Consider the following 174,998-nt stretch of genomic DNA (forward strand, 5'->3'; position numbering starts at 1 on the left):
CTGGACTTTGCCTTTTCCTTTGCGGAATACACCGCATAAGCGGTCTGTGTCGGCATATCTTTGATATTCTCTTTGACGGCGTTTGCCTTGTCTTTCACTTTATTTTTCGTATCTAAGACAGCACCGACTTTTGAGCCTGCACGCTGTCCCATGCTGGAAGTGGCATTGCCCCGATTTTCTTTAGAAGCTGTATTTTTTCTTTCCGTCCGCTTGCCAGCAACGGCACTTCCAGCTACCGCACCAGCGACACCGCCCGAAATACCGCCTGCACTGACCGCCCTTGCGATACGGTGTTCCATACGCCTAGCCCTATGTCGCATAAACAGATACGGTCTGCGGAAAATACGTCGTCCCATGCTTTGACTGTCGCCAGCATTAAGTGAGAACATACTCATTAAGTCGCCCAGCTTCATGTAGATACCAGCAAAGCACACTATCTGCAAGAACGCTATCATAAAGAACGGATAGTCTGTGGAAATGTTATAAAACATACTGGAAATGCTAAACGCCACCGTTACAATGAGCGTTATTCCTGCCCGTGTCATTATGGTATTAAACACCCTTACGATTGCCTGCTTTGCCATGCTTTCATAGCTCGGTATCATAGAGAGCAGGAAACTAATAGGCAAAAACATAGCGAAAATAATAAAAAGTATCTGGCTAAACAACATCATGCCCGTAAGCAAGAATACAAATATCGTTATCCCTAAGTTGAAAAACAAGAGGAAGAACACCATACCCAAACGGTTTACCACCTGCGGTATCGTCAGATTGTTGTTGTCGTTGTCCTCGATTTCTGTTTTCACGACTTCTTCTCTGGTTTTTCCGTCCTCGTCCTCTGGGCTTGCCGATACGAGAGCTTCCACACGGTCTGTCCCGATTTCCTCTGCATTGCTGTTGCCGAATTGTAGAAGTAGCCACGGCTGTTCCACTTGAATAGAAAATAAGCTGTCCCGTATCAAGTCCACGCTGTCCTTGCCCTCGCTGTCAGAGTTAGGGAGCATGATTTTTGTTCCCAAGTCCAAAGAAGCGGTACTGATGTCTGATGAAAATTCATTTATCTTCTTGATGTAGTCGGGAGCATAGGCAATAAAAGAAGCGGACAGCACGAACACCACCACAAAGTTGATAATGGCGTGAAGTGCCTTGCTGGTTTCCCGTTTTATCAGTCCCGTATAGGCAACATACATTCCCACCACTAAGATAATAAGAAGCAGAAAACCAACATAGAAGCCCGTAGAAGAAAAGCCGTTCTCGGTAACGCCTGCAAGGGTCTGTATGCTTTTTCCGATACTGTCTGCCATATCATTGATGAAGTCCAGCTTATAGGCTTCCTGCACCACATAGCCCGTAGCATTGCTTAAATAAAGGCTTATCGTCCAGACAAAGTTAGTAATGCAGTAAAGTCCGTACTGCACCGATTTTCCGATACCGTCCAGCCAGTTCCACGGAAGCCACGACCAGCTATTATCTACATAAAAATCAAGCTGGTAGTTGGAAAGTGGATATTTGGAATACAGATTTTCTGCGTTTATGGTATCGTCCACAAGCCCCGTCGCATGAGCCACCGTCCCCAGAAGTGAAAGCAGGATAAGGGAGAGTGCCACCACGAACAGAGCCATTTTGAGAACGTGGAAAATCTTCTTTTTTGTGAACGCACCTTTTATCCTTTCTTTCATCACTCCACCTCATTTCTCTGTACGGGCGGTCTGGTATCAAAAGCGTGTAATAGTTCTTCAAAGACTGGGTGTATCTGCACCACGCCGACACGCCCATATAAGTCCTGCAATAAGCATTGTCCGTTCTCCAAATCACGAAGCCGTTTCTGGTTGTTTTCGTCGTCTTTGTCGATACCGAAAAACTCTAAGGTCTGCTTTATCTCGTTAATATCGGTACTACGAAATGCAAATTTCAAGCCGATATTGTTTTTCAGACTTTCCTTTGAAACATCATAGGCAGACTGGGTAACGAAATAAACGCCTGCCTGCATAGCTCGTCCAGCACGAACTAGCTTGTTAGAGAGCGTTTCTCCTTGTGCCACATTCAAAAATGCCCATGCTTCGTCAAGGTCTACAATCTTAAAAATACTTCTGTCCGAATGGATAAAATCAAGGGCAAAGGTACTAATCACAATCAGCATAGACACCGACAATAATTCAATGGTCGTGTATTCCTCAAAGGTCGTGTCCTTATCTGGCAGTACAAGGTCTGCTACTTGAATGATATTGAGCTGGTTATCCAGACTGATAGCATTTTCCACCATACCATCTGAAAACAGCAGATGTGCAAAGTCGTAGTCCGTGAAGCTTTCGATATGGTCTGCGATATTTCTTGATATGGGCGTATCTTCACGACGTAGCTCGTCTATCACATGGAGTAAGCCCCGATTGTCGCTCTGGGTAACGGAACGAACCGCTTTTCGTAACACGGGGAATTTTTCGCCGTCCCTAGAGGAAATACCCGTAAGGAATGTCAAGATGTCGATTGCCAGACTTTCAGCGTCTTTTACATTCTTCATAATCACGAATGGGTCAAGAAGTCCTGCATTTCCTTTATCGCTGGTTAAGTTTACGATATTGATTTCATGGGCGATTTCTGGGAGCGTTTCTTTCCAGTTGCCACGCTCTGATTTTGGGTCTAAGATAACCGCTTGTCCCCCAAAAAGAACCGAATAATACACCAGAAGATTGTTGCAAAACGACTTCCCACCGCCAAGCGAACCGACAAAAGCAGAAGCAAGGGCATTTGTAACTGTGCCTTTTACGCCCTGCGAAGCTAAAGACGGTTGCAGGTACACATTTCTTCCCGTATCAACGGAATAGCCCATATAGATACCCGTGCTTTCTCCTAACTGCTGGGTCGCTCCAAAGCCAAGCCCAGCCAAGAAGTCTGATTTTACATACTGCACATAGTCATTGATATATCGCTTGCTGGCAGGAAAAAATTCAGAATGAAGCCCCAGCATATCCCCAGCAGGACGCACCAGCTTTACATTAAGGTCGTCGTAAAAGTCCTTGACTTCATCACAACGGCGTTTCAGCTCGTCAAGATCGGGTGCAGACACCCGTATCACGTAGCTTAACTTATACATACTTTCTTTGCTCTGGTCTAAATCGGTTTCCAGCTCGTCCACGCTGTCTAATGCGTCCACCACATTTGAGCTGGTTTCACTTCCTGCTTGATAAGCGTGATTGTCAAGGTCTTTCAATTCCTTTTTCTTATTTCTTACTGTGGTAAGTGCTTTTCGGTTCTCCACGATTTCTACATTCATAGAAGTATCAACGGGAAATGTGAATTGCTGTTGCTGGAAATAGAAGATTTCAGACGACGGAAAATCAAGCTCGCCAACAATCGCATTGACAGTAAAGTAGGACACATAGCTTTCCTTGTCCTCATGTTCCAATCGTAAATACCGCTGGCTTTCCTCAATCACACACCTTGTCGGGCGGATAAGGTCGTAGTATTTTATCAGCGTTTCTTTCTTGTAGTTTTTCTTTGGTAGCTGGTACTCATAATCTTCATAGGCGATACCGTCCCTGCCGTAAAGATGTTCCATGAGATACCCAAAATCATTGATTTCCAAGCGACGCACCTTAAAGCGACGGGAGATTTTATTTTCCAGTAACTTTTCCATTTTCATGTAACGGTTGATTTCATCATTCGGCATGGAAACAAAGTCATTCATCAGCGTGTGGTTTACTTCATGGAGAAATTCTGTGAACGTCAGCCACGCCGATTTTTTGATGTTCTTCAGATTGAACTGTTCTTCCGTAACCATGAGCTTAAAGCCAAGAAAAAAACGGTAGTCCACTTGATTGTCCCCAATCATAGATACTAACGCTTCGGTCTGTTCGTCTATCTTCTGGCAAGCAACTTCCTTTAATTTTCCAGTTACCAGCTTCTTTGACTGCTCCTGCTGACTTCGGATTGAGCTTTCTGTGGCAATCTGCAACGCATGAATTTTACCCTCACGGGACTGTGCGATTAGCTGTCGAAAGCTGTCATGCACGATAAATTTCTGCTCTGCGGATAAGAAAGAATAGTTATACGGTATCAGCTCATAGTAGGCGAATACCTCATTGTCCTTGTTCCAGACAAGGTTATTGTCAATATATTTTATCGGGAACATAGTTCACACTCCTTACTGCCGTGATTGTTTCATTCAAGGTCTGCTTATGCAGTTTTACGGCTTTTCCTGCATAAGTGATTTTAGGTCGCAGGGCATAGGTTATCTGTGATTTCAAAAAGCTGTACGGCTTCTTTCCGTCAAAGGTTTTCTGCGACATGAACCAAGTGAGAGCAACGGGAATACCAAAGTATTTGAGAAATGCTCCCTCAATCATGGAAAGTGGGGGAATATCCCCAAACAGAATGATGATAAATTCTGTAATCACAAACCATGTAATCTGTGTAAAGGTAACGGGAAAGGGCAAGTTAAAGTCATTGATTGCATACAAGACTTTTTCCACGTTCCAGATACCCGTATAAGATTTAATCTTTTTCAAGTTCTTTCAGCTCCTTTCGTAAGTTCTTCAAAGAGAAAAGGACAGCCATGTTTTAGACTGTCCCTTAAAAGAGAAATACGCTGTCAGTAGCAACCATGCTTGTCGCTGATCTTCCAGCGTTAATATGGTATCTCGCACATACCTCGGCTTGTTTCAATAAAGCAACCGCCCATATCCAAATCTCGCCCGTAGGCTTCATAGTCAATGTAGTTCTGCAAGCTGGGTGGAATATCCCCAAGTGCCTGCAATTCGTCTATGTAGTAGTAGGCAACGTCTGTCATGGTTTCACAGTCGGGATAATAATAAATATCGTCCTTATGTTCCACGACTTCTTCCAGCGTCCCGTAGTGGCTGATAAATTCGTCCAGACATTCTACGATATAGTCGGGAAGTTCCTCTATCATTTCATACATCTCATTGAGTTCTTCAATGGAAACATACTCGCCAATCGCAATAGGGAAGTTATCGGTATCATGGATTCCGTATTCCTCGTACTGTTCATTCAAGCCGATTTTTTCTTTTACATCTTCCTCGTCAATGGGAAATGTAAACCAAGCACCGACTAAATAGCCCTCATTGTATTTGCCAAGATTAGCGATATAAACCGCCATATCATCAATCATAAGCACCACCTCATTTCCTACTCTGGCAGTTCAAAGATACCGTGTTCTGTTACTAAAAATTTCCCGTGTTCCTGCAAGTGAGAAGCGTAGGCTTCAAAGTCAAAGTAATATTCTTGACAGTCCTCGGATAAATGCTTAAATGTCGGGTCGTTCATCAGCTTTTGCTTTGCAACATCTATCATGCTTTTGCAGTCGGGATAAATCGTAATCACGTTCCTGCAAATATAAAGTGCTTCTAAGTTCTCAAACACCGTAAGTAGTGATACATATTCTTCCTGCATATCACTTGAAAGCTGGCGGTACATAAAATCTAATTCGTTGAGCTGGTACACGCTGGTATGTTCGTGGACTTCATTAGCATAAGGCAACACCTTTTCGATAATGCGGTAATCCCCACTTTCTGCACCGACACCTAACTTTTCTTCAAACTCGGCAACCTCTATCGGCAGGTCGAACCAGTATGATATTGTTTCTTCGCCAGTTGTTCCTTTCGTTTCCACCAGCACCCTTGTTTCCTGCATTGTTCCTCACGTCCTTTCTGTTGTTTCATCACATCTTTTATAGTCTGGTACGACATACCAAACACATATTTAGAAAAATCGTCTAACTGTCTTTCTTCATAATCGGCATGGTTCAGTCGTTTCATTTCATGCCACACCTTACGCTTGTAAGAGGGCAGGTCAGAAATGTATTCACAGCCGATTTTTTCCTGCATATCCTTAAAAATATCGTTCATTTCATCACTCCAATCCGAAATTTTAGGTAAGGAAAAAGCAGTCAATCCTAAGACTAACTGCTTTGTGTGTATGGATATGAAATTATGATTTTGCTATTTAGATTTATCCTTGAAAAAGCCAATTAAAATTAACGCAATACCAAGAATTGCTACTGGAATATAAATAACATTAGGTATATGATAAACAAATCTATCAATTCCAGACATAAGGATATAAATAATAATTCCCATACTGATTAAAATGCTTTTATCTTTCATAATGGTCTCCTTTACAACTTCTAATTCTTTATTCCAATGCTTTCTTTAAGTCCAGAACAAATTGCTTTTGTTGTTTTTTCAAATAGGTTTTTACAAAAGGTTTCATAAACCACTTTTTAGGTATTACATTTTCTGTAAAGTCTATTTTTGTTTCATTCCCTTTGTCCGTAAAAATACCAATCCAGTGACCTTTCATGTTGCTATTCTCCATATCAAATTCCCAGCGTTTATATGGTTCTACAACGGTAACGGTAAATGTAGTAGCATATCCATTTTTTGCGTATTCAATAAATTGTTTGTCATTTATTATTTCTGTTTTGCTCAAATCACTTCGCCATAAGTTATATTTATCAACAGCTAAAACAATGTTCCAAACTTTTTGAATATCATTATTGATAATTGTATTTATATTTGAAACTGCCACTTTTTCATTCCCCCTTTTTAAATTACCGTTTATTGTTTTTTCATATCCACATTATAACATTCTCATATCAGCACTACAATAAAATTTTATGCACCGATAATCTTATTGAACAGCTCTAACAGACACCATTTCATCACTCCAATCTGAAATTTTGATAAGAAAAAAGCAGTCAATCCTAAAACTAACTGCTGTGTGTGGATATAAAATCTAAATTCTATTGTATAACTTTTCTTAGCCAATTATCTCTAAAGAAAATCTGTTCGTCAGTATGAAACCAATGTTCTCCGTCATTCATAACGGTAAGATTTGCACAATGTCTATCAATAAATTTATCTACCGTTTGACGTGATGTAAGATTATCATGTTCAGCATACAAAATTTCAGTAGGCGTTTTCCAATTTATCGGGTTTGCCCGAACAAAACATAGATATTCCCACGATAATGTTTCTCCAAAATCAGTTGGTATTTCTTTTCTTTCAGAAAGTTCCTTTTCAGACACATTCGCCCAGCTCATCATATCTACTATAAGTTGTTCCATATCAAGTATAGGCGATATGAATAATGCTTTTTCAATCTTGAAATTCTGTAATGTGTGCATTGTAAAATAAGCTCCGATACTATTAGCAAGTACATATATGTAGTCATATTTTTCAGATATTTTATCGTAGACTTCCATAATTTTATTTTTTACAATCCACGGGAAATAGTCATTATAATCTACTCCAAAAACATCAAAATCTAAACAAATATTTTTGAACTGTTCAGCTTCAAGATAACTTCCACCTTTACCATGAACATATATCATTGCTTTCTTCAAAATAACGCCCCCATAAATCAGAATTTTATATATCCACATTATACCATTCTCATATCAGCATCACAATAAAATTCTATGCACCGATAATCTTATTGAACAGCTCTAACAGTACATCTTTCACACCGCCAGCATTGAATACCAAGCCGACAGCAATCAAGGCAACTACTAAGAAGCCAATGAGCTTTGAAAACTCACGCTTGAACCCTAAGTAGATACCGATAACCACAATCGCCATAAGCACCAAGCTCTGTGCGTTTGATAAAAACCATTGATACAAATTTTGTCCGAAATTCATTTAATTGTCCTCGCTTTCTTCTAATTGTTTCATTTTATAGTCAGCTTCTTTGCCGACATTCAAAATACATATCAAGACTACGCCGATACCCATTCCCATAGATATCAGCAGGAAGTCTTTTAATAATATCCACATTTTTTATCACTCCTAACTTTCCACCAAATCTTTTGCAGGGGTCGTCTGCTGTTTGATTATCATTTCATGCTTTTCTGTGAGCTTTGCCTGCTGTTCGATTGTTTCCATGTAGTCTGTACCGTTTCCCTTATCAATCTTTTTCAGCATTTTCAAGGTCGGTGCTACCTGCCTTTGTACCCACCGCAATGTGCGGTCTAAAGTATAAGGTTCTGGCTTTGTCGTCAGTTTCAGACTTTGCCGATTATTGCCGATAAACCAAGCCCAGCGGTCATTGAGTTTCCAGTCATTTTTTCGCTTGTCGGGTTCTTCATCAACAAACCGCACATACTGATTGATGATAGAAAAGGCGGTCTGTTCTGCGTCATAATAGGTCAGCAAATCTCGTACTGCATAATAGGCTCGTTCATTGCGAAGCCGTATCTCAAAACGATTGATAATGTTGGCTTCTTCAAGCGGTGTCCCTAACTTGACATACTGTTCATAGTCTTTTTCATAGATACAGAAATACACATCTGATTTCAGCGAACCAAGATAAAGGGTACGTCCCATATATTCTCTGTCGTCCTCTCTGTGCTTGATAAGCTCGCCCGACTGATAAAACTTATAGCTTCTGGACTTTCCGATATATTCCCGTTTCCTGCATTTTTCCGCAAGCTCTGGAATATCCAAAATGCCCGTATGGTCGTTGATAGCAAGGTCGATACGCTTCATCACACCACCGTCTATGAGTGCGTCCATGAGGAAGTCATACCAGCTTCTTTGCTGTGCCAGCAGGTAACTTTCAAACTGTCTGCAACCACGCCCCTTTAACTCTAAAAGGACACCTTTTTCTTCGTCAGCCGACGTATAGATAAAGATGTCCCCTAAAGAGTAATGCTCCGTATAACTGTAATGTCCATAATCTTCATGGAGCATATAGTTGATATTCAGTTTTAATATGTCTTTGATGATATGCTGTATATCCAGCGTGGGAAAACGAATTTTCACATAATCAAACAGCATGGTAAGCGGTGCTTCTGGATTGAACCTTGCCAGTTCTTTATGCAGAGTTTCCAAAAGCTCCTTTGACGGCTTCATTTTTCCGCTTTCTATCTTATTGAGATATTCTCTTGTGATACCAGAAGCCACCGCCAGCCTGCCTTGTGAGATGCCGTAAACAATTCGTTTCTCCCGTAATTCTTTTATCCATTGTTCTTCATTCAGAACCATACCCCCAATCTGTCAAGTGTGAAGTTTTTTAAGGCGACTTCACAACTGAATTTTGCTAGGAAATCATGCCAGAAGCCTTATGTTTCCTATGTTTTTCGTCTATTGTCTATTTGCAAACGTACCCCTCTGTTAGATACCGAGGGGTTTTACCTGCTGGCGTGGCTTACGCCACACCAGCAACGGCTAGTCCGTGCCGTCGCCTTTCGCTTCGCACGTCGCCGTCCCGTCCTGCCTTGCTTGTGCAAGAGAGCCGATAGTCTGCAAAAAATCATGTCCTTTCGGGACTAAAGGCGTGTAAAACTCACTGATAACACTTGTTCCCACATCACAATAGCCACGCCCCTTGATACGCTTCTGGAAAAACTGCTTTTTCACATCTGAACCAAACAGCATACCGTAACCTAATTCGCTGATACGCCCAAGTCCCACACGGAAATTGAAGTTATCTCTGATACCGTCCGAGAAATACTTTGCGTCTGGACGCTGGCAGGCAACGATAAGGAAATAACCTGCTTGTCGCCCTAACATAACGATTTTCTTTAACTGGCTAAGTAGGCTCACGCTTTCTTTTGTCCCCAGCATTTCAAAAAATGCCACATATTCATCAAAGATAAGAAAGCAGGGTGGCAGTCCCAGATAGGCATAGTTTTCGCCCGTCTTATAGTTCGGGTGTCGCTTCATTTCCTCACTTCGCTGTACCATGCCCTCATAAAAGGCATTGACGCAATCTATCATTTCTTCTTTGGTGTGATACACATTTCCCATAACTGTCCCTAAGTCTGCAAGGTCAGCGTTCTTCGGGTCTAAGATATAAAGGACAGCGTTGGTATGCAGTAAGGCTTCAATGAGCGTCAGCAGAAAATAGGTTTTACCGCCACCAGTCCCACCAGCAATCAGAGCATGAGGGAGTGCGTCATATTCCCAGACAAGATTTTTCATCAGTCTAAGACAGCCGTTTTCTGCCCGTACTTCATCAATGGTAATGCGGTTCGCTATCATATCATAAAGCAGGGTATATTCGATATAGCCGTCATGCAGGGTCTTGTCGGTCAGCTCACAATACAAGCCACTTTCCAATTTATCCTCTAACCGTAAAAGCTGGTCTTGATATTTTCCTAATGTGATTTCACATCGGATATGAAGCAGTCCCTTTTCCATTTGATAATAAATCTTTGGAAACCAGACGATTTTTTCCCTTGATCTGCTTTGCAGGTCAGTAAAAAAAACGCTGTCTTGTATGGTATCGGCTTCATACCACCTATTTTCCAGTATCATTCTTGCCAGCTTTTGACGGTGCAGGAGCTTCTTGAAACTGTCGTAACAGAATCGGTAATACAGAAAAACGACCAATGCACAAACACCAGTCGCTATCAGTATGGTTATGAAGTTGTAAGGGGAGAGCGTCAAGCCGTTTTCTAACAAGCTGAAATGCTCCCAATCGGTACGCATGAGCTGTTTTATATTCAGTAGCAGAAGAACCGCCACGAATATAAACAGAAGCGTTCCTATGGAAAAATGGTAGACAAGGTGCTTGTCGCTGGCTCTGATACGGTGTCCTTTGTTCCAAATCTTACGCATAAATCAATCACTCCTTTCTGGGTAAGAAAAAAGCAGTCAATCCTAAGACTAACTGCTTATATCATTATTCGTGTTTTTTCCCAACAATATAGGTTGTTACTAACATTCCTATCAGCAAAATAATTATAGCTGGATATTTTACAGTATTCCATAATGAAATGCCACCAACTAAAAAACTGATATAGCAAATAATAGGATATAGAATAGCAGTTCCTAATGTAAATACTCTAAATACTGTTAATACATATCCCCAGTTTGCATTATTAAAAGATAGCCCTGCCATGTGTATTCTGAAAATTCCTTGTGATACAAAATTAACTTTATTTGTATCATAATATGTCGGTAATAATTCTTTCGCAAAAATGCAAAGCCAACTTGCAAACAAAAGCATTAACAAAGATATATACAAACTATCTCCCATTTGTTCTATGGAAATTCCAGAAACAGTTAATAATATTGCCTCTATAACTACCACACCGATTGAGATAAGAAATGCAAATATCCAGTTCTTTTTTCGTTGATGAATTGTATCACGCAACGACAAGTCTAACGAGTTTACAACAAGAGTTTCTACCACATCACTATTTAATGTCTTGTTCTCTTTTAATTTTTCTCCTTGTAAAAGTTCTGTTACTGTAATACCAAGTATATCAGCAATAGGGATAAGTAATGTAACATTTGGCATACTGTTTCCACGTTCCCATTTACTAACTGTTTTATCCGACACAAACAACTTATCTGCTAAGTCCTTTTGTGTCATTTGTTTTTCTTTTCGCACTTCGGCTAAAAATTGTCCAAATTTTTCATTGTTGATTTGATACATTTGTGCCACCTCCTATCGTTATTTTAACCATTTACGATAAGGTAGGCAATCTACTAACGGGAGAGTACCTCTATTTTTCTAACTTATGAGGAGAATTTTTATTTTTTCGGCTGTCCCTGCGGTGCATGGTTCTGTGGACTTCCTGCGTTCTGGTTTCCTTTATTCTTCAATACAATATCCTCTGCCTTTACATACCAGTCCACATCTGCACCCGTATAGGTCTTTCGTGATACCGTATCGGCTACGGGATTGACAAGTTCCACAACTGCATTGTACGGAAATTCTCTTAACGGTACTTCTGGCGGTACAGATACGGGGATAATTCCACCATGCAGACTGCACTTCAAATCATAGATACGCTTTTTAAGCTGGGTACTCGGTGTCCCGTCCTCATTCTGTAAGAACACATCACGCACTGCTGTAAATTTTAATTCTCCAAATGTTTTCTCTTTGTCAATAACAAATCCGTTTGATAATCTCATAACTTCTTCACTCCTTTACTTTTCTTCAACTGCTACAATATCATCAGCAACTAATACATAATCGGTATGTCCCATATCCCCGATTGCGTAACCTCTGCCGTATAACTTCGGATTGACAAGTTTTACTTTCTGCTCATACTTGAACTTCTTTTCGCCAGCCTGCACGGGAATTTCTACCACAACATTTTCGCCTTTCTGTACGTCGGAATAAAGGTTATAGCTTCGTCTGGCTAAGACCCTGCGATTATTTTTATCTCTTTCAAAGACTGGCTCGCTTTCGCCTGCAAATTCAAGAGTTCCAAAAGACTGTGCCATATCTGGCACGACATATTTCATTTCCATATTGTTTTACCTCGTTTCTTTCTATATTTGATAAGTTTTTTAATTGTGATTTCTTATTCTGGCGGTTTGGGAAGTACCAGCAATCCCCCAGATAGTAAAGGGTAAAATCAATGCTTACGCACCCTTGACTATCCGTGTTCTTGCAGGTTGTAGGCAGACAAGCCAGAATAAGCAAAAATCTGCCGTTTGACAGCTTCGGCGGAGAGCGTGATTTTTCTTTCATCATACCGTTACCGCCTTATGATTTCTTCATTTTACGGCGTTTGTAAAGATATGTTCCAGCCAGTCCACCAGCAGACGCAAGCAACATCACAACAAATGCCATTACATTTGTACTGTCGCCCGTTTTGGGACTGTCGCTAGGTCTGTTAGGCTTTTCTGGTGTCGGTGGTGTTTCGGGTTTCTCTGGTTCTTCTGGCTTTTCCTTAAAGGTAATCGTCTGTCCCTTATCCTCAATATCCTTATGCTCGGTAACTTTCTTCGGCTCGTCTGGATTGCTTAAATCGTATAATTCCTCAAAAGTTACAAGCTGTTTGCCGTCAAGAGAAGTAGCGTCAAACGTAAAAGCAACTTCCACTTTCATAGTTTCGCTGTCAGCAATAAAAGTGTAATCACTTTCCACACGTTTTCCATTGATAAGAAGTTCTGCATTTTCTTCTTTCAACATCTGCCAGCCCACAAGTTTGTACTGTGTACCGACTTCTAAGCCCTCTAAGGTTACGGTATCAATGATTGTAACATCTTTTCCTGCTTTAAGCTCTTTGTTGCCGTCCTTATCGGTAGCGGTAGTATGTATCTTGATGATACGCTCTGTGATAAGTACCGTTTGCCCGTCGTCCTCAATGTCTTTGTGTTCTGCAACTTTTACGGGTTCGTCTGGATTGCTGAAATCATATAATTCTTCAAAGGTAACAAGGTTTTTGCCACCTAAAGCAGACGCATTGAATGTATAGGAAATTTCCACTTTCATTTCTTCATCATCAGCGACAAAGGTATAATCGTTTTCTACACGTTTCCCGTCAATGATAAGCTCGGCGTTTTCTTCCTTTAACATCTGCCAGCCTTTCAACTGATACTTTGTGCCTTTTGTAAGTCCGTCTAATTTGACAGTATCAACGATTGTAACCTCTTTTCCTGCAAGGATAGTCTTTTCGCCGTCTTTGCTGGTCGCTGTGGTATGAATAGAGATTTCTTTCTCGTATTCATCAGTCAAAGTCCCTAAATCAATCACAAGATTATTTCTTGATACCACGATTTCAAAAGGTGGGATAAGCTCAAAGCCTTTGTTGCTTTCAGAGCGTAATTCCTCGATGATGTAGGTATCATAAGGTAACGCACCCTTGCTGTCGTCTGGTTCAGAAGTTCCAAACCATACACCGTCCTCGCTGGTCTTGCCTGCGTTGGTATTGTGCTTATGTGAAGCCCAGTCAGAAGAAGTGGAGAATTGCCCGTTATTATCAGTTACCACTACATGATTTTCGCCCGTCGTCTTGCTTGTGATCCTAAAGGGAACATCAGCAAGACGCTTGTGTGTGCCTGCACCGATTTTTACACCCTCAATATCTCCACGCTTAATCTGATTATAGATAGAATGAGCTTTGTCGGTTAAGTCCACGATTTTTCCATTTTCTGTGATTGTAAAATCAATCGGTTTTGCACCGTCAGTTAAGTAACCGTCGGGAGCTTCACTTTCAACGATACGGAATTTTCCATAAGGTAAGAGGTCAGCAGAAGTAGAAGCGATACCCTCAATATCGGTACGAATTATCTTTACCACTTCATTTTTCTTGTATAACTTGCCCTCAACCAATACTACATTATCATTTAAGGAAATGATGTCAAAGGCAGTATCTTTCAAAGTGGCACTTCCTTGTGGTTTGGTATCGCCCGTTTCTAAATCTCGTTTCTGAATTTTGACACCGCCACGGATAACCTTGTCAGATACGGAAAACTGGTTATTTCCAGTTAATACGGCAAGGTCGCCGTCCTCGGTAATCTGTGTAAGGTATAAGCCTTTTATCTGTTCGAACTTATCGCCAGCCTGCATATATGCACCCTCTAACAAGTATCCGTTTGGAGCTTTTGTTTCCTCAACGGTTAGTGTTCCAAGTGGAAGAACCGCCTTACCGTCCTGCATATAGAAGATGTCGCCAGATACTTTGTATGCGTCCGCTAATTTTGTGATGTAATGAGTTGTCCCGCCGCTGTCTGTTTCAGCGATTGTCTTTGTAACCCATGTACGAGTAGCTTCGGCAGGGAGATTGTCTTTCGTATAGAAGCCTGCATAATACTTCCATGTAAATTCCGCACCTGCTAAAGAAGCGTTTCCCTGCGGATTGACTTTCTGTGTTTCCATATCAATCTTGAAAAGCTCAATCAAAGTGTCCGTTACTTTTGGTATATCTGATACTTTCAAGGTCGCTGTCTTTCCAGCTTCAACCTTTAAGGAATATACAGTTTTATCTACTTTATATCCTGCTGGTGCAGATAATTCCTTGATATAAACTGTGCCAGCCTTTACCTCTACAACATCTGTATTTCCGTTTTCATCAGTCGTAAGGGTGGCAAGCTGTTTCATGCAGTCCTTATCAGCAAAGACACCGTATGTTGCACCTGCAATAGAGTAATTCCCGTTACCGTCTGTAATGCCGGTATTACTGGAAGTCTTTTGAAGTGTAGCATTTCCGACATTCAGTTTCGCCCAGAATTGCCCTAATTCCTGTCCCTCGCCAGAGTAGATATAACCGCCACATTCATAGCGTCCTTTATTCTCTTTGACAAAGGCTTTTGCACCAGAGAAAACTTCGTCCTGCGTTGCCTTTGGAATTTCATCATAAGAAGCTCGCACATTATCACATTGCCAGCCAAGATGTATGCTCAATTTCTGCCAGACAACACATTGTTCCAACAGATAGACTTGTTTATAGTTCAATTCCTTGTGAGCTTCGCCATACTGTTTGACATACTCTAAGGATAACGCCACATCTGAAATCTGGTCGACACTCATGCGTGAGCTTGCGTCAGCTCTGGTCTTATAGCCGTTCTTAAAATCTGTATTGATGTCAATACAATAGGCAGTTTCGCCCTCGACTTTCATATAGCCCTCATTGAATGTCGAACCAATAGAACCGTCATTCATTACTTTTTCAATGATACCGACACGTTCTGCACTTTCCGTCCAGTATTGCTTGCTTTCTGCATGAACGGGTGTAGTCGGTAAAGCAGTAACGACAGTTGCAAGAGCTAAGAAGCCCGTACACAATCGTTTCCATGTCTTTTTCATAAATTTAATGCTCCTTTCATTTTGGGTATAAAAATAGACGCTCATTTCTGAACGTCTACATTATTGAAAGGCTTTTCCTCTCACACATATTTTATTTTAATAGGTACAACAGTTGCCTTTCTCCTTGTATTTTCGTTGTTTTCATTACTTGCGTTATCTACAACCCCCATGACCGGCATCGAGCATGATAGATACAGGCATAGATATACCTCAAAAAATGAACTTTATATAATATATGTCGGATATCCTGAAAAGTGAAAATGAGAAATCGATTAAGAAAAATATGCTGCGTGCTGATTTAACAAACATTTAAATCAACCATGATAGTTCTGCACCCGTAGATTTAATACAATAAAACTGTCAAAAGAAACCCACATAAACAAAAACGGAAGGAATGACAGTTATGGCACCATTTATCATCGGAATCATCGGAGGTATCACAATCATAGCAGGCGGCACATATCTCTTAGAAAAAATAGCTGAATATATCGAACAAAACAATCAGACAAAAAGCATTTAGTTGCTCTTGATACCAGATTGCAGAAAAATAAATTGTCAGGTAGGAAATATAATGTTATGATAGATTTGTAGCGATATGCTACAGGAAAGCAATCATTAGTTTGTTGATTACGTTTCTTGTCTTTCTTGACCGGAAGAACAAGAAAAATATATTCATATATTATAGAATCGGGAGAATCAAAATATGGCAGAAAGATTAGAATTTCGTGAAAAACTTGCAGGGATCCTTACCCTGTGTGAAAGCCAGAATAACATCACAGACAAAGCCACAGTCGAAGCTTACTTCGCAGAAGACAATTTATCAGCAGAACAGATGGAGCTTGTATTTGATTATCTTCTTTCCAAGAAAGTAATCGTAAAAGGCTACGTCAAAGCCGGTGGTTCGATCAAAAATGCAGAAAACACCGAAGAACCGATCCGATATACCCAGGAAGAACAGAATTATTTAAACCTTTACGAGCAGGATCTGAAAGGATTAAGAGATGGGGATCCATTAAAAGAACTCCTACCGGCAATCCTCACCATGGCAAAAGAGATGCACAGGGCAGATATCTACATCGGAGATCTCGTCCAGGAAGGCAACATGGGACTCATGCTCGCCATGGAAGACCATGCAGATGATACCGAAGCCCTTTTAAGCATGGCAAAAGAAAGCATGCAGGCACTTCTTGAATCTCAGGAAGAGACTAAAAAACAAGATAACCGCATGGTAGAAAAAGTCAACGACCTTGATGAACAGATCAAAAAACTTTCCGATGAACTCGGCCGAAAAGTCAGCGTAGACGAGCTGGAAGAATTCGCCGGCATCACCGAAGATGAGATTAGCAACATCTTAAAACTAGCCGGTGAAGAACTTCCCCCGGAAGAGAAGTAGAAATATACTGCAGAAAAAAATTATTTTACGTAAATACATGTAGTTGATATTACACTATCGTCATACTTTAAAAGTACGAAAGGAATATCTGCAACCAACAAACTTCAACAGTCAACAGAACCCACAGCCCGAAGATGGCTGTGGGTTCTGTTTCTTATAAATCATTCCATTCTGTTTTGTCTTGAAAAACCAGAGGGAGAGGTTATTGCAGCCTCTCCATCGTCCCTTTGCACAATCGAGTAAGCTGACGCCTACTCGATTGGTATACTTTGTACACCATCTCGCTTGACAGCTCGATGATGTACATTCGCCAAATGCAGATCCTTGTGCAAGCACAAATCTGCACTTGGCTCATCGTATACACAAAAAAATGGATGCAGGAGAAACTCTCCCACATCCATCTTCTAATTTTGCATTTAAGCCTGCGGTCCAGCAGATACAAGTGCTTTACCAGCAGCATTTCCTTCGTATTTAGCGAAGTTCTTAACGAATCTTGCAGCAAGATCCTTAGCTTTTTCTTCCCATTCAGAAGCATCAGCATATGTGTCGCGAGGATCAAGGATTCCTGAATCAACGCCCGGAAGTTCTGTAGGTACTTCAAAGTTGAAGTAAGGAATTTTCTTGGTCGGTGCATTTAAGATGTCTCCGTTCAGGATTGCATCGATGATACCACGAGTATCTTTGATAGAGATACGTTTTCCTGTTCCGTTCCATCCTGTGTTAACGAGGTAAGCTTTTGCTCCGCTCTTTTCCATCTTCTTAACAAGTTCTTCTGCATATTTTGTCGGATGCAGTTCAAGGAATGCCTGTCCGAAGCAAGCAGAGAATGTTGGTGTCGGTTCTGTGATTCCACGTTCTGTACCGGCAAGCTTAGCTGTGAATCCAGACAGGAAGTAGTACTGTGTCTGTTCCGGCGTCAGTACAGATACCGGTGGAAGTACTCCGAAAGCGTCTGCAGACAGGAAGATTACATTCTTAGCTGCCGGTGCAGAAGAAACCGGACGTACAATATTTTCAATGTGGTTAATCGGATAAGATACACGTGTATTTTCTGTTACACTCTTATCAGCAAAATCAATTTTTCCTTCAGCATCAAGAGTTACGTTCTCAAGAAGAGCGTCACGTCTGATTGCGTTGTAGATATCTGGTTCAGATTCTTTGTCAAGGTTGATAACCTTAGCGTAGCATCCACCTTCAAAGTTGAATACACCGTTGTCATCCCAGCCATGTTCATCATCACCGATGAGGAGACGCTTCGGGTCTGTAGAAAGTGTAGTTTTACCTGTTCCTGAAAGACCGAAGAAGATAGCTGTGTTTTCGCCGTTCAGATCAGTGTTTGCTGAGCAGTGCATAGCAGCGATTCCCTTAAGTGGGAGGTAGTAGTTCATCATAGAGAACATACCTTTCTTCATCTCTCCGCCGTACCATGTATTAACGATAACCTGTTCTTTGCTTGTGATATTGAATAAAACAGCTGTTTCAGAGTTAAGTCCAAGTTCTTTGTAGTTTTCAACTTTTGCTTTAGAAGCGTTGTATACTACGAAGTCAGGCTCGAAGCTTTCAAGTTCTTCAGCTGTTGGCTTGATGAACATGTTTGTTACAAAATGAGCCTGCCAAGCAACTTCAACGATGAAACGGATTGCCATACGTGTATCTTTGTTAGCGCCGCAGAATGCATCTACAACATAAAGTTTCTTGTTAGAAAGTTCTTTCTTGGCGATCTCCTTTACAGCTTCCCATGCTTCCTGTGAAGCCGGATGGTTGTCATTCTTATATTCGTCTGAAGTCCACCATACAGTGTCTTTAGAGTTTTCATCAACTACGATGAATTTGTCTTTAGGGGAACGTCCGGTGTATACACCTGTCATTACGTTCACAGCACCGAGTTCGCTGACCTGACCTTTTTCAAATCCCTCAAGACCTGCTTTTGTTTCTTCTTCAAACAGTAATTCGTAAGAAGGGTTGTGCACGATTTCTGTTGTTCCAGTAATACCATACTTGCTTAAATTGATTTCTGCCATTGCAATTAACCTCTTTCTCCTAATTCTAGTTAAATGGTTAAATGATAAAAGCTGTGAGCGCAGATTTTATCATCTGATGAAGTAAAATTCTTCACCCATTTACCATAATTATACATAATTACGCAATAAAATCAATAAAAAACCAATATTTCTTAAAAAAATTGTTTAAAAAATAACGAAATACGAAAAAGAAAAAGGCAGTCCACTTTGGACTGCCCTAAAATTATTGTATATCCTGCAAAATATAAAGAAAAAATCTGTCAGGATTTCTTCCCGGGAGGTCTGCTTAGTCGTCAGTTTCCAACGAGTCAGACGTATGTTCGCGGTAATTCTCCGGAAGATACAGATGAACTGTCTCAATCCGGTTTTTATCGAGCTTTTCTACGACCATACGGATTCCGTCTTCGGTGGAAACAGAGTCACCGGCTTTTGGAAGACGATCCAGCTTTTCGATGATAAAGCCTCCGAGAGAATCATAATCTTCCGATTCCAGATTCAGATCCAGGGAATCATTGAGATCGTCAAGATTGGTAGAACCTTCAATAATATATTCGTGTTTGCCTACCGCTTTGATATTTTCTTCTTCATTCTCATCATATTCATCGTGGATTTCGCCAACAATCTCTTCAAGGATATCTTCCAGGGTGATCAGACCGGATGTTTCACCGTATTCATCCAGGACAATTGCGATATTGAAAGAGGCCTGGCGCATTTCAACAAGAAGCTCGGAAATGCTCTTGTATTCATAAGTGAAGTAGGCTTCACGGAGAATGTCTTTAATCTGGAACTCACTTTTCTTACTGTCATAAAGAAGAAGATCTTTCATATTGATCGTTCCGACAACATTATCTTTTGTCTCCTGGTAAACCGGAAGACGGGTGAATTTGTCTTCCCGGAACAGGTCGATCAGTTCGTCGTAACTGCTGTCAATATCAGCAAAAGTTACGTTGACACGGGGAACCATGACGTCTTTGGCAATGGCATCACCGAGATCAAACACATTGTAGATCATCTCTTTTTCATCTGATTCGATCACGCCGTCCTGATGGCTGACATTTACCACACTTCGGAGTTCAGCTTCGGTCATGGTATTGTCTTTGGCATTCGGATCGATGCGAAGAAGCATCAGAAGACCGGTGGAGAGACCGTTTACAATGAAGATAAACGGAGTCATGATCTTCATGAAAATATTGATAACCGGTGCGTAGAAAAGAGACATCTTCTCAGCATGAATGGTTGCCATCGTCTTCGGAGTAATCTCTCCGAAAAGGATGATGAGAAGCGTCATAAGCCCACTTGCGATCGCGACGGCGGTTCCACCAAGGCGGTATGCGATTGTGGTGGCAAGGGAAGCTACCGCAGTATTAACAATGTTGTTGCCGATGAGGATCGCGCTAAGCATTTTACCTGAATTCTCAGTTACGGCAAGTACGGTGCTGGCACGCTTGTTACCCTCGTCTGCAAGGGCACGCATCCGGATTTTGTTGTAGGTTGTAAGTGCTGTCTCGGCTGACGAAAATATGCCGGATAAGAGCAGCAGGACTAGCAAAATAAGTATTTGCGAGACACTCGAGTCCACAGTTAAAAATCACTCCTTTTTGAAAATATTGATAAAATTTCTATGTTATGCCTTACTATATCGCATTTCACTTAATTTTGCAAGAGCGCGTTGAACTTGCATATTTTTTGGTGTATCATATGATGTAAGTGCCAAAATTTATTTTTGACACTTACGTCATATGAGGATGATATTAAAACGTGCTTTGGCACGTAGTAACTTCTATTTGGCGGGAGGTCCAATGGCAATTTCCTGTTAAATAAAAAGAGAAGAATGGCATAGAATATTTATAGATACTAGGAGAAGAGAATGGAACAGAATTTTGAGACATGTTTGTATAATGTGGTCGATGCAGCCAAAATACAGAAGGATGAACCGATGAAGAAGCATACAACCTTCCGGATCGGTGGTCCGGCAGATTATTTTATCATGCCATCGAATGAAAAGGAACTGGCAGAGACAATTCGGGTGTGCCGGGGATTTTCGATACCTATATATATAGTAGGAAATGGAAGCAACCTTCTGGTTGGAGACAAAGGCTTCAGAGGAGCGATTATCCAGCTTTATAAGAGTATGGGAACATTTCAGGTAGAAGGAAATCAGATCACGGCGCAGGCAGGATGTTCGCTTGCGCAGATTGCAAATGCAGCACTTGATGCAGCACTGACCGGATTTGAGTTCGCAGCAGGTATTCCGGGAACGCTTGGCGGAGCGGTTGTGATGAACGCCGGCGCGTATGGCGGAGAGATGAAGGATGTACTGACGAGTGTCAGGGTTATGACAGAAGAGGGCGAGATCATGGAGCTTCCGGCAGAAAAACTGGGACTCGGATACCGTACAAGCATTATCCCGGAGAAAAGATATATCGTTTTGGGTGCCGTGATTTCGCTTACAGAAGGCAAAAAAGAAGAAATAAAAGCGCAGATGGATGACCTCCGTCAGAAGCGGGTATCGAAGCAGCCGCTGGAGTATCCGAGTGCAGGCAGCACCTTTAAGCGTCCGGAAGGATATTTTGCAGGAAAACTGATCCAGGATAGTGGTCTGAAAGGATTTACAGTAGGTGGAGCACAGGTTTCTGAAAAACACAGTGGATTTGTGATCAATAAAGGAAATGCGACGGCGGCTGATGTGATGGAGCTGATCCGGCAGGTAACAGCGAAAGTGAAAGAAGATACCGGTGTTACAATGGAACCGGAAGTGAAACAAATAGGAGAATTTTAGGGATGAGATTCGTAATTGTAACGGGAATGTCCGGAGCAGGGAAAAGTACAACTTTGAAAATGATGGAAGACATGGGATATTTCTGTGTGGATAATATGCCAATTCCTTTAATGACAAAACTGACAGAACTTTTGATCGTTCCAAATGGTGAGATCACGAAAATCGCTTTGGGACTTGATATTCGCAGTGGACAGAATCTGCGTGCATTGGACCAGGTTCTGGACGAACTTGAAAAAGCTAAGATACCACTGGAGATTCTTTTCCTTGAATCGAATGATGATACACTGGTGAAAAGATATAAAGAGACAAGAAGGAACCACCCACTCTCAAAGGGCGGCAGAATTGAGAACGGGATTGCCAAAGAACGTAAGAAAATTGCCTTTTTAAAAGAAAGGGCAGATTATATCCTGGATACAAGCCGGATGCTGACCAGGGAGCTGCGCAGTGAACTGAACCGTATTTTTGCCGAGAATAAAGAATACAAGAATCTGTACATTACTGTGTTATCTTTCGGATTTAAATATGGAATTCCGAGTGATGCAGACCTGGTATTTGATGTCAGATTCCTTCCGAATCCGTATTATATTGATGAACTTCGCCCGCAGAGTGGCAATGACAAGCCGGTCAGGGATTACGTGATGAATAACGATATTTCAAAAGAATTCCTGAAGAAGCTGGTCGACATGGTTGAGTTCCTGATTCCGAACTATGTTGCAGAAGGAAAGAACCAGCTTGTGATCGCAATCGGATGTACCGGCGGAAAACACCGCTCCGTGACACTTGCCAATGAGTTGTATGAACGGCTGTCTGTGGCAGAGAAAGAGTACGGTGTAAGAAAAGAGCATCGTGATATCGAGAAAGATGCAATTACGAAAGCAAAATAGGTGATAGTATGTCTTTTTCTGGAAATATTAAAGAAGAAATATCGCGTCAGCTAAGTCCTGCAAGACATTGCCAGATTGCAGAACTTGCAGCGATCATCAGTATGTGTGGGGCTGTCATGATCGACAGCAGAGGTCATGCAGCACTTAAGATTCATACGGAAAATCTGGCAGTTGCAAGAAAAAGCTTTACTTTATTGAGAAGAACGTTTAATATAGTGGTTGATATCGCTATTCGGGTGAACCGGGAAAAAGGCAGCAGCTACTATTATATAGTTGTAAAAAAACACGAAGATGCTATCAGGGTGCTTCAGGCGGCAAAACTGCTCAATCCTTATGGAGACGTGGAAGAAGAGCTTTCTGTAGTAAAGAATGTCGTGATTCAGGAGACTTGCTGTAAGCGGTCTTTCCTGCGTGGCGTTTTTCTTGCATCGGGATCCATGAGCGACCCGGAGAAGTCCTATCATTTTGAAATTGTCTGTGCGTCGATGGGAAAAGCGCAGCAGATTCAGAAGATAATGAGATGCTTTGCTCTGGACGCAAAGATTGTATCAAGGAAGAAATCATTTGTGGTTTATCTGAAAGAAGGAGCTCAGATCGTGGATGTGCTGAATGTGATGGAGGCACATCAGTCACTGATGGAGTTGGAGAATATCCGTATATTGAAAGATATGAGGAATACGGTGAATCGAAAAGTGAACTGCGAGACTGCGAATATCAATAAAACGGTTTCCGCTGCTGTAAAGCAGATCGACGATATAAGGTATATTGAGGAAACAAAAGGACTCGATAAGCTGCCGGAAGGATTGAAGGACATGGCCCTTACAAGACTTACATATCCGGAGGCATCTTTAAAAGAGTTAGGCGCACTTCTGCAAAATCCGGTAGGCAAGTCCGGAGTGAACCACAGATTGCGCAAGTTAAGTGAAATGGCGGAAGAGATAAGGGCTAAGCAAGGAGGAACATTATGATCAAAAAACCTGTTAAGATTCAATTGTCCGAGGGATTAGACGCCAGACCGATTGCACTTCTTGTTCAGGAAGCTAGTCAGTATTCAAGTTCGGTATATATCGAAGTTGACCAGAAGCAAGTCAATGCAAAGAGCATTATGGGGATGATGAGTCTGACACTGATGCCGGGAGAGGAAATCACCGTTGTTGCGAACGGAACAGATGAAAAGGAAGCAGCAGCTGGTATCGAAAGGTTTCTTGTGAACGTTAAGAACAGATAATTGCATAAAACTTTGAAGAGTCTGCCGAAAGCAGGCTCTTTATGCTATAATGCATGTATCCGTAAGGAGCTGTGGGGACAGCCCTTATAGAGAAAAGAACAGATAACAGGAGGACGGACGTATGAAAAAAGCATTGTTTATTTATAATCCGAATGCAGGAAAGGGACTTTTAAAACCGAAGCTTTCTGATATTATTGACATTATTGTAAAAGCAGGATATGAAGTGGTTGTATATCCGACGCAGAAATATAAAGACGCTTATTATAAAGTAAAGACATTTACAGAGGAGTATGACCGTGTGATCTGCAGTGGTGGTGACGGAACACTTGATGAGGTCGTAACCGGAATGATGAAGAGAGAAAAAAAGATTCCGGTCGGTTACATCCCGACAGGAACGACCAACGACTTTGCGAGCAGTCTCCATATCCCGAAGAATCTTCTCCAGGCGGCAAGTACAGCTGCAGGGGGGAAAGAATTTCCCTGTGACATCGGACGGTTTAACGGAGATGTGTTCGTGTACATTGCAGCATTCGGACTCTTCACGGATGTATCTTATGAGACAAAGCAGGAAATGAAGAATGTTCTGGGACATCTGGCATATGTGCTGGAAGGAGCAACCAGAATTTTTGATATCCCGTCATATAAATTAAAAGTGACACATGACGGAGAAACGATTGAGGACGAATTTATTTATGGTATGGTGACGAATTCCAGATCTGTTGGCGGTTTCCGTAATATGATCGGGAAGAATGTGGTTTTTGATGACGGAGAATTTGAGGTTACCCTGATCCGGACACCGAAGAACCCGCTCGCGCTTCAGGAGATCATTGGGGCGCTTCTGAGCAGCCAGATCAATACGAAGCACATTTATTCATTTAAGACAGGTGAGATTCATTTTGAATCAGTGGAAGAGATCCCATGGACGCTGGATGGAGAGTTCGGTGGGGAACACGACAGTGTCTGCATCAAGAACGCGAAACAGGCACTTAAAATCGTAGTTCCGGAAGAGGAACAGTAAAAAAATAAAAAAAGGTCTTGTCAAATGAAAAGAAGTACGTTATACTAAGCAAGTGAGTTAGCCAGACAGCTAATGAACATACATCTGGCCCCCTGGTCAAGCGGTCAAGACGCGACCCTCTCACGGTCGAATCAGGGGTTCGATTCCCCTGGGGGTCAGCCTATAAAAGCCTTTAACAGAGAAGTGGAGGAATACAAAATGTTAGTTTCAGCAACAGAGATGTTAAAAAAAGCAAAAGCAGGTCATTATGCAGTAGGACAGTTTAATATCAACGATCTTGAATGGACTAAAGCAGTTCTGACTGCAGCTGAGGAATTAAGATCACCGGTTATTCTTGGTGTGTCTGAAGGCGCAGGAAAGTACATGGCTGGATACAGAACAGTTGTAGGAATGGTAAATGGAATGATCAAAGAAATGGACATTTCGGTTCCGGTTGCACTTCATCTTGATCATGGTAGCTATGAAGGCTGCCTGAAATGTATAGATGCAGGATTCTCATCAGTTATGTTTGACGGATCTCATTATCCGATCGAAGAAAACATTGAGAAGACTACAGAACTTGTTAAACTTTGCCATGGAAAAGGACTTTCTATCGAAGCAGAAGTTGGTTCTATCGGTGGAGAAGAAGATGGTGTTGTAGGAATGGGCGAATGCGCAGATCCTAAGGAATGCAAGATGATTGCAGACCTTGGCGTTGATTTCCTTGCAGCAGGTATCGGTAACATTCATGGAAAATATCCGGCAAACTGGAAAGGACTCAGCTTTGAGACTCTTGCAGCAGTTCAGGAGCTCACAGGAGAACTTCCGCTCGTACTTCACGGAGGTACAGGAATTCCGGATGATATGATTAAGAAAGCAATTGACCTTGGAGTTTCTAAGATCAATGTTAATACAGAATGTCAGCTGGTATTCGCAGAAGCTACCCGCAAATACATTGAAGCAGGAAAGGATCTTGAAGGAAAAGGATACGATCCACGTAAACTTCTGAAACCGGGCGCAGATGCAATCGTTGAAAAAGTAAAAGAGAAAATGATTCTGTTCGGTTCTGACGGAAAAGCTGAATAGTCTGATTTTTGATAATATCATGGACAAAGGCGTCCGAAGAAAACGGTATAAAAGGAGTTTTGCGTAAGTGCAAGACTCCTTTATTTGAATCAAAAAACGACCGTTTTATATAAGTAGTAGAAAATGAGTAGTAGAAAAGAGAGGTACATGGGATGAGCGAATGGATTAGTGTAGCAGAAATATTTGGAGAAAACGTCTTCAATGATGCTGTTATGCAGGAAAGACTTCCGAAGAAGACTTACAAAGAGCTGAAAAAGACGATCGAAGAAGGTAAAGAGCTTCAGGCTGCAACAGCAGACGTTATTGCACATGAGATGAAAGAGTGGGCGATTGAAAAGGGTGCCACTCACTATTCGCACTGGTTCCAGCCTCTTACAGGAGCAACAGCTGAAAAGCATGATTCGTTTATTTCAGCACCGAAGTCAGATGGAAAGATCCTGATGGAGTTTTCGGGAAAAGAGCTGATCAAAGGAGAACCGGATGCATCTTCCTTCCCGTCAGGAGGACTGCGTTCCACATTTGAAGCAAGAGGTTATACAGCGTGGGATTGTACATCGCCTGCATTTGTTAAAAAGAGTCCGGATGGGAAAAGATCGATTTTATATATACCGACGGCATTTTGTTCCTATACCGGAGAAGCATTGGATCAGAAGACACCTCTTCTTCGCTCTATGGAAGCAATCAACAAACAATCCATCCGTCTTCTGCGTCTTTTTGGAAACACAACGTCCCAAAAGGTTACACCATCTGTTGGAGTTGAGCAGGAATATTTCCTGGTAGACAGAGAAAAATATCTTAAGAGAAAGGATCTTGTATTTACAGGACGTACATTATTCGGAGCAAATCCTCCGAAGGGACAGGAACTGGATGACCATTATTTTGGTGCGATCCGTGAGAGAATTGCAGCATTTATGACTGATGTCAATGAAGAACTCTGGAAGATGGGTGTAGCTGCAAAGACACAGCACAACGAAGTGGCACCTGGACAGCATGAGCTTGCGCCGATCTATGCACAGTGCAACGTAGCAGTTGACCATAATCAGCTGATCATGGAGACGCTGAAGAAAGTGGCATATCGCCATAATCTTCAATGCCTGTTACACGAAAAGCCGTTTGAAGGTGTAAATGGTTCCGGAAAGCATAATAACTGGTCACTGGTTACAGATGATGGGATCAACATTCTGGATCCGGGAAAGACACCTCATGATAATATTCAGTTCCTTTTGGTTCTGACCTGTATTCTCCGTGCAGTAGACCTGCATGCAGACCTGCTCCGTGAATCTGCTTCTGACGTAGGAAACGATCACAGACTTGGAGCAAATGAAGCACCGCCGGCAATTATTTCCGCATACCTCGGAGAACAGCTTGAAGACGTGCTTGCACAGCTTATTGATACCGGAGAAGCTGCACACAGCTTAAAAGGCGGCAAATTACATACCGGTGTAAGTACACTTCCGGATTTTGCAAAGGATGCAACTGACAGAAACCGTACTTCACCATTCGCATTTACAGGAAATAAATTTGAGTTCCGTATGGTAGGATCCAGAGACTCGGTGGCAGCACCGAATGTAGTATTAAATACAATCGTGGCTGAGTCCTTCTCTGATGCCTGCGATGTACTCGAAAAAGCAGAAGATTTTGATCTTGCAGTCCATGATCTGATCAAGGAATATGCATCCAAACATCAGAGAATCGTATTCAATGGCAACGGATATTCTGATGAGTGGGTGAAGGAAGCCGAAAGAAGAGGACTTCCGAATATTAAGACCATGGTAGAGTCTATTGAATGTCTGACATATGACAATGCGGTTGAAATGTTTGAAAAATTCGATGTATTCAGCCGTGCAGAACTGGAATCCCGTGCAGAGATCAAATATGAGGCATACTCAAAGGCAATCAACATTGAAGCACGTTCCATGATCGATATCGCAAGCAAGCATATTATTCCGGCTGTGATCCAATATGTAACTTCGCTGGCTAATTCGATCAACCAGGTAAAACAGGCAAGCGCTGCAGCATATACAGGTGTACAGGAAGAGCTTCTTGTACAGTCGGCTGATCTTTTGAAAGACACAAAAGAAGCACTCAGAGCACTGGAAACTGTTGTGGCAGAAGTACCGGAGACAGAAGGAAAAGAACAGGCATTCTTCTTCATGCAGAAAGTTGTACCGGCAATGGAAGCTTTAAGAAAACCAGTGGATGAACTGGAAATGATCGTCAACAAGAATATGTGGCCGATGCCTTCTTACGGAGATCTGTTGTTCGAGGTCTAAGAAGTGGCTGGTATAAATGTTGAAAAAGAAGTTGAAAACTTATGAAGTTTTGTGAAAATATACACAAATTAAAAAATTGGTCTTGAAATTTGAAAGAAAAAAGAGTATCGTAAATGTATCTTAAATAACAGAGATCACAATGAACGAGGAAGTTCCACAAAGTGGAGCTTCTTCGTTTTTTTGCGTTAGAGAAAGGAAGGTAATTATGAGTAGTGAATGGTTAAGCGTGGCAGAAATTTTTGGCGAAGATGTTTTTAACGATGCAGTAATGCAGGAGAGACTTCCGAAAAAAGTATACAAAAAATTAAAACAGACAATTGAAGAAGGAAAAGAGCTGGATCTTGAGACAGCAGATGTAATTGCACATGAGATGAAAGAATGGGCAATCGAAAAAGGTGCAACCCATTATACACACTGGTTCCAGCCACTGACAGGAGTTACTGCTGAAAAGCATGATTCCTTCATCTCAGCTCCGCTTCCAAGCGGAAAGGTTCTGATGAGCTTTTCCGGAAAAGAACTGATCAAAGGGGAGCCGGATGCTTCTTCTTTCCCGTCAGGCGGACTTCGTGCTACATTTGAAGCAAGAGGATATACAGCATGGGATTGTACATCACCGGCATTTGTAAGAAAAGATGCAGCCGGAGCGATCCTTTGCATCCCGACAGCATTCTGCTCTTACACAGGTGAGGCACTGGATGAAAAAACACCGCTTCTCAGATCTATGGAAGCAATCAACAAAGAATCCATCAGACTGCTTCGCCTGTTCGGAAATACAACATCAAAGAAAGTAACACCTTCTGTAGGACCGGAGCAGGAATACTTCCTTGTTGATGCAAAGAAATTCTTACAGAGAAAAGACCTTATTTACACAGGACGTACACTTTTCGGAGCAATGCCGCCGAAAGGACAGGAGCTTGACGATCACTACTTTGGAACGATCCGTCAGAGGGTTGCTTCCTATATGAAAGATGTCAACGAAGAATTATGGAAACTCGGCGTTGCAGCAAAGACACAGCACAACGAAGTAGCACCTGCACAGCACGAACTTGCACCGATCTATGCAGAGGCCAATATTGCAGTGGATCACAACCAGATCATCATGAAGACATTGAAAAAGGTAGCATGCGAGCATGGACTGAAATGTCTGCTTCACGAGAAACCGTTTGCAGGAGTCAACGGATCTGGTAAGCATAACAACTGGTCTATCACAACAGATGACGGAATCAATATGCTGGATCCGGGAAAGACACCTCATGAAAATGTACAGTTCCTTCTGGTACTGGCATGTATCCTGAAAGCAGTTGATGTACACGCAGATCTGCTTCGTGAATCGGCTGCCGATCCGGGAAATGACCACAGACTTGGAGCAAACGAAGCACCGCCGGCAATCATCTCTATCTTCCTTGGAGAACAGCTTCAGGACGTTGTAGAACAGCTTCTCAGTACAGGTGAGGCAACACACAGCCTGAATGGTGGAAAGCTGCAAACAGGTGTAACAACCCTTCCGGATCTTACAAAGGATGCAACCGACAGAAACAGAACTTCACCATTTGCATTTACCGGAAATAAATTTGAATTCCGTATGGTAGGTTCCCGCGATTCCATTGCAGGATCAAACGTAGTACTGAATACAATCGTAGCAGAGGCATTTGCAGAGGCATGCGATGTCCTGGAAAAAGCAGATGATTTTGATACAGCTGTACACAGCCTGATCAAAGAATATCTGACAGATCATCAGAGAATTATCTTCAACGGCAACGGATATTCTGACGAATGGGTAGCTGAAGCAGAAAAGAGAGGACTTCCGAATATCAAGTCCATGGTAGAAGCAATCCCGGCACTGACAACTGACAAAGCGGTAGAACTGTTCGGAAAATTTGGTGTATTTACCAAGGCAGAGCTGGAATCCCGTGCAGAGATCAAATACGAGAACTATGCAAAGGCAATCAATATCGAAGCAAAGGCCATGATCGATATTGCTGCAAAACAGATCATTCCTGCAGTTGTAAAATATACAAAAGAGCTTGCAGATACGGTTCTTGCAGTAAAAGAAGCCGGAGCAGATGCATATGTACAGGCTGAAATGCTTGCTGACATCTCAGGACTTCTGACAGAAACAAAGGCTGCCCTTAAGAAACTGGAAGCAGTCACAGAAGAAGCAGCAGGAAAAGAAGAAGGAAAAGTACAGTCTGAATTCTATCACTTCAGCGTAGTTCCGGCTATGGAAGGACTCCGTACACCGGTAGATGAACTGGAAATGATCGTGGATAAAGAAGTATGGCCAATGCCTTCTTACGGAGATCTTTTATTTGAAGTTTAGAAAATACATATAAAATACTTATAGAAATTTAAGAACCTTAGACTTGGAAAGAAGCAGAAATTATGCTACTCTAAGTCTGAGGTTCTTTTCTATATCCGGAAATTTATTTCCGGATATAGAAAGCCTCCGGCGGGATGTGCACTGTGATACAGGGAAGATGTTGCGGGTAATGATCACAGGCACATTTTTGTATCAGAATGATGTTGGGGTCAAAAGGTATTTTGACCCCTTTGATACCAGATTGCTACGTGTTTTGCATTCTCACAATCCTCAAAAACATTCGTAATCCGCTCATTTTTCTTTGAAAAATGGCTACTTACTCATGTTTTTGACCCTGGTATCATCAGAATATAATTATAAACAATGAAATAATGAGAATAGAGGAGAAAGAAAGATGACGAAAGCAGAGTTCCTTGAAAAACTGAGAATTGAACTTTCTTCCGGTGTGACACCACAGGTGCTGCAGGAGAATCTGAACTACTACGGCCAGTATATTGATGATGAGATCCGAAAAGGAAGAACGGAAAGTGAGGTACTGGCGGAACTTGGAGATCCGTGGATTCTTGCGAAGACGATCGTGGATGCGCAGAGAGAAGAAAGTGTAGAAGATGTGATCTATGATTCGGATGGAAGGACCTACAGAGGCAACAGCAGCACAGAAGAAAGCAGCAATATCCATGTGTGGAGCCTGGATAGCTGGTGGAAGAGACTTCTGCTGATTCTTGTGGTTGTGGCTGTGATCGTTGTGATCTTTGCGGTGATAAGTGGGATTGTAAGCCTGATCGCACCGGTACTGATTCCTTTTCTGGTGATCATACTGCTGGTCAGAATGCTGAGAAGGCGATGGTAATTAAAAAAGCCGGATGTATAAGATTCTTCTGCAATGAAAAGAAGCTTATGCCTCCGGCTTTTTGATTATATGTTCTATATGGCAGGTTCAAGTACTTAAAAAGGATCTGCCTGTTATATAACGTTAAACGCTCGATAGGGGAGCTATCGAGCGTTTGAGGGGAGTATAAATAATTAATAAGGGGTTGTAGAAAATAAATCTCTACACGACAAAGTATAATATAAACCGATTTAAAAATCAAGATAAAAATAAAAATGTATAAAAATACGAAAAGGATAGATACTATGTTTGTACAAAAAAATGTCAGGAGGAATTATCAATGGCAAAAAATTATAATGCTTCAGAAAACAGTACAAACAAAAATTCATATGGATCCAATAAGAATGCGTATGCTGAAAATGCTTCCGGCAAGAATCAGTCAAATAAAAATTCAGGCAATAAAAATGCATCCGGTAAAAATACGACTAACCGGAATGCAAAGAATGCATATGAATCAGACCGTAATGCATATGACAGCTCAAAGTCCTGCCATAACGAAAGTGATAAGTATTAAAAAGTGAAAAGCAGTTAAGAATGAAAAAGCAGCGGTTTGGATTCCGCTGCTTTTCTATTTTTGGTGTAGCAATCTGGTTCCTTAAAAAAATTTGTGGTACAAGCGCACTACTTGACAAAAGGCAACTGAAAAACGTAATATAGTTTATAACAGATTGCAGAGTAGAGAAAGGAAAAGGAATGGAAAAAATGGAGCTGATAGCACCCTGCCATTTCGGAATGGAAGCTGTTCTGAAGCGGGAAGTGCTGGATTTAGGATATGAGATATCAACAGTAGAAGACGGAAGAGTATGCTTCTGGGGAGATGCACAGGCGATTTGCGATGCGAACGTGTTCCTTCGGACAGCAGAAAGAATTCTTCTTAAGGTTGGTTCGTTTAAAGCAGAGACATTTGATGAATTATTTGAGAAAACAAGAGTACTTCCGTGGGAGAATTATATTCCGAAGAACGGAAAGTTCTGGGTGACGAAGGCTGCATCTGTAAAGAGTAAGCTGTTCAGCCCGTCAGATATTCAGTCGATCATGAAAAAAGCCATGGTAGAAAGGCTGAGACGGATCTACGGGATAGAATGGTTCCAGGAGGATGGACCGGCTTACCCGATCCGTGTATTTCTGATGAAAGATATCGTGACGATCGGGATAGATACCTCCGGCGTATCTTTACATAAGAGAGGTTATCGTCAGATGACCGTAAAGGCACCGATCACAGAGACACTGGCATCCGCACTGATCATGCTGACACCGTGGCACAAGGACCGGATCCTGGTAGACCCTTTCTGCGGAAGTGGAACATTTCCAATCGAAGCGGCTTTGATGGCAGCTAATATTGCACCGGGGATGAACCGTTCCTTTACAGCAGAAGAATGGGTGAACCTGATTCCGAAAAAGGCATGGTATGATGCAATGGATGAGGCAAATGATGTGATCGACCGGAAGGTACAGGTTGATATTCAGGGATATGACCTGAATCCGGAGGCAGTAAAAGCAGCAAGACAGAATGCCAAAGATGCAGGCGTTGACCATCTGATCCATTTTCAGGAAAGAGCGGTAAAGGATTTAAGCCACCCGAAGAAGTATGGCTTTATCATTACAAATCCGCCGTATGGCGAGCGACTGGAGGATAAAAAGGATCTGCCGCAGTTATACAGAGAATTTGGTGAGAGTTTTAAAAAGCTGGATAGCTGGTCTGCATATATGATCACCAGTTACGAGGATGCAGAACGTTATTTCGGAAGAAAAGCAGATAAGAACCGGAAGATATATAATGGTATGCTGAAGACCTATTTTTATCAGTTTTTAGGTCCGAAGCCACCGAAACGCCCAAAAGAACCAAAACAGTAAGAGAAAGAAGAATTTACAGATGAAAATTATTTTTGCAACGGGTAATAAGAATAAAATGACAGAGATCCGCCAGATCTTGCGGGATCTGGGGATGGAGATCCTTTCTATGAAGGAAGCCGGGGTTGACATTGATATCGTAGAGGATGGAAAGTCCTTTGAGGAAAATGCGATGATCAAAGCCTCAGCGATCGCAGAGCTGCCGAAAGTGAGGGCGATGGATGCGATTGTGCTGGCAGATGATTCCGGACTGGAAATCGATTATCTGAATAAAGAACCGGGAATCTATTCTGCACGCTATGCGGGAACCGATACTTCGTATGATATCAAGAACAGCCTCCTGCTCTCAAGAATGAAGGGCGTACCGGACAAGCAGCGTACAGCAAGGTTTGTCTGTGCGGTGGCGGCAGTATTCCCGAACGGGGACAAAGAGGTTGTCCGTGGAACGATGGAAGGATGTATTGGTTACGAAATCGCCGGAGCAAATGGATTTGGCTACGATCCGATCTTTTTCCTGCCGGAATACGGTTGCACCTCGGCAGAGCTTGCACCGGAAAAGAAGAATGAACTCAGCCACAGAGGAGAAGCGCTTCGGATGATGAGACAGATCATGGAGAAAAAGTTATGAGAGTATTGATTATTAGTGATACACATGGAAGACATACTGCATTTGACCGGGCAATCATGGAAGCTGGAAAGATTGATTATCTGGTGCATCTCGGGGATACAGAGGGCGGAGAAGACTATATTGAGGCATTCTGCGGATGTCCGGCGTATATACTGGCTGGGAATAATGATTTCTTCTCACGCAATCTCCGGGAGATGGAGATTTATTTTGGCAAGAAAAAAGCATTTATGGCACATGGACACCAGTATTCGGTGTCTCTTGGTGTAGAGCGGATCCTGGATGAGGGAAGATCGAGAAATGCAGATATCGTGATGTTTGGTCATACACACAGACCGTATCTGAAAAAGTTTGGTGATATTACAGTGCTGAATCCGGGCAGTCTGGCATTTCCACGGCAGGAAGGCAGAAAAGGCAGTTATATTATTATGGAGATGGATCAGGACGGGAATGCGGAGTTTACGATTCATTATCTGGATTAGAGTAGGTGCACGTATTTTTGCTGAAAAAAGGGCAAAAATGCGTGTCTTTTACAAGAAAAAGAAAAATAAAAATTTCTTTAAAAAAATTCAAAAAACATGTTGACTTTTTGAAAACCTTGTAATATAATAACTTTTGTCGTCACGGAGATGACAAACAGATAAACAACGGGGTGTGGCTCAGCTTGGCTAGAGCGCCTGGTTTGGGACCAGGAGGTCGCAGGTTCGAATCCTGTCACCCCGATGTGATCTGCGGGTGTAGTTCAATGGTAGAACACCAGCCTTCCAAGCTGGATACGTGGGTTCGATTCCCATCACCCGCTTACACTGAGAATTCAGTGTTGTGTGTTTGTAGCTCAGTTGGATAGAGCAACGGCCTTCTAAGCCGTGGGTCGGGGGTTCGAATCCCTCCAAGCACGTTTATATGGTGGGTATAGCGCAGTTGGTTAGCGCGCCAGATTGTGGCTCTGGAGGCCCAGGGTTCGAATCCCTGTATCCACCCTTTAAATTATAATATTTGAAAGAAATGGCAAGCAGAAATGCTCGCATTTTTTTTATGATAGACATTGTAAGAGTGGATATCATAAAAGTCTCCGGCAGGATATGAGAGCTTTGGCAGATTACGGGATGCCATAAGTTAAGCGATTGTCGCAGGCGCGGGAATGTGCCATGGCGCATTCTATGTTAAGACATAAAGATAATGGGTCATCGCCAAGCGGTAAGGCACAGGACTTTGACTCCTGCACTCGCTGGTTCGAATCCAGCTGGCCCAGTTACGGGCGTGTAGCTCAGGTGGTAGAGCACTTGACTTTTAATCAAGTTGTCCGGGGTTCGAATCCCCGCACGCTCACTTATTTAGTCCCATGGTTATCTGTGGGACTAAAAAAATGCGGATGTGGCGGAACTGGCAGACGCGCTAGACTTAGGATCTAGTCTCTACGAGGTGCAGGTTCAAGTCCTGTCATCCGCATTTAGTTAAACATAATAAAACCAGTTATATATAGAAGTAATAGAGGAACCTTTACCAAAAAGGTTTCTTTTTTTGCTTTTTTTATGGATTTTAAGGAAAAAGCGGAAAAAGAAAAGAAGAAGCAGTATTTAGATATTTCTGTTGAAAATATCCGGATCGAGATCGTCTCTTTTACAGATTCCAACTATATGTTAATATAATCATATGAAGATGTTGGGACCCAAAGGTATTTTGACCCCTTTGATACCAGATTGCTACGTGCTTTGCACTCTCGCAATCCTCAAAAACATTCTCCTTTCGGAACATTTTCATCCAATGAAAGGAAGAACTTCTAAAAAAACAGGTGAAAAAGAAACTGGAGAATAATTAAAGCATGGATAAATGATAAACGGTGAGTACAGCTTTTATTGATTACATTGCGGCAATAAATACATGTAACAGGGAAATTTTAACAAAGTAAGAGGGACAAAAGAATGAAAATATTAAGTGTCACAGCGCAGAAGCCGGACAGTACCGGAAGCGGTATCTATCTGACGGAACTGGTCAGAGGATTTAAAAAAAAGGGAATCACCCAGTCAGTGATCGCGGGAGTTACAAAAGCTGATCAGGTATGTCTTCCGGAGGGGGTAAGCTTTTATCCGGTATATTTTGAATCGGAGCAGTTACCGTATCCGATCACGGGAATGTCGGACGAGATGCCTTATCCGAGTACCAGGTATTCAGACCTGACAGAGGAGATGACAGAAACGTTCCGGAAAGCATTTGGCGAGGTACTGAAAAAAGCAGTGGAGGAGTTGGATCCGGACGTGATCCTGTGTCACCATCTGTATCTCCTTACAGCGATTGTAAGAGAGCTGTTTCCTGATAAAAAGGTATATGGAGTATCCCATGGATCCGACCTGCGGCAGATCCGCAAGACAGAACAGAACCGGGAATACATTTTACAGAGAATTCCTGCGCTGGATGGGATTTTTGCATTGCATGAGGAGCAGAAAGAGATGATCTGCGGAATTTACGGGGAGCATATCAGAGAGAAGGTGCGGGTGATCGGAACCGGCTATAACAGTGATGTTTTCCGGCAGGAGATGGGGGCTTCACAGGGAGAAGAAAAAGAGCTGAGACTAATCTTTGCCGGAAAGATCTCAGAGAAAAAGGGTGTGAAAAGTCTGATCCGTTCGCTGGATTATCTGAAGGATTCCGGTCTTATTATTTCTCTGGAACTGGCAGGAGGTGCCGGGGATGAGGACGAATATCAGGAAATCCGGGAGCTTGCCGAAAAGTGTCCGTTTGCAGTTACCTTTGCCGGGAAGATCACACAGCAGGAGTTGGCGAAGAAGATGAATCAGAGTGATGTGTTTGTACTGCCATCTTTTTATGAAGGTCTTCCGCTTGTGATCATTGAGGCTCTGGCATGTGGTACCTATGTGATCTGTACAGATCTTCCGGGGATCAGGAATTGGATCGATCAAAATCTTCCGGATAATGGTGTGGTTTTTGTAGAGCCGCCAAAAAGAGTGAATGAAGATGAACCTGTGGAAGAAGAACTTCCGGTATTTGAAAAGAAACTTGCCGGAGCCATCGAAGGGATCGCAAAATATCCTGGATCAAAGCCGAAAAAGGAGCATCTGGAGCAGATTTCGTGGGACGGACTTTGTGTGCATCTTATGCAGATATTTGAGCAACAGAGTGTTTATCGGAAAACTCTATAATTGAATTTCTGCATGTAAATTATCAATTATTTTTTTGTAAAACAACATGTTAAAATGAAGAAAAGAGAAATGAAAAGGCATTTTAACAGGAGGTTATTAACAGTTGATAATTGATATGCATATGCATGAGATGCGTTATTCGGGGGACAGCTTTTTAAGATTGGAGAACATGGTAGAGATCGCAAAGCACAGAGGACTTGATGGAATCTGTATTACGGATCATGACAGTATGGGACTGAAGGAATTTGCGGCAGAGTATTCGGAGAAAACAGGATTTCCGATTTTTGTCGGAATTGAATTTTATTCCCTGCAGGGAGACATTGTAGCATTTGGAATTGAGGATTATCCAAAAGAGAGAATACCGGCACAGGAGTTTGTAGATCTGGTACAGGCACAGGGCGGTATGTGTTTCAGTGCCCATCCATTCCGCAATAATAACAGGGGACTGGAAGAGAACCTGAAGATTGTAAAGGGACTTGATGGAATCGAAGTGCTGAACGGCAGCACGCTTTACGAGGCAAATCGAAAGGCGGCAGAATATGCGGCTGAGCTTGGACTTGCAACAGTTGGATCAAGTGATTGCCATGTGCCGGAGAAGCTGGGACTTTATGCAACGTATTTTCCAAGAGAGATCCGTTCGGTACAGGAACTGATCCGGAGTGTAAAAAGATGCGAGACTCTTCCGGTGTATTATAAAGAGGGTGGATATTATCTCTGGGATATGAAAAATCCGATTGATGCGCCGTTTCACATTTACGAGCAGGAACAGATGGTGTGTGCCGGTTAACGTAAAAAATGAGAACAGATATGAAAAAATTAAACGCTTTTTTTATTGAAAGTGTGTTATTTCCATAGTATTATTAAGAGTGGAAATTAAGAGGGCTGGAATGTAATATTTCCAGCTTTCTTATTTAACAGGAAATTCTGTAGGAACTTCCTGCCGAATAAAAGACACTACGTGCCGGAGTATATTTTGAAGATTGCGAGAGTGCAAAGCACGTAGCAATCTGGTATCAAAGGGGTCAAAATACTTTTTGCCCCTAACATCTTTTCAATCACCAATTACAAGGAGGAACTAACATGAAAGACATAGTAATTTCAGATGCAGTAAAATATATCGGAGCAGATGATAAGGATCTGGATCTCTTTGAGAGCCAGTACATCGTTCCAAACGGAGTATCCTACAACTCTTATGTGATCCTGGACGAGAAGATCGCAGTTATGGATACGATTGATACGAGAAAGACAGACGAATGGAAAGAGAATCTGGAGAGGGTGCTGGATGGAAGAACACCGGATTATCTGGTTGTATCTCATCTGGAACCGGATCATGCCGGAAGCATCAAAGAATTTGCAGACAAATATCCGGAAGCCAAGATCGTGGCAAGTACAAAAGCTATTGCAATGCTTCCACAGTTCTTTGAAATCGCAGATCTGGCAGACCGTGCAGTTGCGGTAAAAGAAGGTGAAGAACTTTCCCTTGGAAGCCATACCCTTCAGTTCTTTATGGCTCCGATGGTTCACTGGCCGGAAGTTATGGTCGAATACGAAAAGTCTGAGAAGATTCTGTTCTCAGCAGATGGATTTGGTAAATTCGGTGCGCTGGATGCTGATGAGGACTGGTCTTGTGAAGCAAGAAGATACTACTTCAATATCGTAGGCAAATACGGTGCACAGGTACAGGCACTTCTGAAAAAAGCAGCGACTCTGGACATTCAGACGATTTGCCCGCTTCATGGACCGATCCTGAAAGAAAATCTGGGATACTATATCGGAAAATACATGACATGGAGCAGCTATGAACCGGAAGATGACGGGGTACTGGTTGCTTATGCATCGATCCATGGCAATACCAAGAAGGCAGCAGAGAAGATGAAAGAGATCCTGGAAGCCAAAGGTGCAAAGAAGGTAGCGATCACTGACCTTTCCAGAGATGATATGGCAGAGGCAATCGAGGATGCATTTCGCTATGACAAGCTGGTTCTTGCAGCAGCTTCCTATGATGCAAGTGTGTTCCCGTGCATGGAAACTTTCCTGAACAAACTGACCAATAAGAACTACCAGAACCGTAAGATCGCAATTATCGAGAATGGTTCCTGGGCTCCGACAGCAGCACGCGTGATGAAGAGTTATGTAGAGAAAATGAAGAAGATCACACTCTGCGAAAAGACTGTTACGATCAAATCTGCAATGAAAGATGCAGATGTAACTGCAATGGAAGAACTTGCAGATGAACTTCTTGCGTAAGAAACGGAAAGAATGAGATGATAAAGTTAAAAGAGACTACAATGAGGAAAACCTGGGTGGTATGTCTTCTTGCAATGGTCTGCTGTGCGTTATGGGGAAGTGCTTTTCCTTGTATCAAGGTTGGCTACCGGCTGTTTCAGATCGATTCAGCCGATACCGCCACGCAGATCCTGTTTGCAGGGTGCCGCTTTACGATTGCAGGCATTATGGTTATTTTGTTTGGATCGATCCTGCAGGGACGTTTTCTGAAAGCAGGGAAGGGAGATCTTCCGAGAATCGGAAAAATCTGTCTTTTACAGACGGTGGTCCAGTATTTTTTCTTTTATGTAGGACTTGCACATACGACCGGAGTCAAAGGATCGATCGTTGAGGCATCCAATGTATTCCTTGCAATCCTTGTTTCAAGCCTGATCTTTCATCAGGAGAAACTGGATCAAAAAAAAGTGCTCGGATGTATCGTCGGATTTGCAGGGGTGGTTCTGATCAATCTGAGCGGAAGCAATGTGGATATGAGCTTTAATCTGACCGGAGATGGATTTATTTTTATCTCTGCGATCGCTTATGCATTATCTTCTGTACTGATCAAGAAGTATTCAGCCAAATCTGATCCGGTGATGTTAAGCGGATATCAGTTTACTGCAGGCGGGCTCGTGATGATCCTGATCGGATTCGTGATGGGTGGAAGAATCCATACGGCAAGTATGCCGGCAATGATTCTTCTGATCTATATGGCGATGATTTCTGCAGTTGCATACACGCTGTGGGGAATCCTGTTGAAATACAATCCGGTATCCAAGGTATCGATCTTCGGATTTACGAATCCGGTATTTGGGGTGATCCTTTCCGCGATCATTTTGCGTGAGGGAAATGTATTCGGAATGAAAGACCTGATCGCACTGGTGCTGGTTTCTATCGGAATCCTGATTGTCAACTGGGCGAAACCGGTGGGAGAAAAAGAAAAAGGAATGAACTAAGATGGAACCTGTTTTAAAGGAGGACACCTGCAGCTGATACCGATTTTTGAACAGGAAAAGAAATAACAGGAGGCAGGTTATGGCAAATACAGCGAGCTGTTGTGACACCTGTACATTTTATATTTACGATGATGAATATGAATGTTACACGTGTGACAGAGACCTGGATGAGGATGAGATGATGCGGTTTCTGACGGATCAGCATTATCAGTGTCCTTACTACAGATCTGGAGATGAATACAGAGTCGTCAGAAAACAGATGTAAATTGTAGATGATGGAGTAGAAGTATAAAAAACACAGAATTTTGTAATGTGTCAGGTAATAGATGAATTTGTACTTGTTCCAAGAGGAGAAGCTGCGGAGAGGATAAATGGAACGATGACACTAAGTGAGACAGCGGCATTTATATATGAACATCTGGAGGAGGCTATAAAGGTGAGAGATAAAAAGGCAAATACAGTGAATGAGCAGGACAATCCACTTGGGTATGAAAAGGAATCAAAACTACTGGTTGGATTTGCGATTCCATGCATTATTTCTATGCTGGTAACAGCTCTTTACAATATTGTAGATCAGATTTTCATTGGCCAGGGTGTGGGAATGCTGGGAAATGCAGCAACGAATATTGCGTTTCCGCTTTCTACTTCCTGTACGGCAATCTCACTGCTGCTTGGAATCGGCAGTGCGACCAATTTTTCATTGAAGCTTGGTGCAGGAGAAGAAAAAGAATCTGCAGAGTATGCGGGAAATGGAATTTGCCTGATGGCAATTTTCGGTATTGCACTTTTTGCAGTAACGACGATTTTTCTGACTCCGATGCTGAAATCCTTCGGTGCCACATCGGAGGTACTTCCGTATGCACAGGAATATACACGGATCACGGCAATTGGCTTTCCATTTCTGATCGCAAATACGGGGATGAGTAAGCTGATCCTTGCGGATGGAAGTCCGCGGTATTCGATGACATCTATGCTGGTGGGTGCTATTGTAAATACAATTCTGGATCCGATTTTTATTTTTGGGCTGCATATGGGAATGAGGGGCGCAGCACTTGCTACGATCATAGGACAGATTGTTTCGTTCTGCATCAGTCTGCGGTATATGTTCCATTTTAAAACGATCCGGCTTACAAAGGAAAGTTTCCATATGACGGGAAGACATATCGAGAATATTTTCAAATTCGGTGCCAGTGCCTGCTTTAACCAGATTGCAATGACGATCGTACAGATCGTACTGAATAATACATTGTCGCATTATGGAGCACAGTCTGTATATGGCGGTGACATTCCGCTTGCCTGTGCCGGGATCATTACAAAAGTAAATATGATCTTTATGTCATTTGTTATCGGAATTTCCCAAGGAATCCAGCCGATTATCGGCTTCAACTATGGCGCAGAGAAGTATGAACGGGTACGGAAAAGCTACCTGCTCGCACTTGGAACTGCAACCGTTCTTTCCGGAATTGCATTTTTCTGTTTCCAGGTATTCCCGAGACAGATCATCAGCGTATTTGGTTCGGGAAGTGAGCTGTATTTTCAGTTTTCAGAGCGGTATTTCCGGATCTATATGTTCCTTACGCTTATCAATGGAATCCAGCCGGTTACATCGAACTTTTTCAACTCCATCGGAAAATCGCAGCTGGGTGTATTTATGTCCCTGACAAGACAGATTCTCTTTTTATTGCCGTTGATCGTGATCTTTCCATTGTTTATGGGAATTGACGGGGTTATGTATGCCGGACCAATTGCAGATGCGGCAGCAGCAATCGTCTGCGGATATTTCATGGTGAGGGAGCTTAAGGAACTTTCCTCGATGGATAGGAAGAAAAAAGAAGAATATGCAGCGCTGAGCTGATGAGAAAGACGGTTCTTTTATGGGAACTGTCTTTTTTATTAACAGGGAATAGGTTGGGATTGATTCAGAAAAGAATTTTGTATATACTGATTAGTGAAAAAAACGAAATGAGATGATGATGTGAACATAGCGATTGTAATTCCGGTCTTCCGGCCGGATGGAAGACTGAAAATGTGTATTGAAAGATTATTAAGACAGAGTGTGATGCCGGATCGTATATTACTGAATGTACTTTATGAGAACCCGGTAGACAGGGAAATTCCCGAAGTTTATATGGATGAGAGGATCGAGGTCCGATATACGCCAAAGGAAGAATATGACCGGGCAGGAAGCAGAGATACGATCCTGCGTGAGCTGGATTCGGATATTGTGATTTTTATGGTACAGACGGCGATACCGCAGAACCGGTATCTGGTAGAGAAGCTGACGGAGCCATTTAAAGAGGAGCGGACGGCGGTCGTGTATGGTCGGCATATGACAGATGATGAATGCAGTCCGATCGAGTGCTGTGTGAGACAGTTTAACTATCCGCCGAAAGGCATGACAAAGTCTTTGGAAGATGCCGGAAAGCTTGGAATCCGGACATTTTTTAATTCCAATGTCTGTGCGGCATACCGAAGAAGAGCATATCTGGAGACAGAAGGTTTTGGAAAACGGATGATTGCCGGAGAGGATATGCTTGCGGCGAGAAGACTTCTGGAAAAGGGCTGGCAGGCAGTTTATGCGCCGGAAGCTGAAGTGATTTATTACCGGAACGATGATTTGCACGGGCTCTGGAAACGCAACTTTGACATTGGGGTTGCACACGCAGAGCATCCGGAGATGATCGAAAATACAAAACCGGGTAAAGAAGGAGTGCGGTTGGTACGTGTAACCTCGGCACTGCTTAGACAGAATCATATGGAGGAATACCTGGGCGAAGTGCTGACACGTGGCATTGTTCGTTATCTGGCATATCAGTTTGGAAGAAACTATGAACGATTGCCGGAGGGAGTTGTTCGGAAATGTTCAGCTAATAAAGAATACTGGGAGAAAAAATAATGGGATATTTTTATTTTGCAAGACATGGACAGACTGTGTGGAATGTGGAAAATAAAATTTGTGGTGCGACCGATATCGAGCTGACAGAGCTTGGACATGAGCAGGCAATGGAGCTTGGAAGAAAGATTAAGGAAGAGGGCGTAAAGATTGACGAGATCCTGTATTCGCCACTTGTCCGGGCGAAGGAGACCGCGCGCCATATTTCGGAGGTGACAGGGATTCCGATGCGTGAGGAGATGCGCCTGAAGGAGCAGAATTTTGGAAAATATGAGTCCACTCCGAGAAATGGGGAGGAGTTCAAAAAGGCAAAACAGAACTTTATCAATCATTTTGAAGGCGGGGAGACAATGCTTCATCTGTGCCAGAGGATTTACAATCTTCTGGATGACATTCGAAAAGAAGCGGATGATAAGGTTTATCTACTGGTTGCACATAATGGAATTTCCAGAGTAATCCAGTCTTATTTTTATGATATGACGAATGAAGAGTTTGCGGCATTTGGAATTAAGAACTGCGAATTGAGGAAGTATGAATTTCCGGAGTAGGAGTAGCGTATGAAATTACTTGTTAAGCAGAGAGTTTTTTCATGGACAGATTCATATGATGTTTATGATGAGAATGAAAATGCGAAGTATTTTGTAAAAGCAGAGTTTTTGTCGCTTGGACACCGGCTGCATGTATATGATATGGCAGGGAACGAACTCGGGTTGATTAAAGAAAAAGTGATGTCATTACTTCCAGTGTTTGAAATTGAAGTGAATGGGCAGACACTTGGACGGATTGAAAAGCGTTTTACATTGTTTCGACCGAAGTATGATGTTGAGTTTAATGGATGGCATGTAGAAGGAGATTTCATAGGATGGAATTATGATATCTATGAAGCATGCAGTCCTGTGGTACATATTACAAAAGAATTACTCCACTGGGGAGATACTTATGTACTGGATTTTGCAAATCCGGCAGATGAATTGATGGGACTTCTTCTGGTAATTACAATTGATGCGGCAAACTGCATTCAAAATAATTGATGTAATTTAATGAAATGTAAAAAAAGTCAAAAAAAATATAAAAAACACTTGCCAAACCGGTTGGTATGTGATAAGATTCTTTTTGTTGACGCGGAAGTGTCGGAATGGCAGACGAGCTAGATTCAGGTTCTAGTGCTCGCAAGGGCGTGTGGGTTCAAGTCCCATCTTCCGCATAATAAAAGAAACCTCAGGTGATTCACCTGAGGTTTTCTTTTATTGTACCGAAGCGATCCCTGAACCCAGGGTTCAGGTCTTCGCTCCGCTACGGTCGGCGCAGAGCACTCGTCCACCGGACGAGTTGCGCCCCATCTTCCGCACAGATGTCTTGAATTAAATACATGAGAACATCGGATTGACAATCTCTTGTCAAGGTGCAATAATATCCGCGGAGGTAGTATTTGAAAACTACAAAACTATACTCTGACTGAATCACAACAATTTCATATCGAAATCGTTTCCGTCAACAGGTGACGGAGAAGGAGCTTATATTTATTAAGAGGTAAAATAAGACTCAGGGAATACGAAGAATAGCAGAAGCATTTGCAGGGAGAAGTATACCTTGATGATGCTTTTTTCATATAATAATTTGGAATTATGGAAAAAAGCATGGTTACACTCTATGTTTATGCTTATTTTTGTGTTTCCGGACAGAAAAGGAGTAAGACATGACAGTTGAGATGCTAAAAGGAAAGATTCATCGTGCTACGGTAGTACAGGCAGAATTAGATTACGTGGGAAGTATTACCGTTGATGAGGAACTGCTGGAGGCAGCAGGAATTATGGAATATGAGAAGGTTCAGATCGTGGACGTGAATAACGGAAGCCGATTTGAAACTTATACGATCTGTGGTAAGCGTGGAAGCGGAATGATCTGCTTAAATGGCGCTGCGGCAAGATGTGTAAGTACAGGTGATAAGGTTATTATCATGTGTTATGCAAATTATGATGCAGAAGAAGCCAGAGAACATAAACCAAAAGTTGTTTTCGTGGATGATGAAAATAAGATCAGCCGTGTGACAAATTATGAAAAACATGGGTTGTTGAAAGATATGGCATAATCAGGATTGTGGGAGCTCAAAGTGGGTAGCAATCCGTAGATTATGCAAAAAAAGAACATGAAATTAGTTGAATTCAGAACAAGAGGCTATCTCCGAATTTATTATAAAGAGGAGAATTATCATGCAGGTAACAACAACAGTCGAAGAGACAAGAAAATTAGTTAAGAACTGGAAAAAAGAAGGAAAAACCATAGGTCTTGTACCGACCATGGGATTCTTACATGAAGGGCATGCAAGCCTGATAAGGAGATGCCGTGAGGAAAACGATATCGTTGTGGTATCCGATTTTGTCAATCCGACACAGTTCGGACCGACAGAAGACCTGGAAGCATACCCGAGAGATTTTAAACGTGACAGTGAGCTTTGTGAGAGCCTTGGAGCAGATCTGATCTTCCATCCGGAACCGAAGGATATGTATCATGATCCACATGCTTACGTAAGTATTGATACGTTATCTGATACCCTTTGCGGAAAGACAAGACCGATCCATTTTAAAGGGGTATGTACGGTTGTTTCCAAATTATTCAATATTGTAGCACCGGACAGAGCTTATTTTGGACAGAAGGATGCGCAGCAGCTTGCAATCATCCGTAAGATGGTGCAGGATTTGAATTTTGATATCCAGATCGTAGGCTGCCCGATCATCCGTGAGGAAGACGGACTTGCCAAATCATCCAGAAATACCTATTTAAGCGCAGAAGAGAGAAAGGCTGCACTGTGCCTTTCAAGAGCCGTTAAAACCGGTCAGGAGGCAATCTGCAAGGGAATTAAGGCAGAAGAAGTTCTGTCAAAGATGCGCGCAGTGATCGAAGCAGAGCCGCTTGCAAAGATCGACTATGTAGCCATGGTAGATGCACTGGATATGCAGCCGGTCGAGAGTGTGGAAAAAGATGTTCTGGTTGCCATGGCAGTTTATATTGGAAAAACAAGGCTAATCGACAATTTCAGCTATGAGGTATAGCCTATGGAAAACAGAATGAAAAAAGTGGGAAAGGTCAGCTCTTTTCTTACAAAATATATCGGGGTCATCATTATCTGTTTTTCCGTCATTGCATTCTTCTGGCGTGACGGTTTTGTGTGGACAACGAGCTACACTTCTGTATTTCTCGGAGTTGCCATGTTCGGCATGGGGCTTACGATCAAGATGGACGATTTCAAAAGAGTCTTTTCCAGACCAAAAGAAATCCTGATCGGATTCGTCGCACAGTACACGATCATGCCGGTGATCGCGTGGATCCTGTGTCAGCTGATGCAGCTGCCGACAGATCTGGCACTTGGCGTGATCCTGGTTGGTTGCTGCCCGGGTGGAACGGCAAGCAATGTGATCACCTATATTGCTGGAGGTGATGTGGCGCTTTCTGTCGGAATGACGATCACATCAACTCTTGCGGCACCGATTGTAACACCACTTCTGGTGTATGTACTCGCCGGAGCCTGGGTAGAGGTATCCTTCTGGGCAATGGTAATTTCTGTAGTAAAGGTTGTTCTGGTTCCGGTACTTCTGGGAATTCTGATCAACTGGGTCTGGGGGAAGCAGATCCAGAAAATATCAGAGATTCTGCCACTGATCTCAGTTGTATCGATCGTAATGATCATCAGCGGAATTGTAGCCGTCAATGCAGAAAAAATCTTAAGCTGCGGACTTCTGGTTCTCGGAGTTGTGATGCTTCACAATCTCTGCGGAATGGGAATCGGACTTGGCGCAGCGAAAATTTTACATATTGAGTACGATAAGGCAACTGCCATTGCCATCGAAGTCGGAATGCAGAACAGTGGACTTGCAATCTCCCTTGCAACTGCCAATTTCATGGCAAATCCACTGGCAACGCTTCCGGGGGCAATCTTCAGTGTATGGCATAATATATCCGGATCTTTGTTTGCTGGGATCCGCCGGAGCGGAGAACAGACGAAAGAGGCATATCAGGAAGTTACAGAATAAGAAAAATCCTGCGATTTTGAATTGGCAAAACCGCAGGATTTTTTGTACTCAGAACAGAAAATACAGAGACTAAAGCACGTCATTTTTGTACCGATTTGAATGGCAGATGAATGGAAAAGAAGAGAACAGGAACTCTTCTTTTCCATTCATTTGCCCCTCGCGTCAAACAAAAAAATTTCCCTCTTGTCAAATCATTCCGATTATGTTATATTATCAAATAGTTTGAATATAAAAATATTTTAAACGAAAAAGATTTTAAAACAAAAATAAATGGAGAGAACAACCATGAGAGGAAGGATATGCGGTACCGGTTCTTATATACCGGAGCATTATTACGACAACAATGATCTCGCGAAGTTTGTGGAGACGAATGATGAATGGATCCGTGAACGGACCGGAATTGTGCGCAGACATATTGCAGAAGAAGATACAACAGTCAGCATGGCGATAAAAGCGGCAAAAAATGCACTTACAGATGCAAAATTAAATGCAGACGATCTGGATCTGATCCTGGTATCTACAATCACGCCAAACACCGTGATCCCAAGCACTGCCTGCGAAGTCCAGAAAGAGCTGGGAGCAGTAAATGCAACCTGTTTCGACATCAGTGCCGCATGCAGCGGTTTTGTGTATGCCTACAATACTGCGCAGGCTTACATAGCAGCCGGAATGTATCAGAACATTCTGGTGATCGGAAGTGAAACCCTATCCGGAATTGTCAACTGGAAAGACAGAGGAAGCTGCATTCTTTTTGGTGACGGGGCAGGAGCAGCCGTGATCTGTGCAGAAGAAGGTGAAATCTTTCCGGCAGTTACCCATTCTGACGGAGCAAAAGGACAGGTACTTGCCTGCGAAAGCCGTCAGCAGAAAAACTGGCAGGACAAAGAAAATGAAAAACAGACTTATGTATCCATGGATGGACAGGCAGTTTTCAAATTTGCCGTAAAAAAAGTGCCGGAAGTCATTGGAGAACTTCTGCAAAAAGCAGATCTGACCGAGAAAGATATTGATCTTTTCGTTCTGCATCAGGCAAACTTACGGATCATCGAATCTGTGGCAAAACGGATGAAAACAGACCTTGCAAAATTCCCGGTCAACATTGAAGAATACGGTAATACATCATCCGCCAGCATCCCAATCCTCCTGGATGAACTGAACAAAACCGGTCGCTTCTACAAAGGACAGAAGATTGTTCTCTGCGGCTTCGGTGCCGGACTCACCTGGGGAGCCACACTCATAGAGTGGTAAATATAAAAATAATCAAACAATAAGGAGACTAAGAACATGTTAGAAAAAGTAAAAGAAATCGTAGCAGAAGGACTTGACGTAAACGTAGCAGACCTCACAGAGGAGACAACTTTTGAATCTCTTGGAGCAGATTCTCTTGATCTGATGGATATGGTTATGACATTTGAAGATGAATTTGGTGTGGAAATCGATACGGAAGCAATCGGTGATCTCAAGACAATCGGAAGTGTTGTAACATACATCGAAGGACTGAAAAAATAAGAATTGCAAAAACACAGACAGAAAGAGGTTGTAATATGAAAACAGAAGTAACCGAATTACTTGGAATCGAGTATCCGATCATCCAGGGCGGAATGGCCTGGGTTGCTGAGTATCATCTTGCGGCCGGCGTATCAAATGCCGGCGGGCTTGGGCTCATCGGGGCTGCAAGCGCCCCGGCTGAGTGGGTACGTGAACAGATCAGAGAAGCAAAAAAGCTGACTGATAAACCTTTTGGAGTAAATATCATGCTGATGAGTCCTTATGCAGAGGACGTGGCAAAAGTAGTAGCGGAAGAAGGCGTAAAGGTTGTAACGACAGGCGCCGGAAGCCCGGAAAAATATATGAAAATGTGGAAAGAAGCAGGAATTAAAGTCATTCCGGTGGTTGCATCCGTTGCACTTGCAAGAAGAATGGAACGGTGCGGGGCAGATGCAGTTGTTGCGGAAGGATGTGAATCCGGAGGACACATCGGAGAAAATACGACTATGGTACTGGTTCCACAGATTGTAGACGCAGTGAAGATTCCGGTAATCGCAGCCGGAGGAATCGCAGATGGAAGAGGAATTGCGGCAGCATTTATGTTGGGAGCAAAAGCCGTACAGATGGGAACCCATTTTGTTGCGACCGAAGAATCTATTGTACATGAAAATTATAAAAATGCGATCATCAAAGCGAAGGACATTGATTCCAGAGTAACCGGAAGAAGCACAGGACATCCGGTAAGAGCACTTCGCAACCAAATGACGAAAAAATATCTGGACCTTGAGAAAAACGGTGCATCCTTTGAAGAACTTGAGCACCTTACACTTGGAGGCTTAAGGAAGGCCGTTGTAGACGGAGATGTAACAAACGGAAGTGTAATGGCGGGACAGAGTGCAGCCATGGTAAAAGAGATCATGAGCTGTAAAGACCTGATCCAAAAGCTGGTAAGTGAGACGGATGCACTGATCGGAGGCAAAGGATTTTATGAATAAAACAGCATTCATTTTCCCGGGACAGGGCGCGCAGAAGTGCGGTATGGGAAAAGATTTTTATGAAAACAGTGAACTTGCAAAAGAGATTTTTGATACAGCAACAGCAGAGCTGGGACTTGATATGACAAAGCTTTGCTTTGAAGAAAATGAGCAGCTGGATCAGACAGAATACACTCAGGCAGCCATGGTAACAGTCTGTCTTGCAATGACAGCCGAGATTGAAAAGAGAGGTCTTACACCGGATGTGACAGCCGGGCTCAGCCTTGGAGAGTACTGTGCGATCAGCGCAGCGGGAGGCATGCAGCCGAAGGACGCCATTTCTCTTGTGAGAAAAAGAGGGATTCTGATGCAGAATACCGTTCCTGCAGGTGAAGGAGCCATGGCGGCAATCCTGGGACTGGATGGAGAAACGGTTGAAAAAGTGACGGAAGAAATTCCGGGTGCGTCTGTGGCAAATTATAACTGTCCGGGACAGATTGTAATTACAGGAAAGACCGCAGCGGTAGAAAAGGCAGCAGAGTCTTTAAAAGCAGCCGGAGCAAAAAGGGCGGTTCTGTTAAATGTAAGTGGTCCGTTCCACTCAAAGATGCTGGAAAGTGCAGGCGAAGAGCTTGCGAAGGAAATGGAGAAGAGAAATTTTGAACCACTTGCCATTCCTTATGTGACGAATGTTACGGCAAAATATGTGACGGATATCAAAGAGACAAAGGCACTTCTTGCAAAACAGATTTCTTCACCGGTAAGATGGGAAGAAAGTGTGAGAACTATGATTGAAGATGGTGTAGACACTTTTGTGGAAATCGGACCGGGAAAAACACTCGCCGGATTTATGCGGCGTATCGACAAAGGTGTCAAAGTATACAATATCGAAACCTGGGAAGATATGGAAAAAGTAATTGCTGAACTGGTGTAAAAAACAGGCAATGGAAAGGAAAAGCATATGACAGACAGAGCAAATTTGGAAGGACAGATCGCGGTGGTTACCGGCGCGTCCCGTGGAATTGGAAAGGCAATTGCGAAGGAGCTGGCTGCACAGGGAGCAACAGTTGTGATCAATTACAATGGTTCTGAAGCAAAAGCAGATGAAGTAAAACATGAAATTGTAGAAAAGGGTGGATGTGCCCAGTGTATGCAGTGCAATGTGGCAGATTACGAGGGATGTGAAGCATTTATAAAAGCAGTGATCGAGCAGTTTGGAAGAATCGATATTCTGGTAAATAATGCAGGAATCACAAAGGATGGTCTGCTGATGCGTATGAGTGAAGAAGATTTCTCCGATGTCATTGATGTCAATCTGAAAGGAACTTTCCATTGCATCCGTTTTGCATCCAGACAGATGATGAAGCAGAGAAGCGGAAAGATCATCAATCTTGCATCTGTAGTTGGAATCAGCGGAAATGCCGGTCAGGTAAACTATGCTGCATCTAAAGCAGGAATTATTGGAATGACCAAATCTGCGGCAAAAGAACTGGCATCCCGCGGAATCACGGTTAATGCGGTTGCACCGGGCTTCATTGAAACGGAGATGACAGAAGTTCTTTCCGATAAGCTCAAAGAAGAAATGAGAGGTCAGATCCCTCTTGCCAGAATGGGACAGCCAGAAGATGTCGCGAAGGCAGTGGCGTTTCTGGCGTCTGAGCATGCGAGTTACATTACGGGGCAGGTTCTGCAGGTCGATGGGGGGATGGTGATGTAGGAATGGTTTGACGGGAGCTTGTGGGACAAATTGTACAAAAGATGTCCTTCAAATTCAGACTCGCAAATCATTCCGATGAGCCTCTGAAACCAAGGATTGTGTCAGCAAAGGCTTCCACAATCCTTTGAGTCTCATCTCCATTGCTCGAAAAATGAATTTGAATGACATCTTTTGTACAGTTTGTCATTCAACTTTGTCGAGAAAACCATTTTACATCCTTGAAGTAGTTCAATATACCAAGTGCGGATCGCGGAGGGGAAGAAATTGGTTTTAACTCGCATTTTGAGGGATAGGATTAATAACCTAAAAATACTTATAAGATGATAAAATTTATTAAAAAATGAAACAGTCAACAACACACCAAAAACGTTTCGTGGAAAACGCGTTTTAGCCAGTAGACTTGAGTCCGGCTCTGCACAAATATTCCTGTTGGCATTCTATTTTGTGCAATGGAGAGGAGACTCAAAGGATTGTGGAAGCCTTTGCTGACATAATCCTTGGTTTCGAAGGCTCATCGGAATGGTTTGCACAACTTGAATGCCGACAGGAATATTTGTGCAGAGTTGAACACAACCTACATTTCCCGCATTTTCCACCAAAGGAGGCAATATGAAGCGCAGAGTTGTTATTACGGGGCTTGGAGCGATTACCCCGATTGGTAATACAGTAGAAGAATTCTGGAACGGTATCAAAAATGGAACCGTAGGAATCGGTCCGATCACAAAATTTGATACAACCGAATATAAAGTGAAGATCGCAGCGGAAGTCAAGGACTTTGTTGCAAAGGAACGGATGGATTTCAAGGCATCGAAGAGAATGGAAACATTTTCCCAGTATGCGGTTGCAGCGGCGAAGGAAGCGTGTGCGGATGCGGGATTTGAAATTGAAAAAGAGGATCCGTACCGTTGTGGCGTGATCATCGGTTCAGGAATTGGAAGTCTGCAGCAGATCGAGAAACAGTACACGACAATCCTGGAAAAGGGACCGGGAAGGGTAGCACCACTGATGGTTCCGATGATGATTTCCAATATGGCAGCCGGAAATGTATCGATCCAGCTTGGGCTTAAAGGAAAGTGCACAAATGTCGTTACAGCATGTGCAACGGGAACCAATTGTATCGGGGATGCGCTTCGTGCCATTCAGTACGGAGATGCGGACGTAATGTTTGCAGGTGGTACGGAAAGCTGTATCTGTCCGACAGGGATTGCCGGATTTACCGCACTTACCGCACTTACTACCAGAGAAGATCCACTGCGTGCATCAATTCCATTTGATAAAGACAGAAGTGGGTTTGTTCTTGGAGAAGGAGCCGGTGTGGTGGTTCTGGAAGAGCTGGAGCATGCGAGAGCAAGAGGCGCAAAGATTTACGCAGAGCTTGCAGGTTACGGGGCAACCGGAGATGCTTACCATATCACTTCCCCAGCAGAAGACGGAAGCGGTGCGGCAAAGGCGATGGAGCTTGCGATGGAAGAGGGCAGCGTGACACCGGAAGAAGTACAGTACATTAATGCACACGGAACCAGCACGCACCATAATGATCTGTTTGAAACCTATGCGATCAAGAAAGCATTCGGCGATGCGGCAAAGGATGTGGTTGTGAATTCAACGAAATCCATGATCGGTCATCTTCTTGGTGCGGCAGGTGCGGTAGAGTGTATCGTTACTGTAAAATCTATTCAGGATGGATTTATCCATCAGACCGTTGGAACCAGGGAATGTGATGAAGAATGTGATCTGAACTATGCAGTTGGCGCACCGGTCGAAAAAGAGATCAAATGTGCGCTCACCAATTCCCTTGGATTTGGCGGGCACAATGCAACCCTTCTTTTGAAGAAGTATGAAGGATAGAGGTAGAAGGATGGAATTAGAAAATCTGGTAAAACTGATTCAGACCGTTTCAGATTCGGACCTGACAGGATTTCAGTATGAAGAAAACGGTGTGAAATTGAAAATACAGAAAGAAAAAGAACAGATGGTTGTCAGTACAGGGGCAGCACAGCTGACGACAGTACAAAACGTGCCAGGAGCGCAGAGTAATGCAGTATCGGCACTGAAGTCGGAGGATGGACCGGAAAAAGGAAAAGAAGCAGAAGGGCAGCTGATCAAATCCCCTCTGGTTGGAACCTTTTATGCAGCACCGTCGGAAGAGGCAGCACCATTTGTGGCAGTTGGCGATCATGTGGCAAAAGGACAGACGGTTGCCATCGTAGAGGCGATGAAGCTGATGAATGATATTGAGTGTGATTTTGACGGTGTGGTATCGGAAGTACTCGTGAAAAATGGAGAAACTGTGGAATACGGACAGCCATTATTCCGAATCGCATAGCTGGATGGAGGGCGAAAAGCATGAAACATTTGGGAATCAAGGAAATTCAGAAAATCATTCCGCACAGACATCCGTTTTTGCTGGTAGATTATATCGAAGATTACGAGCCGGGGGAATATGCAGTTGGCTATAAATGTGTGACTTACAGAGAGGACTTTTTTGCCGGACATTTTCCACAGGAGCCGGTGATGCCGGGAGTGCTGATCGTAGAAGCACTGGCGCAGGTCGGTGCAGTAGCGGTTCTGATGCAGGAAGAAAATAAAGGAAAGCTCGGTTATTTTGGTGGGATTAAGAACTGCAAGTTTCGCAGAAAAGTTGTTCCGGGTGACAAGTTAAAACTGGAATCAAGAATTATTCGTCAGAAGGGACCACTGGTAATCGGAGAAGCTGTTGCATCAGTGGATGGAGAAGTTGCAGTAAAGGCAGAGTTGTCTCTGATGATCGGGAAGGCGGAAACAGATGATTAAGAAAGTATTGATCGCAAACCGTGGAGAGATCGCAGTTCGAATCATCCGTGCCTGCCGGGAAATGGGGATCGAGACGGTTGCAGTTTATTCAGAAGCAGATAAAGAAGCATTGCATACACAGCTTGCAGATGAAGCAATCTGTATCGGACCTGCACCATCTTCGGAAAGCTATCTGAATATGGAGCAGATCATCAGCGCGACTATCGTGTCGGGAGCAGATGCGATCCATCCGGGATTTGGTTTCCTTTCTGAAAATACGAAATTTGCAGAGCTTTGTGAGAAGTGCAACATCATTTTTATTGGACCGGATTCGAAAGTGATCAGCAGGCTTGGAAATAAATCCGAGGCGAGAAATACCATGGCAAATGCCGGGGTTCCGATCATTCCGGGAAGCCGGGAAGCGATTTATGATGCAGCAAAAGGAAAAGAAGTTGCAAGAGAGATCGGCTATCCGGTGATCGTAAAGGCGGCTCTCGGCGGAGGCGGAAAAGGAATGCGTGTGGCGGAAAATGAAGCCGGATTTGACATGGCATTCCGTACTGCACAGAAAGAGACCAAGGCAGCTTTTGGAGATGACACTATGTACATCGAGCATTTTGTGCAGCATCCGAAGCACATTGAATTTCAGATCATGGCGGATAAGTATGGAAATGTGGTGCATTTAGGAGAACGGGACTGTTCGGTGCAAAGAAATCATCAGAAGATGATCGAAGAATCCCCATGTGCCGTGATTTCGGATGAGCTTCGCCGGAGAATGGGCGAAGCAGCGATAAAAGCGGCAAAGGCAGCGCATTACGAAAATGCAGGAACCATTGAATTTCTGCTGGAAAAGAGTGGAAAATTTTATTTTATGGAAATGAATACCAGAATCCAGGTGGAGCATCCGGTCACAGAATGGGTGACGGGGATCGATCTGATCAAGGAACAGATCCGGATCGCAGACGGTCAGCGGCTTTCCTTTACGCAGGAAGATGTAAAACTGACCGGTCATGCCATTGAGTGCAGGATCAATGCGGAAAATCCGGAAAAGAATTTCCGTCCGTGTCCGGGAACGATCACCGATATGTACCTTCCGGGAGGCAAGGGTGTGCGGATTGATTCAGCAATTTACAGTGGATACACTGTACCGCCATATTATGATAATATGCTGGCAAAGCTGATCGTATTTGCAAAGAACCGTACTGAAGCGATCCGGAAGATGCAGAGTGCACTTGGTGAAGTAATTATAGAAGGCATTGATACCAATGTGGATTATCAATATGATATTTTGCATGATCCAAAGTATCAGGCAGGAGATTTTGATATTGAATTTATTGCCGAAAAAGAAGCAAAGAATCGGCAAGGTTAGCTCTACAAAAGCGGAGGTAAAGCAATTTGAAACTGTCAAATATGTTTAAAAAAACAAGCAGAAGAGGGTATATATCTCTTGGCGAAGGAAAGCCTGCCCATATGGCACCGGAAGTTCCGGAGGGACTTCTGAAAAAATGTAACGTTTGCAAATCTGCCATTCTGACAGAAGATGTGAAGAATGGATATTATATTTGTCCAAAATGTCAGAATTATTTCCGTGTGCATGCGATGCACCGGATTGAAATGGTAGCAGATGCGGGCACCTTTGAAGAGTGGGACAAGGGACTGACTTCAGGAAATCCGCTGCATTATAAAGGCTATGAAGAAAAGGTAGAAGCACTGCAGGAAAAGACCGGGCTTGATGAGGCGGTTGTAACCGGAAAAGCAAGGATCGCGGGAAATGAAGTAGTTCTTGCAGTCTGTGACGGGCGGTTTATGATGGCGAGCATGGGAAAGGTGGTCGGCGAAAAGATTACCCGTGCAGTAGAAAAGGCAACCAGTGAGAGGATTCCGATTATTATATTTGCCTGTTCAGGAGGCGCCAGAATGCAGGAGGGGATCCACTCTCTGATGCAGATGGCAAAGACTTCAGCGGCACTGAAAAGACACCATGATGCAGGCTGTTTATATGTAAGTGTGCTGACCGATCCGACAACCGGCGGGGTAACGGCAAGTTTTGCCATGCTTGGAGATATCATTCTTGCCGAGCCGGGGGCGCTGATCGGTTTTGCGGGTCCGCGTGTGATTGAACAGACCATAGGGCAGAAGCTTCCGAAAGGATTCCAGAGGGCAGAATTTCTTCAGGAGCACGGATTTGTGGATCAGATTGTGGAGCGTCCGCGTCTTAGGGAAACACTGGCGGAAATTGTAGCAATGCATAAGCAGGGTACATACGATTTGCCAGAAGTAGAAGAAAAGGAAACACAGGCGGTACAGAGGAATCTGACACCATGGGAACGGGTGCAGTTATCCAGAGACAAGGCTCGTCCGGTCGGTGCGGAGTACATTGAAGAATTATTTACAGATTTTATGGAATTTCATGGAGACCGTTATTACCAGGATGATAAGGCAATCATTGGCGGGATTGCAAGATTTCACGGAATGCCGGTGACGGTGATCGCGCAGGCAAAGGGTCGCACGACAAAAGAAAATATCGAGCGTAACTTTGGAATGCCGTCACCGGACGGATACCGCAAAGCCCTTCGTCTGATGAAACAGGCAGAGAAATTTAACCGTCCGGTCATCTGTTTTGTAGATACGCCGGGAGCGTTCTGTGGGCTGGAAGCAGAAGAGAGAGGACAGGGTGAGGCAATCGCAAGAAATTTATTTGAGATGTCAAATCTTCAGGTTCCGATCCTGTCAGTTGTGATCGGAGAAGGTGGAAGCGGGGGAGCTCTTGCGATGGCAACTTCAGATGAAGTGTGGCTTCTTGAAAATTCGATTTACTCCATTCTTTCGCCGGAAGGATTTGCAAGTATCCTGTGGAAGGACAGCAGCCGCGCAAAAGAGGCGGCAGGTGTGATGAAGCTGACAGCAGATCGTCTCCTGAAAGCCGGTATCGTAGAACGGGTGATTCCGGAGCCAGAAAACTTCAATCTGGAAACATTTACAGAAGTGACAGATCCGATGGATGATTATATCAGTATTTTTTTGAAAAAATATGGTGCAATGACAAAGGAAGAACTTACCGAAAAGCGGTATGACAGATTCCGCAGGATGTAGTAGAAAGAGGAGAAGAAAAATGAAAGGATTACCGGAACTTGTGATTGGTGATTTGAAAGTAAAAAGACCGGTCATTCAAGGGGGAATGGGAGTCGGTGTGAGCCTTGGGCAGCTTGCCGGAGCGGTTGCAAAAGAAGGTGGAGTCGGGATCATCTCAACCGCACAGATCGGATTTCGTGAACCGGATTTTGAAACGAATACAAGGGCGGCAAATATCCGTGCAATTGGATCTGAATTTCAAAGAGCAAGAGAGACGGCTCCGGATGGCGTGATCGGATTTAATATCATGGTTGCACTGAAAGATTATGACGAGCATGTGAAAGCAGCAGTGGACGCCGGAGCAGATCTGATCGTATCCGGGGCAGGGCTTCCAATCGAGCTGCCGGGACTTGTGGAGGGCAGCAGTACCAAGATCGCTCCGATCGTATCGACTGAAAAATCGGCGAAAGTTATCTTAAAATACTGGGATAAAAAATTTTCCAGAACCGCAGACCTGATTGTGATCGAGGGCCCTAAAGCCGGAGGACATCTGGGGTTTGACCGGGAGCAGCTGGAAACTTACACACAGGAAAGCTATGATAATGAAATCGAGAGGATCATGGCAGTGGTCAGAAAGTACGCCCAAAAATATCAGGTGCATATCCCGGTGGCAGTAGCCGGAGGAATTTCGGATAAAGATGCGGCAGAGCATGCCTTTTCATTAGGAGCAGATGCAGTCCAGGCGGCAACAAGATTTGTCACGACATGGGAGTGCGATGCGGATCTCAGTTACAAGCAGAGTTATCTGAATGCGAAGAAAGAGGATGTCATTCTGGTGAAAAGTCCGGTTGGAATGCCGGGAAGGGCAATTAAGAATCCATTTATCAGTCATGTAATGGCAGGAGAGAGGGTGAAGCCTAAGAGATGTCTTGGGTGTCTGAAAAACTGTAACCCGGCGGAAGTGCCATACTGTATCACGGAAGCGCTGATCAAAGCGGCAAAAGGTGAGATTGGAGAGGCACTTCTGTTCTGCGGAGCGGATGTGTGGAAAGCAGAAAAAATAGAAACTGTGAAAGAAGTGATTGATTCTTTGTTAGGTGACTGTGTATAATTGAACTAGAAAAAGACACAGCAAGGAGAAGAAGGGGAATTGGACGCATACGAAAGCATCAATAAGATATTGGTACATCTTTTTAATGATATATGGGAATTAGAAGAAAAGGCAGTGATCACAGAAGAATTCAAGGATCTGACGAATAACGATATGCATATTATTGAAGCAATCGGACTTGGGACCGGGAATAATATGTCCACGATCGCGAAGAAGCTCGGAATCACGGTCGGATCACTGACAACTTCGATGAACAGTCTGGTCAATAAAAAGTATGCAGTCCGCCACCGGAGCGAAGAAGACCGGAGGATCGTCAATATCCAGCTGACGGAAAAAGGGGAGAAGGCATATCATCATCATGCGAATTTTCATAAGAAGATGGTAGAAGCTGTTGTTGAGACGCTGGATGAAGAAGAGATCCCGGTTCTGACAAAGGCACTGGACAATCTGTATCAGTTTTTTAAGACGTATAACGGTTAAAATGAAAAATCCTCTGTCACTCTTTCATTAGAAAGGGCAGGCAGAGGATTTTTGGATTCTCCGGCTATACATGGATCCGGTCTAATACTTCTCCGATCGGCTCATGGATCGTCAGAGTTGCGCCTACATCACGGGCAGTTGCATCCTTGTTGATGAGTACCAGATATTTGCCGTGGAAATAATCGATAAATCCGGCAGCAGGGTAGACCACAAGAGAAGTACCGCCGATGATCAGCATATCTGCTTCTGAGATGGCGCGGATACTTTTCTGGATAATCTGATTATCCAGTCCTTCTTCGTAGAGAACTACATCCGGGCGGATAGTTCCGCCGCAGTCGCAGGTTGGGATTCCTTTTGATTCTTTTACAAAACGTGCACTGTACTGCTTTTTGCAACGCATGCAGTAATTGCGGTGGATACTTCCATGAAGCTCCAGTACATTTTTGCTTCCGGCAGCCTGGTGGAGTCCGTCGATATTCTGTGTGATAACGGCGGTCAGCTTTCCGGCGGCTTCCAGCTCGGCAAGCTTCAGATGTGCTTTATTTGGTTTCGCATCAAGGAACATCATTTTCTCTTTATAAAAATCATAAAATTCTTCCGTATGCTGCATGAAAAAGCTGTGGCTTACAATTTGCTCCGGTGAGTAGCGGTACTTTTGTTTGTAGAGTCCGTCTGCACTCCTGAAGTCCGGAATATTACTCTCGGTAGAGACGCCGGCACCGCCGAAAAAGACGATTCGGTTGCTCTCGTTAATCATGTCCTGTAACTGTCTGATCTTGTCCATAATTTGATAACCTCTTTTCCTGGAAAATCAAAACCTGTCTTTTTAATCACAGTATACCAAATGAAACGAAAAAAGAGAATAAAATAAAAAAATTCCTTGTCCCAAAAACATGCACCGAGTATACTATAAAGTATTGGATTGTGGAAAATTGGGGAAATCTGCAGACAAAATACATATGTCAAGGAGAGCGTAATATGAAAATGTCAAATATGAGGAATCTGTGTCTGATTTTATTGGGGAATACAGTATATGCACTTGCAATTGTAATGTTTATCCTGCCGAATGATATCATTACCGGAGGGACCACGGGGCTTGGAATTGCCGTGAATCATTATTTTGGATTACAGATCCATACATTTGTACTGATCTTCAACACACTGATGTTTCTTCTGGGGGCTGCAGTGCTTGGTATGAAATTTGCACTTACTACACTGGTCAGTACGTTTTATTATCCGATCATTCTGGGAATACTGGAGAATGTTCCGGTATTACAGAACGTCACAGACGATAAGATGCTTTCAACGATCTGTGGAGGTCTGATGATCGGACTTGGAATCGGAGTTGTTATAAGATGCGGAGCATCAACAGGAGGTATGGATATCCCGCCGCTGGTACTGAATAAGAAATTCGGACTTCCGGTATCGGTTATGCTCTATGTATTTGATTTTGCGATTCTGATCTTCCAGATGGTATTTACCAATAAAGAAGAGATCATCTATGGTATCCTTCTGGTATTGATTTACACGGTGATGCTGGATAAAGTGCTTCTGATGGGATCGACCAGAACACAGGTCAAGATCATTTCCGGAGAGTATGAGAAGCTGAACCATCTGATCCAGGAGAAGCTTGACCGAGGAACTACACTGGTCTACACGCAGACCGGTTATTTGAGAAAGGATCAGCCGATGATCCTTACCGTTGTGTCTAACCGTGAACTGATGCGGCTGAACCAGATCGTGCAGGAGACAGATCCGCAGGCATTTATGATCATTGGCAATGTAAATGAGGTCAGAGGACGGGGATTTTCAACGCAGAAAGTATATAAAAACGAAGTGGGCATGAATGAATAAACAAGAGCTTGAGAATGAGGAAGTAAGACAGGAAGAGAAAAAAACAAAGAAGAAAAAGGTCCGGAAAAAGAAGACCATGTTTGGACATATCCGCAGTATCATCAGTATTCTTCTGGTTGTGGGACTCATCGGAGGAAGCTACTGGTATTACGCATTCCAGTACAGAGCCGAGGTGGAGCCGGAGACAAACCGGAAGGTGACGAATACGGATTCCGTTTACACGATGGAGCAGTATCTGAAAACGCTGAAGCGCAACCAGACTGTTTATAAGTACGCGTGCGATGAAGCCGAAGTGGACAATGACTACGGGACTTATGTTGTGCCTGGACTGAAGTCAACAAGGACGCTGAAAGTAAAAGGGGACGGAGAAGCAGAAGTCTGCACATCCATGACACCACAGGGACTTGCATTTACAGAGGATTATATTCTGGTCAGTGCTTATTGTAAGACAAAGGCACATGATTCGGTGATCTATGTGATCGACAAAGAAAGCAGACGGTTTGTGAAAGAGATTGTGCTGAACACCAAAGCCCATGTGGGCGGAATGGCATACGATACGATGAACCAGATCCTGTGGGTGACAGGACAGGGTTCCACCTGGGCGCAGGCAAATGCGATCACACTGTCTCATCTGGAAAATTATTCCTTTGATGACGGATATCATCCGATTGAATTCGATATGTCTTACAACCTTTATAAGATCAAGCGGGCGTCATTTATGACGTATCATGACGGCGCATTGTTTGTCGGATTCTTTACACAGGATAATGCCAGTGTCATTGAAAAATATCTGATCAATGCAGACGGCACCTTGTATGAAAAAGAAGACATGAACCTGAAACGGACGGTCGGCGTGACGGAGCCGGTTGCCTATGCGGTCAGTATGCAGGTAATTTCCGGTAAGGTGCAGGGAATGGCATTTTACAACAATAAGATCCTGCTTACCAGATCCTGGGGGATCCTGCCATCGGAGGTACAGATCTTCAACTATTCCAGATATGGAATCTTGTCAACCTCCGAAGCTTATAAGACGATCAAGTTTCCGGAGAGGCTGGAACAGATCTATCAGGACGGTGGCAGCATTTATGCACTTTTCGAGTCGGGGGCTTATGCCTACCGGATGTCATCCATTAACCGAATTGACCGTGTTGTGAAGCTGAAAGGAAGCAAACTGGTAAAATAAAGACTGAAATCCATGAAATCTGCTTGAATCGGAAGTAGATTTATGGTAAAATACATGAGTGGTTTAGCCATCAGGAGGTGTGATTAGTAATGGAAATTTTAAAAACAGTACTTTTAATTTTATTTGCAATAGATTGTATCGCATTGACAGTAATCGTATTGATGCAGGAAGGTAAGTCAGCAGGTCTTGGAACAATCGCAGGTATGGCAGATTCTTATTGGGGACAGAACAAAGGACGTTCTATGGAAGGCGCACTTGTTAAGTCTACCAAGTTTTTAGCAATTCTGTTTATTGTACTTGCAGCAGTCCTGAACCTGAAAGTTTTTGCATAACGAATGATTGAAAGAAGATGAGGAACACTCTATAGTATCTATAGGGTGTTCCTTTTTTGACAGGAGAAGAGATGGACGAATTATTTGAAAAAAGAAAGAAAATTATTTATGAATTTATCTGTGACGAATTTTATGTGCCGATGAAGCTGAAAGAGTTGTCGATGCTGCTTCAGGTCCCGAAAGATCAGAAAGGGGAACTCAAAGCTGTCATGGACAGCCTGGAAAAAGAAGGCAAGGTACATGTCACACAGAAAGGAAAATACATCAAAGGTGAGGCAAAGCAGCTGCGTGGAATGTTCCAGGCAAACGCGAGAGGCTTCGGCTTTGTCACTGTGGAAGGTGAGAGCGAAGATATCTTTATCTCAGAAGATGATATGAACGGTGCCATGCAGGGAGATGAGGTAGAGGTTGTCATCACCAAAGCACCGGAAGGAATGCGAAGAGAAGGAAAGATCACGAAAATCGTACAGAGGGGAACCCAGCGGATCGTTGGCTATTATCAGAGCCGGAAGAATTTCGGATTCGTTGTGCCGGATAATGAGCGTTTCCTGCAGGATATCTTCGTACCGGCAGAGCGCTCTAAAGGAGCTGTGACCGGGCATAAGGTTGTGGTAGAGCTGACCTCTTATGGGGAGAATGGAAAGAAGCCGGAAGGAAAGATCGTAGAGATCCTGGGGCATGTGACCGATCCGGGAGTTGATATTTTGTCGATTGTCAAAGGATATGATCTGCCAACCGAATTTCCGGAGAAGGTACTGAATCAGGCAGAGCGTGTGGCAAAGGCAGTGACGACCGCTGATATGGCAGGACGTAAGGACGTGCGGAGCTGGCAGACCGTGACGATCGATGGCGAGGATGCGAAGGATCTGGATGATGCGATCACTCTGACAAAAGAGGGAGACTGTTATATTCTGGGCGTGCATATCGCTGATGTGACCAATTATGTGCAGGAGAACAGCGCTCTTGACCGGGAAGCACTGAAAAGAGGTACCAGTGTCTATCTGGCAGACCGTGTGATCCCGATGCTGCCAAGAGTTCTGTCTAATGGAATGTGTTCATTAAACGCAGGCGAGGACCGGCTGGCACTGAGCTGTATCATGACCATTGATGCGAAGGGAAATGTAGTCGATCACCAGATTGCAGAAACTGTGGTAAATGTGGATGAACGCATGAGCTATACCAGTGTGAAAAAGATTCTTGAGGATCGGGATGAGGCAGAATGCGAACGATATCATGATCTGATCCCGATGTTTGAACTGATGAAAGAACTGTCACACATTTTGAGAGAAAGACGTCACAGAAGAGGGGCAATCGACTTTGATTTTCCGGAGGCAAAGATTATTTTAAATGAAAGCGGTGAGCCGGTGGATATTAAGGCTTACGACCGCAACGTGGCAACGAAGATCATCGAGGATTTTATGCTTGTTGCAAATGAGACGGTTGCAGAGGATTATTTCTGGCAGGAGATTCCATTCTTATACCGTGTGCATGAAACACCGGATGATGATAAGATGAAGAAACTTGTGACATTTTTGCAGAATTTCGGATATACCATGCATATGCAGGGAGGACAGGAGATCCGTCCAAAGGAAGTCCAGAAGCTTCTGGATAAGATCGAGGGGACTCCGGAAGAAGCCATGATCTCAAGGCTTGCACTCCGTTCGATGAAGCAGGCGAGATATTCGCCGGATAATGACGGACATTTCGGACTTGCGACCCAGTATTATACGCATTTTACTTCACCGATCCGGCGCTATCCGGATCTGCAGATCCACCGGATTATCAAAGATAATCTTCGAGGCAGGATGAACGATGCAAAGAGGCATCATTATGAAAAAATCCTGCCGGAGGTGGCGATGGAGACAAGCTCCTTAGAGCGCCGTGCGGATGAGGCAGAGAGAGAGACGCTGAAGCTGAAGAAGGTACAGTATATGCGGAATTTCTTCGGACAGGAATTTGAAGGAGTTATTTCGGGTATCACGAAGTGGGGAATCTATGTAGAGCTTCCGAATACCGTAGAAGGTCTGGTGCATGTTACCAATATGACGGACGATCATTATGATTACGATGAAGAACATTATCAGATGATTGGTTCCCATCACAGAAAGACCTACAAGTTGGGGCAGAAGGTGCGTGTGAAGATGATCGATTGTGATGAGATATCAAGAACCATTGATTTTAGACTTGTAAAGGAAAGAAAAGAGGAGAGAGAAGATGGCTAAGGCAAAAGCGCAGGGCAAGATGATTGCGAACAATAAAAAGGCGTATCATGACTATTTTATCCTGGATACTTATGAGGCAGGAATTGCACTTGCAGGTACGGAAGTAAAATCCCTCCGCATGGGAAAATGCAGTATCAAAGAATCCTTTATCCGTATTGAGGATGGGGAAGTGTTCATCTATGGAATGCATATCAGCCCATACGAAAAGGGAAATATTTTCAATAAAGATCCTCTGCGTGTGAGAAAGCTCCTTCTTCACAAATCGGAGATCAACAAACTGATTGGTAAGACCAAGGAAAAAGGAATGGCGATCGTGCCACTGAAGGTGTATTTCAGCAAGAGTCTTGTCAAAGTAGAGATCGGACTGGCAAAAGGTAAAAAACTATACGATAAGCGTGATGATATTGCGAAAAAAGACCAGAAGCGTGAGGCAGAAAGAGAATTCAAGATACGTAATTTCGGATAAAACAAAACTGTCCCCTTGAAAAAAGTGAAAATTGTATATTTTTACAGAGACAGTGACGCGGTACAATGTTCAATAACCTGATGAATCAATGTACTATAGTGTTTCACAAGGAATAAGAAAGGATGGGACAGACTATGAAAACAAATTCAACCGTTATGAAAATTGCACAGACAGCGCTGTTTGCTGCACTTTGCTACGTAATCTTTACGTATCTGCAGATTAAAATACCGATGCCGGGAGGAGATGCAACATCAATCCACCTTGGAAATGCGTTCTGTGTGCTTGCCGCACTTCTTTTGGGCGGCTGGTACGGCGGACTTGCAGGAGCGATCGGAATGGGAATCGCGGATGTGATGGATCCGATCTATATTACCGGAGCACCGAAGACATTTATCCTGAAGCTCTGCATCGGACTGATCACAGGACTTGTAGCGCATAAGATCGCAAAGATCAATGAAAGTACCGATAAGAAATACATTTTCAAATGGAGCCTGCTGGCATCTGTAGCCGGACTTGCATTTAATGTCATTGCAGATCCGATCGTCGGATACTTTTACAAACAGTACATTCTGGGACAGCCGCAGCAGATGGCAGAGGTTCTTGCAAAATGGAGCGCAGCTGCTACCTTTGTAAATGCAATCCTTTCTACAATCGTTGTAGTGATCATCTACAATGCACTGCGACCGGTACTTGCAAAGAGCGGAATGCTGGAAGTGGGGAAGACAAAAGAAGCGTAAAATGACAGATTGAGTAAATTATATGCGGAGATGCCTTGACATGAGCCTGGATGTCCGCATATAATATATAGAGCAAATGGGAGGGCAGAAGGTTGACTTCTGAACGGATCTTGTTTGCAGAAGCGTATTTTTGATGATACGGCTTCCAAGAACCAGGGCTTGTACTGGTTTCGACGGGGGCACGGAAGTCAAGGAAGCCATCCGTAGCGGGACACTACGTTAAAAGTTCCAACTAAATATAAACGCAGACGAAAATTTAGCGTACGCTGCCTAGTTGCAGCAGTCGGCCTTGAGTCTCTCATCGCTTAAGTAACCGGCTTCGACCAGATGAGGCACTTCGTTTCCAAAGCTTTGAGGGAATGGAAGAATTTATGAAGCTACTAAAGTAAGCAGCCTGTTGTTCGGCGGCTTATGGAGGGAATGTCAAAAGAATGACTGTGATGGGAGATGCCTTTATGGAAGAGCTTTCGGACAGGGGTTCGATTCCCCTCAGGTCCATACCTGTAAAACCGCTGAAAATGAGATGATTCAGCGGTTTTTGAATATGATGAGTCAAAATGAGGAGAGAGCTTTTTGCTCTCTCCTCATTTATCATATACTCTGCATTTAACAATATCGGTCTCTCTTTTTCTGCAACTGATTTTCCAATGGAACGATGTTTACATATTCCGCATGATTCTCTTCGATGCATGTCCTGACGGCATCAATGTCATCCGGATGGATCAGAAGCGCCATTCCGCAGGCAGCTTTGCCGTCAGTGTCACGCGGGGCAGGTGCAATACGGTTAGGAAGGCCTTGCTTATCCAGAAGCTCATGGAGCATCATGCCCTGTGTGTGATTGTCAAAAAGAATATAATAGCGGATATGTTTATTTTTTTCTTCCATTTTACTGATTCAGCATCTCCACAAATGCTCCGATTCTTGTACGAAGCTGTTCAGCATCTTTATCGGTGTAATCTGTTTCCAGAGAGAGTACCGGAATATTTTTCGCCTTCAGTGCTTCAGAAACTGCAAGCTTTTCTGTGTCGTACAGGCAGCAGAACATCAGACTGCAGTCGATGACGCCGTCCACCTGATATTCGTCGACCATACGGAGAATATCGTCGATACGTCCCGTATTTGGTGTGAAGCATGCACAGTTTGTCTTCATGTAACGTTTGGACAGATTCATGAACTGTTCATCCAGTGTTTTACCGGATTCGTCTACAAGGTTTTCAAAATATCTTGTTCCTGTACACATCTCTTCACAGACAACAGCAGCGCCGCTTGTCTCGATGATGTTATGTAATTTCCAGTTCGGAACTGCAAGAGGCGTTCCTGTGATCAGGATACGTTTTGTGCCTTCTGGTACAACAGATACACCATCCTTGATTCGTTGTTCCAGTTCGTCAGCCAGACGGTTACACATCTGGGCGCAGCGTACCGGATCATCGAAGAAGGAAATCTGGGTCATGAGCAGAGCATCTCGTCCGGAAATCGGCAGACATTTTGATTTTCTGCAGTCATAAACTCTCTGAAGAGCTTTACGTTTCTCATTGCAGATATTGATCGCTTCCGCAAGGTTTTCCGGTGTGATTTTGTTTCCGGTAAATTCTTCTACAATCTTTGCAAAATCTGTAATTTCTTCTTTCCATTTGATAATATCTTTTTCACGCTTCATCTGTGGAACATCCATAATATGCATTGGAACGTCTTTTCCAAGGATTTCGTAAGCTTTCTTCTTGCCGTCGCAGGTAGTTTCCCCGACATACATATCTGCAATACGGAAGAATGGGCAGGTGCGTCCAAGTCTTGCTCCTACAGAAGCTTTTACAAGTGGACAGACATTTTTCGGAAGGACTTTTTCGCCGTCCGGAACCCAGAACTGGGAACCGCCGCAAAGTCCGGTTACGATACCATTTGCAGCGATGATTACTTCATCCGGTACATAAACGCAGAATGTTCCGAATACTTTACGTCCTTTTTTCTGCTCTTCAATTAATTCAGCCGGGCGGATACCGTGAACCTCAGCAATGACCATATCCCAGAAATCCATTGCTTTCGGACGGTTTTCCTGTGTCATAAATACATCCCCAACTGCTGTCGGAAGAACCTGACAGAGATTGTCATGATTTTTGACATCCATCCCAAGGTCTTCCCACATTTTTTCATAATCAGCCATTTTCATTTCCTCCTTTTATACAATGATGATTTGTTAGTATCCATATATTTTGTCGCTATCCATATGAAATATTGTACAAAATGACGAATGAGTTAGTCAATGCATATGGTGAAATGTGTAAAATAACTATAAATAGGACGATATATAGAAAAAATGAATTATTGAAATACATTTTACGTATAACCATGCAAATGTGGAATGTTGAAACTATAAAATCCTTATGATATACTGAGACAACAGATTAACGTATAGAATAGAAATTGAAGAAAACAAATTTATTAAAAATTTAAATATAAAGACTGAGGTGGAAGAGTATGCTGGAGACCGAAAGATTAATACTGAGAAAATGGACAGAGGAAGATGCGGAAAGTCTGTTTGAATATGCAAAAGATCCGGAGATCGGACCTGCTGCAGGATGGCCGCCGCATAAGAGTGTGGAGGAAAGCAGAGCTGTCATCAAAAATGTATTTGATGGAGCAGAGTGCTACGCAATCTGTGAAAAGGAAAATAATATTGCGATAGGTGCTGTGGAACTGAAACTGAATGGACACACGAATATAACAAAGCGTGACGATGAGTGCGAGCTTGGATATTGGCTTGGACAGCCATTCTGGGGAAGAGGCTATATGCCGGAAGCTTCCAGAGAGTTATTGAGACATGGATTTGAAGATCTTGGCATGACAACAATCTGGTGCGCTTATTATGATGGCAATCTGAAATCAAAAAGAGTGCAGGAAAAGCTGGGATTTGTTTATCATCATACCTGTAACGAAGTTCCTGTGTCGCTTTTACATGAGGTGCGGGTCGAGCATACGAATGTTATGACAAAAGAGCATTGGGAAGAAATCTACAGGTAATGGTCTGGAAAGCAGGAAGTAAGGGGAAATATGCTGACGGAAAAAGAGAAAATCTGTAAAAAAACTAAAAAAAGTATTGACATTTGTAGAAAATAATAGTAAACTAAACAAGTCGCATAAATGTGATGAGGGATCATAGCTCAGCTGGGAGAGCATCTGCCTTACAAGCAGAGGGTCATAGGTTCGAGCCCTATTGGTCCCATTACAACATAAGTTGTAAATTTCATATGGCGGGATAGCTCAGTTGGCTAGAGCACGCGGTTCATACCCGCGGTGTCGCTGGTTCAAATCCAGTTCCCGCTACTTACGAAGAAGTCCTTGGGTGGGACTTCTTTTTTCATGGAAAAAATGGTATGTTTACATTGCCTGGTGTCTTGAAACTTTTACATATATGATAGCTAATGGCTCCCACACATCACATCTCTGCAACAAATAAGTTTGAGTGCCAGTTGTATGAAGACGGGTGTTACAACCGTATTTGTCAATAACTTTTATCTATCTCCTCATGTCATTGTTTTTCTTGCACGCTCTCACAAAATGAATTATCCTAAAATAGAACATAAACTTCGAAAATAGGAGGATATAGAATATGGCAAAGATCGATCATGCAGCAATCAGAACGGCATCTTACGAGAATGCACAGAAATTTTTTGAAGATGTATTTGAAATGCATATGTGGAGAGAGATCGGTGAAAAACCGGGAAGAAAATGCTGGTACGAAGAAGGAATCCAGCTCTGCGAAATGGAAGAAATTAACACAGAGGGAGAAAATGGCTACGACCACATTTCAATCGCGGTGGATTCCGTGGAAGAAACGATGGAAAAGATCAAGGCTTATCCGGTAAAAGCAATCAACGACCACTGGTTCTCACTGCCGAATGGCACAAAAATAGAATTAAAACTTTTGGAAAACTGGAAGGTAAATAAATAGAATTTGGAAGTTGGAATTTTCTGATACCAGAGGATGCAAGACGCGTTTCCGGAACAAGAGAAGAGGCAATCGCGTATCTGGGATAAGAAAAAAGATAGAGTACGTTTATGAGAAGAAAAATTTTTCAAGACGGACTCTATCTTTTTAGTTTCTGAGATAACGGGAATCTGCAGACGATGCTTTTAAATTACTTTGGATTTCAGCAAAGAATCAATTAGCCGAGATGCTTCACTGCGCGTGATCGTATCCGGATTCCATTCCGGTACTTTTTTCTTCTGGCTGCACAGTCTCTGCAAAAGTGCAACCTGTTTTGCTGTGGCAGGCTGCACTTTTTTTATTTTGTATGTAAGCTGCTGTGGCTTGAAAAGAGAAGGATCCTCATTTTCGAAATAGTGTGCCAGTGTCTGATACAGTTTTGCTGTGGCAAGCGCATCATAGTAGGCGCGGTGCGCAGCTTTATTTTCAATCTGGTAGTATTCACACAGACTGGAGAGACTTTTGGATGGAAGTGATTTTAAGGTGCGCTGGGCGATCTTAAATGTGTCGATTCCAAATTTTTCAAAAGTAAGTCCTAAATTGGAAGCACCTGATTTCATGAAGCTGTAATCAAAGCCTACATTGTGACCGATCAGGACATCATCTTCACAGAATTCAAGGAAATCACTGATCACAGTATCGGCAGGTCTGGCATTTGCAACCATTTCATTCGTAATGCCGGTGAGATTCGTGATCATCGGGGAAATCTCTTCCTGTGGATGAATGAATTCCATAAAACGTTCGGCAACCTTTCCGTCACGGACTTTCAGTGCTCCGATTTCAATAATTTCATTATATAGTGGGTCAAGCCCGGTTGTTTCCAGGTCAAAACAGACATAGGATTTTAGCATTTCAAAACCTCCGTTTCTGAAATCCTATTTTAACAGATGCGAGGAGAAAGTGCCATAGTTTTCTTGATACAAATCTCTCCGGATGGTAAGATACAGGTATATTTGCCGGTGTAAAAGAATTTTGACAGGCAAAAATGCCATTTGTAAAAGATGTTTGATAGACTTTTGGTGTTCTATATGGAATGATGTCCGTGAAAGGAAGAAACAGGAATTATGGAAATAGGGAAGAAACTAAAAAATGCACGGATAGAAGCCGGGCTTACCCAGGAGAAGGCTGCAGAGAAAATCGATGTTTCCCGCCAGACTATTTCCAATTGGGAAAATGAAAAATCGTATCCAGATATTATCAGTGTCATTGCACTTAGTGATCTTTATTCCGTAAGTCTTGATGAACTGTTGAAAGGAGATCAGAAGATGGCAGAACATCTGGAAGAGAGTACAAATGTTGTAAAAAGCAACAAAAAACTGACTGGAGCAATTCTTTTAAATATTATACTGATGATACTGTTGATTGCGCTGAACATACTGTTGCCGGAAGGAACCTATTATCTAGTAATTGTATTTTGTGTGGTAATCATGAGTTCATCGGCATTGCTTTATCAGATTATCAAACGGATTTAGGAGGTAGATTGTTATGGGATGGAATCAAATAGCAGCAGTAGCAAGCGGAGCAATTGCGTTGGTAGGAGCAATCTGCACCGCATGGCAGATTTATCAGATGACGGTATCAGATGCAAAAGCAAGAGGCTTAAAGCACCCGAAATTCTGGGGATTTTGGGCGATGAATGGAAATAATTCAAGTGGACTGATTCTTTATCTGATCGGTAGAAGAAAATATCCGGTCCAGAATATGAGCATCGAAGATCAGGAAAAGATTGAAACAAGAAAAAAGGCAGCAGGAGCTGCGCTTGTGTTTATGACACTTGGGGCGATTGGATTTGTGATCAATATCATGCGGATTTATATTTAATGAAGAATACGAATACGAAGAGCGGTATAGACGTTAAAAATCTATACCGCTTTTTCCAGTTCTTTTTGCATATCGATAACTTTTTCATAGATTGCATTAGCAAGTGCAGCGTGACCGGCTGCATCCAGATGCTCGCGATCTGTGGTGCTTGGAGATGCAAATGCGGAGGCATCCAGAAATGCTGCATGATGCAGAAGTGCCACTTTGTGATATTCTTCAGCAAGCTTTTTTGAAACTTCTACGGATTTTTCATCAAATTCCGGATCAAAGCCAGGATCGTCAACACCTTCACCCAGATGAATCGGTGAAATGACGAGGAGATCAAAAGGCTGGGAAGCATTTTTCCGGGCTTTTTGGATGACTTGAGCCAATCCTTTGGCAATGGTTCCTGCGGACGCATTGTATCTCGTTTTGCAGTCGTTGGTTCCGAGCATAACGATAAGGAGATCGATAGGGGTATGCATTTCCATCGTGACACCGATCAGATCAAGTCCACGGCGTCCCTCACGAAGATCATCCTGAAATACAGTGGTTCTTCCACAAAGACCTTCTTCGATCACACGGTGGTCAGCACCCAGCTTCTTCTGAAGCAGACTGGTCCATCGGGTGTCGGTGTCAAATCTGCCGGTTCCGTCCGGTTTGTAGCCATATGTGTTTGAGTCGCCAAAGCATAAGATGTTCATTCTGTGTCACTCCTTTATAAACCTACTAAATTGATATGTTATATATGATAAATGAGATTGTTGGAAAAGTCAAGAGGTAAAATTGTATTGGAAAGGTTTCGGAAAGGTTTTGAAATTTACCAGGATTTTAATTTACATCTATATAAAGCAAAGATATACTAATGGGTGGAGGATAAAAATTATGAAGAATAAAAGAGAAGTGTTGGTTAAACTTTTTCTATCTACATTATATCTAAGTGCATTTACATTTGGCGGCGGTTATGTGATCATCACACTGATGAAGAAAAAGTTTGTGGATGATTATCATTGGATTGAAGAAAATGAAATGCTGGATCTGGTGGCAATCGCGCAGTCAGCACCGGGACCGATTGCGGTAAATGGGGCAATCGTGGTTGGGTATAAGCTTGCCGGCCTTGCAGGAACACTGGTTGCAATTATTGGAACGATTATTCCACCGTTTGTGATCATTTCTTTGATCTCTGCTTTTTATCATGCATTTCGGGATAATTATCTGGTGAGTCAGATGCTGGAAGGGATGCAGGCAGGTGTCGGAGCTGTGATTGCCTCGGTCACTTATGAAATGGGATGTGGAATTATAAAAAAGAAAGATAATGTGGCAACGATTGTTATGATTGCAGCCTTTATAGCAGCCTGTGTATTGGGAATCAATGTGATTTATATTGTGATTGCAAGTGGAGTTTTTGGTGTAATCCGGACAATCTGGAACAGACGGAGGAAAAGAGTATGATGTATATACAATTATTTTTAAGTTTTTTTCAGATCAGCTTGTTCAGCTTTGGAGGTGGATATGCGGCACTTCCACTGATCCAGGGGCAGGTCGTAAATGTGCATCACTGGCTCAGCATGACGGAATTTACGGATCTGATCACCATTTCCCAGATGACTCCGGGACCGATTGCAATCAATGCAGCAACCTTTGTTGGGATGAAACTGACCGGAATGCCGGGAGCGGTTGTGGCTACACTTGGATATATCACACCATCTTGCATTATCGTGACGATCATTGCAAAATTGTACTTAAAATACCGGGAAATGGACATGCTGCAGGGAATACTTGGAGGGATCAGACCGGCGGTGGTTGCACTGATCGGATCGGCGGGAATTTCCATTTTGCAGACAGCATTCTGGGGAGTTTCCGGGAAAATGGTGATATCTGATACCAGTTGGCTGATGGTTGGAATATTTGTGGTATGTGTGATCTTGCTTAGGAAGGTGAAGATGAATCCAATCTGGGTGATGTTGCTTGCCGGGGTGATGAAAGTGTTTGTTGCGATGGCAGGAAAGATATAAATCTGGTATGATTGTAGTGAAAGGTTGGGTGAAGATTGATGGAGATTATTTGTTTTCATAATCCAGATGAAGAAAATGGATATTTAGGAATTGGTATTTATCAGAATGTGCGGTAAAAGATCAGATATGGGGAATCGGGTTATCCATGAAAGATGAGAACAGATTTGATCTGGATAAGTGGAAAGGTCAGAACTTACTTGGATATGCTTTGATGATGGTGAGAGAACAATTTAGTTATGGAGGAAGATGAAAATGAAGAATGTTTTAACGGACTTTTCTTACCCAAATCATTGCGGGTTAGTCAAAAATATGGTATATTTAAAGTATATTTTTGTTAAAATGTACAAAAATAAGAACAAATTATAGTAGGGAGTGGTCAAGATGTATCAGGAAGAGTACAAACGTTGGCTGGAAGCAGATCTGGAAGATGCCGATCTGAGTCCGGAATTAGCGAGAATTGAAGGAAATGACGAAGAGATAAAAGATCGTTTCGCTGTAGCTCTGAAGTTTGGAACAGCCGGACTTCGTGGAGTTCTCGGAGCAGGAACGAATCGTATGAATATTTATGTAGTACGTCAGGCAACACAGGGACTGGCGAACTGGGTTAAGACACAGGGGGGCACACAGACTGTGGCAATCAGCTACGACAGCCGTCTGAAGAGTGATGTATTTGCAAAGACAGCAGCAGGTGTTCTGGCAGCAAACGGAATCAATGTCAGAATCTATGACGCGCTGATGCCAGTGCCGGCACTTTCATTTGCGACACGTTATTATAACTGCAATGCAGGTGTTATGGTAACTGCATCCCACAACCCGGCAAAATACAATGGTTATAAAGCATATGGACCGGACGGATGCCAGATGACAGATGATGCAGCAGCAATCGTATATGCTGAGATCCAGAAGACAGATGTCCTCACAGGTGCAAAATACATATCCTTCGCAGAAGGTGTAGAAAAAGGGCTGATTCGTTTTGTAGGAGATGACTGCAAGAAGGCGCTTTATGAAGCGATCGAATCACGTCAGGTAAGACCGGGACTTTGCAAGACAGCAGGACTGAAGCTGGTATACAGCCCGCTCAATGGTTCAGGACTTGTTCCGGTAACACAGGTATTAAAAGACATCGGAATCACAGATATCACAATCGTTCCGGAACAGGAATATCCAAACGGATACTTCACGACCTGCAGTTATCCGAACCCGGAAATTTTTGCAGCTCTGGAGCTTGGACTTAACCTTGCAAAAGAGACAGATGCAGATCTGATGCTTGCAACAGACCCGGATGCAGACCGTGTAGGTATTGCAATGAAGTGCCCGGATGGTTCTTACGAACTGGTAAGTGGTAACGAAGTCGGTGTTCTGCTTCTCGATTACATCTGCGCAGGACGTATTGAAAAAGGAACCATGCCTGAGAAAGCAGTTGCTGTAAAATCAATCGTATCTACTCCGCTTGCAGATGCAGTTGCAGAGCATTACGGTGTAGAACTCAGAAGCGTACTTACCGGATTCAAGTGGATCGGTGACCAGATCGCACAGCTTGAAGAAGCCGGAGAAGTAGACCGTTTCATCTTTGGATTTGAAGAGAGCTACGGATACCTTGCAGGACCGTATGTACGTGATAAAGATGCTGTTATCGGATCTATGCTGATCTGCGAAATGGCAGCTTACTACAGAAGCATCGGAAGCTCACTGAAGCAGAGACTGGAAGAGATCTACGCGCAGTACGGACGTTATCTGAACAAAGTAGACAGCTTTGAATTCCCGGGACTTAGCGGAATGGACAAGATGGCAAGTATCATGGAAGGCCTTCGTAAGAATCCGCTCACAGAAGTAGCCGGAATCAAGGTTGCATCTGTTACAGATTACACCAAACCGGAAGAAACCGGACTTCCTTCTGCGAATGTACTGATCTACAAACTGGAAGATGGCGAGACTGTTATTGTTCGTCCTTCAGGAACAGAGCCGAAGATTAAGATCTATTACACAACACTTGGAAAAGATCTGGAAGAAGCACAGGCAAAGAAAGACAAATTCGCAGAAGCATTAAAGCCGATCATGGCGTAGCAGTCAAAAGCTGATTTTGGAGAATGAGTCTGATCTGAATTTGCAGAGAATCAGGCTTGACAGAAAAGAACCTGCCCGATATAATAATTTTTATCGATAAGGGAGTAATTGGCGCGATGACGTAGCTTTGTCAACATACTGACAGCAATGGCTGTCTGGCATAGCTTTAAATAATGAGACTTATTCGTAGTATTTTATGCTACGAATAAGTCTTTTTTTGTGCATACGATGAGCCAAGTGCAGATTTGTGCTTGCACAAGTATCTGCATTTGGCGAATGTACATCATCAAGCTGTTAAGCGAGATGGTGTACAAAGTATACAAATCGAGTAGGAGTCAGCCTGCTCGATTATATACGATGAGCCAAGTGCAGGCAAAGCATTGCCGCAGACAATTATTTTCACATTGGATAAGATGATTAGCTTTAAAAAGGAGAAAAATTATGGGTTTAATTGAATTGTTTTTGATTGCAGTAGGGCTGTCCATGGATGCATTTGCAGTTTCTGTCTGTAAAGGACTTGCTATGCCGAAGTGCACTTTCAAAAAGGCGGCTATTGTTGGCTTATGGTTTGGCGGATTTCAGGCATTGATGCCGGCAATTGGTTATATTTTAGGAGCGCAGTTCCAGGAAGCCATTGCTTCTATAGATCACTGGATCGCATTTGTATTACTTGCGCTGATTGGTGGAAATATGATTCACGAAGCATTGGACAATGACGAAGAGGAAGCCGATGCAAGCCTGGATGTGAAGACCATGTTCCTTCTCGCAGTAGCAACCAGCATTGATGCACTCGCTATAGGAATTACCTTTGCATTTCTTAAGGTAAATATTATTCCGGCGGTCTGTTTTATCGGAATCGTGACCTTCATCATTTCCTTTGCTGGAGTAAAGATTGGTAACATCTTTGGAGCCCGCTATAAGAACAAAGCCGAAATTGTCGGTGGGGTCATCCTTATTCTGCTTGGTCTGAAGATTTTGTTAGAGCATCTTGGCTTTTTGGGATAAAAATAAATACGAAACTACGATCCTGTTGTTCTTCTTTCACATAAAGAACACAATTATCTGCTATTCTGGTGTATAATTAGAAATAAAGTGATAAAAAGGAGCCCGTGAGAGTTATGGATAAACTGAAAATTCTTGTAGTAGATGATGAAAGCCGTATGCGCAAATTGGTGCGCGATTTCCTGGAAAGAGAAGGATATGCTGTACTCGAAGCCGGAGACGGTATGGAAGCAATGGACATTTTTTATGAGGAAAAAGATATTGCACTGATCATCCTGGATGTCATGATGCCGCATATGGATGGCTGGCAGACCTGCCGTGAGATCCGTAAAGAATCAAAGGTTCCGATCATTATGCTGACCGCAAGAAGTGAAGAGAGGGACGAGCTTCAGGGGTTTGAACTCGGTGTGGATGAGTACATTTCCAAACCGTTCAGCCCGAAGATCCTGGTTGCAAGAGTTACTGCGATTCTGCGCAGAACCAATGCGCTTGCTTCGGATGATCTGCTTCATGCGGACGGGATCGAGATTGATAAAGCAGCACATATGGTGAAGATCGATGGAAAACCGATCGAACTCAGTTACAAAGAGTTTGAACTTCTGACTTACTTTGTGGAGAATCAGGGGATCGCTTTATCGAGAGAGAAGATTCTTAACAATGTATGGAATTACGATTATTTCGGGGATGCCAGAACCATTGATACCCATGTAAAGAAGCTGAGAAGTAAACTTGGTGATAAAGGAGATTATATTAAGACTATCTGGGGTATGGGGTATAAATTCGAGGTACAGTCATGAAATATTCAATAAAAAGACAGATGATGACTGTTTTTGTAGGTCTGATTCTGTTTATGATCGTTGTATTTATGATCGTCAACGGAAGCTTTCTGGAGAAGTATTATATTTCCAATAAAAAATCAGAATTTATAAAGGCCTATACAATGGTGCAGGAAGGTGTGGAGAACGGGACAATCAATTCTGAGACACCGGAAAAAGACCTGGGAAGATTTACAGAGAAAAATAATATTTCCATTGCAGTCATCGATTCAGAATACAATGTGGTTTATACTAATGTAAGAGAAAAACAGATGATGGTCGTACAGCTTTTCGGATATCTGTACGATAAGAGTCATCAGGAGGTTCTGGAAAAAACGGACAGTTATGATATCTGCAAGTCGGTTGATCCGCAAAATAATACAGAGTACCTGACCATGTGGGGAAACTTTGACAATGGTGATATCTTTATCATGCGAAGCCCGCTGGAGAGTATTCGTTCGGCAGTCACGATTTTTAACAGATTTATCGGAGTCGTCGGCGGATGTGTGATTCTTGTGAGTGTATTGCTTGCGTGGTATTTCTCAAAAAGGATCACGGAGCCGATCATGGAGCTCGCAACACTTTCACAGAAGATGGCCGATCTGGATTTTGATGCAAAATATACCAGCGGCGGAAGCAACGAAATCGGTGTACTGGGAGAGAACTTTAACCGGATGTCAGAAAGACTTGAGCAGACGATTTCCAATCTGAAAGAAGCCAACTATAAATTGCAGAAAGACATTGAGCAGAAAGAAAAACGAGAAAATATGCGAAGCGAATTTCTGGGGAATGTTTCCCATGAACTGAAGACGCCGATTGCCCTGATCCAGGGATATGCAGAAGGCCTGAAAGAAGGAGTCAATGATGATCCGGAGAGCCGGGAGTTCTACTGTGAAGTCATTATGGACGAGGCAGGAAAGATGAACCGGATGGTGAAGAATCTACTTGCCCTGAACCAGCTGGAATTTGGTGAGGATGATGTACAGTTTGAACGGTTTGATATTACTTCATTGATTTCGGGTGTCCTGCAGAGTCTGGATATTCTGATCGAGCAGAAAGAAGCACAAGTGATTTTCCGCCACAAGAACCCTGTTTATGTCTGGGCAGATGAGTTTAAGGTTGAGCAGGTTGTCCGGAATTATGTCAACAATGCACTGAACCATATCGATGGTGAGAAGGTGATCGAGATCAAGATCACCCAGGAAAATGATATGGCAAAAATTACCGTATTCAATACCGGAACGCCGATTCCGGAGGAAGATCTGCCACATATCTGGGAGAAATTCTATAAGGTTGATAAGGCAAGGACCAGAGAATACGGTGGAAATGGTATCGGGCTTTCTATTGTGAAGGCGATCATGGACTCCTTTGGAAAAGGATACGGTGCGATCAATCATACCAATGGTGTTGAGTTCTGGTTTGAACTGGACATGAAATAAATGCGAATCTTGCAATTCACACTGTAACGTGGTACATTATAAAAGAGCTTATTGCTGATTGACACAGGGAAGAAGATTGTGACATGAGCGGAAAAAGCTCTTTTGAATAACTACAAGAATATAAAAATCATGAGGATATGCGGATGATAGCGATTATTGATTATGATGCAGGAAACATTAAAAGTGTAGAAAAAGCGTTAAAATATCTTGGTGAGGATGCGGTTATCACAAGAGACAGAGAAGAGATACTTTCTGCCGATAAAGTGATCCTTCCGGGAGTCGGTGCATTTGGCGATGCCATGTACAATCTGAAAAAATATGGATTGGATGAAGTGCTTAGTGAAGTAGTAAAGAGACAAATCCCGCTTCTTGGAATCTGTCTTGGGCTTCAGCTTTTGTTTGAAAGAAGTGACGAGACGCCAGGGGTGGAGGGGCTTGGTATTCTAAAAGGAGAGATCCTTAGAATTCCGGACTGTCCGGGACTTAAGATCCCGCATATGGGATGGAACTCTCTGAAGCTTCAGAATGACGGCAGATTGTTTAAAGATTTACCTGAAGAGCCGTATGTATATTTTGTTCATTCCTACTATTTGAAAGCAACAGATGAAAGTATTGTAAAAGCGACAACCGAGTACAGCACACATATTCATGCTTCGGTTGAACAGGGAAATGTATTTGCCTGCCAGTTCCATCCGGAAAAGAGCAGTGATACAGGACTTCAGATACTGAAAAATTTTGTAGAATTGTAGGAGGGCAGACAGTGTTTACAAAGAGAATTATCCCATGTCTTGATGTGAAGAACGGACGGGTTGTAAAAGGTGTGAATTTTGTGGATCTCAAAGATGCAGGAGATCCGGTTGAGATTGCGAAGGCTTATGATAAGGCAGGTGCGGATGAACTGGTATTTCTGGATATCACGGCTTCTTCGGACGACAGAAGCACGGTGGTTGACATGGTGCGTAAAGTTGCTGAGTGTGTGTTTATTCCATTTACGGTAGGTGGTGGAATCCGGACCGTTGACGATTTTAAGGCATTGCTTCGGGAAGGTGCGGACAAGATTTCCATCAATTCTTCTGCAATCAATCGACCGGAACTGATCCGGGAAGCAGCGGAGAAGTTTGGAAGCCAGTGCGTGGTTGTCGCGATTGATGCGAAAAGAAGAGAAGACGGCAGTGGGTGGAATATCTATAAAAATGGCGGACGCATTGATATGGGAATTGATGCGGTCGAGTGGGCGAAGAAAGTAGAAGCACTTGGCGCAGGAGAGATTCTTTTGACCAGTATGGACTGTGACGGCACGAAGGCCGGATACGATCTGGAGCTGACAAGGACGATCGCGGAAAATGTATCAATTCCAGTAATCGCATCTGGAGGAGCAGGTAATCTGGAGCATTTCTACGAAGCACTCGGTGAAGAGGGGAAGGCAGACGCGGCACTTGCGGCATCCCTGTTCCACTATAAAGAGCTGGAAATCAGAGAAGTAAAAGAATATTTGAGAGAAAAAGGCGTATCGGTACGTCTGTAGAGAAAAGGTGGGGAATATGGCAGCAATTAACAATGACTGGCTGGATGCACTGAAAGGTGAATTTTCCAAGCCATACTATAAGAAACTGTTTGAAACAGTGAATCAGGAATACCGGACACACCGGGTATATCCTCCGGCAGATGACATCTTTAATGCATTTCATCTGACACCGCTTAAGGATGTCAAGGTTGTGATCCTTGGTCAGGATCCATATCATGGAGATGGACAGGCAGAGGGTTTAAGCTTTTCTGTGAAACCAGGGGTTGATATTCCACCGTCACTGGTGAATATTTATCAGGAACTGCATGATGATTTGGGATGTACGATCCCAAGCCACGGCAATCTGGTGAAATGGGCGGAGCAGGGAGTACTTCTTCTCAACACGGTTCTTACGGTAAGAGCACATCAGGCTAATTCACATCGTGGAATTGGCTGGGAAGAATTTACAGATGCAGCAATCCGTGTACTCAATACCCAGAACAGGCCGATTGTATTTATTCTGTGGGGAAGACCGGCACAGATGAAAAAGAGAATGCTGACCAATCCGAACCATTTGATCCTGGAAGCACCGCATCCGAGTCCGCTTTCTGCGTATCGTGGATTTTTCGGAAGCAAACCGTTCAGCCAGACAAATAAATTCCTTGAGGCGCATGGTGTAGAGCCAATCGACTGGCAGATTGATGAATTGTAAAGAATAAAAAATAGAGATTTCGGGCAGACTGTGAAGATTTATTTGCAGTCTGTTTTTCTTTTTTTATTTCATAGGAACTTCCTATGAAACAAAAGGCACTACGTGTCGGAGATGCACATTCTTTTTGTTACTGTTCACAGTACAATGTCATTTAGTTAACGTTTAATCAGGAAGTGAATTCTTACAGAACAAATTACAGATGAGCCTTAGTGGAACCGTTTTACAGATATGTTTACGATTTACTCATGAAGGAAAGCATGACAAGAAGACAGATTGCAAATCTGCCTCAAAACGGATTATAATGATATAGGTGTCTATGCTGCCCGATATATAAAATATCGCGGTCTTCGGAAATGAGCCGTTTGGAGTCTTGGGTATTGGCGTTCATTCCTGATAGGGATCAATTCCTTTTTCAGCAGGGACATCACATCATATTGGTCTTTCTCCGTGGTCAGACGGAGAAAGGCTCTGCAGATATGGGCAGCCATAGTGAAATTGACTTTGTATTCATGTTTTGTCCTATGTTTTTCCAGTAGTGTGTAGTTTATCATTGTTTCGGTTATGTTATACGCAAGTAGCCTTGCCCATATTTCCTGTTTCACGTATTCGGGTTTATACGCATGGAAATTACTCAACCCAATGGTATATTTCAGTTTCCTAAATGAGGATTCAATAGACCATCTGGCATTGTACAAGGTTTTGATACGTTCCACAGGGAATTCATCACGTGGCAGATTGGTCGCGATGCACTCGTATGTAGAAGTGCTGATAGGGAAGCGTAGAATACGGAAGGACAGCTCATATGTATCATAACTTCCATATTCAATGTAATCGAAAGCAGCTGCCTGATCAACAAAGCGTATGTAACCTTCTGTGTGGATGTCTGCCAAAACTTTTTTCGAATGGCTCCGGACCAGTATGACGCTGACATCAATATCGAAGGATTCCGCATCTGGAAAATTAAAATTGCCGACCAGTCCTTTGGAATGGATATCCTTGGTACGGAACAGGAAATACTGTCCCTGTTCCACAACATGTGCCATGTTGTTATAAGAGCAATAGACGCGGTCACCGATATAGATATTTTTTATTCCATCCAAAACATCGTGCCGGGCAACAGTAGTAGTCTGGTGATGAGAAAGCCGGAGTGCTGAAAAAAGTGCAGGTAGAGCCATCGGCAGCCAGGAAACGGTAATGCGAATCCATAAAGGAAGCGGGCGGCAATTCCATGGAAGCGGAATTAAAGTGCCGGAATACAGCTTCCAGCGCATCAGGTTTAAGCTTTGCGCGCTGCTGGCTGAGAGCAGAAGCGGTTGGTATGGAAGAATCCAGTCCCCAGAAATCAAGCAGTTCATGGCTAATTAAAGGGAACAAAAAAGAAAGGAAAACCAATCCAGACGGTATCAGCGGCAGGATACAAGAATAAATTGTGATTTCACAAGATTGGTGCTATAATAAGAGAAAAGTTCCTGCCGGGGCAGCCGCCCCGGTGGTATGGATAGAAAGGCAGGAAAACAATATGCACATCAGCTATAAACCACTCTGGCACACACTGTTAGAGCGTGATATGAGGAAAGAGGATTTAAGGCTTGCTGCTGGTATGACAACAAATATGATTGCCAACATGAGCAAAGAGGGAAAGCACATCAGCATGGATACATTAGCCCGTATCTGCGAAACGCTGAATTGTGAGATTACCGATGTGATTGAGTTAGTACCAGACGAGCCTGCTTCCACAGGAGGTAAGGAACATGAGAGAATTGAAACCAAGAATAACGGAAAACGGAATTGATTATATCCTTGTCGGAGATTACTACATCCCGGACTTGAAACTGCCGGAGGAACACCGCCCTATCGGAAAGTACGGACGGATGCACCGGGAATATTTAAGGGAAGTCCACCCAGCCAGATTGAATACATTGATACTGACCGGAGAATTGTGGACATATCTTGCAGACCTGAACGAACAGGCACAGGAACGGTTAGACACTATCATGGAGCAGATGAAAGCCACCGAGGGCGTGACAGAGGAATTGAAGCGAACTCAACAAATGGAATGGGTGCAGCGTTGTAATAACATTCACAACCGGGCAGAAGAAATTGTTTTGCATGATATAATTTATTCATACGGGAGTAATTAAATCGGAGGTATATAAGATGATTGAAATTGTATTTGGTGAAAGTGCCTGTGGAAGTTTGAAAATTGCCCAAACTTACGGTAAGGGAAAGTATAGAGGAAGTGCAGTTTCGGTCTTTATGAGGCACGAAGATGGGAGTGTTCCATCTTCAGATGAAATGAAAGAAGCACAAATTCAAGCACAGGAACAAGAACATATTGCTTGGGAGAATGCTATTCCATTGGGAGGCAAGAGCAGTGATGTTTATTGTTTTGATATGGCTCTTAGTGTGGGAGATATTTCTGATAATGGAATTGGCGAACAGCGGAAAAATGTTCTCAAGAAAATGCTGTCTGTCTGGTTTGTAGAGGATTTAGACTATCAGGTTGAAGAAAAAATACAGAAAATTAAAACTACATTGTCTTCGGTTATTGAACGATATGTAGCTGGGGAAGAAGTTCGTATTTGGTATAGCTATAATCCGGATGAACTTTGCGGTATGTACTGGCTTATGAAACAACTTCGACCATTAAACTGTCAGACAACAATTTATTTGGTTAAGTTACCTGCCTGGGAATATGGAAAAGAAAATACTATGACATCCAAAATAGCATGGGGTGAGGTTTCTCCTGGCGAATGGGGAAAATATATAACTCTACAAGAAAAAGCTAAGCCTGTATTTCTTTCAGCTTGTGCTATGAAATGGAATCAACTTCAAAATGAAAATGCACCTTTGCGTGCAATGCTAAATGGTAAATTGCAAAGTGTTTCAGAAGATATATATGATAGTTTCATTCTTCGTGAAATTGCGGAACAGCCAGAGCAATTCAAAATGGCTATTGTTATAGGTAATGTTTTAGGAAAATATCAACTTGGAATTAGTGATGTATGGATTTCTAATCGCATTGATAAAATGCTTGAAGATGGTGTGTTGGAAATTATACAGGACGCACCAAAGGGAGAAACAAATTATCGCCGGATATTAAGAAAACGAATGAAATAATAACCACAGCAAGAACCGCTGCTACATGGAAGGCACCCCAACCATGCAACAGCGGTTTTTTTTACCGTTTTTTCCTCTGGCTGATAGGCGTTCCCATTTTCTTTGATTTTTTGAGAATCCGAATCAGCCAGCGAAATTCTTCGTCTGACAGATTTTTATAGTTGATACCGAGCTGCTTGCAGTAAAGGACAACCAGCTTTTCATCCCGGCTGCCCTTGAAATTTTCGACTGCTTCGAGATTTTCTTTCAATTCATCGGCAACGGTGGTCTGGGGCGCACTCTCACTGTCCTTTTTGTGGGCTTCCCGAATATCCCGGATAATCAGGTTGAGGTCATCCAGAACCATGTGACTGAAATACTCATCATCACTGATATGGGCGGCTTGCAGCACTTTCAAATGCGGGTCATCTTCGCCTGGGCGATACCGTTCAATGATTTCATGCCGGACGGTATCGACAAGTGCATTGAGGTTTTGAATCTGCATGGTAGCAATCCCGTCCACATAAATCTCAATGTCTGCAAGAAACTTGATAAAATCTTTATGTGTAGCAAGCTCACAGAGCAGACGGTTGTTAATCCGACCGCTTTTCAGCAGTGCCACCATCTCATCATTCAAATGCAACTCCGTCAATGGTGTGTTGATCTGCTCCCTGTTCTCTATCCGGCACAGTAGATAATCAACAGAGACCCCATAGAAGTCTGCCAGCGTGATAAGGTTGCCATGATTGATTTCCTTAAAATCCTCTTTTTCATAACTTCCAAGAGCTGATTTGGAAATGCCTGTCAGCTTTGATAGTTCTTCCAGATTTAAGCCTTTGTCCTTGCGGAGTTCCCAAAGGCGTTCCTGTATGCTTGTTGCTCCTTTCATGGGCGCACGCTCCTTTCCAATGGTTTCATTGCTGCCGCTTATCTGGATTATATCACACTTTCCGCAATCGTGGAAATTTCTGATTTTTACCCCTAATTCCTACTTTGTGGACATACGGCACAGGGCACAAAAATGTTCTATGATACAGGTAGTTCATCGATGGATTATTCCAATCGAATGACCAGCCTGTGTGGGATATGCTTCCCCGGCGATGTAGCGCCATGACTTTTGGCAGGGATGTGGAGGAACCCTGACCGAAACGAGCGTACCAAAGGGAGCGATACGCCGCTGTGAGATTCAGGGGAGGAACGACACCGGGGAGAACTGGCGAACTGACACCGAAATGATACCGAAACACGACAATCTGATAGGGGGATAGTCTACCCTATCGCTGATACTTCGGGAGATTTTAATCGGCTCTATGACCGTAATTTTGCCGAAAATCGCCCCGAAACCATACACTAAAACGGGAGGAAATACAATATGCCGAGAATGAGCAAAAAGAGGAAGCATGAGCTTTCCTTTTACCTCAATGACCGGGGGCGTGTCACTTACAACGAATTATGCCGGAAATGCCAGCATGGGTGCAAGCAGAGCTTCCGGGCGGTTGTGATTGACTGCCCCCGTTATTTATCCAAACGATCAAAGAAAAAGGAGGAACACACCGAATGAATTTTGAATTTATGACGATAGACACACCATTGCCGCCCTGTATGCCATTTCCCAGAGCGTTGACAGGATTTCCAGTCAGCAGCACCGCAAAGGTCATGTACTGCCGGATGCTGGACGCTATGCTATCCAAAGAGCAGGAGGACGAGAACGGAATCCTGTTTGTCTGCTTCCCTGTCACAGCCATTGCCGCAGTCCTGTCCCGCAGTCCCATGACGGTCAAGCGTTCTCTGAATGAACTGGAAAACGCCGGACTTATCATGCGGGTGCGTCAGGGCGTGGGAGAACCGAATAGGATTTATGTGCTGATACCGGGAAAGGAGGACGCTGCCCTTGCCTGATACCTCGAAGCTGGAAAAGCTCAACCGGGAGCTGGAGAAAAGCGAAAAGAAACTGCGGAAAGCCATCAATGATGAAAAGGCATTGCAGCACCAGTTAAAGCAGCTTACCCGAAAGGAACGGACGCACCGGCTCTGCACTCGTGGCGGTATGCTGGAAAGTTTTCTGCAAGAGCCGGAACGCCTAACAGATGATGATGTCATGCTGTTGTTGAAACTCATTTTTCACAGGCAGGACACGCAGGAACTATTGAAAAAAATGCTGGAACGGGAGAAGCCGGAAACCCCTTAGTTTACTAAGGGCGCAATTATACACCACCCAGAGGTTGGTGCATTGCGTTCTCCGAAGGCTCCTCGCCGGAGAGCTGTGATTTTCCGCAGTCATGGTCTGCTCCAAATCAAACAGGGGACGCTACACTTCCCCTGCGCTGGCTGCAGCCAGCTACCCTTTTGTGGACTTGCCTGTTGGGGACACCTTGCGGTGCAAGCTGTTCCCAGCCGACAAGTTTCATAAAATATGCTATCTTTTCGATAATCGATGAAGTATAATAAAGTCAGAAATAAATCAGGAATTTGAGGTCAAGGCTTAAACGTGAGGTTTATATGAAAAAATACCAATGTCCTTGCTGCGGATATTTTACCTATAATGTTCCGGCAAATGAAGATTGTGGGTATATTTGCCCCGTTTGTTTTTGGGAGAATGACCCGTTCATTGCTTCTGATAACGAACCAAGCGACTCTAATCATGGAATAACGCTAAAAGAAGCGAAATCCAATTTCTCAAAATTTGGTGCTTGTGAAAAAGAAATGTTATGTTATATCCGACCACCAAGAGATGATGAAAAAGAAATTTCATAGCGACAACTTCCAACTTGTAGAACTGAAAAATTAGAAGTTGTAAAGGAGTGTGATAAAATGGAAACACTTTTTGACCAATACAAAGAACTGAATATAAATGGCTCTTTGATTTGTCTTGAACAAGTTGAAGATATTTATTCTTACTTCTGCTATCCGACCAATGCAAAGGCAATAGGTTTTGAAGGAAGTATTATGTATTGCTTTATTGAGCCGTATGGGGAAATGGTTTTTGCCTGCAATCCTGATACTTGTGCAGATGTTTTTGTTTATCCACTGGCAAGAACCTTTGAGGATTTTATGAGACTTATTCTTGCTTGTGGTTCTACTAATCCTATTGAGCAGATTATTTGGATGGACAAAGACAAATTTGAAAAACACCTCAAAGAGGAAGAAGCAATCCGCACAGAGGAACAGAAAGCGACATTAAGTTATCTTGAAACAGAATTAGAAATTTCCCCTATTGATAACCCTTATGACTATGTAAAAGAACTGCAATCTCGCTTTGACAATAGTGGCATTGAGTATAGTGATGAATACTATGATGTTTTGGGGATTGATAGAAAATAACAACAAATAAATTCCAGTTCGTCAGCTTCACATCGGGTCAACTTGTCCCGAACTTTTACAACTAAATACCCGCCGCCCACACAGCGGCACACCGAGCAGGAAATCTGAAAGAAAGGTTTCCTGCTTTTTTTCTGCCCAAAATGAGGTGGTAAAACGCCACCCCGTCCACCAATTAGCGAAAGGAGGGACACGAAATGCCCTGTCCACACAACGAAATCACGATTGTTCAGCGCAGTCAGCGGCAGTCTGCGGTTGCCGCCGCTGCTTACCAGAGTGGCGAAAAACTGTTCTGTGAATATGACCAGCAAGTGAAGCACTACCCGGAAAAGCGTGGTATCGTCCACAATGAAATCCTGCTCCCACCTAATGCCCCACAGGAATATGCAGACCGCAATACTTTGTGGAACGCCGCCGAAGCGGTGGAAAAACAATGGAACTCCCAGCTTGCAAGGCGGTGGGTGCTTACCATCCCCAGAGAGATACCGCCCGACCAGTATGCTGTCCTTGTCCGGGAGTTTTGCCAGAAGCAGTTTGTTTCCAAAGGCATGATTGCTGACTTTGCCATCCATGACCCCCATCCGCCGGGACACAATCCCCACGCCCATGTCATGCTCACTATGAGGGCAATGGACGAACATGGAAAATGGCTTCCCAAGAGCCGCAAGGTTTATGACCTTGATGAAAGCGGAGAACGGATAAAACTTCCGTCCGGCAGGTGGAAAAGCCACAAGGAGGATACGGTTGACTGGAACGACCAGAAGTATTGTGAAATCTGGCGGCATGAATGGGAGGTCATCCAGAACCGCTATCTGGAAGCCAATGACCGCCCGGAGCGTGTGGACTTGCGTTCCTATGCCAGACAGGGGCTTGATATTATCCCTACTGTCCATGAGGGGGCTGCTGTCCAGCAGATGGAAAAGCGTGGTATCCAGACAAATATCGGCAACCTGAACCGGGAAATCAAAGCTGCCAACCGCCTAATGAAGTCCATCCGGCAGCTTATCCAAAACCTCAAAGGCTGGATTACCGAGCTGGGAGAAAAACGGAAGGAGCTGCTTGCACAAAAAGCGGCGGAGGAAGCGACACTTCTTCCCAATCTGCTGATGAAGTATATGGAGATACGAAAGGAAGAACGGAAGGACTGGACGAGGGCTGGACAGAACCGGGGGACTTCACAGGACTTAAAGGCAGTCAGCGAAGCCCTATCCTATCTCCGGCAAAAGGGGCTTTCCACTGTGGAGGACTTAGAAGCATTTCTGGAATCTTCCGGGAAATCAGCCGCAGATTACCGCAATCAGATGAAGCCAAAGGAAGCCCGCAGCAAAGTGATTGACGGGATTCTTGCCAGCCGGACAGACTGCAAGGAATGTAAGCCTGTCTATGAGAAGTACCAGAAGATGTTTTTTAAGAAAACAAAGGAGAAATTCAAACAGGAACACCCGGAGGTTGCCCGGTATGAGAAAGCCGCCGCCTACCTTGCCAAGCACCCGGACGATAAGGACAGTACCCAAAATGAGCTGCAAGAGGAGCAGGAAAAACTTCTCAGCGAAATCGCAGAGCTGAAAGAACCTTTGACCGAGGTACAGGCTGATTTGAAGAAGTTGCGGGACATCCGCTACTGGGTACGGAAAGCTACACCCGGCACAGAAGAAAGCAAAGAGCCGCCCAAGAAGCAGCCTATCAAGGAAGTCTTGCAGGATAAGGCAGACGAGAAAAAAGCACAAAGAACTGCCCAGGAACAGACGAAACACAAACAACAGGATATGGAACTTTAACAGGCACTTGCCATTTTCAATCAGAGAATGTCAGGTGCTTTTCTTTTTTCAAGGAGGGATAGATTTGAATGTATTTGAAGCTGTGAAGCAGTCCGTCACAACAAGACAGGCTGCGGAGCATTATGGAATCCATGTAGGTCGGAACGGGATGGCTTGCTGCCCGTTCCATAACGATAAAACCCCAAGCATGAAGCTGGATCGGCGTTACCACTGCTTCGGCTGCGGTGCGGATGGGGATGTGATTGATTTTGCCGCCGCCCTGTATGGGCTGAGAAAGAAAGAAGCCGCCGTACAGCTGGCACAGGACTTCGGGCTTTCCTATGAGGACTGGAAACCGCCGGGAAAGGAAAAAAAGCCAAAGCCCCGGCAGAAATCCCCGGAGGAACAGTTTCAGGAAGCAAAGAACCGCTGCTTCCGTATTCTTGCCGATTATCTCCACTTGCTTATGGCATGGAGAAAGGACTACGCCCCGCACTCCCCGGAGGAAGCCTTTCATCCCCGGTTCGTGGGAGCCTTACAGAAGCAAGCCCAAGTGGAATATCTGCTGGATATATTGCTGTTCGGGGAGACAGAGGAAAAAGCGGCTTTGATTGCGGACTACGGAAAGGATGTGATACAGCTTGAACAGCGAATGGCAGAGCTTGCAGCCGCAGACGCAGCAAGAATTAAAAAACACCATGAACGCCATGCAGCCACCCCAGAGCATTGAGGAAATCAAAGCGGGACTGGAAACTACCGAGAAAGGCGGTGTCCGTCAGAGCATACGGAACTGCCTGACCGTATTCCAGCGTGACCCGCTGCTTTCCGGGGCTATCGCATACAACATCCTGACCGACCGCAAGGACATCATAAAGCCCATCGGCTTCCACAGAGAAAGCACAGCCCTGAACGATACGGATATGAAGTATCTGCTTCTCTATCTGGAAGAAACCTATGGGCTTACCAATGAGAAAAAGATTGATAATGCCATCGGGATTGTGGCGAATGAAAACAAGTACCATCCCATCCGGGACTACCTAAGTGCCCTTGTGTGGGACGGGACAGAACGAATCCGTTTCTGTCTGCGGCACTTTCTGGGGGCTGACGCAGACGATTACACCTATGAAGCGTTGAAGCTGTTCCTGCTGGGTGCAATCTCACGAGCCTTTCAGCCGGGGTGCAAGTTTGAAATCATGCTCTGTCTGGTAGGCGGTCAGGGGGCTGGCAAGTCCACTTTCTTCCGTCTGCTGGCAGTCCGGGACGAGTGGTTCTCCGATGATTTGCGGAAGCTGGACGATGAAAATGTGTACCGCAAGCTGCAAGGTCACTGGATTATCGAAATGTCGGAAATGATGGCAACTGCCAACGCCAAGAGCATTGAGGAAATCAAGTCGTTTTTAAGCCGGCAGAAAGAGGTCTACAAGATACCCTATGAAACCCACCCGGCAGACCGCCCCCGTCAGTGCGTGTTTGGCGGCACTTCCAATGCCCTTGACTTCCTGCCCCTTGACCGTTCCGGCAACCGCCGCTTTATCCCGGTCATGGTGTACCCGGAGCAAGCTGAGGTTCACATTTTGGAGGACGAAACTGCTTCCAGAGCCTATATCGAGCAGATGTGGGCAGAAGCAATGGAGATTTACCGAAGCGGCAGGTTCAAGCTGGCTTTCAGCCCCGCCATGCAGCGGTATCTCAAAGAACACCAGCGGGATTTTATGCCGGAGGACACCAAAGCCGGAATGATACAGGCGTATCTTGATAAGTACACCGGGAGCATGGTCTGTTCCAAGCAGCTCTACAAGGAAGCCTTGAACCATGCCTTTGACGAACCGAAGCAATGGGAAATCCGGGAAATCAACGAGATTATGAACCAGTGCATTTCCGGCTGGCGGTACTTCCCGAACCCAAGAATGTTTTCAGAATATGGCAGACAAAAGGGCTGGGAGCGTGAAAACCCGGCAACGGACTCCGGCAACCCGTCTGAAAAAACGATGGATGGTTTTGTGGAGGTCACAGAACAGATGGAGCTTCCATTCTGAAAATGACAGCCCGTTGCACCCTCTGTTGCTATCCCGTTGCCGAGCCGGTTGCCGGGGAAAACCCCTTATTTCCGGGCTTTTCTCCCTTATAACAACCAAAACAACAGAAAAATAAAAGAAAAGTATAAATAGTAACCATCGCCAGATTGAGATTGTTTGCAAGGTCTTTTGAAGCCCGTTGCCGGACTTCGTTGCCGACACCCTCTGTCTGGCTATTTTCATGTATGGAGGATAACTGCCTATGGCAAAAAACAAAACAGAGATTCATGTGACCACTGTATTTGACGGGGAGCTGGACGCAACCGATGTGTTCGTCAGCCTGATTTCCCAGAAATACGGAAAGACAAATACGAAAGAATATCTTGCTAAAAAGAAAGATTTGAAGTATAATGAAGATGAGGTTCAAAAGAGCCAGATACCGTCTGGATTGTGTGGGTAAATGGCTATGATGAATGAAATGGAATACAGAACAATAGGTTCGGCACTTGCCAGGGGTTATCGTGCAGCGGTCTATTGCAGACTGTCAAAGGACGATGACCTGCAAGGCGAAAGTGCCAGTATCGCAAACCAGCGTGATATGCTGGAAAAATACTGCGAAAAGCAGGGATGGGAGGTTGTGGCAGTCTATCAGGACGATGGCTTCACAGGTCTTAATATGGAGCGTCCTGATTTACAGAGAATGTTGAGAGCCATTGAGCGCAGGCAAATCAACCTTGTCATCACGAAAGACCTCAGCCGACTGGGGCGTAACTATCTGCAAACCGGGCATTTGATTGAGGACTTTTTCCCAAGAAACGGTGTCCGCTATATTGCCATGAATGACGGTATCGACACCCTGCGGGATAACAACGACATCGCCCCGTTCAAGAATATCCTGAACGAGATGTACAGTAAGGATATTTCCAAGAAAGTCCATTCCTCTTATCTTCTGAAAGCGCAGAAAGGACAGTTTACCGGGTGTCTTGCCCCGTTTGGGTATCGGAAAGACCCGGAGGACAAAAACCATCTGCTCATTGACGAGGAAACCGCCCCGATTGTGCGGCTGATTTTCGGATATGCCCTAAACGGTCATGGTCCGAACTATATCCGCAGACGGCTGGAGGAAGAAAAAATCCCCTGCCCCACATGGTGGAACCGGGAACGGGGGCTTCGCAATACCCGTACCAAATGGGAAAAGAAAGACCCGGAAAATGGGCGGTATATGTGGGACTTCTCCGTTATCAAAGACCTTTTGATGAATCCCGTCTACACTGGGGCGATTGCTTCCCAGAAAAAGGACTACCGTTTCAAAATCGGCACGATTGGTGAAAAGAAGCCGGAGGACTGGATTGTGGTGGAGGGGCAGCATGAACCGCTGATTGACCGCATGAGCTTTGACATTGTGCAGAATAAGCTGATATCCCGCCAGCGTCCGGGGCAGACCAATGAAATCAGCCTGTTTGCCGGACTGATAAAATGCGGCGAGTGTGGGAAGTCGCTGACGGTACGCTACACAAACGCAAAACATCCCCAGCAGATTTATTCCTGCAAGACCTACAATGCCTTTGGAAAGAACCACTGCACCCAGCATCGGATTGACTATGACACCCTTTACAGCCATGTGCTGCGGAAAATCCGGGAATGTGCCAGAGCTGCCCTGATGGACGGGGAAGCGGTTGCCGACCGCCTGACCAATACCTGTGAAGCCGAGCAGCGGGAACAGCGGGAAGCAATGGAACGCTCCCTCACAAGGGACGAGGAACGGATTGAGGTTCTGGACAAAATGGTAATGCGGCTTTATGAGGATATGATTGCAGGGCGTATCAGTGAACAGAATTTCAACACCATGCTGGAAAAGACACAGACCGAGCAGACGGAGCTTAAAACAAAAGTGTCCGAGGGCAGAAAGCGGCTGTCCGATGAAGTCCAGCTTGCCAATGACGCAAAACAATGGGTGGAAGCCATTCAGGAATACGCCAACATCACAGAGCTGGACGCAGCTACCCTCAACCGCTTAATCAAAGAAATCGTCGTGCATGAGCGCATTGACGAAGATAAAACAAGACACATTTCTATCGAAATTCATTTTAATCTCAAACCCATCCCGGAGGTGGAACAGGTCACTGCCTGACCTGTCCCGCCGGGACGGTTCTCTTAAAAACACCATATAGATTTTTGTACGCCGCCGCCCGCCATCGAGCAGAGTTTTACACCTAATTGGGGATAAAACATTTCAACCCTGGTGGAAGATGAGCCTTGTGAAACGAGAAAGGAAATAAGTTTCTGGGCAGGGATTTTTTTGCTTCTCTTGAAATCGGAATCGGGATGGACAGCATACTGTGAAATATCAGAAACAATGTGTTCCACAGAAGAAAAAAACAGTTCTTTGATTTGTTGATGGATCATGATCATGTGCCTCCTTGAGAAAGTGATATACCACTAATTCAAGGGCCGCTCTCGCTACCTCAACAAATTTATCAGTAGCGAGAGCGACCGCACATTTTGCACCCTATGTCAACCCTTTGGGTAGCTTTTTTGAAAAAATTTGGGTTAGACCCACAATTAGGGGCTAACCCTGTAACTTAACTAAATGACATTGGGTACTGAACAGTTACGGATAAAAATGGGGGGCTGTCGCATTAGCTAATGCGACAGCCCTTCTGATCATTTACATGGTCTCATTTTCAAATTTTTCTGTATACTTTTTCTGGATCAAATCCACTAACTCCGGTGCCTTTCCTCCGATCGGGGTGCCGTTCATCTCGCAGACCGGGGAGCAGAATTTTGTGGAGCTGGAGACGATGATCTCGTCGGCATCCATCAGCTCTGCCATGGTAAAAGGTGTCTCGTCGACGATGATCCCGTTATCCTTGCAGATCTGGATGATGTGCATTCTTGTGATTCCCGGTAAAATATAGTGGTCTGTCGGGTGGGTCTTAAATACGCCGTCCTTGATGATGGAAACGTTGCTGTGGGCACACTCGGTGACGATATCACCGCGGTGGAAGACGCACTCGCCGCATCCGAGAGACTCCGCTTTCTCTGCCGCCATGACGTTGACGAGAAGGTTTAATGTCTTGATATTGCAGTGGAGGAAACGGGTGTCTTCCATGTCTGTAAGTTTCAGACGTTTGCTGGAGTCAGCCGATTTCCCAGGCTTCATGAAAATCCAGAGATTCGGCTTTGTGCCTGCAGCTGGGAACTGGTGCTGACGGATGCCGGTTCCCCGGGTCATCTGCCAGTAGATGAAGATATCCTTATCGTCCATTTTTGCCAGCATATCGTAGAGGATCGCCGCAAGCTCGTCCTTTGTGTAAGGGATATCGATCTTAATGAGTCCGGCGCTGTTGAAGAAACGGTCCAGGTGCTCTTTTAAAGCGAAGATCTTTCCGTTTCTCGCCAGTGTCGCCTCGTACACACCATCACCGAAATAACATGCGCGGTCGTTCATCGGAACGGTCATCTCTTCCAGAGGTCCGAATTTACCGTTGTAGTAGCCAAGTGTTTTCATTTACATTTCCTCCTGAATTTACGAAAAATTTTTTCGGATATAACTGAAATATTCTATCGCTATCATAGCATGGAACAGGAGGAAAGTAAAGGAAAGAGGAAGGATTTTAGCTAATGTTTTTGGATATATTGTATAAAAGGTCCTATATTTTCCCATTGTCATATGTAAAAATTTTCTGTATTATATAGAATAATTATAACTGTTCAGTAGGTCTGCGCATTTACTGCGCTGACCGTAAGAAAAATTAGGCTGGAAGGCAAAAATCCTATCGGAGCAGCTGATTTGGAATGGATTTTTGCGCGTAATTGTGAGGGTACTGAACCAATGTCATTTAGTTAACGTTTAATAGGGAGCGAATTCTTACAGAACAAATTACAGATGGGCCTTAGTGGAACAGTTTTACAGATATGTTTACGATTTACTCATGAAGGAAAGCACGACAAAAAGACAGATTGCAAATCTGCCTCAAAACGGATTATAATGATGCAAGTAGCCTTGCCCATATTTCCTGTTTCACGTATTCGGGTTTATATGCATGGAAATTACTCAGCCCAATGGTATATTTCAGTTTCCTGAATGAGGATTCAATGTTTCATCTGGCATTGTACAAGGTTTTGATACGTTCCACAGGGAATTCATCACGTGGCAGATTGGTCACGATGCACTCGTATGTAGAAGTGCTGATAGGGAAGCGTAGAATACGGAAGGACAGCTCATATGTATCATAACTTCCATATTCAATGTAATCGAAAGCAGCTGCCTGATCAACAAAGCGTATGTAACCTTCTGTGTGGATGTCTGCCAAAACTTTTTTCGAATGGCTCCGGACCAGTATGACGCTGACATCAATATCGAAGGATTCCGCATCTGGAAAATTAAAATTGCCGACCAGTCCTTTGGAATGGATATCCTTGGTACGGAACAGGAAATACTGTCCCTGTTCCACAACATGTGCCATGTTATTATAAGAGCAATAGTGCCGGTCAACAGTAGTAGTCTGGTGATGAGAAAGCCGGAGTGCTGAAAAAAGTGCAGGTAGAGCCATCGGCAGCCAGGAAACGGTAATGCGAATCCATAAAGGAAGCGGGCGGCAATTCCATGGAAGTGGAATTAAAGTGCCGGAATACAGCTTCCAGCGCATCAGGTTTAAGCTTTGCGCGCTGCTGGCTGAGAGCAGAATCGGTTGGTATGGAAGAATCCAGTCCCCAGAAATCAAGCATTTCAACCCTGGTGGAAGATGAGCCTTGTGAAACGAGAAAGGAAATAAGTTTCTGGGCAGGGATTTTTTTGCTTCTCTTGAAATCGGAATCGGGATGGACAGCATACTGTGAAATATCAGAAACAATGTGTTCCACAGAAGAAAAAAACAGTTCTTTGATTTGTTGATGGATCATGATCATGTGCCTCCTTGAGAAAGTGATATACCACTAATTCAAGGGCCGCTCTCGCTACCTCAACAAATTTATCAGTAGCGAGAGCGACCGCACATTTTGCACCCTATGTCAACCCTTTGGGTAGCTTTTTTGAAAAAATTTGGGTTAGACCCACAATTAGGGGCTAACCCTGTAACTTAACTAAATGACATTGGGGAGTGAACAGTAACTTCTTTTTTACTTTGCATGCCGGAATCAATGGAAACAGTTGACCGTAAAGAGATCATTTGGCATAATAGATATATGAATACTTGTTCATATGAAAGGGGTAACTATGAAAAAGACAGAAGTAGAATGTTGTGATACATTTTGTATACACGAAGAACTTGTACATAAGGCAGAGGGGCATATACCGGATGAAGAGGTTTTGAAGGATCTTGCTGATTTTTTCAAGGTATTTGCAGATACCACGCGGATCCGGATTTTATGTGTTCTTTTTCAGTCTGAGATGTGTGTTTGTGATCTGGCGGAAGTTCTTGGAATGACGCAGTCCGCGATTTCCCATCAGCTCCGGATGCTCAAGCAGATGAAGCTTGTGAAGAACAGACGGGAAGGAAAAACGGTGTTCTATTCCCTTGCTGATGATCATATCCAGACCATCATGAACCAGGGAATGGAGCATATTCTGGAATAACAGATGATATATCAATATAGAAGGAAGGAAACGATAACAGTGACAGCAGGAAGAAAGAAAAAGGTAATCATAGGGATCCTTGTAGCACTTTGTATGACAGTAACGGGATGTGCTGGTTCTGTAAAAAAAGGAACGAAGTATCTGGAAGAAAAAGACTATAAAAATGCAGAGGTGGAATTCCAGGATGCGGTAGACAAAAAGAAGAATCTGGGAGAGGCTTATCGCGGACTCGGACTCTGCTACTGGGAACAGAAAAAGTATGAAAAGGCAGAGAAGGCGTTGGAAAAAGCATTGAAGAATGGAACGGAAGAGACAGCAACTCTTTATAATATTCTGGGAATCTGCGATCTGGAACTGGATAAACCGGAAAAGGCAGTGTATTATTTCGAAAATGGGCAGGAGCTTTCAGGCGCAGGAAAAGAGCTGCTAAAAGAAATGGCATATAATCTGGTAGTCGCCTATGAAAAAGCAGGGGATTACCAGTCTGCAAAAGAGAAGCTGGACAGTTATCTGAAAGCAAATCCAGATGACAAAAAAGCGCTGAAAGAGCAGGAATTTTTAAATACACAGATTTCGGAAGGAGATCAGCAGTAGAGCGGATCGGATGAGCAGATCTGATCCGGGACGGAAAGAAATCTGGCAGGGGAGAATAATATGGCACTTTATGAAATAAAAGAAGAAAAGGAAAGGGTAATTCTGGTCGGTGTCAGTACAAGGGAGAACGATGACACGGAAGATTCTCTGGATGAGTTAAAGGATCTGGTGAAGACCGCAGGTGCGGAAGCGGTCGGACGGGTAATCCAGAAAAGAGAGCTTGTCCATCCGGGAACTTATGTCGGAAAAGGCAAGATTGAGGAAATCCGGGAGCTTTTGTGGGAGCTTGACGCAACCGGGATCGTCTGTGATGATGAGCTGTCTCCGGCACAGATGAACAATCTGACGGATATTCTGGATGTGAAGGTAATGGACCGGACGATGGTCATTCTGGATATTTTTGCAGGACGGGCTTCTACAAGTGAAGGAAAGATCCAGGTAGAACTGGCACAGCTTAAGTACCGGCAGTCACAGCTTACTGGGGCAGGAAGGGCGATGTCACGTCTGGGAGGTGGAATCGGAACCAGAGGACCGGGAGAAAAGAAGCTGGAGATGGACCGGAGACTCATCAAGAACCGGATCGCACAGCTGAACCGTGAACTCAGGGAGGTGAAGAGACACCGGGAACTGACACGCGAACAGCGGACGAAGAACCGGATCCCGGTCGTGGCAATTGTCGGTTATACCAATGCCGGAAAGTCCACGCTTCTCAACACACTGACCGGAGCCGGTGTGCTGCAGGAGGATCAGCTTTTTGCAACTCTTGATCCGACGACAAGAAGCCGGAAGCTGCCAAGTGGGCAGGAGATTCTTCTGACAGATACGGTAGGCTTTATCCGGAAGTTGCCTCATCATCTGATCGATGCATTTAAAAGTACGCTGGAAGAAGCGAAGTATGCGGATCTGATCCTGCATGTAGTCGATGCATCCAATCCACAGATGGATGAGCAGATGTATGTGGTGTATGAGACACTGCAGCGTCTGGAGGCAATGGACAAACCGGTGGTCACGGCATTTAACAAGATGGACAGGATCGGGGAAAGCCTGACGGTACGTGACTTTAAGGCAGACCGGATCGTACAGGTGTCTGCAAAGACCGGAGAAGGTCTGGAGGCGCTTCTTCAGGCAATAGAAGAGATCCTGCGGGAGCAGAAAATTTATATCGAACGAGTTTATTCCTATCAGGAATCCGGGAAAATCCAGCTCATCCGGAAGTATGGAGAACTGCTGGAGGAAGAATACAAAGAAGATGGAATCCATGTATCTGCATACGTGCCGAAAGAGCTTGACGGGAGGGTATAACAGATGGCTTTACAGTTTATTTTTGGAAATCCGGGTTCGGGCAAGTCACATTATCTATATGAACATATCATTCGGGAATCAATGAAACATCCTGATATTAATTATATTATTCTGGTGCCGGAACAGTTCACGATGCAGACGCAGAAGGAACTGGTCCTGCGGCATCCGAGACATGGAATTATGAACATAGACGTGCTGAGTTTTGCACGTCTTGCTTTTCGTGTTCTGGAAGAAACAGGGAATGGAAGCAGGGAGATTCTGGATGATGAAGGAAAGAATCTGATTCTCAGGCGACTCGCGGGGAAAAAAGAAGATTCGCTAAAGGTTTTAAAAGGAAATATCAAAAAGCCAGGTTACATCAGTGAGGTGAAATCCGTTATTTCCGAGCTGACGCAGTACAACATTTCCCCGGATGGCATGGATGATATGATCACGGAGGCAGATGAGTCTTCGTATCTTGCCTGGAAATTGAAGGATATCCAGGTGATGTATCAGGCATTTGAAGAATATCTTGCAGATAAATATATTACAAAAGAAGAAATTCTGGACATTCTCTGCAATGTGATGGACAAATCGAGAATGCTGAAGGACAGTGTGATCGCGCTGGATGGGTTTACCGGATTTACGCCGCTTCAGAACAAGGTACTGGGGGAAATGCTGCATCATTGTCAGAAGGTGATGATTACTGTCACGATGGATAAGAGGGAAGATCCTTACGTGATGAAAGACAAGTATCAGCTGTTTGCGCTGAGTAAGCAGATGGTGACGTCTCTTGTGAAGATTGCAGGGGAGGAAAAGGTGCTGGTCGAAGAGCCGGTCTGTCTGTACCAGGAGCCGGTCTGGCGTTTTAGAAATGCGCCGGCACTTGCATTTCTGGAGAAGGAACTGTTCCGTTACAGTGGCAGGACTTACAGGGAAAAGCAGTCAAATGTGCGGGTTTATGCAGCGGCAAATCCCAGGATGGAAGTAGAATGCGCTGCCCAGAGGATACGTTTTTTAATTCGTAAGAAAGAATATCGTTACCGGGAGATCGCGGTGATCGCAAGTGACATGAATCTCTATGCGGATGAGATCGAGAAGACTTTCCGGGAGTATGAGATTCCGGTTTTCATGGATTATAAGCGGAATGTACTTTTAAATTCTTTTGTGGAGTATATCCGGAGTCTTCTTGCGATGGCAGAACAGAATTTTTCTGCAGAAAGTGTGTTCCGTTTCTTAAGAACGGATCTGGTCGGATTTACCGGTGAGGAATTGGATCTTCTGGAAAATTATGTACTTGCGCTGGGCATCCGTGGTTACAAAAAATGGCAGGAAAAATGGATCCGCAGAGCGAAGGATACGACCGAGGAAGAGTTGGAGGTACTGAATCATCTCCGGGTATGCTTTGTGGAAAAAACAGAAGATCTGGTGTTTGTCTTAAAGCAGCGTCAGAAGACAGTGCGGGATGTGACGCTTGCAATCTGTGAATTTCTGGAAAAAGAAGAAATCCAGAAGCAGGTAAAAGTATTGGAGAATCAATTTACAGAAGCAGGAGAGCTTGCACTTGCAAAAGAATATGCACAGATCTATCGTGTGGTGATGGAGCTGTTTGACAAGTTTGTAAGTCTTCTTGGAGATGAGCGGATTGCGCTCAAAGAGTACAGGGAGCTTCTGGATGCCGGAATGGAAGAGGCAAGGATCGGTGTAATTCCGCCAAGTCTGGATGAAGTGATGGCAGGAGATATTGAGCGAACGAGACTGAAAGATATCCGGGCGCTGATTCTTCTGGGAGTCAATGATTCTCTGATTCCGGGAAATGCATCCGCAGGTGGACTGATTTCAGACAGAGACCGGGAGCGTTTTGAAGAAAGAGGAATTGCGCTTGCACCGGGAACAAGAGAAAAAAGTTACATCCAGAAATTTTATCTGTATCTGCACATGACAAAGCCGACGGAAGAATTGATGCTGACCTACAGTAAAGTATCGGCCGATGGAAAGAGCAGGAGGGCGGCATATCTGATCGGGGATCTGAAGCGGATGTATACAAAGCTTCCTGTATTTAATATGGATCAGTATGGGATGGAGACAAAAGAAATGCTTCCACAGACCGGGATCGGGTCATTGATCGAAGGATTACAGAACCCGAAAAAGATGGAGGAAGGCAGCTGGCAGGAGCTGTACCGTTGGTATTGTGCGCAGGAGGACTGGAGCGAAAAGGTGCACGATCTGGCAAGGATCAGCAGATACCGCAGGCCGGAGGACGATCTGACTTTGCAGACCGCACGGAAGCTTTATGGAGACTGGGCACCAAGCATTTCAAGACTGGAGAAATTTGCTGCCTGTGCCTGTGCGCATTTTCTGACCTATGGACTTCGCCTTAAGGAGAGAGAGGTCTATGAATTTGCTGCTCTTGATTTTGGAAATATTTTTCATAAAGCACTGGAAAAATATGCCCGACGGGTAGAACGGGAAGGCCTGGAATGGACTGAGGTTACAAAGGAGCAGCAGGAACAGTTTGCGTCGGAAAGCGTGGATGAGAGTATCGTAGATTACAGCAATACCGTAATCTACAGCAGTGCGCGGAACGCGTATATCGTGCCACGTATGAAACGTATGATGAACCGGACGGTCTGGGCGATGACAAAGCAGCTTCGGAAGGGAAGCTTTAAACCGGAGGGCTATGAGGTAAGCTTTGGAAGCGGAAAGATTGACAGGATCGATACATGTGAGACGGAAGATCAGGTCTATGTGAAGATCCTGGATTATAAAACCGGGGCGAAGAGTTTTGATATGGCAGCTTTTTATCATGGTCTGCAGATGCAGTTGGTGGTGTATATGGAAGAAGCAGTCCGGCTGGAGGAAAGAAAACATCCGGGTAAAAAGATTGTGCCGGCAGGCATTTTCTACTATCGGATGAAGGATCCGATCGTCGGGAAAGAGCTGGATGAAGAAAAACTGGAAGAGGCAATTTTAAAGGAGCTTCGGCTGGATGGAATCATCCGTCAGGAGGATGCCGTGATTCAGAGACTGGATGCGGATTTTTCGGGGAATTCGCTTGTGATTCCGGCAGGAAAGACGAAAAGCGGCTATTCCAAAGCATCCAAAATGCTTCTGCCGGAAGAGTTTGATGCAGTGCTGACTTATGCACAGAAAAGACGGACTGATCTTCAGGGAGCAATGTACCGCGGAAAGGCGGAGGCACTGCCGTATGAGATGGGTACACAAAATGGCTGTACGTATTGCCCATACCGGGATATCTGCGGATTTGATGAGCAGATCGAAGGATATGAATACCGGAAGCTTGAGAAGCTTCCGAAGGAAATTGTAATGGAGAAAATTATGGCGAAGCTGGAAGAGGAGAAGCAGACATGGGAGTAAAATGGACCGAAGAACAGCAGCAGGTGATCGACCTGCGTGATCATAATATTCTGGTGTCAGCAGCCGCTGGTTCCGGGAAAACTGCTGTTCTGGTGGAGCGGATTATTGCGAGACTGACAAGGGATGCAAATCCGGTGGATGTCGACCATATGCTGATCGTGACCTACACTGAGGCGGCGGCGGCTGAGATGAAAGAAAGGATCGGTGCTGCGATTGAGAAGGAGCTGGAGGAGGATCCGTCAAGTGAACATCTGAAGCGGCAGTCTGCCCTGATCCATACAGCAAAGATTACAACGATCCACAGCTTCTGCCTGTCTGTGATCCGGGAGTATTTTCACACGATCGATCTGGATCCGGGATTCCGTATTGCGGAAGAAGGAGAATTAAAGCTTTTGAAGCAGGACGTGATGAAAGAGCTTCTGGAAGCAAAATATGAAGAAGGAAACGAGGATTTCCTGCGTTTTGTGGAGACTTTTGCAACCGGAAGGGAAGATCTGCAGGTGGAAGAAATCATCAGCAGACTGTATGAATTTGCCGGAAGTTATCCGGATCCGGAGGAGTGGCTGGATGACTGTGCAAGGATGTACGAAGAGAGCGGGGAAAAAGCCATTTATATTGAAAAGGTGATGGAGTATATCCGGAGAACAGTTGCGGATATGCAGATGCTGATGGAAAAAGCGGACCAGATCTGCATGGAACCGGACGGACCGTATATGTATGGAGATATGCTGGAAGCGGATCAGAAAGTTCTGAGAAAGCTTTTTGCGGCAAAGAGCTATGAAGAAATGTATGAGGCACTGAAAGAAAAGCCAGCATGGAAAACTTTGTCCAGAAAGAAAGATGACGCAGTAGATCCGACAAAAAGAGAGCAGGTAAGAGCCTATCGGGATACCTGGAAGAAACTTATCGATGACATTCGAAACAATTATTTTTTTCAGCCGCCATCTGAGATGGAAGCAGACCGGAAAATCTGCATTCCGGTGATGCATGAGTTGGTCAGTCTGGTAAAAGAATACCAGAGGGTACTTGCAGCTAAGAAGGCAGAAAAAAATCTGATCGATTTCCGGGATATGGAACAGTTTGCCTTGCAGATCCTGACAAGAAAAGAAAACGGAAAAAGAGTGCCTTCTGAGGTAGCCAAGGAGTATCAGAATACATTTGAGGAAGTAATGATCGATGAATATCAGGACAGTAACCTGATCCAGGAGGCGATCCTGACCAGTGTGTCCCGGATCAGCAGAGGGGAAAATAATCTCTTCATGGTAGGAGATGTGAAGCAGAGTATTTACCGTTTCCGCTTGTCAAGGCCGGAGCTTTTCATGGAAAAATTCAATACCTACAGTCTGACGGCCGGAGGAAACAGGCGAATCGATCTGCACAAAAATTTCCGAAGCCGTGCAGAAGTGCTGGATGCGGTAAACTTCATTTTCCGACAGATCATGACTGAAGAGCTTGGAAGGATCACATACGATGAGAATGCTGCACTTTATGTGGGAGCTTCTTACCCGGAATCCGAAAAGAATGAAACAGAAATCCTTCTTCTGGATACAAAAAGTGAGGAAGAGGATACCGGGCTTTCTGTGCGAAGCGGAAGCCAGACGGCAAAAGAGCTGGAAGTCCGTCTGATCGCACAAAGAATCGGAGAGCTGATGGAAAGTCAGCAGATTGTAGATAAAGAAACGGGAATGTTGCGACCGGTACGCTATCAGGATATTGTAATCTTGACAAGAAGCCCTGCAGGATGGACCGATACTGTTACACGAATTTTGCAGGAGGAGGGATTACCGGTTCTGGCTGAATCAGCAGATGGGTATTTTGAAACTCTGGAAATTGGATGGATGATGGATTATCTGCGTGTACTTGACAATTTTCGTCAGGACATTCCACTCGTTGCGGTGCTGAAATCTCCGTTTGGAAGAATGACAAATGAGGAACTGGCACAGATCAGAGAATTGAATGCAGAAGTACCATTTTATCAGAATGTACTGGAAACAGCGGATCCGGAAAAAAAGACAGATCTTCCGGCGGGCATTCTGAAAAAAGTGCGCGATGTATTTGGATGGCTCTTTTATTTCCGGGAGCGGATACCGTACACGGCAATCCATGATCTCCTGTGGGAGATCATGAAAAAGACAGGATACCGGGATTATATCGCGGCAATGCCAGGAGGAAAAGGAAGGCGCGCGAATCTTGATATGCTGATCACCAGGGCAAAGGCATTTGAGGCAACCAGCTATAAGGGACTGTATCATTTTGTCCGTTATATTGATCAGCTCAAGAAATATAATGTAGACTTTGGGGAAGCCGGGCTTTACGATGAGCAGACGGATGCAGTTCGTCTGATGAGTATCCATAAGAGTAAAGGACTGGAATTCCCGGTTGTGATCGTGACCGGAATGGGAAAGAGGTTCAACATTCAGGATACCACGGCAAGCGTTGTGATCCATCCGGATCTGGGGCTTGGAATCGATGCGATCGATCTGGAGCGGCGAACCAAATCTCCGACGCTATTAAAGAAAGTTATTCAAAATGAAATCGGTCTGGAAAATCTTGGTGAGGAGCTTCGTGTGCTTTATGTAGCACTTACACGTGCAAAGGAAAAGCTGATTCTTACCGGAACGGTTCCACATGCGGCAGACAAACTGGAAGCCTGTCAGCTGGAACAGGAAAACAGTCAGAAAGAAACACTGGACTTTACAAAACTTGCACGTGCAACGTCTTATTATGACTGGATCCTTCCGGCGGCAGTGCGTAAAACAGAAGAAGTTCCAATCGAATTAAAAGTGATTGGTGTTGATACGCTTGTAGAAGGTGAAGTGGATAAGGAAGCAGCAGATTATCTGGAAAAAGAGGTGTTCCTTGAAAAAATTGAAGCAGAAGAACATCCGATGGCTGTGACGGATGAACGTTTTCGGGCAAAAATCGAGGAAGCATTTTCCTACAGATATCCGTATCAGGGTGAAGATCAGATGAAAATGAAGTACACCGTGTCAGAGCTGAAAAAATATGCGGCAGCTTCGGAAGAAGAAGATGGAGAAATACTGATTCCGGAAGAGGAGATTGTTCCAATCCTTCCGAATTTTATGAAAGAGGAAGAAGAGGTAAAAGGAGCAACAAAAGGAACAGCTTATCATAAAGTAATGGAGCTTCTTGATTTTACGAAAATATATACGATGGATTTACTGCGGGAAAACATAGAGAATCTGAAAAACGAAGGATACCTGGATGCGGGAACAGCCGGGTGTATTCAAAAAAAAGAAATTATGGAGTTTCTTAATACGAATGTGGGAAAAAGAATGCAAAATGCAGCCAGGGCAAAAACACTTTACCGCGAGCAGCCGTTTGTTCTCGGTGTAGATGCAAAAGAATTTTATCCGGATCAGAAAAAGGGTGAAATGGTACTGATCCAGGGAATTATTGATGCTTACTTTGAAGAAGACGGAGAAATCATCGTACTCGATTATAAAACCGACCGTGTACAAACCGAAGCCGAACTAAAAGACCGCTACCAAGAACAGCTCCGCCTTTACACAAAAGCCCTCGAACAGATCACCCGGAAAAAAGTAAAAGAACAGATCATCTACTCCTTCACCCTTTGCAAAGAAATCCACCTGGAGGGCTACAAAAATGATTAAAATAATACTCCTGGCATACCTGCTATTGATCAACATCATCATCTACTTCACCTACGCCGCCGATAAAACCAAAGCCCGCCAAAACAAATGGCGAATCCCCGAACGCACCCTCATCCTCCTGGCCCTTCTGGGCGGCTCCCCAGCCGCCCTCCTCGCCATGAAACACTACCACCACAAAACCCGCCACCTGAAATTCAAATTAGGAATCCCTATTATTCTAATCATTCAAATAGTAATTACATATTTTCTTTACCCCCATATTTAAAATATTTGATCCCCCAGCACAGTCGCCTTACAGGCGCTGTGCGTCTCCTTTATCCAAAACATAATACCAAACGAAACTATCCACCCAGGGGCGCTGCGCCTCTTTATATAACTTCCCTTCTCCAAATTTTGCAGTCGACCCGTCCCCCCCCTTTCACAATCCTTCAAATTTCGCCCCGTGGGAAGCGGTGGACTTTATTTCTATCCGCAAGCTGTCACAACCTCCCTCCCACCATCCGTCTCCCACCCATTTCTTTAGGAAATCTTCAGAAAGTCTTATACAATATTACATTGACTTACTATATTATATAACGTATAATATGCTTAACAAAACAATATAACAAACAATAAAAGGATGTGAATCATATGGTATTTAACACCGGAGCTGCCCTCCTTGATGCAATCGTGCTTGCCGTTGTATCACGGGAACAGGAAGGAACCTATGGATATAAGATCACACAGGATGTCCGGAGAGTTCTGGATGTATCGGAATCAACGATGTACCCGGTACTCAGAAGACTTCAGAAAGATGAATGCCTGGAAGTCTACGATATGCAGTTTGACGGAAGAAACCGCAGATACTATAAAGTTACAGAAAAAGGAATGGCACAGCTTAATTTGTATAAAGTCGAATGGAAGAACTACACAAGGAAGATTACAGAGATGTTCGAGGGAGGTGCAGCCGAATGAGCCGTACAGAGTATATGAGGGAATTAGATGCACTGCTTCAAGGAATTTCGAAAGAAGAAAGAGAAGAAGCAATGCAGTATTACAACGATTATTTTGATGATGCCGGAAGCGAGAATGAAGAAAAGGTAATCGAAGAGCTGGGAAGTCCTGCAAAGCTTGCAGATACGATTCGTTCCGGGGTAAATGGCAATACCGATGAGGCGGAAAGTTATGGAGAGTACGGAGAGAGAGGATATCAGGACAGACGTTTTGATACCAGTGAGTATCCGGCGGGAAAAGATGGCTATTATAAAGACAGCTATTCGGAGACATGTGGAGAAAGCCAGTCACAGAATGACAGGAATCCATTTTCAGAAAGACAGTATTCTTATACAGCCAATTCTAATCAGGGATATACATATGCGGGAAATCAGGGATATGGTGCGGGTCAGACGACAGAAATGCCGCGGAAGAGATCTAGTGCCGGCAAGATCATTTTGATCATCTGTATCCTTTTGATTGGGCTTCCAATTGTAGTTCCGACAGCACTTGGTCTTCTTTTGGCGGCATTTGGAGTTCTGGTCGTACTTGCAATATCAGCAATAGCAATCTGGGTGGCAGCAGTTGCAACCGCAGCCGTAGGGATTCTGTTGGGGATTCACGGATTTGGTCAGCTGTTTTATTCCCCGGTTCTTGGAATTGGAATGCTTGGTGTCGGCTGCCTGCTGCTGGCACTTGGGGCAGTATTTACAGTATTGATCGGATGGGGATGCATCAAACTGATTCCAATGATGTTCCGTGGTCTTGTAAATCTTTGTCGCAGACCATTTCAGAAAAAGAGAGGTGAATGCAGATGAAAAAAGGATGGAAGATTTTCTGGACAGTTATTATAAGCCTGACAGGGGCAGGAGTTGTATTTTGTATCATTGCGTTATGCCTTGGAGTCACATTTTCACAGTTTGAAAAAGCATATCCGAATGGAATTGGTATTATAAGAAAGAATTACGTTTCTTTCGAGGAAGATTGGGATGATGACGACGATGATGAGCCGGAAGAGACAGAAAATGTTGTATCAGGGGAGACATTTTCGAACGTAGAGAATCTGAAGCTTGATATCGGTGCAAGTGAGGTACAGATCAAGACGGGGACGGATGATAAGATCCATGTGGATGATTCCAGGATGAAAACGGAAGATGCAGTGCAGAAAAGACTGTCCGATGACAGGAAAACCCTGGAAATAACAACGAAAATGCGCAGCAGTTTCGATTTCAAAAATGTGAGAAACGTAAAGGGAATACTTGTGATCTATCTTCCAAGAGATTACAAGTTCGATCAGGTGGACATGGAATATGGTGCAGTAACAGCAGAGATCGATGGACTAAATGCGAAAAGCCTTAAGATTGAAAGCGGGGCATCAGGCTGTACAATAAAAAATGCAGATATAGAGGAGTTAGATGTAGAAACAGGTGCCGGAAGTCTGGATTTTTATGGAACAGTGGAAAAAGAAGTGGACATTGACTGTGGTGCTGGAAGCGTCACACTGAATCTGGAAGGAAAAGTGGAGGATTATAATTATGAACTGGATAGTAGTGCCGGTTCGATAGAAATTGGAGAAGATATAGATCTTGGCGGCTTAAGCACAGAGAAGTCAATCGATAATGGCAGTAAACGCACGATTGAGATATCGAACGGAGCAGGCAGCGTGGAGATCCGTTTCCATTAGAATTAACATAGACAGAAAAATCTATCAGATGAAACACATATATAATAGAAGAAACACAAAAATAGGAGAAACTTTTAGGAGGAATTTTTATGGAACAGAAAAGATTATACAGATCCGTAACAAACCGTAAGATCTGCGGTGTATGTGGAGGTCTTGGAGAATATTTTAATATCGATCCTACATTGATCCGGCTTGGAGGTGTTTTGCTGGCTTGCGTAAGCTGTGGGACTGCCGTGGTTGCCTATTTTGTTGCAGCAGTTATCATTCCGGATCCAGAATAAAAAATAAGAGAGCTTTGCCGATAAAGAAAAGGCAGAAGGAGAAGAAGTCGGAAGTAATGTTTCCGGCTTCTTTTATAATAACCAGGTATAAATGTATAAAATCCGTAATTGGGGAAACACTCTGAAAAAGGAGTTGAAAGGTATGAAAAGCACAAAGACAAAGAAAATCAGACGCGAAGATATCCCCAATCTGGAAACAAGTGAGCGGGTAAAATACGAGATTGCGGAGGAGCTTGGACTTCTCGATAAGGTTCTGGAAGATGGCTGGAAGAGTCTGTCATCAAAAGAAACCGGGCGGATCGGAGGAATCATTTCAAAAAAATCCAGGAAGAATGAGACTGGGAATTTACAATAATATTACAAATTTTAAAAAATGTGAATATTTTGCAACGTTTGTTGAAAAAGCACTGTATGTTTGATATAATCGCTTGACCGCAAAAACCGAGAAAATGGAACGGGTGAGGCAAATGAATGAAAAAATGAACGTACTGGACGTACAGCTTGATAACTGTACGGCAAAAGATGCGATGAAGATCATTGCAGAATATATGCAGACAGAAGAACTTAACACAGTAGATATTGTTACGGTGGATACCCTGATGAGAGCGACACAGCTTGACGGTATGAAGGAAGAGCTGGAGAAACTGGATCTTCTGCTTCCGGGAGATATGGCGATTCTTGAAGCTGCAAAGATCACAGATAGAAAGCGGATCCAGGAGATGGAGGATCAGACGATGCTGAAGATGGTATTCCATTATTTTCATAAGAACCGCTGTAAGATATTTATACTGGCAGGATCTGAGGAAGAAGGAGACAGACTGCAGGGCTATCTGCATGAGGCATACAGTGGGATTCAGGTTGTCGGTATGAAAGCAGTACCGGCAGACGAAAGTGAGGATGACAGGATCACCAATCTGGTCAACGGCGGAGAAGTAGACTGTGTGATTGCCAGCATGGATTTCCCTTGGCAGGAACAGTTTGTTTACCGGTGCAAAGAGCAGCTGAATACCAGAATGTGGTTTGGAACAGGACATAGTATTGCTTCCTTTGCAAATGGTGAGAACTGGGCAGATCACCTGAAAAATTTTATCGGTAAAAGGATTTTAAAACGGGAGATCAAAAAAGAGCAAAAAAGAAAAGAAGTATAATTGAAGCGACAAAAGACTGAAAATAATAAAAAAAATCAAAAAATCTTTTTTGATAGAATAAATTTTATAATAAACTCAATTGAGGAAATGCATAAAAAAATGTGATTTCCTCTTTATTTTTTTGGTAATATGTATTAAAGTATTATATGTATATGGCTAAGTCCACAGTTGCGGGGGATGAAGATTGTACAAAGTGTATAGAACCACGGAGGATGGAGGAGAGAGAATATGATATCAAATCAGATACTGCAGAATACGATTGAAGGGTTGAAATCAATTACAAGGATTGATCTTGGAGTGATGGATACAGATGGAAAGACTTTGGCGACAACATTTCCGGAGCCTGGAGATTATGAGAATGCCGTTCTTTCGTTTGTAGAATCTCCGGCAGAAAGTCAGGTGATTCAGGGGTATCAGTTTTTCAAAATTTATGATGAACACCAGCTGGAGTACATTCTGATCGCCAATGGCGGCAGTGAAGATGTTTATATGGTTGGCAAGATTGCAGCCTTCCAGATCCAGAATCTTCTGGTAGCATATAAGGAGCGTTTTGACAAGGATAATTTCATCAAAAACCTTCTTCTTGACAACCTTCTTCTGGTGGATATTTATAATCGCGCCAAAAAATTACATATTGACACAGAGGTAAAACGTGATATCTTTATAGTTGAGACTTCTCGGGAAAGAGATGTCAGTGCGCTTGACAGTCTCCGTTCTGTTCTGGGTGGAAAGGGCAAGGACTTTATTACAGCTGTTGATGAGAAGAACATCATCGTAGTAAAAGAATTAGGTCCTGGCGATGGATATCCGGAGATGGACAAGACTGCACATGAGATTCTTGATCTTCTGAAAGCAGAAGGAGAAGAGAATGTCCGTATCGCATATGGTACGATCGTCAATGACATCAAAGAAGTATCCAAGTCTTACAAAGAAGCGAAGCTTGCGCTCGATGTAGGAAAGATCTTCTTCGACGAGAAGGAAGTTATTGCATATAGTGCGCTTGGAATCGGACGACTGATCTATCAGCTTCCAATTCCGCTCTGCAAGATGTTTATCCGCGAAATTTTTGAGGGGAAATCTCCGGACGAATTTGATGAAGAGACGCTCACGACCATCAATAAGTTCTTTGAGAACAGCCTGAATGTTTCCGAGACATCAAGACAGCTGTATATTCACAGAAATACACTGGTGTACCGTCTTGACAAACTGCAGAAGAGCACAGGACTGGATCTGCGCGTATTTGAGGACGCAATCACATTTAAGATCGCGCTGATGGTAGTCAAATATATGAAATACATGGAAACACTGGAGTATTAAGTTATATCGGAGTATGGATAATTAGGAGGAGCATATGATAGAACTTAAAGAAGTTACCAAGGAATACTCGAAGGGTATTGCTGCACTCAATGGTATCAACCTTCGGATCGAACAGGGAGAGTTCGTATTCGTAGTTGGAGACAGCGGTTCCGGAAAGTCTACGTTGATACGTCTTCTGATGAAGGAGATCGAACCAACGTCAGGTACGATTATTGTCAACGGTCAGAATCTGAATCGTATGAAACATCGCCAGATTCCGCAGTACAGAAGAGGAATCGGCGTTGTATTCCAGGATTTCAGACTTCTGAAAGACCGCAATATTTATGAGAATATTGCATTTGCACAGCGGGTTACAGAAAAATCAACCCGTGTCATCAAAAAGAAAGTGCCGGCGGCTCTGTCACTTGTCGGACTGGCACAGAAGTACAAAGCGTTCCCGAAGGAATTGTCCGGTGGGGAACAGCAGAGAGTTGCAATTGCCAGAGCTGTTGTAAATGAGCCTGCTATTTTGCTGGCTGATGAGCCGACAGGAAACCTGGATCCAACCAACTCATGGGAGATCATGAAACTTCTTGAAGAAGCGAACGAGAGAGGAACTACAGTTCTGGTAGTTACTCACAACCAGGAAATTGTAAACGAGATGAAAAAGCGCGTTATTACGATGAAGAAGGGTGTCATTGTCAGCGACGAACAAGAAGGTGGGTATAAGCATGAGGATTAGTACAGTTGGATACTCCGTGAAACAGGGAGTTAAGAATATTGGAAGAAATAAGATGTTTTCACTGGCATCTGTTGCAACTATGGCTGCATGTATCTTTGTGTTCGGACTGTTTTTCTCAATTATTATGAACTTTCAGTATATTGTACACAAAGCAGAAGAAGGTGTGGCAATCACTGTATTTTTTAATGATGATGCAACGCAGGAGCAGATTGATAATATTGGCGCACAGCTTAAAAAGCAGGATGGTGTAAAAGATATCAAGTATGTGTCTGCGGACGAAGCATGGGATACATTTAAAGATCAGTATTTTGGCGAATCAAGTGACCTTGCAGAAGGATTTAAAAATGATAACCCTCTGGCAGGATCTGACAACTATGAAGTATATATGACAGATGTGGCTTCACAGAAGAAGCTGGTTTCCTTTGCGGAAAGCCTTGACGGGGTTCGCAAGGTTAACAAATCAGATACCGTAGCCAATACACTGAACAGTGTGAACAAGCTGGTATGGTATGTATCGGTTGTTATCATTGCGATTCTTCTGGCAGTATCCATTTTCCTGATCAGCAATACGGTCACAATGGGTATTACTGTCCGAAGGGAAGAGATTGCAATTATGAAATATATCGGTGCGAAGGATGGTTTTGTACGGGCACCGTTCATCATTGAAGGTATCCTGATCGGTCTTGTCGGTGCGGCGATTCCGCTTGGTATCCTTTATGTACTTTATAATAAAGCAATTACTTATATTCTTACAAAATTCAGCCTGCTGAATAATATTCTGGATTTCCTTCCGGTGGGGCAGGTATACAAGACACTGCTTCCGGTCGGACTTTTACTGGGAATCGGAATTGGTTTTGTGGGAAGTTTCTTTACGATTAGAAAGCACTTAAGAGTCTAGTCGCATAATATTTAAGGGAGACGAATATGATAAGAGGGAAAAAGATACTTGGGGCGTTACTGGCGTTTACACTTTGCTTCGGTATGGTAATTCCGGCACAGGCTGATGATATTTCGGATGCGAAAAAGAAGCAGCAGGAGCTGGAACAGCAGAAGAATACGGCTGAGGCGGAGAAGTCGGAACTTTCTTCTGAACTGGATTCCATTGTATCAAAAATGGAGAAGACACAGTCAGATCTGACTGCAAAAGAGACGGAGATCAATGATGCAGAGACAGAGCTGGTAACTGCGAAAGCCAACGAAGATGACCAGTACCAGACGATGAAGCTACGTATCAAGTATATGTATGAGAACGGGAGCAATGAATTCCTGGAGATCCTGATGGAAGCTAACAGTATTGCAGATCTGCTGAACAAAGCAGAATACATCAACAAGATTTCCAAATGTGACCGTGAACTTCTTGTAGAATACGAAGATACAAGAAAAGATGTTGAGAACAGAGAAAATGCACTTAAAAAAGAGTATGCAGAGCTGGAAAGCCTGCAGGATGAACTTGCGGGAGAACAGGCAAATGTAGAAAAGCTTCTTGCTGATAAGAACATTCAGATCGATAACCTGACATCTGAGATCAGTAGTAATGCTGACAAACTGAAGCAGCTGATTGCAGAAGCAGAGGCGGCAGAAGCCCGCAGAAAAGAAGCAGAAGCAACGGCAGCCGCTCAGGCTGCACAGGCAGCGGCGGCAGCTCAGGCATCAGCTTCGTCAGGCACAAGCAGTTCAGGCGGCTCAGGCAATACAAGCAGCAATGCAAGTGCATCGGGAACCGGATCACTTACACATCCGGTACCGGGAGCAGCGATTACCAGTGGCTTTGGCGGACGTGTGGCACCGACTGCAGGTGCAACAACCGGTCATGACGGAATCGATTATGGTGCAGGATACGGAGCAGCAGTTTATGCGGCTGATTCCGGTACCGTTATTACCGCACAGTACAACAGTGCACGTGGAAATTACATCGTAATCAATCACGGTAATGGAATGCAGACATGGTATCAGCATCTGAGTTCGATGAATGTTAGCGTGGGACAGACGGTGGCAAGAGGTCAGGTGATCGGAAATGTCGGTACGACCGGAATTTCCACAGGACCACATCTTCACTTTGAAGTTCATGTAGGTGGTGTACCGGTCAATCCACTGAACTATCTGTAAGATAATACATAACAGGTATGAAAGAGTAAATGATGGAAAATAATAAAAAGAATTTTTGGAAGGGGGCGCTTGCAGGCGCCCTCGCCATGTTTATGGTAGGTGCTGCGGCACTTGGAATTATGAATGTCGCAGGTGTAGACCTTGGAACCAGTCAGGAAAAGGTTGTAAATGCGCAGGAAGAGAAAAAACTGAATAAACTGAAAAAGCTGATTGATGAAAATTATCTTTATACAGATGATTTGAAAAAAGAAGATCTGGAGAATGGACTTTACAGTGGATACATTAATGCACTGGGAGATCCATATTCCGTATACTATGATGAAGAACAGACTAAATCCCTGCAGGAATCAACTTCGGGAGAGTATTCGGGAATCGGAGTTGTTTTTTCACAGAATCAGGAAACTAAGGTGATCACTGCAGTTCAGGTTTATGAGAACAGCCCGGCGAATGAAGCAGGTATCCAGGTAAATGATATTCTGTATAAGGTTGGAGATAAGGACGTAAGTGGAACGGATCTTTCCGATGTTGTACAGCTGATCCGCGGTGTAGAGAATACGACTGTTGATATCACAGTCCTGCGTGGGGATGATGCGAAGGAAGTGACAATGACGGTTACCCGGAGAAAAATCCAGGTGGAGACAGTCAAGTCTGAAATGAAGGATGACCAGATCGGTTATATCCGGGTTACGGAATTTGACAGTGTGACCTATGACCAGTTCAAGAGTGCACTCGGCAGTCTGGAGGACCAGGGGATGAAAGGACTTGTGGTTGATCTTCGGGCGAATCCGGGAGGCAATCTTGCGACAGTCACACAGATGCTGGATTTGTTACTGCCAAAAGGTACGATCGTGTCAACAAAAGACAAGAGTGGTCACGAAGAGGTGATCTCATCGGATGATGAACACCAGTTTACGAAGCCGATGTCGGTTGTTGTTGACGGCAACAGTGCAAGTGCTTCCGAGATTTTTGCCGGAGCGATCCAGGACTACGGACTTGGATCGATCGTCGGAACAACAACTTACGGAAAAGGAATCGTTCAGCAGATTTTTGATCTTGGAGACGGAACCTGTGTGAAGCTGACAATGGCTGAGTACTATACTCCGAATGGAAGAAATATTCACAAAAAAGGAATTACGCCGGACGTAGAAGTTGAATATCAGCAGGATGAGAATAATCCGAATGCAGATAATCAGCTTGATGCAGCATTGGAACAGGTGAGAAATAAAATCAATCAATAACAGAAATCCGGAGGGAATGCCGAAAACGGCATTCCCTTTTAGTTTTTAATATGATATCATAAGTAAAGAATATTTTTTTTCAGGTAACAAAAGGACAATACTTTCTGTTACAGCAAAAATATAAATAGAAAACTGGAGGGAATAAGATGATTAACAAATTAGTCGCTAACATTAAAAAAACAGGAGCACCTATCGTTGTCGGACTGGATCCGATGCTTTCCTATGTACCAGAGCAGGTACAGAAAAAGGCATTTGCAGAGTATGGCGAGACTTTGGAAGGAGCAGCAGAAGCTATCTGGCAGTTCAACAAAGAGATCGTGGATAAGACTTATGATCTGATCCCGGCAGTTAAACCGCAGATCGCTATGTACGAACAGTTCGGAATTCCGGGACTTCAGGCATTTAAGAAGACGGTAGACTACTGTAAAGAAAAAGGACTTGTTGTTATCGGAGATATCAAGAGAGGTGATATCGGTTCTACTTCAGCAGCATATGCTGTTGGACATCTTGGAAGAGTTCAGGTAGGAAGCAAATCCTATGTACCGTTCGATGAAGATTTCGCTACTGTGAATCCGTATCTTGGATCTGACGGAGTAAAGCCATTTATCGAAGTATGTAAAGAAGAGAAGAAAGGTCTTTTTATCCTTGTTAAGACATCCAATCCATCCAGTGGAGAATTCCAGGATCGGCTGATCGATGGCCGTCCGCTTTACGAACTGGTCGGAGAAAAGGTTGCCGAGTGGGGAGCAGACTGCATGGGTGATGATTATAGCTACATCGGAGCAGTTGTGGGAGCTACTTATCCGGAGATGGGAAAAGTCCTTCGTAAAGTAATGCCGAAATCCTACATTCTGGTTCCAGGATACGGTGCACAAGGTGGAAAAGGAAAAGATCTGGTTCATTTCTTCAATGAAGATGGACTTGGAGCAATCGTAAACTCATCCAGAGGAATCATTGCAGCATATAAACAGGAAGCTTATGCAAAATACGGTGCAGAGAACTTTGGAGATGCATCCCGTGCAGCAGTAGAAGCCATGGTAGCAGATATCAAAGGCGCGCTTGAGAACAGATAAGAGAAAAGAATGAGCCGGTGTGACAGAAGCTTCTGACATACCGGCAAATCCGGATTATAGGAGAATAGAAGATGACTACAAAGAAAAAAGAACAGGCAAAGGTTGTATCGCAGGAGCAGCTTGCAGATGGAATCTTCAGTATGTGGATCCAGACAGAAGCAGCAGGGAGTGCAAGACCGGGGCAGTTTATTTCCATGTATACCAATGATGGAAGCAAGCTTCTTCCACGCCCGATCAGTATCTGTGAGATCGATAAAGAAGGTGGAAAACTTCGTGTGGTTTACCGTGTAACAGGGGAAAAAACCGGAACAGAAGAATTTTCACAGATGAAGGCAGGAGATACCATTCCGGTGATCGGACCACTTGGTAATGGATTCCCATTTGAAAAGGCCGAAGGAAAGAAGGTATTTCTGATGGGAGGAGGAATCGGTGTGCCGCCGATCCTGGAGCTTGCAAAACAGATGGAATGTGAGAAAAAGCAGATTGTGGTTGGATACCGTGATGCACATACTTTCCTGAAAGAAGAATTTGAACAGGCAGGAGAGCTTTATATTTCAACCGAAGATGGCAGTGTCGGAACAAAAGGAAATGTCATGGATGCAATCCGTGAGAATGCGCTGGAAGCAGATATGATCTATGCCTGTGGACCAACTCCGATGCTCCGTGCGATCAAACAGTATGCAGAAACAAACGGAATCGAATGCTATATTTCTCTGGAAGAGAGAATGGCATGTGGAATCGGTGCATGTCTTGCGTGCGTGTGCAAGTCAAAGGAAAAGGATGCGCACAGCAATGTGCACAACAAACGTATCTGTAAAGACGGACCGGTATTTCTTTCTACGGAGGTGGAAATCTAATGGATATGCGTGTAAATATTGCCGGAGTAGAATGGAAGAATCCGGTAACAGTGGCATCAGGAACCTTCGGATCAGGAGAAGAGTTTTCTGAATTTGTAGATCTGAACAAGCTTGGAGCTGTGACAACAAAAGGTGTGGCAAATGTACCGTGGCCGGGCAATCCGACTCCGCGTGTAGCCGAGGTTTACGGCGGAATGATGAACGCCATAGGACTTCAGAATCCGGGAATCGATCTGTTCTGTAAAAGAGATATTCCGTATCTGAAAAACTATGATACCAAGATCATTGTGAATGTCTGCGGACATGCACCGGAAGAGTATCTTGAAGTGGTAGAACGCCTTGCGGATGAACCGATCGATATGATGGAAATCAACATTTCCTGCCCGAATGTCAATGCAGGATTCCTTGCTTTCGGACAGGATGCAAAGCATGTAGAAGAGCTGACCGGACAGATCAAGAAGATCGCAAAGCAGCCGATCATCATGAAGTTGACACCGAATGTAACCGATATTACTGAGATAGCAAAAGCGGCAGAAGCAGGCGGTGCGGACGCAGTTTCCCTGATCAATACACTGACCGGTATGAAGATTGATATCAATCGTAAGACATTTGCGGTGGCAAATAAGACCGGAGGTGTATCAGGACCGATCGTCAAACCGATCGCTGTCCGCATGGTATATCAGGTAGCACAGGCAGTGAACATCCCAATCATTGGGATGGGCGGTATTTCCTGCGCAGAAGATGCGATCGAGTTCCTTCTTGCAGGAGCAAGTGCCGTATCCGTAGGAACAGCCAACTTTCACAATCCGGCAGTGACGATGGAAGTGATCGATGGAATTGAAGCCTACATGAAGAAGAATGGCTTTGAGTCTGTGAAAGATATGGTTGGAATTGTAAAATAAAGAACAGATAAGAGATGGAGGATAAATAAAATGGAAAGCTACAAACAGGAATTTATTGATTTTATGGTAGAAAGCCACGTTCTTAAATTTGGAGAATTTACACTGAAAAGCGGAAGAAAGTCCCCTTTCTTCATGAATGCAGGAGCTTATGTGACAGGATCACAGCTCAAAAGACTCGGTGAATATTACGCAAAAGCAATCCATGACAAATACGGGGATGATTTTGATGTATTATTCGGACCTGCTTACAAAGGAATCCCGCTTGGAGTTGTAACCGCGATCGCTTACAGTGAATTATACGGAAAAGAGATCCGTTACTGCTCAGACCGTAAAGAAGAAAAAGATCACGGAGCAGATAAGGGAAGCTTCCTCGGAAGCAAGCTTCAGGACGGAGACCGCGTGGTTATGATCGAAGATGTTACCACATCCGGCAAATCCATGGAAGAGACTGTACCGAAGGTAAGAGGAGCCGCTGATGTAACAATTGTTGGACTGATGGTATCCCTTGACCGTATGGAAGTAGGAAAAGGCGGTGTGAAATGCGCACTCGATGAAGTAAAGGATCTTTACGGATTTGAAACTAATGCAATCGTAACCATGAAGGATGTAGTAGAGCATCTGTACAACAAACCATGCAATGGTGAAATTGTTATCGATGACAACATCAAGGCTGCAATCGACGCATACTATGAGCAGTATGGTGCAAAATAAGGAGGAGTTACAGTGACAGAAAAGACATATAAGGTGATGGGACTTGCCGGCGGTGCCAATATTGCGATCGGAATTATTTCTATTGTTGTTGGTGTGACAACCGGGATCATTTTGCTTGTCAGCGGTGGAAAGCTGCTTGGTGCGAAAAAGGGACTGACATTTTAGGAAGGGCGCTTTAAGTTGAAAGCAAAGAACAGAAAAAGACTTCGGGTTCTTGGGAAGATTTTATTTGTCCTGTATATTGGATTTTTATTTTACTTTCTGATTTTTTCTGACTGGTATGGACGGGAAGGAACCGGGGAATATCATTATAACCTGGTTCTTTTCTGTGAAATAAAAAGATTTTGGCTGTATCGAGATGTTTTAGGATGGGTATCTTATGCAAATCTGTTCGGAAATGTCCTGATTTTCATACCATTTGGATTTTTTATGCCGATGGCAAGCCGGTATCGCAGCTTTTTTCTTACCCTTTTCTACAGTTTTGGAGTGAGCTTCTTTGTGGAGTGCTTTCAGCTGGTAACAAGAGTGGGGAGTTTTGATGTGGATGATATGCTGCTCAACACCCTTGGCGGTGTGATCGGGTATATCGTCTTCGCGATTTGTAATATGATAAGGAGATGGCACGATGCGAAGCAGGAGAGATAAAAAAAGAGCACGCGAAAGAGATCGAAATAAAAGAAGCCGGAAGTATGGTCAGATAAAAAGAAAGCATTCCCGCAAGGGAATCTGGTCCTGTGTGATGGCAGTACTTGTTACGGCAGTGATAGCGGGATTGATTGTAATGGCATTTATGAATAAAGGGAAATCAGCAGCAATGGTAGGAAGCTTTGGGGTTTTTGATATGATTCTTGCCTGCATCGGTATTGTAACGGGTGTAAAAGGATTTAAAGAAAGAGATAAAAATTATCTGACCTGCAAGATCGGAATTGTTGTAAACGGATTTATTTTACTTGCCCTGATCTTAGTATTTATAAGAGGATGTGTATAAATGGAAGAAAGATATAATCTGGCAATTGACAGAATAAAAGCAATAATAGAAGAAAAAACAGTAGCAGAGCCATATCGGGAGTATTTCCAGCATGTGGCTCGGTTTATTTTAAAGCTTGATGAGCTGAAACAGAATGTGGAAAGCGGAAAGCAGAAAGAGATGTCAGAAGAAGAGCTGCAGGAAGAGATGAAGGATCTTTATGCAGACGAACTGGAAGCAAACTATGAGAAATCTTATGCAAATCCGGCTTATGCGGTTTTGGTGCTGGGAGGAGAACTGGGAAGCTTTTTGTCTGCGGTTTACACCGAGATTCGCGGAAGCATTTCTTATGTTCAGGAACAGCGTATGGAGTATGTTGTGATCGGAGCAGAGCTTTTGATTGAAATCTACAACAAATTTGAAGAAGAAAAGCAGCCGCAGCCGGAAAGCCTGAAGGAAATCTTTTACTGGTATGCAAGTGATTACTGTGATGTATTTGCGGCAGACCGCATCAAAGACCAGATCGATCCGGAAAGAGGATGCTTCATTGTGAATATGATCATGAATGAAGATCTTTCCGATCTGCGTTATCTCTACCGTATGGGAGAATATGTGGGGGTAAATGAAAGAGAGACAGCCGCATATTTAAATTCACTTTCACAGGAGAAGATTGATAAGATGGCAGATACCTTCAGTGAAGGATACAGGATTGGTTTTGTAAATACCGGAAAAGACCTGTCAAAAAAATCTGTAGTCAACATTTACTATGCAATGGGATTTGAACGGATCGTAAAAAAAGCCATTGAGAATTTTGCCAAAATGGGATTAAAGCCGAGTATTTTCCGAACAAGTCACAGCGTGATCACAAGAGGACGCAACAGCCAGATCGGATTTTTCAATATTTCCGGCAACAAGCAGTATGTCTATGACCACAGAGATGATATCGGGCTTGTGATGGATAAACAGTATGTAGAGCGAAAGCTGGAAGTGATGCGTACCACTTACGAGCAGAATAAAGAGATTGCAGCAGGCTATGCAGGACCGGCAGTGATCGACATTTTCGGAGAAAAGACTTTTGTTCCGCAGGCTAAACCAGAGGCAGTTAAATTAAGCGAAAAGCAGGAAGAACTTCTGGTTGCGATGAATGGAAGAGCCGGACGTCTGACCAATGAATATCTTCCGGGAGATGAGAGAAGCTTTACGATCATTTCCTGGCCGGTTCCGGAAATCGGAGAGCAGTATCATGAGATCTTTGATGAAACGATCAAGATCAATACTCTGGATTACAAGCTTTACCAGAAGGTGCAGCAGACAATGATCGATGCACTGGATAAAGGAGAGTATGTAAAAGTAACAGGCTCAGGCGAAAACCAGACGGATCTGAAAGTGATGCTTCATCCGCTTGCCGATCCGGCAAAAGAGACGATCTTTGAAAACTGTGTTGCCGATGTCAATATCCCGGTAGGTGAGGTGTTCACTTCCCCGGTACTGGAAGGAACAGAAGGTACCCTTTTTGTGAGCAAGGTATTTCTTCACGGACTTCCGTATTACAATCTGAAGATCAGTTTTAAAGAAGGAAAGATCACAGAGTATACCTGCACCAATTTTGATTCAGAAGAAGAAAATAAAAAATATATTTTCGATAACATTCTGCACAATCATCAGACACTTCCGATCGGCGAGTTTGCGATCGGAACCAATACCACAGCTTATGCGGTTGCGAAGAAATATGATATTGCAGATAAATATACGATTCTGATCGCTGAAAAGACGGGACCGCATTTTGCAGTAGGGGATACCTGCTACAGCTGGGCAGAGGATGTAAAGGTTTACAATCCGGATGGAAAAGAGATTATTGCAAGAGACAACAGCATATCGATCTTGAGAAAAGAGGATCCGTCGAAAGCATATTTCCAGTGCCATACCGATATCACCATCCCTTATGATGAGCTGGGAAGCATTGTTGTAGTGGCGAAAGACGGAACAGAGACAGAAATTATCCGTGATGGACGGTTTGTTCTTCCGGGAACAGAGATCCTCAATGAACCTCTGAATTAGTATTAGTTATGGATTTTCAATAATACCAATAAGTAAAATTAAATAATGGTCAGATAAGTAACGGTTGACATACCGCAACAGACTTAGTAAAATAACTTATAAGTGGTTAGCTATTTATTAAAATACTTATAGATAAAAGAAAAGGAGATCATTATGCCAAAAGTTGGAATCGTAATGGGCAGCGACTCAGATATGAAAGTAATGGGAAAAGCTGCCGACATGCTGGAAAAGTTTGGAATCGATTATGAGATGACGATCATCTCGGCACACCGTGAGCCTGATGTATTTTATGAATATGCGAAGTCTGCAGAAGCAAAAGACTTCAAAGTAATTATTGCAGGTGCAGGTATGGCAGCACATCTTCCAGGAATGTGTGCAGCAATTTTCCCGATGCCGGTTATCGGAATCCCAATGTCAGGGAAGAATCTGGAGGGTGTCGACGCACTCTATTCAATCGTTCAGATGCCGCCTGGAATCCCGGTTGCCACAGTTGCGATCGATGGCGGAGCAAACGCAGCTATTCTGGCTGCAAAGATTCTTGCAACCTCAGATCCTGAGCTTCTTCAGAAATTGAAGGATTACACTGCAGAAATGAAAGAAACCGTCCAGAAAAAAGCAGAAAAGCTTGAAAAAATCGGACACAAAGAATATATCAAGCAGATGTAGGCATACAGATGTCAGTGAAAATACCAGGAGGATATAGAAAATGTTGGATTATAAGACAGCCGGCGTAGATATCGAGGCAGGATATAAATCAGTAGAACTTATGAAAAAGCATGTAAAAGAAACCATGAGACCGGAAGTGTTAGGAGGGCTTGGCGGTTTTGCAGGTGCATTTGATTTAAGTGGAATTAAGAATATGGAAGAACCAGTACTTCTTTCCGGAACAGATGGATGTGGAACAAAGGTGAAGCTTGCATTTGTAATGGACAAGCATGATACGATCGGTATTGATGCCGTTGCCATGTGTGTGAATGATATCGCATGCTCTGGTGGAGAACCGTTATTCTTCCTGGATTATATTGCCTGTGGCAAGAATTACCCGGAAAAGATCGCTACGATCGTAAGCGGTGTGGCAGAGGGCTGTAAGCAGTCAGGATGTGCACTTGTAGGTGGAGAGACAGCAGAACATCCGGGACTGATGCCGGAAAATGATTACGACCTTGCAGGTTTTGCAGTCGGAGTTGTAGATAAGAAAGACATTATCGACGGTTCTGATATTAAGCCAGGTGATGTACTTGTTGCAATGCCGTCTACAGGGGTTCACAGCAATGGATTTTCACTGGTTCGTAAGGTATTCGACATTACAGAAGAATCCTTAAATACATACTATGATGAATTAGGAAAGACACTTGGCGAAGCACTTCTTGCTCCGACCAGAATTTATGTAAAAGCACTGAAGAACGTAAAAAAAGCTGGTGTAAGAGTCAAAGGATGCAGCCATATCACAGGCGGTGGATTCTACGAAAATATTCCGAGAATGCTTCCGGAAGGAATCCGTGCAGTGGTAAAGAAGGACAGCTATGAAATCCCTGCAATCTTCAACCTGATCGCAAAGACTGGCAACATTGCAGAAGAGATGATGTACAATACCTTCAATATGGGTATCGGTATGGTTGTCGCTGTCGATGAAAAGGATGTAGATGCTACAATTAAGGCAATGAAAGAAGCTGGAGATGAAGCATTTGTGGTTGGTTATGTAGAAGCAGGAGAAAAAGGAGTTACTTTATGTTAAGAGTTGCTGTACTTGTATCCGGAGGCGGAACCAATCTGCAGGCAATCATTGATGCAGTGGAAAATGGCACGATCACCAATACAGAGCTGGTCGGTGTCATCAGCAATAATAAGAACGCATATGCACTCAAAAGAGCCGGGAATCATCAGATCCCGGCACAGTGCGTTTCGCCGAAGGATTTTGAGACAAGAGAAGAGTTTAACAAAGTTTTTCTTGAAAAGGTAGACGAACTGAAACCGGATCTGATCGTTCTGGCGGGATTTTTGGTTGTGATCCCGGAAGAAATGATCAGCAGATACCGGAATAAGATCATCAATATCCATCCATCTCTGATTCCGTCGTTCTGCGGAACGGGATATTATGGACTGAAGGTTCATGAGGCGGCACTTGCCAGAGGGGTAAAGGTGGTTGGAGCAACCGTACATTTTGTAGACGAAGGAACGGATACCGGTCCGATCATTCTCCAGAAGGCTGTTGAAGTAGAAGAAGGCGATACACCGGAGGTTCTGCAGAGACGAGTGATGGAGCAGGCGGAGTGGAAAATCCTTCCACATGCGATCGACCTGATCGCAAATGGAAAAGTAACAGTAAAAGATGGCAGAGTGTCAATTGCCCGTTAGAGAAGGAGGAGCACCAATGAAAGTATTGATCGTAGGCGGTGGCGGAAGAGAACACGCAATTGCATATTGTGTAGCAAAGAGCAGCAAGGTAGAGAAGATGTACTGTGCACCGGGAAATGCCGGGATTGCAGAGCTTGCAGAATGCGTACCGATTGGTGCGATGGAATTTGACAAGCTGGTTACATTTGCAAAGGAAAAAGAGATCGATCTGGCAATCGTAGGAATGGATGATCCGCTGGTTGGCGGCCTTATAGATGAATTTGAAAAAGCCGGGATCCGCGCATTCGGACCAAGAAAAAATGCAGCAATCCTGGAGGGAAGCAAGGCATTTTCAAAAGATCTGATGAAAAAATATGACATCCCGACCGCAGCATATGAGAACTTTGACAATGCAGACGAAGCGCTGGCTTATCTGGAGACAGCCAAATTTCCGATTGTTCTGAAGGCAGATGGTCTGGCACTTGGAAAAGGTGTACTGATCTGTAATACGTTGGAAGAAGCAAAAGCCGGCGTGAAAGAGATCATGCTGGACAAGAAATTCGGTGCATCCGGTAATACCATGGTTGTAGAAGAATTCATGACAGGACGTGAGGTTTCTGTTCTTTCCTTTGTAGATGGAAAGACCATCAAGACTATGACAAGCGCGCAGGATCACAAGAGAGCCAAAGACGGAGACCAGGGATTGAATACCGGTGGTATGGGAACTTTCTCACCGAGTCCTTTCTATACAAAAGAAGTTGACGAATTCTGCCGGAAATATGTGTACCAGAAGACGGTAGATGCAATGGCAGCAGAGGGAAGAGAGTTCAAGGGGATCATCTTCTTCGGACTGATGCTTACCGAAGACGGACCGAAGGTTCTGGAATACAATGCCAGATTCGGAGATCCTGAGGCACAGGTTGTTCTTCCGCGTATGAAGAATGATCTGATCGATGTGATCGAAGCCTGTATCGACGGAACACTGGATCAGGTAGATCTTCAGTTTGAAGACAATGCAGCAGTCTGTGTGGTACTTGCATCTGACGGTTATCCGGTCGCTTATGAAAAAGGACTTCCGATCACAGGCCTTGACGAGTTCAAGAAGCATGAAGGATACTATTGCTTCCATGCCGGAACCAAATTTGACGGAGATCAGATCGTGACAAACGGAGGACGTGTCCTCGGTGTGACAGCCAAAGGAGCAACGCTCAAAGAGGCCCGTGCCAATGCTTACAAAGCAACCGAATGGGTTAAATTTGATAACAAATATATGCGCCACGATATCGGAAAAGCGATTGACGAGGCTTAGGAATTTAGGGCGGGATCTTTCTTATTCAGAGGGATTTCGCCTTTTTTGAGTTAAGTGAAAAATTTAATCTTTAAGAAGTTCTAAAGATTTCATGAACTTCTTGACAAATCGGACTTTGAATACTATGATTATCAATAGTTATGGGAAAAGGCAATGAGAAAGAGGAGTATGCAGACTGGTCCGAAGAAGAGAGAACCGTTCATAGGCTGAGAGACGGTTTACGGGAAGTGGTTGCAGAAGGTAGCTTTGGAGCCGGGTATCTGAAAAAGGGCGAGTAGGATATCACGGGGTGGTTTCCGTTATAGAACTGTGAGAGATACGAGATGGATTTATTTCGTGGAACAAAGGTGGTACCGCGTTTATACACGCCCTTTACATATTGTAAAGGGCTTTTTTTATTCTTTATAGAGAGAGCAAAAGTGCGCGGTGGACTTATAAGAGGAGGAAACAATGAGTAAGAATCTTGAAAAGACCTACAATCCGAAAGAGATTGAAGCGAAACTTTATGAAAAATGGTGTGAAGAAAAGTATTTTCACGCTGAAGTTGACAGGAGTAAGAAACCATTTACAACGGTAATGCCGCCACCGAATATCACCGGTAAGCTGCATATGGGACATGCTCTTGATAATACACTTCAGGATATCCTGATCCGTTACAAGAGAATGCAGGGATATAATGCACTGTGGATCCCGGGAACAGACCACGCTGCAATTTCAACAGAAGTAAAGGTTACAAACCAGTTAAAGGCAGAGGGAATTGATAAGAAAGAACTCGGAAGAGAAGGATTCCTTAAGAGAACCTGGCAGTGGAAAGAAGAGTACGCAGGAACCATCGAAGGTCAGCTGAAAAAGCTTGGTGTATCCTGTGACTGGGACAGAGAACGTTTCACCATGGATGAAGGATGCTCGAATGCGGTCAAAGAAGTATTCCTTCGTCTTCACGAAAAAGGATTTATCTACAAAGGTTCCAGAATCATCAACTGGTGTCCGGTATGTAAGACTTCCCTTTCTGACGCAGAAGTTGAGCATGAGGAACAGGCAGGACATTTCTGGCACATCAAGTACCCGATCGTAGGAACAGAACGTTTCCTTGAGATCGCAACTACACGTCCGGAAACTCTGCTTGGAGATACAGCAATCGCCGTACACCCGGACGATGACAGGTACAAAGATATTGTAGGAAAGAATGTCATCCTTCCGTTAGTTGGAAGAGAAATCCCGATCGTGGCAGATGCTTACGTTGATAAAGAATTCGGAACAGGTGCGGTTAAGATCACACCGGCACATGACCCGAATGACTTTGAAGTAGGAAAGAGACATAATCTTCCGGAAATCAACATCCTGAATGATGATGCTACCATCGTAGAAGGATACGGAAGATATTCCGGAATGGATCGCTACGAAGCAAGAAAAGCAATCGTAGAAGATCTGGAAAAAGAAGGATACCTTGTAAGCATCGAAGAACATGTACACAACGTTGGAACACATGACAGATGTAAGACAACCGTTGAACCGATGATTAAACCACAGTGGTTTGTTAAGATGGATGAGCTTGCCAAACCGGCGATCAATGCGATCAAGACCGGCGAATTAAAATTCGTACCGGAACGTTTTGGTAAGATCTACCTGAACTGGCTGGAAAATATCCGTGACTGGTGTATTTCACGTCAGATCTGGTGGGGACACAGAATTCCGGCCTACTATTGTGATGAATGTGGAGAAGTGGTTGTTGCACGTGAGATGCCGGAAAAATGCCCGCATTGCGGATGCACACATCTGACACAGGATGAAGATACACTGGATACCTGGTTCAGTTCAGCACTGTGGCCGTTCTCAACACTTGGATGGCCGGAAGAGACAGAGGACTTCAAGTATTTCTATCCGACAGATGTACTGGTAACCGGTTATGATATTATTTTCTTCTGGGTAATCCGTATGGTATTCTCCGGATATGCACATACTGGAAAAGCACCGTTCCATACTGTTCTGATCCATGGACTGGTAAGGGATTCCCAGGGACGTAAGATGAGTAAATCTCTTGGAAATGGTATTGATCCACTGGAGGTCATTGATGAGTACGGTGCAGATGCACTTCGTCTGACTCTGATCACAGGAAATGCACCCGGAAATGATATGCGTTTCTACAACGAACGTGTAGAATCCAGCCGTAACTTTGCCAATAAGGTATGGAATGCATCCAGATTTATCATGATGAACATGGAAGATAAGGTAATTTCCAAACCGGATGAGGCAGACTTTGAAGTAACCGATAAATGGATTTTATCCAAGGTAAATACACTTGCAAAAGATGTAACTGAGAACATGGATAAATTTGAACTGGGTATTGCAGTACAGAAAGTATATGACTTTATCTGGGATGAATTCTGTGACTGGTACATCGAGCTTGTAAAATACAGGATCTACCATTCTGATGAAAATTATAAGAGCGCCAATGCAGCACTTTGGACACTGAAGACGGTTCTTGGTAATGCACTGAAGATGTTACATCCATTTATGCCATTTGTAACAGAAGAAATCTACAGCGCACTGGTACCGGAGGAAAAATCTCTGATGATGTCAGACTGGCCGCAGTTTAGCGAAGACTGGTGCTATGCAGACGCTGAAAATATAACAGATCATATGAAAGAAGTTATCCGTGGTGTCAGAAATGCGCGGGCAGAAATGAATGTACCGCCGAGCCGTAAAGCAAAGGTTTATGTAGTATGCGAAGATGAGAAGCTCTGTGAAGGATTCGAAGAGCTGACAACATGCGCATGCCCGCTTATGAGTGCTTCTGAACTTGCTGTCCAGGCTGATAAGGCAGGTATTGCGGATGATGCCGTATCGATCGTAGTACCGGATGCTTCTGTATATGTACCACTGGAAGAGCTGATTGACTTCGAACAGGAAATCGAGCGTCTGACAAAAGAAGAAGAAAAGCTTACAAAAGAAATCAACCGTGCAAAGGGAATGCTTTCAAATGAAAAATTCGTCAGCAAAGCACCACAGGCAAAGGTTGATGAAGAAAAAGCAAAGCTTGAAAAGTATACACAGATGATGGAACAGGTGAAAGAACGTCTGGAGGCTTTAAAGGCAGGAAGATAATCACTGCAGGAAAGTACTAAGGCATATTCTTTTTTAGCCGGATATACCGTCAGGCGTAGCATAAACTGCGCCTGACGGTACAGAAACACGTAAGGGGTTAAAAGACGATGAAGGAAATTCATTTTAAAAAGATTCAGTGGAAAAAACCGGATCTGAAAGGAAAATGGCAGAAGCTGAAGAATATGAAGCCAGGAGATATAAAGGCGCATTTAAAAAAGCAGCATGAGCGAAGACAGCAGATTCTTGAAAAGCGGCGAAACAGCAAATTCGCAAAAAAGATGGCACCGTACTATAAGATAATGAACCGGTTCTCTTTGCCGCTTCAGGCACTGTGGGCTTGTATCATTAACTTTATCATTGAAGCACTGTCCAGACATTCTGCAATTGCAGCTTGGCAGTATATGACAGGAACACCGCTGGTATTTTTGTATAATGCCGGAATGATTTTCGTTACACTTTTAATCGCTTATCTGGTGCGGCGCCGGGTGTTTACACGACTGATCATCAGTGCATTGTGGCTCTTTCTGGGTGTTGTCAACGGAGTGATGCTGGCAAAGCGTGTTACGCCGTTTAATGCACAGGATCTAAAGACATTTACAGAAGGACTGTCACTGTTTACAAACTATTTCTCGGTGGCAGAGCTTGTGATGATGGGAATTGGTGTTCCGGCACTGCTCATCTGGCTGGTTGCCATGTGGAGACGTGCCGGACAGTATGAAGGAAAGATGCACAGGATCCCGATGCTGATTATTGTTGTTGCAGCGTTTTTTGGATATTCTTTACTGACAAATGTTGCTGTAGATAAGAGGATTATTTCTACTTACTTTGGAAATATCGCATTTGCTTATCAGGATTACGGACTTCCGTATTGTTTTTCGGCCAGCCTTTTTAATACAGGTATTTCAGAACCGAATGATTATAACAAAGACACGATCGAGAAGATCACGGATAATAGAGAGATGACAGAGAGCACATCCGACAATGGTGTGAGACCGAATGTCTTGTTTGTACAGCTGGAATCTTTCTTTGATCCTATTGAATATGAGGATCTGCAGATGTCAGAGGATCCGATTCCGAATCTGCGCAAGATGTTTGAAAATTATTCTTCCGGATATTTTAAGGTTCCTTCGGTAGGAGCCGGAACAGCCAATACAGAATTTGAAGTGCTGACAGGTATGAACCTGCGTTATTTCGGACCGGGCGAGTATCCTTATAAGACAAAGCTTAAGAATCAGGTATGTGAAAGTGCAGCAACTGCATTTTCTGCATTCGGTTACGGAACCCATGCGATTCACAACAACGGTGGTAATTTCTACAGCCGTGCGAAGGTATTTAACAATATTGGTTTTGACAGCTTTACAAGTAAAGAGTTTATGAATATTCTCCAGACAACAGAGAATGGATGGTCAAAGGATGATATTCTTCTGACGCACATCAAAGACGCTCTGGACTCTACCGAGCAGGAGGATTTTGTATTTACAGTCAGTGTACAGGGACATGGAAATTATCCGACAGAAAAGGTGATTGAGAACCCGAAGATCACCGTAACAGGAGCACCGACAGAAGAGAAGAACAATGCCTGGGAATACTATGTGAACCAGGTATATGAGATGGATCAGTTTGCTGGTAATCTGGTAAAAATGATGGAAGAACGCGGTGAGCCGACTGTGGTCGTATTCTATGGTGACCATCTGCCGACAATGGGACTGGAAGCAAAGGATATGAAGAACCGTTATCTGTACAATACAAATTATGTGATCTGGGACAATCTTGGACTTCAGAAAGAGGACCGGAACATTCCGTCCTACCAGATCATGGCGGATGTGATGGACCGCCTGGGATTACATTCCGGTACGGTATTCAACTATCACCAGCAGAGACGCCAGACAAAGGATTATCTGAAGGATCTGGAGCTGTTACAGTATGATATTCTGTATGGAGACCAGTATGTATACAATGGTAAGCCGCCGATCACAGAAGGCCATATGCAGATGGGGATCAAGGAGGTTACGCTCACGGATCTTGTAGAAAATCTGGATGAGACCTACAGCCTCTACGGAACAAACTTTACTAAATGGAGCAAGGTTTACATCAATGATGAAAAGCAGGAATCTACTTTCCTCAATAATACAAGGATCGAACTTCCGGACAGTAAGCTGAAAGATGGAGACATCATTACGGTCAGCCAGGTCGGATCAAGCAATACCATCTTCAGGACTTCAAGAGAATATATTTACATGGATGGAAAAATCCTGGAATATACAGATGAAGTAAAAGAACAGAAGAATTCTGCAAAGACGGACGGCGATCAGCAGAAGACAGAAAATGCCGGACAGTCCGGAGAACAGCAGGATCAGAATAATAAAGAAGAAAAGAGCGGGCAGCAGTAGAGTTCCGCTTAAGAAAGACGGGAAAGATTGTGAAGTATGAAGAAGTAGTCCGATATATAGAGGACATACCAAAATTTACAAAGAAGCATACGCTTTTGCATACCCGTGAATTTATGAGAAGATTGGGGAATCCCTGCCAGGGAAGAAAGGTTCTTCATGTGGCAGGGACGAACGGAAAGGGAAGCGTCTGCGCATATATGCAGGCGATTCTTCTTTTTGAGGGAAAGCGTGTCGGATTTTTTACATCACCACATCTGGTGAAGCTCAACGAGCGGATCCGGATCAATGGAAAAGATATTGACGATGATACCTTCTGCCGGATTTTTGCAAAGGTGCGGCAGGTGGCAGAAGAACTGGAAAAGGAAGGGATGGAACATCCTTCTTATTTTGAATTCCTGTATGGAATGGGTATGCTTGCATTTGAAGAGAACGATGCAGAGTATATTGTACTGGAGACAGGACTTGGCGGAAGGTTGGATGCGACTAATTCCTTCGAGCATCCGTTCCTGAGCGTGATCACATCGATCGGACTGGATCACACAGAGATCCTTGGAGATACGATTGAAAAGATCGCGGGAGAAAAAGCCGGAATTATCAAAAAAGGCGTACCGGTATTTTTTGACGGCTCTGATGAAAGAAGTAGTCGGGTTATAGAAGAAACTGCCGAAAATGTAGAAGCACCGTGGTATAAAATGGAAAAAGATGCGTTGAAAATTCAAGAAATTACAGACAAACATATTGCTTTTTCTATTTTGGATGAGTATGATAATAATACCGTATGGCAGGTGGCCAGCACCGGAATCTATCAGGTGATGAACGCAGCACTTGCAATCCGGGCGATGAGATATACATTTGGCGAAAAGGCAGAAATCTGCAAATGGCAGAAGGTGGTTGCATCTGTTAAATGGCAGGGAAGAATGGAAGAGGTTCTTCCCGGAGTTATCTTTGACGGGGCGCATAATCTTGCGGCAATCCGCGAATTTACAAAGAGTATCCGGCTGCAAAGAGAGGTGGAAGGGGAAATCCATCCACTGATAATCCTTTTTTCAGCCGTTGCAGATAAGGATTACAGTCATATGATTGAGCTTTTATGCAGAGAATCGAAAGCAGATGCTTATGTCATTGCCAAAGTAGATAATAAAAGGGGAGCGCAGGCAGATACACTTGCCGCGTTGTTCCGAAAGTATACAGACAGACCGGTCTATCGGGAGGACACGCTTGCTGATGCATTTACACGTGCACTGAATGAAAAGGGCAGCGAAGGGAAACTTTACTGTCTGGGGTCGCTCTATCTGGTAGGTGAGTTAAAAGAACTGATAGGAGGAGAAGATGCTTAATTTCGAAGAAGAACTCAAGAAGTTCAAACCAAGTCTGGAAGTAGAAGATATCGAGAATGCAGTATATCAGGAGGATCTGTCTGATATGACAGATATCTTAAGAGAGATGATGGATCAGAAAAAATAGGGGAGATTTTGATGGACTATAAGCAGAAACTCGAGTACCAGTCGAACTACTGGTACAATGATGGACTGAAGAAAGCGCAGATCCGGGATCTGTCCGGGGCAATTGTGTCGTTAAAAAGAAGTTTGCAGTTTAACAGAGAAAATATCACAGCGAGGAATCTTCTCGGACTTGTCTATTATGGACGTGGAGAAGTAGCGGAGGCTCTTGTAGAGTGGATCATCAGTAAAAACTTCAGGGCTTCAGAGAATATTGCCAGCTACTATATCAGTAAGGTTCAGGATAATCCAAGTGAGCTGGAGAAGGTGAATCAGGCAGTTCACAAATACAACCAGTGTCTTGGATACTGTAGACAGAATGGAGAAGATCTTGCGATCATCCAGCTGAAAAAGGTGGTTGTGGCACATCCGTCTTTCCTGAAGGCATATCAGCTTCTGGCACTTCTTTATATGCATTCCGGACAGTATTCCAAAGCAAGACAGAGCCTGAAGACAGCACTCAAGCTGGATGTGACGAATGATATTACGCTCCGGTATATGCATGAGCTGAACCGTCAGCGGAATCGGCAGGTTGCACATATTAAAGAGGAAAAGCATGGCAGACAGTCGGTTGTCACATACAATCTGGGAAATGAGACGATCATCCAGCCTGCAGCGACACTGCGAGACAATGCGGCAGTGATGACAGTTGTCAATATTCTGATCGGTATGGTGGTTGGAGCGGCAGTGGTGTGGTTCCTGATCGCTCCGGCGGTAAACCAGACAAAGTCGTCTACAAAAAACCGGAATGTCATTGCACTAAGCGAGCAGATAGCTTCACAGAAGACACAGATTCAGACGCTTAAGGATGAACTGGAGGGATACCGTAACAGCAGTGATGAGGTAGAATCGGCAAAGCAGACCGCCGCATCCACACAGGACAGCTATGATGCCCTGATCAAGGTATATCAGCAGTATTATGGCGGAACAACGAGCAATGCGGATATGGCAGATACGTTGCTTGGACTGAACAGGGATTCGTTGGGAGAAGAGGGACAGAAAATCTACGATTCGATCTCCGGTTCCGTGTTCCCGCGAGTATGTGTGAGCCTGTATTCGACCGCGCAGTATGAAGTGCAGAGTGGAAGTTATGATGATGCCATTTCGGATCTTGAAAAGATCCAGAAGATTGATGACTCTTATAGTGATGGTGGTGTGTACAAGCTTCTTGGAGACGCGTATGCCGGTAAAGGTGATAAGGACAATGCAAAGAGCAATTACGAAAAAGCAGCGACTGATTATCCGGGAACACAGGCAGCATATTCGGCACAGAGCGCACTGGATGCAATGGGATCAGATGGAACTTCGGAGAATACTTCCGGTGGAATAGGCACCCAGGGACAATAAAATATAAAAGGCACAAAAGAGAAAGTAGCGAAAAAAGGCGTTACTTTCTCTTTTGTTTTATAGGAAATTCCGAAGGAACTTCCTATAAAACAAAAGGCACTACGTGCCGTAAATGCACACTCTTTTTATAAATCCATCAAGGCTATTGGCGTATTTGTATAAATAAAAAAGACAGAAAGGGGTTTAACCAAAAATGCAGTATCAGATCAAAGAAAATTGTCTTACGATTTTTCTTCCGGCGGAGGTGGATCATCACAATGCGGAGGAGATCAAACGGGAGGCGGATAAGGTGATCGAGGAACAACATATCAAATATGTGATCTTTGATTTTGGAAGAACGAATTTTATGGACAGTTCCGGGATTGGAGTGATCATGGGACGGTACCGGCATATCTTTCTTCTTGGCGGGGAAGTATGGGCGATACATACAAGTGAACGGATGCGGCAGATTCTGAATATGTCCGGCGTGACGAAGATCATACAGATTTATGAGGAGGGAATGATGTAATGGAATATTTTAACGAGATGGAAGTAGTTTTTGACAGCAGATCGGAAAATGAGGGATTTGCAAGGGTGGCAGTGGCTGCGTTTATGACGCAGATGGATCCGGTTCTGGAGGAAGTGGCAGACGTGAAGACAGCGGTCTCCGAAGCAGTGACGAACAGCATTATTCATGGATATGAGGGACGGACGTCCGGAAAGATCACGGTCTGGTGTGGGATTGAAAAAGATAAGAAGACCATTCTAGTCACAGTGAAGGATCAGGGCATCGGTATCGAAAACGTGGAGCAGGCGATGGAGCCACTCTATACGACCAGACCGGATATGGATCGGTCCGGGATGGGATTTGCATTTATGGAGGCATTTATGGATGAAGTACAGGTGGAATCTGTGCCTGGAAAAGGGACTACGGTTTGGATGAAGAAAACGACAGGAGGGGAAAAGAAGGAAGCTGTATGGACCACACAATCGCATTGATCAGACGGGCTCACGAAGGGGATGAAAATGCGAGGGCACAGCTTGTGGAGGAAAACACCGGTCTGATCTGGTGTGTGGTGAAAAGATTTTACGGACGGGGCACAGAGGCAGAGGATTTATTTCAGATCGGAAGCATCGGGCTTTTAAAAGCGATCGATAAGTTTGATCTGGGCTATGATGTGAAATTTTCAACCTATGCAGTTCCGATGATCACGGGAGAAATAAAGCGTTTCCTGCGTGATGATGGGATGTTGAAGGTTAGCCGTTCCTTAAAAGAGATTGCATATAAAGCATATCAGGCAAAGGAGGCGCTCACGGAAAAGCTTGGAAGAGAACCTCTGCTGGAAGAAATTGCGGAAGAAACGGGTGTGGAAAAAGAGGAGCTGGTGATGGCGATGGAGGCAGCAGGAGAAGTGGAATCGCTTCACAGACCGGTCGGTATGAAAGATGGAAATGAAGTAATGCTGCTGGAAAAGATTGCAGATACAGGCGGTGCAGAAGAAAAGATCCTGGATCATCTTCTGCTTACAGAGCTGATAAAAGAATTAAAAAAAGACGAGAGAAAGCTTCTGTATCTGCGCTATTTTGCAGATAAGACGCAGACAGAAATCGGCGAAGAGCTTGGAATTTCCCAGGTGCAGGTATCCCGGATGGAGAAAAAGATCCTGAAAACCATGCGTGAACACGCAAAAGAATAAAAGGATGTATGTTTTCTGGAAAAACAGGGATACTATTTCCTATCTGAAACAGATCACAAAGGAGGCGGATGCGATTGGAAAGAAGAAAAAAATATATCTGGGGCTGTGTTCTTTGTGCCCTGTTGACAGCTGTTCTGATCGGAATGATCTACTATTACAATGACGTCCGGGGGACAGACCAGGTAAGTGAAGGAACGCTGATCTGGCAGGCGCTACCGGTAAAAGAAAGGACGGATACAGATGTCTTCGGGAAATGAAATACTTTATATCAAAGGGGAAAAGAATACCGAGGTGAAAGAACCAAATGTGACATTGGGAGATATCCTGACAATGGAATGCAGCAATTCTTCCATCATGAACAGGATTAAACCACTGCGGATCCTGAAAATCCCGAAAAAAGAACAGCATAGATATGTGGTGTCTGTTCTGAAAATCATAGAATGTATCCATCGGGAAATTCCCGGACTACAGATTCAGAACGAAGGAGAAAGTGACCTGATCATTACCTATGAAGGGGAGAAAAAACGAAATGCTATCTGGCAGGGAATTAAAGTGGTTGTAGTTGCGGGAATCACATTTATCGGAGCAGCATTTTCCATCATGGCATTTAACAATGATGTGTCGGTGACAAAGATGTTTTCCCGGATTTATCTGCTTCTTACCGGAGAAGAATCGAATGGATTTACCCTGATAGAGCTGACTTACTGCATCGGGCTGATCGTAGGGATCCTGATTTTCTTCAATCATTTAGGAAGAAAGAAATTTACAGCAGATCCGACGCCGATGGAAGTGGAAATGCGTTTGTATGAAAATGATATTCAGGAAACTTTGATCGAAGCTTATGCGAGAAAGGAAAAAGAAGTCGATGTGGATTAGGCAGATTCTGGTGGCGGTGGTTGGTCTTGCATCCGGATTTGCAGTCGCGGCAGGACTGTTTTCATTTATTATCGGACTTGGCGTAGTGTCAGATTTTGCAGACCGGACACATACCGGGAAGCATGTCATGCTGTATGAAAACTGCATTATGGCAGGTGGGATCCTTGGAAATATTTTCTGGGTATACGGGCTCGCGATGCCTGGCGGCAAATGGATTGTCCCGGTGTTTGGACTTTTTTCCGGAATTTTTGTTGGTTGCTGGTCAATGGCACTTGCGGAAATCCTGAATATTTTTCCGATCTTTATCCGGAGGATCAAAATCCTGAAATGTGTGCCATGGCTGATTTTTGGGATGGCGCTTGGGAAAAGCCTTGGAGCACTTCTGTTTTTCTATAAAAGATGGTAACTGGAGGAGAAAATGAAGCAACAAGAGAAAGAAAAAGAGTATGAAACATATGTAAAAGAGAAAACACCGGTCAGGAAGCCTGGACCTGCGATGGCAAAAGCATTCGTGACCGGCGGGATCATCTGTACGATTGGACAGACGATCTTAAATGCGTGCGAAAAGGCGGGAATGTCAAAGGATATTTCTGCAAGCTGGTGTTCACTGATCCTGATCCTGGCAAGTGTGGTGCTGACCGGATTTGGAATCTATCCGAAGATCGCGAACTGGGGAGGAGCGGGAGCACTGGTGCCGATCACCGGATTTGCCAATTCCGTTGCGGCGCCGGCAATTGAATACAAAAAAGAGGGGCAGGTTTTCGGAATTGGCTGCAAGATATTTACGATTGCAGGACCTGTGATCCTGTACGGAGTTTTCACCAGCTGGGTTCTGGGACTGCTCTACTGGATTGGGACGCTGATCGGAATTGTGTGAGCAAGGAGGGATGGACATGAATGCGATGAAAGGGACACAGAGTATTGCATTTTCGGAAAGTCCGTATCTGGTAAGCGCCGGATCGGTTGCCGGAAAAAAAGAAGGAGAAGGACCACTTGGAAAATATTTTGATATTGCATCGGAGGATGACCTTTTCGGAGAGAAAACCTGGGAGCTTGCAGAAGGAACAATGCAGAAGCTTGCGTGTAAGCTGGCATTGAAAAATGCGGGAGTACAGCCGGAGGAGGTACGCTATCTCTTTGGCGGCGATCTTTTAAGACAGGGAATTGCTACATCGATGGGGGCGGAAGAACTTCAGATCCCGGTGTTTGGTCTTTTCGGCGCATGTTCCACATCCGGAGAGGCACTTGCCCTTGCTGCAATGACTGTGGCGGCAGGCTATGGAGATCTGGTGCTTGCTGCAACATCGAGTCATTTTGGAAGTGCAGAAAAAGAATTCCGTTTTCCACTTGGCTATGCGAATCAGAGACCACTTTCTTCTACCTGGACAGTGACAGGAAGCGGAGCCTTTCTGGTAGGAAAAAAGAAAAGCCGGGTGCGGATCAGTGGAGTGACGATTGGGAAAATTGTGGATTATGGGCTGAAGGATTCACAGAACATGGGAGCGTGTATGGCACCGGCAGCGTGTGATACGATTCTGCAGAATCTTATGGATTTTGGAAGAGGTGAAAAGGATTACGACCGGATCATTACCGGAGACCTGGGCTATGTGGGACAATCGATTTTATTTGACCTGCTTCGTAAGAAAGGGCTGGATATCAAAGAAAATCATATGGACTGCGGAATGACGATCTTCGATCAGCAGACACAGCATACCAATTCCGGTGGAAGCGGCTGCGGCTGCGCGGCGATCACTCTTGCAGCATATATTATGCCACAGCTGATATCGGGGGAGTGGAAAAGGATCCTTTTTGTACCAACGGGGGCGCTGATGTCGACGGTCAGCTTCAATGAAGGAGAAAGCGTTCCGGGAATTGCACATGGAATTGTGCTGGAACATTGTTAAAGGAGGAAAGAAAATGGACTATATCAATGCATTCTGGGTAGGAGGACTCATCTGTGCACTGGCGCAGATCCTGCTTGACCGGACGAAAATGATGCCGGGAAGAGTCATGGTAAGCCTGGTGGTACTTGGCTGCATTCTTGGTTTTGTACAGATATTTAAACCATTGCAGGAGTATGCGGGGGCAGGCGTGAGCGTGCCACTGCTCGGTTTTGGAAATACTTTATGGAACGGGGTAAAAGAGGCAGTCGACAAGGAAGGATTTATCGGAATTTTTCTTGGAGGATTCAAGGCAAGTGCGGCAGGAATCAGCGGCGCATTGATTTTTGGGTACATTGCATCATGGATATTTGAACCAAAGATGAAGGGGTAATGGGAATAATTTTCGTCAGAACTACGAAAGAAAATTTATTGTACAGAGAGAAAAATGATGTTAAGATGAAATCGTGGCTGTGTAAATGGCCTGTAAAATAAGAATCAGAGTGAAAAAGAAAAAGTACATAAGAGGAGATAACACGACTATGAAGTACACAAGTATCATTATTCCGTTTGTCGGAGGCCTTGGTATGTTCATTTATGGAATGCAGATCATGGCACAGGGTCTGGAGAATGCTGCCGGCAACCGGATGAAGTCATTGCTTGAAGCACTTACAAAGAATAAGTTCTTCGGTGTATTGCTTGGAGCGTTCATTACCGCAGTGATCCAGAGCTCATCTGCGACGACTGTCATGGTAGTCGGTTTTGTAAATGCCGGTATCATGAACCTTCAGCAGGCGATGGGAGTTATCATGGGTGCGAACATCGGTACAACAGTTACCGGATGGCTGGTATCCAGTGTGGAATGGGCCAAATTTTTAAGTCCGTCCAATCTGGCACCGGTTGCGATTATGATCGGTGTGATCATTATGCTGACCGGAAAGAGGCGTTCGACAAAAGATATCGCAAGTATTGTGGTTGGTTTCGGACTTTTATTTGTCGGGATTTCATCCATGTCCTCAGCGGTGGAACCACTGAAAGATAATGCAGCATTCTGCAATATTTTCGTATCACTGGGACACAATCCGTTGCTTGGAATTGTGGCGGGTGCAGCAGTTACGGCGATCATCCAGAGCTCATCTGCATCGGTCGGAATCCTGCAGAGCCTTGCAGCAGCAGGTCTTGTACCATTTGGCGCAGCAATCTATATTATCATGGGACAGAATATCGGTACCTGCGTAACTGCAATCCTGTCCAGTGTGGGTGCAAAGAAAAATGCGAAAACCGCAGCGCTGATGCATCTGATCTTTAATATCATCGGAACGATCATTTTCAGTATTATTGCGATTGCATATCTGAGTATTGTGAATCCGGCATGGGCGCATGGAAATATCACCCAGACACAGATCAGTATGGTGCATACGGTATTCAATATTGTGACAACCGTTCTGCTGTTCCCGGTTTCTGACTGGATCATCAAGCTTGCCAAGAAGATTGGACATGTGGAAGAAGAGGTACAGGATGAAAGTGTAGTCCTTCTGGATGACCGTATGCTGGAGACCCCTGGTATCGCGATTCAGTCAACCGTTTCCGAGCTTGTCCGAATGGGACATGTGGTTGCGGATTCTCTGGAGGTTGCAAGAAAAGTTATGTTCGAACGAAAAGAAGAACAGATTGCGTTCCTGAAGGAAGAAGAAAGCAAGGTAGACCGGTTAAGTGCCGGTATCACATCCTATGCGATCAAGCTGTCGACTCTGCAGATCAATGAACGTGAGCATGAAGAGGTGGCGCATATGCTCCAGATCGTGTCGGATATGGAACGTATCAGTGATTACTGCGAAAACATTTCTGAGTTCTCGGAATCACTGCTGGAAAAGCAGGTGGATTTCTCTGAGGTTGGAGTGGAACATCTGAACAAGATGCTGGATGTCTGCATTGCAAGTTATCTGTATGCGTTGGAAGCCTTTGAGTCCAATGACCGCGAAAGTGCGTTAAAGACCATCGAGAAAGAAACAGAGGCAGACGGGCTGGAGATTTCCCTCCGTGCAAAGCATATCAAGCGTCTTACCAACCAGCAGTGTAACACAGAAGCCGGAGTGGTATTCCTTGATTCTCTGGTATGCCTGGAAAGAATTTCCGACCATGCCAGAAATATTGCGGAAGAAGTGCTGGCGGAATAGAAGATAGGAAAATGCAAAAGTGCATGTGGCCTGACGGCTGCATGCACTTTTTTCGAATCGTTAAGAAATGGGAGTAATGCCGTATTAACTTGTTGTTTTTCTACGAATAAGTATAGGGGTAATTTGTTTATGAATGGGTTCGGCAAGTGGTACAGGTTTTCGCTTTTTACGTTCTTCCATTTGCTGTACAAGCAGTTCCATGGAGGTTTTGGCGATCAGATCGATTTGCTGTCCAACGGTTGTGATTGGAAGGATAGCTTCACTTGCAATCGGAGAATTGTCAAACCCTACCAATTCGTATGTGTCAGGGAAATAGCCATATTTTTGAAAAATAAGATTAAGAAACATATTGGCATAGGTATCATTTGCAAGAAAGATACCTTTCTTTTTATCAGCATATTTTTCGTCGATGTCCGTAAAAATACGATGCATTTGTGCAAAAATATCCTGATAAGAATCTCCGGCTACATTCAGATTCAGTTCATAAGGAACGTTATGTTCCTGACAGGTTTCTTGAAATGCTAAAATTCGTTTATATGCCGGTACAAAATCGGGAACATTGACATTGATATGAACCAGGATATCACATTTATCGCGGATCAGGAGATTTGTTGCCTGTAGTGCACCCATATAGTTGTCGGTTGTTACACTACAGATATACTTAGCTTCTCTTTCGATGGCAATGACTGGTATCTGATAAGATGCCAGCTTCTCAGAAGAAAGTGTATGACTCAATACAATAAGTCCTTCAATCTGATATGCCATAAGTTCATCAATATACTGTTCTTCTTCTTCCGGACCACGATCGCTGACAAAAACAAGAAACTTATAATGATAGTCTGAATAACTGGAAAGTAACTGCGTAAGCATCTCAGAATAATAGTGCAGATAGAGATTTGGTACAATAATACCGACAAATTCACTTTTTCCATTTGCTAAAACTTTTGCCAGTTTATTCTTTTTATATCCCAAAGCATCAAGTGCCTGTGATATTTTTTCCTGATTCTCAAGTGTCAGAGAATCAGGGTGATTAAAATATCTGGAAATTGTTGTTTTTGAAAAATTGGTATATTCGGCAATGTCAGCAAATGTAACTTGTTTCTTGGCCATAAGATCAATAGACTCCTTTAAAAATTCTTATTCATAGTATAGCAACTAAAAGTCGAAAAGGCAACTATAAAATAACCAGTTATGTAACCGGTAACTTTTGCAAACAAAAGCATTGACAGAGAGATTATTATATGGTACTATTCAGTCATAAAGTAACCGGTTACTTTACCGGTTATACAGCGAGAAGGACAAAGGGAATGGAGGAATAGTTGCATGAAAAGGATGCAGAAACAAACCAGGGCAATGGGAAAACGAACGATGGCAAGTAAGCTGGCTTATGTAAAGAAAAATTGGCAGTTATATGTGTTTTTCCTGATGCCGGCACTTATATTAACCATTATATTCAAGTATCTTCCAATGGGGGGACTGCTGATTGCGTTTGAAGATTATAACGTTATCAAGGGCGTATTTGGAAGTACATGGGTAGGACTTGAGTATTTTAAGCGGTTTTTATCTTCACCGGATTTTATGAATTACCTGCTTAATACATTGAAACTGAGCATTTATGGATTACTTTGGGGATTTCCGGTTCCGATCATCTTAGCTCTTTTACTTAACCAGATCCGCAAACAGGGGATCAAAAAGAAGATCCAGCTTTTGATCTATGCTCCAAACTTTGTGTCTGTTATTGTACTTTGCGGAATGGTCCGTATGTTTTTGTCACCGGTTGGACCTATGAATAAACTTTTGGGAATCAGCACGAACTGGATGACGATGCCTGCTGCATTTCGAACAATCTATATTGCAAGTGGAATCTGGCAGGGAGCCGGGTGGGCTTCGATCATGTATACTGCAGCACTATCGAATGCGAGCAAAGAACTGGAAGAAGCAGCACGTATGGATGGAGCAAATCTGCTGCAGCAGATCTGGTATGTAGAACTTCCGGCGATCAAAGACATTATTGTGATCCAGTTTATCTTACAGGCAGGAAATATTATGAGTATTGGTTTTGAAAAAGCATATGCGCTGCAGACAGATATGAACTTACCGGCATCTGAAATATTATCGACTTATGTATACCGGATCGGACTATTAAACGGAGATTATGGATATTCGACAGCAGTTGGACTGTTCAACTCTGTAATCAATGTGATTTTACTTATTTTTGTAAACTGGGTAGTAAAGAAGCTGAATGATGGTGAAGGATTATAGGAGGAACGTGAAATGAATGGAACAAAGAAAATCAAATATTCACGAACAGATCGGATCATTTTGGGAATTGCATATGTGTTCCTTGGGGTATTTGTTCTTTCAATTTTAATTCCGCTGATCTATGTAGTTCTGGCATCCTTTATGGATCCGACCGTATTAAATAACCAGGGATTAAGTTTTCATATAAAAGACTGGACGTTAGATGCATACCGGCGTGTGCTGGAAAATGATATGATCTGGCGGGGCTTTTTGAATTCTTTTTTGTATTCAATTGCATTTACCGTGATCTCCGTGTTTGTAACTTTACTTGCAGCGTATCCGATGTCAAAAAAGGAATTTGTAGGAAGAAAATTCTTTAATATAATCTTTCTGATCACAATGTTTTTTGGTGGCGGAATGATTCCGACTTTTATTTTGATCAATCAGCTGCACATGGTAAATACGATTTGGGCAATTTTAATCCCTGGTGCATTTAATGTCTGGAATATGATTCTTGCAAGAACCTATTACCAGTCTATTCCGAAAGAACTGCGTGAAGCATCCGCAATTGACGGAGCAACGGAAATCCAACATTTTTTCAAGGTCATGCTTCCGGTATGCAAACCGATTATTGCAGTACTGGCACTGTGGTCATTTGTTGGAATGTGGAACAGCTACTTTGATGCGATGATATATTTAAATGATGCAAACCTGCAGCCACTGCAGCTGGTCCTCAGATCGATCCTCGTTCAGAATACACCTCAGCCGGGAATGATCGCAGATATCCAGAGTACAGCAGAGATGGCAAAAGTAGCAGAACAGCTGAAATATGCAACTATCGTTGTGTCAAGTTTACCATTGCTGGTAATGTATCCATTCTTCCAGAAATACTTCGATAAAGGAATTATGGTTGGTTCTGTGAAGGGATAGTCAGAAAGGAAATATGCAGATATGTGGAAAAAAAATAGAAAAAGAGTGTTGGCATTAGGTTTGACATTTTCGATTATAATTGGGATGGCAGGATGTGGAAAAGAAGAGCAGATGAAGGCGGAAACCAATCCGGATACTCCGGTATCAGAGGTTCAGTTTCCACTGAAAGAAAAAGCTGAATTATCATTCATTACAAATGCTCCTGCAACATCAACGCAGAATCCGAATGAGCGTATCATTTTTAAGAGACTTGAAAAAGAGACAAACGTACATATCGATTGGACTTGTTTTGTGGCGGATCAGTTCTCGGATAAGAAGAACCTTGCGCTGGCTCAGTTCGGAAATCTTCCGGATGGGCTGTTTAATGCAGGAATGAGTGATTATGATCTGCTTCGTTATGCAAAGCAGGGAATCATTATCCCGCTTGAAAATCTGATCGATAAATATATGCCGAATCTGCAGGCTGTATTTGAAAAATATCCGGAGTACCGTACGATGTGTACCGCACCGGATGGTCACATTTATTCATTCCCGTGGATCGAGCAGCTTGGAGCTGGAAAGGAAGCAATTCAGGCGATTGGAGATATTCCATATATCAATAAGAAATGGCTTGATTATCTGGGATTGGAAGTACCAACTACAACAGATGAACTGGAACAGGTACTGATCGCATTCCGTGACCATGCAGATGATCTGAAGAAAGAATTCCAGATTGATGGTGATGTGATTCCGATGTCATTTATTATCAATAATGGAGATCAGGATCCGGCAATCCTGATCAATGGATTTGGGGAAGGATATGGAGACACAGGAGATCATTTTTCTGTAACGGATGATGGAGAGGTTATCTATACAACCGTTCAGGAGGGCTATAAAGAAGGCATTGAGTGGCTGCATAAACTGGTAACAGAGGATCTGGTGGATCCGGAAGCATTTACACAGGAATGGTCTACCTACGTGGCAAAAGGAAAAAATCACAGATATGGTCTCTGTTTTACCTGGGACATTGCCAATATTGATAATAATACGGATTATGTAATGCTTCCGGCACTGACAGGGCCGACCGGAGTGACAAACATTACGAGACAGAATAACAGTGAGACCAGTGGATTTGACCGGGGACGATGTGTATTGACGACCAGCTGCAAAGACACAGCACTTGCAGCTGCCTGGATCGATCAGATGTATGCACCGCTGCAGTCACCGCAGAACAACTGGGGAAGCTATGGAGAGAAAGATTCTTTCAATATTTTTGAGATGTCTACGAATGAAAACGGAGAAAAGATGTTGAAACATCTTGATCTTGGAGAGCAGTCACCGGTAGAAGTCCGTGAAGCACAGTCGGTTAATGGACCGCTTGCGGTACTCAATGAGTATTATGGTGTATATGTGACACAGCCGGAGGATGCAAAATGGCGTCTGGACAATATGCATGAAACCTATCTGAAAGATATGAACAGCAAATATGTATATCCAAATGTATTCATGAGTATCGAAGATACCAATAAAGTGTCACAGTATGATACCGACATCAAAAAATATGCAGAGCAGAAGAAAGCCGACTGGATCTTAAATGGTGGAATCGAAAAAGAGTGGGATTCTTACCTTGATAAAATGGAAAAGTACGGACTTTCCGATTATCTGGCTATTAAACAGAAATATTTCGACCAGTACCAGAAATCGCTTTCAGAAGAGAATAAGTAGCAGGAGAAAATACATGAGTGAGATGTTAGAAAAAGCAAGAAATTATGAGACAGAAAAACAAGTGTATGTAAAGAAAACGACCAAACCACTGTTCCATGTTACGGCACCGACCGGATGGATCAATGATCCGAATGGTTTTTCCGTATATGATGGGAAAATACATTTGTTCTATCAGTACAATCCATATCAGAGAGAGTGGGGACCAATGCATTGGGGACATAGTGTGACTGATGATATGGTCCGCTGGGAGCAGCTTCCGGCAGCGATTGCACCGGATCAGGAATATGATAAGGCAGGATGTTTTTCCGGAAGTGCGATCGAAGCAGATGGAAAGCATGTACTTGTATATACCGGAGTTACCAGAGTAAAGCAGGCAGATGGAAGTGAGCAGGAACGGCAGAATCAGTGTATTGCATTTGGTGATGGAAAAGATTATGTAAAGTATGAAAAGAATCCGGTTGTGACAGGTGAGATGCTTCCAGAAGGATGCAGCCGGATTGATTTCCGTGACCCGAAGATCTGGAAAGAAAACGATACCTATTATCTGATCGTTGGAAATAAGAATGATAATCAGGTTGGGCAAGTTGTGCTTTGTTCGAGCAAAAATCTGACAGACTGGAAATTTGAGACAATTCTGGCATCAAATGAAAATGGTGATATAGGAACGATGTGGGAATGCCCGGATTTCTTTGCTTTAAAAGACAAACATGTGCTGATCTGTTCGCCACAGGATATGAAGGCGCGGAAATATGAGTTTCACAATGGACATAATTCGGTGTATTTTTTGGGAGACTACGATGCAAACAGATACAGATTCAGCAAAGAACAGCCGCATACACTTGATTATGGTATGGATTTCTATGCTCCACAGACAACAGAACTTCCGGATGGCAGACGGATCATGATCGCATGGATGAAATCATGGGATGCCTGTGTGATACCGAATTCGCAGGACTGGCAGGGAATGATGACATTTCCGAGAGAATTGGAGATAAAAGAAAACCGTATCTGGCAGAATCCGGTGAAAGAACTGGAAAATTATTATCAGAATCCATGTTGCTATGAACACACAGAAATCGAAGGCGAGACAGTGCTTGCAGGAGTAGAGGGACGCACAATTGATCTTACGGTGACACTGGAAGATGGAGAAAATACAATCTTTTCTATCAAACTGGCAGCAGATAGTGAGTATGAAACGAGTTATACCTATAATAAGGAAACCAGACTTCTGGAAATCGACCGTACATACTGCGGTGTTACAAAAGATGTGGTATGTGTACGAAAATTCAGAATTGAGGATCCGGCAGGGCTTAAAAAGATGCGTTTTATCCTGGATTATCATTCGATCGAACTTTTTATCAATGATGGACAGCAGACGGCGACCACTGCAATCTGTACGCCTCTGAATGCGAAAGATATTTATTTTTTCAGCGATAAGAAAATGACAATGAGTGTTGAAAAGCATGATATTATAATGTAAAAAGCAGGAGAATAAGAAATGGACGTAGTAGCTTTAGGGGAATTGCTGATTGACTTTACAGAAAATGGTATTAGTAGCCAGGGAAACCCATTGTTTGAGGCAAATCCGGGAGGGGCACCATGCAATGTTCTGGCAATGTTAACGAAGTTGGGACACAAAACGGCTTTTATTGGAAAAGTAGGAAATGATTTTTTTGGAAAGCAATTGGAAGATGCAATTAAAGAAATTGGAATCAATGTGACCGGTCTGAGAAAAGATGATAAAGTACATACGACATTGGCATTGGTTCATACTTATCCGGATGGTGACAGAGATTTCTCTTTTTATCGAAATCCGGGAGCGGATATGATGCTGACAGAAGAGGAAATTCCAGAGGAATTAATTCTTGAGACACGGATTTTTCATTTTGGAACCCTGTCTATGACACATGAGAAAGTACGCAGAGCGACAAAAAAAGCAGTTGCAATTGCAAAACAGGCTGGTGCGATCATTTCATTTGATCCTAATATACGTGAGCCATTGTGGAATTCAATGGATGAGGCAAGAGAGCAGGTATTGTATGGTTTGGGACAGTGTCATATCCTGAAAATTTCAGATAATGAAATTCAGTGGCTGACAGGAAAAAATGACTATACAGAGGCTGTAAAATGGATTAGGGAGAAATATGATATCCCGCTTATCCTGGTATCTATGGGAAAAGAAGGCAGTAGAGCTTATTATCAGGACAGGATGGTTGAAAAAGCACCTTTTATAAACGAAAATACAATAGAAACAACTGGTGCCGGAGATACATTTTGTGCATGTGTTTTGCATTACATATGTAAACATGGACTAGAAAATCTGACTGAGAAAAATTTAAAGGAAATGCTGACTTATGCAAATGCTGCCGCATCAATTATCACAACACGTAAGGGAGCATTGCGGGTGATGCCACGACCGGAAGAAATTGAGGCATTGATTGCAGGACATCACTAAATGTGGAGAGAAAGGGGCTGTGAAAAAAGAATAGTTCCCCAAAAAAAGAAAGACCAAGAGTTTATAATGAACTCAAGGTCTTTCTTTCTGTTATAATTAACTTGTGATGCATATGATATTTAAGCCAAAGGATATTCGAAAGTCATGCAGCGGATATCAATGGAGATGGAAACGTAACGATTACAGATTTAATGCGATTGCTGAATTATGTAAGTGGAAAAAGCGCAACTTTATAATTTTAAACAACTTTAAAGAACTGTATACAGAAATCCTATAGCAGAGAGTTCCCCTCTCTGCTATAATCATATCAGAAAATAAAAAGTACGAACCAAAATCTATCGGGGAGGTTATCACACATGCAGACACCTATTTTACAGGAAAGTAACTACAAAGAAGAAATGCAGACCATCGTAGAACCGTATCTTGTATCTATCGGAACGGAATTCTATCTGGAAAGACATGCAGGGCAGAAGATCCACTGTATGCATTATGTTCCGGAGAACCCACATGCGGTTGTGATGTTGTCACATGGATTTATTGAAAACGCGGAAAAATATAAGGAGATCGCCTATTATTTTGCAAAAGAAGGTTTTAGCGTATATCTTCCGGAGCACTGCGGACATGGCTTCAGCTATCGTCTGACAGAAGATGAATCCCTGGTGCATCTGGACAGCTTTGAACGTTATGTAGAGGACTTTATCTTTGTAACCAAGAAGGCAAAAGAGGACAATCCGGGGATGAAGATTTATCTGTACGGACATTCTATGGGAGGTGGAATTGCGGCAGCAGTTGCGGCAAGAGCACCGGAAATGTTTGAGAAGGTAATTCTGTCGTCACCGATGATCCGCCCACTGACCGGAGGGGTGCCGTGGCATGTGGCAAAGGCGATCGCAAAGACATCCTGTAAGGTGGGAAGGAACAAAAAATATGTAGTCGGTCAGAAGCCATACAAGGAGCCAGGAAAATTTGAAGAGAGCTGCTCCCTTTCCCGTCCGAGATTTGAGTATTATGAAGAAAAAAGGACGAAGGAAGCCCATTATCATCTGAACGCACCGTCTTATGGATGGCTCGGAAATGCAATGCGTCTGAACCGGTATCTGGAAAAGACCGGATGGAAGAAGATCGAAGCACCTGTCATGCTCTTTTCGGCAGGCAAGGATAATCTGGTGTCGAATGCAGCGCAGGAACGTTTTGTGCGAAAACTAAACAAGAACAGACCGGAAAGTGCCGAGCTTGTGAAGTTCCCAGAGTCCAAGCATGAGATATTCAATGCGGAAAATACGATTGCGGAAGAATATTGGAAGAAAGTGTTTGATTTTTTTGAATCATGATTTTTAAAGATTGTAAAGAGGCTGTAAATTATACAAATTGCTTATTGATAAATGCAAGAAAAGTGGTAAGATAAAATTTACAGAAAGGAATGAGACAAATGGGATTTTTTGATAATCTGAAAAGTAGCCTGGCAGAAACCGGTCAGGATTTATCACAGAAGGCAAAGGATACGACAGAGATTTTCCGCCTGACAAGTTTAAATAAGACGAAAGAAAAAGAAATTGAAAAAGTCATTTATCAGATTGGCAGTACATACTATGCCAATTACAGAGATGAATGCATGGAAAAGATGCCGGAGCTTGCCGTACAGATCAAGTCTCTGCAGGATGAGATCGCAGCCAATAAAGAGATGATTGAAAAATTATCGACAGAAGAGATCTGTCCGCAGTGTGGAAAAAAAGTGAATCCGGGAAGTAAATTCTGTATTTACTGTGGAGCGGCACTGGAAGCACCGGCAGAACAACCGGAGGAAAAGGCAGAAGTGAAAGTGTGCAAAGCCTGTGGAAAGCCACTGGAAGAGGGCGCTGTATTCTGTACAAACTGTGGAACAAAGATAGAAGACGATAAGACAACTGAGGAAAACTAGAAGGCAAAGCATCGAATGATGAAACGCAGGTCAGAATGTAAAAAATGAAAGAGTATATGCAAAAAGCCGGATAGGAGTTATTCTATCCGGTCTTTTATGTATATGATGAGCCGGTTACAGATTTGTGCTTACACAGGAACGACCGGTTGATGTGTTGGAGGACAGAAAACATGTATTGCACCAGATGTGGGAAAGAAATCAGGAGTGATCAGAAGTTCTGCGGAAACTGTGGAGCGAAGAATGTCAATTATCAAGAAAAAAATGATCTGAAAGAGATGATAGAAAAAGCTGCCGCCGGAGAAGAGAACGCTCTGGAGAAAATTTACAATCTGACTTATGTGCAAGGGTTTGCAATCGCACTTCAGATGGTGAAAAATGAGCAGGATGCAATGGATATCATGCAGGATGCCTATATTTCTGCATTCCGTAATCTGAAGCAGATTGAGGATCCAAAGCGGTTGAAAAGCTGGTTCAACTGCATTGTGGCAAACAAATGTAAAGACTGGCTGAAAAAGAAGAAGCCGCAGCTATTTTCTGATATACCGACAGGGGATGATGACCGGGAATTTGAAGATACAATTGCAGATGAGAATCTGACATTTTCACCGGAAGGGTCCGTGGATTATGCAGAGACAAAGCGATTGATGAAAGAAATTCTGGACGGTCTGCCAGAAGATCAGAAGCTGTGTGTGCTGATGTATTATTATGAGGAATTGTCGGTTTCAGACATTGCAGATGCACTTGGATGTTCGACTGGAACAGTAAAGAGCAGACTGAATTATGCCCGGAAAAAGATCAGAAATGATGTAGAAGAACTGGAAAGAAAAGGAACAAAATTATACGGCGTAGCGCCGCTTCCGTTTATACTCTGGATGCTCAGAGAGGGCGAGCAGACGATATCGGTGCCTGGTTCATTTGGGAAAGAACTGGTGAGACAGGGTGCCGGCATTGTAAAAAGCGGAAGTGCACCCACAAGCGGAAATACCGGTTTGGGTAAAAGTGGAATCAGGAAGACAGATCCGGTAAAGAACGGGCAGGCAGCCGGACGAAAGATTGTAAAGAGTGCGGCAGGAAAAGCAACCGGGAAAATCATCGGTACAAAGGCTGTTGCCGGAGCTATAGGAGCGGCAGTGATCGGCGGAGGTGCTGTTGCGGGATATCATATCCACCAGGCAAAAGAGCAGAAAGTTACCAAAGAAGAATGGCAGGCGGCTTACAAAGACTGGGTTGGAAAGTGGAGTGATGACACAAGGTTTGAACTCTTTGACATGAATGGAGATGATGTACCCGAGATCGTGCGGGTTGGATCCTGCATGGCGGATGGTGCGACCGTAGCGACCTGTACACCGGATGGAATCCGGGAAGAAGAGATCTACCGGATCGGGATGTGGTATATTCCGGGCGGCAATGTACTGGACAACAATGACGGAAATATGGGTGTTTTTTATGACCGCGTTTTTGAAATCAAAGATGGGGAATGGTTACAGATCGGCGATGGCGAATGTAGAATGGAAGATAATACGAATCCGGAGTATGATGAAAACGGAGACTATGTTTTCCGGTATAAATGGGATGGAAAAGAAGTCACAAATAAGAAATATGAAAAGAAATTAAAGAAATTGTTTGGAAACAGAAAGCCGGAAGCACTGGGCAATGAAGCTGTTTCATACCATGAGATCATCAACCAGATCAGTCATTATTAAAAAAATAAAAATTTTTTCTTGTTTTTAAAACCAAACTAGATTTTGACTCGTCTTAATAATATAAATGAGAAAAATATAGCATACAGAAAGGATGTAAAAGAGATATGAGGTGCAAAAATTGTGGAACTGAGAATCCAGATGGTTCAAGATTCTGTGCAACATGCGGAAAACCACTGGAACAGGAAGAACCTGCTAAAAATGTAGCAGAACAGAAAGAAGAGGCTGTCCAGAATGCAGAAGAGCAGAAAGAAGAGGCCGCCCAGAATACAGAAGAGACGCTAACAAGTACAGCAGAAACAAAATCACTCACACATAAAAAATCAAGAGGACTGAACAAGTTCCTGATCGGTCTGGCATGTGCGGTTGTCGTTGTAGTGATCGCAGCAGGGCTTTTGATATCGCGTGCAAGAAGAACAATCGATCTGAACAAGTATGTCACCTTTGAAACAACAGGATATAACGGATATGGAAATGTATATCCGCAGATCGACTGGGAGAAGATTCAGAAAAAATATGATTCCAGACTGAAGTTTACAAAAGAATTTGAAGAACAGTATGGAAAAAATACAGATTCCATATCACCGGTAGAGGTACTGCAGTCCTATGTCAGTGTGGAAATGAAATCGGACAGCAATCTTTCCAACAAAGATAAAGTCAAATACAACTGGAATGTCAATAAAGATTATGCAAAATATGTGAAATGCAACCTGAAATATAAAAATAAAACCTATAAAGTCAAAGGGCTGGAAGAGGTTAAGACATTTGATGCATTCAAAGACCTGGAGGTATCATTTAACGGAATAAGCCCGGGAGGAGCCGTTTCATTTGATTATACAGGATCTGATCTTACATCTGCCGATTTTCAGACAGATGCATCAAATGGAACATTGGCAAACGGAGACAAGATTAAAGTATATCTGGATAAATCTATGGCAGACAGCTATGCCGCCAACATAGGAAAGCTGCCGGAAAAATGGGAAAAAGAATATACCGTAAAAGGACTGTGGTATTATGTCACATCAGCCAGTGACATCGATGATGATACAATGCAGCAAATGAAGGACCGGGCGGAACAGGAATACAATGATCATGTGGAGAGCAGCTGGGTAGATTCCGAATCTCTGGAGAGCCTTACTTATATGGGAGATTATCTGTTGGAGCCTGTTGTGGGCAATGGAAATGAACTGTATCTTATTTATCATGTAAAAGTACGGGATCAGTACAGTAATGATGATGGATCTTATGACAAGGTGAATGATGTTTACTGGTATATGCATTATGGAACAATTCTTGCAGACGGGGAAGGAAATACAGATATTGATCTGTCTGACTATGGAACACCTGGCAATTTCTTTAAGATCAAGACTGATGCAAAGACAGACGGTATTTCCAGCATGGTATGGAAATATTATGGATACCCGACACTGGATGATCTGTACGCAGATGTTGTGGGCGATAATGACGATTACTCTTTGGTGGAGGATGCGGTAGACAATACAAAATAGAAGCCTTTGGCGGAAAAGAAGGTGGACTATGAAATGGGACGAATGGCTGAAAAAGATCATTAAAGAGATAACGTCAGATTATACGATTTCAGAAGAAACCTCAAAAAGCTTTTTTGAAGAGCTGATGCAATTGTTGAAATAATACAGGAACCGGGTAGAAATGCAAATTTTTATCCGGTTTTTTAATTTGAGCTGTAAAAGTATGATATGATGAGAAAAAGTACGGGATTGATATCCAGAAGGAGAAAGGTGGAATAACAACAGATGGAATATTTAGTAGAATCAGCATTATTGACACATGGATTAAAATCGGTATCAAATGAAACAATAAAAAAAGAATGGCAAGATCCGGGAAAAAAGATCACCTGGATTGACCATGGGGAAATCAGGATCGGGGATATCGATGAGTTTCTTGAATTTAGAAGCCGGGCATCCGCTTATCCAAGAATTGACTGTGATCTGCTGGAAAAGGCATTAGTGGAAAAGCAATCAGGCGCACTTACCGCTTCCGGGACAATGGCAGTCTGTGTGAAAATGGGAATTCCGGTTGCAATTACCTGTGGAATGGGTGGAATCGGGGACATCAAGGGAGAAGAACTCTGCCCGGATCTTCCGGCTCTTCAGCAGATTCCGGTGATCCTGATCTCGGCAGGACCAAAAGATATGCTGGACCGGAAAGCAACGATCGATTGGCTGATATCGCACGGTGTGAAGGTGATCGGAACAGAAAGAAATTACTGTACCGGCTATGTATTTTGTGGAGAAAAAGTTGAATTGCAGGGAAAGGCAGAAAACAGTGCAGAAACGGTAAAGCCACCAATGCTCATCATCAATGAAATCCCGGAAGAAAGGCGGATAGAAGACAGGGAGATTTTGAGAGAAGCAATTGCCGAGGGAAAGAGAGCGGAGAAGGAAGGACGCTATTTCCATCCTGCGGCAAATGGAAAGATTGATGACTGTACTGATGGATATTCTTCATTGATTCAGCTGCGGGGACTGATTGCAAATATGAAAGTGGCAGAAACACTTTAAAGAGCGAAAAAAGAAGCTGGGATCTGGCTGATAACAGAAAAGCCTGGATATAGGCAGTTGTGTTATCGGTCAGACTCCGGCTTCTTTGCGTACACAGAAAGTTTTGACTCCTGATTATAGATTACAGGAAAGATAATCAGATATTCTGTTTGAAATGTTGTTGCGTGAATCCTAATTGGCCTGTGGCATCTGTGATTTATGTACAAAGAGACTGATTCCGGCACCGATGATTGCCAGAACAGCACCAATTCTTCCCCAAAGAGCAGTTTTGTGGCACATCATACCTGCCTTGGCACAAATACCAATGCCAATTGAAGTATTGCTAAGAAGCAGGATTAGAACAGCAGTGATAATGATGACAACCGGTAATTTAAAATCGTGTGTTCCGAAGAAAAGAAGAACGGATTCTGCAAGCAGGAGCAGACCGAAAAGAAACAGTGCAATTCCATAATAATGACACCGCATCATGCATTCTCCTCCGTTTGCAAGTTCCATGGTTCCTTTGCATACTGGGGCAAAGATCTTATCTGCTGCAAGAATAAGAATTGCTGCAAGACAGGAAACTGCTCCGGATAATTTTTGTGAATTCATAATTTATATCTCCTTTAAAAATTTATTGTATTTAGTATAACATACTTATGGTTAATAAGTTTACTTTTACCAGATAAAAACTATAGAAAATTGTAATAAATCAAATTGCATATAAGAAATAACAATTTTACATTTGTGCAAAATGCTGATATAGTTAAAAAGCATTTAAAGGAAATGGTAAAAATTTACAAAGGAGTCAAATGAAAAATGGAGAGTAAAAGACAGCTTACGAGAGAAGAGTTGCTAGAAATGGAAAGTGCTCCGAAGACGAAGATGCAACATATGTTGGATGTGGTAATTTGTTTTTGTCCGTATTTTGCAGCGATAATTATGTTTTTAGTATATTATCTGATGCCGGATGCCGTTCAGAATTTTAATCCGCATGTGTTTACTATTGTCGTCTGCTTTTTTTTGGCATTATATCTGATCATGGTAGTGAGAGGATTACTGAATAAAAGCTATTTTGCAAAAGTACGTCATAAAGCACCGCTTTACTCTGTGATCATACTGGTAATTATGTTGTATGATTTTCTGACGGTTAAGACAGGTATTTTAAAACAGCCGTTCTTCCCATGTGTGAATACGATTTTGTGTGCGATCATTGATGATCGGGCACTGTTATTGAAAAGTACATTGTACTCATTGCGATTATTATTCACGGGATATTTTATTGGAGCGATCCTTGGACTGATCACAGGTGTTGCCTGTGGATACAGCAAAAGGATTAACTACTGGGTTTCACCGATCATTAAGATGCTTGGACCGATTCCTTCCACAACATGGATCCCGATCATCATGGTTCTGGTATCCTCACTGTTTAAAGGAAGTGTATTTATCATCGCTCTTGGTGTATGGTTTGCACTTACGATCGCATCGTCAACCGGTATCCAGAATGTAGACAAGGCATATCTGGAAGCGGCCAGAACATTAGGTGCCAAAGGTCACCAGCTGGTATTCCGGGTGGCAATCCCACATGCAATGCCAAACATTCTTCAGGGGATGACACAGGGAATGAGTTCTGCCTGTACAGCACTTCTGGTTGCTGAGATGATGGGAGCCGAGGCAGGCCTTGGATGGTATATCCAGTGGCAGAAATCATGGGCGATCTATTCTAAAATGTATGCAGCTATCGTTTTAATTTGTCTTATTTTCACAGCAGTTACCTTTATACTGAATGTGATCAAGAGAATAGTGCTTCGCTGGCAGGAAGGAGTTGTGAAATAAGATGGCATCAGTGGATGAGAAGCAGGGACATGGGCGTGTCCTGGAGTTTGACAAAGTAACAAAGAGTTTTGCAAAGACAGACAGTAACGAGATCACACATGCGCTGGCAGAGGTGAATCTGACGATCCAGCCGGGTGAGTTTGTCAGTATTGTTGGAACAAGTGGATGTGGAAAATCAACGATTTTGCGATTGATCGCAGGACTGATCAGACCGACTACCGGTGAGATCAGACTTGGCGGAAAACCGATTGTTGGAGCCGGACCGGATCGTGGAATGGTATTCCAGAAAGCAACATTGTTTCCGTGGCTTACGGTAGAGAAGAATGTATCCTTCAGCTTGCGTATGCAGAAAAAGCAGGATAAAGAACTGGTAGAGCATATGCTGAAAATGGTAGGACTTGAAGATTTCCGAAAAGACTATCCACATCAGCTCTCCGGAGGTATGGCGCAGAGAGTGGCGCTGGTAAGATCGCTGATCAATCATCCGGATATTCTGCTTCTGGACGAGCCTCTTGGCGCGCTGGACGCATTTACCAGAATGAATATGCAGGATGAGATCCTGAATATCTGGAGAGAACAGAAACAGACGGTCGTCATGGTTACACATGATGTAGAAGAAGCAATTTATATGGGAACAAGAGTGCTGGTTATGGAGCCAAGACCGGGACGTGTAAAGGCAGATATACCGATTGAACTGGCTGAACCAAAGCAGAGAGACAGCGAAGAGTTCCAGGCATATCGGAACAGGATTCTGAAGATGCTTGATCTGAAGCATCATACAGATCATTAAATAGATATTTATTGGAAGATAAATATAAAAGCAACAAAGTAAAAACACGAAGAGGAGAAAAGAATTATGAAAAAAAGATTGTTTGCAACGTTACTTGCATGCGCAATGACCGTATCACTGGTTGCATGTGGCGGTTCATCAAGCTCATCAGAAAAGAAGGAAGACACAAGTGATTCCAAAAAACAGGAAGCTTCTACAGAGAAAGAAGTGACTGATATCACAAAAATGTCAGATGATGAAATTAAAGAAGCAATGAAAAAAGAGCCGGCATGGGGAACAACCATCACAGCCGAATATGATGGCGGTGACTGTACATCAGGACCTAGCATGGCAAAAGCACTCGGATACTATGATAATTGGGGATTAGATGTTCAGATCGCAGCTGGTACTGAAATCACAGAAGCACTTGGAACTGGAAAAGCTCAGTTTGGAGCACATCATATTGCACATATGTTAGTTCCGATCACAAACGGAATGGACATCGTATTTACAGGAAGTGCGCAGACAGGATGCAAATCATTATATGTACTTGCCGATTCAGGAATTGAATCAACAAAAGACCTGGAAGGCACAACTGTTGGTATGGATAGCCCGATCGGTGGATCTTCACACAACATGATCATTCGTTTCTTCCTTGCAGATGGATTGAAACAGGATGCAGCAACATGTGTACAGGTTGAATCAAGTGCAGCAATCCAGTCTCTTCAGTCAGGTGACATCAAAGCTTGCCTTCTGAGTGACCGTTTTGCAAAGAAATTCGTAGATGACGGAACATTAAAAGTTCTTCGTTCTATCACATGGGATGATGATTTCAAAGATGAAACATGCTGCGTAATGGCTATGAGCGGAAAATTCGTAAAAGAAAATCCGGTAATCTCTCAGGTACTTACAAAATGTGTAATGGATGCATATATGTACATTGCAGAAAACAAAGACGAAGCTGCACAGATCATGCTTGATGAGGGTATGGTATCTGGTGACATCGAGCTTACAAAATACATGCTTGATCAGCAGAACTGGGCAGTATCCAATGCAGATACAAAGAAAACAATTGAAGCTGTTGCAAAGGACTACATTGAGGCAGGAATCATTACCTCTGACTGGACTGTAGATAAAGTCGTAGAGACAGCATGGCATCCACTTGCTGAAAAAGTAAGCACAAAATAATTAGACACATAAATGAATGAGGTGGAGGAGCTTTGAACTCTGGGATGAGTGAAAGCTCCTCTTTTGTCTTGTATATTAGGAAAGTGCCGAGGCACATTCTTTTTTATAATTGGAAAATTACGGGGGTTTTCCGAACAAAATGTAAAAAAAGGAAGGAAAGAAAAATGGAACAGAAAATGTTGACTGTACCTGGACTTGCAGTCAGAAATCTGCGGCATCGAAGAGTCAGGACGATGTTTCTGGCAGCACTGGTGCTGATTTTATCGGCAGCGCTGTTTACCAGTAGAGTATTGACAGAAAGTATGAAAACTTGTATTGATAAGACAGTAGATCGGATTGGGGCGGATGTGATCGTAGCACCGGGAGAATATGAATCAGATTTAAGCGATTCTCTGTTTTCGGGAGGGTTGTGCAGTTTCTATTTTGAAAAGTCTTTGATGGATCAGGTGAAAAAGACGGATGGAATTGACAAAATTTCTCCGCAGCTCTACATTGCATCACTGGATGCGGCATGCTGTTCAGTTCCGGTACAGATTGTTGCTTTTGAACCGGAAAGTGATTTTATTGTACAGCCGTGGATGTCTGGAAGCAATGTGAGTGAATTGAAAAAGGGTCAGACTGTTGTTGGAAGCAAGATTACGGCAAAAGCGGGAGATAAAATTTCTTTCTTTGGACAGGAATACGAGGTTGCAGGAAAACTCGAAGAAACAGGAACCAGTTATGATAACTGCGCATTCATGAATTTTGAGACGGCATATACATTATTTGACAGTTTTCAGATCAAGTATGTGACGGATCTTACAGAACCGCAGAAATATGTTTCCCTTCTGACGATCCGGACGAAAGACGGAGCAGATCCGAAAGAAGTGGCGAACACGATCAACACAAAGATGAGAGATTCCGGACTGAAAGCTTATACAGCAAAAGCAATGTCCGGAAAAGTTTCAGATACACTGGAACAGATGCAGTCTTACAGCGCGCTTCTGATCGGACTGTTGTTTTTAATGGCAGTCCTGGCACTGATCTGCATTTTTAACATTACTGTGAATGAACGTTTGAAGGAGTTTGGGGTACTACTTTCTATTGGTGCACGAAAAAGCCAGATTTTCCAGATGCTTCTTCTGGAAGCAGGAATGATCGGTGTGCTTGGAGGATTTCTTGGAGTGGTGTTCTCCGGAGGCGGAATCCTGTTATTTAAAGACGTGATCATGGAAAGTATGAATATGCCGTATCTGAATGTAAATGTTTCCCAATATGTGATTCTTGCATTGCAGAGCCTGGGGCTTGCGGTTGGTGTCAGCCTTCTTGCCACCTTATATGCGGCAGTCAGAGCGAATCGTATGGAACTATATAAACTGATCCAGGAGGTGGAAGCATGATTGTAAAGACAGAAAATCTGAGTCGGGAATTTGTACGTGGAAAGAATCAGTTTTACGCAGTAGACCACGTGAATCTGGAAGTGGAAGAAAAAGAACTGGTTGCGATCATGGGACAGTCAGGAAGTGGAAAATCCACCCTCTTCCATATGCTGACCGGGATCCTGAAACCGACAGAAGGAAAGATCACAGTACTGGATCATGAGATTGAAAAAATGAATGACAGACAGTTATCGGTTCTGCGGGGAGGCGACCTTGGGTATATCATGCAGGGACAAAATCTTCTCCAGAATCTGACGGTCATGGAAAATATCCTGCTGCCACTTTCGCTGGGGAAAAACCGGAAACCGGATAAAGAAAGGATCACGTATCTGACGGAGCTTCTTGGAATCCAGAATATGCTTTCCGAATATCCGGCAAATCTGTCCGGCGGAGAGCAAAGGCGTGTGTCAATCGCAAGGACATTTGCGCAGAACCCGAAACTGGTAGTCGCAGATGAACCGACAAGCAGTCTGGATATGGAAAATTCAGAGATCATTATGAAATATTTTCAAAAAATGGCAAAAGAAGGAACGACAATCCTGGTCAGTACCCACGACAGAGAATTTGCAAATTATGCGGATCGGTGTCTGTGGATGAAAAAAGGGAAATTAGAAAAAAGAGAATTGGAGTAAAGAGATGCAGACCGAATTTATAAAGCTTGCAGTGATTTTTATTGTCATTATGGTGATGGTCCTGGCAAAATTAAAGCTGCGTGATGCGATGATCGCTGCCATTTTGCTGACTGTGATCCTGTTTGGAATTCCGCTTGGGGATGCAGTAAAATTGATGATACAGTCGGTTTATGAAAAGGATACGCTGCTCGTGGTCGGAAGCTTTATTCTTGTAACCTTTTTGCAGCGGATTATGGAGAACCGGAAACTTCTGGAAAGAGCGGAGATGGCACTGCAGAGGCTTAGCGGAGACAGGCGTATGGTGTGTGTAATTGCGCCGGTGATCATTGGATTCCTTCCGTCTGCAGGAGCTGTCAATATCTGTGGGGCGATCGTAGATAAGGCGACAGGAAAAGATCTGGATGTGGAAGAAAAGACGTTTGTGACCAGTTACTACCGCCATATTTCAGAAAGCTTTTCGCCGACTTATAATGCAATTCTGCTGGCACTTTCCATTACAGCGGTATCAACCGGGCAATTTGTACTTTTTATGGCGCCGATGGTTGTGGTGCTTCTGGTACTGGGATATGTATTTTATCTGCGGAAGCTTTCGAAAGGATATGAAGCAAGTGAGGATGAAATGATAGACAAAAAAGAAGAATTCAAACAGCTTCTGTACTGTTTCTGGCCACTGGTGCTTTGTATTGTGCTTGTGATTGCACTGAATCTTTCTGTGATCAAGGTACTGCCGTTTATTATTGTGCTTTCGATTATTGTATATCGGTTAAGTCTGAAGGAAGTGCTGGATTTTGCAAAGACATCGGTAGAGTGGAGAATCATCTTCAACACGATCATTCTGATGATGTTCAAGAACATTCTTACCTATACAGGGGCAATCGGAAAACTTCCGGATTTGTTTGCAGGATCTGCAATTCCACAGTTTGCGGCATTTGGAATCATTATGTTTCTTGGAACGATTATCAGTGGAGCAAATTCTATGATTGTGCTATTGATTCCGCTGGCATTTGCAAGCATACCGCATGCAGGAGCCGGACTTCTGGTGTACCTGATGGCACTTTCTTATGCGGCAATGCAGATTTCGCCGACGCACATCTGCCTTGCGATCATTACGGAATATTTCCGGGTATCCTGGGGGCAGCTGATGAAGAAGACAATCCCGGTTATTGTGGTGTTTGTAGTGATCTTGACAGGATATTATGTATTGCTGAGTGGATTTGGAATATAGAAAATATGTTATATGATGCTGATAGAAATAGAAAAATTCTATCGGCATCATTTTTCTTTGGGTGGATAAAATGACTGAATATATGATAGAATAAAAGAAAAAGACAGACTATTCAAAACGGGAGGTGGATGAGATGAAAAAGAGAAAATATGCTATATTTTTGGGAATTATTTTGATCGTAGCAGGAACCATTGCCTGTGGTGGAAAGGATACGGCGTCTGAAAAAGATCGTATAAAGGAGGTAGAAGTATATGATGATGACAATGAACCGGTAACGATACAGGAGAATGAAATTGTAAATACAGAATTTTATGAATTATCAGGCGATAAATTCCGTTCATACATAAAGAAAGAGAAGTTTACGAAAGAGAACTGGAAGGAATTTTTCAGCATTAGAGAAGAACATTTAGAATATAATGAATATCAGTCAGAAGGAGATCTGTATCATCTTGGAATCTATAAGGTACACCAGAAAAAGGATTTCTGCATGGTATTTGATATTGTAAATGATGATATGGAGTCCAGAGATAATGTATTTGAAAAAGGAACAGGTACATTGGGTTGGGGGCAGAATAAATCGGACGGAACAAAATTTCAGCTTACAATTGATGATGTTTCGTGTACAAAGGCAGAAGGAACGATTATTTATGTAGATATTCCGGAGGAACTATGGCAGCCTTGTTCGGACGGAACGGACAGAAAGGGATTTCGGGTAAAGGACGGAGAAAAGTTGTATGAATTTTATGATGATGGAACGCCGGTAAAACTGGATATGTTCAGGTAGCAAAAGAGAGAAGCGTATAATTGCAAGAAGCCCGTCGGCAGATTTGAAAATCGTGCTGACGGGCTCCTTTTATTGGGGGCTTCGAACGTAAATTAGAATCCAACGTATTCTGGTAAAAAATATTGAAAATTACATAATCTTCGTCTCTTCCAGCTTCTCAGAGAACGCTTCATTCACCTTAATGATCGGCTTCCTAAGCACCAGTCCCACGATCAGGGACACCATAAGGAAGATACAAAGCTTTCCAAGATCGATCCAGTAATCCATACCGTAAAGACCACCGACAGCTTCACGCAGGGCTGCCATACTGTGGGTAAACGGCAGTAGCGGATATACCGCTTTGAAGAATCCCGGGGCAACCTCGATCGGGAAAGTTCCGCCGGTTCCGGCTACCTGCATAACCAGAAGTACGACACTGACCGCTTTTCCGATATCTCCGAAGGAGACAGTCAGCGTGTAAATGATGTTGACATATACGATGCTGGATACCCATCCGGCAAGGAGGAAGAGGAACGGGTGCTTGCACTGGATGCCAAGATAGAACAGATCACCGAGGCAGATCAGGGTGCTCTGCAAAAGCCCCAGGATCAGGAAGATAAGGTATCTTCCAAGATAAATCTGATGGAGCTTCAGATGTTTAAGTCCGGTGGTGCCGTTTTCGGATACAGTGACCTTGAGCATGGCAACCAGGACAATTCCGCCGATCCAGATGGAAAGTGTAGAGTAGAATGGGGCCATGGAAGAACCGTAATTTTCAATCGGGTACACTTTGTTGGTCTTAAGCTCTACCGGTGCGGCGAGGAAAGAACTGATACTGTCCTTATCGCCGGAAATCAGATCTTCCAGTTCGGAGAAATCGCCGGTTGCTTCCATTTGACCAAGTCTGGAGATGGTATCTGTGATCTTTGAGGCAGCCGTTTTCAAAAGCTCAGAAGAGGTTTCCAGAGCCTTCTGAATCTGCGACAGATCAGAGCCAGCTGAAGAAGCAAGGGTATAGATTCCATCTGCACTTACACCGAGCTGGGAGAGCAGTCCGGACAGATCATTTCTGGTGGAACCAAGAGAGACGGACAGCTGTTTTAAAGAAGCAGATACATTGGTTTCATAGTCGGATTTAACAGCTGCAATTCCGGAAATACTGGAGCTGATCAGATCATCCAGCTCTTTTTTAGAGGTTGTTACATTGCCTGCTGTATCCCGCAGAGAGGAAGCAGCGTTCGTGAGTTTATCACGAAGTTCTTCCTGAACAGCAATGGAATCGTCTAATTTAGCAAGAATCGGTGCGGTAAAATCAGACAGCTCCGGGTGTGCATCTGCAATCTGTGCAATGCTGTCACGGATTCCCTGGTAAGACTGTACGATCGCATTGACGCGGTTTCCAAGAAGATCAAGGGTGCTGGCAACAGAAGAAGCATCTTGTGACTGCGACTGGAATGCCTGATCGATCGTCTGTGACATCTGTTCGTAAAAGCTTTTGGTAGAGGTCAGTGCAGCATTGATTCCGTCTGTAGCTCCGTCCAGAGTTTCCTGAATCCCGGAGAAGGACTGCTGTGTACCGGAAAGCGTATCTGCATTTGCAGAAGCCTGTTCTTTCGTTGCTTTTAAGAATTCGGCAGTTGTGTCCAGAAGCTGCTGCGCAGAATCGGTCATCTGTGAGAAGGAATGCAGGGTAGTCGAAGAGGCAGACAGATCAGAACCGATTTTATTCAGATTTGTGATCAGTGTGCCTGCAAGCTCATCCGAATCCCTGGAGTCTGCGGTATTTGCAACAGTCTGGAGCGCGGTCAGCACCGTATCGGAAATGGTTTCGATAAATACTTCGTTGACCTGTGTCTGGACTGCGGTTGCTCCTTTGTCTGTTACCTTCGGCGCAATGGCATTTTCTTTTGCATTGGAGTAATAGGTAATCTCCGGTTTTTTTATATCACTGGAAAATACACTCATCAGGTTCGTACTGAAATCTTCCGGGATTACGATTGCTGCGTAATATTCTCCGGATTTTACACCCTTCATTGCTTTGCTTTTGGTCGTAAATACCCAGTTGAGCTGTGTATTCTCCCGAAGAGCAGACAATACCTGATCGCCAAGATTCAGCTGGAGCGGGATCAGGTTTCCGGTATAGCCTTCGTCTACGCTTGCTACGGCAACCTTCAGATTCCCCGTATTCCCATAGGGATCCCAGCTTGCCGCAATGTTGAACCATGCATAAAGGCAGGGAACCACTGTGACGCCGAGAACGACGATCAGCGCAATGACATTTGTTCTTATTTTCCGGATATCTCTTGTGAAGATGGTCCATATATTTCTCATTCGTCTTTTCCCTCCTTTACTTTTTTAAGAAATTCTTCTTCAGACAGATGGATATAGGAAAGCTGTCTGGAGGTCTTGTCGTGAATATATTCTACACAGATCAGATAGACGGCGAGTACGATCAGGGAAATGATCCACAGTGTCAGGTATACGATCTTGGATTCCAGGCCGAACATCAGAAGAAGAAAGATCAGCGGAATTACAAGAATCAGGATAAAACCGGTACGGATCAGCTTTGGATACCGTTTTTCGAACCGGTTGGCACGTTGGATAAAATCAGCCCGTCCGTCTTCGTCCTGCATCATGGTTTTCATCATCAGTGTAAGCTGTGGGCGGGAGAGCTCACCGGTTGCAGTCTCTCCCAGCATCAGGTCTGTCTCGGCAAGACGTTTGTCGAACAGATGGTTCAGATTCATCAGAAGTGGTCTCAGTACCAGTCCGATGAAGAATGCAAGGAGAAGGAAAAGCAGCAGGGTCAGCAGATCCTTTGCGTAGTTATTTTTGTAAAATCCGGCAATACACTCACGCATAGCGCCAATTCCGTAAGAGAACGGCAGAAGCGGATGCAGTCTCTGGAAAAAGACCGGTGTCATCTCGATCGGATAGGTTCCGGAAGAACCAGGGATCTGCAGGATGACCAGGACAACGGCAAGCGCTTTTCCAATGTGCTTGAAGGTCAGCGCCATTGCATAGATCAGATTGACATACACAAAGGAGCAGAGCATACCAGCGCACACAAATGCAACCGGGTGGACACACTGTACTTTCAGAAGCAGCAGATCTCCTATGCATACAATGAATCCCTGGATCAGTCCGACTATGATAAAGAGCATCCAACGTCCGAAATAAGCAGTTGTCGGAGTAAAACGGGAAATGGTTTCGTCTTTGTCTACTTCCTGTTTCAGGATGGATACCAGGATCAGTCCGCCAACCCAGAGTGCCAGATTAGTGTAGAACGGAGTCATTCCGGAACCGTAATTTTCCACATCATAAAGTACCTTTGAATTGATTGAAACCGGTGAGGACATAAAATCAGAAATGGAATCTGAGTCGATGCCTTCCAGTGAGATCAGATGCTGGTAGGTTTCGGAGCTCTGCAGAGCTTTTAGGTCAGCGGTAATATTTTCCAGAGCAGTATCTACGCTTTCAAGAGTTCCTCCGGTCTGACCAAGTGCGTCTGCACTTTCGTTTAAACTGCTCTTTAACTGGGTAAGGATCACCTTTAACTGTGTGATCGTCGGATTTACCCCGGTTAAAGTAGAAGAAAGGCTTCCGCTTAATGTGGCAAGCCCGTCAAGTGACTGGTTCAGCTGTGGCAGAAGCGACTGGTTCAGACTGCTTCTGTAATTCTGCAGAGACTGTCGGTTCTGGGCAGTGAGTGTCTCAAGAGAACTTCTGGTATTACTTGCTGTAGTCAGTGCATTTCCTATGCTGGAATTGCTGTTCCCAAGAGAATCAATGAGTTCCTGAAGAGAAGCATTCTGTGCCTGGAGTTCTGCAATTTTTTCGCTGACGATACCGGACAGGGAAGAATCACTTCCGATCTGTTGCTGAAGGGCGGCAAGCTTTTCCAGAATTTCTGCATTTTTCTTATTTAAAGAGCTGGCAGAAGAAATACTGTCTCCGATCGCAGTGTTGACCTGTGTGGCTTTTGTCTCAAAAGTTCCGAGCTTTAAGACTGCGGAGGTGTAGACATTGTTTAAAAGTGTTTCGCCATCTGACAGGCTGGTAGAAAATTCTGTGGAAAAGGTTCCGATTGCTGTCCGGCTGGTGGCAAGCAGATCTGATGAATCTGCAAGGGCAGCAGAACCGGAAGAGGCAACAGCATTTACAGAGTCCAGTGTTTTCAGAGTGTCATCGATCAAAGAACCGGAATCTTTTACCGTAGTCTGGAAATCCTTCAGGGCGTTCTGATAGTCAGCAAGATTCTTACGGGTATCGGTAAGCGCCTGCATCAGCGTAGAATTTGTTCCGTCAAGCTTGCCGGTCAGTGTACCGGCCGATTTCTGCACGATCTTCGCAATGGAGTCAGCGGCAACGGACGAAAAGGTGTCATTGATCTGCTGCTGGATCGTGCTTGCGCCGGTGGCGGTGATCTTCGGAGCAATCGCGTTTTTCTTTTCATTAATATAATAGTCGAGCTGCGGCTGTTTTAAATCCCCGGAAAGGATGCTGAGGAGAGACTCGCTGAAATCCTCCGGGATTACAATGGCAGCGTAGTATTTGCCGGAACGGACACCGCTTTTGGCTTTCTTTTCATCAACAAAGGTCCAGCCAAGCTGGTGATTTTTTTTCAGATTCTGTACGATGGTGTCTCCGGCATTCAGATCTATCGAACCGGTGTGTCCACCGGTGTCACAATTTGCAATTGCTACTTTTACATTTTTTGTATTGCCGTAGGGATCCATGTTGGCGGCAATGTTGAACCATGCATAGAGAGAAGGGAGAATGCAGACTCCCACCATGACGAGAGCAGCAGCAGGGCTACGTAAGAGTCTCTTTAAATCTCTCTGAAATATTTGAAGCACTTTCTTCATGTGAACCTCCTGTGTAATGTCGTTAATAGTGCCAGTATTGAACATAGTATAGCAAAAAGTGTGGAAAAAATCCATGAGAAAAAATGACGTTCGGTCAGAAATACAATCTGGATAAAGTTAAGCGTAAGATGATATTTGAAAAAACAGTGTTTTATGATATTCTATATTTATCTATAATACAAATAAAAAAGGGTGGAATAGAAAGTGTCAATAAAAGTAAAAGAGGTATTAGAGCTGGCACAGTCGAAAGGATGTACATTAGCAGCCGGAGAAGGTGGAATGGATAGGATTGTTCGCTTTGTGGATTGTATGGAAATACCAGATATGAAAGCATGGATGCGCCCAAATGTTTTGTATATTACAACTGGATATGCATATAGTGACACAAAAGAAGAAATAATGAATCTGATAAGAAATTTGTATGAAGCAAAGGCAGCTGCGCTCGCGACAAAATATAGATATATTGGTTGTTTTTTGGATGATGCGATCAAACTGGCTAATGAATTACAGTTCCCAATCATTTTGTGGCCGGAAGATCTGCCTTTCATAGAAATGAATTATCTTGTGATGGAGGCATTGATAAAATCACAGAACAATTTGATGGATACCATTTATTCTCGAATTGAAAAATATAACCGTCGGGAAATGGATAAAAGATTGTTTATTGATCTTTTGACAGGAAATATCACATGTAATGAAGAAGGAAACTATCGGATCGAAGAACAAAAATGGCCATCACCTCCGTACCAGATCGTTTATATTGAAATTGATGGAATTAAACAAAAATTACATGAACTACAGGAAGAGATTGTTCATGAAAAAATTGAGAAAATCGAAAATATGATAAAAGAATCTTTTGGCGAGGAAAAAGTAATTGTTTTGTCGAATAATGATAATTTTCAATGCATATTAAAACGGACAAAAGAGAAAACTATAACGAAAGAGTATTTCGAGAAGATTCAGAAAAATATTTCGGAAAAGACAGGATATACTGCAGCGATAGGTGTTTCGAGAGTAGAAAATTCCTACCAACGTTTCGGAAAGGCTTATCAGGATGCAAGGGATGCAGTAGAAATTGCAGTGTGCCAGGAATTCAATTCAAAAGTACTTTGTATAGAAGATGCAGGCTTTTGGAGAATCATGAAAGAAATCAGTAAGCATGAGATGTGTCAGGAGTTTATGGAGGACAAGTTGAATGCATTTATTGAATATGATCAAAAAAATGAAAGTGAACTTTTAGAAACGCTGGAAGTTCTCGTGAATAATTTAGGGGCAAGAAATGTAACAGCAAATGCACTTCATTTGCATCGAAATACTTTGATATACAGAATTAAAAAAATTGAAAATCAGACAGGATATGATTTGTCAGATCCGAATAGTATTCTTGAGATAGCGCTTGCGCTTCGAATAAAGAAATTTTTGAAATAAAAGATACCTTTTTAGGGCATCTTTTATTTCAAAACAGTATGTATCTATTACGAGAAAGGATTCAGTTTTTGGAAATGCTTCATTGAACCGTATAAACTTTGTAATTTTTCGAATTCTTCTTCGTCGTATAATTTAAGAGAACGACGGCCAAAGGATTTGGCAACTTCTAACATAAAGCGTGCAGCTTCATCAAGATCAGTCATATGACTGGCTCCGGTTGCACAACCGGGAACAGTTGTTTCTGTTGTGATGGCAATCCCGACTACAGGTGCATTAGTAGCAGTTGCCGGTTGCAGAATACTGTTTAGATGATGAAGATCATTGCCATAAGGAGTGATATCCTGCTGTGTTAATGGAAATACCTTTGGAAGTTTTCCCGTAGTAATCTGCATTAAATCAAGAAGATCTTCGGAAGTACGAAGGATGTAGCCTTCTTTTACTGTAGGTGAGATTGCAAATCCATTGTGATTGATCACGCGATTTCCTTTAGTAGTATCTACAGAGAGAACTGCGTCAAGTTCCGGTGTGAGCTCTTCGGCATTTACCTGTGCCATTTCTACAGGTGATCCCATAAATGGAACCGGAACATGTGGTGCGGTCGGTGCATCCGGACAAATATGTGTAGAAATGAATACGTCACCTTCCAAAAAATCCCCTTTATTCTGCATATCTAATAATTTGGCAGCAAGAGCAATTGCAACGAGGGCACCATCACCGTCAGATACATACCCGATTCGCTCAGGACGAGCACCAAGTCCGCCTAATCTCCCAAGAAGTCCAATTGTCGGAGCATCGCCTCCGGAAGTCTTTCCGTGAAGACCCGGGATGCGAATTTTTAACATATCTGTAGAACCTTTTGGTCCAACTAAAGGATAAACCTGAATATCCGCATCTTGTTTTATGGATTTTAAATAAGATGCGACAGAGTTGCCGTTTACGTTCTTACTGTCTATAATGTCGAAAGCTTCTATTAATTGTTTGAATAACATCTTAAATCCTCTCTTTCTAACTAAAATAGTTTTTTAATTGACAAGCAAAGTTTAGCATTACTAAATAGGAAAGTCGATATTGTGCGTGCCTAAAAAGAAAGAAAATAGTTGGGCGAAATGCACATGCTATATTTTTGGAAGAATAATAAATGTGCAAAGTGCATAAAAAACAGGGACATTATGGTGCATGGAGAGCGTCGACACTTTAAGAAGTCAATGTTATACTGTAGTCAAATAAGAATTCGGAAGAAACGGAGGAAGGAAATGTGAAAGAAAGAACAGGGACTGTAAATTGCATGATCGCAACTATTATTATTTGCATTATTGCGGAGCTGATTGGTCCACTTCAATTTAAGGTGATGGGGATTGACGTGAAGATATTGACGATGATCTGGGTTATCATCATGGGAATTCTTTTATCTCCAACATTATTAGGAAAAGTGATTCCCCCACTGAAGAAATTTATTAGTAAAGCAGAAATTAAACGGGCACCGTTTTTGTTGTCGCTTACATTATATCCGCTTGGAATTATGTTTGGTATCAATGCAGGTCCAAAGGTTGGAATTGTTTTACAGGCAGGTCCTGCTTTACTGTTTCAGGAAGCGGGAAATATGATGACGATGCTGATTGCATTACCACTTGGCTTACTCCTTGGATTAGGAAGAAGTGCTGTGGGTGGAACGTTCTCTCTTTGCAGAGATACGGCACTTGGTATTATCGGAGATAAATATGGTCTGGAATCCAGAGAAGGAATGGGAACACTTGGAACTTATATTAGCGGAAGTGTATTTGGTACTCTCTTCTATTCTTTCCTGGCACCGATTGGGTTAGCAATCGGATTTCATCCTTATGCACTTGCGATGGCATCAGGTATGGGAAGTGCATCTATGATGAATGCGGCTACTGCAGCGTTGACAAATGCAGCGGCACCTATGTATTCAGAACAAATTCTTGCATATTCTGCAACCAGTGGACTTTTAACTGCAGTAACAGGTGTGTATGTGGAAATGTTTTTGGCATTGCCATTAGCGAACTGGTATTATAATCGTGTTAATCCAGGTATTGAAAAATTAAGGGCTAAATTATTTAAAAAAGCATCTGAGGAGGCATAAGATGGAAAATACAAAACAAACTCCACAAGAAAAATCGACATTAAGTAATATTTTAGAACAAATTAAAATAGTATTGGTGATTTATGGAATTGTCATAATTATACATATGGTTTCTATTGGAAGCAAAATCCCGGATTTAGCAAAGTCGACAGTGGTAAGCTTTGTAATGGTAGTGATTGCGATTACCTTGAAAAATTTTGTGAAAAAACCTAATCTTCCAGGATTTGCGTGGGCTACACTGGTATCCTTTGTTTTGACATTGCCGATATCTCCGATTTCAGATTTTATCGTAAATGCAATGAGTGCATATAGTTTTGGACTTGTAGGACTTCCGCTACTTGCTTTTGCTGGAATTGCTGTAGGAGACCAGCTTGAGGTTTTCAAAAAACTCAGCTGGAAAATCGTAATTGTATCCTTTGTGGTTATGGCATCTACTTATTTTGGATCAGCAGCAATTTCAAATATTATCTTATCTTTAAAAGGAATGATTTAAAACCATACAGATAAAATAAGAGGTGAAGAATATGGATAATTTAGAATTAATGAAACAGGAAATCAGTAATCTTGCAAAAGAGAAAAAGGAAGAATTTGAAAAAGTAAGTGATTATATTTTTGCAAACCCTGAACTGGCATTTAAAGAATATAAATCACAGGAAGCACTTTGCAAACTGTTGGAAAGCCATGGATTTGTTGTTAAACGAGGAATTGCAGAAATGCCGACGTCTTTTGAAGCAGTTTTTGATTCTGGAAAACCAGGGAAAACAGTAGCACTTATGGGAGAATATGATTGTCTTCCAGAAATCGGACATGGTTGTGGACATAATCTGATCGGAACATCAGCAGCCGGTGCAGGAATTGTATTAAAGGAAGTTATGGAAAAGCATGAGATAGGTGGCGTGTTAAAAGTATTAGGTACTCCGGCCGAAGAAAAGGGCAGTGGCAAAGCGATTATGGTTCGCCATGGAGTATTTGAAGGAATTGATGCTGCACTTCTGATGCATCCGTGTGATGAATCTATGCCAGATGATATTTCTTTTGCAGCAATTACATTGGAATTCACCTTCAAAGGAAAACCGGCCCATGCGGCAGCTTGCCCATGGAAGGGAGCAAATGCACTGAGTGGAGTTCAGTTAATGTTCCATGCGGTTGATATGATGCGTTTACATTTTAAAGATTACAGCAGAGTACACGGAATTATTACAGAAGGCGGAGTAGCTCATAATACTATAACAGATGAAGCGAAAGCAGTATTTAATATTCGTTCACTGGAATATGATTATATGATGGAAATGGTTGATGCTATTCGTGATTGTGCGAAAGGAGCGGCAATTGCAACCAGGACAGAAGTTGAAGAAAGACAAGTGGATGAAGTTGTCAAAGATGTGCGTAATGATAAGAAACTGGTTCAGTATGTTCGTAAGAACATGGACTTTATTGGTGAAGAGTATATAGAGCGTGACCTGACTCAGGGAATCGGTTCGACTGATGTTGGAAATGTAACCCATGAAATACCGGCAATTCAGTTTTATGTGAAATTGAAAGAGCATGTAGGGACACATACAAAAGAGTTTGCAGTAGCAGCAGGCGGAGAAGAAGGAAAAAGAAATCTGCATGCTTCTGTTCAGCTCTTGGCAATGAGTGCATTGGATGTATTAAGTGAGTAAATAGAAAGTGTATCATTTTTTAGAGAGTTCTAAAAAGTGATACACTTTTTTTGAAATATTGTCTTGACTGAATATTTCGCATTTGTTTAAAAATTCTTTAGAAATGCCCTTTCCATATCTTAACAATCTCCTGTTAAACTATGCTCATAAAAAGATAACGGGAGGAATTAATAAATGAGAGTATTGATTACAACAGACTGGTACGAACCGGTTATAAACGGTGTTGTTACTTCAGTTATGAATCTTTCCAGACAGCTAAGAGAAAGAGGACATGAAGTAAAAATTCTTACATTATCAAGAACATTTCATTCTTATATAGAAGGCGATGTGGTTTATGCAGGATCAATTGGACTTGGATGCATTTATCCGCAGGCAAGATTAAAAATTCCAAAGGCAGCAGGTGACTATATGGAAATGTTGCTTGAGTGGAAACCGGATATTGTGCATTCACAGTGTGAATTTTCCACATTTTTCTTAGCGAAAAGGATCGCATCTGAACTTCACGTTCCGATTGTACATACGTACCATACAGTTTACGAGGACTATACCCATTATTTTTCACCGCAGAAAGTATGGGGAAGAAATATTGTGCAGTTGATGACAAAGAAACTTGCAAATGCGGTAGAAACCCTAATTGCACCCAGTGATAAGATCCGTAAGATATTGGAAGGATACCAGGTGTCTTGTCCGGTGGAAGTTATTCCATCTGGAATCCATCTGGAAAAATATCAGTTATGTAAAAAAGAAGACTGGCGTAAAAAAATCCGTATGCAGCTTGGTATATTACAGGATGCACTGGTGTTGGTATATGTAGGCAGAATGGCAAAGGAAAAAAACATTGAAGAGCTTCTGGAATATCAGCAAGATGCAGGAAAATCCGGGGTGATTTTAGTCCTTGTAGGGGATGGACCATATCTTCCGGAGCTGAAAAAAAAGGTTGAAGAGCTAAAGCTTGCTAAAAATGTGATTTTTACGGGAATGATCACACCGGAAGAAGTGGGACGCTATTATCAGGCAGGAGATCTCTTTGTCAGTGCTTCTACCAGCGAGACACAGGGAATGACTTATGCAGAAGCGCTTGCAGGTGGTATTCCGCTCCTTTGCAGAAGAGACGGATGTCTGGAACAAGTTGTGACAGATGGGGAAAATGGATGGCAGTATGATAAAAAAGAAGATTATCTTATGAGAATCCAAGAATGGAAGGGGATGGGTGAAAATGCAAGAGGTAGGATGCAAAACAAGGCTGCTATTTCAGCAGAAAAATTTTCTTCCGGAAATTTTGCCGAAAGAGTGGAAAAAATCTATGAACAACAAATACGAAAATACCGATATGAAAATGCAGCCTAAGAAACAGAGAAATCTGACTGGATTTTTCAATCTGCTTTCGATAGCCGGACTGGCCGGATGTGCGCTTCTTGCAATCTGGGCATATAAAAATGGCATTTTAAATTCGGTAGATTCTTTGCAGACATTTATCTGGAAATTCGGTTATACTGGAATGCTCGTTTTTATTCTGATCCAGGTTGTGCAGGTTATTATTCCAATCCTACCGGGTGGAGTCAGTTGCCTGGGTGGTGTGATCTTTTTTGGGCCGTGGCTAGGATTTCTTTATAATTATATTGGTATCTGTATAGGATCAATTGCAGTGTTTGGAATTTCAAAGACAATAGGAAGGCCGGTTTTATACAAAATGTTTTCTGAAAAAATGATAGAAAAATATGATGGATGGACCCAGAAGGACGGTAAGTTTTTGAAATTATTTGCGCTGGCAATCTTTTTCCCGGTGGCACCGGATGATTTCTTGTGCTATCTTGCGGGAACAACAAAAATGACGTGGAAACAGTTTACAGCAGTTATTGTACTTGGAAAACCATTTTCTATTGCACTTTACAGTCTGGGGCTTACGACAGCATTTAAGATGTTATTTTCATTATAAAAGGAATAGGGTAAAGATTATGAAAACATATATATACAGAGGTGGGTTTCCGATTGTAGAAAAAAGTGGTGTCGGAAAAGCAATCGAGCATCAGGAGAAAATGCTGAATGCAGTAGAGGCACCGCGTGCAGCCAGGTGGAAAGAAGCAACCGTGGTTCATATGAATACAGTTTTTCCGGATTCGGTGATTGCGGCCTTTATAGCAAAAATGCAGAAGAAAAAAGTGATTTATTATGGGCATTCTACAATGGAAGATTTTAAAAATTCCTTTATTGGTTCTAATCTTGCAGCGCCGATTTTTAAAAAATGGATCTGCTTTTGTTATAATTTGGGGGATGTTGTTGTGACGCCAACCGAGTATTCCAGAAAATTGTTGGAAGGGTATGGATTGAAACGAAAAATTTATTCGATTACTAATGGTGTGGATACAGAATTTTTCAAACCTGATCCAGAGGGGAGAATACGCTTCCGCGCAAAATATCAGCTAACGGAAGAGCAGAAGGTTGTGATATCTGTGGGACATTTGATTGGAAGAAAAGGAATTCTGGATTTTCTTGAACTGGCTAGAATGATGCCGAAAGTACAGTTTATCTGGTTTGGAGGCGGTAATGAAAGCCTGGTGACAGCAGAAATCAAAGAGGCGATATCAAAGAAACCGGATAATGTATTGTTTGCAGGATTCGTAAAGTCTGATGAACTGCGTGATGCATATTGTGGGGCAGACGTATTTTCGTTTATGAGTTATGAGGAAACGGAAGGAATCGTTGTTTTAGAAGCTCTTGCCTGTGAAATTCCGACAATAGTAAGAAACATTCCTGTGTATGAAGGATGGCTTGAAGATGAAAAACAGGTATATAAAGCAGAGACAATAAAAGAGTTTCAGGAAAAGATAACTGCGATTTTCAGTCGGGATGTTCGTTTGATGAAAAAAGAAGAACGGAAAATTGCTTGTAATAAAAGTCTTGGAAAAGTTGGAGAACGATTGTTGAGGCTATATTTTGAAATAGAATAAGGGGGCGTTCAGCCGCGCCATTCGCAAAAGCGTGCCTGCGGCACTTGTCGCTGCTGCGCAGCTATTTTGCTCATAGAGTGGCGCTCATCTCATCCGTATAATCAGCCGTCTTTTCATGCAAGCATGAAATCCGTCTGACTATACGGATGGCTGAACTGATGTCAGAATATTCTGAATTGCGCAAAATATAAAAACAACATTGACAATTCAGGAAAGGCGTGGTAAGATAACATTCGTTCGCTGGTCGAGACAGAGACTAAGGAGTGGCATGCAGAGGCAGAGCGGATGAAAAATAAAAAAGCTGTTGACAAGCCTTGATGAATATGCTATTCTAAATAAGCTGTCGCGTGAGGAACTGCTTCACAACAGCAAAAAAGAAATAAAAAAGTTGTTGACAAACATGAAACGCTTTGATATAATATAAAAGCTGTCGCATGAAACGGCAACAACAAAAAAGAACATTGATAACTGAACAATAGACAACAAACCCTGAAAATTCTTTAAAGAG

General features: G+C 43.4%; 177 protein-coding genes, 11 tRNA genes, 1 other RNA gene, 1 pseudogene and 1 other annotated feature. Of the genes and pseudogenes, 154 read left to right on the forward strand and 36 right to left on the reverse strand.

From position 1 onward, the window contains the following. The 17 genes from PGY05_RS07905 to PGY05_RS07985 form a co-directional block, all read right to left on the reverse strand. The coding region (locus PGY05_RS07905) for a CD3337/EF1877 family mobilome membrane protein (protein WP_270475634.1) at window positions 1-1,679 on the reverse strand (1,679 nt) is incomplete at its 3' end. After that, complete coding sequence (locus PGY05_RS07910) at window positions 1,679-4,129, reverse strand: ATP-binding protein (RefSeq protein ID WP_270475635.1); 2,451 nt, start codon at window positions 4,127-4,129, stop codon at window positions 1,679-1,681. The genes PGY05_RS07905 and PGY05_RS07910, both read right to left, overlap by 1 nt. Next, a complete protein-coding gene (locus PGY05_RS07915; RefSeq protein ID WP_004843362.1) occupies window positions 4,107-4,505 on the reverse strand; it encodes a conjugal transfer protein in 399 nt (132 codons plus the stop codon). The genes PGY05_RS07910 and PGY05_RS07915 overlap by 23 nt, the downstream gene beginning before the upstream one ends. Window positions 4,506-4,624: 119 nt before the next feature. Continuing rightward, window positions 4,625-5,128: an antirestriction protein ArdA gene (locus PGY05_RS07920; RefSeq protein ID WP_270475636.1), complete on the reverse strand. Its 504-nt coding sequence runs from the start codon at window positions 5,126-5,128 to the stop codon at window positions 4,625-4,627. Between the two features lie 17 nt (window positions 5,129-5,145). After that, on the reverse strand, window positions 5,146-5,649 hold the full coding sequence (locus tag PGY05_RS07925) for an antirestriction protein ArdA (RefSeq protein ID WP_270475637.1): 504 nt from the start codon (window positions 5,647-5,649) through the stop codon (window positions 5,146-5,148). Continuing rightward, complete coding sequence (locus tag PGY05_RS07930) at window positions 5,568-5,864, reverse strand: conjugal transfer protein (RefSeq protein WP_117824598.1); 297 nt, start codon at window positions 5,862-5,864, stop codon at window positions 5,568-5,570. Before PGY05_RS07930 ends, PGY05_RS07925 begins: the two co-directional genes overlap by 82 nt. 93 nt (window positions 5,865-5,957) lie before the next feature. After that, a complete protein-coding gene (locus PGY05_RS07935) occupies window positions 5,958-6,122 on the reverse strand; it encodes a hypothetical protein (protein ID WP_008393972.1) in 165 nt (54 codons plus the stop codon). Window positions 6,123-6,150: 28 nt separating this feature from the next. Continuing rightward, complete coding sequence (locus tag PGY05_RS07940; RefSeq protein WP_117824597.1) at window positions 6,151-6,546, reverse strand: SRPBCC family protein; 396 nt, start codon at window positions 6,544-6,546, stop codon at window positions 6,151-6,153. Between the two features lie 214 nt (window positions 6,547-6,760). Then, window positions 6,761-7,402, reverse strand: coding sequence for an alpha/beta hydrolase (locus PGY05_RS07945; RefSeq protein ID WP_008393975.1), 642 nt, complete (start codon window positions 7,400-7,402; stop codon window positions 6,761-6,763). Window positions 7,403-7,436: 34 nt separating this feature from the next. Then, window positions 7,437-7,658: a hypothetical protein gene (locus PGY05_RS07950; RefSeq protein ID WP_002323342.1), complete on the reverse strand. Its 222-nt coding sequence runs from the start codon at window positions 7,656-7,658 to the stop codon at window positions 7,437-7,439. Next, complete coding sequence (locus tag PGY05_RS07955; RefSeq protein ID WP_270475638.1) at window positions 7,659-7,793, reverse strand: DUF3789 domain-containing protein; 135 nt, start codon at window positions 7,791-7,793, stop codon at window positions 7,659-7,661. Between the two features lie 12 nt (window positions 7,794-7,805). Next, a complete protein-coding gene (gene mobT / locus PGY05_RS07960; RefSeq protein ID WP_117824595.1) occupies window positions 7,806-9,002 on the reverse strand; it encodes a MobT family relaxase in 1,197 nt (398 codons plus the stop codon). Window positions 9,003-9,185: 183 nt separating this feature from the next. After that, complete coding sequence (locus tag PGY05_RS07965) at window positions 9,186-10,580, reverse strand: FtsK/SpoIIIE domain-containing protein (protein WP_270475639.1); 1,395 nt, start codon at window positions 10,578-10,580, stop codon at window positions 9,186-9,188. Window positions 10,581-10,644: 64 nt separating this feature from the next. Then, window positions 10,645-11,403 (reverse strand): helix-turn-helix domain-containing protein, encoded by a 759-nt coding sequence (locus tag PGY05_RS07970; RefSeq protein ID WP_117762155.1) that lies wholly within the window; start codon window positions 11,401-11,403, stop codon window positions 10,645-10,647. A gap of 98 nt (window positions 11,404-11,501) precedes the next feature. After that, window positions 11,502-11,885 (reverse strand): YdcP family protein, encoded by a 384-nt coding sequence (locus PGY05_RS07975; protein WP_117762154.1) that lies wholly within the window; start codon window positions 11,883-11,885, stop codon window positions 11,502-11,504. Between the two features lie 15 nt (window positions 11,886-11,900). Continuing rightward, a complete protein-coding gene (locus PGY05_RS07980) occupies window positions 11,901-12,227 on the reverse strand; it encodes a YdcP family protein (protein ID WP_005339720.1) in 327 nt (108 codons plus the stop codon). A gap of 238 nt (window positions 12,228-12,465) precedes the next feature. Continuing rightward, window positions 12,466-15,510 carry an SrtB-anchored collagen-binding adhesin gene (locus PGY05_RS07985; RefSeq protein ID WP_270475640.1) on the reverse strand — a complete coding sequence of 1,015 codons (3,045 nt, stop codon included), beginning with the start codon at window positions 15,508-15,510 and terminating at the stop codon, window positions 12,466-12,468. A 394-nt stretch (window positions 15,511-15,904) separates the two neighbouring features. Between PGY05_RS07985 and PGY05_RS07990 the strand changes: the two genes are divergently transcribed. After that, entirely contained in the window at window positions 15,905-16,030 is a 126-nt protein-coding gene (locus PGY05_RS07990) for a hypothetical protein (RefSeq protein WP_270475641.1), read from the forward strand. Between the two features lie 183 nt (window positions 16,031-16,213). Beyond that, window positions 16,214-16,903, forward strand: coding sequence for a hypothetical protein (locus PGY05_RS07995; protein ID WP_022220390.1), 690 nt, complete (start codon window positions 16,214-16,216; stop codon window positions 16,901-16,903). Window positions 16,904-17,319: 416 nt separating this feature from the next. Here the strand turns inward: PGY05_RS07995 and pckA are convergent, their stop codons facing one another. Together pckA and PGY05_RS08005 are read right to left on the reverse strand one after the other, a co-directional pair. Beyond that, window positions 17,320-18,924 carry a phosphoenolpyruvate carboxykinase (ATP) gene (pckA, locus tag PGY05_RS08000; RefSeq protein ID WP_270475642.1) on the reverse strand — a complete coding sequence of 535 codons (1,605 nt, stop codon included), beginning with the start codon at window positions 18,922-18,924 and terminating at the stop codon, window positions 17,320-17,322. A gap of 286 nt (window positions 18,925-19,210) precedes the next feature. Next, window positions 19,211-20,503 carry an HlyC/CorC family transporter gene (locus PGY05_RS08005; protein ID WP_022219978.1) on the reverse strand — a complete coding sequence of 431 codons (1,293 nt, stop codon included), beginning with the start codon at window positions 20,501-20,503 and terminating at the stop codon, window positions 19,211-19,213. 288 nt (window positions 20,504-20,791) lie between these two features. Here PGY05_RS08005 and murB point away from each other — a divergent pair, with 288 nt between their 5' ends. From murB to PGY05_RS08235, 46 genes are all read left to right on the forward strand, one after another. Beyond that, complete coding sequence (gene murB / locus PGY05_RS08010; RefSeq protein WP_270475643.1) at window positions 20,792-21,703, forward strand: UDP-N-acetylmuramate dehydrogenase; 912 nt, start codon at window positions 20,792-20,794, stop codon at window positions 21,701-21,703. Between the two features lie 2 nt (window positions 21,704-21,705). Beyond that, on the forward strand, window positions 21,706-22,587 hold the full coding sequence (gene rapZ / locus PGY05_RS08015) for an RNase adapter RapZ (RefSeq protein WP_022219977.1): 882 nt from the start codon (window positions 21,706-21,708) through the stop codon (window positions 22,585-22,587). 8 nt (window positions 22,588-22,595) lie between these two features. After that, entirely contained in the window at window positions 22,596-23,555 is a 960-nt protein-coding gene (whiA, locus tag PGY05_RS08020) for a DNA-binding protein WhiA (RefSeq protein ID WP_022219976.1), read from the forward strand. Then, complete coding sequence (locus tag PGY05_RS08025; RefSeq protein WP_008372676.1) at window positions 23,552-23,815, forward strand: HPr family phosphocarrier protein; 264 nt, start codon at window positions 23,552-23,554, stop codon at window positions 23,813-23,815. Before whiA ends, PGY05_RS08025 begins: the two co-directional genes overlap by 4 nt. A gap of 121 nt (window positions 23,816-23,936) precedes the next feature. Next, entirely contained in the window at window positions 23,937-24,833 is an 897-nt protein-coding gene (locus PGY05_RS08030; RefSeq protein WP_022219975.1) for a diacylglycerol/lipid kinase family protein, read from the forward strand. Between the two features lie 86 nt (window positions 24,834-24,919). Next, a tRNA-Glu gene (locus PGY05_RS08035) sits at window positions 24,920-24,991 on the forward strand. Window positions 24,992-25,031: 40 nt separating this feature from the next. Then, the gene (fba, locus tag PGY05_RS08040) at window positions 25,032-25,898 is read left to right on the forward strand and encodes a class II fructose-1,6-bisphosphate aldolase (protein ID WP_022219974.1); all 867 of its coding nucleotides are present in this window, start codon (window positions 25,032-25,034) and stop codon (window positions 25,896-25,898) included. Between the two features lie 152 nt (window positions 25,899-26,050). After that, window positions 26,051-28,171, forward strand: coding sequence for a glutamine synthetase III family protein (locus PGY05_RS08045; RefSeq protein WP_022219973.1), 2,121 nt, complete (start codon window positions 26,051-26,053; stop codon window positions 28,169-28,171). Window positions 28,172-28,376: 205 nt separating this feature from the next. After that, window positions 28,377-30,491 carry a glutamine synthetase III family protein gene (locus PGY05_RS08050; RefSeq protein WP_270475644.1) on the forward strand — a complete coding sequence of 705 codons (2,115 nt, stop codon included), beginning with the start codon at window positions 28,377-28,379 and terminating at the stop codon, window positions 30,489-30,491. Between the two features lie 394 nt (window positions 30,492-30,885). Beyond that, window positions 30,886-31,341: a DUF1700 domain-containing protein gene (locus PGY05_RS08055; protein WP_270475645.1), complete on the forward strand. Its 456-nt coding sequence runs from the start codon at window positions 30,886-30,888 to the stop codon at window positions 31,339-31,341. Between the two features lie 319 nt (window positions 31,342-31,660). Then, complete coding sequence (locus PGY05_RS08060; protein WP_022219969.1) at window positions 31,661-31,894, forward strand: hypothetical protein; 234 nt, start codon at window positions 31,661-31,663, stop codon at window positions 31,892-31,894. A 179-nt stretch (window positions 31,895-32,073) separates the two neighbouring features. Beyond that, window positions 32,074-33,234, forward strand: a complete 1,161-nt coding sequence (locus PGY05_RS08065) for a THUMP domain-containing class I SAM-dependent RNA methyltransferase (protein WP_022219968.1) — start codon at window positions 32,074-32,076, stop codon at window positions 33,232-33,234. Between the two features lie 19 nt (window positions 33,235-33,253). Beyond that, window positions 33,254-33,859, forward strand: coding sequence for an RdgB/HAM1 family non-canonical purine NTP pyrophosphatase (gene rdgB / locus PGY05_RS08070; RefSeq protein WP_270475647.1), 606 nt, complete (start codon window positions 33,254-33,256; stop codon window positions 33,857-33,859). Beyond that, window positions 33,856-34,338, forward strand: coding sequence for a metallophosphoesterase family protein (locus PGY05_RS08075; protein ID WP_022219966.1), 483 nt, complete (start codon window positions 33,856-33,858; stop codon window positions 34,336-34,338). Before rdgB ends, PGY05_RS08075 begins: the two co-directional genes overlap by 4 nt. Window positions 34,339-34,504: 166 nt before the next feature. Further along, window positions 34,505-34,579: transfer RNA gene (locus PGY05_RS08080), tRNA-Pro, on the forward strand. Between the two features lie 8 nt (window positions 34,580-34,587). Beyond that, window positions 34,588-34,658, forward strand: a tRNA-Gly gene (locus tag PGY05_RS08085). Between the two features lie 22 nt (window positions 34,659-34,680). Further along, a tRNA-Arg gene (locus tag PGY05_RS08090) sits at window positions 34,681-34,754 on the forward strand. A gap of 8 nt (window positions 34,755-34,762) precedes the next feature. Continuing rightward, a tRNA-His gene (locus tag PGY05_RS08095) sits at window positions 34,763-34,836 on the forward strand. A 200-nt stretch (window positions 34,837-35,036) separates the two neighbouring features. Then, window positions 35,037-35,108 (forward strand) — tRNA-Gln (locus PGY05_RS08100). A 4-nt stretch (window positions 35,109-35,112) separates the two neighbouring features. Continuing rightward, window positions 35,113-35,185, forward strand: a tRNA-Lys gene (locus tag PGY05_RS08105). 39 nt (window positions 35,186-35,224) lie between these two features. Next, window positions 35,225-35,305, forward strand: a tRNA-Leu gene (locus PGY05_RS08110). 473 nt (window positions 35,306-35,778) lie between these two features. Further along, window positions 35,779-37,014 (forward strand): glycosyltransferase family 4 protein, encoded by a 1,236-nt coding sequence (locus PGY05_RS08115; protein WP_270475648.1) that lies wholly within the window; start codon window positions 35,779-35,781, stop codon window positions 37,012-37,014. A 103-nt stretch (window positions 37,015-37,117) separates the two neighbouring features. Continuing rightward, window positions 37,118-37,801, forward strand: coding sequence for a PHP domain-containing protein (locus PGY05_RS08120; RefSeq protein ID WP_215686323.1), 684 nt, complete (start codon window positions 37,118-37,120; stop codon window positions 37,799-37,801). A 293-nt stretch (window positions 37,802-38,094) separates the two neighbouring features. After that, window positions 38,095-39,261, forward strand: coding sequence for an FprA family A-type flavoprotein (locus tag PGY05_RS08125; protein ID WP_270475649.1), 1,167 nt, complete (start codon window positions 38,095-38,097; stop codon window positions 39,259-39,261). Between the two features lie 17 nt (window positions 39,262-39,278). Further along, entirely contained in the window at window positions 39,279-40,235 is a 957-nt protein-coding gene (locus tag PGY05_RS08130) for a DMT family transporter (RefSeq protein ID WP_270475650.1), read from the forward strand. Between the two features lie 79 nt (window positions 40,236-40,314). Then, the gene (locus PGY05_RS08135; RefSeq protein WP_008372704.1) at window positions 40,315-40,500 is read left to right on the forward strand and encodes a DUF6472 family protein; all 186 of its coding nucleotides are present in this window, start codon (window positions 40,315-40,317) and stop codon (window positions 40,498-40,500) included. A 45-nt stretch (window positions 40,501-40,545) separates the two neighbouring features. Beyond that, a complete protein-coding gene (locus tag PGY05_RS08140; protein WP_270475651.1) occupies window positions 40,546-42,090 on the forward strand; it encodes an MATE family efflux transporter in 1,545 nt (514 codons plus the stop codon). A 120-nt stretch (window positions 42,091-42,210) separates the two neighbouring features. After that, a complete protein-coding gene (locus tag PGY05_RS08145; RefSeq protein ID WP_270475652.1) occupies window positions 42,211-43,131 on the forward strand; it encodes a glycosyltransferase in 921 nt (306 codons plus the stop codon). Beyond that, window positions 43,131-43,676 carry a histidine phosphatase family protein gene (locus tag PGY05_RS08150; protein ID WP_270475653.1) on the forward strand — a complete coding sequence of 182 codons (546 nt, stop codon included), beginning with the start codon at window positions 43,131-43,133 and terminating at the stop codon, window positions 43,674-43,676. The genes PGY05_RS08145 and PGY05_RS08150 overlap by 1 nt, the downstream gene beginning before the upstream one ends. A gap of 9 nt (window positions 43,677-43,685) precedes the next feature. After that, the gene (locus PGY05_RS08155) at window positions 43,686-44,159 is read left to right on the forward strand and encodes an LURP-one-related/scramblase family protein (RefSeq protein ID WP_173692717.1); all 474 of its coding nucleotides are present in this window, start codon (window positions 43,686-43,688) and stop codon (window positions 44,157-44,159) included. 90 nt (window positions 44,160-44,249) lie between these two features. Then, window positions 44,250-44,332, forward strand: a tRNA-Leu gene (locus PGY05_RS08160). A gap of 492 nt (window positions 44,333-44,824) precedes the next feature. After that, window positions 44,825-45,217, forward strand: coding sequence for an aspartate 1-decarboxylase (gene panD / locus PGY05_RS08165; RefSeq protein WP_008372736.1), 393 nt, complete (start codon window positions 44,825-44,827; stop codon window positions 45,215-45,217). Window positions 45,218-45,338: 121 nt separating this feature from the next. Beyond that, window positions 45,339-46,178 (forward strand): pantoate--beta-alanine ligase, encoded by an 840-nt coding sequence (panC, locus tag PGY05_RS08170; RefSeq protein WP_195479201.1) that lies wholly within the window; start codon window positions 45,339-45,341, stop codon window positions 46,176-46,178. Window positions 46,179-46,181: 3 nt separating this feature from the next. Further along, window positions 46,182-47,156, forward strand: a complete 975-nt coding sequence (locus PGY05_RS08175) for a bile acid:sodium symporter family protein (RefSeq protein ID WP_270475654.1) — start codon at window positions 46,182-46,184, stop codon at window positions 47,154-47,156. A 285-nt stretch (window positions 47,157-47,441) separates the two neighbouring features. Further along, entirely contained in the window at window positions 47,442-48,404 is a 963-nt protein-coding gene (locus PGY05_RS08180) for a beta-ketoacyl-ACP synthase III (protein WP_270475655.1), read from the forward strand. A gap of 36 nt (window positions 48,405-48,440) precedes the next feature. Further along, window positions 48,441-48,665 (forward strand): acyl carrier protein, encoded by a 225-nt coding sequence (locus tag PGY05_RS08185; RefSeq protein ID WP_117557679.1) that lies wholly within the window; start codon window positions 48,441-48,443, stop codon window positions 48,663-48,665. 35 nt (window positions 48,666-48,700) lie between these two features. After that, complete coding sequence (gene fabK / locus PGY05_RS08190; RefSeq protein ID WP_055249162.1) at window positions 48,701-49,639, forward strand: enoyl-[acyl-carrier-protein] reductase FabK; 939 nt, start codon at window positions 48,701-48,703, stop codon at window positions 49,637-49,639. Further along, complete coding sequence (fabD, locus tag PGY05_RS08195) at window positions 49,632-50,552, forward strand: ACP S-malonyltransferase (RefSeq protein WP_270475656.1); 921 nt, start codon at window positions 49,632-49,634, stop codon at window positions 50,550-50,552. The genes fabK and fabD overlap by 8 nt, the downstream gene beginning before the upstream one ends. Window positions 50,553-50,579: 27 nt before the next feature. After that, a complete protein-coding gene (gene fabG / locus PGY05_RS08200; RefSeq protein ID WP_055156314.1) occupies window positions 50,580-51,335 on the forward strand; it encodes a 3-oxoacyl-[acyl-carrier-protein] reductase in 756 nt (251 codons plus the stop codon). Between the two features lie 609 nt (window positions 51,336-51,944). Next, window positions 51,945-53,183, forward strand: a complete 1,239-nt coding sequence (gene fabF, locus PGY05_RS08205; protein ID WP_022220150.1) for a beta-ketoacyl-ACP synthase II — start codon at window positions 51,945-51,947, stop codon at window positions 53,181-53,183. A 10-nt stretch (window positions 53,184-53,193) separates the two neighbouring features. Further along, complete coding sequence (gene accB / locus PGY05_RS08210; RefSeq protein ID WP_117557683.1) at window positions 53,194-53,661, forward strand: acetyl-CoA carboxylase biotin carboxyl carrier protein; 468 nt, start codon at window positions 53,194-53,196, stop codon at window positions 53,659-53,661. Window positions 53,662-53,681: 20 nt separating this feature from the next. After that, window positions 53,682-54,128, forward strand: coding sequence for a 3-hydroxyacyl-ACP dehydratase FabZ (gene fabZ, locus PGY05_RS08215; RefSeq protein WP_270475657.1), 447 nt, complete (start codon window positions 53,682-53,684; stop codon window positions 54,126-54,128). Then, window positions 54,121-55,476, forward strand: coding sequence for an acetyl-CoA carboxylase biotin carboxylase subunit (locus PGY05_RS08220; protein ID WP_270475658.1), 1,356 nt, complete (start codon window positions 54,121-54,123; stop codon window positions 55,474-55,476). The genes fabZ and PGY05_RS08220 overlap by 8 nt, the downstream gene beginning before the upstream one ends. Window positions 55,477-55,502: 26 nt before the next feature. Next, on the forward strand, window positions 55,503-57,200 hold the full coding sequence (locus PGY05_RS08225) for an acetyl-CoA carboxylase carboxyl transferase subunit (protein WP_022220147.1): 1,698 nt from the start codon (window positions 55,503-55,505) through the stop codon (window positions 57,198-57,200). A 19-nt stretch (window positions 57,201-57,219) separates the two neighbouring features. Then, window positions 57,220-58,290, forward strand: a complete 1,071-nt coding sequence (locus PGY05_RS08230; protein ID WP_022220146.1) for an NAD(P)H-dependent flavin oxidoreductase — start codon at window positions 57,220-57,222, stop codon at window positions 58,288-58,290. 39 nt (window positions 58,291-58,329) lie between these two features. Next, window positions 58,330-58,770 carry a MarR family winged helix-turn-helix transcriptional regulator gene (locus tag PGY05_RS08235; RefSeq protein ID WP_008372762.1) on the forward strand — a complete coding sequence of 147 codons (441 nt, stop codon included), beginning with the start codon at window positions 58,330-58,332 and terminating at the stop codon, window positions 58,768-58,770. A gap of 64 nt (window positions 58,771-58,834) precedes the next feature. On the opposite strand, the gene PGY05_RS08240 is transcribed toward PGY05_RS08235, so the two are convergent. Continuing rightward, complete coding sequence (locus PGY05_RS08240; protein ID WP_022220145.1) at window positions 58,835-59,554, reverse strand: NAD-dependent protein deacylase; 720 nt, start codon at window positions 59,552-59,554, stop codon at window positions 58,835-58,837. A 194-nt stretch (window positions 59,555-59,748) separates the two neighbouring features. On the opposite strand from PGY05_RS08240, the gene PGY05_RS08245 reads away from it, so the two are divergent. The 7 genes from PGY05_RS08245 to ssrA all read left to right on the forward strand — a co-directional run bounded on the left by PGY05_RS08245 (window position 59,749) and on the right by ssrA (window position 66,065). Further along, window positions 59,749-60,624 (forward strand): YitT family protein, encoded by an 876-nt coding sequence (locus PGY05_RS08245; RefSeq protein ID WP_022220144.1) that lies wholly within the window; start codon window positions 59,749-59,751, stop codon window positions 60,622-60,624. After that, window positions 60,617-61,807: a YncE family protein gene (locus tag PGY05_RS08250; protein WP_270475659.1), complete on the forward strand. Its 1,191-nt coding sequence runs from the start codon at window positions 60,617-60,619 to the stop codon at window positions 61,805-61,807. The genes PGY05_RS08245 and PGY05_RS08250 overlap by 8 nt, the downstream gene beginning before the upstream one ends. An 89-nt stretch (window positions 61,808-61,896) precedes the next feature. Next, entirely contained in the window at window positions 61,897-62,139 is a 243-nt protein-coding gene (secG, locus tag PGY05_RS08255) for a preprotein translocase subunit SecG (RefSeq protein WP_008372776.1), read from the forward strand. Window positions 62,140-62,210: 71 nt separating this feature from the next. Further along, window positions 62,211-64,361, forward strand: coding sequence for a ribonuclease R (rnr, locus tag PGY05_RS08260; RefSeq protein ID WP_270475660.1), 2,151 nt, complete (start codon window positions 62,211-62,213; stop codon window positions 64,359-64,361). Continuing rightward, a complete protein-coding gene (smpB, locus tag PGY05_RS08265) occupies window positions 64,354-64,827 on the forward strand; it encodes an SsrA-binding protein SmpB (protein ID WP_055156322.1) in 474 nt (157 codons plus the stop codon). Before rnr ends, smpB begins: the two co-directional genes overlap by 8 nt. Before the next feature lie 134 nt (window positions 64,828-64,961). After that, on the forward strand, window positions 64,962-65,564 hold the full coding sequence (locus PGY05_RS08270) for an ECF transporter S component (RefSeq protein ID WP_270475661.1): 603 nt from the start codon (window positions 64,962-64,964) through the stop codon (window positions 65,562-65,564). Window positions 65,565-65,719: 155 nt separating this feature from the next. Then, window positions 65,720-66,065: a transfer-messenger RNA gene (ssrA, locus tag PGY05_RS08275) on the forward strand. A 105-nt stretch (window positions 66,066-66,170) separates the two neighbouring features. Here the strand turns inward: ssrA and PGY05_RS08280 are convergent. Continuing rightward, a complete protein-coding gene (locus PGY05_RS08280; protein ID WP_055156326.1) occupies window positions 66,171-66,449 on the reverse strand; it encodes a DUF3343 domain-containing protein in 279 nt (92 codons plus the stop codon). A gap of 1 nt (window position 66,450) precedes the next feature. Beyond that, window positions 66,451-67,725, reverse strand: coding sequence for a double-cubane-cluster-containing anaerobic reductase (locus tag PGY05_RS08285; RefSeq protein WP_270475662.1), 1,275 nt, complete (start codon window positions 67,723-67,725; stop codon window positions 66,451-66,453). Window positions 67,726-68,039: 314 nt separating this feature from the next. On the opposite strand from PGY05_RS08285, the gene PGY05_RS08290 reads away from it, so the two are divergent. The 4 genes from PGY05_RS08290 to PGY05_RS08305 all read left to right on the forward strand — a co-directional run bounded on the left by PGY05_RS08290 (window position 68,040) and on the right by PGY05_RS08305 (window position 69,513). Next, window positions 68,040-68,582 (forward strand): GNAT family N-acetyltransferase, encoded by a 543-nt coding sequence (locus PGY05_RS08290; RefSeq protein ID WP_270475663.1) that lies wholly within the window; start codon window positions 68,040-68,042, stop codon window positions 68,580-68,582. A gap of 129 nt (window positions 68,583-68,711) precedes the next feature. Then, window positions 68,712-68,784: transfer RNA gene (locus PGY05_RS08295), tRNA-Val, on the forward strand. Between the two features lie 27 nt (window positions 68,785-68,811). After that, window positions 68,812-68,885, forward strand: a tRNA-Met gene (locus PGY05_RS08300). A 286-nt stretch (window positions 68,886-69,171) separates the two neighbouring features. Next, on the forward strand, window positions 69,172-69,513 hold the full coding sequence (locus PGY05_RS08305) for a VOC family protein (RefSeq protein ID WP_117557694.1): 342 nt from the start codon (window positions 69,172-69,174) through the stop codon (window positions 69,511-69,513). A gap of 182 nt (window positions 69,514-69,695) precedes the next feature. Here PGY05_RS08305 and PGY05_RS08310 read toward each other — a convergent pair whose 3' ends face one another. Next, on the reverse strand, window positions 69,696-70,400 hold the full coding sequence (locus PGY05_RS08310) for a 3'-5' exonuclease (protein ID WP_117834945.1): 705 nt from the start codon (window positions 70,398-70,400) through the stop codon (window positions 69,696-69,698). Window positions 70,401-70,613: 213 nt separating this feature from the next. Between PGY05_RS08310 and PGY05_RS08315 the strand changes: the two genes are divergently transcribed. Then, a complete protein-coding gene (locus PGY05_RS08315; protein ID WP_195502519.1) occupies window positions 70,614-71,021 on the forward strand; it encodes a helix-turn-helix domain-containing protein in 408 nt (135 codons plus the stop codon). A 13-nt stretch (window positions 71,022-71,034) separates the two neighbouring features. Then, on the forward strand, window positions 71,035-71,370 hold the full coding sequence (locus PGY05_RS08320) for a hypothetical protein (protein ID WP_055261784.1): 336 nt from the start codon (window positions 71,035-71,037) through the stop codon (window positions 71,368-71,370). A gap of 41 nt (window positions 71,371-71,411) precedes the next feature. On the opposite strand, the gene PGY05_RS08325 is transcribed toward PGY05_RS08320, so the two are convergent. After that, on the reverse strand, window positions 71,412-72,053 hold the full coding sequence (locus PGY05_RS08325) for a GDSL-type esterase/lipase family protein (RefSeq protein WP_270475664.1): 642 nt from the start codon (window positions 72,051-72,053) through the stop codon (window positions 71,412-71,414). 181 nt (window positions 72,054-72,234) lie between these two features. Between PGY05_RS08325 and PGY05_RS08330 the strand changes: the two genes are divergently transcribed. The 10 genes and pseudogenes from PGY05_RS08330 (at window position 72,235) to PGY05_RS08375 (ending at window position 80,900) form a co-directional block, all read left to right on the forward strand. After that, on the forward strand, window positions 72,235-72,801 hold the full coding sequence (locus tag PGY05_RS08330) for a chromate transporter (RefSeq protein ID WP_118199680.1): 567 nt from the start codon (window positions 72,235-72,237) through the stop codon (window positions 72,799-72,801). Further along, the gene (locus tag PGY05_RS08335; protein WP_215686311.1) at window positions 72,798-73,364 is read left to right on the forward strand and encodes a chromate transporter; all 567 of its coding nucleotides are present in this window, start codon (window positions 72,798-72,800) and stop codon (window positions 73,362-73,364) included. Before PGY05_RS08330 ends, PGY05_RS08335 begins: the two co-directional genes overlap by 4 nt. Window positions 73,365-73,461: 97 nt before the next feature. Continuing rightward, window positions 73,462-73,614: pseudogene (locus PGY05_RS16665) on the forward strand (NADAR domain-containing protein); the annotation flags it as partial. Between the two features lie 131 nt (window positions 73,615-73,745). Beyond that, entirely contained in the window at window positions 73,746-75,428 is a 1,683-nt protein-coding gene (locus PGY05_RS08345) for a phospho-sugar mutase (RefSeq protein ID WP_173686509.1), read from the forward strand. Window positions 75,429-75,869: 441 nt separating this feature from the next. Continuing rightward, complete coding sequence (locus tag PGY05_RS08350; RefSeq protein WP_270475665.1) at window positions 75,870-76,433, forward strand: manganese efflux pump MntP; 564 nt, start codon at window positions 75,870-75,872, stop codon at window positions 76,431-76,433. A 113-nt stretch (window positions 76,434-76,546) separates the two neighbouring features. After that, a complete protein-coding gene (locus tag PGY05_RS08355) occupies window positions 76,547-77,227 on the forward strand; it encodes a response regulator transcription factor (protein WP_022220129.1) in 681 nt (226 codons plus the stop codon). Further along, window positions 77,224-78,684 (forward strand): sensor histidine kinase, encoded by a 1,461-nt coding sequence (locus tag PGY05_RS08360; RefSeq protein WP_270475666.1) that lies wholly within the window; start codon window positions 77,224-77,226, stop codon window positions 78,682-78,684. The genes PGY05_RS08355 and PGY05_RS08360 overlap by 4 nt, the downstream gene beginning before the upstream one ends. Window positions 78,685-78,827: 143 nt before the next feature. Further along, window positions 78,828-79,433, forward strand: a complete 606-nt coding sequence (gene hisH / locus PGY05_RS08365; protein ID WP_270475667.1) for an imidazole glycerol phosphate synthase subunit HisH — start codon at window positions 78,828-78,830, stop codon at window positions 79,431-79,433. Window positions 79,434-79,444: 11 nt separating this feature from the next. Continuing rightward, a complete protein-coding gene (gene hisF / locus PGY05_RS08370; protein WP_008372815.1) occupies window positions 79,445-80,209 on the forward strand; it encodes an imidazole glycerol phosphate synthase subunit HisF in 765 nt (254 codons plus the stop codon). A 16-nt stretch (window positions 80,210-80,225) separates the two neighbouring features. After that, the gene (locus tag PGY05_RS08375; RefSeq protein WP_270475668.1) at window positions 80,226-80,900 is read left to right on the forward strand and encodes a uracil-DNA glycosylase; all 675 of its coding nucleotides are present in this window, start codon (window positions 80,226-80,228) and stop codon (window positions 80,898-80,900) included. A gap of 314 nt (window positions 80,901-81,214) precedes the next feature. Here PGY05_RS08375 and PGY05_RS08380 read toward each other — a convergent pair whose 3' ends face one another. Further along, complete coding sequence (locus PGY05_RS08380; RefSeq protein WP_270475669.1) at window positions 81,215-82,000, reverse strand: transposase; 786 nt, start codon at window positions 81,998-82,000, stop codon at window positions 81,215-81,217. Window positions 82,001-82,128: 128 nt separating this feature from the next. Here PGY05_RS08380 and PGY05_RS08385 point away from each other — a divergent pair, with 128 nt between their 5' ends. The 4 genes from PGY05_RS08385 to PGY05_RS08400 all read left to right on the forward strand — a co-directional run bounded on the left by PGY05_RS08385 (window position 82,129) and on the right by PGY05_RS08400 (window position 84,020). After that, window positions 82,129-82,326: a hypothetical protein gene (locus tag PGY05_RS08385; protein ID WP_270247623.1), complete on the forward strand. Its 198-nt coding sequence runs from the start codon at window positions 82,129-82,131 to the stop codon at window positions 82,324-82,326. Window positions 82,327-82,419: 93 nt separating this feature from the next. After that, a complete protein-coding gene (locus tag PGY05_RS08390; protein WP_002593556.1) occupies window positions 82,420-82,692 on the forward strand; it encodes a helix-turn-helix domain-containing protein in 273 nt (90 codons plus the stop codon). Continuing rightward, window positions 82,652-83,041, forward strand: a complete 390-nt coding sequence (locus PGY05_RS08395) for a TnpV protein (RefSeq protein ID WP_009296082.1) — start codon at window positions 82,652-82,654, stop codon at window positions 83,039-83,041. Before PGY05_RS08390 ends, PGY05_RS08395 begins: the two co-directional genes overlap by 41 nt. Window positions 83,042-83,057: 16 nt before the next feature. After that, on the forward strand, window positions 83,058-84,020 hold the full coding sequence (locus PGY05_RS08400; RefSeq protein ID WP_014078537.1) for a DUF3658 domain-containing protein: 963 nt from the start codon (window positions 83,058-83,060) through the stop codon (window positions 84,018-84,020). Window positions 84,021-84,081: 61 nt separating this feature from the next. Here PGY05_RS08400 and PGY05_RS08405 read toward each other — a convergent pair whose 3' ends face one another. Continuing rightward, window positions 84,082-84,888, reverse strand: a complete 807-nt coding sequence (locus tag PGY05_RS08405; protein WP_006873172.1) for a helix-turn-helix domain-containing protein — start codon at window positions 84,886-84,888, stop codon at window positions 84,082-84,084. Between the two features lie 483 nt (window positions 84,889-85,371). On the opposite strand from PGY05_RS08405, the gene PGY05_RS08410 reads away from it, so the two are divergent. From PGY05_RS08410 to PGY05_RS08445, 8 genes are all read left to right on the forward strand, one after another. Further along, complete coding sequence (locus PGY05_RS08410) at window positions 85,372-85,560, forward strand: hypothetical protein (RefSeq protein ID WP_054328105.1); 189 nt, start codon at window positions 85,372-85,374, stop codon at window positions 85,558-85,560. Further along, window positions 85,557-85,898, forward strand: a complete 342-nt coding sequence (locus PGY05_RS08415) for a DeoR family transcriptional regulator (RefSeq protein ID WP_054328106.1) — start codon at window positions 85,557-85,559, stop codon at window positions 85,896-85,898. The genes PGY05_RS08410 and PGY05_RS08415 overlap by 4 nt, the downstream gene beginning before the upstream one ends. Beyond that, the gene (locus PGY05_RS08420) at window positions 85,891-86,187 is read left to right on the forward strand and encodes a DUF3847 domain-containing protein (protein ID WP_009296086.1); all 297 of its coding nucleotides are present in this window, start codon (window positions 85,891-85,893) and stop codon (window positions 86,185-86,187) included. The genes PGY05_RS08415 and PGY05_RS08420 overlap by 8 nt, the downstream gene beginning before the upstream one ends. A 311-nt stretch (window positions 86,188-86,498) precedes the next feature. Beyond that, window positions 86,499-86,753 (forward strand): CPCC family cysteine-rich protein, encoded by a 255-nt coding sequence (locus tag PGY05_RS08425; protein WP_117472730.1) that lies wholly within the window; start codon window positions 86,499-86,501, stop codon window positions 86,751-86,753. A gap of 57 nt (window positions 86,754-86,810) precedes the next feature. After that, the gene (locus tag PGY05_RS08430; RefSeq protein ID WP_006873177.1) at window positions 86,811-87,320 is read left to right on the forward strand and encodes a hypothetical protein; all 510 of its coding nucleotides are present in this window, start codon (window positions 86,811-86,813) and stop codon (window positions 87,318-87,320) included. Window positions 87,321-87,514: 194 nt separating this feature from the next. Then, window positions 87,515-89,095 (forward strand): MobQ family relaxase, encoded by a 1,581-nt coding sequence (gene mobQ, locus PGY05_RS08435; protein WP_270475670.1) that lies wholly within the window; start codon window positions 87,515-87,517, stop codon window positions 89,093-89,095. 64 nt (window positions 89,096-89,159) lie between these two features. Then, a complete protein-coding gene (locus PGY05_RS08440; protein WP_270475672.1) occupies window positions 89,160-89,804 on the forward strand; it encodes a CHC2 zinc finger domain-containing protein in 645 nt (214 codons plus the stop codon). Beyond that, a complete protein-coding gene (locus tag PGY05_RS08445) occupies window positions 89,773-91,110 on the forward strand; it encodes a virulence-associated E family protein (RefSeq protein ID WP_270475700.1) in 1,338 nt (445 codons plus the stop codon). Before PGY05_RS08440 ends, PGY05_RS08445 begins: the two co-directional genes overlap by 32 nt. A gap of 28 nt (window positions 91,111-91,138) precedes the next feature. Here the strand turns inward: PGY05_RS08445 and PGY05_RS16565 are convergent, their stop codons facing one another. Further along, window positions 91,139-91,378, reverse strand: a complete 240-nt coding sequence (locus PGY05_RS16565; protein WP_021682886.1) for a hypothetical protein — start codon at window positions 91,376-91,378, stop codon at window positions 91,139-91,141. On the opposite strand from PGY05_RS16565, the gene PGY05_RS08450 reads away from it, so the two are divergent. Next, a complete protein-coding gene (locus PGY05_RS08450; RefSeq protein WP_004612761.1) occupies window positions 91,352-91,549 on the forward strand; it encodes a hypothetical protein in 198 nt (65 codons plus the stop codon). The two genes, PGY05_RS16565 and PGY05_RS08450, sit on opposite strands and share 27 nt — an antisense overlap. Then, on the forward strand, window positions 91,550-93,220 hold the full coding sequence (locus tag PGY05_RS08455; protein WP_270475673.1) for a recombinase family protein: 1,671 nt from the start codon (window positions 91,550-91,552) through the stop codon (window positions 93,218-93,220). Window positions 93,221-93,243: 23 nt separating this feature from the next. Here PGY05_RS08455 and PGY05_RS08460 read toward each other — a convergent pair whose 3' ends face one another. The 4 genes from PGY05_RS08460 to PGY05_RS08475 all read right to left on the reverse strand — a co-directional run bounded on the left by PGY05_RS08460 (window position 93,244) and on the right by PGY05_RS08475 (window position 95,994). Next, window positions 93,244-93,495, reverse strand: coding sequence for a hypothetical protein (locus tag PGY05_RS08460; protein ID WP_270247619.1), 252 nt, complete (start codon window positions 93,493-93,495; stop codon window positions 93,244-93,246). A gap of 262 nt (window positions 93,496-93,757) precedes the next feature. Beyond that, window positions 93,758-94,600 (reverse strand): D-amino acid aminotransferase, encoded by an 843-nt coding sequence (locus tag PGY05_RS08465; protein WP_055249501.1) that lies wholly within the window; start codon window positions 94,598-94,600, stop codon window positions 93,758-93,760. Window positions 94,601-95,192: 592 nt separating this feature from the next. Then, window positions 95,193-95,558: a hypothetical protein gene (locus PGY05_RS08470; protein ID WP_055262371.1), complete on the reverse strand. Its 366-nt coding sequence runs from the start codon at window positions 95,556-95,558 to the stop codon at window positions 95,193-95,195. A 25-nt stretch (window positions 95,559-95,583) separates the two neighbouring features. Next, entirely contained in the window at window positions 95,584-95,994 is a 411-nt protein-coding gene (locus PGY05_RS08475) for a hypothetical protein (protein ID WP_270475674.1), read from the reverse strand. A 313-nt stretch (window positions 95,995-96,307) separates the two neighbouring features. Between PGY05_RS08475 and PGY05_RS08480 the strand changes: the two genes are divergently transcribed. From PGY05_RS08480 to PGY05_RS08695, 44 genes are all read left to right on the forward strand, one after another. Further along, entirely contained in the window at window positions 96,308-96,667 is a 360-nt protein-coding gene (locus PGY05_RS08480; protein WP_022220999.1) for an ArsR/SmtB family transcription factor, read from the forward strand. 3 nt (window positions 96,668-96,670) lie between these two features. Beyond that, window positions 96,671-97,261 (forward strand): tetratricopeptide repeat protein, encoded by a 591-nt coding sequence (locus tag PGY05_RS08485; RefSeq protein WP_008372873.1) that lies wholly within the window; start codon window positions 96,671-96,673, stop codon window positions 97,259-97,261. Between the two features lie 60 nt (window positions 97,262-97,321). Further along, a complete protein-coding gene (gene hflX / locus PGY05_RS08490; RefSeq protein ID WP_022220997.1) occupies window positions 97,322-98,563 on the forward strand; it encodes a GTPase HflX in 1,242 nt (413 codons plus the stop codon). Window positions 98,564-98,566: 3 nt separating this feature from the next. Further along, window positions 98,567-101,920, forward strand: coding sequence for a helicase-exonuclease AddAB subunit AddB (addB, locus tag PGY05_RS08495; RefSeq protein WP_270475675.1), 3,354 nt, complete (start codon window positions 98,567-98,569; stop codon window positions 101,918-101,920). Continuing rightward, a complete protein-coding gene (addA, locus tag PGY05_RS08500) occupies window positions 101,911-105,555 on the forward strand; it encodes a helicase-exonuclease AddAB subunit AddA (RefSeq protein ID WP_270475676.1) in 3,645 nt (1,214 codons plus the stop codon). Before addB ends, addA begins: the two co-directional genes overlap by 10 nt. After that, window positions 105,548-105,820 carry a DUF1294 domain-containing protein gene (locus tag PGY05_RS08505; RefSeq protein WP_270475677.1) on the forward strand — a complete coding sequence of 91 codons (273 nt, stop codon included), beginning with the start codon at window positions 105,548-105,550 and terminating at the stop codon, window positions 105,818-105,820. Before addA ends, PGY05_RS08505 begins: the two co-directional genes overlap by 8 nt. Before the next feature lie 365 nt (window positions 105,821-106,185). Next, the gene (locus PGY05_RS08510) at window positions 106,186-106,509 is read left to right on the forward strand and encodes a PadR family transcriptional regulator (protein WP_008372886.1); all 324 of its coding nucleotides are present in this window, start codon (window positions 106,186-106,188) and stop codon (window positions 106,507-106,509) included. Further along, window positions 106,506-107,345, forward strand: a complete 840-nt coding sequence (locus tag PGY05_RS08515; protein WP_270475678.1) for a DUF1700 domain-containing protein — start codon at window positions 106,506-106,508, stop codon at window positions 107,343-107,345. The genes PGY05_RS08510 and PGY05_RS08515 overlap by 4 nt, the downstream gene beginning before the upstream one ends. After that, the gene (locus PGY05_RS08520; RefSeq protein ID WP_270475679.1) at window positions 107,342-108,211 is read left to right on the forward strand and encodes a DUF4097 family beta strand repeat-containing protein; all 870 of its coding nucleotides are present in this window, start codon (window positions 107,342-107,344) and stop codon (window positions 108,209-108,211) included. Before PGY05_RS08515 ends, PGY05_RS08520 begins: the two co-directional genes overlap by 4 nt. An 89-nt stretch (window positions 108,212-108,300) precedes the next feature. Continuing rightward, window positions 108,301-108,492, forward strand: a complete 192-nt coding sequence (locus PGY05_RS08525; protein WP_008372894.1) for a PspC domain-containing protein — start codon at window positions 108,301-108,303, stop codon at window positions 108,490-108,492. 142 nt (window positions 108,493-108,634) lie between these two features. Continuing rightward, entirely contained in the window at window positions 108,635-108,847 is a 213-nt protein-coding gene (locus tag PGY05_RS08530; RefSeq protein ID WP_022220993.1) for a small, acid-soluble spore protein, alpha/beta type, read from the forward strand. Window positions 108,848-108,959: 112 nt separating this feature from the next. Beyond that, a complete protein-coding gene (locus PGY05_RS08535) occupies window positions 108,960-109,640 on the forward strand; it encodes a WecB/TagA/CpsF family glycosyltransferase (RefSeq protein WP_022220992.1) in 681 nt (226 codons plus the stop codon). 228 nt (window positions 109,641-109,868) lie between these two features. Continuing rightward, window positions 109,869-110,957, forward strand: coding sequence for a PucR family transcriptional regulator (locus PGY05_RS08540; protein WP_055156356.1), 1,089 nt, complete (start codon window positions 109,869-109,871; stop codon window positions 110,955-110,957). Between the two features lie 34 nt (window positions 110,958-110,991). Then, window positions 110,992-111,678, forward strand: coding sequence for a cell division ATP-binding protein FtsE (ftsE, locus tag PGY05_RS08545; RefSeq protein WP_008372900.1), 687 nt, complete (start codon window positions 110,992-110,994; stop codon window positions 111,676-111,678). Continuing rightward, window positions 111,668-112,576, forward strand: coding sequence for a permease-like cell division protein FtsX (gene ftsX, locus PGY05_RS08550; RefSeq protein WP_270475680.1), 909 nt, complete (start codon window positions 111,668-111,670; stop codon window positions 112,574-112,576). Before ftsE ends, ftsX begins: the two co-directional genes overlap by 11 nt. 26 nt (window positions 112,577-112,602) lie before the next feature. Beyond that, the gene (locus PGY05_RS08555; protein ID WP_270475681.1) at window positions 112,603-113,784 is read left to right on the forward strand and encodes a murein hydrolase activator EnvC family protein; all 1,182 of its coding nucleotides are present in this window, start codon (window positions 112,603-112,605) and stop codon (window positions 113,782-113,784) included. A 29-nt stretch (window positions 113,785-113,813) separates the two neighbouring features. Continuing rightward, window positions 113,814-115,022 carry a S41 family peptidase gene (locus PGY05_RS08560; RefSeq protein WP_442872497.1) on the forward strand — a complete coding sequence of 403 codons (1,209 nt, stop codon included), beginning with the start codon at window positions 113,814-113,816 and terminating at the stop codon, window positions 115,020-115,022. Between the two features lie 146 nt (window positions 115,023-115,168). After that, the gene (pyrF, locus tag PGY05_RS08565; protein WP_008372910.1) at window positions 115,169-116,095 is read left to right on the forward strand and encodes an orotidine-5'-phosphate decarboxylase; all 927 of its coding nucleotides are present in this window, start codon (window positions 115,169-115,171) and stop codon (window positions 116,093-116,095) included. 71 nt (window positions 116,096-116,166) lie between these two features. After that, complete coding sequence (locus tag PGY05_RS08570) at window positions 116,167-116,952, forward strand: dihydroorotate dehydrogenase electron transfer subunit (protein ID WP_022220989.1); 786 nt, start codon at window positions 116,167-116,169, stop codon at window positions 116,950-116,952. Continuing rightward, window positions 116,952-117,854: a dihydroorotate dehydrogenase gene (locus tag PGY05_RS08575; RefSeq protein WP_008372915.1), complete on the forward strand. Its 903-nt coding sequence runs from the start codon at window positions 116,952-116,954 to the stop codon at window positions 117,852-117,854. Before PGY05_RS08570 ends, PGY05_RS08575 begins: the two co-directional genes overlap by 1 nt. A gap of 30 nt (window positions 117,855-117,884) precedes the next feature. Continuing rightward, a complete protein-coding gene (gene pyrE / locus PGY05_RS08580) occupies window positions 117,885-118,565 on the forward strand; it encodes an orotate phosphoribosyltransferase (RefSeq protein ID WP_055249006.1) in 681 nt (226 codons plus the stop codon). 12 nt (window positions 118,566-118,577) lie between these two features. Beyond that, on the forward strand, window positions 118,578-118,730 hold the full coding sequence (locus tag PGY05_RS08585; protein ID WP_008372918.1) for a hypothetical protein: 153 nt from the start codon (window positions 118,578-118,580) through the stop codon (window positions 118,728-118,730). Between the two features lie 15 nt (window positions 118,731-118,745). After that, entirely contained in the window at window positions 118,746-119,210 is a 465-nt protein-coding gene (locus PGY05_RS08590) for a VanZ family protein (RefSeq protein WP_008372920.1), read from the forward strand. Further along, window positions 119,191-119,553, forward strand: coding sequence for a DUF6142 family protein (locus tag PGY05_RS08595; protein WP_055156367.1), 363 nt, complete (start codon window positions 119,191-119,193; stop codon window positions 119,551-119,553). The genes PGY05_RS08590 and PGY05_RS08595 overlap by 20 nt, the downstream gene beginning before the upstream one ends. Further along, window positions 119,554-121,590, forward strand: a complete 2,037-nt coding sequence (locus PGY05_RS08600; protein ID WP_055249004.1) for an aminopeptidase — start codon at window positions 119,554-119,556, stop codon at window positions 121,588-121,590. A gap of 153 nt (window positions 121,591-121,743) precedes the next feature. After that, on the forward strand, window positions 121,744-122,256 hold the full coding sequence (gene purE, locus PGY05_RS08605; RefSeq protein WP_008372927.1) for a 5-(carboxyamino)imidazole ribonucleotide mutase: 513 nt from the start codon (window positions 121,744-121,746) through the stop codon (window positions 122,254-122,256). A gap of 43 nt (window positions 122,257-122,299) precedes the next feature. Next, window positions 122,300-123,325 carry a phosphoribosylformylglycinamidine cyclo-ligase gene (purM, locus tag PGY05_RS08610; RefSeq protein ID WP_270475701.1) on the forward strand — a complete coding sequence of 342 codons (1,026 nt, stop codon included), beginning with the start codon at window positions 122,300-122,302 and terminating at the stop codon, window positions 123,323-123,325. Then, on the forward strand, window positions 123,319-123,945 hold the full coding sequence (gene purN, locus PGY05_RS08615; protein WP_008372931.1) for a phosphoribosylglycinamide formyltransferase: 627 nt from the start codon (window positions 123,319-123,321) through the stop codon (window positions 123,943-123,945). Before purM ends, purN begins: the two co-directional genes overlap by 7 nt. A gap of 16 nt (window positions 123,946-123,961) precedes the next feature. Next, a complete protein-coding gene (purD, locus tag PGY05_RS08620; protein ID WP_022220987.1) occupies window positions 123,962-125,233 on the forward strand; it encodes a phosphoribosylamine--glycine ligase in 1,272 nt (423 codons plus the stop codon). Window positions 125,234-125,377: 144 nt separating this feature from the next. Further along, window positions 125,378-125,609, forward strand: a binding site (T-box leader). Between the two features lie 74 nt (window positions 125,610-125,683). Continuing rightward, the gene (locus tag PGY05_RS08625) at window positions 125,684-128,338 is read left to right on the forward strand and encodes a valine--tRNA ligase (RefSeq protein WP_055156372.1); all 2,655 of its coding nucleotides are present in this window, start codon (window positions 125,684-125,686) and stop codon (window positions 128,336-128,338) included. A gap of 182 nt (window positions 128,339-128,520) precedes the next feature. Next, window positions 128,521-130,728: an LTA synthase family protein gene (locus PGY05_RS08630; protein WP_175305360.1), complete on the forward strand. Its 2,208-nt coding sequence runs from the start codon at window positions 128,521-128,523 to the stop codon at window positions 130,726-130,728. 29 nt (window positions 130,729-130,757) lie between these two features. Beyond that, complete coding sequence (locus PGY05_RS08635; protein ID WP_195509582.1) at window positions 130,758-132,065, forward strand: bifunctional folylpolyglutamate synthase/dihydrofolate synthase; 1,308 nt, start codon at window positions 130,758-130,760, stop codon at window positions 132,063-132,065. Beyond that, a complete protein-coding gene (locus PGY05_RS08640) occupies window positions 132,058-132,192 on the forward strand; it encodes a hypothetical protein (RefSeq protein WP_022220983.1) in 135 nt (44 codons plus the stop codon). Before PGY05_RS08635 ends, PGY05_RS08640 begins: the two co-directional genes overlap by 8 nt. An 11-nt stretch (window positions 132,193-132,203) precedes the next feature. Continuing rightward, window positions 132,204-133,574, forward strand: a complete 1,371-nt coding sequence (locus PGY05_RS08645) for a tetratricopeptide repeat protein (protein ID WP_270475683.1) — start codon at window positions 132,204-132,206, stop codon at window positions 133,572-133,574. Window positions 133,575-133,767: 193 nt separating this feature from the next. Next, window positions 133,768-134,082: an STAS domain-containing protein gene (locus PGY05_RS08650; protein ID WP_008372950.1), complete on the forward strand. Its 315-nt coding sequence runs from the start codon at window positions 133,768-133,770 to the stop codon at window positions 134,080-134,082. Next, window positions 134,082-134,552, forward strand: a complete 471-nt coding sequence (gene spoIIAB, locus PGY05_RS08655; RefSeq protein ID WP_008372952.1) for an anti-sigma F factor — start codon at window positions 134,082-134,084, stop codon at window positions 134,550-134,552. Before PGY05_RS08650 ends, spoIIAB begins: the two co-directional genes overlap by 1 nt. After that, window positions 134,531-135,250 carry an RNA polymerase sporulation sigma factor SigF gene (gene sigF, locus PGY05_RS08660; protein ID WP_008372953.1) on the forward strand — a complete coding sequence of 240 codons (720 nt, stop codon included), beginning with the start codon at window positions 134,531-134,533 and terminating at the stop codon, window positions 135,248-135,250. Before spoIIAB ends, sigF begins: the two co-directional genes overlap by 22 nt. A 74-nt stretch (window positions 135,251-135,324) precedes the next feature. Next, window positions 135,325-135,507 carry a hypothetical protein gene (locus PGY05_RS08665; RefSeq protein ID WP_044999057.1) on the forward strand — a complete coding sequence of 61 codons (183 nt, stop codon included), beginning with the start codon at window positions 135,325-135,327 and terminating at the stop codon, window positions 135,505-135,507. Continuing rightward, a complete protein-coding gene (locus tag PGY05_RS08670; protein ID WP_022220981.1) occupies window positions 135,491-136,126 on the forward strand; it encodes a stage V sporulation protein AA in 636 nt (211 codons plus the stop codon). The genes PGY05_RS08665 and PGY05_RS08670 overlap by 17 nt, the downstream gene beginning before the upstream one ends. Next, on the forward strand, window positions 136,116-136,532 hold the full coding sequence (locus tag PGY05_RS08675; protein ID WP_022220980.1) for a stage V sporulation protein AB: 417 nt from the start codon (window positions 136,116-136,118) through the stop codon (window positions 136,530-136,532). Before PGY05_RS08670 ends, PGY05_RS08675 begins: the two co-directional genes overlap by 11 nt. A gap of 12 nt (window positions 136,533-136,544) precedes the next feature. After that, window positions 136,545-137,003 carry a SpoVA/SpoVAEb family sporulation membrane protein gene (locus PGY05_RS08680; RefSeq protein ID WP_008372960.1) on the forward strand — a complete coding sequence of 153 codons (459 nt, stop codon included), beginning with the start codon at window positions 136,545-136,547 and terminating at the stop codon, window positions 137,001-137,003. Window positions 137,004-137,019: 16 nt separating this feature from the next. Then, window positions 137,020-138,030, forward strand: a complete 1,011-nt coding sequence (gene spoVAD / locus PGY05_RS08685) for a stage V sporulation protein AD (protein ID WP_022220979.1) — start codon at window positions 137,020-137,022, stop codon at window positions 138,028-138,030. Window positions 138,031-138,043: 13 nt separating this feature from the next. After that, entirely contained in the window at window positions 138,044-138,400 is a 357-nt protein-coding gene (locus PGY05_RS08690; RefSeq protein ID WP_022220978.1) for a SpoVA/SpoVAEb family sporulation membrane protein, read from the forward strand. Window positions 138,401-138,548: 148 nt separating this feature from the next. After that, the gene (locus PGY05_RS08695) at window positions 138,549-140,183 is read left to right on the forward strand and encodes a Na/Pi cotransporter family protein (protein ID WP_270475685.1); all 1,635 of its coding nucleotides are present in this window, start codon (window positions 138,549-138,551) and stop codon (window positions 140,181-140,183) included. A gap of 84 nt (window positions 140,184-140,267) precedes the next feature. Here the strand turns inward: PGY05_RS08695 and PGY05_RS08700 are convergent, their stop codons facing one another. Then, the gene (locus tag PGY05_RS08700) at window positions 140,268-141,293 is read right to left on the reverse strand and encodes a LacI family DNA-binding transcriptional regulator (RefSeq protein ID WP_055297489.1); all 1,026 of its coding nucleotides are present in this window, start codon (window positions 141,291-141,293) and stop codon (window positions 140,268-140,270) included. A 213-nt stretch (window positions 141,294-141,506) separates the two neighbouring features. Between PGY05_RS08700 and PGY05_RS08705 the strand changes: the two genes are divergently transcribed. From PGY05_RS08705 to PGY05_RS08750, 11 genes are all read left to right on the forward strand, one after another. Next, window positions 141,507-142,445, forward strand: a complete 939-nt coding sequence (locus PGY05_RS08705) for an ABC transporter permease (protein ID WP_008372969.1) — start codon at window positions 141,507-141,509, stop codon at window positions 142,443-142,445. 12 nt (window positions 142,446-142,457) lie between these two features. Next, window positions 142,458-143,354 (forward strand): carbohydrate ABC transporter permease, encoded by an 897-nt coding sequence (locus PGY05_RS08710; RefSeq protein WP_055248992.1) that lies wholly within the window; start codon window positions 142,458-142,460, stop codon window positions 143,352-143,354. A gap of 84 nt (window positions 143,355-143,438) precedes the next feature. Then, complete coding sequence (locus PGY05_RS08715; RefSeq protein WP_147574850.1) at window positions 143,439-145,058, forward strand: ABC transporter substrate-binding protein; 1,620 nt, start codon at window positions 143,439-143,441, stop codon at window positions 145,056-145,058. 13 nt (window positions 145,059-145,071) lie between these two features. Next, on the forward strand, window positions 145,072-146,538 hold the full coding sequence (locus PGY05_RS08720) for a glycoside hydrolase family 32 protein (protein ID WP_270475686.1): 1,467 nt from the start codon (window positions 145,072-145,074) through the stop codon (window positions 146,536-146,538). An 18-nt stretch (window positions 146,539-146,556) separates the two neighbouring features. Then, a complete protein-coding gene (locus PGY05_RS08725; RefSeq protein WP_215633763.1) occupies window positions 146,557-147,513 on the forward strand; it encodes a carbohydrate kinase family protein in 957 nt (318 codons plus the stop codon). A gap of 131 nt (window positions 147,514-147,644) precedes the next feature. Then, window positions 147,645-147,749 (forward strand): dockerin type I domain-containing protein, encoded by a 105-nt coding sequence (locus tag PGY05_RS16780; RefSeq protein WP_082424237.1) that lies wholly within the window; start codon window positions 147,645-147,647, stop codon window positions 147,747-147,749. Window positions 147,750-147,869: 120 nt separating this feature from the next. Further along, window positions 147,870-148,844 (forward strand): alpha/beta fold hydrolase, encoded by a 975-nt coding sequence (locus PGY05_RS08730; protein WP_055248986.1) that lies wholly within the window; start codon window positions 147,870-147,872, stop codon window positions 148,842-148,844. Window positions 148,845-148,942: 98 nt separating this feature from the next. After that, window positions 148,943-149,431: a zinc ribbon domain-containing protein gene (locus PGY05_RS08735; protein ID WP_270475687.1), complete on the forward strand. Its 489-nt coding sequence runs from the start codon at window positions 148,943-148,945 to the stop codon at window positions 149,429-149,431. Window positions 149,432-149,601: 170 nt separating this feature from the next. Continuing rightward, the gene (locus PGY05_RS08740; RefSeq protein WP_270475688.1) at window positions 149,602-151,134 is read left to right on the forward strand and encodes a sigma-70 family RNA polymerase sigma factor; all 1,533 of its coding nucleotides are present in this window, start codon (window positions 149,602-149,604) and stop codon (window positions 151,132-151,134) included. 104 nt (window positions 151,135-151,238) lie between these two features. Continuing rightward, window positions 151,239-152,639 carry a zinc ribbon domain-containing protein gene (locus PGY05_RS08745; protein ID WP_270475689.1) on the forward strand — a complete coding sequence of 467 codons (1,401 nt, stop codon included), beginning with the start codon at window positions 151,239-151,241 and terminating at the stop codon, window positions 152,637-152,639. A gap of 264 nt (window positions 152,640-152,903) precedes the next feature. After that, on the forward strand, window positions 152,904-153,671 hold the full coding sequence (locus PGY05_RS08750) for a pseudouridine-5'-phosphate glycosidase (protein ID WP_175305357.1): 768 nt from the start codon (window positions 152,904-152,906) through the stop codon (window positions 153,669-153,671). Between the two features lie 171 nt (window positions 153,672-153,842). Here the strand turns inward: PGY05_RS08750 and PGY05_RS08755 are convergent, their stop codons facing one another. Next, entirely contained in the window at window positions 153,843-154,262 is a 420-nt protein-coding gene (locus tag PGY05_RS08755; protein ID WP_055261133.1) for a DUF4418 family protein, read from the reverse strand. 207 nt (window positions 154,263-154,469) lie between these two features. Here PGY05_RS08755 and PGY05_RS08760 point away from each other — a divergent pair, with 207 nt between their 5' ends. The 7 genes from PGY05_RS08760 (at window position 154,470) to PGY05_RS08790 (ending at window position 161,502) form a co-directional block, all read left to right on the forward strand. Then, window positions 154,470-155,486, forward strand: coding sequence for an ABC transporter permease (locus tag PGY05_RS08760; protein WP_022220966.1), 1,017 nt, complete (start codon window positions 154,470-154,472; stop codon window positions 155,484-155,486). 1 nt (window position 155,487) lies between these two features. Further along, on the forward strand, window positions 155,488-156,276 hold the full coding sequence (locus PGY05_RS08765; protein ID WP_117823543.1) for an ABC transporter ATP-binding protein: 789 nt from the start codon (window positions 155,488-155,490) through the stop codon (window positions 156,274-156,276). Between the two features lie 66 nt (window positions 156,277-156,342). Then, window positions 156,343-157,443, forward strand: coding sequence for an ABC transporter substrate-binding protein (locus PGY05_RS08770; protein ID WP_243273198.1), 1,101 nt, complete (start codon window positions 156,343-156,345; stop codon window positions 157,441-157,443). Window positions 157,444-157,607: 164 nt separating this feature from the next. Next, window positions 157,608-158,822, forward strand: coding sequence for an ABC transporter permease (locus tag PGY05_RS08775; RefSeq protein WP_270475691.1), 1,215 nt, complete (start codon window positions 157,608-157,610; stop codon window positions 158,820-158,822). Next, the gene (locus PGY05_RS08780; RefSeq protein ID WP_117557805.1) at window positions 158,819-159,493 is read left to right on the forward strand and encodes an ABC transporter ATP-binding protein; all 675 of its coding nucleotides are present in this window, start codon (window positions 158,819-158,821) and stop codon (window positions 159,491-159,493) included. Before PGY05_RS08775 ends, PGY05_RS08780 begins: the two co-directional genes overlap by 4 nt. A gap of 4 nt (window positions 159,494-159,497) precedes the next feature. Beyond that, a complete protein-coding gene (locus tag PGY05_RS08785) occupies window positions 159,498-160,718 on the forward strand; it encodes a DUF401 family protein (RefSeq protein WP_270475692.1) in 1,221 nt (406 codons plus the stop codon). 133 nt (window positions 160,719-160,851) lie between these two features. After that, complete coding sequence (locus PGY05_RS08790; protein WP_270475693.1) at window positions 160,852-161,502, forward strand: hypothetical protein; 651 nt, start codon at window positions 160,852-160,854, stop codon at window positions 161,500-161,502. A 129-nt stretch (window positions 161,503-161,631) separates the two neighbouring features. On the opposite strand, the gene PGY05_RS08795 is transcribed toward PGY05_RS08790, so the two are convergent. Together PGY05_RS08795 and PGY05_RS08800 are read right to left on the reverse strand one after the other, a co-directional pair. Further along, window positions 161,632-163,812, reverse strand: coding sequence for a YhgE/Pip domain-containing protein (locus PGY05_RS08795; protein WP_270475694.1), 2,181 nt, complete (start codon window positions 163,810-163,812; stop codon window positions 161,632-161,634). Continuing rightward, window positions 163,809-166,349, reverse strand: coding sequence for a YhgE/Pip domain-containing protein (locus PGY05_RS08800; RefSeq protein WP_270475695.1), 2,541 nt, complete (start codon window positions 166,347-166,349; stop codon window positions 163,809-163,811). Before PGY05_RS08800 ends, PGY05_RS08795 begins: the two co-directional genes overlap by 4 nt. 204 nt (window positions 166,350-166,553) lie before the next feature. On the opposite strand from PGY05_RS08800, the gene PGY05_RS08805 reads away from it, so the two are divergent. Then, a complete protein-coding gene (locus tag PGY05_RS08805) occupies window positions 166,554-167,777 on the forward strand; it encodes a PucR family transcriptional regulator (RefSeq protein ID WP_055248969.1) in 1,224 nt (407 codons plus the stop codon). A 47-nt stretch (window positions 167,778-167,824) separates the two neighbouring features. On the opposite strand, the gene PGY05_RS08810 is transcribed toward PGY05_RS08805, so the two are convergent. After that, window positions 167,825-168,766, reverse strand: coding sequence for a DUF1177 domain-containing protein (locus PGY05_RS08810; protein WP_055248967.1), 942 nt, complete (start codon window positions 168,764-168,766; stop codon window positions 167,825-167,827). A gap of 266 nt (window positions 168,767-169,032) precedes the next feature. On the opposite strand from PGY05_RS08810, the gene PGY05_RS08815 reads away from it, so the two are divergent. From PGY05_RS08815 to PGY05_RS08840, 6 genes are all read left to right on the forward strand, one after another. Next, window positions 169,033-169,878, forward strand: coding sequence for a DUF3100 domain-containing protein (locus tag PGY05_RS08815; RefSeq protein ID WP_270475696.1), 846 nt, complete (start codon window positions 169,033-169,035; stop codon window positions 169,876-169,878). A gap of 1 nt (window position 169,879) precedes the next feature. Continuing rightward, window positions 169,880-170,371 (forward strand): hypothetical protein, encoded by a 492-nt coding sequence (locus PGY05_RS08820; protein ID WP_270475697.1) that lies wholly within the window; start codon window positions 169,880-169,882, stop codon window positions 170,369-170,371. A 31-nt stretch (window positions 170,372-170,402) separates the two neighbouring features. Next, the gene (locus PGY05_RS08825) at window positions 170,403-171,542 is read left to right on the forward strand and encodes a M20 family metallopeptidase (protein ID WP_022220955.1); all 1,140 of its coding nucleotides are present in this window, start codon (window positions 170,403-170,405) and stop codon (window positions 171,540-171,542) included. A gap of 174 nt (window positions 171,543-171,716) precedes the next feature. Next, on the forward strand, window positions 171,717-172,889 hold the full coding sequence (locus PGY05_RS08830; RefSeq protein WP_270475698.1) for a glycosyltransferase family 4 protein: 1,173 nt from the start codon (window positions 171,717-171,719) through the stop codon (window positions 172,887-172,889). Further along, window positions 172,873-173,478, forward strand: a complete 606-nt coding sequence (locus PGY05_RS08835) for a TVP38/TMEM64 family protein (protein WP_055156427.1) — start codon at window positions 172,873-172,875, stop codon at window positions 173,476-173,478. Before PGY05_RS08830 ends, PGY05_RS08835 begins: the two co-directional genes overlap by 17 nt. Window positions 173,479-173,497: 19 nt before the next feature. Beyond that, entirely contained in the window at window positions 173,498-174,490 is a 993-nt protein-coding gene (locus tag PGY05_RS08840) for a glycosyltransferase (protein ID WP_270475699.1), read from the forward strand. Window positions 174,491-174,998 lie beyond the last annotated feature (508 nt).

Source organism: Coprococcus sp. AF51-11b1, assembly GCF_027682785.1.
Lineage (GTDB): Bacteria > Bacillota > Clostridia > Lachnospirales > Lachnospiraceae > Allocoprococcus > Allocoprococcus comes.

Bases quoted from the DNA above. Each gene is read 5' to 3' on its own strand.
- PGY05_RS07910 (WP_270475635.1), bottom strand. From the start codon at position 4,129: ATGTTCCCGATAAAATATATTGACAATAACCTTGTCTGGAACAAGGAC.
- PGY05_RS07920 (WP_270475636.1), bottom strand. From the start codon at position 5,128: ATGATTGATGATATGGCGGTTTATATCGCTAATCTTGGCAAATACAAT.
- PGY05_RS07925 (WP_270475637.1), bottom strand. From the start codon at position 5,649: ATGCAGGAAACAAGGGTGCTGGTGGAAACGAAAGGAACAACTGGCGAA.
- PGY05_RS07930 (WP_117824598.1), bottom strand. From the start codon at position 5,864: ATGAACGATATTTTTAAGGATATGCAGGAAAAAATCGGCTGTGAATAC.
- PGY05_RS07935 (WP_008393972.1), bottom strand. From the start codon at position 6,122: ATGAAAGATAAAAGCATTTTAATCAGTATGGGAATTATTATTTATATC.
- PGY05_RS07945 (WP_008393975.1), bottom strand. From the start codon at position 7,402: ATGTGGATATATAAAATTCTGATTTATGGGGGCGTTATTTTGAAGAAA.
- PGY05_RS07950 (WP_002323342.1), bottom strand. From the start codon at position 7,658: ATGAATTTCGGACAAAATTTGTATCAATGGTTTTTATCAAACGCACAG.
- PGY05_RS07955 (WP_270475638.1), bottom strand. From the start codon at position 7,793: ATGTGGATATTATTAAAAGACTTCCTGCTGATATCTATGGGAATGGGT.
- mobT (WP_117824595.1), bottom strand. From the start codon at position 9,002: ATGGTTCTGAATGAAGAACAATGGATAAAAGAATTACGGGAGAAACGA.
- PGY05_RS07965 (WP_270475639.1), bottom strand. From the start codon at position 10,580: ATGCGTAAGATTTGGAACAAAGGACACCGTATCAGAGCCAGCGACAAG.
- PGY05_RS07970 (WP_117762155.1), bottom strand. From the start codon at position 11,403: ATGTATCAAATCAACAATGAAAAATTTGGACAATTTTTAGCCGAAGTG.
- PGY05_RS07975 (WP_117762154.1), bottom strand. From the start codon at position 11,885: ATGAGATTATCAAACGGATTTGTTATTGACAAAGAGAAAACATTTGGA.
- PGY05_RS07980 (WP_005339720.1), bottom strand. From the start codon at position 12,227: ATGGAAATGAAATATGTCGTGCCAGATATGGCACAGTCTTTTGGAACT.
- PGY05_RS07985 (WP_270475640.1), bottom strand. From the start codon at position 15,510: ATGAAAAAGACATGGAAACGATTGTGTACGGGCTTCTTAGCTCTTGCA.
- PGY05_RS07990 (WP_270475641.1), top strand. From the start codon at position 15,905: ATGACAGTTATGGCACCATTTATCATCGGAATCATCGGAGGTATCACA.
- PGY05_RS07995 (WP_022220390.1), top strand. From the start codon at position 16,214: ATGGCAGAAAGATTAGAATTTCGTGAAAAACTTGCAGGGATCCTTACC.
- pckA (WP_270475642.1), bottom strand. From the start codon at position 18,924: ATGGCAGAAATCAATTTAAGCAAGTATGGTATTACTGGAACAACAGAA.
- murB (WP_270475643.1), top strand. From the start codon at position 20,792: ATGGAACAGAATTTTGAGACATGTTTGTATAATGTGGTCGATGCAGCC.
- rapZ (WP_022219977.1), top strand. From the start codon at position 21,706: ATGAGATTCGTAATTGTAACGGGAATGTCCGGAGCAGGGAAAAGTACA.
- whiA (WP_022219976.1), top strand. From the start codon at position 22,596: ATGTCTTTTTCTGGAAATATTAAAGAAGAAATATCGCGTCAGCTAAGT.
- PGY05_RS08025 (WP_008372676.1), top strand. From the start codon at position 23,552: ATGATCAAAAAACCTGTTAAGATTCAATTGTCCGAGGGATTAGACGCC.
- PGY05_RS08030 (WP_022219975.1), top strand. From the start codon at position 23,937: ATGAAAAAAGCATTGTTTATTTATAATCCGAATGCAGGAAAGGGACTT.
- fba (WP_022219974.1), top strand. From the start codon at position 25,032: ATGTTAGTTTCAGCAACAGAGATGTTAAAAAAAGCAAAAGCAGGTCAT.
- PGY05_RS08045 (WP_022219973.1), top strand. From the start codon at position 26,051: ATGAGCGAATGGATTAGTGTAGCAGAAATATTTGGAGAAAACGTCTTC.
- PGY05_RS08050 (WP_270475644.1), top strand. From the start codon at position 28,377: ATGAGTAGTGAATGGTTAAGCGTGGCAGAAATTTTTGGCGAAGATGTT.
- PGY05_RS08055 (WP_270475645.1), top strand. From the start codon at position 30,886: ATGACGAAAGCAGAGTTCCTTGAAAAACTGAGAATTGAACTTTCTTCC.
- PGY05_RS08060 (WP_022219969.1), top strand. From the start codon at position 31,661: ATGGCAAAAAATTATAATGCTTCAGAAAACAGTACAAACAAAAATTCA.
- PGY05_RS08065 (WP_022219968.1), top strand. From the start codon at position 32,074: ATGGAAAAAATGGAGCTGATAGCACCCTGCCATTTCGGAATGGAAGCT.
- rdgB (WP_270475647.1), top strand. From the start codon at position 33,254: ATGAAAATTATTTTTGCAACGGGTAATAAGAATAAAATGACAGAGATC.
- PGY05_RS08075 (WP_022219966.1), top strand. From the start codon at position 33,856: ATGAGAGTATTGATTATTAGTGATACACATGGAAGACATACTGCATTT.
- PGY05_RS08115 (WP_270475648.1), top strand. From the start codon at position 35,779: ATGAAAATATTAAGTGTCACAGCGCAGAAGCCGGACAGTACCGGAAGC.
- PGY05_RS08125 (WP_270475649.1), top strand. From the start codon at position 38,095: ATGAAAGACATAGTAATTTCAGATGCAGTAAAATATATCGGAGCAGAT.
- PGY05_RS08130 (WP_270475650.1), top strand. From the start codon at position 39,279: ATGATAAAGTTAAAAGAGACTACAATGAGGAAAACCTGGGTGGTATGT.
- PGY05_RS08135 (WP_008372704.1), top strand. From the start codon at position 40,315: ATGGCAAATACAGCGAGCTGTTGTGACACCTGTACATTTTATATTTAC.
- PGY05_RS08140 (WP_270475651.1), top strand. From the start codon at position 40,546: ATGTGTCAGGTAATAGATGAATTTGTACTTGTTCCAAGAGGAGAAGCT.
- PGY05_RS08150 (WP_270475653.1), top strand. From the start codon at position 43,131: ATGGGATATTTTTATTTTGCAAGACATGGACAGACTGTGTGGAATGTG.
- PGY05_RS08155 (WP_173692717.1), top strand. From the start codon at position 43,686: ATGAAATTACTTGTTAAGCAGAGAGTTTTTTCATGGACAGATTCATAT.
- panD (WP_008372736.1), top strand. From the start codon at position 44,825: ATGACAGTTGAGATGCTAAAAGGAAAGATTCATCGTGCTACGGTAGTA.
- panC (WP_195479201.1), top strand. From the start codon at position 45,339: ATGCAGGTAACAACAACAGTCGAAGAGACAAGAAAATTAGTTAAGAAC.
- PGY05_RS08175 (WP_270475654.1), top strand. From the start codon at position 46,182: ATGGAAAACAGAATGAAAAAAGTGGGAAAGGTCAGCTCTTTTCTTACA.
- PGY05_RS08180 (WP_270475655.1), top strand. From the start codon at position 47,442: ATGAGAGGAAGGATATGCGGTACCGGTTCTTATATACCGGAGCATTAT.
- PGY05_RS08185 (WP_117557679.1), top strand. From the start codon at position 48,441: ATGTTAGAAAAAGTAAAAGAAATCGTAGCAGAAGGACTTGACGTAAAC.
- fabK (WP_055249162.1), top strand. From the start codon at position 48,701: ATGAAAACAGAAGTAACCGAATTACTTGGAATCGAGTATCCGATCATC.
- fabD (WP_270475656.1), top strand. From the start codon at position 49,632: ATGAATAAAACAGCATTCATTTTCCCGGGACAGGGCGCGCAGAAGTGC.
- fabG (WP_055156314.1), top strand. From the start codon at position 50,580: ATGACAGACAGAGCAAATTTGGAAGGACAGATCGCGGTGGTTACCGGC.
- fabF (WP_022220150.1), top strand. From the start codon at position 51,945: ATGAAGCGCAGAGTTGTTATTACGGGGCTTGGAGCGATTACCCCGATT.
- accB (WP_117557683.1), top strand. From the start codon at position 53,194: ATGGAATTAGAAAATCTGGTAAAACTGATTCAGACCGTTTCAGATTCG.
- fabZ (WP_270475657.1), top strand. From the start codon at position 53,682: ATGAAACATTTGGGAATCAAGGAAATTCAGAAAATCATTCCGCACAGA.
- PGY05_RS08220 (WP_270475658.1), top strand. From the start codon at position 54,121: ATGATTAAGAAAGTATTGATCGCAAACCGTGGAGAGATCGCAGTTCGA.
- PGY05_RS08230 (WP_022220146.1), top strand. From the start codon at position 57,220: ATGAAAGGATTACCGGAACTTGTGATTGGTGATTTGAAAGTAAAAAGA.
- PGY05_RS08240 (WP_022220145.1), bottom strand. From the start codon at position 59,554: ATGGACAAGATCAGACAGTTACAGGACATGATTAACGAGAGCAACCGA.
- PGY05_RS08245 (WP_022220144.1), top strand. From the start codon at position 59,749: ATGAAAATGTCAAATATGAGGAATCTGTGTCTGATTTTATTGGGGAAT.
- PGY05_RS08250 (WP_270475659.1), top strand. From the start codon at position 60,617: ATGAATAAACAAGAGCTTGAGAATGAGGAAGTAAGACAGGAAGAGAAA.
- secG (WP_008372776.1), top strand. From the start codon at position 61,897: ATGGAAATTTTAAAAACAGTACTTTTAATTTTATTTGCAATAGATTGT.
- rnr (WP_270475660.1), top strand. From the start codon at position 62,211: ATGGACGAATTATTTGAAAAAAGAAAGAAAATTATTTATGAATTTATC.
- smpB (WP_055156322.1), top strand. From the start codon at position 64,354: ATGGCTAAGGCAAAAGCGCAGGGCAAGATGATTGCGAACAATAAAAAG.
- PGY05_RS08270 (WP_270475661.1), top strand. From the start codon at position 64,962: ATGAAAACAAATTCAACCGTTATGAAAATTGCACAGACAGCGCTGTTT.
- PGY05_RS08280 (WP_055156326.1), bottom strand. From the start codon at position 66,449: ATGGAAGAAAAAAATAAACATATCCGCTATTATATTCTTTTTGACAAT.
- PGY05_RS08285 (WP_270475662.1), bottom strand. From the start codon at position 67,725: ATGGCTGATTATGAAAAAATGTGGGAAGACCTTGGGATGGATGTCAAA.
- PGY05_RS08290 (WP_270475663.1), top strand. From the start codon at position 68,040: ATGCTGGAGACCGAAAGATTAATACTGAGAAAATGGACAGAGGAAGAT.
- PGY05_RS08305 (WP_117557694.1), top strand. From the start codon at position 69,172: ATGGCAAAGATCGATCATGCAGCAATCAGAACGGCATCTTACGAGAAT.
- PGY05_RS08310 (WP_117834945.1), bottom strand. From the start codon at position 70,400: ATGCTAAAATCCTATGTCTGTTTTGACCTGGAAACAACCGGGCTTGAC.
- PGY05_RS08315 (WP_195502519.1), top strand. From the start codon at position 70,614: ATGGAAATAGGGAAGAAACTAAAAAATGCACGGATAGAAGCCGGGCTT.
- PGY05_RS08320 (WP_055261784.1), top strand. From the start codon at position 71,035: ATGGGATGGAATCAAATAGCAGCAGTAGCAAGCGGAGCAATTGCGTTG.
- PGY05_RS08325 (WP_270475664.1), bottom strand. From the start codon at position 72,053: ATGAACATCTTATGCTTTGGCGACTCAAACACATATGGCTACAAACCG.
- PGY05_RS08330 (WP_118199680.1), top strand. From the start codon at position 72,235: ATGAAGAATAAAAGAGAAGTGTTGGTTAAACTTTTTCTATCTACATTA.
- PGY05_RS08335 (WP_215686311.1), top strand. From the start codon at position 72,798: ATGATGTATATACAATTATTTTTAAGTTTTTTTCAGATCAGCTTGTTC.
- PGY05_RS08345 (WP_173686509.1), top strand. From the start codon at position 73,746: ATGTATCAGGAAGAGTACAAACGTTGGCTGGAAGCAGATCTGGAAGAT.
- PGY05_RS08350 (WP_270475665.1), top strand. From the start codon at position 75,870: ATGGGTTTAATTGAATTGTTTTTGATTGCAGTAGGGCTGTCCATGGAT.
- PGY05_RS08355 (WP_022220129.1), top strand. From the start codon at position 76,547: ATGGATAAACTGAAAATTCTTGTAGTAGATGATGAAAGCCGTATGCGC.
- PGY05_RS08360 (WP_270475666.1), top strand. From the start codon at position 77,224: ATGAAATATTCAATAAAAAGACAGATGATGACTGTTTTTGTAGGTCTG.
- hisH (WP_270475667.1), top strand. From the start codon at position 78,828: ATGATAGCGATTATTGATTATGATGCAGGAAACATTAAAAGTGTAGAA.
- PGY05_RS08375 (WP_270475668.1), top strand. From the start codon at position 80,226: ATGGCAGCAATTAACAATGACTGGCTGGATGCACTGAAAGGTGAATTT.
- PGY05_RS08385 (WP_270247623.1), top strand. From the start codon at position 82,129: ATGGAAGCGGAATTAAAGTGCCGGAATACAGCTTCCAGCGCATCAGGT.
- PGY05_RS08390 (WP_002593556.1), top strand. From the start codon at position 82,420: ATGCACATCAGCTATAAACCACTCTGGCACACACTGTTAGAGCGTGAT.
- PGY05_RS08395 (WP_009296082.1), top strand. From the start codon at position 82,652: ATGAGAGAATTGAAACCAAGAATAACGGAAAACGGAATTGATTATATC.
- PGY05_RS08400 (WP_014078537.1), top strand. From the start codon at position 83,058: ATGATTGAAATTGTATTTGGTGAAAGTGCCTGTGGAAGTTTGAAAATT.
- PGY05_RS08405 (WP_006873172.1), bottom strand. From the start codon at position 84,888: ATGAAAGGAGCAACAAGCATACAGGAACGCCTTTGGGAACTCCGCAAG.
- PGY05_RS08410 (WP_054328105.1), top strand. From the start codon at position 85,372: ATGCCGAGAATGAGCAAAAAGAGGAAGCATGAGCTTTCCTTTTACCTC.
- PGY05_RS08415 (WP_054328106.1), top strand. From the start codon at position 85,557: ATGAATTTTGAATTTATGACGATAGACACACCATTGCCGCCCTGTATG.
- PGY05_RS08425 (WP_117472730.1), top strand. From the start codon at position 86,499: ATGAAAAAATACCAATGTCCTTGCTGCGGATATTTTACCTATAATGTT.
- PGY05_RS08430 (WP_006873177.1), top strand. From the start codon at position 86,811: ATGGAAACACTTTTTGACCAATACAAAGAACTGAATATAAATGGCTCT.
- mobQ (WP_270475670.1), top strand. From the start codon at position 87,515: ATGCCCTGTCCACACAACGAAATCACGATTGTTCAGCGCAGTCAGCGG.
- PGY05_RS08445 (WP_270475700.1), top strand. From the start codon at position 89,773: ATGAACGCCATGCAGCCACCCCAGAGCATTGAGGAAATCAAAGCGGGA.
- PGY05_RS08450 (WP_004612761.1), top strand. From the start codon at position 91,352: ATGGCAAAAAACAAAACAGAGATTCATGTGACCACTGTATTTGACGGG.
- PGY05_RS16565 (WP_021682886.1), bottom strand. From the start codon at position 91,378: ATGAATCTCTGTTTTGTTTTTTGCCATAGGCAGTTATCCTCCATACAT.
- PGY05_RS08455 (WP_270475673.1), top strand. From the start codon at position 91,550: ATGGCTATGATGAATGAAATGGAATACAGAACAATAGGTTCGGCACTT.
- PGY05_RS08460 (WP_270247619.1), bottom strand. From the start codon at position 93,495: ATGATCCATCAACAAATCAAAGAACTGTTTTTTTCTTCTGTGGAACAC.
- PGY05_RS08465 (WP_055249501.1), bottom strand. From the start codon at position 94,600: ATGAAAACACTTGGCTACTACAACGGTAAATTCGGACCTCTGGAAGAG.
- PGY05_RS08470 (WP_055262371.1), bottom strand. From the start codon at position 95,558: ATGGCACATGTTGTGGAACAGGGACAGTATTTCCTGTTCCGTACCAAG.
- PGY05_RS08475 (WP_270475674.1), bottom strand. From the start codon at position 95,994: ATGATCCATCAACAAATCAAAGAACTGTTTTTTTCTTCTGTGGAACAC.
- PGY05_RS08480 (WP_022220999.1), top strand. From the start codon at position 96,308: ATGAAAAAGACAGAAGTAGAATGTTGTGATACATTTTGTATACACGAA.
- PGY05_RS08485 (WP_008372873.1), top strand. From the start codon at position 96,671: ATGATATATCAATATAGAAGGAAGGAAACGATAACAGTGACAGCAGGA.
- hflX (WP_022220997.1), top strand. From the start codon at position 97,322: ATGGCACTTTATGAAATAAAAGAAGAAAAGGAAAGGGTAATTCTGGTC.
- addB (WP_270475675.1), top strand. From the start codon at position 98,567: ATGGCTTTACAGTTTATTTTTGGAAATCCGGGTTCGGGCAAGTCACAT.
- addA (WP_270475676.1), top strand. From the start codon at position 101,911: ATGGGAGTAAAATGGACCGAAGAACAGCAGCAGGTGATCGACCTGCGT.
- PGY05_RS08505 (WP_270475677.1), top strand. From the start codon at position 105,548: ATGATTAAAATAATACTCCTGGCATACCTGCTATTGATCAACATCATC.
- PGY05_RS08510 (WP_008372886.1), top strand. From the start codon at position 106,186: ATGGTATTTAACACCGGAGCTGCCCTCCTTGATGCAATCGTGCTTGCC.
- PGY05_RS08515 (WP_270475678.1), top strand. From the start codon at position 106,506: ATGAGCCGTACAGAGTATATGAGGGAATTAGATGCACTGCTTCAAGGA.
- PGY05_RS08520 (WP_270475679.1), top strand. From the start codon at position 107,342: ATGAAAAAAGGATGGAAGATTTTCTGGACAGTTATTATAAGCCTGACA.
- PGY05_RS08525 (WP_008372894.1), top strand. From the start codon at position 108,301: ATGGAACAGAAAAGATTATACAGATCCGTAACAAACCGTAAGATCTGC.
- PGY05_RS08530 (WP_022220993.1), top strand. From the start codon at position 108,635: ATGAAAAGCACAAAGACAAAGAAAATCAGACGCGAAGATATCCCCAAT.
- PGY05_RS08535 (WP_022220992.1), top strand. From the start codon at position 108,960: ATGAATGAAAAAATGAACGTACTGGACGTACAGCTTGATAACTGTACG.
- PGY05_RS08540 (WP_055156356.1), top strand. From the start codon at position 109,869: ATGATATCAAATCAGATACTGCAGAATACGATTGAAGGGTTGAAATCA.
- ftsE (WP_008372900.1), top strand. From the start codon at position 110,992: ATGATAGAACTTAAAGAAGTTACCAAGGAATACTCGAAGGGTATTGCT.
- ftsX (WP_270475680.1), top strand. From the start codon at position 111,668: ATGAGGATTAGTACAGTTGGATACTCCGTGAAACAGGGAGTTAAGAAT.
- PGY05_RS08555 (WP_270475681.1), top strand. From the start codon at position 112,603: ATGATAAGAGGGAAAAAGATACTTGGGGCGTTACTGGCGTTTACACTT.
- PGY05_RS08560 (WP_442872497.1), top strand. From the start codon at position 113,814: ATGATGGAAAATAATAAAAAGAATTTTTGGAAGGGGGCGCTTGCAGGC.
- pyrF (WP_008372910.1), top strand. From the start codon at position 115,169: ATGATTAACAAATTAGTCGCTAACATTAAAAAAACAGGAGCACCTATC.
- PGY05_RS08570 (WP_022220989.1), top strand. From the start codon at position 116,167: ATGACTACAAAGAAAAAAGAACAGGCAAAGGTTGTATCGCAGGAGCAG.
- PGY05_RS08575 (WP_008372915.1), top strand. From the start codon at position 116,952: ATGGATATGCGTGTAAATATTGCCGGAGTAGAATGGAAGAATCCGGTA.
- pyrE (WP_055249006.1), top strand. From the start codon at position 117,885: ATGGAAAGCTACAAACAGGAATTTATTGATTTTATGGTAGAAAGCCAC.
- PGY05_RS08595 (WP_055156367.1), top strand. From the start codon at position 119,191: ATGCGAAGCAGGAGAGATAAAAAAAGAGCACGCGAAAGAGATCGAAAT.
- PGY05_RS08600 (WP_055249004.1), top strand. From the start codon at position 119,554: ATGGAAGAAAGATATAATCTGGCAATTGACAGAATAAAAGCAATAATA.
- purE (WP_008372927.1), top strand. From the start codon at position 121,744: ATGCCAAAAGTTGGAATCGTAATGGGCAGCGACTCAGATATGAAAGTA.
- purN (WP_008372931.1), top strand. From the start codon at position 123,319: ATGTTAAGAGTTGCTGTACTTGTATCCGGAGGCGGAACCAATCTGCAG.
- purD (WP_022220987.1), top strand. From the start codon at position 123,962: ATGAAAGTATTGATCGTAGGCGGTGGCGGAAGAGAACACGCAATTGCA.
- PGY05_RS08625 (WP_055156372.1), top strand. From the start codon at position 125,684: ATGAGTAAGAATCTTGAAAAGACCTACAATCCGAAAGAGATTGAAGCG.
- PGY05_RS08630 (WP_175305360.1), top strand. From the start codon at position 128,521: ATGAAGCCAGGAGATATAAAGGCGCATTTAAAAAAGCAGCATGAGCGA.
- PGY05_RS08640 (WP_022220983.1), top strand. From the start codon at position 132,058: ATGCTTAATTTCGAAGAAGAACTCAAGAAGTTCAAACCAAGTCTGGAA.
- PGY05_RS08645 (WP_270475683.1), top strand. From the start codon at position 132,204: ATGGACTATAAGCAGAAACTCGAGTACCAGTCGAACTACTGGTACAAT.
- PGY05_RS08650 (WP_008372950.1), top strand. From the start codon at position 133,768: ATGCAGTATCAGATCAAAGAAAATTGTCTTACGATTTTTCTTCCGGCG.
- spoIIAB (WP_008372952.1), top strand. From the start codon at position 134,082: ATGGAATATTTTAACGAGATGGAAGTAGTTTTTGACAGCAGATCGGAA.
- sigF (WP_008372953.1), top strand. From the start codon at position 134,531: ATGGACCACACAATCGCATTGATCAGACGGGCTCACGAAGGGGATGAA.
- PGY05_RS08670 (WP_022220981.1), top strand. From the start codon at position 135,491: ATGTCTTCGGGAAATGAAATACTTTATATCAAAGGGGAAAAGAATACC.
- PGY05_RS08675 (WP_022220980.1), top strand. From the start codon at position 136,116: ATGTGGATTAGGCAGATTCTGGTGGCGGTGGTTGGTCTTGCATCCGGA.
- PGY05_RS08680 (WP_008372960.1), top strand. From the start codon at position 136,545: ATGAAGCAACAAGAGAAAGAAAAAGAGTATGAAACATATGTAAAAGAG.
- spoVAD (WP_022220979.1), top strand. From the start codon at position 137,020: ATGAATGCGATGAAAGGGACACAGAGTATTGCATTTTCGGAAAGTCCG.
- PGY05_RS08690 (WP_022220978.1), top strand. From the start codon at position 138,044: ATGGACTATATCAATGCATTCTGGGTAGGAGGACTCATCTGTGCACTG.
- PGY05_RS08695 (WP_270475685.1), top strand. From the start codon at position 138,549: ATGAAGTACACAAGTATCATTATTCCGTTTGTCGGAGGCCTTGGTATG.
- PGY05_RS08700 (WP_055297489.1), bottom strand. From the start codon at position 141,293: ATGGCCAAGAAACAAGTTACATTTGCTGACATTGCCGAATATACCAAT.
- PGY05_RS08705 (WP_008372969.1), top strand. From the start codon at position 141,507: ATGAAAAGGATGCAGAAACAAACCAGGGCAATGGGAAAACGAACGATG.
- PGY05_RS08710 (WP_055248992.1), top strand. From the start codon at position 142,458: ATGAATGGAACAAAGAAAATCAAATATTCACGAACAGATCGGATCATT.
- PGY05_RS08715 (WP_147574850.1), top strand. From the start codon at position 143,439: ATGGCAGGATGTGGAAAAGAAGAGCAGATGAAGGCGGAAACCAATCCG.
- PGY05_RS08720 (WP_270475686.1), top strand. From the start codon at position 145,072: ATGAGTGAGATGTTAGAAAAAGCAAGAAATTATGAGACAGAAAAACAA.
- PGY05_RS08725 (WP_215633763.1), top strand. From the start codon at position 146,557: ATGGACGTAGTAGCTTTAGGGGAATTGCTGATTGACTTTACAGAAAAT.
- PGY05_RS08730 (WP_055248986.1), top strand. From the start codon at position 147,870: ATGCAGACACCTATTTTACAGGAAAGTAACTACAAAGAAGAAATGCAG.
- PGY05_RS08735 (WP_270475687.1), top strand. From the start codon at position 148,943: ATGGGATTTTTTGATAATCTGAAAAGTAGCCTGGCAGAAACCGGTCAG.
- PGY05_RS08740 (WP_270475688.1), top strand. From the start codon at position 149,602: ATGTATTGCACCAGATGTGGGAAAGAAATCAGGAGTGATCAGAAGTTC.
- PGY05_RS08745 (WP_270475689.1), top strand. From the start codon at position 151,239: ATGAGGTGCAAAAATTGTGGAACTGAGAATCCAGATGGTTCAAGATTC.
- PGY05_RS08750 (WP_175305357.1), top strand. From the start codon at position 152,904: ATGGAATATTTAGTAGAATCAGCATTATTGACACATGGATTAAAATCG.
- PGY05_RS08755 (WP_055261133.1), bottom strand. From the start codon at position 154,262: ATGAATTCACAAAAATTATCCGGAGCAGTTTCCTGTCTTGCAGCAATT.
- PGY05_RS08760 (WP_022220966.1), top strand. From the start codon at position 154,470: ATGGAGAGTAAAAGACAGCTTACGAGAGAAGAGTTGCTAGAAATGGAA.
- PGY05_RS08765 (WP_117823543.1), top strand. From the start codon at position 155,488: ATGGCATCAGTGGATGAGAAGCAGGGACATGGGCGTGTCCTGGAGTTT.
- PGY05_RS08770 (WP_243273198.1), top strand. From the start codon at position 156,343: ATGAAAAAAAGATTGTTTGCAACGTTACTTGCATGCGCAATGACCGTA.
- PGY05_RS08775 (WP_270475691.1), top strand. From the start codon at position 157,608: ATGGAACAGAAAATGTTGACTGTACCTGGACTTGCAGTCAGAAATCTG.
- PGY05_RS08780 (WP_117557805.1), top strand. From the start codon at position 158,819: ATGATTGTAAAGACAGAAAATCTGAGTCGGGAATTTGTACGTGGAAAG.
- PGY05_RS08785 (WP_270475692.1), top strand. From the start codon at position 159,498: ATGCAGACCGAATTTATAAAGCTTGCAGTGATTTTTATTGTCATTATG.
- PGY05_RS08790 (WP_270475693.1), top strand. From the start codon at position 160,852: ATGAAAAAGAGAAAATATGCTATATTTTTGGGAATTATTTTGATCGTA.
- PGY05_RS08795 (WP_270475694.1), bottom strand. From the start codon at position 163,812: ATGAGAAATATATGGACCATCTTCACAAGAGATATCCGGAAAATAAGA.
- PGY05_RS08800 (WP_270475695.1), bottom strand. From the start codon at position 166,349: ATGAAGAAAGTGCTTCAAATATTTCAGAGAGATTTAAAGAGACTCTTA.
- PGY05_RS08810 (WP_055248967.1), bottom strand. From the start codon at position 168,766: ATGTTATTCAAACAATTAATAGAAGCTTTCGACATTATAGACAGTAAG.
- PGY05_RS08820 (WP_270475697.1), top strand. From the start codon at position 169,880: ATGGAAAATACAAAACAAACTCCACAAGAAAAATCGACATTAAGTAAT.
- PGY05_RS08825 (WP_022220955.1), top strand. From the start codon at position 170,403: ATGGATAATTTAGAATTAATGAAACAGGAAATCAGTAATCTTGCAAAA.
- PGY05_RS08830 (WP_270475698.1), top strand. From the start codon at position 171,717: ATGAGAGTATTGATTACAACAGACTGGTACGAACCGGTTATAAACGGT.
- PGY05_RS08835 (WP_055156427.1), top strand. From the start codon at position 172,873: ATGAAAATGCAGCCTAAGAAACAGAGAAATCTGACTGGATTTTTCAAT.
- PGY05_RS08840 (WP_270475699.1), top strand. From the start codon at position 173,498: ATGAAAACATATATATACAGAGGTGGGTTTCCGATTGTAGAAAAAAGT.